Consider the following 230,686-nt stretch of genomic DNA (forward strand, 5'->3'; position numbering starts at 1 on the left):
AGGACAGCCAAATGTAGCATCACTTAGTTTCAAAGAACACGAAGGATCATTCCTTGCGGGTGCTTTGGCAGCTATGATGTCTAAATCAGATGTAATCGGTTATGTAGGTGGAGCAGAATCACCTCTTATCCAGAAATTCGAAGTTGGTTATGTACAAGGTGCTAAGTATGTAAAGCCTGATATAAAAGTAATTGTAGTTTATGTAGGCGGAACAAATGCATTTAATGACCCTACTTCTGCTAAAGCAAGAACAGAAGCTATAATTTCTCAGGGAGCAGATGTAATTTATCATGCTGCGGGAGCAAGCGGAAAAGGAGTATTCCAGGCTGCTAAAGAAAAAGGAGTTTATGCTATAGGTGTTGACTCTAATCAGGACGGACTTGCAGAAGGTATAATTCTTACTTCTATGTTAAAAAGAGTGGATACAGCAGTTTTTAACATAATAAATGAAACTAAAGATGATAAATTTGAAGGAAAAATCTATGAATACGGTATGAAAGAAGGCGGTGTCGGATTAACAGATTTCAAATTTACGAGAGAAAAAATTGGTGAAGAAAACATCAAGAAACTGGAAGAGATTCAAAAGAAAATAGCTGATGGCGAAATAGAGATAAAATCAACAAGATAATAATAGAAAAGTACTCTGTTTTTACAGGGTACTTTTTTTATAAAAATGAAAAACGGAGGAACATATATGAAGCTCGCAGTAGGAATGTTAATGCTTTTACTTTCGTTTATGCTGATGCCTTTTAATATTCAGGTAGAAAGAATACCAAGTACTGTTATGAATAAGTCTTTTAATGCAACGGTAATTACACCGAAAACTTATGGGAAAACAAGTAAGAAGTATTCCGTTGTTTACGTTCTTCACGGCTGGCTGAATGATTATGACAGTATGAGTTATCATACTGAAATTGGCAGGCTTAGTGATGAATACGATTTTATCATAGTAATGCCCGACGGAAATCTGAATAAATGGTACTTTGACAGCAGAATAAATTCGGAATTCAGATTTGGGACATATGTAGGCAGGGAAGTTCCTGAATATATAGATAAGAAATACAGAACAATAAAAAAACGGAGTGCAAGGGCAGTAACAGGATATAGTATGGGCGGCTTCGGAGCCTTTAATGCTGTGTTTAATTACCCGGAGACTTTCGGAAATGTGGGCAGCATGAGTGGAGCAGTGGAAATATCCGGTTTTGAGAATAAATGGAATCTGAGAAAAGTTTTTGGAAATTATGAAGAAAATAAAGATTTATGGGAAAGTGCAGCAGTGAAAAATAATCTTAATAAGTTTGGAAATAAAAAATTTAATATAGTAATAAGCTGCGGTGATGAGGATTTTTTCATTGATATAAACAGGGAGCTTCATGAAAAAATGCTTGAAGCAGGAATAAAACACACGTATATTGAAAGACCGGGAAGGCATGACTGGGATTATTGGAGAGAAGAAATAAAATTTCAGCTTTTATTCTTCTCAAATTATTTAAAATAAGAATATTTTTATAATTTTTATTTTATAAACTTATGTTTAAAAACGTTGTTATATACAATTGTAAAAACTGATATTTATAAAATAATCCTTTTAAATAATGGGTGATAGCTTTTCTAAACTAAAATAAAAAAATGCTGCGTTAAAATAATTAATTTTAAAATAATGCAGATGTCCTTGAAAATTAATTGGAAAAAGTGGGAAAGAGGGTTATAATTTAGTTGTAGAAAAGATATTTTAGGAGGATTAATGAAAAAGGCACTATTCATTTTAACAATGATGATGTTATTTTTAATATCATGCGGATCAAAAAGTACTGATGGAGCAGGCGCTGCAGCTGCAGAAAATACTGCCAAGGATGAAAGTTTGAAAGTAGGAGTAGTTTATTCTACGGGAGGATTAGGGGATAACTCGTATAATGATGCTACAAAAAGAGGTTTGGAAAAAGCAAAAGCCGAGCTTGGTATAACATATGACGAATATGAACCAAAAGATCCTAATACAGAAGCAGAAAATAAACTCAGAGAATATGCAGAATCAGGAGATTATGCTTTAATAGTGGCTACAGGATTTACTATGAAAGATGCTTTAGTGAATGTGGCAACAGAATTTCCGGAACAAAAATTTGTTATTATAGATGAAACAATAGAGGGAATGCCTAATGTTGCATCACTTACATTCAAAGAACACGAAGGATCTTTTTTAGCAGGTGCTTTGGCAGCAATGATGACTAAGTCAAATGTAGTAGGTTATGTAGGAGGAGCAGAGGCTCCGGTTATTCAGAAATTTGAAATCGGGTTTGAACAGGGAGCAAAATATGTAAAGCCTGATATTAAATTTTTACCTGTATACATAGGCGGAACAAATGCATTTAATGACCCTGCATCAGCAAAGGTGAAAGCTGGAGCTCTTATAGATCAGGGAGCAGATGTAATATATCATGCATCGGGAGCAAGCGGAAGCGGAGTATTTCAGGCTGCTAAAGATAAAGGGATTTATGCAATAGGCGTGGATTCTAATCAGGATGCACTGGTAAAAGGAACTATACTTACATCAATGATCAAAAAAGTGGATACAGCAGTATTTAATTCAGTAAAAGAAGTAGCAGACGGTAAGTTTGAAGGAAAAGTATATCAGTACGGGCTGAAAGAAGATGGTCTGGGAATTACAGACTGTGAATTTACAAAAGAAATCATAGGTCAGGAAAATCTGGATAAATTAGATGAAATAAAAGGAAAAATAGTAGCTGGTGAGATAGTAGTTTCTCCTACCAGATAAAGTAACTAAATTAAGTTTTGAGAAGGTGAGAATATGGGTGCATTAGACATTATTAAAAACAAAACATTAACATATGAGCAGATAGTAATGAATCTTGCAAAAGAGGGCGAAAACAGTCTAAACGTTTTGAATATCAGTGAAAAAGCACAAAAATACAGAGATGAAGGAATAATATGCGACTTATTTGAAGGGAATGCACCTTTCAGGCCTAGATATATAGTGCCTGATTATGAGAAGTTTATGAAAAACGGTTCCAAATTTCTGGGAATAGAGCCGGCAAAAGATATTTGGGAAGCAACACATAATTTATTAATGCTTTATAAACATGTTCCATCAATTACGACAATGCCGGTATATCTCGGTAATCTGGATTATATGCTGGAGCCGTATATAAAAGACGAGGAAGAAGCGTACAGAGCAATAAAATTATTTTTAAAGCACATTGATACTACAATAACAGATTCATTCTGTCATTCAAATATAGGGCCTAAGGAAACAAAGGCAGCATTTATTATACTAAGAGTAATGGAAGAGTTACAGCTTCCTACACCGAATCTTACACTGAAATACAGTGAAGAAACAAGTGACAAGCTTGCTCTTGCAGCTGTGGAAGCAGCACTGGTTACAGCAAAGCCAAGCTTTGCAAACCATAAAGTATACAGTGAGAACTTTAAGGGAGATTATGGAATAGTAAGCTGCTATAACGGACTGAAAGTAGGCGGAGGAGCTTATACGCTGGTAAGGGTCAAGCTTGGGGAATTATCTAAAAAAGCTGACAGTGTAGAGCAGTTTATGGATGAAGTGCTTCCAGATCTTGCGGATGCAATGCTGGGCTATATAGATGAAAGAGTAAGATTTATCGTAGAGGAAACTCCGTTCTTTGAATCAAATTTTCTTGCTAAGGAAGGTTTGATAGAAAGAGATAAATTTACAGGTTTATTTGGTGTAGTAGGTCTTGCTGAATGTGTAAATAATCTTCTGAAAGCTGAAAACCAGGAAGAAAGATTCGGATATTCAGATAAGGCAAATCAGCTGGGTATGCAGATTGTACAGAAGTTAGATGAAAAAGTAAAAGGGCATAAAAATAAATACTGTCCTTTCACTGACGGAAACCATCTGCTTCATGCACAGGTAGGAATAGATACAGATACGTCTGATTCACCGGGATGCAGAATTCCTGTCGGCGAAGAGCCTGAAATATGGGATCATCTTACACAGAGTGCACCTTTCCATAAATATTTTCCAAGCGGAATAGGTGATATCTTTACATTTGATGACACATATAAGAAAAATCCACAGGCAATACTGGATATAATAAGAGGAGCTTTTAATTCCACAGATTTGAGATTCATATCTGTATACAGTAGTGACAGTGATGTAGTAAGAGTTACAGGCTATTTGGTGAAAAAATCAGAAATAGCAAAGCTGGAAAAAGGAGAAGCTGTTCTTGCTGATACTACAGTTTTGGGTATGGGTGCAAGAGATAATGCAAAGGCTTTTGACAGAAAATTAAGACATTAAAATATATAATAAGACTTGGAAAATAGATTTCCAGGTCTTATTTTTTAAGGAGAAGCAATATGTATGCTGTGGTGAATAATATAATAAAATTTTCAAATGTAGACGGTCCGGGTAACAGAATGGCAGTATTTTTTCAAGGATGTAATTTTAGATGTATATACTGTCATAATCCTGAAACAATACATCTCTGCAATAACTGCGGTGAATGTGTGAAGGTATGTCCTGTCGGGGCTTTGACAAGGGAGGACGGTATTGTTAAATGGGATAAGAAGATCTGTGTAGACTGTGATGAATGCATAAAAACATGCAGATTTTTTTCCAGTCCGAAAACTGAAAAATATACTGTGGCAGACTTATTAAAAGAAACGGAAAAAGTAAAAATATTTATTCAGGGTGTTACTGTAAGCGGCGGAGAGGCCACGCTGAATGCACATTTTATAACTGAATTTTTTAAAGAAGTAAAAAAGATGAATCTGAGTGTTTTTGTTGATACTAACGGAGGCATAGATCTTAGTCTTGAGGAATATAAAGAGTTTGTAGAAGTAACAGATAAATTTATGCTGGATATAAAAGCATGGGATTCTACCGAGCATAAAGAGCTGACAGGTGCAGATAATGAAATTGTTCTGAAAAATTTAAGATTTTTACTAGAAAAAAATAAAATGTATGAAGTAAGAACAGTGGTTAATTCAATGATAAATGCCAAAGAAACAATAATGAAAACTGCAGAAATATTAAAGGATTATCCTGATGTGAGATATAAGATAATTGCTTACAGACATTTTGGGGTAAAAGAAGAATTTAAGGAAAAATTTCATCCGCTTCCAAATATCAAGGATCTGGAAAAGTTAAAGTCAGAAGCAGAGAAAATAATGAAAAATGAAATAATTTTATTATGACCTCTCAGGTAATGTCAGATAGACTGTAATATAATGAAAGTACACTGATTAAGAGAAATTCTTTAGTATAAATTTTTATTTGACAATTAGTTGATTTAGGTATAGAATACTTGTATAAACAATAAAGATGATTTGGAGGCGGTAAATATGAAAATTCTCTTTGTATCAGTAATTTTGTCAGCTTTAATCGGCTGTACTGCAATGGAACCTACAGATCATTATAAAGATCCGGAATTTATTCATAATGAGAGAGATTCAGGCTACTCAAAGTAGAAAAGTTATTAATTTATTTAGTATTATAAAAAGTTTGTTTTAAGTGAGTTTGGAGCCTTTATTCTTGAGGCTCTTTAATTTTTTTTAGAATTATTATATTTTTTTGATTAAATAAATAATTAAAAAATTAATTATTTAGATTGATGGAAAATATAAATTAATTTCAGACAAAATCATAAAATATAAATACAGAAACTAATTTAAATTTATACACAGCTGAAATAAAATTGCCATCTAAACATTAATTAATGAAATTAGTTAAAAATTAAAAATGTTGCTATTGAAATAAAATTGGAATAAAATGAATTATAGGTAAATTATAAAAAATATTTGTATAAGCAAAAATAAAGGAGTAAATAAAATGTTGAAAAATAAAAAATTATTAATGTTTTTAGCTTTAAATTCATTGGTAGGAACTGTAGCATCCAGCAGTAACAATGAATTTGAAAAATATGAAAATATGTATGATAAAATGACGAAAAAAATAGAAAAAAATATATCAAATAGAAATAATTATAAATTGTTGGAAAAAATCCTGAATCAAAGAAACAAAGAATTAAAAGATCTGTATTTACAGAGTGACTATATTGTAAAACCGGAATATCTGGAATGGCAGATATTTTTTTCAGGTTTTTACAGCGAAAAAGATAGAAAAGGAACGAAAAAAAATTCTGTAATGCCATTTCCTTCTTCTTCCGGAACTATAGATGTCAGTATAAGTATGCCTGCTATTTTGATGAAGGATCCTGATATAAACATAGAAAATGTATCGGCAGGAGCCCCGGAAGTCAGTATAAATAAAAATAATACATCTGTGTCTAATATGAGTTACAGCAATAATGTGGAAGTACCGGAATTTGTTATTCCGTAACTGCCGGCAGTGACAATTACTCCGCCGGTATTTACAATATCAGCAACTTCAATGTTTTCGAGTTCCAGCATGTACGATAAAACTTTTTATAATCCTACTCTTGGTGCAGTACAGACCTGGAATACAGGCTTATTTTCAAACTACAATCTGGAAAGCGGAAATTTTTCTTATGATGTAAAAATTGCAGGTTCAAACAGTAATACTACTTTCAATTTTAATAGTGCTGCGGGAAGCATAGATCCTGCTGCAATAGCTGATGCATCATTAAATCAGCCGGCAGTTATTCCAACATCAGACTCTTATTCCGCTAAGGTTACATCAGTTCCGATGATTGTCTCTACATCAGCCCCGAATATAAGAATAGGTGAGAATACGACTATAAATCTAATATCTTCAAATACTGCCAATAATTATCAATATGGGACTTTAATGCTTCAGTATACATTAACTCCAAATCGTTCAGCACTTAATACCGACAGTGATTATGCATTTGGAAAAGGAAAAGCATATCCTGATTCTCAGGCAGGTATTCCGTTTTCCATATTAAGAAACAGCGGAACTATTAATATAACCGGGAATTACGGAGTGGCTGGGATTATGATGAACAAGAACAATCAGAGCGGATCCCGTAATGATTATCTGCTTGTAAATGACGGAACAATTATAGGCGAGTATATTGATTCAAACAGTAAACAGCATATTGGTCTGGCATTTGAAGGAAATACTACTCCCGGAACTAAAGGAGAAAGATATATTTTAGGAAATGACGGGATAATGGAATTCAGAGCGCCGCAATCCGCAGCTTTTAATTTTGGAGGTGTAAACTTATTAAAATATCAGATTGTATATAACAGAAATACTATTAATATGTATGGTTCAAACAGTTTCGGCGTAAAGATGGCAAATTCCAGTTTAAGCGGATATACTCCCGGTACTGATCAGACAAATACAAAAATTTTATTGGAAGATCCTATAAATATATACGGGGATAACAGTGTGGGAGTTTATTATTCAGCAGCTAATATGAAGGCTGAAGATTCTGTGTTCAAAGTTAATATAGGAACGGGAAAAAACAATTATTCTGGTAATATAAGCGGAAATGATTCGAATTATGTAGAAAATTCTGTTGGTATGTATATCACTCCCAGAAATAACAATACCACAGGAACTATAACAAATATCGTAAATTATGACATAAAATTCGGAGATTATGCTAAAAATAGTATCATGTTTGTAAACGATGGTTCCAGTAATTCATATAATATGTCGAGCGGAGCATTTACTTCTCCGCTGTTAAGGGAAACTTATATTGATAATTCTGCAGTTACATCTGTTAATGTAGAAGCAGGAACAAATAATATAGTATTTTTTAACAAAGGAGGGGTAAAAAATGTCAGCTATGCATATATACCAATTATTTATATAAAACCTGATATAAATATCGGAACAGCAGAAAAAGCGGTAGATAATACACTGGCCTTGTATAATCTGGGTGCAATAGCTCATCTTAACGGAAATATCGAAACATACGGGGAATATTCACATGGTATATATAATAACGCAGCTGCTCTGACTTCAGGGGGAGTAGTTTATTCAGTAGGCTCGAAGCTTGATAATATAATAGACGGAAATGTTAAAACACTCTCAATAGTTACTCACGGAGATAATTCGGCAGTTTTATATAATAATGAATCAAATATAGATTTTCAGGCCGGGGGCACTTTTAAAGCTCTCGGAAAAAACGGATCAGTACTTTATAATAAAAATGGAAGTATAAGCATAACAGGCGATTCTGTATTTGAAGCAGGAGATAACGGAACTCTTATTATGGCCGACGGAGGGAAAATAACATTAAGCGGAAATAATATATATAATGTCAGAAATAACTCTGTTTTCGCATATGCACTGGGAAATCCGGGAATAAAGGTTGAGTTTTCCGGTTCAGGACAGACAGTTAATCTGGAGAATGGAAGCATAGGGTTTGTATATGACGGTGGTTCGGTAAATATGCAGCAGAATTCACTCTATGATTATTTAAATGATAATTTTACAGGGTTAAATAATTTAAATATAAATGTATCTGATAATTCCAGATTATTTCTGATAAATAACTACGGAACGCTTAAGTTAAGTGAATTGGAAGCTATGAATACAGGTTCCGGATTATTTGGAAGTGTAATAGGAAACAGCGGAAATTCACTTTTAAATAAAGGAACTCTGGTGTTAGATACTTTAGGAGTGATTAATCTTGATGATCCAAATGATTTTTATAGCAATACAGATAAAGCTGCGACAGGAATTACAGTCGATGCAGGGGTAACTATAAAAGGAACACAGGACAGTCAGACAGCATTAAGCGGCAAGGATATATACAGAGGGACATCGGGGGGAAGTACTTATGTGGTAATGAACAACTACGGCAATATAGAGCTTTCGGGTGATAATTCACTAGGGATATATACAAATAACGGACTTATTAACAATTATTCAGAAATAAATACGACAGGGAAAAATTCTGCCGGTTTATTCGGAGAAAATAGTTCAGTTGTTAAAAATTATGGAAATCTAAAAATATCTGATAATGGTGTGGGTATATATGCGGTTTCCTATCAGGCTCCTGACAAGCCAGATGAAGATTTTGGCAGCGGATTGGTAGATGTAACAAATACCGGGGTAATAAGTGCAGTCAGTTCTGAAAAAGCAGTTGGTATTTATGTAAATAACAATAAAACAGGAGCATTGAGAAATACCGGGATTTTGAATTTATCAGGCGGTACAGTGGATATGTCTCTTTCTAAGGAAAGTACCGGAGTATATGCAGTAAATGCAACTGTAAACGGCGGCGGAATAATAAATGCCGGAGAATCCGGAACAGGCTTGTATGCTAAGAACAGTGATCTTACTCTTTCTGATCTGACATTAAATATGAATAAAGATAATTCAGTAGGAATATATCTTGATTCAGACAGCAATCTTAACACAAGCGGGACAAATACAGTGAATATAACAGGCAAAAAGAATACAATATTTTACGTAAATACTGAAGGGACATTTAATCAGAACTTTTTGATTAATGGAAATAATAATGCAGATTACACCCTTATGTATATAAACAGCAACAAAGGAACTTATAACGGAACAGCAGTATTAAGCGGTAATAGTACGGTATTTTATGGAGTGAATTCTGTAATTGAACTGGGGACTTCTTCATCACTGACAGCACCCGGAGGTAATACAGCTGGAATTTATGCAGACGGCTTATATGGAGGAATCACTGACTATGAAGGAATAAATAAAGGTGAAATGTTATTCGGAGATGATTCTGCCGGTCTTTATGGAATAAACGGAGCAAGGCTGTTAAATACCGGCAATATAACAACAGGCAGTAAATCATTGGGAATGAGCAGTGAAGCAAGTGATTATCTCAGAAATAAAGGAACAATAAAAACAGGAAGTAATTCTATAGGAATGTCGGCTAAAAATACAGCTCTTACGGAAAATTCAGGAAATATAAATGCTGCCGGGGAAAACATAACAGCATTATATTCTGAAAACAGCGGAATATCAGTTATCAATAATACAGGAAATATAGAATTAACAGGGAAAAATACAATAGGTGTTTATTTGGAGGAAGGCGGACAGCAGACATTTAATAATAATAAAGTGATAAAAACAGAGAATTCTGAGAATTCATCAATAGCCAGCACCGGGATATATAATAACGGCCATATTGTGAATAATACTGGTGATATAATCGCGGGAATGAGTTCAGCGGGAATATATAATAATAATGGAATAATAAGACATTCAGGCAGTATAACTTCAGAAGCAGACGGAGTAGGAATTTATTCTGCAGGCGGGGAAATAAATCTTACAGATGGAACCATAATAAGTAAAGGTTTTGCAATATACGCAGAAAATAATACAAAAATAACGAATACAGGAACAGAAGTAAATACCGGAGATAAAACTGTAGCATATGTATTAAAATCAGGATCAGGACTTATAAACGATCAAAATGCATCAATAGGAACTGGAAGTATATATGTATACGGCAATGGTACTGAAGAGATAGTAAATAATGCTTCTTCAATAATAATGACCGGCCCGGAAAGTATGGGATATTATCTGACTAACAGTGAAGGCTTAATAAATAATGCAGATATTACAGGATTGGCAAAAGGAAATATAGGGATTTACAGTGATAAAGGAAGTATTGCAAATTCCGGAAATATAACATTAGGGGATTCGGAAATAATAGATGAAAATGATTCTTCTAAAAACAGATATGCAATAGGAATATACGGAGAAGATGCAGAAGTCAATAATAGCGGAAATATAAAAACGGGCTACAAAGGAACAGGAATATATACAGAAAATAATAAACTTACAAACAGCGGGAATATTACTTCTGACGGAGAATACGCAGTTGGTTTATGGGGAAGTAAAGCTGTAATAGAAAATAACGGTGAAATAGTAATGAATGGTGATTATTCTCAGGGTATAATGGGAACTTCACAGTCAAATATAGTAAATAACAGCATAATAACTATGAATGGAAATAATTCAATAGGAATCAGCGGAAATGAAGGAACAAAAATACAGAATAACGGAATAATAAATTTATACGGGAATGACAGTACAGGAATTATGCTTTCTAACGGCTCTGTATTATTAAATAAAGGAACAATAAATTTAGGGCCGGGTTCAAATAATGCAGAGGTACAAAATGGAAATTCTGTAATTCCGCCTTCTATAGTAAATGCGGGAGTAATCAAGGTAGACGGTAAATTTGAATTAAACGGAATAAATCTTACAATTCAGGTTGATCCCGAAAGTATAAGAAAACCGGAAATGAGTGAAATAACAACAGATCAGTATACAACAGAAGATCTGAAAGCAAAATTTCTTGTGTCAGATGCAGTTCGGTTTCAGGCAGACAGCTTTGATTTTTCAGGACCTGCCATGATAGACCCGTTATTCACACAAGGGACAAATGCATTGGTATATAAATTTGAGAATGTATTTATGGCTAAAGATCTGGCATCAGCAGAATCGATAACTGCGGACAGTAATTCAGTTACGTTTAGAGCGACACCTTCAATGAATGAAAATGGAAATGTAGATATCTGGATGGAGAAAATTCCTTATCAGTATTTTACTAACGGAATGTATTATGATAAAATGGCGGAAATACTTGATAAAAATTATGTGCTTGACGGAACATTAAGCGGACAGACAGATGATGCACTCAAATTATATGATAAACTTGACTTGATAACGGATACTCAGACTCTTGAAAAAGCTATGAAAGACCTGAGCGGGGAAATGTATTCCAATATCACAAGAAGGATGGAGGATGTATCTGATACATTTAATGATTCTCTAGAAGTACTTCAAAATTCGGAAAATAATACAAAAGAAAATGTAAAAATAAATGTAATTGCAGGAAAAGGAAAAACAAAAGAAAACAGGAACGGAATACTGCCTTATGATTACAGCAGTGTGGGAATATTGGCACTGCGGGAAGTAGAACGTACATACAGACATACATTTGGTTATTCGCTGGGTTATCTGAAAACAAATTATCAATTTCAGGATACAAATAATAAAGAAGAAGCAGATACAATTCAGGCAGGATTACATAATAAATATAAAGCTGACAGCTGGACTTTTAAAACGAATCTTTTGGGAAGAGCAGGATTTAACAATACAGACAGGGAAATAGACTGGAACAGCGGAGTTGTTTCCGAGATGAGCGGAGATTATAATACATACGGAGTAACACTTTTGAATGAGATTGCTAAGGATATTGAAATAGGGAAAAATACTAAAATAATACCATATGCAGGACTGAAAATGGAATATGGATATCATTCAGATATAAAAGAAAGCGGAGATTCTGAGAGATTAAACGTAGAGCAAAATGATTACTACAGTATAAAACCAAACGCCGGATTAGAATTTGAAACAGCGAAGTATTTCGGAGGCCATAAAAACTGGAAAATCAAAATGAATATCGGAGTTGGTTATGAATACGAGTTTGGAGATACAAACAGTACAGAGAGAGCTGGTTTTGACACTATATCCAGTGAAAAATTTGATTTTGGCGAATCCGGAGAGGATAAAGGAAAGTTTATTACAAACGGAGGGGTCGGAATAGAATTTCAGGACAGATACGGTATATTTATGACAGGAAAATATAAAACAGCAGGCAGTAAAGAGGAAGATTACCAGTTGGGTCTGAACTTAAAAATATCATTTTGATAAAATAATTAAGCTGTATTAAAGATTGAATATTTTTGATACAGCTTTTTTATTGTTGATCAAAATTTGAAAGCTTATTTTTGTATTATTTTACATCACAGAAAATTTTTTTATTTTCTGTAAAGAAATTTTATTAGTTAATGTGCGGTTGAAAAAAATTACATTATAAAGTGTGGTATAATTTAGAAAAGTCTGAAAAAGTTATATAATAATATTTTCAGTATTTACTTTTTTATTTGTAACTATAAGGAGGAAATATGACAAACAGAGAATTCTGGAATTTGATAAATGAAAGCTGCAGGCTTGCGGGAATGGATAATGACAAATATCTGGAAATACTGGAGAATAAGCTGTCCAAGCTGGATGTTGATGAGGGATATCAGTTTAATTATTATGTGGGCTATTATTCAGGAAAAGCCGAGGAAAATCCAAAGCTTGCACTTTTAATGAAGGTAATAGAAGGAAGCGTAACAGACGACTCACTGCTGTATTTTGCAGTATGGCTTGTATCCAGAGGAGAGAACATCTATTTTGAAACTTTGAAGAATCCTGATAAATTTATTACATTGATAAATCCCGAAACTTTATCAGAATTTGAAGGTCATTATTATGCTCCTGAGTTTGAACTGCTTATGTATGTCGGCAGAAATGAAGAAGAATATGATGCAGAAGGAGAAATACCGGAACAGGAATATAAACTTATAAATAAAATTTATAGTGACAAAATTCCGGAAGATAATAGGAATTACTATGATTTAGTAAGGGATATTGATAAAATTCTTCCAAAAACTATGAAATTTTTTGACTTTGACAAAGAGCTTCTGGAAGAATCTTTAAAATATGAAGAAATGGAAAAAAATAATTTCTCCAAAATAAAGAATGAAGAGGAAGAGTTTCTAAATGAATTAAAAAAGCAATGGACTTTTACAGAGTTAAAGAAAACTATTTATGAATTAGAACGGACTAAAAGAAGTGTCCCTGTAGCTGTTCCAATGCCGCCGTATAATGACAGCATTATTATGTATACGACAGGGTTAAATAAAGCTAAGGATGGTTTTATTATAAAAAAATGTTACTGGCATAATTATAAAACCGGGGAGAATAAAGATATAAAAAATACAGGCAGTGGGGAATATCTGGCAGGAGATGACAAAAATATATATTTTTACAGCGGGAATTTTGAGGAGAGTCCTAAAATATCCGTTTATAATTTTGAATCTAATGAATTTTCTTCTACAGATATTATTGACAATGACTTTGATAATAATAAAACGGCTGCTGTAATCACTATGATAGGAAAAGGAAAAAATAAGTCAGGAGTAATACATAACGGGAAACTGTATTTCTCTTTAATAATATATGCAAATCCCAGAACACATCATATATTTAAATTTTATAAAGAAAAATCTTATGTTTATGATATAACAGAAAATCAAATATCTTTATTAAGGGAGAATATATCAAAAATAAGATTTTATCAGGATAAAATGTATTATTTGGAACTGGGGGATCATGCTGATGATTATACTTATTATTACAGTCCGAAAACTTTGATTTGCAGAGATATGAAAAATAACAGGGAAGAAAAAATAGCAGAAAACGTATCAGATTATGCATTAGATAACGGAGTAGTCTATTATTCACATATAAAGGGGGAAAAGATACATGATTTGGTCAGAGTGGAAAATGGAAGCTCTGATATAATTCTTAAAAATCAAATGTATCTGGATGATTTTACTGCGGCAGGCAATAATATTTTTCTGTCTTTCTATTTATCCACTGGAAACGGAGGCTATATTCATTCGTTTATTCTGAATATAAAAACAGGGAGTATATGCGAAGTAGCAGGCAGCAGTCAGCCGCATGAATCAATTGTCTATGAAGATAAATATACAGCTGTCGAGAATATTTATGACGACAGGAAAATCTTTTTGAGAATTTATGAATATGAAATGGCTGAAAAATGAATAATCTAAAAAAATCTGAGAAAAAATGAGCTTATTATATATTTAAGCTCAATAAAAAATATAAAAACCTCCGGAAATTCAAATATCTGAAAATCCGGAGGTTTTTATTTATTTTATGCAGAATGAGGTAAATTACTTTGAAACAGTGGGGCTTACCACAATTTCCCCGCTTGCTATTTTTTCTTTTATTTCTTCAAGTTTCTTTATATTTTCTTCACCGATTTTATCCTTTGTGAATTCAAAGTCTGTAAGACCTACTCCGCCTTCTTTTACTCCGAATTCATATACTTTTCCTTCAAATTTATCTTCTTTGACGTTTTTAACAAGATCGTATACAGCAACATCAACTTTCTTTAGCATAGAAGTAAGTATAGTTCCGGGAAACAGATCATCCTGATTAGAATCCACACCTATTGCAAAGACACCCTTATCTTTTGCTGCCTGAAACATACCCTGTCCGCTTGAACCAGATGCATGGTAAACTATATCTGCTTCCTGACCGACTATTGCTTCAGTTCTTGATTTTGCCGATGCAGGATCATGGAATGCATTTGTTCCTCCGATATAAACAGCCAAAACCTTTATATCAGGCTTTACATATTTGGCACCCTGCTGATATCCTGCTTCGAATTTCTGTATTAACGGAGCTTCGGCACCGCCGATAAATCCTACAGTATCCGTCTTGGTCATCATAGCTGCAAGGGCTCCTGCAAGGAATGATCCTTCGTGTTCTTTGAATGTAAGAGAAGCAACATTTGATAATTCAGGTACTCTTTCATCTGTAATTGCAAATTTTTGTTCAGGAAATTCTCCGGCTACAGTAACAAGTGCATCCTTCATCATAAATCCTGTAGCTATAATAAGGTCATATTCTCCGCTTTCAGCATAAGTTCTAAGCTGTCCTTCAGCCTCAGAAGTAGGGTCTTTAGGTTCATAACCTACATATTCTATTCCAAGCTCATTTTTAGCTTTTTCAAGACCTCTTTGTGCAGCATCGTTAAATGAATGGTCTCCCAGTCCTCCCACGGAATAAACAATTGCTACTTTAACATTGCTTTTTTCAGCAGATGCTTCAGTCTTTGTTTCTCCTCCTGTTTCATCTTTGGCAGTGTCTGTCTTTCCGCAAGATATCAGAAATAAAAGTGACAATGTTAAAAATAATAAAATCTTTTTCATATTTTCCTCCTAAAGTTTCCATTTGATATAGATAATTCGAGATATAGCGGTATCTGGTTAAACTATCGTATAAAATGGTATCTGCATCCGGCTGGCTATAAGCCGGATAATATATTAACTAGGTTCTGCCGGGAAGTAAATTTTTTGGTTCAAAAAGTTAAGCAATTACATTAAAATATTGTACTAAATATTTTCAATAATACCGTCTACAAGACTTTTGAAAGCAGGCTTCATTTTTTCGCCCATTTCCAGAACCTCCACATGGTTCAGAGGCTGATCCAGAATTCCGGCAGCCATATTTGTGATGGCAGAGATACTGAGAACTCTCATTTTTCCGTGTTTGGCAACTATAGTTTCAGGAATAGTAGACATTCCCACATTGTCGGCACCAAATGATCTGAATAATTTTATTTCTGCGGGAGTTTCAAAATTTGGTCCGCTGTATCCGATAAAAACTCCTTTTTTTATGTTAATATTAAGTTTTGATGCTGTATCTTCAGCAATTTTTACTAAATCACGGTCATAAAGATTAGTCATATCCGGGAATCTGTCACCGAATTCATCTTCATTTTCTCCTATAAGGGGATTATCACCCATAAAATTAATATGATCAGTTATTATCATAAGATCACCGGGTCTGAAATCTTTATTTAGCCCGCCTGTTGCATTAGTAGTAAACAGAATTTCTATTCCTAATTTAGTAAAAACACGAATGGCATATGTAGTAGCATACATTCCTTTTCCTTCATAAAAGTGAAGTCTTCCCTGCATGCATACTACTTCCTTACCGTGTATTTTTCCGAAAACAAGCTGTCCTTTATGTCCTTCTACACTAAGTGTGGGAAAGTGGGGTATATCGCCGTAAGGAATTACAACCTTGTCTTCAAGCTCATCGGCATAGTCGCCAAGACCCGAACCGAGGATAAGAGCCACTTTCGGATTGGCATTCGTTTTGGTTCTGATATAAGCGATAGATTCATTTACTCTGTCAATTAATTTCATATTTTTCTCCTGTCCATCTGTAGATTTTCTTTTAATTCTTTCAGCTTTTGCAGCTGAAAATTGTTTATGTAAATTTTTCCTGAATTTATAGAGATTAGATTCTCATTTTTTAGCTTTTGGAGCAGTCTGTTTATTGTTCTTTCATTTAAGCCTATTCTTTCACCAAGTTCTTTTCTGGTGTTTTTCAGTCTTATATTAAAATTTTCCGCGGTTTTTCCGCCGGTGATATTATCTACCACATTAATAATGGTAGAAATAAGACTGTAATTGGAATTATATACCATATATTTCCCGTTTTCATTTGAAGATTCATGGAACCTTTCGGCAAGACGCCGGGCCACATGAAGGGCAAAACCATGGTACAGCTTCATCCATTTTAAAAATACCTTGTCGTCCACGGCAATAAGCGTGCATTCATCAATGGATTCAATAGTGCATGCAGAACCCTTTGCTAAAGAAACAATCTCAATATCGCCGATAATTGATAATAATTTTAGTTCTTTTAGTATATATGCATTTCCGTTAGCAAATTCATTAACCAAAAGAGCTCTTCCAGAGATAATAATACCGATAAAATTAATGTGTTCACCTTTTTTTACAATGATATTCTGCGGCTTGTAAATAACCAGTCTGCAATGTTTACGGAGCTCCTCACGGGGTATGTCTTCAAAATATCTTTTTAAATAATCATTTTTAGAAATATAGTCTAAACTCTCCATTAGGTTACCCCCTGTAAAATTATTTTATCACCGCCTTTATATTTAAGTATATAAGACAAATTTAGCACACTTATAAATATAATAAAAAGGACATATGTCCTTTTTTGTAAAAAAATAAAGACGCGACAGAAAAAATATAATACGGCAGCTCGTCTGATATCAGCTGAACAGACCAAACTGCAATAGTCATATAAAATAATAATTTATGCAGTTATTAAATAAAATCAGCGGCGTATATATATAATTCTCTTTTTTTCCCTTTTGATAATACCTTTATCACTTAATTTTTTTAAAACCCTTGTAAGGTTGCGATAGCTTACATTCAGGTTTTTTGAAAGGGCTTCCAGTGATTTGAAATGATATTCATAATTATTTTCAATAAGAATGTCTACTATAATATCTTCCAGCTTATTATTTAGCTTTTTTAAGACTGAGTAGTTGGTTTTGATAAGTTTATCGGCACTTTCAACAGCCATTTTTTTCCAGAAATGAACATTGCCGGAAAGCTTGGCATCCAATATTGAAAATGGAATGGTCAAAATTTTGGTGTTATTTTCTTTGGTAACAAGATTTTGCAATATTGTCTTTATTCTGGCAACATATTCAATATCACAGAAAACAGCAGGCGGGTACAGTTCGTCTATAATATGGTGATTTCCGTTTTCAAGAATACTGTTTACCTCTATTTTACCTTCTGCTAAAAAACAAAGATTGTCCACTGGTGCGCCGGCTTCATAAAGCAGTGTATTTTTTTTGTAAACTTTTATGTTAATATCAGACATAATAGAAGGCGGGAGTATACTGGACAAACCATATTTGTCAATATAGTATTTTACTTCAATAATCTCTCTCATAGCAATATTATCCTTTGTTTAGGACATGTGTCCTATTTTTTTTTATAAATCTATTATATCATAAATTCAGAGAGAAATATATGATATAATAATGTGAAAAATTCAGTGCCTTGTCCGATCTCATTTTAACAGCAGAATAAGTTAATGGGGGACAGGTGTTTTGACATTGATAAATAACGGATACTTGTATTTTATCTAGTAAAACACCAGTGTAATAAATTTTTTAGAAAATATTTTTGTTGATCATTTTGACCTTGGAAGGGGAAGGAGCCAGGGAAGTTAGAGAAAAATTTTTAATAGGAGGCAGAATGAGCGAATATATCCTGGAGATGGAAAATATACGTAAGGAATTTTTAGGCGGGAAGGTAATAGCGAATGAAGATATTACCTTAAAGGTAAAAAAGGGAGAAATCCATGCAATAGTCGGTGAAAACGGAGCAGGGAAATCCACACTGATGAAAATGCTGAACGGACTGTATGAGCCTACAAGCGGGAAGATACTCTATAAGGGAAAGGAAATAAATATAGATTCACCGTCAGTAGCAGCCAAGACAGGAATAGGAATGGTTTATCAGCACTTTATGCTGGTAGATACTCTTACTGTGGCAGAAAATATGGTTCTTGGCTTTGAGCCGAGTATAATGGGAAAATTTGATAAGAAGAAGGCAAGACAGGATGTAATAGATGTAGCAGAGAAATACGGACTTAATATAAATCCTGATTCAAAAGTAGAAGACCTTTCGGTAGGTATACAGCAGAGAATAGAGATACTGAAAATACTTTTCAAGGGAGCGGAGCTTCTGATATTTGACGAGCCGAGTGCAGTGCTGACACCGCAGGAGGTAAAGGAACTGTATCAGATAATGAGGAATCTGGTAAAAGAGGGGAAAACAATAATATTCATAACACATAAATTACAGGAAGTACTTGATGTTTCAGATAATATAACAGTAATAAGAAAAGGAAAGAACGCGGGAAGTATAAAAACAAGTGAGGCAACAAAAGAGATAATAGCCAATATGATGGTAGGAAGAAAGGTATTGTTTGAAGTAAACAGACCAGATGTAGAGCTTGGAAAAGACTTAGTAGAAGTACTGAATATGAGAGTAAACGGAGATAACGGTCTTGAGGCGGTAAAGGGAGTAGACCTGATAATCCATGAAGGAGAAGTTCTGGGAATAGCAGGAGTGGAAGGGAACGGCCAGACAGAGCTGATAGAAGCACTTGCAGGACTGAGAAAGGTGGAGAAGGGAAGCTTTAGAATAGGAGAGCAGAATCTGACACATTCATCACCGAGAGACAGAAGAGAAAGCGGACTTTCCCATATACCGGAAGACAGACATAAGAGAGCAGCAATAGATGATTTTACAATAGAGGAAAATATGATACTCGGAGTGGAAAATAATTACTGCCGGGGATCAATACTGGATTTTGGAAAAATAACAGAGAAAACAAATGAATATATAAAGAAATATGATATAAGAACACCGGATTCAAAGGTAAAGTTCGGAGGCCTGTCAGGAGGAAACCAGCAGAAGGTGGTAGTAGCAAGAGAGCTGGAGAAAGAAAACAGATTCATAATAGCGTCACAGCCGACAAGAGGAGTTGATATAGGAGCAATAGAGATGATCCATAATACAATCCTGAGTGAAAAAAAGAACAAGAAGGCAATATTGGTAGTATCAGCAGAGTTATCCGAGGTAATGAGCTTAAGTGACAAGATAGCGGTAATGTATGAAGGAAAAATAGTGGGAGTACTGAAAAGAGAAGAGGCAACGACAGAGAAACTGGGAATATTAATGGCAGGAGGTAAAATTGATGAATAAAAAGTATGTGGAAATTTTAACTCCGTTACTGGCGGTATTGACAGCCTTAATAATAGGGGGAATAATAATCCAGCTGAATGGCGTAAATGCATTTGAGGCATATGGGCAGTTATTTAAGTCGGCATTTTATCAGGCGAATCCGAAGGCACCGTTTATGAGCGGACTGGCAAAGACACTGCTGACGGCAACACCGATGATATTTGTGGGATTATCAGTAATGATAGCTTTTAAGGCGGGATTATTTAATATAGGAGCCCAGGGACAGATGATAATGGGCGGAGTAGCAGCAGCAGTAGTAGGGATATATGTAAAGAATGCATTTCTGGGGAACTTTGTAACAGCAATAATAGCAGCAGGAATAGCAGGTTTTTTATGGGCTTCGATATCAGGTTATCTGAAGGCAAAGTTTGGAGTTCATGAGGTAATAAGTACAATAATGTTAAACTATATAGCGATCAATCTGCAGAATTATCTTCTGAACTATCCGTTGAAAGATCCGGCATCCCAGAATGTCCAGACAATGAAGGTTCTGGAACCGGCAAGATTGTTTTTGCTTGCCCCGTCAACAAAACAGAAGCTGAATTTAGGATTTATACTGGCAATAGCAGCGGTAATACTGGTATGGTATTTCTTCGGTAAGACAAAACAGGGCTATGAGATGAAGGCAGTAGGTCTGAATGCAGGTTCTGCAGAGAATGCGGGAATAAAGATAAAGAAGAATATAATATTTGCAATGGGACTTGCGGGAATACTGGCAGGAATAGGAGGAGCGGAAAGAGTTCTCGGAGGTTCTGCACAGTATGCTTATACGGAGCTGATAATGGGAGAGCTTGGCTTTACGGGAGTAGCAGTATCCTTATTGGGGAAAAGTAATCCAATAGGAGTATTTATAGCGGCGATCTTTTATGCCTCGCTGGAAATAGGCGGGCAGAGTCTTCAGAGTATGAGGATACCGAAAGAAGTGGTATATATAATCCAGGCATTAATAATAATATTTGTGGCAGGAGAAAATCTATTCAGATATATGTTATCAAAAAGAGGAGGTAAAAAACAATGATGGAAATATTAGGACAAATCTTGATGTTGGCCCCTCCGATATTAATAACAGCAGTAGGAGCATGTTTTACGGAAATAACAGGAGTAACGAACCTTGGTTTAGAGGGAATGATGTTATGCGGAGCATTTGCAGGAGCGACAGTATCATATTATACAGGTAATCCTTATATGGGATTAATAGCAGGAGTACTGGCAGGGGGAATAATATCTCTGGTCCATGCGTTTATAAGTATAAACTTACGAGGAAACCAGATAGTAAGCGGAGTTGCGATAAACCTTCTTGCGGTGGCACTGACCTCCTATCTGATAAAGGTATTGTTTAAGGTAGCGGGTTCGACACCTGCAGCACCGAGACAGGCAAGTCTGATGTTTGTACTGATACTGATATACGGTTTGGCAATAATATCGAATTATATAATGTACGGAACGGTATTGGGACTGAGAATGAGAGCAGTGGGAGAGCATCCGCTGGCAGCAGATACAGTGGGAATAAATGTATATTTGATAAGATATATAGGAGTAGTAATGTCAGGACTGTATGCAGGACTGGGAGGAGCATATATGACGACGGTAATGCTGCCTTCATTCAGCAATAACATGTCGGCGGGAAGAGGATTTATGGCGATGGCAGCGATGATATTCGGAAAGTGGAAGCCTTGGGGAGCAATGCTTGCGAGTTTCTTATTTGCCTTTGGAAGTGTGCTGGAGGTCCAGTTAAAGATACATTATCCGAACTTTCCGCAGCAGTTTTTGGCGATGATACCATATGTACTGACACTGCTGGCCTTGGTAGGCTTTGTAGGGAAGGCAAAGGCACCGGCTTCTTCGGGACAGCCTTATGAAAAACAATAACTTGAGATAAAAAAAATTTTATGAAAGAGGTGATATTTTTGAGAGCTGTAGACATTATAGAGAAGAAAAGAGACAAAAAAGAAATTACAAATGAAGAGATTAGTTTTCTGTTATCCAATTATCTGAAAGAGGAAATACCTGATTATCAGATGGCGGCATTTTTAATGGCAGTATATTTTAATGGTATGACTGATGCGGAACTTTTGGAATTTACAAAAGAGATGAGAGATTCAGGAGATGTAATTGATTTTGAAGGTTTGAAGAGATTTCATGTGGATAAACACAGTACAGGCGGTGTAGGAGATAAGGTAACTATTGCACTTGAGCCGATAATGTCAGCACTGGGAATGGGAAGTACAAAGCTTTCGGGAAAAGGTCTCGGACATACCGGAGGAACTATTGATAAATTTGAAGCTATAAAAGGCTTTAAATTCTCAAATACCAAAGAAGAAGTAATAGAAATAGCCAATAAAACCGGGATAGGACTTATGGGCTACAGCGATAAAATAGTACCTCTTGATAAAAAATTATATTCATTAAGAGATGTTACGGCTACAGTAGCAAGTATCCCACTTATAGCAAGCAGTATAATGAGTAAAAAGCTGGCAATTCATTCTGATGCAATTATTCTGGATGTAAAAACGGGTAACGGTGCTTTCATGAAAACACTTCCCGATGCCAGAGAGCTTGCTGAAACAATGCTGAAAATAGGAAAAGGATTTGACAGAAAAATTGTAGCTGTAATAAGCAATATGGATCAGCCTTTAGGATGTGCCGTAGGAAATGCAAATGAAGTAATAGAGGCAATTGAAACACTGAAAGGAAACGGTCCGGAAGATTTTACCGATTTGGTTTATAATATAGCTGCACTTGCATTAAAACTGAAAGGTGATGTTAATACACTTGAAGAAGGAATAGCAAAGGTAAAAGAGGTAGTGGACAACAGAAGCGCCCTTGAAAAATTTGCACTGTTTATTAAGGAAAGCGGCGGAGATCCGGAAATAGTAAATGACTATTCACTGCTGCCTGAATATGCGGGAACTCTTGAGGTAAAATCAGAAGAGGAGGGTTATGTCAGTCAGATTTTAGCAGAAGAAGTAGGAAAAGCAGCAATGATAATAGGTGCAGGGAGAGCAACAAAGGAAGATGAGATAGATCACAGTGTCGGTGTGCTTGTACTGAAAAAGGTAGGAGATTTTGTTAAAAAGGGCGACGTTATAGCTAAAATTTGTTATAATGAGAGTAAGGATGTGGAAAAATCGGCAAAAATGATTTTGGGTGCTTATAAATTCAGCAAAGAGAAGGTAGAAAAACCAAAAATTATTTTTGAGATTTTGGAAGCATAATAAATATAAATTTTATGTTTTTCTGACATAAGAAATCAGGATTATGCATCCTGCAAAAAATGTATGAAACCAAAAATATTTTAGGAGGAAAAAATGAAAATAAATGAGTATATTGACCATACTTTACTAAAAGCAACAGCCACTAAGGCTGAAATTAAAGTGATCTGTGATGAGGCGAAAAAATATAATTTTTATGCTGTATGTGTGAATGGTTCTTATGTGCCTTACGTAAAAGAGGAGCTTAAGGATTCAGGAGTAAATATAGCAGCAGTTATAGGCTTTCCGTTAGGGGCAATGTCTACTAAGGCAAAGGTCTTCGAAGCGGAACAGGCTGTAAGAGACGGTGCTACTGAAATAGATATGGTTATTCAGATAGGAAAGCTGATAGACGGTGACTATGAATATGTGGAAAATGATATAAGAGAAATAAAAAAAGCTATCGGAGACAATGTTTTAAAGGTAATAATAGAAACTTGCTACCTTACTGACGAGCAAAAGAAGAAAGCATGCGAGCTTGCACTAAATGCAAAGGCTGATTATGTAAAGACTTCTACTGGTTTTGGAACAGGCGGAGCAACTTTTGACGATGTTAAGCTGATGAAAGATGTAGTGAAAGATAACGCAAAGGTAAAAGCCAGCGGAGGAGTAAAGGATTATGAAACTGCTGAAAAATACGTAGAACTTGGTGCTTCAAGACTTGGGACAAGCTCAGGTGTAAAAATAATCGAAGGTGAAAAAGCAGGAGAAAATGATTATTAATCTTTTGGCATTCTATAGGAAATCAGAATAAAAACAGTAATTTTACAATATACCTGAATTTTATACAGACGTAACATACATCAGTAAGTAAGGAGGTAAAAAAATGAGCAAAATAAACAGAGTAACACTAATAGTACTGGACAGTGTGGGAGCAGGAGAGCTGCCTGATGCGAAGGATTTCGGAGATGAGGGGTCTAATACACTCGGGAATCTTTCAAAGGCAACAGGAGGGCTTAATCTTCCAAATATGCAGAAAATAGGATTGGGAAATATTACTGATATAACCGGGGTAGCTCCGAATAATAATCCGGACGGAGCCTATGGAAAAGCAAAAGAGGTTTCTATAGGAAAAGATACTACTACAGGACACTGGGAAATGTCAGGAGTAATTCTGGAAAGACCATTTCCTAATTATATGAAAGGTTTTTCCGAGGAAGTAATAAAAGAGTTTTCAGAAAAGACAGGAAGAGGAGTACTTTGGAACAAAGCTGCTTCTGGAACTGTAGTAATAGAAGACTGCGGTGAGGAACAGATGAAAACCGGAAAGTGGATTGTTTATTCATCGGCAGATCCTGTTTTTCAGATAGCTGCAAATGAAGAAATAATACCTTTGGAGGAATTATACAAGGCCTGTGAAATTGCACTGGAAATCTGTAATGCAAAATCACCGGTTTCAAGAGTAATAGCAAGACCGTTTGTAGGGAAGAAAAAAGGTGAATTCAAAAGAACATCGAACAGACATGATTTCTCTATACAGCCGCCGGGGGTAACAGTACTGGATAAATTAAGCGAAGCCGGCAAGGATGTAATAGGAATAGGAAAGATCTACGATATTTTTGCAGGAAGAGGAATTACTGATACAAGAAAAACAAATAAAGACGATCTTGACGGAATAAAGAAAACAATAGAAGCACTGAAGGAAGATACTAACGGGCTTATATTTACGAATCTTGTAGATTTCGATATGCTTTACGGACACAGAAGAGATACCGAAGGGTACAAAAATGCCCTTGAGCTGTTTGATAAATGGCTGCCGGAAATAGAAAAAAATCTTCGTGATGATGAAATACTTATAATAACAGCTGATCACGGAAATGATCCTACATACAAGGGAACGGATCATACAAGAGAGTATATACCGGTATTGGTTTACGGGAAACATGTAAAAAAAGGTGCAGATATAGGAACAAGAGAAAGCTTTACAGATATAGCCTCTACAATAGAAGAGCTTTTACTTGGCAATAAGACAGAAGGAAGCTTTGCTGATATTATTTTAGACTAATATAATATTTAATATAGGAAACGGAGTGGTTAGATGAAAAGAATGATGATTTTTTTATCGATGTTGTTATCGGTAGTTTTATTGGGAAAAGAGGTAAATATTACCATACTTGGTACATCAGATGTACACGGAAGAATGGTGCCGTGGAATTATTCCACAGACAAGGCAGATTTTTCGGGATCGTACAGTCAGATTTCCGAAGTAATAAAAGATTACAGACAAAATAATAAAAATGTTATTGTAGTGGATATAGGGGATATAATTCAGGATAATTATATAGAAAAATTTATTAATGAACCTCAGCATCCGGCAATGACAGCACTAAACGAAATGAAATATGATATAATCATACCGGGAAATCATGAGTTTAACTTTGGCATGGATGCTTTGAACAAAGTATTCAAACAATTTGACGGAAAAGTTTTGTCAGCTAATATTTATTATAAAACCGGAGAAAGATATCTTGAACCAAGCACGATAATGACAGTAGACGGAATCAAAGTAGGTTTAATAGGTGCAACCACTCCTTTAGTAGAACAGTTTGAGGAAGAATCAGGAAATGTTAAGGATATGAGATTTGCAATGCCTGCAGATGAAATAAGAAAAGAAGTTCAGAATCTGAAAAAGCAGGGTGCAGATGTAATAGTACTTCTGGCTCATATGGGACTTCCAAATGAAAATAATATACCGGGAACAGGTGTAGTGGATATAGCAAACGAAGTTTCGGGAATTGATGTAATTATAGCAGGGCATGAGCATAAAAATGTAAGTAAGCAGGTAGTAAACGGAACAATAATAACTGAGCCTTACAGATACGGAGCTGCGATTTCTGTAGTTGACCTGAAATTTAACGTAGATGCCAAGGGAAAGAAAACACTTATAAACAAAGATGCAAAAACTATAAGTGTAAACAGTGAAAAATCAGATAAAAAAGTGGAAGAGATATATGCTCCATATAGTGAAATATTAATAAAAGATGCAAATGTAAAAGTAGGAGAAACTGCAAATGATATGGTACCTCAGGTACTGGTGAAAGGAATACCTTCTATTTATATGAAAGATTCGGGATTATCAACATTATTTGGTGATGTGCAGATTTATTACAGTAAGGCTGATGTAGTGTCATTCCTTGTGGATAATAAAAAAGCAGTGCTTAATAAAGGAGATATCAAAAAGAAAGATATAGCCAATAATTATCAGTATACTTCAGGGGAAACTACAGTGTACGAGCTTACGGGAAAAGATCTGAAAGATTATATGGAATGGTCGGCTGCATACTTTGATACTGTAAAGCCCGGTGATACCGAATACAGATATGATCCTGTAAGAGGAGCTTCAAAGTATATGACTTATGATATGTTCGGCGGAGTAAAGTATAAAATAGACTTGAGAGAAGCTCCGGGGAACAGAATAAAGGATCTGAGACTGGCAAAGGGAAATAAGAAGGTAACAGATGATATGAAAATCAAAGTAGGATTAAATGCTTACAGATATGAAATGCTGGTAGCCAAAGGAGGACCGCTTGAAGGAAGAAGAGTGGATCCTGTCTGGGATTCTAAAACTGCATTTGGTGAAGAAGAAGGAACTATTAGAAATATGACTATCAGATATATCAGAGATGCGAAAAAAGGAAAAATAGACGGTAAAGCACATGGTTACTGGGAAGTAATAGGAATAGAATAAACATAGAAAAACAGGAGGAAAAAATGAGTGTACATATAGCAGCTAAAAAAGGAGAAATAGCAGAAACAGTACTGCTTCCGGGAGATCCGTTGAGAGCAAAGTATATAGCAGAAAAATATCTGGAAAATCCTGTGCAGTATAATAATGTAAGAGGAATGATGGGATTTACTGGAACATATAAAGGAAAAAAAGTATCTGTTCAGGGAACAGGTATGGGGATACCTTCTATCTCAATTTATGCTACTGAACTGATCACAGAATACGGATGTAAAAATCTGATAAGAATAGGAAGTGCAGGCTCATACCAAAAAGATGTAAAAATAAGAGATATAGTAGTAGCAATGGCTACCTCTACTGACTCTAACATAAATAACCTCAGATTTCCGGGAGCTAATTTCGCACCGACTGCAAGTTACGAGCTTTTTGCAAAGGCTACAGCAGCTGCAAAAGAAAAGGGAATAGAATTCAAGGCAGGAAACGTAATGTCAAGCGATACTTTCTACGGTGATGATAAAGAAGCATGGAAACACTGGGCAGATTTTGGGATCCTGTGTGTGGAAATGGAAGCAGCAGGTCTTTATACACTTGGAGCCAAATATAATGTAAATACACTGGCTATTCTGACTATCAGTGATTCACTGGTTACAGGAGAAGCTACTACATCGGAAGAAAGAGAAAAAACATTTAATGACATGATAGAGATGGCTTTGGGTACTCTTTAAAAAATATAACATTATTAAGGAGAGTTTATGGTAAACTTATCTGAAAAGGAAATACTGGAGCTTATTGATGAAGCTGTAGAGATTTCCAAAAAAGCTTATGTTAATTATTCACATTTTCCTGTAGGAGCAGTTCTTATAGATGAAAACGGAAGAAAATTCAAAGGGGTAAATGTAGAAAATGCCTCATTCGGATTATCACTCTGTGCCGAAAGAAATGCTATTACCACTGCTGTTACAGACGGGATGAAAAAGATAAAAACACTGGTGGTTACAGGAGATACTGATAAACCAATCAGTCCATGCGGAGCATGCAGACAGTTTATGCTGGAATTCGCTGATGAGAATACAGTAATAATATTGTCTAATTATAACAGGGAATATAAAATATGCAGTATGGAAGACCTGCTTCCTTATTCGTTTAAGCTTTAATATACAGGGAAAGCTGTCCTTTTTTCAGTAAATAGTATGAAAAAGGACAGTTTTTATTATGAAATTTATTTTTCTGCTGTGCAGTGATTTATAATTTTGGGAGTCTGATATATTTTTATACAAATATATAATAAATTTTTGAAATAAAAGAGTATAAATGATACAATACTAATATGGAGGTGATATTATGAGAAGATTCCGGATACTTTATTTTCTAAGCTTTTTTATTCTGATGCTTCCATGTTTTGGAAATATAAAATGGGGAGCCGGAACAGAGGAAGCTCTTAAGTATTTTGGTGCCGGTTATGAAATTTCTGACTGCGGCGGGGGAACTGTGTGCTATACATATAAAAATGTAGAGAAAACAGATATAGTATTTACCGAGACCGGTTTGAGATTTCTGGATAATAAGCTGATTTCATGGTATGGAGCAAGTGATATAAATTCTGAAACTGCTTTGGATATAATGAAAGAATTTGAACAAAAATACGGGATGAAATTTGAACATATTGAGGAAGGCGGAATCAGCAGATTATTTTATAAGAATAATGACGGAGAGGTATATGTTTTTCTGATGAAGGAAGACTCCTTATACTATTTTACGGTTTACTACAAGGGAGCAGAGGAAATAAGGCTTGAAGCCGTGAAAGAACAGGAAATAAACCGTATTCATCCGGCAGAAAAAGAAAAAATAAGAAAGGATATCTAAGAGAGTTTATGGAAGATTTTTTTGAAAATTTAAATTGAAAAATGGCAGTGCATAATTGTAACGGCCATTTTTTATTTTCCAAATAAAAATTTTTATAAATAAAGTATATTTTGAAATATTCTAAAAAGTGATTTTGAAGCAGAATATTTCGATATTTGATATAAAGTGAAAAAATTAATTAAATAAAATATAAAAAAATGGGTTGACTTTTAATAAAAAGATGGTAAAAATAAATATGAATGAATTTTTTTTCATTCAAATAAAAGCAGAGGAGTGGTTATATGGGAATAAATTATACGGTTATTGTAATTGTAGTAGTTTACTTGATCGCAATGCTTCTTATTGGATGGTATTCGTATACAAAGATATCAAGTAATGAGGATTTTATGGTAGCAGGAAGAAGACTGGGGCCGGTACTTATGGCCGGAACACTTGCAGCTACTGAAATAGGAGGGGGAAGCTCGCTGGGTGTAGTGGAAAAGGCTTACGGCGACTGGGGAATGGGAGCTTCATGGTATATAATTACTATGGCGATAACATTTGGTTTTCTTACTTTTCTTGGTTCAAAATTCAGACAGTCAATGGTCAAAACTGTTCCGGAATATTTCAGAAGAAGATACGGGAGAAGCTCCGGAGCAATCACTTCCGTAATCATGATAATTCCACTTATAGGTCTTACAGCAACACAATTTATAGCATCCTCTACAATTATATCGGTAATGCTGGGAGTAGATTATAAAATAGCAGTTATACTTGTATCAGTAGTGGTAACAATTTATGCAGTCATGGGCGGTCTTTGGAGTGTAACGCTTACAGATTTTGTTCAGGTATTTCTGATTGTATTCGGAATGATGATTGCAATACCGTTTGCATTAAAGACTGTAGGCGGCTGGGATAATGTAGTGGCTACTCTTCCAAAAGAAAAATTTTATATGGTTAACAGCAGTATTAATTCCAAAACTATAATTTCATTAATTGTAATGTATCTGGCATCATTTACCGTAGGGCAGGAAGCTGTGTCAAGATATTATGCAGCAAGGGATGACAAGGCTGCTGTACAGGGTTCGCTTCTTGCAGGACTCATAAATATAATATATGCTTTTATCCCTACAGTTCTGGGTTTAATTACGCTAGCACTGGTGACAAACGGGACAATACCAAAAGATATAATAATGAAAGACGGTCCGAAGTACGCACTGCCGCTTTTGGCCATGCATACAATGCCTTCAGTGGTAATAGGACTTTTATTTGCCGGAATAATATCTGCAACTATGTCAAGTGCCGATTCTGATTTGCTAGGAGCCGGATCAATATTTGGAAATGATATATATAAAATATATATAAAGCCTGATGCAACAAGCAGCGAAGTAATGAGAACCACAAAAATAACAATGCTTGTTATAGGTTTTCTGGCTATGCTAGTAGCACTTATGAATAAAGGTAGTCTGATAAAGCTTCTGACGCTGTCATTTACTTTACGTGCAGCAGGAGCATTTTTCCCGTATGTTATGGGGCATTACTGGAAAAAGGCCTCGGCTGTGGGGACAGTAGCATCATTATTACTGGGTAGTTTCATTACACTATATGTGGAGATAAATAAAATAACAATTTTTGGATTAAAGGAGCCGATAATACCGGGACTGGCAGTCAGCTTTCTGGCATTTTTTATACTGACATTTTTGTTTCCGAATAAAAAGAACAGCACGGAATTAGCCGGAGAAGAAGAGTTTTAATATATAAAAAGCTGTTTTGTATGAATGCTTATGCAGGACAGTTTTTTTATTATTTTTATCAGCTGTTGTAAAATTATATAAAAGGCAGAGTATAGAACTAAAAATACGGTTTTTATCATTACTATGATTTAAAAACCGTATATTATAAAGCTATTTTTTAATTTTGTCCAGTTTTAGCAGAAGGTCTCTTGGATTTTTTAATTCAGATAATCTTTTTAATTTTACATTAGGAAAAGCATTTAGCAATCTTCGTTCATTGAACTTTAATTTACGCGTGTTCAGCTTTAATTCCAAATTTTCCTTTTCATGTATTCTTTTCTCTCTTATTTTTTCTTTAAGCTCATTTTTCTTGTTAATTTCCAGCTCTATAAAATCACTAAAGTGCTGTGATCTGACTTTGAGAGACGACTTTAGATTTTTTGCCTGCCCCTCCAGTTTAGAATGAAAATCTTTAAGGAAATTTTGTAATGAAAACATATTAAGCAGTGAAAATACAGTATCAACGGCCATCAAACATAAAATTGCCGAAGGAATAATTATGCCAAAAGAATTATAGAGCATTTCCACTATTTTGGTAACAAAAGGCTGAATAACCCTGACTACAAGAACACAGCCGATTCCCCAGAAAGCAGAGACAGGCAGGGCTATTCTGCCTTGAATATTAAATGGTACGTTATGATAATCCCACCATGTTGTATGAAAAATTTTTTCCAGAAAGTAAGAAGTAAAAAATTCAAGCAGAGTAACAATAATCGTAGAAAAAATATACAAAAGTATGAGATTATTATGAAATGGTTCTATAAAATATAAAACCATAATAATTCCAAAACCATAGATCGGACAGTATGGTCCGATTAGGAATCCCCGGTATATGAATTTACCGGCTTTTAAGGAGCAGTAAATGGTTTCCCACAGCCATCCCATGACAGAGTAAATAAAGAAGAAAAGAATAACTTCGCTGTAAAATTTTGTCATATTTCACCTCTTGTTTTATTTTTATATTAGCAGGATTTATAATACATTGTCAATAAACATAAAAAAATTATTTTTTTATACATAAATATCTTATTTTAAATAATTCTGGATAAATGATATAATATTTATAAATTTTTATAGTAAAGAAAATTTGCTGAAAAAAGCTGCCGGATAAAATATTAAGGGAGGATAATTATGAGCAGAAAATTTTTACTGATTTTGGGATTAACGGTATTTTTACTATTACTAGCAGGGTGCAACAGCGATAAAACTGATACAGATTCAAATAAAGAAAAAAATATGTCTTCCGAGGATGAATATGAAATTAGGGATATAAGAATGGGAATTAATGATTCGGGAAAATTTACAGTAATTGGAAAGCTTAAAAATAAAGGGATAAAGAAAGAATATACAGAGATTTTGATCCCGTGCTATGATAAAAACGGGGCAGAATTGGAAAAAGCCTTTGACAGTTCTGAAAATATAGATTCAGGCGGGGAATGGAAATTTCATGCTGTATATTCGGGAGATGGTATTCCGGCAGTGTGCAGACCGGAAGAAGTTGAAGTGATCACTTATTAGTATTTGTTTTGTGTCCTGTGGTCAATGTAAGATTATGATGCTGTAAAAAGAATAAATCAGCAAGTGATTATTTTAAGCGGTATAAATTTAGAGTTTTACATATTGACATGGAGTAAGCTCCATATTGTATAATTATGTTATATGAAAGGAGATGCCATGAAGTATTATAAAATAGGCGAGGTTTCTAAAAAAACAGAATTAAGCAGGGATACACTAAGGTATTATGAAAAAATAGGCTTAATAAGACAGCTGGAAAAAGATAGTTCAGGAAGAAAAAAATATTCTGAAGGGGATATAGCATGGATTGAGTTTCTGAAAAGGCTGAAGACTACAAGAATGTCACTGAAGGATATAGGAAGATACGCCGAGCTTAGATATGCCGGAGATCAGACTTCCGGTGAACGTAAAAAACTGCTTGCAAAGCAGCTTGAAAAAATAATAGAGGAAATGGAAAGGCTCACAGAAACAAAGGAAATATTAGTAGAGAAAATAAAAGTATATAATGAGACAGAAAAAAAACAGCAAAAATTAACACAATGATAAGAAAGGTGCGTTCAGCGTCATTTTTGAAATATAAAAAGATTATTATATCAGTATCAAAAATTATGAATAAGACTTTTTTGCTGTAATAAGTCTGTAAATAACTGAAAAATATTGAAAAAATCCTAAAGTTATGATAGAATGTATATTATTTTTAGAGAAAAAATATTATTTTAAAATAAAGTCATAGTGAAAAGGACTCAAAAGCACTTTTGGGTCTTTTTTTGTGGCTAAATTTCTGGTAAAGACATATGGAAAAGATATACAGAAAGGTAATTTTAATGGAAAAATACGGAAAATTAGGCAATGAGAATGTAGTAAAGCTGTTATTTGAATTCTCGGTTCCTGCGGTTATTGCAGGAATGATAGCAGCACTTTATACAGTAATAGACAGAATATTCATAGGGAGATTTGTAGGGGAAATAGAATTTTCCGGAGTATCTGCCACATTTCCCATAATGATTTTTTATATAGCATTTGCTTCATTAATAGGTATAGGGGCAAGTGCAAGCATATCTCTGAATCTCGGAAGAGGGAATAAGAAAAGAGCAGAGCATATTTTGGGAAATGCCTTTTCATGCTTTAATATACTGGGAATATTAATTATAGTATTTAATTATGTTTTTCTAGATCAGATATTACGCGCATTCGGGGTAACGGAAAATACTTTTATACATGCGAAATCTTTTATGATATATCTCATTCCTACATGTTATATGACATTTCTTACATATGGCTTCGCAGGTGTAATAAGGGCAGAAGGAAATCCCAAAACCGCAATGAATATCAATATAGCGGGGGCATTAATTAATATAATTCTGGATCCTCTGTTTATAATAGTATTCAAAATGGGTGTGGCAGGAGCAGCAATAGCTACGCTGATATCAAATCTTGCAGCAGCTTTGCTTGTAATATATCATTTTACTTATTCAAAAAAATCTTCTTTAAAAATAAGAAGAAAGTACTTTAAATTAAACGCAAAAATACTGAATCAGATAGTGAAAATAGGCATTTCACCTTTTATACTGCAGGTTTCATTATGTCTTGTAGGTCTTGCTGCTAATAATATGATAAAAATTTATGGTAATGACTATGATTTTGGAATTTACGGGGTTTTGAATACTTATCTGATAGTTATATTTTCTGTAGTACTTGGAATAAGTCAGGGAGCACAGCCGATAATAGGTTATAATTATGGAATGAAGAATTACAGACGTGTGGAGGAAGCATTATTTAAATCAATGAGCTTTACTACTGTTTTTTCCATATTATGTCTTGTGATAACACTTATTTTTTCAAGAGAATTATCTGGTATATTTGTAAAAGATGAAATAATTATAAACAGAACAGCACCAGCACTAATAATGTTTTTAATGTCTCTGCCTGTATACGGAATTCTGATTATAGGAGTTGATTTCTTTCAGGTAGTGGAGGAGGCTAAAACTTCCAGTATTTTATTCTTTATGAGACATTTTGTACTTGCTCTGGGAACTATGTTTTTACTTCCGGTATTAATAGGAATAAGCGGTGTATGGCTTTCAAGAACAATTTCTGATTTTATTTATCTTCCGGCAGTTCTGTATTGTCAATGGAAGTGGCTGAAAAAACTGAAATTTAAGATAAAGGAACAGCAGCAGAATGTAAAATAAAAATATTATCAGGGAATTTTTATATTAATAACGTCTATTCAAAATCAAGCAGATTGCGATAATATATTTTATTAAATAAAAAAATATAACGAAATTCTAAGATAATAATGCTAGAATGATTATTCAGTATATGACGATGTTATGTACTGAATAATTAATGAAAGGCGGTATAAGATGAAAAAAGGATTATTAGTTTTAGCAGCTGTGACTGTATCGCTGATATGTTATGGGGCAGGTTCAAGAGATACAGGGATACAGCGAAAAAAAGATGCTTTGGAAAGAAAGTATCAAAAGTGTATGAGATACAGCAGATATAAAGAGAACTGTCAGAAGTATCAGGATATCAAGAACAGCATAAAGTAACAGACAGAGAAATTATGTAAAATAAATTTGCATCACAGGAGGAATTATGAGAATTCTATTAATGATATTATTTTTGACACTTTCTGCAACAGTAATATCAAATGTATTCAGCCCGGAAGCGGAAAAGTATCTGGAAGAATATAATTATCTGCCTCAGGACAGTTATTACCAAGGGTATTGCTGCTCACAGGAGCGGGATTTTTAGTTTTTTGCAGGTATTCCACATACAAAATTTTTTTACGCCAGTCTTTGATTTTTAAGACTGGCGTTTTTTAAATAAATAATTACAGATTATTTTTACTAAATACTTAAAATATGATAAAATATATCATTAAAATAAATCTGAAAAGAGGATGATGAAAATAGAGTACAGAATAGATATAAGAAAGTTTTCTGAAAAAGATTTTCAGAAATATTTTCAGCTTGTCAGCAATGAAAAAATCATGTCAATGATAACAGGAAGAGCTCTGCAGCGTGAAGAAGCAGAGGAAAGATACAGAAGACTTCTTAATGGAAATAAGATACATGAAGCTTTCGGAAGCTTTATGATTTTGGAGAAGAAAAGCGGGTGCTTTTTGGGATACGGGAAAATGGTGCTGGATACAGAAAATAAAGCAGAAGCAGAAACAGGATATATGCTGTTTCCTGAATATTGGGGAAGAGGCTATGCTACTGAAATAACAAAGCTGCTCGTGGAAAAAGCTGAAAAAACCGGAATACTGGACAGAGTGACAGCAATTATCGATCCTGAAAATACAGCTTCCAGAAATGTTTTGTTAAAAAACGGCTTTGTTTCTGAAAAAATATGTGATATTGACGGACTTCCGGGTGAAATTCTCTGTAAAAGACTAAAATAGGAAATCAGCCAGCTTTTCTATATGGAAGATAAGTTACATAAAAAATTCTCAGTACAGACATGAAGTTTTTTATGTCCCGTTGGAATAAAGCAGGAAATATGATAAAATTTAAGTACTAAAATACAGATGATTCAAAATAAGAGGTAATTAATATGCTAAACTGTGTAAAAATAAACAGGGAAAATATAATAAAAAATTTAAAAAGAATCAGGAATATGACACCGCTCATATGTGTGGTAAAGGATGATGCTTATGGTCTTGGTATAGAAAATATACTTCCTGTTTTATATAATGAAGGGGAACGGTATTATGCCGTTGCTTTTTTTGAGGAAGCCTCGGAAATAAGAAAAATGTATGAGGATGTAAATATAATTATCCTTAATTATACAGAAGAAGAAAAACTTCATGAGGCAGTAAAGGATAAAATAGAGGTATCGGTTTTCAGTATGCTCCAGCTTCACCGATATATAGAGATTCTAGGGGATAAAATACCGGAACTTGGAATTCATATAAAATTTAATACCGGGATGAACAGGCTGGGCTTTGATATAGAAGAAACACCGGAACTATGCCGCATAATAAGCGAAAATAATTTACAGGTAAAATCAGTTTTTTCACATATTTCAAATTCCGAGAATATTGAGAATACTGAAAAACAGCTTGAAAAATTCGAAAATATAACGAATCTGCTGAAAAAACACGAAATTAATTATGGTTTCAGACATATTTCAGCAAGTCCCGCTTTATTTCAATATACGGGGAAGTATAATTTTGATTTTTCCCGAGTGGGAATGGCTATATACGGACTGGAACCGCTGAGTAAAGACACAGGTCTTGAAAAATGTATCAGCATCGAATCAAAAATAATAAATATAAAAAATGTAAAAAAAGGTGAATATATCTCTTACGGTGAAAATAACAGGCTGGAAAAAGATACTGCAGTAGGTATAATTCCAATGGGCTATGCTCAGGGAATACAAATGCAGATTGAAAATAAGGGGGCATATGCATTGATAAACGGGAAAAAGGCTCCTGTAATAGGTGAAGTCTGTATGGATATGCTTCTTCTGGATATAAGCGGAATAGAAAACGTAAATCTTCTGGACAGTGTGGTTCTTTTGGGAAAATCCGGCAATGAGGAGATAACCCTCAGGGATATTTCAAAATGGACAAGTACAATTCAAGATGATATAATAACCAAGATAAGTAAAAAAATAAAAAGAATTATTACTCAAGGAGAGTTATGGAAAAAATAGCATTAATAATGGCCGGGGGTTCCGGCACGAGATTTTGGCCGCTATCCACGGAAGATAAACCAAAACAGTTTTTGAATTTAGTTTCCGAAAAATCAATGATAAGAGAAACAATAGAAAGAACTGTGAAAATTATCCCTTTTGAAAAAATATTCATAGCAACAAATATAAAATATCTGGAAAATATAAAGAAAGAAATACCTGAAATACCCGACGAAAATATAATACTGGAGCCGATAGCACGTGATACGGCTGCCTGCATAGCATATGCAGGACTTATAATCAGGAAGAAATATCCTGACAGTATAATGGCAGTGCTTCCCTCGGATCATCTTATAAAAAAGGAAGAAGAGTTTCTTCACAGTCTGGAAAATGCCTTTAAAAAAGCTGAAGAGGATCATATAATAACACTGGGAATAAAGCCTACATATCCTGAAACAGGCTACGGCTATATAGAGTACAGAAAGAATGATACAGACATGGAAATATGCAGTGTAAAATCTTTCAGGGAAAAACCGAATTTTGAAACAGCGGAAAAATATATAGAAAAAGGAAATTTTCTTTGGAACAGCGGCATGTTTATATGGAAAACAGATCTGATAATAAATGAAATAAAGAAGTATATGCCTTCTCATAAAGCTGTACTGGAGGAAATAGAGGAAGCTCTTACAGGAAAAGATCTTTTCGGAATAAGTCTGAGTGATTATGTGAAAGATATTTTCTGTAAATTTGAAAAGATATCCATAGATTTCGGTGTTATGGAAAAGTCTAAGCTTGTAAAGGTAATACCTATAGATATAGGATGGAACGATGTCGGCAGTTTCAGATCTTTGGAAGAAGTTTTTCCGCAGGATAAGGACGGAAACATTATAAGGGAAGAAACCGAAGGAACTTATTACGAGCTTGATTCGGAAGATAACATTATTATAAACAAGGAAAATAAAATAATAGCAACTATAGGGCTTGAACACTTTGTAGTAGTGAATACAGGGGATGCCCTGCTGATATGCCATAAGGATAAAACACAGGAAATAAAAAAAATGATGGACAAAATTAATAAATAATAAAACAAAAGATTTTTTTGAAAATTATACTGTGAAATTGCCGGATTATGATTTTCAAAGAGGTCTAATATAGACAGGAGTGAGTGAATTGTTATATCCATTAAGATTTAAAAAGGTATTTATAGACAAAATATGGGGCGGAGATGCATTAGAAAATGTATTGGGAATGGATATTCCCGCCGGAAGAAAAATCGGTGAATCATGGGAGATAAGTGCACATTCGCATGGTATGAGTATAGTAGAAAATGGGGAATTAGCCGGAAAAACACTGCAGGAAGTATTGGATGAATATAAGGGAGAGCTCGTGGGAGATAAAGTATATAATGAGTATAAAAATTTATTTCCGCTTTTGATTAAGTATCTTGACGTAAACGACAGACTTTCTATACAGGTGCATCCAAGCGACGAATACGCAATGAAGCATGAAAATGAACTGGGGAAAAGCGAGTCATGGTATGTAATAGAAGCAAGCGATGATGCTAAGCTGATTCTTGGGATGAAAGACGGAATGACTAAAGAGAAATTTGTAGAAAAAGCCAAGAAAAATGATTTTGATGATATGTTTGATATAAAGCCTGTAAAAAAAGGAGACTTTATTGATATTAATCCGGGAACAGTACATGCATCACTGGAAGGAAGCATTCTTATAGCCGAAATCCAGGAAAATTCCGATGTTACTTACAGAATTTATGATTTTGACAGAGAAGAAAACGGAGTGAAAAGGGAACTGCATATTGATAAAGCGGCAGAAGTCATAGACTTTGGAATGAAGGTAAATATTATTTCGGGAAATCTTTCAGGTGCCGAAACTAAAAAGAGACTTGTAGAAAAAAAATATTACACTATAGATAAAATAAAACTGGATAATACAGACATGGAGGATATCAATGGTGAGAGCATGATAATTTACTCTATTCTGGACGGAACGGGAAAAATAAAATATGAAAAAGGAGAGCTGGAAATAAAAAAAGGAGAGTCTATTTTAATTCCGGTAAATGTAAAAGTAAATATTGAAGGAAATCTGGAGCTGCTTAGAACAATAATCTAAAAATTATAAGGAGATATAGTATGAAAAAAGTTATCAAAACAGCATTTTTACTGATGATGATTATGGTAAATACTGCAATGTGCATGGGGAATACAGGAGAAAAAGCAAAACAAAATATAACTTCTTTTTTTGAGAATACAGACAGTCTGAAAGTGACAAATCCTTTGATAAGTGAAAGTAAGAGAACTAACAGTCAGGGAGAAAGTATATGTATAGACCCCGGACATCAGAGAAAAGGTAATAACGGGAAGGAAGAAATAGCACCGGGTTCGAGTATTACCAAGCCGAAAGTTTCGTCGGGAACTTCCGGAACTGCAACAAAAAAAGACGAGTATGTACTTACTCTTGAAATTGGTCTGAAATTAAAAGAAAAGCTCGAATCAGAAGGATATAATGTAATAATGACAAGAGAGACACATGATGTAAATATAAGCAATAAAGAAAGATCAGTTATGACGAACAAGGCGGGATGTTCACTTTATATCAGACTGCATGCCGACGGGTCGGAAAACAGAAATGCAGCAGGAATTTCCGTACTTACATCATCATCTAAAAACCAATATACACAAAAGGTTCAGGCTTCAAGTGACAGATTTTCAAAAATAATACTGGAAGAAACATTGAAAACTACAGGGGCTAAAAACAGAGGTGTAAGCTACAGAGATGATCTTACAGGAACAAACTGGTCTACAATAACAAATACTCTGATAGAAATGGGATTTATGTCAAATGCTGAAGAGGACAGAAAATTATCAACACCTGAATATCAGAATAAAATAGTAAACGGAATAGTGAATGGAATAAACAGATATTTAAAAGAAAAATAGAATACGGCAGATCAGGGCAGTTTTATAATTTTATAGAATGCCCTTTTTAAATATCTTAGAAAAAAATATTTGAACCATGACATACAGGTGTCACAGGTATGCTTTATAATAAAAGCATAATGAATCTAATAATTATGAATCAACCGAAGGGAGAAAAAATATGAATATAAAAGTAAACGGAATAACATTGGAATACAGTAAGGAGGGTACAGGAGAGCCGCTTATACTTCTGCACGGAAACGGTGAGGATCATCATATTTTTGATAAGCTTGCGGAAAAATTAAAAGAAAAGTTTACAGTATATGCAATAGACAGCAGAAATCACGGAAAAAGCTCTATGACAGATGATTTTTCTTATGAAACAATGGCAGAAGATATATTTTCATTTATTAATGCTTTGGAACCGGGCGGAGTATCTCTGGTAGGATTTAGTGACGGGGCTGTTATCAGTTTATTTCTGGCACTAAAATATCCGGATATAATAAAAAAAATGGCTCTGCTGGGAGTCAATCTGAAGCCGTCGGATTTTAAGAAAAATTGTTATGAGTATGTAAAGAAAGAATATGAAAAAACTAAAAATCCTTTGTTTAAGCTGATGCTGGAAGAACCAAATATAGAACTGGACAGGCTTGCCGGAATAAATATCCCGTCTTTGATAATTGCCGGAGAAGACGATATCTTTTATAGAAAAACATTTACAGATGCAGCAGAAACTATGCCTTATGCAGAACTGATGATTTTGGAGGGACATGATCATGACAGTTATATAACAGGCAATGATCTTTTATATCCGGAATTAAGTACCTTTTTCAGCAAATAAATTTTAAAATAACAGAAATAAAAAAGCTGTATAAAAATAGGATTATTTATGGCAAAATCATAATTATCTATTTTTTATACAGCTGTTATTATTTATTTCAGCCTGTTAATAAACTCATTTTCATCACTGATTGTTTCAGCTACAACACTTGTGATTTTTCCGTTTTTATCAATAAAAATATTAGTAGGGACAAATTTTACCTGTGTTCCTTCCACAAAAACACTGTTATAGTCAAAATAAACAGGGAATGTAAATTTTTCTTTGCTCAGATACTCTTTTACCTTCTCTTCTGATGAACGTCTCTCAATAAAAATCACTGCAAAATTATATTTGTTTTTATTTTTACGGTAAAATTTTTCAAGAACAGGAAGCTCTTCATGACAGTCAGGACACCATTCAGCAGCAGTAACAATAATGGTTTTTTTATTTTTGTCAAAAACCCTGCTGCTGGGTATTTTTTTACCATTAAGTGTTTCCAGTGTAAAAACAGGGAATGTATTTCCTTCCTGAAGATCAACACTGAAAGTATCAGATGCAGAAGTATTTTCACTATAGGCAGAAACTGATAAGAGAACGCCTAAAATTAAAACTGATAATAAAACTGTAAATTTTTTCATTTTTTCTCCTTATGATTTTAGTTTTTATTTATTAATTATATTTTTCATATTTTATTATAAGACCTGATCTATGAATATGATATATAAATCATACCATATAATAAGCCGTATTTATAAGTGTTTCTGTAAAAAAGCCCTGTTATCTGCTGTTTTTTAAAAGATTCTGCATTTCTTTGATTTCTGCGGGCTGGGTAGCCAGTATATTTTTTGAGATATTAATAAGTTTTTTGTTTTTCCCTGTTTTTAGATAAGCTTTCGCCATTTCCACAGCTCCTTCATGATGTACAATCATATTTTCCAGAAAAACCTGTGTAGCCTGATCAGGGGTGAGTTTTCCAGAAGGAAGCTTCATTTTTTTCATCATATTTCCCATAATATTTTCCATACTTTTTTGAAAAGATGTGCTGTCATTTCCTGTCAGAGCATCGGACTTTATAAGCTCCTGCATATCCTGTACTTCAGTACTCTGGGCCTTTATGATTCTGGCGGCCAGATCAGCTACTTTGGGATCCTTAGTTATATCCTTTATTCCGGAACTGGTAATAATGGCAGCTTCATGATGAAGAGTCATATAAACTGCGAAGATATTACCGGCATCGGTAGTAAGATAAGCACTGTTATCACCCATCATTATATCATGAGCAAACTTTTCACATTCAGAATAAGTCCGGAATTTTTGAGAAGTCAGCACATCTACCGGTGCCATTACGTCAAACAGCGGAATAACCGCAAGATAGTCATAATTCATTTTCATGGTAGGATTTTCCATAGTATGAGTCTGGTTATGCGAATCTGCAGCTGCTGAAGCTATATTACCCGAAAGAATCAGTGCAGAAATAATTAAAATCATTTTTTTCATTTTTATTTACCTCCTGTGTATATGAATGTAATGTCCGGTTCATAATCAATGTTGTATAACTAAAGATGAATCCGGAAGGACAATAAAGTACCCGCTACCTGTATAAGAAGTTTTCAGCATAAAAATAAACAGGGTGCAGGTGACCTTACAATACATTATATCAAAAAATACAGAAAGATAAAAATAAATAAGACTTTTTGATTATTAAGCAGACATTTTAGTCTGAAAAACCTGATTTTTATAATATTATTATTTATTATATCAGCATAATAAAAAAGCAGAATATACCGAATAAAAAAATACTGTTCCGCTTTTTGTTTTTAAATTGAAGAAAAGTCTGTTAAGTGTTATAATAGATAAAAAAACAAGGAGATATAAATAATGGATAAAAGTCTTACAGAAGCAAAAAGAGTTTTTGAAGCTGAAATTGAAGAACTGGTAAAAGTAAAAGACAGACTGGATGAAAATTTTTCAAAGATGGTGGACATGATTTATGAGTCAAGCGGGAAAGTAGTAATTACCGGTATCGGCAAGTCGGGACATATAGGCAAAAAAATATCTGCTACTCTGGCTTCTACAGGAACAAATTCGGTATTTATAAATGCAGCCGAAGCACTTCACGGAGATCTCGGGGTTATTAAAAAAGGAGATATAGTATTAGCTATTTCAAACAGCGGAAATTCTGATGAAATATCTAATATACTGCCTTCTGTGAGAAGAATAGGCGCTGATATAATTGCTTTTACGGGGAATAAAATTTCCGCACTTGGAAAAGAGGCAGACCTGATAATAAATATAGCAATAGATAAAGAAGCCTGCCCGATGGGACTTGCTCCGATGACATCAGCTACGGTAACGCTGGTAATGGGAGATGCACTTGCTGCTGCATTAATGCAGAAGAGAGACTTTAAACCGGAAAATTATGCAGTATACCATCCGGGAGGAAGTCTGGGAAGAAGACTTCTTTTGAAAGTAAAAGATCTTATGCATAAGAATGACGAGCTTCCGAAGCTTACCAAAGATACTCATATAGATACAGTGCTTATGGAGCTTACAAAGAAAAAAATGGGAGCTGTGTGTATAGCAGAAGATGACAGGCTTATAGGAATTATAACAGAAGGTGACATAAGACGGGCACTGACGCATAAGGAGAAATTTTTTGATTATACAGCAGAAGATGTAATGACTAAAAATCCTGTTTATGTTACACCAGAAATACAGGCAATAGAAGCACTGGAAAAAATGGAAGCGAGAGAAAGCCAGATCACTGTACTTCCTGTAGTTGATAATGATAAACTGGTAGGAATAATAAGAATACATGATTTATTAAATTTAAGATAGAGGATTTAGTGTGGACAGAAAAAATTTATTAAAAGGGACTTTGGTTTACTCACTTTCCAATGTAATAACCAAAGCCGGCTCAATAGTCTTTCTTCCCATAATGACCAGAATTCTTACCGTGGAGGAATACGGAATAATAGGTACTCTGGCACCTGTGACTACATTTCTTACTGTAATTCTGGGACTTGGGATTTATAATGCACAGATGAAACAATATGTGGTTTTGAAAGATGATAAAAAAGAACTGGGAAGCTATCTTTTTTCTTCGAATTTTCTGCTTATTATAATTAATGCAGCATTTTTACTGTTTTTAATGACAAGTGTTTCAGAATCAGTTTTTTCAAGGATTCCGGGACTGGATAAAATAACATACAGTCCTTATGTGATACTTTCAGCAGCAATAGCAACAGTAAATGTATTTAATATTCTTGCCATAAGATTTTTCAGAATGCAGAAAAAATATACTCAGGTAGCTCTGGGCAGCCTGCTTAGTTTTTTCTCAAACTATATGCTTGCTATTTTTTTTATAAGCAGGATGAAGCTTGGGGTGACAGGTTATCTTGCAGCTAATCTTGCAGCTGTTTTGCTTTTGTTTTTATACTATGCCAAAGGATATTTTTCTAATTTCAGGCTTCCGGTAAGGGCAAGGTATATAAAGTATTCGCTGAAAAACGGGATACCTCTGGTTTTTATAGAGCTTACGGATCAGGTAGTGAATTTAAGCGACAGACTTGTGCTTCTGATGTTTCTGGACTTTAAGATAGTAGGTTATTATACGCTAGCTTATACCGGAGGAAGAGTCCTTTCTGTAGTAACAGGTTCATTTATTGACAGCTGGACTCCTGAATTTTATGAAATAATGTGCAGTGACAGGGAAGATAAAAACGTGACGGGAATACTTGAGGAATTCATAGCGATTCTTACGGTAGTGTGTGTATTTGCACAGATTTTTTCACCTGAGCTGATAATGATGATTTTTCCGGCAAAATTTTACAATGCCATAGAATTCATGCCGGTAATACTTCCTGCTGTAGTGATTCAGGCGTTTTACTGTCTTGATTATTTTTTCCATTTTCATGAGGAAAGCTGGTATATTATTTTTCTTACACTTTTTTGTATGATTTTCAATCTGGTATTTAACTTTCTTCTGATACCAGTATTCGGAGCTTTGACAGCAGCATGGACTACACTTGTGGCATTTCTTCTGAGGGCTGTACTGGAAATGATCCTGATAAGGAAAAAGTATAATGTACGCTTTAATTATAAAAAACTCATTTTATATCTGATTATTATGGTAAATCCTGTTATTATATATCTTGGATCTGCCGATATAAGTCTTGTAAAGTTTCTGATAAAGCTGGGTTATCTGCTGGTTGTTCTGAAACTGGTAGTAAACAGAAGAGTATACAGCAAAATTCTGAATATATTAAATAAAATAAGAAGAAAATTCCAGAGATAGAAAAACAGAAAGGATAAAAATGGAATATAAATTTACTGTTTTTACTCCGACATATAACAGGGCGGGATTATTAACAGAATTATACGAATCACTGAAAATACAGACATATAAAAATTTTGAATGGCTGATAATAGATGACGGATCTGTGGATAATACTGAGGAAACAGTTAAAGAGTTTCAAAAAGAAAATATATTGAAAATAAATTATATAAAAAAAGAAAACGGCGGAAAACAGCGAGCATATAATCTGGCTGTGGAAAATGCTGGGGGAGAGCTTTTTATCTGTCTTGATTCTGATGACAAATATATTCCCGAAGGCTTGGAAATAATACTAAGATACTGGAAAGAATATGAAAAAAGAGACGATATTGCCGGTATGGGTTATTTGTCAGTTTATCCTGACGGGAAAATAATCGGGAAAAAATTTCCTGAGGATGTAATAATATCCAATCAGTTTGATATATATTATAAATATCAAGTGTCGGGAGATAAGGGACTTATGTTTCGGACAGAAATATTGAAAGAGTATAAATTTCCTGAAATAGACGGGGAAAAATTTATAACAGAAGCTGTAGTTTATAACAGAATATCAAGAAAATACAATATTTTGTATATAAATAAAGAGATAGAGATAAAGCAGTATCATGAAGGCGGACTTACCAGCGGGTATAACAGACTTTTGTTGAATAATCCCAAAGGAAGTGCTCTCTATCACAATGAGAGAAATTTTTTTAAGATGTCATTCCGGGATAAAATATTAAATAATGCTGTTTATTATAAATTTTCAAGAGCAGCAGGGGAAAATATAAGAAAAATATTCTTAGATTCAAAAGCGGTGTTTTATCTGGCTGTAGCTTTGCCGATAGGTGAATATATGTTTCGGCGTGCCGGAAAAGATACCGGAAGGTAAATTTTGATTTTAAGGAGTAAAAAATGAAAAAAGTACTGGTGTTATTATTAAGTCTGGGGATTTTTAGTGCGGGGTATTCGTATTCATGCTCGGGCTCTGCATTTTATGACATAAGCAGGGATTATGTCACGAAAAAGGACGGGATATATTATGAATACAGTTATAAAACAACACAAAATAATAACGGAAAAATGGAGCTTATTCCCAATGTGACTGAAAGCAGCAAAGTAACAGGAGCAGATGCGGCGACATTTGAAAAAATAAATAAATTTTTGGGAAAAGATAAGAAAAACCTTTATTATAAAAATAAGGTTATCGGAAAAAGCGAAGGCTTTGAGAGTATAGGTGCTTATTATACATATAAACCCTGTACAAGTCCTGAGGATAATTATATAATAAAAAATACTGACAGTGTTTTTATAAATGATAAAAAATTAAATATTGATCCCGAAAGTGCGGAATTGCTATATCTGAATACAAAGCAAAATACTGATACGGGCTTTACTATGCTGAATCTGTATGCACAGGACAGTAACGGTGTATATTATTATTCGGAATTTGCCGGGGCAATGCAAAAAATACTTGATAAGCCGCTTAAACAAAATGAATATAAGGTTTTGGAAAATACAGGAAATTCAGTATATTTCGTAAGTCCTTACAAAGTATATCTGAACGGGACAGAGATAAAGGGTGCAGATGCTAAAACCTTTCAGATAGTAAGCAGCAGTACAATACCGCTTTCAAGGGATAAGGACAGCTATTATAAAGATCACACCATGATTACCAAAGCCGAATATGATAAATACAGAAGATCAAGATAATTTTTTATAAAATTCGGATAATCTGGCTAAAAACAAATATATTATCGGTTTTAAAAGGAAAGCAGAATTTTTACATATAAAAAATGGTAAAAATGCTTTTACAAAAGGAGTAAGGATAAAATGAAAAAGGTTTATATTTTTTTACTAACAGCTTTATTAGGTTTGGTATTATCCTGTGAGAAGGCTGGAAAGCCGGCAGATGAACAGCCGCCTCACGAGATCAAAAAGAGAACCAGCAGACTTCTAATAAGAGGCACAGAAGAACCGGTGTCGGTAAATCCTAATTTATCGCAGACTCCGACTGGAATAGTGGTTAACTCCTTTCTAAATGAAGGACTTACTAAAATAGGAAAAGACGGAATGCTTGTCCCCGGTCTTGCAGAAAGATGGGAAGTAAGCAGTGACGGAAAAGTCTGGACATTTTATTTGAGAGATAATTTGAAATGGTCAAACGGAGATATTATTACTGCAAATGATTTCAGATTTTCATGGATAAATGTTCTGAATCCTTCCACAAAAGCAGAATATGTAGATTTTTTGTATATAATAAAGGGAGCAGAGGAATACAGCAGACATAAAGGAAAGCTGGCGGATGTGGGAATAAAGGCTGTTAATAACAAAACTCTGGAAATAACCCTTACCAGACCGGCAATGTATTTTCCGTTATTACTTGCACATCCTGTATTCTTTCCTGTCAGTGAAAGATTTTATCTGGGCTCAAAGGAAGATTTCGGAACAAGACCTGAAACTATAACATCAAGCGGGCCTTATACGCTAAGAGAATGGAATACGGGGAATAATCTGCTTATGGTAAAAAATCCATATTACTGGGATAAAGGAAATATAAAGCCTGAGGAAATAGAAATAAAAATCATTTCTGACCCTCGGAAAGCAATGAATGCATTTAATTCCGGAGAGGTAGATATAGTAAATCTGGAACAGGAGCTGTATCAGGAATATAAAGATGATCCGAGACTCCAGAAATATCCGAACGGACGTATATTTTATGTTTCATTTAATGTAAAAGACAAGATATTTGAAAATCCCAAGATAAGAAAAGCAGTAGAATTGAGCATAGATAAAAAGGAATTGACGGATATAGTGCTGGAAGGAAGCGGACAGCCTGCCGACAGATTAATACCGTCTATAATTCCGGGGTTTGAAGATGAAGAAAACGATGAAGAAGATGGAAATTCTGAAAAAAGCTACGGCTATGCTCCCAACAGAGCAAAAAAACTCTATAAAGAAGTACTTAAAGAGCTGAAAACAGAAAGACTTCCTATAATAAAGCTTTTGATAAAAGAAGATTATGCAGACAGAAAAATTGCTGACTATCTGAAAACAAAGCTTAAAGAAAATCTTGATATGGACATAGAAATAGTAACTAATGATAAAGACAGCTATGTATTAAGGCTTTGTGACGAAAAACCCATTTATGCAGATCCGATGGGATACTTGAAAATATTTAAAACAGAATACAAGGATAATTACGGATTTTACTCCAATCCGGAATATGATAAGCTGGTGGATAAAGTCAATATAGAGATGCTTAATCAGGAGAGAATAAAATTTGCCGAAGAGGCAGAAAAAATACTTATGAAAGATATGCCGGCAGTATTTTTATTTTTTCAGGAAAGAGAAATAATGGTTAATCCGAGGGTTAAAAATATATATTTCATAAGTTTTGGCATGAAATATTATGTGCTGGAAGCTGAAATGACGGAATAAGGGGGAGAAATGCATAAAAATTTGGCATTATTAATTGGAATTTCTATTTTTTACACTAGTTTTTCCTGTGTCGTAAATGAAGAAGGACCGGGGAGAATATCACGGAGGTATGGTTATATAAAAACCGGTAATGAGATTTTTTACGGCAGTTATCTGGAAACAAAATCCTTGGCTCTTAACGAAGAGTCTTTAAAGACAGATGTCAGAAAGCTGAGAAAAACTACGGGAGCTGATGCCGAAACTTTTAAGGAGATTAATCAATGCTACGGGGCGGATAAGAACAGAGTTTATTATCAGGGAATAGAATTCGTTTCAAATGATGGTTTTCAGATTTTGGGAAGCTATGATTCCGATATCAGATACAGAGACGGGACAACAGAGCATATAAGGGACTATGTGGTAAAGACCAAGGACAGTGTATATGACGGATTAAAGTTTGTAAATATGGATTCTCCAAGTTTTCAGCTTCTTTATGCCGGACACGGAGGAATGATATATGCACAGGATAAAACAGGAATATATTATAAAGGTGTGGAAAAAATAGACAGTCTTCCTGTGAAAAATGATGATTTCAGAATACTTGAAAACGGAGAACATATATACCTGATTACCAGATACAGGGTATATATGGAAAACAGACTGATAAAAGAAGCTGATCCTGAGACATTCGGCATATTTGACAACGGGGTTTTCCCCGAAATATCAAGGGATAAAAAGAATTATTACAAAAACGGGGAGAAAATGACTTCACAGGAAGTAAAAAAAATTTTTAAGATAAAAAACGGAAGATAAGAAAAAGGAGAAAAAAATGGGTTTTGGAAAGATTTTGAAATGTAAAAGCTGCGGCTCTGAATATGATATGTGTCTTGGAGAGTCAGAAGAGGGAGAAACAGAAACTGTTTTGTTTTGCACAATCTGCGGATCTTTTGGACATAAAAGCGATCTTGTGGGGAAAGAAACTGTCTGCTGTGGAAAGCCCATGGAAAAAATAACAGAATTAGGAGATCTGGATAAAAGAATAAAAAAATTCAGATGTCCCGGATGCGGAAAGAGAGACATTATAGATACAGGGGAATTGTTTTCCTGGGAATAAGAAACAGGAGGTATTATGAGAATAAAAATAGAAAAAATAACATTTTTTGATTTTCTGTTAACGAAAATGAGTACGGATAAACTAAATATAACAGCTTCATTTTTAATAGTATATGCTTATGTTATGCTGAAGCTGAGATACAATATGATGATGTCCATGGGGATGAAAGTAACTGCGGGGATATTAATCGGCGCAGCGGTAACTGCATTTATATACGGTCTTTTATATTTTTTGAAATTCAGAAAGCTAAAGGGAGAAAATCCTGGAATACAGGGGAAATTTGATAAAGATTCCGTAAAAGATTTTAATATTTTTGGTACGCAAAAAAAATTCAAGATGCAGCCGTATTCCAGATTTAATAAAAAATATGAAAATAAGTATACATTTTTTATGCGGTTTGACGGTATGAAGCTCTTATTTATTCCCAAAAAATATTTAAGTATAGAAGAAATAGAATACATAAGAAAAAAAATAAAATAACAAAAGGTTTGTTCGATATTTTCCTGTTTATTATTCCATGACAAAGCATGGATAAAAGTAAGAAAGACTATATATAATTATATAGCGGACTTGAAACAGAAAAGAACCGGAATTTTAATTTTGAGAGCTTATAAACAGCAATATATGAAAGAAGGCATATATAAAAATGTCTTCTTTTTGATTTGGATTTGTTTAACATTGTACTTACATCTGATTATTACCAAAGAATGTACCATTTTTAAGAGCAGATAAAAAAATAAATTAAAAAAAAGATTGTTATTAATACGCGTTTTGTGCTAATATTATACTGAATAACTATATAAAAATAAGGTGATAAAATGAATGAAATAAAAATAAGATATGTACATCCGGAAGAGCTTATAAATCTCACGGAGGATGCAAAAAACTATTTTCTGGACCTAAGGTCTAAAGATATCATTAATTATGAAGAATTTGAACTGATATTAAATGAGCTTTCATTGGTAGAAGATAAACTGGGTATTATGCAGTTGGAAGAATTACTGATAATGAACGGTATAGACACTAAAATTATTCTAAATTAAGAGGTGGAAATTTTGGCAAAAAAATTAGTTATTGTTGAGTCTCCCTCGAAGGCTAAAACAATAGAGAAGATACTGGGAAAGGGTTATGAGGTAGAAGCATCATACGGACACGTTATTGATCTCCCAAAAACTAAAATCGGCGTAGATATAGAAAATAAATTTGAGCCTCACTATCAGGTAATAAAGGGTAAGGGAGATATATTAAAAAAGCTGAAAGATAAAGCAAAAAAAGCAGATGCTGTATATCTGGCATCGGATAAGGACCGTGAAGGTGAAGCTATAGCATGGCATATCTCTAATTATATCAAGGTTCCTGCTAAGACAAAAAGAATAGAGTTTAACGAAATTACCAAAAGTGCAATAAATAATGCAATAAAGCATCCGAGAAACATAGATGAAAATCTGGTGAATGCCCAGCAGGCAAGAAGAATACTGGACAGGATAGTGGGTTATAAAATAAGCCCGCTTCTGTGGAAGATAATAAATAAGAATGCAAGTGCAGGAAGAGTACAGTCTGTGGCTTTGAAGCTTATCTGCGATCTCGAGGATGAAATCAGAGAGTTTATTCCGCAGAAATACTGGGAAGTAACGGCAATTACAGATAAAGGAATAGAACTGGGAATATACGAAATAGCTGGAAAAAAAGTAGACAGAATTTTTGACGAAAAAGTAATGAAGAAGCTGAAAAAGGATCTGGCAAAGAAAAATCTTGAAGTATTTAAGATAAAAGTAACAAAAAAGACACAAAGACCGCCGCTGGTATTCAAAACAAGCACGCTGCAGCAGCTGGCATCTTCATATCTCGGTTTTGCCACATCAAAAACAATGAGAGTGGCTCAGCAGCTTTATGAGGGACTTTCGATAAACGGTGAAAATGTGGGACTGATTACTTATATGAGAACTGATTCCACAAGAATTTCCAATGAATCTATGGCAGATGCAGGAAAGTACATAGAAAAAAACTTCGGAAAAGAATATGTAGGGAAGTATATGCCGGCTAAAGCCAAAGGAAATGTACAGGATGCCCATGAGGGAATAAGACCTACAGATATTAATCTTTCTCCTGACAGCATAAAAGACTCATTGAGTGCGGAGCAGTATAAATTATACAAGCTGATATGGGAAAGATTTCTGGTATCACAGTTTTCGGCAATGAAATATGATCAGATGCAGATAAATGCCAAAAATGGGGACTATGTATTCAGAGGAACTATAAATAAAGTAACTTTTGACGGATATTATAAAGTATTTAAAGATGAAGACGAAATAAAAACAGCTGATTTTCCTGAAATAAAAGAAGGAGACGAGCTTGTAGTAAAAGAGCTGAATATAAAAGATGGAATGACAAAGCCGCCTGCAAGATTTTCAGAGTCTTCACTGGTAAAAAAGCTGGAAGCGGAAGGAATAGGAAGACCGTCTACATATGCTTCCATTATAGAAACACTGAAAACAAGAAATTATGCAGAGCTCGTGGATAAAAGATTTATTCCGACAGTTCTGGGCTATGAAGTAAAGTCTGAGCTGGAAAAGCACTTTGAAAAGATAATGAATATAAAGTTCACCGCTAATATGGAAGAGGAACTTGATGAAATAGAGAACGGAAGCATAAAGTGGGAAGAGCTTATGGCTAATTTTTATAAAGGGCTGGAGGTAGATCTTACCAAGTTTGAAAAAGAGATTCAGGATCTTCAGGACAGAAGAATAGAAGCAGATATTATGTGTGCTAACGGAACAGAGGCTATGATACTGAAAACCGGGAGATTCGGAAAGTATCTTATCTGTGAGTCGAATCCTGACGAGAAGGTTTCTCTGAAGGGTATTCAGATACCGAAGGAGGAGCTGGAGGCAGGTAAAATAATAGTAAAGGACAAGGTAGCCGAAAAGGAATCAGAGAAAAAAGGAGTTCCTACTGATCATTTTACTAAAGACGGAGCAAGAATTTTTGTAAAAAAGGGAAGATACGGAGAATATCTTGAAAGTGAAGATTATGAAAATGATGAGATAAGAATGCCGCTTCCTTATAAGATAAAACAGGAAATAAAAAAAGGTACTGCAAAAATGCAGGACGGGATGTATATCATACATGAAGAGCTTGAGAAAATGCTGGCTGAGGATCAGAGAATTATAGAAGAAGCAGGATTGTGTGAAAAATGCGGCAGACCTTTTGAAATAAAAATAGGGAGATTTGGAAGATTTTTGGCATGTACGGGATATCCGGACTGCAAAAATATAAAGAAAATTCCGAAAAAGTAAGAGGCTGATTTTATGGAAGAATCAAAAGAAAAGGAACTTCTCATAGAGCCTCTTGAAAAGTTTCTGCACTTTCAGGAGGTAATATTAGGAAAAAGCTATAATACAATAAGGGGCTACAGAAAAGATATAACACAGTTTATTGATTATATCAGCGGAAATGAAGAGATTTTTGATTATAACAAAGTGGAAGTGTTTACTGTAAGATCATTTATAGCTTATTCAAATAATAATGAAGTGGGGAAAAGAAGTATAAACAGAAAAATATCTGCTCTGAGAACATTTTTTGCATATCTGAAAGAGCAGAATATAGTAGAAGCAAATAAACTCATTTATGTGAATATGCCTAAATTTGAAAAAGAGCTTCCTACTGTGCTGACAAAGGATGATATTAATAAATTAAGAAATGTAATAGATATATCAAAGGTTACCGGGATCAGAGACCGGCTTATTATAGAATTTCTATACTCAAGCGGTCTCAGATCCAGTGAGCTGGTAAGCCTGAGCGAGCTTATGATAAACCTTGAAGAGAGGGAAGTAAGGGTGCTCGGTAAAGGAAATAAGGAGAGAGTTACCTTTTTCAGTGAAAATGCCAGAAAATGGTATGAAAAATATATCTCTGCCAAAAGAAACGAATATAAAAATTATACCCCGAATATTGTCTTTGTGAACAGCAGAGGTGAAAGAATAACAACAAGATCTCTTAGAAGGCTTATAGCTGATTATGCTGAAAAAGCAGGGATAAATAAAGAAGTCACCCCTCATGTATTCAGACATTCTTTTGCTACGACACTGCTGAATAATAAAGTAGATATAAGATATCTTCAGGAGCTCCTGGGGCACAGCAGCATATCGACTACACAGGTATATACACATGTGAGCAAGGCTCTTTTAAGAGAAATATATATAAAAGCTCATCCTTTGGCAGATGAGGATTAATACGGAGGAAAAAATTGATAATAAAAAAATGCAGCGGGTGTGGAATTACCCTGCAAACTGAATTTCCTGAAAACGCAGGATATGTATCAGAGGAAAAGTTTATAACAGGAACAGATATTTTGTGTCAGAGATGCTACAGAATAAAGCATTACGGAAAGCATCAGGATATAGAGCTTACAAAAGAAGATTATAAAAAGGAAGTAGAAGATGCAGTAAAAAAATCCGATATTATACTTGCAATATTTGATATAATAGACTTCGAAGGGTCATTCAGTGAAGAAATTCTGGATTTTTTGAGAGAGTATAATTCTATTGTGATGATAAATAAAATAGATCTTCTGCCTAAGACAATACACCCGAGTGAGATATCAGACTGGGTCAAAGGACGTCTTGAAGAAGAAGGAATAGTTCCTTATGATATAGCTCTGATGAGTACAAAAACAAAGTACGGTGTAAACGGTGTATTAAGAAAAATAAAAAGCTTTAAGGAAAATGCGACGGCAGTAGTATTAGGGGTCACTAATACCGGAAAGTCATCTTTTATGAATTCCCTTATGGAAAAGGATAAATCTACAATTTCAAAATATCCCGGAACAACTCTGAAATCTATAAAAAATAAAATAGACGGGACAGATATAAAAATAATAGATACTCCGGGTCTTATTCCCGAAAAAAGAATATCTGATCTTCTGGAGCCTAAAGAGGCACTGGCACTGGTTCCGAACGGTGAAATAAACAGAAAAACCTTTAAGCCGGATAATAATCAGGTTTTCTTCTTTGATGGTCTGATGTGGTTCAGGGTGATTGTGGAAGAGGATGAAAAGAGTCCTATTTTTTCTGCGTTTGCAGCAAAGGATATAAAGTTTCACGTAACGAAGAAAGACAGGGTAGAGGACTTATTAAACAAAGACTTCTTTACTTTCCCGTCAAAAACAGAAAAAGATGCTTACTATCAAAAGATGAAAAAGGAAACACTGACTGTGGAAGCTTTTGAAGAAATGGCAATATCGGGGCTTGGATGGATAAATGTAAAAAGAGGGCCTCTCAAAATAGAGCTGTCTTACCCTGAAAATGTAAAGATAGTTATCAGAAACGGAATAATTAATCCAAAAATTAGGAGAAATAATGAAAAAATCAAAAAAGAAAATGACTAGAGAAACAAAAATAGGAATATTAAAATTTTTTATTTTTATATTTATTATTTTGTGTATTTTTTCTGCATTTGTATTTTTTCAGGGTAAAAGAGGCAGAAGGCTGAAAAGAGTTACAATAGAGATACAGACTGAAAAACTTAATAATTCCATTAAGATTTTTAAGGCTTTGGAAGGGAAATATCCCGAGCTTGCAGGAAAAGAAAATAATCTTAGAGACATAAAGACTTCAAAGGGTGTGACTTTTCAGGAAATTTATGAAGATGAAGAAGTGTTTACACTGCCCAGAGATATAAAAAATGAAATAGAGGAAACAAATATCATAAGACTTGTAAAGGACGAAAAAGGCGGCTGGTATTATGATATGGCAAAAGGGACAATAGAAGCTAACCTGCCTGAAAAGGCTTATAAATAAGGAGTGAAGTATGGAAGATTACGCTGAATTGTTAACCAAAAATACCAGAACAAACAGAATGAATTTACTTTTGCAGTTTACTATTATAATAGTAGATGTTTTGCTGCTGGGATTATTTTTAAAAAATGGTTTCGGATTATTTTCGATAGTATTTTTTCTGATTCTGGTGTTTATTTCATCATACGGCAATATACTTTTTTTGAAAAAAAGAAGGCTGGAAACTTTTGATGCAATAGGAAAATACAGCAGTGAAGAAGTTCGTGAAATAATAGGCGGGATATTTGCAGATATAAATAAAAGAGAGAAGCCAAATATCTATATTATATCCTCAAGTACTGTTAATGCATTTGTTACTGAAAGTATAATAAAGGGGATAGCCCCTCTGAATGCTCTGTATCTGTCGGAGGATTTGTTTGCCAATCTGAAAACAGAGGAGCTGAAATCCGTAATATATCATGAACTCGGACATTACTATTATTTTATGAATCCGTTTTCAAAAAATATTCTGCCGTTAGATATTTTTTCGGTATTATTTCCTTTTTTTCTTTTTTTGATATTAGGGCTTAAATCGATATTTTCTTTATTCTTTCTTGTTTTTTCATTCAGTGCTTTTGTGAGATATCTTACATTTAAGAATATAAAGGATAATGAGTATCTGAGTGACTTTTTTTCAGCACAGAAAAACGGTCTTTTGAATATAGTAAACGGCTTGATCGTGGTAAGTAAGATAAATGAAATAGACAGTAAAATAGTAAGATATCTGGTAGAGAGAATAACAAGAGACAAGCAGAGGCTTTCTTTTCAGGATTTTGATTTTTATTACGAAACTCTGAGAAAAGAGATACCTTATGAGTTTCAGAATTTTGATCAGATATCGGAGCTTATAGATGATTTTCTATATGACGGATCAGATGAAAATATTCCTGAAATAAACAAGGAAAGTTATTATTATGAGGAGATAGACGGCTGGGAAAAATTTGATCTGAATCATGATTTCAGAATTTCTGAGGAAGAATACCCGCTTCTTATAGAAACCCTTATAAATAATGAGCTTAATGAAACAGCTGAGCAGAAAGTTTTTGATGAGCGTTATAATATTACACATCCTTCACTGAAGAACAGAATACTGTTTCTTGAGGATAATAAGGAATATCTGGAACTTTAATGATAGATAAAGGCGGTAAGATGTATATTTTGATAATATCTGTAATAATAGCGTTTTTAGCTTATTTAAGATATTTTCCCCTGGGTTATGATGAAGATAAACACTTTGAAGAGATAAAAAATCAAAAAAAATCTGATTTTTATTCTGTTAATTTTAGTAAAAAGTACTTTAATTTATGGAAAAAAGATAAGAGAAATATATTTCACAGTGTAAAATGGTTTTTGGAAAAGAAGCCTGATTATAATTATGAGAAAGGGAAGTATTTTCCCGAAAATAAAAGTATCACTAAAGAAGAACTGAAGTATTTGATTAAAAATGAAAAAGGTTTTATAATATGGATAGGACATAATACTACTCTTATAAAAGCAGGAGAATATTTTTTTCTGTGTGACCCCGTTTTTTCGGAAAAGATTTTTTTTACAAAAAGACATACTAAGGCAGGAATAGATGCAGAAACGTTAAATGAAGTATTTAAGAGCAAAGAGCTGAATGTCTTGATTACGCATAATCATTATGATCATCTGGATATAAAATCACTAAAAAAACTTAAAATAACAGGAAATGTTTTTCTTCCCGCAGGAGTAAAAAAGCTTTTAAAAGGTATAAATGCCCAAGAAATTATAGAGCTTAACTGGTGGGACAGTATTGAAACAGGCAGCATAAAGATTAATTTTCTTCCTGCACAGCATTACTCACACAGGATATCACAGGGTAAAAACAGCTCCTTGTGGGGCAGTTATGTCATAGAAACGAAAAACGGCGATATTTTTATAGGCGGAGATTCCGGTTATTTCGGCGGATATAAAGAATTCGGAGAAAAATTTAATGTGAAATATGCGGTTCTTCCGACGGGAGGTTATGAAACAAGATGGTTTGCAGCATATGAACATATGAATATTGAGGATTCTCTGAATGCAGCAGCAGATTTGAAATGCAGAGTTATGATTCCTGTACACTGGGGAGCATTTCATCTTGGAGTGGAGCCGCTTGATTACACAGGGTTCAGATTTAACAGCATAGTAAAAAACAATGAAAATATGGCAGATATAATAAAATTAATTAATTTGGGAGAAGTATTTTATCTCTGATAATAGAAAGGCATACAAATGGATTATGAGCTTTTACTAAAGAGTTATAAAGGACTGGTGGAAAAAGAAAATAATTTTACAGCAACTCTGGCAAATACAAGTGCATTTATTTTTAATACCATAAAAGGATTAAACTGGGCAGGTTTTTATTTGTCTGATGGAGAAGAACTGGTGCTAGGACCTTTTCAGGGGAAACCTGCATGTACCAGAATAAAATATGGAAGCGGAGTATGCGGGACAGCTGTAAGTAAGGCTGTAACCATGGTTGTGGATAATGTTCATGATTTCGAGGGACATATAGCATGTGACGGTGCTTCAAATTCGGAAATAGTGGTTCCTGTATATAAAAATGGAGTGATAATAGGTGTACTGGATGTGGATAGTCCGGAATTTTCCAGATTTGGCAATGCAGAGAAAGAATTCTTTGAGAAGATCGTAAAGGTCATAGAAGAAAAAATCCAATAACGGAGGAAGATTATGGGAGTGGAACATTTAGAGAAACTGGCTGAATTTTTTAAAGTATTTGGAGACAGGACGAGACTGAGTATACTAAAGTTGTTGCTGGAGAATGAAATGAATGTGACAGAGATATCTGAAAAACTGAATATGAATAATTCGGCAATATCACATCAGCTCCGTGTGCTGAGAACAGCCAATCTGGTAAAAACCAGAAAAGACGGAAAAGAAGTATTTTATATGCTTTCCGATGATCATGTAAAGAAAATTTACGAAGTAGGAATGGAACATATGATGGAGTAACGGAATAGAAAAAATCATTTATAGAAACTGCCAATTTGATTTACTGTGTAGATCAAGTCGGCATTTTTATATTGGTCATTTTTGATAAAATGGCAAAGAAGAGTTAAAAAGTGTTGAAAAGTTTTAGTGTTTTCTTGTATTGAGAAATTGACTATGCTAAAATATGTGAAAAGCAGAAATTATATGAGAAGCCAGTAATCATACCGTTAGTCGGCTTATGTCTGAAAGACAGGTGAGATAATGAATAAACAGGAGAAAAAGTTAAAACTGAAAGAATGGAAGCAGGAGAAAAAAATTGAATTTGAAAAATCATTGCCGATAAGCAGAAAATTATTTGAACAGCTTTTTGAATATTTAGATGAGAAGCTTGATATCGAAAAATGCTCACACGATTTGTCACTGACAGTGGAATTTTTGATACAAAATAATCTGGCTCAGGATGCTGTAATAAACTGGCTGAAGGAAAATGGCGGGTACTGTGACTGTGAGGTTTTGTATAATGTAGAAGAGAAGTTTTTTGATGATGCAGTTCTCTGATAAAATGATACAGAGATTTATAATGGTTTTGAATAATGTTACAGTGGGATATTAAAATCGAAAATAACAGTAATTTTATTATTTTTGTTATATTGAGTTAAAAATTATCAGGGGGTAACTATATGACAAACAGAGAAATAGGAAGAAAAATTGATAATGCGTTGAAACATATACCGCCGAAAGAATTGGAAGAGCTTCCCAAAACAAGATATGGTCTTTCACAGTGGCATAGCTATGAACATTTTATTTGGAAGACCGGTGAACAAATACGACAAATGTTATTAAAGAATAAAAATATAGTATTATCTGATAAACAGATAGAAAAAATTATAGAAATCATTAATAATCCTTTAGCAAAGAGAGGGCGCCAGACTTTTGCGTGGCTGTTGGGAAAAAGGAAATACGCCGGGCTGGCACCGAGAATTATTGATCAGATTTATGATGATGATGTTTCACTGCACATTTTTGATACAATTTACAAAATGCGGGCATTGGGCTATGAAAAGGAAATTTCGGATTTTCAGGAAAGATTTAAGCCGCTTGCTGCTGAAAGGAAAAAAATAAAAAGATATTTAGACGGATTTAAGTAAATTATATTTTGAATTTTGTTATTATTTTGATAACAGTTTTGAAATAATCAGTTTATTATAGGAGTGAACAGAGAGCAAGCAATAAGAATAATCTATATATTTAAAACGCCTGTTTTTGTGGAGAAGTTTAAAACCGGTGTTTTTTTATTTGTGTTATTTTACAGCTGATTTTATGGCTGAGAAAAATGGGTATTTTGGAAGAGGCAAAAGAGGTAGAGCTTACTTATGATGAAAAGAAGATAACTCTGGAAAAGAAATAAAAAAATTCTCCTGCCAGTCTTAAAAAGAACTACAGGAGAAGTACAGTCTAATAAAAGACTCACCATCATTATTATAGTGTGTTATCTCCTAAAAATCAAATTTTAGGAGGAAAAATATGAACAAAGCAGAAATGTTTAATATGTTAATCAGGAAGGAGTTGTCTGAGAATTTAGCATTGACTAAATTAAACAAAAAAAATTATGGAACTGGAAAATGAAAATAGGTTTAAAGAAAAGCATGGTGATGAGGTGTTTCATGATTATTACGAAAGCAGAACTTGCAATTGAAGAACTGTCAGAGTGTATAACTTTTAGTTTTGAAATAGGAAGAAAAATAGCCTTATAAAAAATTCTGTCGATCTCTGATAAGGAATAAACTGCCGGGGATCGACAATCTTATATTTTATAAATATTTGAGTATATTTTTGAATAAAAAGTGACATAATTTTGTCATGATTTGATAGACGAAAAAAACAGATCGACAGAAATGCTTATTTAAGGTATAATAGATAAAAGGTTTGCAAATGTATTGGTATTAATATAACTATCTTAGAATGTAAATTTTTTTGTTTCAAAAATTTCTATTATATAATCATTTGGTATTAATATAACTATCTTAGAATACTAATATACATATTCACATACAAAACATATTTTTTTAATTTCTCACATGATAAAAAATTATAAAATATTCAACTTATTCTCTGAAAAATTGAAAATAATTCGTTTTTTTACAATTATTTATTTTTTGATTATGATATTATCTATAAGATATAATTTTTCAGGAGGTAAGATATATGAAAGTAACATCATTTTCACCAAATTTAATGGTAAAAAGTGTAAATAAAAGCATTGAATTTTACTGTAATATTCTTGGTTTTTCCCTTTTGCAGACTGTACCTGAAAATGGAGAGTTTGATTGGGGAATGGCAAAAAAAGATGACTTTTTTATTATGTTTCAAAAGGAGGAAAGTTTAAAACAGGAGTATCCCGAGCTGGAATCTAAAATTTCAGGAGGAGCCCTTACTTTTTATATGAAAATTGAAGATATTCAGGAGTTTTATAATAAAATCCATTCTCATACAAATATTTCACATAAAATGCATAAGACTTTTTATGGTGCTGATGAATTCGCCATAACAGACCCCGATGGATTTATTCTTGTCTTTTCAGATACATTTTTATAATAAAAGTAATACAATAAATTATTAGTTTCAGAAAGAAAAAGAGAAGTTAAACTACTTCTCTTTTTTTCTGCTAGTGCAGTACATCAAAAACAAACTAAGAAAATTATCTGAATTTTTATTACTATTCCATACATACAGAATGAGAAAAATCCATATCAAATTAAGCAAAAAATATTAATACTGAATTTAATTATTAAGAACAGCAGAAGAGTGATATTAAAAGGTTTTTTATATAAGATATATTTTTTTTAAAAATTTAAAAATTGTTTGACATTTTATTATGGAAGATGTATTATACATTTGGTAAATTGTAATAAATGCATTTTTATAATTGAAATTATAAAAAAATCATTCAAATGCGTATACAAATTTCTATTTAGGAGAATTGCTGCTATTAACATTAATTTATCGTTTAAAATATTAATATAGGAGAATAGTAAATGAAAAAATTTAAGAAAAATAAACTTTTGATCGCTTTTATGGCAGTAATAATAGCAAATTCAGCTTATGCAGAAAAATCAGATGAAAATGAACTTATAATTCTGGGAAATTATTTTAAAAACCATAATAATCCGAAAAAGCAAAATGCAGGAGGAGGAATTACAGTTCCGACGGATCCGGATAATAATATACCGGATAATGACGACCCAGAGGAACCAGATAATCCTGTTGATCCCGATGAACATATAATTCCGGTAGATCCTGTTAAATTAGTAGTGGTAAAGGAGAATGACAAGGAAAGTGCCTGGAAATTACAATACGGAAATAATTTGTCTTACAATGTTTCGGGGGATATATCATCTGTTAACACAACAGCCTTATGGATGACAGATCGAAATACTGTAGTTACAAATAATAATACTTTGGAATCTGATTACTCCACAACAAATGAAAATAATAATCAATATACAGTACATGTAGAAAATAATGCTTCTTTTATAAATAACGGAATAATAAACGGGAACAATGTAATAGGAGTATATCTGGAAAATGCAGATTCTTTTGAAAATAGTACAGGTGCAAGTATTAATAATACAGGCAGCTATGGAGTAAGAGCATTTAACACAAAAGAAATAAAAAATAACGGATTGATACAAAATACGGGTGATTACGGTCTATATGCTTCAGATGTTTCGTATATAGAGAATAAGGAAAACGGGATAATAGCCAATATCGGAAACTATGGTGTATTTTTAAAGGGACAGGACAGTATTTTTATAAATAATGGAACAATAGCTAATAGTGGAAAGTATGGTTTACATATAGTAGATGGTTCCGCAATTAATTACGGGATCATAGAGAATAATAGTTCTTGGGGAATAAAATCTGATGAAAATGCTACAGCAGAAAATTACGGGATAATCAGAAACGGCAGTTCTGCCGGTATGGGTGCAATAAACGGCGGTACGGTAATAAACCATAGTGATGGAGTGATAAGCAATCTTGGCGAAAACGGAATGTATGCAACTTCTAATTCCAAAGCGATAAATTACGGTATAATTGAAAATCTCAAGTCAGTGGGAATGATAATAAGCGGAGAAAATGCTTTAGGAATAAATAACGGAGAAATAAGATCAAATGGTGTTTACGGGATGCAGGGAGATTACTCGGGAGAAATAATAAATAACGGGAAAATAATAAATAACGGGAATTTTGGAATGCTGATTTTCGACGACGGAACACGGGCAATAAATAATAATGTCATAGAAAATAAAGGAAATAATGGTATGGGCATGATGGAAGGCAGCGGATATATAGAAAACAACGGAACGATACAAAATACTGGGGATAATGGAATTTCTGTGAATGGAAGCGGTTATGCAAAAAATAACGGAACAATAAAAAACTTAGGGGATTATGCTACGTCTGTTACTAGTACTGGAATAATAGAAAATAACGGAATAATAGAGCTGACAGGAGATAACAAAACAGGGATGACGACAACCGGAGGCGGTATTTCTATAAATAACGGAACAATAAAAATGAATGGACAAAATACTGTAGGAATATATGCTTCAAACGGGACTGTAATAAATCAGGGAAATATAATAATAAATGGTTCAGGACACGGGATAGCGGCATATAATAACAGTCATGTTATTTTGGGAGAAGGGAGTACAATAACAATAAACTCTTCGTCACAGACATATAACGGAACAGAAACAGGAGGAGACGGGACTTATGTTTATGTGGATGGAACTTCTGATATAAATAACAAGGGTGTGATAACTTCCGACTCAAGAATAACAGTGGATGGAAACGGAAAATTTGTAGTAAATTCAACTGCCGGAGGATTAAGGACAAAAAAGCTGATTTTGAATAATAATTTATATATGGGCTCTGAAGCAGTTATGAATTCATCAGAGGATAAATATGTTCTTAAAAATATAGATGCTGATGAGATAACAGGAAACGGAAGAATTTTATCAGATTCAATATTTTTTGAGACAGAGACAGAAAAGAAAAATGACGGCTATCAGGTAGTAATGAAAAGAATAAAATTTAACAATCCGATAAAAAGTACATTAGGAGAAGTTCTTGAAAATAATTATTCAGGTTCTGAAAATGATGCTCAAAAGAATAAAATTTATAATTCCCTGAAAGCAATAACAGACAGTCAGAAATTGCTGACTGCCGAAGATGAAATGACAGGAAGTTCAGCAGTAAATAATCAGACGTATCAGTTATTCACTCAGGACAGACTAATATCACAGGGGATAGATCAGCTTATGAGCAGAAGGACCGAAAGTGTAGATAATGGAATATATGCTAATTTTCTTTATAATCAGACAAAGGCAGATACAAAAAACGGATTTGAAGGATATAACGGAAAATCAACTGGAATTATACTGGGCGGAATGAAAAAAATTACTGAAAATACTGCTGTAGGAGGATTTTTAGGTTACCTTAATACAGATATAAACTATAAGGATTCATCAAATACCCAAAAATTAGAAACATGGTCATTGACAGGAGCTTTAAATACAGAGCTTACAGATAAAATTCTATGGAGAAACAGAGTTAACTATAACTTTGGATCTAATGATTCGGAAAGAAGAATAACTTTTGATAATTCAAACAGAGAAGTTAACAGTTCATTTGATTCATGGTCTGCAGGAGGAGTATCAGAGCTGGAGTATACGCAGAAAATAAATGATATTATATCATTTAGACCGTCTGCAGGAGTAAGGCTGGATTATCTGAAAGAAAGCGGATATACTGAAAATGGAGCAGACGGGCTGAATCTAGAAGTAGATTCCAATGATGCTTTCTCAGGGAAGATTGGCGCAGGAGTAAAAGTTGATATTAATGCTTATAAAGGACAGAATTCCGCACTTAAGCTTACGCCGAACATGAATTATGCATATGAGCTCGGGAATCCTTATGACAAAAGAGCTGTAAAGTTATCAGCTTTTGAAGGAAAAATGGATATTAATGAAAGAGATACAGGAAAAAATTCTTTGAATCTTGGTCTTGACCTGGAGTATAATTATAAGAATAAATTTTCAGTTTATGCGGGTTATAATGCCGGTGTACTGTCAGATAAAGATTCTGCCTTTACAGCAGGATTTAAATATCAGTTTTAATATAATAAAAGTTCTGAAAATAATCAGGAAGCAGTGAAAAGCTCCCTGATTATTTTGTACTGTTAGCCTGTCTTAGAGCTGCTCTTGACATATAATATGAAAACCCATATATTTTCCTTATTTTTTCTTTAGAAAACTTGACAAAATTTTTTTATGAATATATAATATTATTATATAGGAAGTACCTGTAAAGGTGCTATTTTTATGGGAACTGACATAATTTGTTATCATTACAAAAATAAACTGATATTTGATAAAAAAAGTTTTTGAAATTTGTGAAAATTAATAAAAATTTATTGTTAAATATGAGAAAAATAGTTGGATAATAACAAATATATATGGTAAAATAATAGTTACTTGTAAAGTAAAATATTAAAGAAAGTTAGGTATATTAGGCAGCAATATACGCTATGAGGTGACATTTGAATGAATGATAAAATTATTATAAAAGGAGCACGAGAGCATAATTTAAAAAATATAAATATAGAGATTCCGAAAAACCAGTTTGTAGTAATAACAGGTGTTTCTGGAAGCGGTAAATCTTCACTGGCTTTTGATACTATCTACTCGGAAGGTCAGAGAAGATATGTGGAAAGTCTTTCAGCATATGCAAGACAGTTTATCGGTCAGATGCAGAAACCCGAACTGGACAGCATAGAAGGGCTGTCACCGGCAATCTCAATAGAGCAGAAGGGTGTTTCCAAGAATCCGAGATCAACAGTGGGAACAATGACTGAAATATACGATTATATGAGACTTTTATGGGCGCATATCGGGGAAGCACATTGTCCTGTCTGCGGTGAAAAAGTAGAAAAGCAGACTATTCAGGAAATAGTGGATACAATAATAGACAGTAATAAAGATGGTGATAAGCTTGTGATTCTTGCTCCGGTAATTAAGGACAAAAAAGGAACACATAAAAATCTGTTTCTGAATCTCCAGAAAAAAGGTTTTCTGAGAGTAAGGGTAAATGGTGAGATACTATATCTGGAAGATGTAATAGAGCTTGATAAAAATAAACGACATAATATAGAAGTGGTAATTGACAGACTGAAAGTAAAAAAAGATGACAGCGATTTTCTGGGAAGATTTTCAGAAGCGGTGGAGACAGCTACAGGATTGTCAGAGGGTGTGATTATAGCCAATATAAATGATGTAGATCATGTCTACAGCGAGAATTTTTCATGTCCGAATCACCCCGATGTAGTATTTCCGGAAGTGGTTCCGAGATTATTTTCATTTAATGCACCATTCGGGGCATGTGAAGCGTGTAACGGAATAGGTACTACACTGGAAGTTGATGAAAATAAACTTATTATGGATGAAAATCTTTCATTAAACCAGGGTGCTATTTATGTTCCGGGAGCAAGTACGAAAAAAGGCTGGAGCTGGGAATTGTTCAAATGCATGACTGCAGCACATAACATAGATATGGATAAGCCTGTAAAAGAACTGACGGCAAAAGAGAGAGACATAATATTTAACGGCTCAACTAAAAAATTTAAGTTCAAATATTCGGGAGATTCATTCTCATTTAATGGAATGAAGGAATATGAAGGAGCTGTAAAAAATCTTGAAAGAAGATACTATGAAACTGCTTCTGATTCTATGAAAGATGAAATAGAAGCAAAATATATGATAGAAAAAACATGTAAAACATGTAACGGTAAAAGACTGAAAGATGTAGTACTAGCCATTACTGTAAATGATAAAAGCATTATAGACATAACAGAAGAAAGCGTAAATGATTCGCTCGGATTCTTTGAAAATATACAGCTTACTGAAAAGCAGATGCAGATATCAAGCGAGATACTAAAAGAGATAAAAGAAAGACTGTCATTTATGATAAATGTCGGTTTGGATTATCTGACACTTGCAAGAATGACGAAGACACTTTCCGGCGGTGAGTCACAGCGTATAAGACTGGCAACACAGATAGGAAGCAGACTTACAGGTGTCATATATGTACTTGATGAGCCGAGTATAGGACTCCATCAGAGAGATAACGAAAAGCTTCTTGCTACTCTTAAAGATTTGAAAGATATAGGAAATACTTTGATAGTAGTAGAGCATGATGAAGATACCATGAGAGAATCGGACTTTCTTATTGATATAGGTCCTAATGCGGGAATACACGGCGGAGAAGTAATAGCAATGGGAACACCAGAGGAAGTAATGAAGTCAAAAGAATCACTGACTGCACAATATCTGAACGGTGATATAAAAGTAGAGATTCCGAAAGAAAGAAGAAAAGCAAAAAATAGTATTGAACTGAAAAATGCCAAGGGAAATAATCTGAAAAACGTAAGCATAAAAATACCGTTAGAGTCATTTACAGTAGTTACAGGTGTTTCGGGAAGCGGTAAATCTACTTTGATAAATCAGACTTTATTTCCGGAGCTGTTTAACAGACTGAACAGAGGAAAGCTGTACCCTCTTGAAAATAAAGGGGTAAAAGGACTGGAGCAGCTTGAAAAGGTAATAGACATAGATCAGTCGCCTATAGGAAGAACGCCGAGATCTAATACTGCGACATATACAAAGCTTTTTGATGATATCAGGGATATATTCGCCCAGACCAAAGATTCCAAAATAAGAGGATATGATAAAGGAAGATTTTCATTTAATGTAAAGGGCGGAAGATGTGAGGCCTGCGGCGGAGCCGGAATAAATAAAATAGAAATGAATTTTCTGCCTGATGTATATGTGGAATGTGAGGTTTGTAAAGGGAAAAGATATAACAGGGAAACACTGGAAGTCCATTATAAGGATAAAAATATTTCTGATGTATTAAATATGTCAGTAGAAGAAGCATATGAATTTTTCCAGAATATTCCCGGACTGAAAAGAAAACTGGAAACATTAATGGATGTAGGAATGAATTACATAAAGCTGGGACAGCCTGCCACTACACTTTCCGGCGGTGAGGCACAGCGTATAAAGCTTGCTTCCGAGCTGTCAAAAATGTCAAGAGGAAAAACAATATACATTTTGGATGAACCTACTACAGGACTTCATTTTGAAGATATAAGAAAGCTTCTTATAGTACTGAACAGACTTGTGGAAAAGGGAAATACAGTAGTAGTAATAGAGCATAATCTGGATGTCATAAAATCTGCCGATCATATTATAGACGTAGGACCGGAAGGCGGATTCAGAGGCGGGGAAGTTATAGCTACAGGAACTCCCGAGGAAGTAGCCAAAGTAAAAAAATCTTATACAGGACAGTTTTTGAAAAAATATTTAAAATAAGAAAGAATAAGTGAGAATATGAATAGTATGTTTAATATATTTCAATATTTACAAATGAAGGGAATAGACGGAGAACAGCAGAAGGATTACTTTAAAGAGCTGGATGAAGCTAATGACAGGATAAATGAATTTCTGCTTCAGAATCCTAACTCAAAAGTAAAGGACATAAAAATCAAATTTCTGGATGACAGTGCTGAAAAGGTTATGCTGGATATACATATTGAAAAGCAATAGAAAGAGGAGAGTATTACGATGAAATATTCATTGGATATAAACGGAAGAGTTTATGAAAATTTTACAGAGGAGTATTTAAGAAGTTCTCTTGTGGCAATGCTGGATACTGAACCGGGAGAAGATAATTTTCTGATACTGGATCCTGCAGAACCGATACAAAACTCCATATATATACAGACCTGGTATGAAAACGGAGTATTTGACATAGAAACAAGAATAGTTCATGCTGATGATTCGTATACACATTATCTCTATAAAACATCTTCACTGGAAGAAGCAACCAAATTATTTACCGAATATTACCTGTATCAAAAGCTGCCTAATATAACAGAGTGGCAGGATGTAACTGATACTATGTAAATACTGAAGGAGGAAAGCAATGTACGTTTCGGTTTTAAAGCTAAAGATGAAGCTTCCTTACTCAGAATCACTAAAAGATAAAAGAATGGTAAAAAATAGTGTGAGAGATAAAATAGAAAGAAATTACAAGGCTTTGGTAAAAGAAATAGATACACAGGATAATAAAAAGGTACTGAGTCTCGGAGTGATCTATGCATCATCTGCCCAAACAAATGCAGAACAGCAGATTAACAAAATTCTGGAATACTTGGAAAGAAACTATGATTACGAATTTTATGAAACAGAGAAATATATAGAAAAATTTTAGATATAAAACAGATAAAAGACAGCATTTTCAGCTGTCTTTTATTTTTACCGGCTGGATGACCGGTATATCAATTATAAGAAGGAACAAACAATTTTATACAGAACCGGTTTTAAAGAATTAAACAGTATCTTTACGGTTTCTGTTTTTATTACTTTTAAATTTTCGGATTCATGCAATACTTGCATTTTTTCTTATAAGTGGGATGTCTCTTAACCTCTGCGTATAAATTATCAGAAGAAAAAATGCAGTCTTTGGAAAGTCTTTCTATTCCACATTCAATTTCAAAATTATCCAAATCATGGCATACTCCTGTGTTCATATCCAAAATATATCTTTCATCTACAGAAATATTTTTATTTATATCCATAATAATCACCTTCCTGCTGTTAGCTGTTCAAATAAATAATTTTAAAAAATTATAATCTAGTGTAGTGATCTTTTTACTTTTAGCTGAATGAAACCTTATTCCGGAATTCACTGTGAGGCACCTGTAAGCAGTCCGTTTTTTGCTTCACAGAGCATAAAAAGCTCTAAAGCTGCAGTAACTAAAAGTAAACAGATCACTACACTAGTACCAGCTTTTACCGATAAAAGCAAAATAGAAAATATTTTCACGGATTAGTCCATGATTAATTTTGCATCAGCAAAGCTGTATTTATATTTCTGTGTATAGACAGAAATAGTATTATATCCCTTATCCATTAGTTTAGCCAGATTTTTTACCTCCAGATAAACATCTTCATTTACATAGGCTCTTTTCAGTTTTTTTGAAATATTTTTCTTATCTTTAAAATTTTTGTCTTTGCTTATAATAATATAAACATCGCTCCCCTTGCCGTCATATGTGAAATCGTTTATAGCTATGGTACCGTTGATATTATCTACAGTAATATCTCCTTTTATCTGATGGAGTTTTGCATCAAAGGTACCGAAAAAATTTTCTGAAAAAGAGAAAAGAGTTATAATAAAAAATAAAATAAATAGAAAAAATTTTTTCATTTTTACCTCCTTTAATTTATAAAACCCACAAATTCATATTTTTTAACAGATCTTTAGTGTCGTTATAGACTTTTTCAAGATTAGTTTTGGCATCTTCCCTTGCCTCGTCAAGTGTGGATCCAATTCCCAGATTGTAAATAAAATTTACACTTGAGAGCTGTGTTATGGATTTAACAATGTATTTATTATCTACAAAAGCTACAAAATCGTATGAAATAACTAACATATTATACCTCCTTGAAAATTTCCCGTCAGTAAAAACTAAAATAAATTGTCAGGCCTGTCAATATTAAGAGCAATATCTAAAATTATTTCTTTTTTCCGTGAAATAAATTTATTATGCTTTATCAGTAAAAGCTCATATTTGGAAAAAGTAATAAGGTTAATACGTTCCAAAAGCCTGCATTTTCTTTTGAGTTTATTTATCAGTATTATGTGAGAGTGAGAGTTAGTACACTCCTTTATCTCCCTTTCAAGGATGTGAAGTTCTGAGAGATAATTTTTCAGATATTTTTCTTTTGTTTCAAAAGGTAATTTGTAAATGAATCTGCCGAGTCTTGAATTAATGGAAACCACCTCCTAATCTTTATGATGCATAGAATATTTTATAAATTATGAAATATGATAAATAAATGTGAAGTTGTCTCGATAAAAATAAATGGATAAGCCGAGAAGATAGAAAAAAGATAATTTTGAGATTCCCCTGAATGAAAAACTATGAAAATCAAACAGGGAAATCTAAAACCGGATTGTCAGTGTCATACAGAGAAGCCTCTATTTCAGTAAGCAAAAAAATGTATTTATTTAAAGATACGTTCCTGTCTAATGATATTATATTTTATTAAAGTGATTGTTTTTTAAAAGAATGAATGAAAGTGACGACTATTGTTCAGATATTTGAAAAGGTAATATACCAAAGAAAAGAATAGAAATATATAATTTTTTGAAATTATAACATTTTTGAAAAATTTATTAGATTGTTTTATAAATTTAAGATAAGTTTTCATTTTACTTTATTTCTTCTTACTAATATTAATATAACACCAATTTTTATTAATGTCTACATATTTATATTAATTTTAAATATGGAAATATAGATGTTTTTTTGATTACTATTAAAAATAGAGGGCTTAATTCTTTTTTATATATTTTTATTTTATTAAAAAATTAACTGTATATAAACCAATGCGAGTGGAATATACTTCATTCGATAACATAATTTTAATGCTTATTTTTATATTATTTTTTTGACTGAAAGTTCATATTTTTTTAAAATCAGAGCTGAAAAGAAAAATCTGATAAAAGAAAATTATCAAGAAAAAATAAATTTTTTTGAATAGCAAAAAAGATATAAAAATAGATAAACATTCATATTTTTATATCTTTAATCAAAAAATTTATCTGATAATATTCATCATATTTTTAATATCTTCTGAAGCCATTTCAAATTTTGATTTTTCAATAAGAATATTTTTCCCTGTCATTATATAAGACGGGAAAAGCCTTATTTTACCATACCAGAGCTCGTTTTTTCTTAATTTATAAGTAGAAACCGCCGGAAGGGCAGCAGCCTTTGTTTTTTTCCTGCTGATCATGTTAAGAGCTTTTCTGGCTACATCACCCATGAGCATGATAACTTCCACATTTGGAAAAAGTTCCGTTTCAATTTCCAAAAAAGGAAGTGAAGCCGTAATATAGTCCTTTGGTATGGTGTATTCATCTTTAGGTATTTTTACTGCATTAGTCATATAGATTCCGAGTGAAGTAATATCATCTATGGTTTTTACAGGAACGCCTGCTTTTTGAAATAAGGGAAAAACAGTAGTGTGATAATAAGGAAGTTCATTTTTTCCGTAAAAATCATCTTCTGGATCAGAAGGAACTACCTCATTAATCATAATGGTCTTTATTTTATCTGTATCCAGTGTGATATCCGGAAACTGAAAGTCATACTTTTCTTTATCATAGTCTGTATTTTCCTTTAGATATTTTCCTACATTTATCTCCATATTTATTTTCCTTTCCTGTTTTCAGGATTTATAAGAAAAAAGATAAACCTGAAATAATAAATTTGATTATAAAAATCCTTTTTTATACATATAAAACCAATTTTCCAATTCTTCAGGTGAAAAAATATTCAGCTTTTTCAGAATATCTCTTGAAAATTCCACAGCAGCACTTCCGTTGGCAGTAATAAGATTTTCATAAATAAAAGACTGGGATTCTACATATTCCTTATCGCCTTTATAAGCAGGAGCATACTGTTTCAGATATTCAAGCGTATTTCCGGTATGTCTGCGATTATCAAGAAAACCGTTATCGGCAAGAAAAGTAACCCCGTTGCAGATAGCAGCAGTGAGAATATTATTTTCAAGGCAGTATCGGATAATTTTACAGTATTTTTTATATTCTGTATTATCCCAGCTGAGTCCTCCGGGAATAAGGAGAAGCTTTATATTAATATTCTCCGGGATATTATCAATATCATAATCAGGGAGTACTTTTAATCCTCCCATTGTAGTAACAGGTGCTTTTGAAAGTGAAACAGTTTTTATTTCATAATCCTCAAGCTTATTCAGCTCCGGACATATATAAGCTGCTTCCCAGTCTGCGAAAGGCTCGGAAAGCAGTATTAAAACAGTATTCATAAATTTCCTCCTAAGTGTGCATATAAAAGAAAGCTGTCTGCCTTTACAAAAAGTGGCAGCTCCTTGTATACATTCATATATAATCATTTAAATATGAAATGCAGTAAAAACAGACAGCTTTCATTAAGTAGTTATTTTTTCCATCTTTTCAAAGTAGGAAAATATTCTTTCATCATAGTTTTTGCTTCATCAGCAGTAACTTTTTTTTCACTGTCCTTATTGAATTCATCCAGATGCTCAAGACATACATCGATCATTTCATCCATGGTAACGTCCTGTGTAAACTTTCCGTCTTTAAAGCAATAAGTACAGTAATCTTCATTTTTAGAGCCGTCTGCGTTAGTACCGAACAGTTCAGGTGTGTCCATAGGCATTCCGCAGCTCTGGCAAAATTGTTTTTCCATACATTACCTCCTTAGTTTTATTTTATATATAAAGTATATTATATTGAATATGACAATAGTATGTCATGTTAGAAAAGAAAATTATAAAAAATTGTTATTGCTTAGATTATCACATCAATCCGGATGATAAACCGGAAGAGATTCTTTATATGTAAATTTTAGGACACCAAAAAATGTCAAAGCTTTTTATGACAAATTTGATACTACTTCTAATGGACTTTTTGTGGTTTATAAGCTAACATAGTAATGTAATAAGCGCTTATTATAAAAATATTTTTAGGAGGAATTTATGGATGTTAGTCAGACAAAAAACTGGCAAATCAAGATTCAAAAGTTTGGCGGTTTTTTAAGCTCAATGGTTATGCCTAATATTGGAGCTTTTATAGCATGGGGAATTATTACTGCATTATTTATCCCTACTGGATGGATTCCTAATGAATTTTTAAATAGATTGGTTGGTCCGACACTGACATATTTACTGCCGATTTTGATTGGGTATACTGGAGGATACAATATACACGGAAAAAGAGGTGGAGTTGCCGGAGCCATAGCAACAATGGGGGTTGTTATAGGTGCTGATGTAACTATGTTAATCGGTGGTATGATTATGGGACCGCTGGCCGGATGGATAATTAAAAAAGCGGATAAATGGCTTGAGGGAAAATGTAAGCCGGGATTTGAAATGCTGATTGATAATTTCTCTTTGGGGATTATCGGTGGAATCTTGATGATACTGGGGCTTTGGGCTATTGAACCTGTATTTAATGTAATTCTTACTTCGCTGTCTCTTGGGGTAAACTGGGTACTGGCCAGGGGACTTATCCCGCTGGCAAGTATTTTCGTGGCTCCGGCTCAGGTATTATTCTTAAATAATGCGATTAATCATGGCATTATGGCTCCGCTGGGTGTACAGCAAGTGGCTGAATACGGAAAGTCGATACTTTTCCTTGTAGAAGGAAACAGCGGACCGCTGGTAGGTGTAATGCTGGCATATTGTATTTTCGGAAAAGGAATAGCTAAAAAAACTGCACCTGCTGCCAGTGTAATAGTCATGTTTGGAGGAATAGCAGAAGTTTATTTTCCGTATGTTCTGATGAAGCCGATTTTGGTACTGGCTCCTATTTTCGGAAGTATGACATCATTATTTATTTTCCAGACATTTGGAGGAGGGACTGTGGCAGTTCCGTCACCGGGAAGTATTTTCGCCTTTTTGATGATGACTCCGAAAGGATCATTTATAGTAAATATTGCGGGATATTTTGGTGGCTTGCTGGTTTCATTCTTAATAGCAGGATTTTTACTAAAAATTGATAAATCCGAGCCGGATGATGAGGTTCTTGCCGAAGAAACAACAGCAGCGGATTTAAGTGTTAACAATACTCTAAATGAAATGGGAGATATTACATCAAATACTGTCAAAAGAATTTTGGTAGCATGTGATGCAGGTATGGGTTCCAGTGCTATGGGAGCTTCTCTTTTGAAATCAAAAATAAAAAAAGCAATGCTTGATATATCAGTGACAAATGCTTCGCTGAATAATATTCCTGATGATGTTGATCTCATTATTACTCATAAAGACTTGCTGGAGAGAGCAAAATCAATAGTGAAAAATCCTAATACACAGTTTATAGGTATCAGTAATTTTCTTGAAGCAAAAGAATACGATAAAATAATTGAAACTTTGAAAAAGTAAAATGATATTTTTAATATAGTAGGTGAGTGAAATGATAATATCTTCCAGAACTAAAACCATAATTGAATTTTTAATAAGTGCAGAAGATTATCTTACAATAAAGGATATAGCCGGCAGGCTTAATTTGGCCGAGAGAACGGTATATCGGGAAATGGATAACGTTAATGATACATTGGGTCATTACAGTCTTTTTGTGGAAAGTATAAAAAGCAAAGGAGTCCGTCTGTATGGTTCTGCGGAAGATATTGATCATTTAAAAAAATCACTGAATGATAACAAGGCTGTTTATGATTATAATTTTCAGGAAAGAATTGAAACAATACTGTTTTATCTGCTTCATGAAAAAGACTTTATAAAAACGAGACTCTTATCTATAAAATTGCAGGTATCAATGCAGACTATAAGAAATGATCTGCAGCATATTGAAAATACCATTAAGATACATGATCTGAAACTGGAAAAGAAAAAAGGACTCGGTATTTTGATCAGTGGGAATACAATTTCCAGAAATCATCTGCTTGTAAATCTTTTGATGAGAAATATTGATATAGATGTATTTTTAAAATGGATAAAGAACTTTAATGAAAATAACAGTTTATTCATAAAGTTTTTGATTGAATTTGGCTATGAGAATATCATAAAGAAATCTTATACAGTAGTAAATAATCTTATAAACGAAAAAAATATCCAGCTTACTGATGTAGAGTTTCAGGAACTTATTTTTCTTCTGACAATGTTTATTAACAATCGTGATAATTATATTTTAGAGCCTTTAAATTTTGAAGAAACATTTTATAATAAAAATTTGACTGAAAAAATAAAGGTATATATTGAAAATATCTTTAATATTAATCTTACCGGAGATGATATAAAGTATTTGAAATGGATTGTCAATTTGATTTCAAATCATAATATAAAAAGTATAATTGTCGATAAAAACGAACTCAGTATGGCTAAAAAAATTAATAATTTTATAGAATTGGTAGAAGCCTCGCTAAAAGTAAATTTACGTAACGACAGCACTTTGGCGGAAGGGCTGGTCGGTCACATTGACAGGGCATTGATAAGAATAAGAAGCGGGATTTCCGTATCAAATCCGATAAACAGTGAAATAAAAAACAGATACGAAGAACTCTACAGAGTAATTCGCCAAAGTATTGACGAAGTTTTTCAGGATGACTTATTTCCAGAAGATGAAATCGGATATCTGGTTCTTTATTTTGTTGTGTCGCTGGACAAGATGGCTGTTAAATCAATAAAGGTACTAGTAGTCTGTTCCAGCGGAATGGGGTCTTCAAAAATGCTTTCAAGCAGACTGGAGCGGGAAATCCCCGAAATAACTGTAAGGAAAATAATAGCTTTAATAAGTCTGCCGAAAGAAAATTTGAATGAATACGATATAGTAATTTCTACAATACCGCTGGATCTTCAGACAGTTCCTCATATGATGGTTTCCCCTCTCTTAAATAAGGAAGAAATTAATAGATTAAAACACAGAATAATTACTCTGGAAGAAAAGAAATATCAGCTGACTGATAAAATAAAAATAATCAAGGCAGAAGAAAGAGATATCGTAGACGAGATTAAAAAAATCAGACTTTTCAGCCATTGGGCACTGGAATTAATCAATGGATTTAAAGTGGAATATATAGAAGGGAAAGACAGGAACACGGATATTTTAGAAATAATAGACAAAGATCTGTTCAATGATAAAATTATCCCTGAGAACGCTGTTTATGAACATATCAAGAATAATGAAAAAATCTCTTATTTTCAAATTCCGAATACAAAAATAGATTATCTTGACTGCAGCCTGGAGAAAATTAAACAGCCGGTATTCAGAGTATACCATTTGGATTTCGAGGGTATCTTCAATTTTAATAATAAAGAATTATCAGATATAGAAGCCTTTGTTATTATGATATATCCGAAAAACCATAATAAATTACTGCTGAATCTGCTGAGCTTTATTACTATGTCAATAATAGAAAATAACGATACAATAAGAAATTTTGAAAATGGAAACGAAAATAAAATAAAAGGTCTTTTAAATGAAAAAATAAAACTATTTTTAAAAGATCATTTTTAGAAAGGAGTATTACCTGTGAAAAAAATTTTCAGTGAAGACAATATTATCCTTAACCAGTCATTTAAAGATAAATATGAAGCAATAACCTATGCCGGGGAAATTTTGGTAAAGAACGGATATACGACACCTGAGTACATTGAATCTATGTTAGAAAGAGAAAAAGTAGCTTCGGTATATATAGGAAATAATGTAGCGATTCCGCATGGTGTCAGCGGTTCTGAAAAAAATATCCTGAAATCAGGCATTTCTTTTGTTCAGGTTCCCGACGGAGTTCCTTTTGATAATGGCGAAATTGCTTATCTGATTATCGGAATAGCCGGTAAAGGTGATGAACACATGGGGTATCTTGAACAGATTGCTTTTGTCTGTTCGGAAGAGGAAAATATAATAAAATTAAAAAATTCTGTTAATAAGGAAGAAATATTAAAAATATTTGAGGAGGTAAGCATATGATGCAGGCAGTACATTTTGGAGCCGGAAATATAGGAAAAGGCTTTATTGGGGATCTTTTACATGATTCCGGATTTTACATAACATTTGTGGAAGTTAATGATGCTGTTGTGCAGAGTATTAACAGAACTAACAGTTATGATATATATGTTATAGATAAAAATTATGAAAAAAGAACAATTAATAATGTAAGTGCACTATCATCAGGGGAAGAAGAAATAACTGAGGCGATTTTGGACGCTGATATGGTAACGACGTCTGTATGGGCGGATAATCTTGCCAAAGTAGCACCTGTAATAGCAAAAGGTCTGCAGAAACGTATAGATAATAAAAAAGAAAAATTAAATATTTTAGCTTGTGAAAATGCTCTTTATGCAACAGATATTCTGAAAAAAGAAATATTGAAAAATTTGAAGGCAGATGAAAGCGAATTAAATAATTATGCCTGTTTTCCAAATGTTTCGGTAGACAGACTGGCACTTAACATTATAAAAGACGGGGAACCGGCGGTAGAAATCGACAGCAGCTTCGAGCTGGTTATTGAAAAAAATAAACTTGTAAATCCTGACACAGAGCCAATAAAAGGAGCTATTTATGCAGAAAATCTAACTATGTATCTGGAACGGAAATTATATATTGTAAACTGCGGGCATGCAGCAGCAGCATATCTTGGTTTTCTAAAAGGTTATAAAATTGTTCAGGATGCACTAAAAGATAAAGAAATACTGGAAGAGGTTCTGGGGGCTATGAATGAATCAGCTGCTGTTCTTCAGAAAAAATTTGGTTTTTCGCATGAGGATCTGCAGAAATTTATTCAGAAAAATATAAAGCGTTTTACATCAGAAGCCGTGAAAGATGATATTCTCAGAGTGGGACGTTCACCAATAAGAAAATTAGATCCTACAGACCGTCTTGTGGCTCCTGCATTAGGATGTATCGAATATAATTATGAGACTAAATATTTATCAAAGATAATAGCTGCAGTTTTCCACTATGAAAATCCAAATGACGAGCAGGCTGTCATACTGAAAAAATATTTGGATGAAAACGGCATTGAAAAATCAATTACAAATTTTACTAAAATTCAAAAAGGGACAAAATTATTTGATGAAATATCAGAAAAATTTTAGTCATCAGAAAACGGAGGGAAAAATGAAATTACAGTTAGCTTTAGATGATATGCCGCTTCAGGAAGCGATATCATTCACAAAAAAAGTAGAGAAATATATTGATGTTATAGAGATAGGGACTCCTTTTATAATAGATGAGGGTGTTAATGCAGTAAGAGAATTCAAAAAAGAATTTCCTGCGAAAGAAATTCTGGCAGATTTAAAAATTATGGATGCAGGGGCTTATGAAGCAGAGCTGGCACTTAAAGCCGGGGCTGATTATGTAACTGTTTTGGGTGTTACTGATGTTTTGACAGTAAAAGGCTGTGTAGAGATGGCGGATAAATATAATAAGGAAATCGTGGTAGATATGATTTGTGTTTCTGATTTACCTGCGAAAATCAAAGAGATGGAAGATGTTAAGGCACATTTTGTTTCTGTACATACGGGTGCTGATCAGCAGGCAGCTGGAAGAGAACCGATTGAAGATCTGAAAATAATGACTGCACATACTAAAAAGGCAAAAATTTCTGTAGCGGGAGGAATCAGCAGCAGAACAGCACAGATGTATGTGGATCTGAATCCGGATATTTTAATTGTCGGAAGTGCAATAACACATGCAGATGATCCTGCAGCTGAGGCTAAAGCTATCAGAGATATCATGGACGGAGGTAAAAAATAATGAAAAAAGCAGAAGAATTACTGGCAATATGCAGAGAACTCTCGGAAGATGCAGAATTTGTCTCAGGTGAAGACATAGAAAAACTGGCGGAATTAATAATAAAATCAAATCGGATTTTTATAGCAGGGGCCGGAAGATCAGGATTTGCAGCAAGAGCATTTGCCAACAGATTAATGCACCTGGGACTGACTGTTTTTTTTGTCGGTGAGACAACAACACCTTCAATACAGGCAAATGATCTTTTGATAATAGGATCAGGATCAGGTGAGACAGGAAGTCTTGTTACAATGGCAAATAAAGCTTCCGGGCAAAATGCTTCAGTAGCAACAATAACTATTTATCCGCAGGCTACAATAGGGGCTCTTTCAAAAGTTACTGTAAAGCTTCCGGGAAGCACTAATAAAAGTGATATTGACTCGGGAAAAGTTTCTATACAGCCTATGGGTTCGTCTTTTGAACAGCTGAGCCTGCTTGTTTACGACAGTCTGATTATGATTTTAATGAAAAAATTAAATAAAACCGGAGATGAAATGTTCAAAAATCATGCAAATTTAGAATAAAAACTATATTCAGGAGGAAAAATAAAATGTCAAGCAAGGTTTTTTATGTCCCGGCAGTAAATCTACTGGGAAAAGGATGTATAAATGAATTAGGCGGTTATATTCAGCAGTTTGGTTATAAAAAAGGGCTGATTATAACGGATAAATTCTTAAGCTCAAGTAAAATAATAGAAAAAGTAAAAGCAATTTTGGATAAATCAGGAATAGAGTATGTCATTTTTGATGATGTAAAGCCGAATCCCACATGTGAAAATGTAAATAACGGACTGGAAATGCTAAAAAAAGAAAAGTGCGACTGCATTATTTCTGTCGGAGGAGGATCACCTCAGGATACTGCCAGTGGAATAAGTATTTTGGCTGCAAACGGCGGAGAAATGAAAGATTATGAAGGTGTAAATAAATCAGAAAAAACAGGATTTCCTGTTATTGCTGTTAATACCACAGCAGGAACTTCAGCAGAGCTGACAATAAATTATGTAATTACAGATGAAGAAAGACATGTCAAGATGATTTGCATTGATAAAAACAGTCTTGCAAAAATGTCAGTAAATGATCCTGAATTAATGCTTGATAAACCTGCATCACTGACAGCAGCTACAGGAATGGATGCACTAACTCATGCAATAGAAGCGCTGGTAACCCCGGGAGCTTATCCTGTAACTGATGCTATGGCATTATCAGCTGTAAAAATTATTTTTGAGTATCTTCCAAGAGCTGTAAAAAACGGAAATGATATCGAGGCGAGAGAGCAAATGGTTTATGCTATTTTCCTCACAGGGATGGCTTTCAGTAATGCTGGTCTTGGTTTTGTACATGCTATGGCACATCAGCTCGGCGGTCTGTATGATCTTCCGCATGGTGTATGTAATGCCATGCTGCTGCCGACAGTAGAAGAAGCTAATGCTAAATATGTTCCTGAAAAATTCAGACCGATTGCGGAATATATAGGACTGGACACAAAGAATAAAAGTGATGATGAATGTGCAGAATTTGTAATTTCTTCAATCAGAGAGCTTTCAAAAACAGTGGAAATACCTGAAACTCTCACAGAATTAGGGGTAACTGATCCGGATTTAGATTTGCTGGCAGAAAATTCGTTAAAGGATGCCTGTGCATTTGCGAATCCTTACCTGCCAGATAAAGAGGAAACAATAGAATTATTTAAGAAAATATTATAACGTTTTGTTATTGTAAAAAATTATAATGACTTTGAAATAAAAAATTGATATGGAGATATATTATATATCTTCATATTTTTAGTTTCAGAGAAAGCAGAGAAAAACTTATGTGGTTCTGAAACTGGATAATAATTATAAAAATTATTTTTGACAGTTAATCCTGCCATTCTATCTCAAATTTATCCTGCTTAATCTGTTCATATACTAAAGCTTCTGAAACATCCCAGTAACAAAATTTTGTTTTTTTGTCAGAATCAAATATAAAAATATAAAAGCCGCCGGTATCATTAGAATTGCCTGTAATTTCAGCATATCATCCTTTGTAACATAAAGGCTTTGTTACTTTGCCGTTCCTACTGATTAACATTATTGCCTCCTTTATAAAATAAAAGGGCTTTATGGGAATAATTATTTTAATAATTCCTATAAAGCCGGATCTTTTTTAGTATGTTCTAATTTTCGCCGTATAATTCTTCAAGTCTTTTTTGCACATTTTCATCGTCTATATATTCGTCATATTCCATCATTTTATCTACAAGTCCGTTTGGCGTGATCTCTATGATTCTGTTTGCCACTGTCTGTATAAACTCATGGTCATGAGTAGTAAATAATATAGTTCCCGGAAATTTGATAAGAGATTTATTCAGTGAAGTAATAGATTCCAAATCCAGATGATCAGTAGGATTATCCAGTAATAACACATTGGAATTGGAAAGCATCATTTTGGAAAGCATACATCTTACTTTTTCTCCACCGGAAAGTACTTTGGCTTTTTTCGTAGCTTCTTCGCCTGAGAAAAGCATTCTTCCAAGAAATCCTCTCAGATACTGTTCGTGCTGATCTTCTGAAAACTGTCCCAGCCATTCTATAAGGGTCAGATCAGAGTTTTCAAAAAATTCTGTATTATCTTTCGGAAAATAACTCTGTGATGTAGTAACTCCCCATTCATATGTACCGGAATCAGGCTCAAGTTCACCTGCAAGTATCTGGAAAAGAGTAGTTTTAGCTATATCGTTTCTAGATAAAATAACCACTTTATCATTGGTATTTACAGTAAAAGTAAGGTTATCCAGTACTTTTACGCCGTCGATTGATTTGGTAAGTCCTTCTACTTTCAGCAGATTATTTCCTGCTTCCCTTTCAGGCTTAAATTCAATAAACGGATATTTTCTGTTAGAAATCTGCATATCCTCAAACTGTAATTTTTCCAGCTGTTTCTTTCTGCTGGTAGCCTGCTTCGACTTAGAGGCATTGGCACTGAAACGTGCGATAAATTCCTGTAATTCTTTTCTTTTCTGATCTATTTTTTTATTCTGGTTTCTTGTAAGCTCCAGCATTAACTGGTTAGACTCATACCAGAAATCATAGTTTCCTACGTACATTTTTATTTTACCAAAGTCAATATCTGCTATATGTGTACATACCTTATTCAAAAAGTGTCTGTCATGGGAAACTACTAAAACTGTAGTTTCGTCAAGCTCCATAAGAAAGTTTTCCAGCCACTCCACAGCTTTTATGTCAAGACCGTTAGTAGGCTCATCCAGAAGCAGGATATCGGGATTACCGAAAAGTGCCTGTGCCAGAAGAACTTTTACTTTATCCGGTTCTGTGAGCTCTTTCATAAGCTTGTGGTGGTATTCCGCACTAAGACCTAATCCGATAAGCATTTTTTCTGCATTTGTTTCTGCTTCCCATCCGTCAAGCTCGGCAAATTCTCCTTCGAGTTCTGCGGCTTTCATACCGTCCTCATCTGTAAATTCCGTCTTAGAATATATAGCATCCTTTTCCTGCATTATTTCATAAAGTTTTTGATGTCCCATCATAACTACATTCAGAACACTTTCTTCCTCATATGCAAAGTGATCCTGTTTCAGAAAAGACATTCTTTTATTTGGTGCTGATATAACTTCACCTTCGGTAGAGTCTATTTCTCCTGATAATATTTTCAAAAATGTAGACTTACCTGCACCGTTCGCTCCTATTATACCGTAACAGTTACTGGGTGTGAATTTTATGTTTACATCTTCAAATAATTTTCTTCCTCCAAATCTGAGTGATAAATTGCTTGTTGAAATCAATGAAAGCCCTCCTAAAAATTAAAATATTCATTCCTATTATAGCAGAGATTTCTGCCATAAACAAGTTATTGTTACTGTAAATACATTTCTTTCAAATAATGCAGAGATAATTAAAATTTTTTATTATATTATTTTTCAATACTTTGACTGGTAAAGAAAAAAAAATTTATACTTTCCTTTCTTTTTTTGAAAATAATTGATAGAATATGGGAGAAGAGGTGATATCAGTGAGAGCAAATTTTCATACACATAATTACAGGTGCGGTCATGCAGAAGGGGATGTGGAGGATTATGTAAAGGAAGCAATAAAAGAAGGCTACTCAGAAATAGGAATTTCCGATCACTCACCATTGCCGAAATATCATTTTGACAGAATGGGAATGAACGAACTGGAAGGTTATCTGGGGGAAATACGCGAGGCACAGAGAAAATATAACGGTAAAATAACTATTTATAAATCTTTGGAAATAGAGTATTTTGAAGATTTGGAAGATTATTACAGAGAGCTTGCCCAAAAACTGGATTATCTGCTTTTAGGGCTTCATACATACGTGGTAAACGGAAAACTGCGTGATTCTTGGATAATAAATACAGATGAGGATATGATAAATTATGCATTACATATGGAAAAAGCCATGAAATCAAAGCTGTTTCAGATAGCGGCGCATCCTGATTTATATATGTCAAGGCGCATGACATGGAGCAGAGCGGCGGAAGATGCAGCACATATAATATGCAGAGCAGCAGCCGAAACAGGTACGGTTTTGGAAATAAATGCTAATGGTATAAGAAAAAACCTTATTTATGATAAAAATCCGAGAAGATATATGTATCCGTATAAGGAATTCTGGGAAGTGGCAAAACAGTATAATGCCGGAATCATAGCAAGTTCTGACTGTCATGAGCCGGAATCTCTGAATGACGAGGCAATGGAGCTTGCCAGAAAATTTTCGGAAGAACTGGGACTAAAAGTAATAGAAACTATATTTTAATTTATAAAGATTTTTTGTATTCTGTTCTGTTTTATATTTATATAATGTAAAAACGGGTACAGGTGTTTTGGCATTTGCAGACGGCAGCAGCTGATACACCGGGGAAATACACAAAGAAGGAGATTGTAATGGAGGAATTTAGATTTTTAAAACCAAGAAAAATGAAGCATCCGACTACAGGAATAGATCTGGAATATCTGGATAAATCAAATGCAGTATGTATAGCTTTATTTAATGAAGAAAAAGACAAAATTTTACTTGTAGAACAATATAGACCGGGAAATAAAGGGCTTATGCTGGAAGTACCGGCAGGACTTATAGACAGCGGAGAAGATCCAAAAACAGCAGTTTTGAGAGAGATGAGAGAAGAAACAGGCTACTCTGAAGAGGATATAGCTGATTTCAGAGGTCTTGACGAGGGGCTTTATGCTTCACCGGGATATACAACAGAAAAGCTTTACTTTTTTTCTGCAAGACTAAAAGATAATAATATAAAACCAAAAGAACTGAATCTTGACCATGGTGAAGATCTGGAAAATGAGTGGGTGGATGTAAAAGATATATTAAAGAAATCTGGTGATTTGAAGACTATTCTGGCTGTCTCCCTTTTTAAAGATTGATAAAAGACAGTAGATTTTTTTTATTGGGAGGTATGGCAATGGATGAAAATGAAGAAGTTGTTGAGGAAATAACAGAAGAAATAGTGAAAATACGGACTAAACACGAGCTGGAAAATTATCTGAAAGAAAATCACTTTATAGATATAGCAGAGAGCTTTGAAGAGCTGGATGACAGCGAGCTAAAAAGAATACTAAGCTTAATGAGTGATGAGAATAAAGCCAAAGTAATAGAACAGGCGGATGAAGAGCTTCAGGAAAAAATACTGGAATTATTTTCTGATGAAGAAATAATACAGATTTTTTCACATATGTCACCTGATGATATTACAGATATATTAGGGTATATAGAATTTCAAAAGAGAAAATCGATACTTGATAATATGAAAAGATCAGAAGCCAATAAGCTTCGTGAACTGCTGGGATATGAGGAAGACAGTGCCGGAGGGATAATGACGACAAGATACATTGCCTTCAAAGAAGAGCTTCTGATAAAAGATATTATGGCTAAAATAAAAATAATCGCCCCAAAAACCGAGGTAATAGAAAAGATTTTTGTACTGAATAATAAGCGTGAGCTTGTAGGTGAAGCTGATCTGAGGGATATACTGATTTCTCCCGATGATATGCAGCTGAAGGAAATAAAAAATGAAAATATTATTTCCGTTCATCCTGATGTGGATCAGGAGGATGTTGCCAGAACAGTTTCTAAGTATGACTTGAAGGTTATACCTGTGGTGAGCCGGCGTAATCAGCTGCTGGGGATAATAACAATAGATGATATTATTGATGTAATTCTGGAGGAGGGAACTGAGGATATTCTGAAATTAGGAGGAGTTTCCGAAGAGGAAAATATAAATTCAAAGCTTCTGATTTCTATAAGAAAGAGACTGCCATGGCTGGTAGTGAATCTTGGTACTGCTTTTCTCGCATCATTTGTAGTGGGATCGTTTCAGGGAACCATTTCCAGAGCTGTAATTCTCGCTACTGCAATGCCTATTGTAGCAGGTATGGGAGGAAATGCCGGCACACAGTCGCTGACTGTTACTATAAGAGGGATAGCGCTTGGCGAGCTGAGCATGGTAGATAACAGCAAAATGGTATTAAAGCAGATATTCGTAGGATTTATAAATGGTGCAGTTCTGGGATCCATAACAGGCTTTATCATGTTTTTGGTAAACAAAAATGTATTTTTAGGGCTTATAATTTTTCTTGCAATGATAGGCAATCTCACGATAGCCTGTCTGACCGGTTTTTTGATTCCTGTAACATTAAAGCGTTTGAAAATAGATCCGGCTCTGGCATCAGCAGTTCTGCTTACTACATTTACAGATGTCTGCGGCTTCTTTCTGTTTTTGGGACTGGCACAGATATTTATTCAAAAGCTTATTTAGTCCTTCAGAACATGTATAAAAAAGGGAGTAATCCCATAATTTCGGGTGTGGTGATATAATGGATTTGTTTTTAAGGCTTATACTGGTTTTTCTGGCATATTATCTTTATGTATCTTATTATAAGTCAGTAAAGATAAAGACCGAAAAACTGGAAGAGATGAACGGCGAGTTTATCTTTACATATTTATCTTATATTATGAAAAAAGAGATGTATTTTGATATATATGAAGTGGAAACTGTGAGTTTTTCTAAAATGATAATAAAAAATAAAGAGTTTTCCAGGCTTACACTGGTAATAACTTTGGAAAATAATGATATAATAAGGCTTTTTAATAAAAGAAACGCAATAATATTCTTTAAGAGCTGTAAGGAGAATTCTCCGGTTTTATATGAGGAAATTTTTGTGAAATCCGATATTTTCGGGGGAATGCCCGGCTTTTTTGGTCTTACATCATTAAGAGATATAGTAGAAAACGAAATAAAAAGACTGGAAGAAGAGGAGAGATAATAAGTAGGGTGGATTATCAGCAGAGATGGTATAAAAGTTATGGAGATATTATAAAGAAATATTGAAGTATTCATCTCCTTGATATAAGAATAAAAATAATAGGTGTTGGGGAAAAATGATAGAATATGCTAAATATACATTAAACATAAGAAAAATGAAAGTGAACGATTTGAAATTTGAAAAAAAGATGAATAATATTTTAATGTTCATAACAGTGTCAGCAACACTGATTTTTATTGTTTTCTTGGATTTTTTTGAAAATCCAAGTCTGTGGATGGATATTTTAGGATTATCTTTTGTTGTTATAGTTCTGTTTGTAGAAAAGTTATTTGAACGAAAAAAAATTCTTTTCGATGGCGAGAGTGATTTGGAAGTGAAAAGGGATAATTTTTATTTTTATAAAGATGGAGAAATGAAATTGGAATTACTGTATAAAAATACAGACATAAAATATAGGAAAACCATACAAAAAGATATGAAAATGATTATACATGATTGTGGAGAAATATATTATTTTTATATAAAGAAAGATTATAATATTTCAGGATATGAGAAACTGTATTTTGATCTTGAGGAAACAGATTATCATGAAAAAATTCCTATATTAAAAGAAATCATATTTAAAATAGTTATTCTTGGAATTACGGCAGCAATCATTTTAATGCAGTGATGTAAATATTGCTTGGATAAACATAAATCCTGAATAAAAGCACTATAGAACAGGAGCAGACGGGAAAAAAGAATAATTTACATATCCGTTAAAAAATGATATATTAATTTTTATAGAAATGAAATATTTATGATAAAGAGGAAACATAATGAAAAAAGAAATAATACTCGGATATGAAGTAGAGAGAAAGAAAATAAAAAATATAAATTTACGGATTTATCCTGACAGGAGAATTTACATATCAGCACCGTTGAATCTTCATACTGACTATATAGAAAATTTTATAAGATCAAAAAAAGGATGGATTGACGAAGTTCAGAAAAGGCTTGATAATCTTCCTAAAAGTACAGAGCTGCAGTATGTAACAGGAGAAAAGCTGAGTTATCTCGGGAGGCTCTATGAGCTCGAGGTAAATAACGGGAATGAGAACAGGATTTATTTTAATAATGAAAAATTTATAATGATTATAAAAGAAGATATACATGAATTAAAGAAAAAAATAGTGGAAAAATGGTATTTTGAGAAGGCGAAAGTCCTGTTTCCGAAGATTATGGACAAATATTTGAATCTACTGGGGGAGAGAACAGAGCATCTTTCAATAAAAAAAATGAAAACAAGATGGGGTTCGTGCAATCACAGAAAAAAATATATAAACCTTAATCTAGAACTGGTAAAAAAACCAATACCCTGTATAGAATACGTAGTTCTCCATGAAATAGCACATTTGAGACACCCTAATCACAGCAGGGATTTTTATCATCATATAGAAAAATACATGCCTGACTACAGGCAGAGAGAAAAACTTCTGAAGGAGTACAGAATATATTAATATAAAAACAGCAAAAACAGAAAGGAATAAAAATGAAAAAAATCACAATAATTTTATTGATTTTTATGTTATCATTATTATCAACAGCTAACAAAATAAATAAGGAGGAGAAAGAGATGTCTGGTATTACAGCAGTAATAAAAACTAATAAGGGAACTATGAATCTGGTGCTGTTTCCTGAAAAGGCACCTGTAACAGTTGCCAGCTTTGTGAATCTGGCAAAACACGGTTATTATAACGGGTTAAAATTTCACAGGGTAATAGAGGACTTTATGGCACAGGGAGGAGACCCTACAGGAACAGGTTCGGGAGGACCCGGATATAAATTTGAGGATGAGGTATATAACGGACTGGACTTTTCCGAGCCCGGGAAACTGGCTATGGCTAATGCAGGACCCGGAACAAACGGCAGTCAGTTCTTTATAACAACTGTGCAGACAACATGGCTGAACAATAAGCATACTATCTTCGGAGAATTAAAATCAGAGGAAGATATGAATATCCTAAAATCAATCACACAGGGAGATATAATAGAACAGATTACTATAAGCGGAGACGGTACGGAAAAGCTTCTTGAAGAAAAGAAAGCAAGAATAGAGGAATGGAATAAAATACTCGGATATTAACAAACCGTTTGTTTGATAAAGAGATATATGGTATAATTAATTAACAAATTTTGGAGGTAGACAAATGAAAAAGTTATTTTTAATAATAATATCTGCTGTTTTGCTGACATCATGTGCAAGTGTACATCACAGCTGCAATTCCAGCAAAAAGAACCCAAAATGTAATACCAGTATTGATCTTTCGGCACCGAATGTAGATATAAATATAAAATAAATTAGAGAAATATACTCTGGCATTTTGTCAGAGTATATTTTTTAGGTAATAAATACAGGGGATTTTAAAGAAATATACATATGAATATAAAATGAAACAGCAGTTTGTCCGAGCTAAAATAATTTTATAGTCTGCAAAATATAAAAGTAAAGAAAAAATACTTGACAATGAAACTGTGATTAGATATAATAGTCTGTGTTATGGATAAATTAGCCGATTTTTTAAAGTATTCAAATTTATTTTTTTATTATAAAAATTTATTTAGCAAAAAACAGAAGATATATCTGGAGCTGTATTTTGAAGAGGATTATTCCTTCAGTGAAATAGCCGAGGAATACGGAGTTACCAGACAGGCCGTTTTTGATAATATAAAACGGGGCATGAAGCAGCTGGATGATTATGAAAATAAATTAAACATATACAAAAGAGATCTGGATCTGAAAGACAGACTTCTGGAACTGAGGAGCAGCTTTACCAGTGAAGAACTCGAAAGAATAATAACAGAGCTCGGATTTGACGAGGAAGAATAGTCGTTTTTGAGTGAATAATAATGTGATAATTATGAGGTGTTTTAATGTTTAATAGTTTAGGAGACAGATTTCAGGACATCTTCAAGAAAGTAAGCGGTCAGGGGAGACTGACAGAAAGCAATATAAAAGATGCTTTAAGAGAGGTAAGACTGGCGCTGCTTGAAGCAGATGTCAATTATGGCGTGGCTAAGAATTTTGTAGCCAAAATAAGAGATAAGGCTGTGGGTGAAGAAGTAATTAAAGGTGTCAATCCTGCCCAGCAGTTTGTAAAAATAGTAAATGACGAGCTTGTGGAAGTACTCGGCGGAACTAATGTAACTATAGCAAAATCAGCAAAGCCGCCCACAGTAGTAATGCTTACAGGATTACAGGGAGCAGGAAAGACTACTTTTTCTGCGAAGCTTGGTAAATATCTTAAGAAAAAGGGAGAAAAGCCTTTTTTAATAGGTGCTGATGTTTACAGACCGGCAGCAAAGAAGCAGATAAAAGTTCTCGGGGAACAGACTGGAATTTCTGCTTTTACAATAGATGAGAGTACAAATGTACTGGAAATATGCAAAGCCGGAATGGAAAAGGCTAAGGAAGAAAATGCTACCTATGTAATATTTGATACGGCAGGAAGACTTCACATAGACGAACAGCTTATGAATGAACTGAAAGAAATAAAAGAAAATTTTCATCCTGACGAGATACTTCTGGTGGTAGACGGAATGACCGGACAGGATGCAGTAAATGTAGCGAAAACATTTAATGAGGATCTGGATATAAGCGGAGTGGTACTTACTAAGCTGGACGGAGATACAAGAGGCGGAGCTGCTCTGTCTATAAAAGAGGTTTCCGGAAAGCCGATAAAATTTATCAGTGACGGGGAAAAGCTTGATGATGTATCGGCCTTTCATCCGGACAGACTGGCATCAAGAATTCTTGGGATGGGTGATGTAGTTTCGCTGGTAGAAAAAGCTCAGGAAGTAATTGATGAAGATGAAGCAAAGAAAATGGAAGAAAAGTTTCGTAAAAATCAGTTTGATTTTGAAGATTTTCTGAAGCAGTTTAAGATGATAAAAAAGATGGGTTCTCTGGGAAATATTATGAAGCTTATACCTGGCGTGGATACAAGTGCAATAGATATGGCAATGGCTGAAAAAGAAATGAAAAAGGTAGAGGCAATAATATACTCCATGACAGTACAGGAAAGAAGAGATCCGAAGCTTCTTAAGAACGGCGGCAGAAAAAAGAGAATTGCCGGCGGAAGCGGTACAGAAGTAACAGAAGTAAATAAACTGATAAAACAGTACGAGCAGATGAAGCAAGTAATGAAAATGTTTAACAGCGGAGGATTTCCGGGAATGCCGGGAGGATTCAGAGGTAAAAAGAGATAATTAATAAAAATAATTAAATATATTTTGGAGGTAAAATAAAATGGTAAAATTAAGATTAACAAGATTAGGGAGAAGAAAAAAGCCTGTATATAGAATTGCAGCTATGGAAGAATTAAGCCAAAGAGACGGTAAAGCTATAGCTTACTTAGGAACTTACAATCCGCTTGTTGAAGAAGGAAAACAAATAGACATCAAAGAAGAGGAAGTTTTAAGATTCTTACAAAACGGAGCACAGCCAACAAGAACTGTAAAGAGTATCCTTACTAAAGAAGGTATATGGGAAAAATTTCAAGCAACAAAAAAGAAATAATATAATAATTTTATTTTAACATATTTTCACCGATGAATGATTTTGTCGGTGATTTTTTGATATGAAAAAATAAGTGAACTAATAAAATTATTAAGGATCAAAAAATAACATCATTATAAATTAACTAAAAAATAAAGAATTTTGTATACAAAAATAAATAGATATGATAGAATATTTGTATATAGAATTAAAGGAGGCTTTTAAATGAACCAGCTGGATGAAATATGTAAATTTTACGAATATGAATTAATGAAAATCATTTCCAGAAATATGATTGAGATTAAGAAAGAAGACAAATTTATTTCAATAGTAGCATATTACAACAATATGAAAAAAGTTAATTTTAAGAGTTTTTCCTATAATGAAAGTAATAAAATTATTCCGCAGAATATAAGCGGTGACTTAATTATGGAACTAAAGAAATTTTATTTTAAGCATGACAAAAGCTTTATGATTAATTAGGGATTATTGATATTGGACAAAGGCGGTGAAAATATGGAAAATCATTTTGAAAATTACAGTATAAAAAAGCTTGGATGCCTGAATTGTAAAAAAGTACAGGATATGAAAGTATTTGTAAGTGAAAAAAATGACAGTAAATATGAAACAGCAGTATGTCCGGATTGTGCATCACCGGAGGATTCAAATGAAGGAATAAACATGAAATAAATTACATAGTCAGTATCGGGCGTTTCCGGTGCTGTTTTTATTTTAGCAGAATAAAAATCATGGTTTGAAAAAAACATATGATATGGTAAAATCTGATAATGAAAATATTTGAATAAAAATAATAAATTAATAAGGGAAGTCATTATGAGAAAAAATAGAGAAAAAGATTTTGAATTTTTTATAAAACGGGGTATAACCGGAATTATTTTATCAGTAGTAATAATGCTGGCATTAGAACTGGCAATAGTATATTATTACCTGCTGATAGGCAGGGAAGAGAATTTTTATGATGCATTTAGAAATCATACTTCAGGTATGATAATACTTCCTGTGCTTCCGTTATACTTTATGCTTTTGGAAATCTCAAAATTCAAGGAAGGGAAAAAGCTCAGAAAAGATTTTCTAGACAGCGGTGATAAAATCAGCAGCAGAAAAAAGCTTTATTATCATGGAAATGTAAATGGTAAAAGTGATGATGAATTTGGAAATATATTGTTCATAATAAGAAAAAGAAGTTTTTTTAATTATTTTTTTCTTCCAAATCTTATGATTCCAGTATTATTATTTTCAGCTTTTGCATTTTTTAATGAAGTACCTGTATTGAAGACAATATTGGTTGTTTTTTCTGTATTACTGATATTTAATATAATAAGAAATTTCTTTTCAGCTGTGAAATTTTATGAATACGGATTGATAGTATATAAGCTATCAGGTAAAATAAGACTGGAATATAAGGATATTATTAATTTTGGGAGTCTGTTTCAGGATAATAAATCTGAAAGCAGGTTTAAAATTGGGACTGATTCTACTAAGATAGATATAGATACAATGAAGCATGCGGTAAGATTTTCAGTTTCCACTTCCAGAACCGGTGATAAAATTCATCAAGAAATAATGGAATTTATTCCGGAAATAGAGAAGCTATTTTGATAGAAAACTATATATAAGGGGTTTTGGCTAAAAACAGAAATATAATATCCTAAATATAAAAACTGTCTGAAATTATGCATTGCAGATTCAGACAGTTTTTATATATGAGATGCTATGCTATTTTTTGTATAAACGAAAAACTCCGTTATTTTTTACCATATTTTTGAACTGTTTATTATACTGTACGGTTTTTGGTTTCCAAAATGGCATTTTTGTCCAGATTGCATAAATTCCTCCGGATTTTAACAGCCTGAAAATCTCATCTGAAATATCTTCCATAGGGATAACCGGAGACGGAACAACACCATATAAAAGAACCACATCAAAAAATGAATCTTCAAATGAAGAATTCAGGGCATTATCCATTGTTACAGCAACATTTTTCAGTCCCAGACTGTTAACCTTTTTTCGGGTTTCTTCTATAGCTGCTGGATGTATGTCTGTAGAATATAGTTTTCCGCTGCTGCCGAGTATTTTTGATATTTCGGCAGTAAAATAACCGGAACCGCATCCGATTTCAAGAACAGTCTGTCCTTCCATTATCCCAGAGGCTTTTATCAGTTTTTCCGGATTATCAAATATTTTTCTGTTCGGGCTGTCTAATAATTTTAAAATTTTGGTATAAACCCATCTGCCTCTTTCTGATTCAGTATCAAGCATTAACTCTTTAATACCCATCTAATCCTCCTTATCATCTCCGGCAGTATTTTCATCAAAAATATCTGAAAAAATATGTTTTAACTTTTCATCATTTACAATAGCAATACCGCGTTTTATATCACCAAGCAATAATAATGTATCGCCAGGTTTAATATTAAATATTTCACGTGCTTCTTTCGGAATTACGATCTGACCTTTTTCACCTACTTTAGCCGACCATGCGTATTTACCTTCCGGTGCCTTCATAAATTTTTACTCCTTCCCACTAAGTATGATTAGTTGGAAAAATCATACCATTTTCTTTTATCACTGTCAATGAAAATAATTAAGAAAAGAAGGAAAACGGAAAAAAATTAAAATAGATACAGTAGTATAGTATTTTGCATGATATAAGATATTTTGTATATTTTTAGCCATATACAATAAAAAGTAAACATTAAACAATGAAATAAAATAATGAATTGATATATATCTTATATATTTAATGTTTTGACAGTTGTTGGCGTATGTGATAAAATTACTTTATAATATAGTTTGGATAGAAAGATTTAGGAGGTAATTTATGAAAGGTAAAATATTGAAATTAGTTACAATATTATCATTATTTATGTTAATGCTGTCTTGCGGTTCAGATAAAAAAGAAGAAGCAAAGCAGGAAGGTGCAGCAACAGAAGCTAAAGCGGATAATAAAGAAGTAAAAAAATATGTTATAGGGTCGGATGTGGCTTTTGCTCCTTTTGAATTTAAGAAAGACGGAAAATATGAAGGAATAGATATAGACATAGTAAATGAAATAGCGAAAATCGAAGGATTTGAAGTAGAATGGAAGCATATGGATTTTAGCGGTATTATAGGAGCAGTTCAGTCGGGACAGCTTGATGGTGCTATAGCCGGTATGACAATTAATGACGAGAGAAGAAAAACAGTGGATTTTTCTGATCCTTATTATGATACAGGAATTGTAGGTATAGTAAAAGCAGATAATACTGATATAAATTCACCGGATGATTTCAAAGATAAAAGATTAGCAGTGAAAAAAGGTACAACAGGTGCTGAATATGCAGAATCTGTAAAGGAAAAATATAATACTAAAATTACAGTATTTGAGGATACATCAACAATGATACAATCAGTAATAAACGGGCAGGCAGATGTGGCATTTGATGATTTTCCTGTAATAGCATATGCGATTACACAGCAGGATCCTGTACAGTTAAGAATAGCAACAGAAAGACTGAATACTGCACAGTTTGGTTTTGCAGTGAAAAAAGGAGCTAATCAGGAGCTATTGGAAAAATTCAACAGCGGTCTTAAAAAGCTGAAAGAAAGTGGAAAATATCAGGAAATATTAGAAAAATATACAGGGAAGGCAGAAAAATAAATGAGTTTTATACAGAATGTAATAGAAATAATAGCAAGTTCGCATAAGGAGCTTTTGGACGGTCTTCGTCTGACGTTAATAATTACATTTTTTTCATTGATTTTTTCTACTTTAATAGGAATAGGTATAGGATATCTGAGATCACTTACCACAAAGCAAAAGAATCTTTATAACACGGTAATAAAAGTTTTACAGTTTCTGGCTAAGGAATATATAGATATAATAAGAGGAACGCCTTTGATCGTACAGGCTTTCTTCTTTTATCTCGCTTTAGTTCCTCTTATTGTAAATCCTCTTATAAAAATATGGTTTCCTACAGGTATGAGTGCTGAGATAGCCGGGGTTATCATTATCAGTCTGAATGCAGGAGCTTACATGGCCGAGATATTCAGAGGAGGAATTCAGGCAATAGACAAAGGACAGATGGAAGCAGCAAGAAGTCTGGGACTTCCTTATAAGCACGCCATGAGAAAGGTTGTTCTTCCTCAGGCGGTAAAGAATATGATTCCGGCAATATTAAATCAGTTTATAATTTCACTGAAAGATACATCGCTTCTGACAATTATAGGTGTACCGGAACTAACAGGAAATGGAAAAACAATATCGGCAGCAAATTATAAGTATTTTGAAACATATCTGATTATAGGTATAATGTATTATGTTATAATAAAGGTACTTTCTTTTGTATTCAGCAAAATTGAGGAGAAATTAAATGTATGATAAAAACAGTTGATTTGACGAAAAAATTTGGTGATAATGAAGTTTTGACCAAGCTTAATGTAAATGTGGAACAGGGAGAAGTAATAAGTATCATCGGGCCGTCAGGTTCAGGAAAAAGTACATTTTTAAGATGTCTGAACGGACTGGAAACTATCACAGACGGACATGTATATATTGATGACTTTGATATAGCAGGAAATGAACTTAATATAGATAAATTAAGAGAAAGAATAGGAATGGTTTTTCAGTCTTTTAATTTATTTCCGCACTTAAAGGTGATAGATAATATAACTCTTGCCCCTGTTACATTAAGAAAAATGAAAAGGGACGAGGCAAAGAGAGTAGCAAGGGAACTGCTTGATAAAGTAGGACTCCTTGATAAACAGGATGTTTATCCGTCAAGTCTTTCAGGAGGACAGAAGCAGAGAGTAGCCATAGCAAGAGCTCTTGCCATGAATCCTGAAGTAATGCTTTTTGATGAACCTACCTCGGCACTTGATCCGGAAATGGTCGGGGAAGTTCTGCAGGTTATGAAAGATCTGGCAAAAGACGGAATGACCATGGTAGTGGTTACGCATGAGATGGGATTTGCCAAGGAGGTATGCAAAAGAGTAATATTTATGGCAGAAGGTAAAATAGTGGAAGAAGGAGCTCCCGATGATATATTTACCAACCCAAAGCATGAAAGAACAAGAAATTTTCTTGAAAGTGTATTATAAAAATAATTTTTATATAAAGATGAAAACCGCTGAAAATTCAGCGGTTTTATTGTGGATTTAAATTGATGGAATATCTAAAGCACGTGAAAAATAATATTTAAATTTATAAGTCACTTCTGAAAAAGGGTCTTTATTACCAACAGATGTTTTAGTAAAGCTTCTGTAGTCAATCAATTTTGACTTTTAAAACATTAAGTAAATTAATTGCTTCAGGAAATGAAAATCTGGCTCCCTTCAAGTTACATGTCATAATATCGATCTTATATTCAGTGGCGTTTCTGAAATCTGCCTTTTGCAGATTACTTTCCAAAAATTCAGTTTCTTCCAGTTTACATTGATTAAACAGACATTCTGTAAGCTGGCATTTTGCAAACATGGAGTTAGAGAAAGTATTTCCTGAAAATGAAAATTTTTTGAAAGCCATATCTGAAAAAGTATTATATTTTAAATAACAATTTTCCAGTCTGCTGATCGGATCGGCAAATTTGAAATCGGGAAGCAGCTCATTCCAGTATATACCCGTCAATTGACACTCTGTAATTTCTGTATCTTCTATATGTGAGTTTCCTGGTGTTTTAATATTTGAAATTACGCATTTATAAAAACTGCAGTCAGAAAACGAAGTCCTGATAAGCTTACAGTCTTCAAAGGTGCAATTAACAAAACTACAGTTAATAAAGCTGAGATTTTCAAGGGTTTCATTTTTGAGCTTCAAATTTTTGAACTCTTTATCCTCATATTCTTTTTTCACGTATTTAGACCTCCTGAATTATATTTTAAAATTATTGTGTGTATTAATTTTATAAGCAGATTCTGTTTTTACCCAAACAGTTTTTGAAACAGGTTCTTTTTTCTGTATTTTTTCAGAACGAAGAAACTTAGTATACCACTTACATATATTTCGCTTCCTGTTTCAAGCTCAAAATCCTTTCTTGATTCAATAAAAATATTCTTTTTTATACTTGCAGCATAACAAATATAATAATATTTATAATTAAGGCTGTTCCATATAATATCTGTAATGATGCCGGTAAATTCAGTTTTGGCATTGTCCTGCATCTGTTTAATATCATTTTTATCAGGAGAGTTTTTATTAAGCTGTCTGAATTCTTTTCTTACTTCCTGCTTTATAATTTTTGTCTCAAAGCTGTCCTGAATAATTAAAGCTGCTTTTATTTCCTGATTAACCCTGAAAAGATCAGTCTTTTTTCCGTCTTTTAAAAATTCGCTGTCTTCATAATAATAGATTTTATTTATTTCTTTTAACCCGGAGCATGAAACAGAAAATCCTCTTGCTCTCCCCAAGCCTGTAATATTGGTTATTTTGAAAACATCTGCTGATTTCTTCAGCTCTGATGTCAGTTTATTTCTGGTTTCCAGAGAAGCAATACTGTAATCCAGCCATTTGCTGTACCATTCATAAAAAGATACGGAAACTCTGCTCAAGCCGTTATCGTTACATCTGTCATCTACCCATATTTTTCCTTTTTCTTCTCCGGAAACAATAAGAATATTTAATATACCGCAGCCGTGATGGCAGATTACCATTGACCCGGCAGTGTCATTGAAATAATCAGCCGGATCATACTCAGGATCATCTTCATTCCCGTATTGTGATTCAGTATAAGGAGCATTTATTGAAAATTTAAAATTATCGGAAAGGAAATTATCATGAACAGTGTAGTTTGTTTCAGCATAAGAATTATCAAAATAATCTTCCAGCTTAAACATGCCGTAAGACGGTCCCGCACCTCCGTTGCCTACATGCAGCAGAAAGCTTCTGTAGTCCGCAGGCAGGGAAATCCCGTGTTGTTTTTCAAAGCTTTGTATTTCTTTTTCTGTTTTACAGGGGTGAAGTTGATATTTATGCTTTGATGAACCGAATATTTCAAAATCTTTATCCATTTCTTTGAGGATTTCAATTTTTTGTTTTATTTCATCGATATTAAAATCCATAATGTATTCCTCTTTCTCATCTTTTATACTTTTTTAGAAATTATAGCATATATTTCATATAATTTGAAAAAAGACTTTTAAATATGATTGTGAAAATAAAGACAATTTATAAAAGAATATGATATAATAATATAAAATTAACTGCTGATATGATGTGCGGATATAAAGCATCATTATACAAGGTAAAAGAAAGAGGTCTAAGTGAATGGAAGAAAGAAAATGGCTCGATATTGCCAAGAAACTACAGTCGATAGCACAGGCCGGTCTGGAATATTCAAAGGATAAATATGATCTGGAGAGATTTGAGGAAATAAGAAAAGTAAGCATTGATATTATGGAATGCTATACAGACATAGAGAGAGAAAAAATAAAAAATCTTTTTGCCGGGGAAACAGGATACCAGACTCCTAAAATAGATATAAGAGCTGCTGTTTTTCACGAAAATAAAATACTTATGGTTAAGGAAAAGCTGGATAACAGATGGTCGCTTCCCGGAGGATGGGCAGATATAGATCTTTCCTTAAAGGAAAATCTGATTAAAGAGGCCATGGAGGAAGCCGGAGCAAAAATTATTCCCGAGAGAATACTGGCTGTGTATGACAGAAACAGAAATACCAATATATTATTTCCGCATAGTGTATATAAAATATTTGTACAGTGTAAATATCTGGAGAGCAAATTTGTCGAAAACATTGAAACGGAAGAAACAGGCTTTTTTTCTGTTGATCAGCTTCCGGAGCTTTCGGAAACAAGAAATACAGCGTCACAGATAAAAATGTGTTTTAGATATAAAGACAGACCGTTTCATGAACCATACTTTGATTAAAGACAAAAGGGGATAATAACATGGAAGATTATGTACTGTTAAAAGGGAAGATAACAGGAAAGTGGTATGATCTTGACAAAACTGCGCATTATCATATTATGGCAGAGACCATGGGAGTCGAATATGATATTGCAGTAAATGTAGGCTCTGTAGTAAGAGAATGGGGCAGTAATGAGTTCAAATCTTCGGAGCTTCTGGTTTATCATGATGAAAGCTATAATAACAAAATTCTGGACAAAATCGTAGAAAAAGAATATGGTGTTCATGTAGTAAAACCGGATTTTGCACTTGATTATGTAAAAATGAATCTGTTTAATCACAAAAAAATGGTTCTGATGCCGACATTAGATACTAAAGAAACTTATCTCATTGAGATTCTGGAAAAATATGTAGTCCGTTCAATGGAAGAACGAATTTATGATATATATGTATATGGGATGCTGTATGAAAACGGTCTGGGAATTCATGATGTTCATATGAATCAGGGAAGCAAGGGCAGATACAGGCACAGAGACAGAGAATGGAGTGACGGGGCAATATTTTTCCATAATCGCAGGGATCTTAGCTGGACTGCTGTTTTTTTAGCGTTTAAAAATCAGAGCTTTAAGAAATAATAATAAAAAATAATTGACAAATTGATTTATATATATTATACTTACGATATATGAACATGTATTCATACATAGGGATATGAAAGGCGTGAGTTTAATGAAGAAGTATATATTGAAAAATTTAGATTGTGCTAACTGTGCTGCCAAGCTGGAAAGAGAGATAAAAAAGTCATCTACGGTAAAGTCAGTCAGTGTAGACTTTGGAACTTTAACTATGCTGATAGACAGCACAGATCTTGAAAATGATTTGTCAATAGTGAATAAAATAGAACCGGGTGTGGAACTGATAGAAGCAGTAAAAGGAATTCTGCCGAAAAAGCAAAACAGTGCGAATTGCTGCAGCGAAGACGGACATAGTCATGATCATGACCATGAACATGGTGAAAGCGGCGGGGATGAGCTGAAAAAAGAGAAAATTAAAATAGCAGCTGCAATTGTTTTGATGATAGCCGGTTTTATAACAAAAGACAATATGATGATATCGAATATATTATTTGTTTTTTCTTATGTAATAGTAGGATATTCGGTAATACTGAAAGCAATAAAAAATCTTTTGAAGGGCAATCCCTTTGATGAATTCTTTCTTATGAGTTTTGCCACGCTTGCTGCATTTTTTATAAATCAGTTTTCAGAAGCAGCGGGAGTAATGATTTTTTACAGTGTGGGTGAATTACTGCAGGAAATATCAGTAAATAATTCGAGAAAATCAATAAAATCACTGCTGGAATTAAAACCGGAATACGCTAATCTTGAAACTGCCGACGGATTAAAAAACAGTAAATCCGGAAACAGTAGAACTTAATAATATTATAGTAGTAAAGCCAGGGGAAAAAATACCTTTGGACGGGGAAATAACAGAAGGGAAAACACAGCTTGACACCTCGGCACTTACAGGGGAATCAGTACCAAGAACGTATGCTGCAGGAGATAATGTAATGGCAGGAATGATAAATACTTCAGGGCTTATAAAAATAAAAGTAACAAAGCTGTTCAGCGAGTCTTCTGTATTTAAAATTCTGGAAATGGTAGAAAATGCTTCACATAAAAAGGCGGAGACAGAAAAATTTATTACAAAATTCGCAAGATATTATACTCCGGCAGTAGTAATACTGGCAGTTTTAGTAGCAGCAATACCGCCGTTATTCTTTGGACAGTTATTTTCTGAGTGGCTGTACAGGGCAATCGTGCTTCTTGTTATATCGTGTCCGTGTGCATTGGTATTAAGCATACCTTTGGGATATTTTGCAGGTATAGGGAGAGCTGCCAAAAACGGGATTCTGGTAAAAGGCTCTACATTCTTTGATGTAATTAATGACATGAAAATAATAATGCTTGATAAAACAGGAACTATTACAAAAGGTGTTTTTGAAGTAGCGGATGTGGATACAGCAGAGGGTATGAACAGAGAAACGTTTTTGGAATATGCTGCACTTGGTGAGGCACAGTCAAATCACCCTATAGCAAAATCAATAACAGCTTATTATAATAATAAACCGGACTTAAACAGAATAACAAATTATGAAGAAATAAGCGGAAACGGAATAAGAGCAGAAATAGACGGAAAAAAGATATTGCTGGGCAATTCAAAGCTTATGAAGTCTCATGATATAGAGTTTACCGAAAAACAGGACTATGGTACAGTAGTGTATATGAGTATAGATGGAAAATATGCCGGAAATTTATTAATAAAAGACATGATAAAAGAAGATTCCAAAGATGCTGTAAAAAAGCTGCATGATGCAGGAATAGAAAAACTCGTAATGCTTACAGGCGATAATGAGATAGTTGCAGAAAATGTAGCAAAAACTGTAGGAATAGATTCTTATTATGCCAATCTTCTCCCAGAGGGAAAGGTAGAAAAACTGGAAGAAGAGATGAGAAAGGCAGGAGCCGGTAAGAAACTGGCATTTGTAGGTGACGGAATAAATGACGCTCCTGTACTGGCAAGGGCAGATGTAGGTATAGCCATGGGAGGACTCGGTTCTGACGCGGCGATAGAAACAGCAGATGTAGTGCTTATAGATGATAAAATTTCTAAAATATCCGATTTAATAAAAATATCCAAGAAAACGAGAAGAATACTAATAGAAAATATAATATTTATACTTTTGATAAAGGGAATATTCATAGTTTTAGGAATATTCGGTCTTGCCAATATGTGGGAAGCAGTTTTTGCCGATGTAGGTACTGCACTTCTTGCAGTGTTTAATGCAATGAGAATTTTGAAGGGGAAATATTAAACAGCCAGAGCAGCAAGGCAGACGAGTATAATTTTTGATAGTAAAATGTAACCTGGGAATTTAATAATTTTCCCGGGTTATTTTATAAAAAAGAGAAATTTTGGAGGTTATATATGGAAAATGGATATCCAGAAGTGATACGAATGTTTCAGAATAATATTTTAAAACTAAAGGGAGTAAAATCTATAGAAAGTGGTGTAGAGAGTCTGGGCGGAATAACTAATGAAACACTCGGTCTTTATGGCTATGCTCATATGCCGCATGCAGCATTAGCCAGAACTAACGGCGGTCTGGAAAATGAAATATTATGTCAGTTTGAATTTTTCATTGAAAAATCTGAAACTGGCCTTGATTCTTTAGAATTTATCGCATGGTTTTTTAGGGATCAGGCAAGAAGCGGGAAAAAAATACAGGTAAGACCGTTTGCACTGCCGCCTGATACTGCTTATGGAAGACAGTTCGGCAGCAGCTTAAGGTTTCACATTGATATATTTCTGGATAATATTACTGATACATTGGATCCTTTGTTTGAAGAGATAGGAGAAATTAATAAGCTTTTTGAATTCGCTGTTCAGATGTACAAAATTCCAGTGAAAAATCAAAACTGATACAGCAGGCAAAAATAATAGAAGATATACGTTTTATAAAAAGAAGGATATCAAAAAAATTATAGTCTGAAATAAAAGAAGTATAAAATATTTAATTAACCATTGTTTTTTATACAGGCTTATAGTAGAATAAAATATGTAAGTAAATATTCCAAAAATTTTAGGAGGAACAATGAAAAAGTATAGAAATATTATTTTGGCATTAAGTGTGGTTCTGCTTCTGAATTCATGCCTTGTAAGTACTGCTGTAGGAACTGTGGCCGGAGCTGCTGTAGAAGTAGTAAAACTTCCGTTCAAATTAATCGGCGGAATCATTAATATAATAAACGGAAGCAACAGAGATAAAGAAATAGAAAAAGTAGGAATGTCCAAATATGAGAAAAAAGTTTCGGAAATACTGGAAAGAAAAAAAGAAACACTGACTTTTGGGAATTTTAGTGTATACAGCTATAAAGATTTGGAATTTCAGACAGTGAAATCATCAGGAACTGAAAAGCCTATGCAGCTTGTAGATAAAAAATCCAATATAAAATTTTCGTTTACAATGACTTTGATAGACGGTACAAATGTAGCATCAAAGCTGAGCCAGCTGGAAAGCACAGAAGGAGTTACAAAAATTTCCGAGAGACAGTCAGGCGGAATGATAGTGAGAGAATATACTATGAAAGTAAATAATACGAAAGATAAGAAAATAGAAAATTACAGACTGACAGGCTATGAGAAAAACGGTCAGGTTCTTTTATATCAGTATCTGGAGTCAAATGATTCGGCATATGATGTAGAGGAAGCATTATATAATGACTTGGTAAATAATACATTTTAATTATCGGAGAATTTATGGATAAAAAAAATCTGGAAAAGCTGACATATGAAATGCTTGAGGCAATAGGCGAGGATGCAGACAGAGAAGGTCTTAAGGATACACCTAAGAGAATACCGGTAGTATACGGGGAAATTTTTTCCGGTGTTGGCAAGAAGCCTGAGGATATCATAAAAAAAGTTTTTACTGTGGAGAAAAATAATATAGTAATAGAAAAAAATATAGATTTTTACTCAATGTGCGAGCATGATCTGCTTCCGTTTTTTGGTCAGATACATGTGGCATATATACCTGACGGAAAGGTTCTCGGCTTTGGCGATATTATCAAAATAACGGAAATATATTCCAGAAGGCTGCAGATTCAGGAACGGCTCACAAATGAAATATGTGACGCAGTTATTGATATGACAAAATGTCAGGGAGTAATGGTAATAGTAAAGGCAAGACATTTGTGCATAGAGATGAAAGGAAGCAGAAAAACTAATTCGGAAATAGTCACAAGTGCAGTAAGAGGTATTTTTGAAAAAGAAGAATCAAAGAAGAATGAGATTTTGGCATTATTAAGTATTTAGGAGGAAAAAATTGGCTGTAAAAGATAGAATATATATAAAGGATCTGGAAATAATAGCATATCACGGAGTATTAAAAGAAGAAAAAGAGCTGGGACAAAGGTTCTTTATATCTCTTGAGATACAGACTGACTTCAGGGAAGCCGGAAAAAATGATGATCTGACTAAGACAATCAGCTATGCAGAGGTATGTGACGATATAGAAAAAATATTTCTGACAGCCAAGTATAACCTTATAGAGAAGTGTGCAGAAGAAATAGCAGAGTTTTTACTGGAAAAATACAGCAGAATTTCTGAATTAAAAGTAAAAATAAAAAAACCCTGGGCACCTATAAGAAAAGCCATAGATCATGTAGCTGTAGAAATAGTCAGAAAAAGACATAAAGCATATATTTCTTTAGGATCAAATATAGGTGATAAGGAAAAGAACCTTAACATGGCACTGGAAGAAATAAAGAAGATTTCAGGAACACAAATTAAGAAAGTATCAGGATTTTTGATAACAAAGCCTTTCGGCTATACTGAACAGGATGATTTTTTGAATGCCGCAGCAGAGCTGGAAACTCTTCTTATGCCTGAGGAGCTTCTGAAAGAGCTTCTTGCTGTGGAACAAAAGCTGGGAAGAGTCAGGGAAATAAAGTGGGGACCTCGTCTGATTGATCTGGATATATTGATATTTGATGATGAGGTAATAGATGAGGAGAATCTTACGATTCCTCATCCGTGGATGAGTGAGAGAATGTTTGTGCTGGAGCCTTTTGCGGAAATAGCACCTAATGTAGTTCATCCGCTCAGCCGTAAAAGGATCAGAGAATTAAAGAATGAACTTGAGAAAAATATATAAAAAACAGAGAGCTGATATTCTAATGGAGACTTTGAATACCGTCTCTCTTTTTCATATAGAATTATTATAAAAGCAGTATTTGGAATATGAGAAAAAAATTGTTATAATATAAAATATTAATTTAAAGGAGTTTGGAATGGAAATGGAATTTAAAGCAATGTCAGTTGATGAATTAAAAGATTTTCTTATGGAAAAAGCAATAAAATTTTCACCATATTCACAGGAGGAAATTGATAAAGTTAAAAATAAGCTTGGAGGAATGCCGAGACTGCTGGAAGAATATTATTTGAAAATAGGATGGTTTGCAGATATACGAAAGCAGGGCTACGGCTGTCATATTGATCCTCTGGAAGACATCTATATTATGTCTGCGGAAGAGATACAGGAAGATTTTGAAGATGTGGAGAATGAAACAGATGATTATCTGGTATTTGGAAGAGAAGCGGTAAGCGTAGATGAATTTGCCGTAAAAGTGAAAGATTTCGGGGAAAATGATCCTGAGCTTTATATTTTCGGCGACAGTACTTCCGAGGAAGCTATGGAACAGGGACTACTGTTTGGAAAGCTTGAAGAAGAACCTAATTTAAGCTCTATGTTTAATATTATTGTTACATCACTTGAATAAATTATTTTAAAATCTGGATAAAAATTCAGATTTTTTTTGTAAATTAAATATAGAAACAGAAATATTTTTATTATTTTCAAAAAAATTTGTCATTAAAAATATTTTGGAAACATAGTTTTATAAAAATACAAGATATGGTAGAATATAAAAAGATTTATGGTAATATTAAGGAGCAGATTTATGGTATTAAAATTCAGGGAAAAAGAACTGGAATTAGGAAAAAGAACATTAATAATGGGGATTCTGAATATTACTCCCGATTCATTCTCTGACGGCGGAGATAATTTTAATATTCAAAGGGCGGTAGAGCATGCACTGCTGATGATAAAAGACGGTGCTGATATTATAGACATAGGCGGAGAATCTACAAGACCGGGAAGTAAATTTGTCAGTGCGGAAGAGGAGCTGAAAAGAGTGGTTCCCGTTATAAAAGAGCTGTCAAAAATAACAGACATACCAATATCAATAGATACATACAAGGCAGCAACAGCAGAAGGAGCAATTCTTGCAGGGGCAGATATAATAAATGATATCTGGGGATTGCAGAAGGATCCTAAAATGGCGGAAACAGCAGCAAAATATAATGTACCAGTAATAGCAATGCATAATAACGACGGGCATGAATACAGCAGGGACATAATGGAGGAGCTGAAGCTTTTCTTTGACAAAACTTTTGAGATAGCAGAAAATGCAGGTATTCCTAAAGAAAATATAATACTCGATCCGGGAATAGGCTTTGGAAAGGTTTATGAGCAGAACATAGAGGTACTTGGAAGGCTTGAAGAATTAACTGTACTTGGAAGAGTTCTTCTGGGAACTTCAAGAAAATCAACACTTGGGAAAATACTGGATCTTCCCCCGAAAGAAAGAATGGAAGGGACACTTGCCACTACAGTAATAGGGATACAAAAGGGAGCGGATATAGTGAGAGTTCATGATGTTCTTGAAAATAAGAGATGTGCAATGGTAGCGGATGCCATATTAAGGAAGCAGAACATTGGATAAAAATAAAAAGCTGGATTCTATAGATAAAAACAAAATAAAACTCGGACTTGAGACTATGGAAAAGTCTCTGAAGATTCTCGGAAATCCCGAAAGGAATTATAAGATAATTCATATAGCAGGAACAAATGGAAAGGGGTCGGCAGCGGCATTTTTGGAAGCTGGACTGATAGAGGCAGGTTATAAGACAGGAAAGTACACCTCGCCTGAAATATACCGTTTTAACGAGAGAATAACAATAAACCGGGAAGAAATAAGTGACGGAGATGTGGAGCTTTATTATGAAAAGGTAAATAAGGCTTTGGAGCTCTCGGATATTAAGCTGACATACTTTGAGATAACAACGGCAATGATGTTTCTTTATATGAAAGATAAAAATATAGACTATCTAGTACTGGAAACAGGACTCGGCGGGAGAACAGACGCTACAAATACAGTGACTCCCGTTATCTCGCTTATTACGAATGTTTCATTTGACCATATGGAATTTTTAGGAAATACTTTAAGAGAAATAGCACATGAGAAAGCAGGAATTATAAAAAAGGATATCCCTGTTTTTTTTGCAGATGACAATCCCGAGCTGCTTGAGGAAATAAAAGCAAAAACAGAAAACTATATAAATGTTCTGAAAAAATATGAGTTTAATGAAAACAGCACAAAACTGGATAAAGAAAAATTAAATACTTTGGTAAAAATAAACAATAAGGAATTCAGACTGTCGTTATTCGGAAAATTTCAGGGTAAAAATTTTTTACTGGCATATGAAGCTTTGAAATATCTGGGAATAGATGATGAAGTAATTAAAAGAGCATGCTCTGAAACTGTCTGGAACGGAAGATTTCAGATAGCAGCGGAAAATCCTTTCATAATACTCGACGGGGCACATAATAAGGATTCAGCAGCTGTGCTTTCTGAGAGCCTGAGAGAAGTTTTTCCCAACAAAGAGCTAGTATATATTATTTCTATTTTAAGAGATAAGGATAATGAGTCTATTCTAGAGGAACTGGCAAAAGCTTCGGATTATGCTGTTTTTACCGGAATAAACAATAACCGCGGTCAGAGCTGTGACGAGATGTACAATAAAGGTAAGAAGTATTTTAAACATTCGTATGCAGAAAATACTCCGGAATCTGCATTAAAAAAAGCAGTAAGCCTTAATAAAAAAGCTACGGTAATCTGCGGCTCTTTTTTACTTCTGAAAGAATATAAAAAGCCGTGAGCTTGGTGTAATGCTTTGATTGTCTGACTAAAAGAGAAATGAAATATCAGATAAAAAACGGGGAAATTGTGTGTAGAGAAAGGAAAACTATGAAAGAATTGCTAAAATACATAAAGCCTTATAAAAAAGAGATTTTACTGGCAGTATCTCTGGTCTTTCTTGAGGTAATAGCAGAGGTAACGATGCCAAAGCTGATGTCAAAAATCGTAAATATATATCTGCCGGAAAAAAATATGAATAAAATTATTCAGATGGGTCTTATTATGATACTCATAACAGTAATAAGCTCAGCAGGGGGAATATTGAGTACATGGTTTGCAAGTAAGGTTTCACAGTGGTTTTGTGCTGATGTAAAAGAAGCGGCCTATAAAAAGATAATGGGATTTTCTGCGGGAAATATCGATCATTTTACTACTCCGTCGCTTATTACAAGGCTTACCTCGGACATAAATACACTGCAGACTATTATCCAGACATTTTTGAGGCTTGTAGTAAGAGCTCCGATATTATTTTTAGGGAGTATATTTTTTGCTGTAACAATAAATAAAGAACTTACTATGGTTTTTGTGGTTATCTTCCCCATACTTGTAATTGCACTGGCAGTTATTATAATAAAAAGCATACCCATGTTCAGCCAGATACAGCTCAGACTTGATAAGCTGAACGGAATACTCAGGGAAAGTCTGATAGGAGCAAGAGTAATCAGGGCTTTTGTAAGGGAAGACTATGAAAATGAAAAATTTCAGGGAGCAAATAAGGAATACATGGATATTTCCGTAAAGGCAAACAGACGAACAGGTCTGGTAATGCCTGTAATGATGTTCCTTATAAATACTGCCATTATTATGATACTCTGGATAGGCGGAAACGGAGTATACAAAGGAAGTATACAGGTGGGAGATATTATAGCCTTTATTACTTATTCTTTTCAGATATTATTTTCGCTTCTTCTTGTGGCTTTTTTACTGATGATGACTTCAAGGGCAAAAGTATCAGGAACACGTCTTAATGAGATACTGACAAGGGAAGAAAGTATAAACAGTACCGATAAAAGCTCGGAATATACAGAACTTCAGAATGGAATAGAGTTTGAGAAGGTATATTTCAGCTATAAAAAGGATGATAAAGAATCTCTGAAGGATATAAACTTTTATATAAAAAGCGGGGAAAGTGTAGGAATAATAGGGAGTACCGGCTCTGGTAAAACCACTGTAATAAGTCTTTTGATGCGTTATTATGATGTCAGTAAGGGCAGCATAAAATTTGACGGTACTGATATAAGGGAAATTCCGCTGGAAAGGCTGAGAGGGAGCATAGGTCTGGTAAGACAGCAGGATACGCTTCTTGCCGGAACCATAGAGGAGAATATCAGATTCGGAAATGAAAAAGCAAATTTCGAGGACATAAAAAAAGCTGCAGGAGCAGCACAGGCAGAAGAATTTATAGAGAAAATGCCCGAAAAATATCAGACACGGATAGGACAGAAAGGTGCGGGTCTTTCCGGGGGACAGAAGCAGAGAATATATATAGCGAGAGCTTTGATAAAAAAGCCCTCTGTTCTTCTTCTGGATGATTCATCCTCTGCACTGGACATGAAAACAGAGGCCAGATTACAGAATGAGCTGAACCATCTTGATTTTAAATGTACGAAAATAATAGTAGCGCAGAGAATAAGTTCTGTACGGGAACTGGATAAGATAATCGTACTGGAAAAGGGAAAAATAGCCGGAATAGGGACTCATGACGAGCTTCTTCACAGTAATACTGTCTACAGAGAGATATATGATTCACAGATAGAGACAGGGAAGGGAGAGAATAATGAGTGACAATAATAATTCCAGACCATCATCGGGAGCCGGGCCTGCCGGACCGGGTTTCGGAAGAAGGTCGAGAAATATGGTGCTTCCAGCAGAAAAATTAAGCAGGGAAGAAGTAAAAATAAACATAAAAAGAATAGTATCTCTCCTTATACCATATAAAACAAAGCTTGTATTCTTAGTGCTGTTTATTCTGGGAAGTACGGCAGCGACAATAGTGGCACCGATATTTATAGGGAAAATAATAGATAAAGGTATAGTTCAGAGAAATCCCGGAGAACTCATTAAGTATCTTGCCATTCTGGCTTCGGTTTATCTTGTGGGAGTGATTTCGTCATGGTTTCAGATGTATACTGTAGCTGCAGTTTCACAGGCAGCAATAAAAGATCTTAGAAACAGACTTTTTGATAAAATGACAAAGCTTTCGCCGAGATTTTTTGACACGCATACTTCCGGAGAATTAATGAGCCGTCTTACTAATGATATAGATCAGATAGGAAATACACTTTCACAGAGTATAACACAGGTAATAACAGGGACACTGACACTCATCGGAGTGCTTATTTCCATGATAAGCCTTAATATATTTCTTACTGTGGTTACTGTAATAACAGTACCGCTCAGTATGATTTCAATAAGAAAAATAACAAAAAAAAGCCAGAATTATTTTCTCGTCCAGCAAAAAAGTCTCGGGGAGCTGAATAGTCTTATAGAAGAAAGTATTACGGCACAGGCTACCATAAAATCAAATCTCCGTGAAGAAAGTATGCTTGAAAAATTTTCTGAAACAAATAAAAAGCTTCGTGATGTGGGTCGGCTGGCACAGATGTTATCAGGAATGATAATGCCTTTGATGACAATGATAAATAATCTGTCCTATGTGCTTATAGCGGTTTTTGGCGGGTTAATGTCACTGGCAGGATTTATAAGCGTGGGAATGATAGGTACCTTTGTAAGTTATTCAAGACAGTTCGGGCAGCCGATAAATCAGCTGTCATCACAGCTGAATCAGCTTCAGGTGGCTATAGCAAGTTCCAGCAGGGTTTTTGAAATATTAAATACCGAAATTGAAATTACTGACGAATCCGGAGCAGAAGCACTGACAGATGAAATAGAAAGTATAGAATTTGAAAACGTCTCATTTTCTTATGTCAGCGGAAAACAAGTGCTGGATAATATTTCCTTTAGTGTGAAAAAAGGTGAAACTGTGGCTCTGGTAGGACCTACAGGCGTGGGAAAGACCACTATAATAAATCTTATTATGCGTTTTTATGATATAAAAGACGGAGAAATAAAGATTAACGGGAAAAACAGCAAAACTATAAAATTAGACAGCCTTCGCAAAAAAATAGGAATAGTTTTACAGGAAACAGTTTTGTTTATGGGAACTGTAAGTGATAATATAAGATTCGGGAAGCTTGATGCAGATGATCATGAGATAAGGGAAGCGGCACATAAGGCTAATGCTGATGATTTTATAAATCTTCTGAAGGAAGAATATGATACAGAATTAAGAGATGACGGCGAGAATCTGAGTTCCGGACAGAGGCAGCTTCTATCCATAGCAAGAACTATTCTTTCAGATCCTGATGTACTTATATTGGATGAGGCTACAAGCAATGTAGATACGAGAACGGAAAAGAAAATACAGCAGGCAATGAAGAATCTTATGGCAGGAAGAATAAATATTGTTATTGCCCACAGACTGAGTACTATACGGGAGGCAACAAGAATACTCGTGCTGAAAGAGGGAAGGATAGCAGAAACAGGAACACACAGCGAGCTTCTTGAAAAAAAGGGAGAATACTATAATATTTATAATTCTCAGTTTGCCGGTGAGCTGGAAGAGGAAATCTGATGATACAGGAAGGAGTGAGTTTATTTATGAGCCTGATTAAAAGATATAATGTAGAAAACAATATACTTAAACATTTTATAAAGTTTTACTGGTTTATGGAAAGTGATTCTGAAATCAGTATAGATAATAAGCTTCTTCCCGTGAATAATACCGATATAATTATTAATTATTCCAGTCCTGTTACATATGAAAAAAACGGAAAGCCCGTTATTCCTGACAGGGTTCATTTTAATGGGATCAGAAGCAGTACAGAGATTATAAGGCAGAGCGGAAAAGTAATGGTTTTCGGTATTTCTTTTTATCCTCACGGGATATATCCTCTGCTGAAAATACCTATGAGGGAGTTCGCGGGGAAAATAGAGAATTTAGACAATATTCTCGGAAATTTTTCCGGCTTTATTGCTGATATAATGGCAGATAATAATATTTCCGCAAAAGAGCGAATCAGGGTGATGGAAAAGATTATACTTGAAAAAATGGATTGTGACTGTCTGGATAACAGGGAAAAAAAGATATTCAGCGACTTTTATGTTAATAATAAAGGTGTGAAGGATTTTTGCGTCAAGTCCGGAGTTAATATAAAATATCTGGAGCGTTTATTTTTCAAATATACAGGAGTAAGCCCGAAAGTTTTCAGCCGTATTACGAGATTTCAGAGAATAAGCAGAGAAATGCTGTATTACAGGAATTATAATAATCTTACCGAACTGGCTTATGACGGTGAATATTATGATCAGACGCATTTTATAAAGGAATTCAGGAAGTTCAGCGGAGTTACGCCGGGAAAATTTCTGAATGACAGGGAAACTGTGAAGCATTTATTATCAGAGGGAGAATATTAAAAAAATGATAATAATTCATATTATATAAAAAGACATAAAATAAATCGGCTTATGTCTTTTTTTATTATTATATTTCATAGTATTTATATTTTGTCTATTTTTTACTATTTCAAAAAAAAATTTACCTGTATACTATAATCAAAAAACAGGAGGAAAAAAATGATAATAACTGAAATAGTATATTTGGAATCAAAAACAGAGATAGTGGAGAGTGATTTTACGGAGATAATCAACAGACTGGAAAAGAATTTTCATTCGGTTCAGGAAGGGTTTATTGATACAGAGTTACTTCATACACTGGGGACAAACTGCTGGATAATGATACAGCACTGGAATTCTTTGGAAAATATGAAAAAATCTTCTTCCGGCATGTTTAAGAATGCCGCAACAGAAGAATTCCGAAATTCTATAAATCCTGAAAAGGTACAGATAAAAACATACGAGCAAAAAGGAATATGGAAAAAATAAAGAAATTTTATGAAAGCAAAAAACACAAAGAATTATTAGTATAAAAGCAGTAATATAAAAACTGTCCCGGCAAACAGAGTTTTATTCACAGGACAGTTTTTTAATTTAAAGATATTAGCCGGAAATTAGATTTTTTAAAACAAATACAAGCTTTGTTACTACATTTTTGATATATAAAAAATTAGCTTTTCTGTATATTAAAAAGAATAAATAAGCTGTTCCCATTCCTAAAAGCATGCCGCCGATAATATCCCAGAAATAATGAACATTTAAATATATTCTGGAGACGGCTATTCCTAAAGAAAGAATAAATATGAAAAATCTGTAAGGGAGCTTAAAAAATAAAAAAATTCCAAATACCACAAAGGCAGCTGATGTATGGGACGACGGGAACGAATGGGTACCCGAAGTCTCTATCAGAACTCTCAGATCCGGGAAAGTGTGAAACGGTCTTGGTCTGTCAAATAAGTTTTTCATCATTTTATTTCCGATAAACATAACTGTAGGAAGTGCTAATATAAGGATACCGCCGTATTTTCTGGAATCTGAAAACAGAAGCATAACCGAAATAACAGCAATCCATATAAGACCGTCATTTCCAAGGAAAGAGAATAATAACATAATAATATCCAAAAAAGGATTCTGTATGCTGTTCATTATTTCTAAAATATATAAATCAATTATATAAAACATATTTTCTCCCCGAAAATCTTAAAAATAACTGTTAACTATTACATTTTTCCCCTTAGCTTCACTTTTGACTGTTTTCTCGATCTGTTTTACGTAATTATTAAAAACATTTCTGCTGAAACTGCTTTTTTCTCTGTAAGAATCGTCATCTACTTTTACTTTCACATAGATAGTATTTCCTTGTTCATGGACATCAAAATCCAGCTCCAGATATTTGGAATTGTCAGAAATGTAGCCGTATTTTGCTTCAAGCATATCTTCGATATGATCCTCAAGGTATGTGTCTGCAAAGGCAAAAGCCCCGACAATAACAAGTAAACATAAAATCATTTTTTTCATTTTATTACCTCCGTTATAATATATAAATAAAGTTTAAGTATTACTATTATAATTTATTCATGTGTTCTTTTTATATCCACTTATAAAATTTTTAAATTTATATTTTTAGTGCAAATATTTAAAAGTAACTGTTAACAATTATATTTTCACCCTTTGATTTACTTCGTGCCGTTTCTTTGATCTGCTTTACATAATTATCAAAAATACTTTTGTTAAAATCAATCTTTGCTATATAAAAATCATCATCCACAGTTACATTTATATAAATATCTTTTCCATCCTTATGAACATCAAAATCCAGTTCCAGATATTTTGAATTATCTGAAATATAACCATATTTTGCTTCCAGAAGATCCTCGATTTTTTCTTCACGTATAGAATCGGAAAACAGTAAATAAGCAAAAGCCGCTGTCAAACATGCACATGTACATATAAAGGCAATGATAAGTTTTTTCATGTTTTTACCTCCATTATAAATATACTCATCAGCTTATTATAGTTCAGAGGTGTATCCATTATGTATCCATTTTATAAAAAAAAATAAGAAAAAGGATATATAAAGAACATGTAGGAAATATATAATTTTTTTGATAACAAAAGTTCAAAAAATTTAAATAATAAAATTACAGGAGGGAAATATGAAAAAATTAATATTAGCTGGAATGATACTAGCCGGAATAAGCTCTTTTGCAGATGAGGTAAATATCAGGGCAGGACTTAATGCAGGAAACTGGTATAATGAAATAGGAGAATTTAATACAGGGAATTCTGATGATTTAGGATTTGAGTTTACTGTGGAATATATGAAGGAAGTAGCACCAAATTTTAAATTAGGGATAGGAACAGGTTATCAGGCTAACCCAAAAGCAGAAGGAAAGAATACGGAAACTGAATATTATGTAAGCCCCGGGGTGGAATATGAAGCTAAAAGAGGATTTGAAGATAAAAAATATTATGACAGTATACCAATATATGTAACAGGTAAATATGAATTCCCCATAAACGACAGCTGGGGTGCTTATGCCAAAGTAAATGTAGGGTATTCGTTTAATCTGGAAAAAGATGATGCCGTGTGGGAGGACTATGCAAGATATGAAATAAATGATGTGGAACAGCCGCCGATTTATTCTAATTCAAAGAGCTATGACACAAAAGTAAAAGACGGATTTTATTATGCAGTGGGCGGAGGAGTAAAATATAAAAGTTTTTTTGCAGATATTATGTATCAGACTACATTCGCAGATATAGAAGTTAACGGAGAAAAGGATAATCTTGATTATTCGAGAATAACACTAGGAGTCGGGTATTCTTTCGGCTTTTAGATTGTCGGTGTTATGGCCGGTTCTCTGTATAAGGGATGACAAAAGGAAGGACAAATGACTTCCTTTCTTTTGTTTTTTAGTATATAATTTATTCGGAGGAAGAAAATGTTAAAATTATTAATAGTAGAAGATGAGAAAAAAATAAGAGAGCTCTTGAAGATATATTTTTTAAGAGAAAATTATAAAGTAAGCGAAGCTGAAAACGGCAGGATAGCTTTGGAAATGATGAAGGAAGAGACATTCGATATAGTCCTGCTGGATATATATATGCCTGAGCTGGACGGTTTTGATACCTGCCGTGAAATAAGAAAAACAAGCAATGTACCGGTAGTAATACTTACAGCTCTTTCGGATGATGAGAGTCAGCTTCTGGCTTATGAAATAGGAGCTGATGATTTTATAATAAAGCCTTTTAAAAAGGATATACTTCTTGCCAAAATAAGAAGAATCTCCGAAAGAATAAGTGTAAACCAGCACAGCTATAAATTCGGCGGTTTAGAAATAGATAAAGACAGCTACAGAATTCTGGTAGACAGCAGGGAAGTAAAATTTGCACCGAAAGAATTTGAAATATTGCTGTATCTTATAGAAAACAAAGGGGTAATAAAAAGTCGGGATGATATTCTTATCCATATATGGGGATATGATTCTGAAGTTTTTGACAGAGTAGTGGATAATCATATAAAAAAAATCAGAAAAAAACTGGGAGATTACTCAGATTATGTGAAAACAGTGGTTTCCATAGGATATAAATTTGAAGTCTGAAACCGGATAATATTATTAAATCACTGCACTGAAGAGAGGATATTATGAATATAAATAAAAAGATATTTTTTGGTTATATGATAATATTTATAATTACCATATTAATCGGATATCTGCTGGGAAAATATATTTTTCAGGAAATTTATGAATTCGGGAAAAGAACTGAATTAAGAACACAGATAAATAATCTGACACCGGATAATATAACAACCGGAAATCTGAAGAATATGGAAAAAAAGCTGAAAGCTGATATTATAGCCTATGATGATAATTCTGAGTATAATATAAAAAGTAAATTTGAGAATATTACAGTAAAAAAAGACGGTAAAGAGTATATAGTAATACTGGATAATCTTTCTGATGATCTGAACGAAAAAATAACCTTTAACATGACAAAAGAAATCACAATAATAGGTTATGAAATTTTTGGAGAGGGCTATATCATTCCGATAAGAATATTATATAACGGGAAAACGTATATTGATTATGAAATAAATCAGGAAATAGAAAAAAAGCATTATGACGGATTAATAACTCTGGAGAATGCTGAATTAGAAACAGTTTCATTAAGGAATACGCTGAAAGAGGATTTTCTTGAAATGGTGCTGGAAACTTATGTGAAATATAACGGATTTAACGAAAGTTTTCAGTTTACACATAAAGATCCCCACGATGAAAAGGAAAGATATGAGGTAATAATAAAAAAATCCGGACTAAAAACTGTAATTCTGGTATATTCGTATAAAAATGTGACAGTGCTGTTTGATGAGCTGAAAAGTTATTTTTTATATCTGATTATAATAGGCTTATGCCTTATATCTGTCTTGACAATGCTTTTTACGAGAATTATAACAAGCCCGATATTAAAGATATCAAAGATAACAAATAAAATTACAAAACTGAATTTTGAAGAAAAACTGGATATAAAAAATAAGGATGAAATAGGAGAGCTTGCTTCCAATATAAATAATCTCGCGGATACTCTGGGGAAAACTCTCAAACAGCTGGAAGAGGATAAAAAAAATACAAAAGAGCTTATGGGTAATCTTTCTCATGAATTTAAGACACCTCTTACTGTAATTTCAGGTTATGCTGATCTGCTGGCAGAAGATTATGATCAGAAATATATTGAAATAATCACTGAGGAGGCTGACAGACTTGCTGTATTAATAGAGGAAACTACAAGAGCAATGAGTCTTGACAGCAAAATAGTAAATCTTACTATGGAAATATTTGATCTGAAGGAGCTGGTGCTGAATATAACAGAAAAGCTCAGTATCAGTGTAAAAGAAGGCATAAATATAAAACATAAACTGGAATCAAGCTTTGTAAGGGCAGATAAGAATAAACTGGAACAGGTAATCTATAATTTTATATCCAATGCTTTGAGACATGCCAAAACTTATGTGAAAATAGAATTGAAAAAAATAGATAAAAAAGTAATTTTTTATGTGAGAAACGACGGACAAAAACTAACTGACGAAGAAAAAGAAAAAATATGGCTGAAATTTTTTAAAAGAGACAGGGAAAATAAAGGAAATTCGCACAGATCAGGTCTCGGGCTTTATATATCCAGAAGTATTCTTGTACTTCATAATTCAAAGCACGGAGTGGAAAATACAAATGACGGGGTTATATTTTTCTTTTCGCTGGAAGAATATCAGGATAAAAAAGATATTTAATAAAAATTTTTATTTGAGAGAAGTTTTATATATGTTAGAATAATATCCGGAGAGAAGAAAAATTCTATCTTTCAAAGATCTTAACAAGTGGAGGAATTTATGAAAAAGCTATTACTGGTAATTTTTACATTCTTTTCATTTTCTGTATTTTCAGGGCCTGTGGGAATAATAGGAGCTATGGATAAGGAAGTAGCGGGACTGAAGAATGAAATTAAGGTAAAAGAAATAAAGAATATCGGGGGAATTGAATTTTACAGCGGGACTTTACAGGGGAAAGATGTAGTTTTATTAAAGTCAGGAGTGGGTAAAGTAAATTCGGCTATGGCTACAGATATTCTGATAAGAGAATTTAAAGCAGATAAAATAATTTTTACAGGAGTAGCAGGAGCCGTAAATAATAAGCTGAATGTCGGAGATGTAGTAATCTCTGTTGATCTTGTAGAGCATGACTTCGATACAACTGCTTTTGGCGAGAAGCCGGGGAATGTACCGGGATCAGATAACGGGAAATTTTATGCCGATCAGTCTCTGATATCGCTTGCAGAGACATCAGCTCAGAAGGTTCTTGGAAAAACACATGTATTCAAAGGAACTATAGCAACAGGGGATCAGTTTATAGCTGATAAAGCCAAGGTTAAGGTTCTGGAAGAGACATTCGGTGCATGGGCTGTGGAAATGGAAGGTGCTTCTGTTGCACATGTAGCTGCACTTTATAAGGTTCCTTTCGTGGTTATCAGGGCAATATCTGATAAGGCAGACGGTTCGGCACATGTGACTTATGACGAGTTCTCAAATAAGGCAGCAGAAAACTCAATAAAAATAGTAAATGAGATGTTGAAAAAAATGTAATTTATATTATGAAAAGACAGAGATTTTGGTTTCTGTCTTTTTTATATTTTCGTAATTTTCCGGGGATAAAATTAAATTATTTGATTATTTTTTATTGTTAAATTATAATAAAGCTATATTTTTATTTTATAAAGGAAAAAATTATGGAATGATATGAGAGAACGGCAGGTATGAAATGAAGAGACAAAGCTGGACAGAGTTCAGAAAAAATATAGAAAAAGTAATAAAAGAATTTGGCCTTTCAGATAAATTAAAAAGCGTAAATATTACACAAATAGAGAATATAGACAGAAAATTTATGCAGTCCTTCGTAGAGGGCGGAAAACAGAGTGCGAAGTTTTACGGCTGGATATGGGAGTATCTGAAAGATGAGATAAGCTGGGGGAAGCATTCGCCTGATTATAAAAAAACCTCGGAAATTATCAGATATACAGCCGGCAGTACTGATGAAGATTTATATATTATATTTACCCAGACATACAGGGAAAAAGAAAAATTCTGGTATTATGAAGGCAGAACAGATGCAATGATTACTGTAATTGAGGAAACTCCGGGAATAGACGAGTTTTATATTTTTGATAAAAAGTTTACATGGCTCCTTGGTCAGAATCATCATGATGTAATATTTGCCACAGGAAATGAGAAAACCGAAAGATTAAAAAAAGGCTTTGAAATTTACGGATAAAGTGATAAAGTATATATAATCAGTAATTATAAATATTGCTGTAAAAATATTTGAAGATAAAATTTTAACGGTATATATTCTGGTACAGTGTCCTTACTTGCAGTTTTTATTTAGAGAGGGACAAGATACTGTACTAAGATTAAAGAGCATTGGAGAGATAAAATGAAAAAAATACTGTTGGTTTTCCTGTTTATGTCACTGGCAGCTTTTAGCAGAGGAACATTTACTGATCTGAAATGGGGAGATAATCCTGATGCAGTGGTCGGAGTACTCGGGAAGGCAGATGAAATAGACGGAAATGAGATGGTTTATAATCAGCTGAAATTTTTAGATATTACCTTTGATAAATTATTTTTGGGATTTTCAGGGAATAAGCTTGTTTACTGGGGCGGGGTCAGTAATGTAAATCTTGAGGAGTTCAAAGGTCTGGCATATTATTTCAGGGATAAGTATACTGCTAATTTTGATACTGTGGAAAGTGACAGTCTGATAGTATTTAAGTCTGTAAGTAAAAATAATACTGTTTTATTTATGATTGATAAAAGTACTGTAAATAACGACAGTTTCAATATTGTCATTTCTGATATGACTGAAGACGGGATGAAATTCATAGACAGCGTGGCAAAGAGCAGAGGGCAGTAAAAAAACATGATTTTGATACAGCACCCAAAGGTCGGCATAAAGCTGACAAGGGTGCTTTTTTATTGGAGTAAGATTTTGATATTTGTGAATTCATATTAACTGTGCTAAGATAAAATAAAAAATCAAAAGCAGAAGAAAAGAGATGAAAATATGGAATACATTGATATTATCAAGGAATTATTTGCAGTTTCCTGTCCTAAAGGATATACGGCGGAAGAAATCAGTGCCGTTAGAAAATTATACGGAGGAATTCCTTTGTTTCTTGAACAGTTTTATCTGGAACTGGGACAGTCTGACGAGCTGCTGTACTTACAGGACGAATTAATACTGCCCGGAAAATATCCCGTTTTTCTTGATTATGAATATATGATTTTTTTTAATGAGAATCAGGGAGTATGTCAGGCTGGCATTGTCAAAAGTGATGTTAAAATGGAGAATCCCCCGGTTTATGTAGGTTATGATAATAAAAACTGGGTAAAAACAGCAGAGACTCTGTCTGATTTTCTCACAGCAATGTACGGATATCAGGCAAGTCTGTGTCTGGAATATTCGTCAGAGGCTTTTTACTGGGTTTCTGATCAGGAGATACAGTTAATAGAACAAAGCTTCTCCAAAAGGCAGGAGGGATTATCAAACTGGCTGAATTTCAGAGTTGATTTATACGAAAAAGGAGAAGGAAGAATTGCATTAATGCATACAGGCGGAGATGTACAGATGATGTATGCTGCAAATAACGAAAAGGATTTTAAAAAAATACAGGCTGTTTTGGAAAATATCGGGGAAATAATCTAAATGTAAGAAAATTGATTATTTTATAAACAGTTAAGGAGATAGAATGACATATATTTTTGTAGATTTTGAAGGATATAAATACTGGATTGAAGTTAATGATGAGGGAACTGCTTTACGGCAGGTAACAATAGATGAGAATAATATAACTTCCATATCCTGCTTGGAGCCTTGTCTGGCAGATCAGTATGTTGATACTGAAAACGATTGTGAAATAATAAGTAAAGATGAATTTGAGAAGGTATGGGAAAATGCTGTTCTGCCTTATCGTAAGATATGGAATACTGAAAAGCTGAAATATAAAAAAGGGCAGAATATATCAGGCATAATAAAATATTTTTATCCGCAGGGAGCTGTTTTAGATTTGAATAATGGTTACGGATGTATGAATATTGAAAATTGCAGAGAAAAGCCATTATATCCGGGTTATAGTGTCAGCGGGATTATTTCAGGATATGATGAAAAAAATATGTGGATTCTAATCGAAAATTGTGAATTGGAACAATCATAAAAAGGCTGGTGTTTATCAGCCTTTTATATAAAATCTTTCATTAAAAATTTTTTTGTTCTTTTCTTTCCATTTATTGTAAGAATATAGATATATTCTCTGCATGGATAATTCCAATACATATCAGTAATAATCCCTTTGATTTCAGGGTTTTTTGTCAAAGTAACAATGTTACCAAAAGATAACGGTGCAGGTATGACTCTGAAAAGTTTCGGTTCAACTTTTAATATATATTCATAATATTTCAGTAATAGAAAGTTATCTTCTTTTCCAATACATTGTAGTATTTTACCATTTTTGAGAAAAAAATCTTTTTTATGCTGTTCTAACAAAGAAAAATTTTCAAAAATATCATTTTTACTGCCAAGATAATGTCCCCATAAATTAACAGGGTTACTTATTTTCTTTTCAAAATTTTTAGAAAAAATTAAATTATATTTCTCACTTATTAATTCATGATTATTTATAATTTTATATAACTCTTTTTTGACATTAAATGTCATTTTTTTATGTTGAAGAGTAATATATTCATCAGTATCATCTATGCAATTAAAAATTTTGCCATAGGGTATTATATTTTTGAAATTTTCCAGATCACATGGGCTTATAAAATGATCCCCATCTTCAGGAAACCAGGGATAATATCCCCAACTTCCTTTTAAATCCAGTATGAAATCATCCTTTATATATCTTTTAGTTTTGCTCTTTCCGTTAATATGAATAAAATACATTTGTTTTTTATCTTTAGAGTGAAATATAGAAGAAGAAATAATTCCCCCAATAGCAGGATATTTTTTTAATATTACACTGCTTCCATATGGAAGTATACTTTCTTTTTGAATATCAATTTCTATATTAAGATTTTTAGTAACAGGAAATTTACTCTTTTTATCTTTAGATAGAATTTTTTCCAATATCTTCATGAAAATCCTTTCATTTTTGTAAACTAAAACAGCTTTAACTGCGGATCATACTTTCTTTCTTTTTTCATTTTTTCCCTCATAGGATTCGTATAACTGAAAGAAATAGAGTATTTTTCTTTCAGGAAATTTATATTTTGATAAAGACTGTATTTATATTCTTTTCTTTTTTCAGTATTATTGTAAAGCATATAAATATTTTTATACAGCTGGGGATAATTACGAAGAACAAAATTAAAAAATGATTTTCTTGTTTCTCCTCTCAGGTAAAGGATTCCCGGCAGTACATAGTGGACATCGCTTTCTTTTGCATGAGAAAACAGTGATTCTATATTTTCAATGCTGTCAGTAATATAAGGAATAATAGGCATAGAATGCATTCCCACAGAGGCATTGGTTTTCCGCATGGCTTTCAGTATTCGGAATCTCTCCATGGGCGGTGAAGCGTTGGTTTCAATCATAGCAGCTGTTTTTCTGTCAGTAACGGTAATAGTGGAAGCAATATTTATATAAGTAAGTCTGGATAATTCATCTATCAAATCAATATCTCTCAGTATAAGTGTAGATTTGGTGGAAATAATAGCAGGATTTTTATGTTTAATAAGAAGTTTCAGTATTTCAGGCATAATTTTGTTATTCTTTTCTACAGCCTGATAACTGTCTGTGACACCGCCTATATTTATTACTTCATGTTTCCATGATTTGGAGCTGAGCTGTCTGTCCAGCTCTTCCACAATATTGGTTTTTACATATATTTCATTAAAAAAATCATCTGAATTGGAATTTATATATTTGTGCGAATAAAGGGCATAGCAGTATTTACAGTTATGAATACAGCCTCTGTATATATTCAGATCCCATTTATATGGAAAACCGCCGCTGACTTTGTTCAGTGCAGATTTGCATGTGATATTTTTATATCGGACAGTATTCTTCATACTAAAACCGCCTTTTTAATTAATTTCTTAATTTTAGTATATCATTTCAAATAGAGTTTGTAAATTTAATAAAATAACCTTTTTAAAATGATTGACAAAGTATAGAAATAATTATATATTTTTAATAAGTTTATTGTAGAAAGGGAGAATTAAATGGTATTTCTTTTTATACCAATGTTGATTATACTGATGTTGGTGCTTTTCATACTTGTACTTACGTTATTTATTGCTAAATCTAAAAACAGGGGAAATTATGCAGAAGATGAATATATACCGGGGGAGATATATAATTATTCTATACAGGAGCGTTATTTTACAATAGAGGCATTAAATATGAAACTTATTATACTTCCTTTGATAGTGTCTTTTGTAACTGTTTCTCTTTTATTCGGAATAATTATTATGGCAGAAACAGAAATACCTGTTTTATCTGATACGGGAAAAGAAATTATGAACGGTTACGCAGTGTGGTTTATACAGTTTATAGTTATACAGCTGATGGTTTTTATGCTTTTTGCATTATATAAAAAAATACGGATAACGGCAGAGAACGGAACCTTGTATATTAACGGCGTGATACAGGATATAAGATATTATCAGATCAGGAAAATATTCGCGGAAAATAGTCTGCTTTACCTGAAAACGGAAAGAAAGCTGTGGATTTTGCTTCCTGCCGCAGCAGAAGGGCTGAAAAAATATCCGAAAAGAGATATCTTAAAAAAGCAAACAGAAGAGATAAATAATAAGCTTAGAACAATAGAAAAAATTCTCTCGGGCAGTGATGCGGAATATAAAAATTTCAGCTGGATAAGAAATCGGCTTCTTGGTTTTGGGGGAATATTTGTACTTTTGGCGTTGGTTTCAATAGGAATGCTTATAACTAAATATTACATATAAGAATGTATGAAGCAGTCTGATATTTTTAAAATATAAAATAATAATAATTTATAAAATTTATTTAGTAAAAAAATATGTTATAAAAAATAAAAGGCAGGTGATACCATCTGAACAGTATAATATGTGAAAGAGTTTATGATTCTGAAATAAAGGCAGGCTACAGAATTTTAGCAGACCGTTTATGGCCCAGAGGAGTAAAGAAAACAGATCTCCAATATGATGTATGGTTTAAGGATATTACACCGACACCGGAAATACGAAAAGAATTCGGACATAAAGAAGAAAATTTTGATATATTTAAAGTCCGTTATCTGAATGAACTGAATACTAATCCTAAAAGCGGTGAATTTATACAGTTAGTGTCGGATAAGCTGAAAAAAGAAAATGTGATTTTACTGTATGCAGCAAAGGATACTGTTTATAATCATGCAGTAATTTTAAAAGAGTGGCTGGAAGAAAAATTAAATGGAAAATAAGCTTATATAATAAGAATTAGTTTTGTATATGTTTTCATTAAAAATCGATATACAAAACATATTGATTTTTCAAAAAAAATCTGATATACTTTTCATATAATAAAAAAAGAAAGAGTGGTGAGAGCAATGATTAAATTTATAAGAAGGATAAGGGAAAGAAATTTTAGAATTAAATACCCTTGTCATGACTAATTTAATCATTGTATATATAGATAGATAATAATGTTAGTCAATGGCCTTCAAGCTGTTGACTTTTATTATAAATGCTAGATGAAGTAAATATATGCGGAATCTTATGATGAATTGTCATAAGGTTCCTTTTTTTATAAAAATAAAAATAAATCAGGAGGAAATAAAATGATAAAAGTAGGACTGGTAGGAGCTACAGGATATGCTGGACAGCAGCTTTTGTGGATTCTGAACATGCATAAGGAAACAGAAATAAAATTTATATCTTCAAACAGCTATGAAGGAAAGGAAATCTCAGAGGTATACGGGAATTATAAAAAATATTTCGACAAAAAGCTGATATCACAGGAGGAGGCGGGAACAAAATTAGATGAAATAGATGTTCTGTTTATGGCTCTTCCGCACGGGATGTCTGAAAAGCTTGCAGGACAGGCATTGAAATCAGGTGTAAAGGTAATAGACCTTGGGGCGGATTTCCGTCTTGATGATTCTGAAACATATGAGAAATGGTACAAAGTAAAGCATGAAAACCCTGAAATAAACAAACAGGCAGTTTACGGACTTCCCGAGCTTTACAGGGAAAAAATAAAGGAAAGCAGCATAGTAGCAGCACCGGGATGTTATCCCACATCGGCAATACTTGCAGCGGCACCCTTATTAAAGAAAAATCTGGTAAAAACTGAAAATATAATTGTTGATTCCAAGTCTGGAGTTTCGGGAGCAGGCAGAGGTCTAAAAACAGAATCGCTTTTTACAGAGGTAAATGAAAACTTTAAGGCATATAATCTGTTTATGCACAGACATACCCCCGAAATAGAACAGGAGATGGGAAAAGCGGCAGGGAAAGAAGCAGGAGTGATATTTACCCCTCATCTGCTTCCGATAAACAGAGGAATACTTTCTACGCTCTATCTGGATATGACAGAGGAAATAACTGAGGAAGAAATTTATAAAATATATGAGGAGTTTTATAAAGATGATTATTTTGTGAGAATAAGCAGAGAGCTTCCCGAGATAAAAAATATAAAAAATACAAATATCTGTGAGATCGGAATAAGAGCGGATATAAAGAAGAAGAAAATCATAGTGGTATCTGTAATAGATAATCTTATAAAAGGTGCAGGAGGTCAGGCCGTACAGGCTATGAACATAATGTTCGGACTTCCCGAAACAGAAGGACTTGATTATCTGTCTATGTATGTATAAAATAAAATTCAAAAGGCGGGATAAAAATGATTAGAAGTGTAAGATTGAGCGATGCTGAGGCAATAGCAAAAATATATAATTATTATGTAAAAGAAACAACAGTTACATTTGAAACAGAGGAAATAGACATAACGGAAATGGAAAAAAGAATAAAGAAAACGCTGGAATACGGCTATCCTTTTATTGTTCATGAAGAGGAGGGAATTGTAACAGGTTATGCCTATGTAAGAAAATGGAGAGAAAGAATATCCTATAATAATACTTTGGAAACAAGCATATATGTGGATAAGGACAAAAAAACAAAAGGTACGGGAAAAAAACTGTATAATTCATTAATAGAAAAGTGTAAAAAATCAGGCGTGCATGTATTAATAGGAGTTTTATCCCATACAAATACAGCAAGCAAAAAGCTCCATAAAAATACGGGATTTGAGAAAACAGGACATTTTAAAGAGGCGGCAAATAAATTCGGGAAGTTTATAGATGTAGAATTCTGGTCTTTGATATTAAAGGCAGCAGGATAGATTAAAAGAATAAATCAGAGAATATTATATAAATTAGGAGGATTAGGAATGAATGTAATTAAGAACGGGACAATTACAGATGTAAAAGGTTTCAAAGCTGCGGGAATAACCGCCGGTCTGAAAAAAAGCGGGAAAAAAGATCTGGCATTAATCTATAGTGAATATAAAGCTGTATCTGCTGCCGTATTTACAAAAAATCTGGTAAAAGCAGCTCCGATACTGGTAGATATGGAAAATATAAAATCGGAAAATACTCAGGCAATTATAGTAAACAGCGGGAATGCCAATGCATGTACAGGGGAAGACGGCTATAAAAATGCAAAGAAAATGACAGAAATAATAGCAGAAAAGCTAAACCTGCATCCGACAGAGGTTTTGGTAGAGTCTACCGGAATTATTGGTGTTCAGATGGATATGGAAAAAGTAGCTTCCGGTCTTGAAAAAATAGTACCAGAGCTTAGTGAAGAAGGAGGACATAATGCAGGAGAAGCAATAATGACTACAGATACATTCCCTAAGAATTTAGCCGTAAAGATAGAAATCGGCGGTAAAGAAGTGACAATAGCCGGAATAGCCAAGGGATCAGGAATGATACATCCTGATATGGCAACGATGCTTGCATTTCTCGTAACAGATATAAGTATTGATAAAAAACTGCTTCAGAAAGTATTTTCAAAAAGTACTGATGATTCATATAATATGGTTTCCGTGGACGGAGATACCAGCACTAATGATATGGCGGGAATACTGGCAAACGGTGCAGCCGGCAATACAAAGATAACTGATGAAAACAGTGAGGAATTTAAGATTTTTAAAGAGGCTCTGAATTTTGTCAATAAAGAGCTTGCGAAGTCCATAGCAAAAGACGGTGAAGGAGCTACAAAGCTTATAGAGGTAACAACAAAAAATGCCAGAACAATGGAAGATGCAAAAAAAGTATCAAAATCTGTTATTACTTCAAGTCTTTTTAAAGCAGCGGTATTCGGCTCAGATGCGAATTGGGGAAGAATATTATGCGCCGTGGGATATTCAGGAGCAGAGCTGATTGTGGATAAAATTGAGATATTTATAAAAGGTGAGGATAAAATAATTCAGGTAGCGAAAAACGGAATGGGTATAGACTTTGGCGAGGAAGAAGTAGAAAAAATACTGAAAGAAGAAAAGGTAGGGGTTATTGTCAATCTGAATGACGGGAATTATGATGCGACAGCCTGGGGCTGCGATCTGACTTATGACTATGTAAAGATAAATGCAGATTACAGAACATAAAAAAATTTATGACTAAAAAGAGTTTTACAGTAATTAAAAACTGTTCCTGTTTGTCAGCAGATATAAACAGGTCACTACAAAAAACTAAAAAAGGAGAAAAAATGTTAAACAATCATGAGAAAGCAGATACACTTGTAGAAGCTCTGCCGTTTATACGGAAATATTACGGGAAAACTGTGGTAATAAAATACGGCGGAAGTGCAATGGCAGATGAGGAAATAAGAGAGGAATTTATAAAAGACGTTGTGCTTATGAAGTATGTAGGGATAAATCCTGTTATTATCCACGGCGGAGGTCCTGAAATAAATCTTATGCTGAAAAAACTCGGGAAAGAAACAGAGTTTGTGGAAGGGAACAGAGTAAGTGACACTGAAACAGTAGAAGTCGCAGAGATGATACTTTCTGCAAAGCTGAATAAGGGTATAGTAGCAGATATTAATAAGCACGGCGGGAAAGCTGTGGGCTTAAGCGGAAAAGACGGAAATCTTATATTGGCCAAGAAAAAATATATAGAAAAGGATAATCAGAAACTGGATATAGGCTTTGTCGGCGAGGTAGTAAAAATAAATCCTGAGATAATAGAGATACTCGCGGAAAAAGATTATATTCCTGTGATATCATCAATAGGACAGGATCTTGAAGGAAATACCTATAATATAAATGCAGATTATGTAGCAGGCGAGATAGCCGGAGTACTTAATGCATTCAGACTCCTGTTTCTTACAGATGTGGACGGAATACTGACTGATCATAATGATAAGGCAACCCTGATTCCTGAAATAAGCAGTTCAGAAGTGATAAAGCTCATAAATGACGGCATTATAACCGGAGGAATGCTTCCTAAGGTAAATACATGTCTAAATGCTGTCAATAAGGGTGTAAAAAATGTTATAATACTAAATGGAAAAGTAAAGCATTCGATACTTTTGGAATTGTTTACCTATGAAGGATTCGGTACCATGATAAAAAGCGACTGATATTTTGTATAATTACAGATATGGATTACCATATTCAGGGGGACGGTGAAATATTAATAAATTATAAGGAGGAAATATGTTACTAAATGTATATAACAGGTTCAATGTAAGTTTTGTAAAAGGAAAAGGTGTGTATCTCTATGATGATCAGGGAAATGAATATCTGGACTTTGTATCGGGTATAGCTGTAAACTGCCTTGGACATGCCCATCCTGTCATAGCAAATGCACTGAAAAAACAGGGAGAAACACTTATTCATATATCAAACCTGTATCACAGCAATGCTCAGACAAAGCTGGTAGATAAGTTAACAGGTTTGAGCGAGCATGAAAGAGTATTTTTCAGCAACAGCGGAACAGAAGCTATAGAGCTGGCAATAAAAATAGCGAGAAAATATGGAAATAATATAGATAAAAATAAAACAGAAATAATATATATGAAAGATTCATTTCATGGGAGAAGTACCGGTTCACTTGCGATTACAGGTCAGAAAAAATATCAGGAGCCTTTTGAACCGCTTATGCCTAATGTGACGGAATGCTTATTTAATAATATAGAAGACCTGAAATCAAAGGTAAATCAGAATACATGCGCGGTAATACTGGAGCCTGTTCAGGGAGAAAGCGGGATACAGACAGCAAGTCCGGAATTTTTGAAAGCTCTGAAAGAACTTTGCAGTGAAAATAATGCTCTTTTGATATTTGACGAAATACAGTGCGGAATGGGAAGAATGGGAACATTATTTGCATATGAACAGCTGGGTGTAGTACCTGATATTGTGACTATAGCAAAGGCACTCGGAGGAGGAGTACCTATAGGTGCATGTCTGACTAAGGGGAAAGCTAATGATGTAATGGTTCCCGGGGATCATGGCTCTACATACGGAGGAAATCCTCTGGTATGTGCAGTCGCATATGATGTTCTTACAGAGCTCGTGGATAACAAGGTTATCGCTGGAGTAAAGGCAAAAGGGGAATATGCTATAGAAAAGCTTAATAAATTAAAAGAAAAATATAAGCTGATAGAGGAAATAAGAGGAACAGGTCTTCTGATAGGTATAAAACTGGATGAAAGTGTGGCAGCAAGAGATTTTGCAAATACTGCATTTGAAAATAAATTCCTTCTTGTACCCGCAGGAAATAATGTTTTGAGATACTTTCCGCCGTTAAATGTAACTTTGGAAGAAATAGATAAATCTATAGAAAAAATGGAAGAAATATTGAATATATTTGAAAAATAAAATTTTGAGAAAAGAAGAGGTGAAATTATGCTGAAAAAAAAGTCATTTTTAAAACTGCTGGATTTTACAAAAGAGGAATTGGAGTTTCTTTTGAATCTGTCAAAAAAACTAAAAGAAGATAAGAAGAATAACGCCGAAATGAAAAAACTGAGCGGGAAAAATATAGCGCTGATATTTGAAAAGACATCTACAAGAACAAGATGTGCATTTGAAGTAGCGGCTTTTGATCAGGGAGCAAATGTAACTTATATAGGACCTTCTACATCACAGATAGGTGATAAAGAATCTATAGAGGATACTGCAAGAGTGCTGGGCAGATTTTATGACGGTCTGGAATACAGAGGGTACGGACAGGAAATAGTCGAGACACTGGCTGAATATGCGGGTGTACCTGTGTGGAACGGTCTGACTACAGAATCGCATCCTACACAGGTGCTGGCAGATTTTATGACTATACTTGAACATAAGGGAGATCTTTCAGGAATAAAATTCGCATTTATGGGAGACGGAAGAAATAATGTGGCAAATTCTCTGATGATAGGAGCGGCAAAATTCGGAATGGATTTTAGAATTGTAGCGCCAAAAGAGCTTTTTCCAAATGAAGAGCTGGTAAAAAAAGCCAAGGAGCTGGCTGCCGAATCTGGTGGAAAAATAACACTTACGGAGAATCCAGCAGAAGGAGTAGATGACTGTGATGTCATATATACTGATGTATGGGTATCAATGGGAGAAGATGAGAGTATATGGAAAAACAGAATCGAGCAGTTAAAGCCGTATCAGGTAAACAGTACTCTTGTAAAAAATGCAAAGCCTGATTATTTATTTATGCATTGTCTTCCAGCTTTTCATGATCTGAAAACAAAAACTGGCGAAAAAATGCATGAGAAATTTGGAATTACAGAAATGGAAGTTACAGATGAGGTTTTTGAAAGTGAAAATTCTGTTGTTTTTGATGAGGCGGAAAACAGAATGCATACCATAAAAGCTGTTATGGTAGCAACTCTTGGAGAAATAAATATCTAATAATATTGTAAATGATAATATACAGGATACTGTGTTGTTTTTATACAGAAGCTGTCAGAAATGACAGCTTCTTTTAATATTTGCTGATATAAAAAAACATTATTTGTATTCACTCAAAATTCACATAAAAATGTTATAATATAAAAAAAGGAGCGGAAACTATGAAAAATATATTGGTTTTCCTGATGCTCGGAGTAATGCTGAGTGCACTTCAGGAATTAAGATATCCTTCTGGATACAGGGTGAACGGCAGCAGAGTATTTTATACATATATAGAGCTGACAGAAATAGATATGACTACATTTGAAATTTTGAATGAAAGATACGCCAAGGATAAGAATGCAGTTTACTATGAAGGAAAAGTCATAGTAAATGTTGATCCCGAAGATTTTGAGCTTTTGGGGGATTTTTTCGGAAAGACTAAGAATAATATATACATAGGGAATACGATAATAAAAGATGCAGATATTAACAGTTTTGAATTATTGGGACACAGCCGCAGCAGGGATAAAAACCATGTGTTTTTTGCTGATAAAATATTGAAAAATGCTGATCCTGCTACTTATATAGTTTTTAACAATAAATATGCCAAAGATAAAAATCATGTTTATTTTTGGGATAAGGAGATAGAAAATGCAGATGCTCCGACATTTGAAGTATTAAACGGAGAATACGGCAAGGATAAAAACAGGGTTTATTATAACAGCAGAGTGGTCAGAAAAGCTGATCCTGCTACTTTTCGAATATTAGAAGGGCCTTTTTCAAAAGATAAAAACTATGTATATGTTACAGGAGAAATATTCGAAAAAGCTGACGTAAAAACATTTCAGACACTGGGTGATTATGGATATGCCAAGGATAAAAGATATGTGTACAGATACAATAAGATACTGGAGGGTGAAAAACCGGCAGATTTTCTTCCTCCTCCCCAGCCTGTAATTATGTATTAATTTATTAAAGAAAATACAGCCGGAAAAGTCTTTTTTCTATGTGATTTTCCGGCTTGACACAGTTTTAATAAAATGTTAGACTTAATTATTAATTAAAGATAATATCTTATTAGAAAGTGGGTGTTTTATGAGAAAAATATTGTTTCTTTTACTTTTGGTTTTTAGCATGCAGATCTATTCGAGCCCTTTTACCGAGGCTGATAAAAAAGAAGTTTTGAAACAGTTTTCGGAACTTCAGAATGCATTAAAAAGGAAAAATGCCAGTGCACTTTCTACATATGTATCATATCCGCTTAAAGACGGAAATATAAAAACAGTAATCTGGAAAAGCAGCAGTGATTTTATTAAAGATTTTAGAGATCCTGAAAATTATGTATTTTCACATCTGGATGAGCTGAAAGTAAATTCTGCATCCGGTCAGATAGATAATGTGGAAGAAAAGCTGCTTGAAAGGGGAGGAGAAGGCGGAGATAAATTTATGGAAATAACGGGGAAATTCATTACTTCCAGTGATGATGAAGCCGAATTTTATTACGGTGCTTCGGGTATTTCCAAGAATGATGATCTTTTTGTGGTAACAGTCTCAGTTTATGATGATATGTTTGACGGATCAAGCTATTATATTTTTATATTATCGGGAAATAAGCTGAAACTGGTTTCTTATCTTCAGCTTCCGTAACAGACGGTTTTATACAATTAAAATAAATTATAAGAAAGCGGTGTTTTATGAAAAAAGTTTTATTTTTGTTATTTTTAGTTTTTAGTTTCGGAGTTTATTCGGCGACTTTCAGTGATTCTGATAAAAAAGAGATTTTGAAACAATTTTCTGAATTTCAGAAAGCAGTAAAAAAGAAGGATGCGGCAGCGGTTTCTAGGTATATTTCTTACCCACTGAAAGAGGGGAATACAAAAGAAGTAATCTGGAAAAACAGCAGTGAGCTTGCGAAAGATCTAAAAGATAAGGAGACATATACTTTTTATTCCATAAATGAACTAAAAATAGATTCTAATGCAAACAAGATAATCAATGTAGAGGAAAGGCTTCTTGAAAAAAACGGGGAATTCGGGGATGAATTTTTAAGCGTGACCGGAAGATTTCTGGATACTGATGATGTAGAGGGAACTATCTATACAGGAATAGATAAACCGCATTTTGTAGTAGCGGTAAGTGTCTATGACGATATGTTCGAGGGAGGAACTTATTATCTCTTTAGCTTTGAGAACAAAAAATTAGAGCTGGTTTCTATTTTCAGACTTCCATAAATATAAAAAAGTCATTGTATTGCTTTACAGACACGGCATAAGAGTACAGTGATTTTTTATTTGGAGTAAAAGAGTAATTTATAAAAAAGCAAAACTTTTTAATTTGATAAGGAGATGGTTATGAGAAAAATCATATTATTTATATTGATAAGTATATCAGTATTCAGTGAATATAAAATTGAGAATGGAAAAGTATATTATGAGGATAAATTAATAGCTGAGGCAGATGCAGTGACTTTTGACAGCAGTACTGACTATGCACAGGATAAAAATTATATTTATTATACGGAAAAGAAAATTGAAGGTGCTGATCTAAAGACATTTGAGATACTTTATTCAGGTTATTCAAAAGATAAAAATCATGTTTATTATAAAAATAATATATTAAAGGGAGCAGATTCAAAAACCTTTGATATGGTACATTTCGGACATGCCAAAGATAAGAATAATGCTTATTATTACGGAAAAAAAATAGAGGGAGCAGAAGCTAAAACCTTCGATATAATAGAACCTTGTGCTTTTGGATTTTCGAGAGATAATATTTCGGTATATTATGAAGATAAAAAAATACCGGGTTCAGATCCTGAAACCTTTGAAATATTGGGAGAAAACGGATATTCAAAAGATAAGAATAATGTTTATTTTGAAAATCATATTATAGATGGTGCTGATATCAAGACTTTTAGGGCTTTAGCTGGAAAAATAGCAGAGGACAAAAATAATTATTATAAATCCGAGAAAATATCAGGCAAGAAATAAAAAAATCAATAAATATAATACTTTAAATTGAGTACTAAAATATAATCACTGTAAGAGTCACAAAAACACAGTGATTTTTTTATTTGAAAAAAATTCTTGACATAATAATAAAAAAATGATATTCTAAATATAAGTTTAAAAAACTAATTTATGTTTAGGTGATGAAGATGACAGAAAGAGAAAGGGAGATATTGCATCTCATAAGGGAAAATCCTATGATATCTCAGGAAGAGATAGCAAAAAAAATAGGAATAACGAGGACTTCGGTAGCTGTACATATAAGTAATATCATGAAAAAAGGAATTATACTCGGAAAAGGGTATATAATTAATGAAAGCCCTTATATTATGGTTATCGGCGGAACCAATGTAGACATACAGGGGTTTTCCAGAAGCGAGCTTAGAGCACATGACTCTAATCCGGGATATGTGGGAGTTTCATTCGGAGGTGTCGGGAAAAATATAGCAGAAAACATAGCCAGACTTGACATCAATACAAAATTTATAACAGTATTCGGCAATGACCTTTACGGGGAAAAAATAAAGGATCATTTGAATAAGCTGGATATAGACGTAAGTGATTCGCTGATTCTGGAAAATGAAGAAACATCTATTTATCTTTCAATTCTGGATTCGAACGGTGAAATGAATGTAGCCATATCATCAATGGAGATATTCAAAAAGCTGAAGCCTGAATATCTGAAAGCCAGAAACAAAAAAATAGAGGGCGCAGAAATAATAATAGTGGACACAAACCTGGAAAAAGAAGCCATTAATTACATAATGGGCTATAATACAAAAACAAAAATAATGCTTGATACAGTATCTACAAAAAAATCCGAAAAGGTAAAAGACATAATAGGGAAATTTCATACAATAAAGCCTAATAAAATAGAGGCAGAGCTTCTTTCGGGAATAAAGATAAATTCTGATTCCGATCTTGACAGAGCCGGGAAATTTTTTCTGGAAGCAGGTATAAAAAATATCTTTATTACTCTCGGGAGTGACGGGGTATATTACATAAACGACAAGAAAAAAGGAATAATAAAGAATCCTAAAGTAACACCCGTAAATGTAACAGGCGGAGGGGATGCCTTCGTAGCGGGAATAGCACATGCGGAATTTATGGGAAAAGACATAGATGAAGCTGCAAAATTCGGAATAGGAGCAAGTATACTCACTATTCTTGATGAAAATACAATAAGTGATAAAATATCAGTAGAAAACATAGAGAATAAAATTAAGGAGATGAAATTATGAAAAACTTTATGAAGTATCTTGAAGTAAGCAAAGAGGTAAAAGAAGCACTGGAAAACAACAAACCTGTGGTAGCACTGGAATCAACAATTATATCACACGGAATGCCTTTTCCGCAGAATTATGAAACAGCACTAAAAGTAGAAAAAGTAATAAGAGAAGCAGGAGCAATACCAGCTACCATTGCAATACTGGACGGGAAATTAAAAGTGGGATTGTCTGCTGAAGAGATAGAGTTTTTAGGAAAAGAAGGAAGTAAAATAATAAAAGTAAGCAGAAGAGATCTTCCTTATATTGTAGCAAATAAATTAAACGGAGCAACAACAGTGGCAACTACAATGATAGTGGCAGAAATGGCAGGAGTAAAAGTATTCGCTACAGGAGGAATAGGAGGAGTACACAGAGGAGCAGAAACAACTATGGATATTTCCGCTGACCTTGAAGAATTGTCAAATACAAATGTAGCAGTAATATGTGCAGGGGCAAAATCTATTCTTGATCTTGGTCTGACTTTGGAATATCTTGAAACTCACGGAGTACCTGTATTAGGATACCAGACTAAAAAACTTCCGGCATTTTTCACTAGAGAGAGCGAATTTGATCTTGATTATAAAATAGATACTCCAAAAGAACTGGCAGATATAATAACAGCAAAATGGGAAATGGGATTAAACGGTGGAGTAGTAATAGCAAATCCGATTCCTGTGGAATATTCAATGGATTATGATGAAATAAGCAAATCAATAGAAGAGGCTGTAAAAGAAGCAGAAGCAAAAGGAATAAAAGGAAAAGAAAGCACACCTTTCCTTCTTGCTAAAATAAAAGAAATCACTAAAGGAAAAAGTCTAGAGGCTAATATCCAGCTGGTTTATAATAATGCGAAGCTGGCATCTGAAATAGCAGGAAACATGAAATAATAAAATATTGAAATATTACAGAGCAGATATATTAAAAATAAATATATCTGCTCTTTTTTATGTGATAATACCGGCAGCTGCAAAAAAATATACAGGAACTGAGAAATATAATAAAATGACTGCAAAAAATAAAAATAAAAAGCTGGAAAAATATTTGTAAAATTTCCGGCAAAGTCTTTAAATAAAAGAGAAAATTAAAAATATTATTATAATCAAAGTAAAAAAAATGAAACTGAAATATGGACATTTGTAAAAGTATGAGGTAAAATTTAGTTAGTACCTTATTTCATTTATATTTTGTTTTTATATTTTATATAGGGTACAGGTATTTTGTATGTATTTAAAAAAGCTGTTTTGAATATACAAAGACAAAATACCGGTGGATAAAAAAATTCAAATACGGAGGATAAAGAGTAGGTGATAAGATGAATTTTTTAGATGCTGTTTACAATGCAGGAGTGGTAGGAGCCGGAGGTGCCGGATTTCCCACGCATTTGAAAATGACAAAAGAGGTAGGGACTTTTATTGTAAATGGTGCGGAATGTGAACCGTTACTGGAAGTGGACAAGTTTTTGATGAGGGAAAAAACTTATGAACTGATCAAGGGTATGGAAATAATTGCCGGAAATCTAAAGGCTGCCAGAGTGGTTCTGGGTTTAAAAAAGAAATATAAAGTCGAAATTAAAAAACTTAGCGAAACAATAAAAGAACTGGATTCAAATGTAGAATTATTTCTGATGGATAATTTTTATCCTGCAGGAGATGAACAGATAATGGTAAAAGATATTACAGGAAAGTCTATACCTGCAGGGGGAATCCCGCTTGATGTGGATACCGTCGTTTCCAATGTAGGAACTGTGATAAATGTCTATGAAGCCATAGAAGAAAAACCTGTGACAAAAAAATATGTATCTGTTTTGGGAGAAGTTAATAATCCTGTTATGCTTGAAGTACCGATAGGAACTTCTTTTGAAGAGTGCATAAAAAGAGCCGGCGGTGTGAAAATAAAGAACTATGCAGTAATAGAGGGCGGACCAATGATGGGGAAAATAGTCCACAGGGATGAGCTGGCAGAGAAGGCAGTGATAAAAACAACAGGTGCCCTGATAATCCTTCCGGAAGATCACTATGTGATAAAAAGAAAAGAGAGACCTGAGGCACATATTCTTAATGAAAGCCGTGCAGCCTGCATTCAGTGCAGAATGTGTACGGATATGTGTCCGAGATATCTGATAGGACATAAATTAAGACCTCACAGAGTAATGAGAGCAATGGGAATGGGCGAACAGGATGAAGAGATCCTGAAGGAAGCTCTGATATGCTGCGAGTGTAATGTATGTGAATTATTTGCCTGTCCTATGGGAATTTCCCCAAAATCTACTAATACATATCTGAAAGGTGTATTCAGGGAGAAAGGTGTACGTTATGACGGTAATAAAGAGATACCTTCTGAACATGAAATGAGGGATTATAGAAAAATTCCCGTAAACAGACTTATAGCAAGACTGAATTTAAGCAGATACTACAATAATAAAGTAGCTGACCTTCAGGAACTGAAAGCGGATAAGGTAAAAATATTTCTGTCACAGCACATAGGAAAGCCGGCTGTACCTCTGGTAAAAGAAGGAGACAGAGTAATAGAGGGGCAGAGAATAGCGGAAGTAGGAAGGGAAGAATTCGGAGCAAATATACATGCCAGTATAAACGGAGTTGTAACTAAGGTAGAGAAATCGTATATAGAAATTGACGGAATGGTATAGAGAGGTGAAAAATAGTGTTGACAATCGGTATGATAGAGTTTAACAGCATAGCCAAAGGTATAGAGGCATCGGATATTATGATGAAAGCAGGAGAAGTAGAGCTAATGAGGGCTAATACTATATGTCCCGGAAAATTTATAGCAATGGTTTCAGGGGATATTGCCGCAGTGGAATCTTCCGTTAAAGCCGGCGTAGAAGCAGGTGAGGAAACAGTAGTAAATGAACTGGTGATTTCAAGGGTTCATCCCGAAGTAATAAGAGCAATCAGCGGTACTACAGAGCTGGATGAATTGGGAGCTCTCGGGGTTCTGGAATATTATGATGTGACTACAGCTGTAAACGGGGCAGATGCGGCAGTGAAGGCTGCAAATGTACAGCTGATAGAAGTAAGGCTGGGATTCGCTATAGGCGGAAAGTCTTTTGTGACACTTACAGGCGATGTAGGTGCAGTAAACGAAGCGGTAAAGGCCGGGAATGATCTCGGGAAAGAGATGGGTATCCTTGTATACTCCACTGTAATTCCAAGTCCAAGAAAAGAATTATATGAAAAGTTATTATAAAATACAAAAAGCGAAATATTTGGAAAAGGGCTGTGTCAAAGGAGATACAGCTTTTTAATTTAAAATTATATTTGAGGCTTTTAAATAATAATTTTCCTGTTATCAGATTATATGGTTATAAATAACACTTATAAAATAGGAGAAAAAAATTATCAGCTAGTAATTACAATGTTTATAGGGTATAGTTGTATATGAAATGTTACATTAATAAAAATTAATTTGAATAAATGATATTTTTTTGTTAAAATAAAAAAACAAGTAAGTACTTGCTTGTAAACGGAGGAGAAGAAAATGAGTTCAAAAGATAAGATAATTAAAGCTACACTGCATTTGGCAGCTATTTTAGGAATAAAAGGAACAACTACAAAAAAAATAGCAGAATCAGCAGAGGTGAATGAGACTACCATATTTAAAAATTTTAAATGTAAGGATACACTGGTACATGAGGCGCTGCAAGCAGAAACTGATAAAATAAAAGATGAGATTGACTGTTTTTTCAGCGGCACAATAAAGACCAACAAAGAACTGATACATAAAACAAGTGAATTTATAATGGAAATATATGACAAATATGAAGATTACATGATGGTCACTATTAAAGAGATGGGAAGTAAAGAACTGGAATCAGTCAAGCCTAATATTCAGGATTATCTGACAGAGTCGGTAGAAAAGAAATTAGACAGTTTTCTGACACCAAAGATGACTCATAAAGACTCGGAAGCTATTTCGTACATAATGAACAGTGTAATTTTATTTCTGGCAGCCGACAAGGTTAAAAACAATATATACGGACATCCTAAGAAAGACGAGGTGGAAATAGATTATCTTGCAGACGTATTAGAAAGATTATTAATTATAGATGAGAGGTGAAATATGAAATACGTAAAAGAAAACAGAGAAAACGTGGTAAAATTGCTTGGATCAAATGTAAGAACCGGATTATCAAGCGGAAAAGTAAAGGAAATACAGGCTGAAATCGGTTTAAACCAATTTGATGAAGAGAGGAAAGAAACTGTTTTTGAAAAAATAATTCATCAGTTAAAAGAGGTTACGACAATAATATTATTGTTCGCAGCGGTAATTTCACTTTATCTTGCAGTTACGTCAGGGCATGGATATGCAGAACCGGCAGTAATAATAGCAATAGTGGTATTAAATGCTGTTTTAGGAATAAAACAGGAAAGTAATGCCGAAAAAGCTTTGGAAGCTTTGAAAAAAATGAATAATCATACAACAAAAATAATAAGAGACGGGAAAATTGATGAGATAGATGCAGTAAATCTAGTGCCCGGTGATATCCTGATGCTGGAAGCAGGAGACAAAATTCCTGCTGATGCAAGGATACTGGAAAGCAGTGCATTAAAGGTAGAGGAATCTATGCTTACAGGCGAAAGCGTACCTGTGGAAAAAGATCCTGATGCAGTAATTGAGGAGGATGCATCTGTAGGTGACAGATTAAATATGCTTTTCTCAGGTTCGCTGATAACAAACGGAAGAGCAAAAGCGATAGTTGTAAGTACAGGTATGAAGACTGAAATGGGAAAAATAGCAGGACTGCTGAATAATACCAGTAAATTAAAGACACCAATGCAGATAAGACTTGCAGAGCTTGGGAAAAAACTCAGTCTTATTGCTATAGGAGCAGGTGTACTGGTATTCATAATAGGACTTTTATATGGAGATACTCCCATGGCGATGTTACTGACATCAGTTTCTTTGGCAGTAGCAGCTGTACCTGAAACACTTCCTGTCATAGTAACAATAACACTTGCAGGCGGAGTACAGAATATGGTAAAGAAAAATGCAATTATACGGCGTATACCTGCTGTGGAAACACTGGGAAATGCATCTGTAATATGCTCGGATAAGACGGGGACATTAACACAAAACCGTATGACTATAAAGAAAATATGGACAATAAATACAAAGGCAAAAAATGCCGAGGAAAAGTTTTTGGATGAGGAAATGAAGATTCTGGAAATGATGAGCCTGGCAAGTAATGCTGTAATAGAAGAAGCAGAGGGCGAAACAAAGGTAGTGGGAGATCCCACAGAAACTGCAATAATAAGACTGCTTGAGAAAAAAGGAATAAAAAAATCAGAGCTGTCTGAGGAATGGCCGAGAATATTTGAGATACCTTTTGATTCTGACAGAAAACTAATGACAACTGTTCATAAATATGAAAATAAATATTTCACTATTACAAAAGGAGCATTTGACAGAATCTCCGGGGATTGTACAACTGAATCATGCGAGCTGGCACAAAAAATACATGATGATTTTGCGAAAGATGCTTTAAGGGTAATAGCAGTAGGATATAAGACTTATGACGAGCTTCCGGAAAATCTTACTGCGGAAGAGATGGAGAAAGATTTGATTCTTGCAGGTCTGGTAGGAATGATAGATCCTCCGAGACCTGAAAGCAAAGCAGCAGTAGCAGCGGCAAAAAGGGCAGGTATAAGAACAGTAATGATAACAGGAGACCATATAGTAACTGCATCTGCTATAGCCCGTGAGCTGGGAATACTTTCAGACGGCGAGAAGTCAATTACAGGACGTGAATTATCTAAAATGACAGAAGAAGAGCTGATAAAAAATGTAAGGGATTATTCAGTTTATGCCAGAGTAAGTCCGGAAGATAAAATACGTATAGTAAAAGCATGGCAGGCAAACGGTGAGGTTGTAGCGATGACCGGGGATGGCGTAAATGATGCACCGGCACTGAAAGCAGCAGATGTAGGAGCTGCAATGGGAATAACAGGTACTGATGTAGCGAAAAGTGCTGCTGATATAATACTTACAGATGATAATTTTGCAACTATTGTAGATACAATTGCAGAAGGAAGAAGAGTCTATGAAAATATCAGAAAAACAATATACTTTTTGTTGAGCTGTAATATTTCGGAAATATTCATAATGCTTATAGCGATATCACTCGGCTGGGGAACGCCGGTAATAGCAATACAGCTGTTATTAATTAACGTAGTAGCTGATGGTATACCAGGCTTCTCATTAAGCAGGGAGAAAATAGAGGAAGATGCTATGACTAATGATCCTGTTCCTAAGAATGCCAGTATATTTTCAAACGGTCTGGCATGGAAGATAGGCGGACAGGCTGTTGTATTCACTATTATTACACTTTTAGGTTTTTATATAGGACGTGAAGTAGAAATCGGCGGTATGATACCATCATATGAAATAGGACAGACAATGGCATTTGTTATACTGGGATGGTCATCGGTAGTTCATATATTTAATGTAAGAAGCAGTGAATCAATATTTAAAATAGGATTCACATCAAACAAGCTGCTTTTCTGGTGTGCGATGCTTTCGATCGGAATAGTATTTGCAACAGCTGTTATACCTGTACTTGCCAGTATATTCAGTCTTGAAAGTATGAGTACAGTTCACTGGGCAATAGCGGCAGGATTGTCAATAGTACCGCTTTTAACAGTGGAATTAAGAAAATATTATGTTAACAGCATACTTAGAAAAAAAACACAGACAAAGCTGGATACATATTAAGATAAGATAAAAGGTTTTCAGACAGGCTGTTTCGTTAATGAAGCAGCCTGTTTTTTTAAAATAAAAATTTAAATATCCTGTTCCATATGTTATAATGGACAGAAAAACACAAAGAAAAGGGAGAGGAATATGAGTCTGTTTTTAGGGATACTGGCGGCGTTCTTTTTTTCAACGACATTTATACTGAACAGGAAAATGGGAATAGAAGGGGGATATTGGCTTTGGAGTGCCATTCTAAGGCATTTTTTTATTTTTATATTCTTTTTTGTCTGGCTTGGTATAAAAAAAGAAATAAAGCCTGTGATAAAAGAAATAAAATTAAATACCGGTGCATGGTTTTTGTGGGGAAATGTAGGATTTACAGTTTTTTACAGCTTTATTTGCTTTGCATCACAGTTCGGACCGTCATGGCTTATTGCGTGTTTATGGCAGATGACCATACTCGCAGGAATACTGCTGACTCCGTTTACATCTGACAGTAAAAAAATTCCTCTAAAGCAGGTTATCTATGCTGCTGTTATATTTATAGGAGTAATTCTGGTGCAGTTTAGCGGTGAAAAAGAAATTAATATAAAGGTTATATTATTAACTATGGTTCCAATGATAATATCCACGACTGCCTATCCCTTAGGGAACAGAAAAATGCTTCAAATATGCGGAGACCATCTGAGTACTGTGCAGAGAATATTCGGAATGATACTCTGTACAATGCCTACCTGGATTATTTTATCAATTGCAGCATATTTCAGAAGAGGGCTTCCTTCGGCTGGACAGCTTGAAGGATCACTTATAGTAGCAGTTTTTGCAGGAGTTATAGGGACAACATTATTTTTTAAAGCTACAAAGCTGGCAGGGGGAAACCATAAAAAGCTTGCCGCAGTGGAATCTACACAGGCAGCAGAGTTAATTTTTGCCCTTATAGGAGAGATAATTCTTCTGCATGGAAGTTTCCCGTCAACAGCAGGTTTTATAGGGATAGCGATAATAATTTTTGGAATAATTATGCTTAATTTCAGAGAATAATCACTGATTCAGGTTTATTGAAATAATACAGAAAAGCTAAGTGAAGCAGATAAAAGGGATAAGACTAAATTAAGGAAAACCTGGCTTGTGCTTACAGGAGAGCCTGGAAATATAATAAACAACAAAGAATATTTTTTATTTGATAAAATACTTGAAAAAATAATAAAAAATACGGACAGTTTTTTATAATACTAAATTTTCAAAAAAAAATTATCAGATTTATAAAAATCCGGGAACAGAATCCAGCAGCTTTGAAAATCAAATAGCGATTTAATACTTTACATTTTGTGTTAAATATGATATCATTATTATGAATTTTTTCTAGGAATTTAGGTAGCCTCTAAGTTCTTGGATAAGATAATTTATAATTTAGGAGGAAATATTAATGGCTTTAAAAAGTAAACAGGAAATAGTTGCAGAATTCGGGAAAAATCCACAGGATACAGGTTCTACAGAAGTGCAGATAGCATTACTTAGCGACAGAATAAATCATCTTACTAGTCACTTAAAAACGCATAAGAAAGATTTTCACTCAAGAGCAGGACTTTTGAAAATGGTAGGTAAAAGAAGAAGACTTCTAAACTATCTAAAAAGTAAAAATGTAGACGGATATAGAGGATTAATAGAAAAATTAGGAATAAGAAAATAATATAAAAGAGCGTTTTGCTCTTTTTATTTTAAAAACAGCACTAACGCCGGGAGATGATAAAAAGTGATAAGAGGAGTAGAAATAAGGGATGCAGCAGATATTGCAGCTATATATAATTATTATATAAGAGAAACAATAATAACTTTTGAGACAGAAGAGATTGATACTGCAGAGATGGAAAACAGAATAAAAAAAATACTTGAGGCAGGGTACCCTTTTATAGTTCATGAGGAAAATAATAAAATAACAGGATATGCTTATGTGGGAAAATTCAGGGAAAGAAGCGCCTACAGTGAAAGTCTGGAAACAAGCATATATCTGGATATTAACGAAAAGGGCAGAGGAATCGGCAGAAAGCTTTATAAAAGACTGATTGAGCTGTCACAGGAAGCAGGAGTTCACGTATTAATAGGAGTAGTATCATACCCGAATCTGGCAAGCCAGAGATTACACGAAAGTGTCGGTTTTGAAAAAGCCGGAGTTATTAAGGAAGCAGGAAAAAAATTTGGTAAATATATAGATGTAGAATTTTGGTCTTATATATTAGGTAAGGATAAGTAAAAATGAGAAGGAAAGCAAATAAAACAAATATATTGGAGGGTTCTATATCAAAGGGGCTTTTTAAGCTTGCACTTCCGGTTGTACTTACATCTTTGATATCCATAGGATACAGTCTTACAGACACATGGTTCATAGGGAAATACCTTGGAGATAAATATGTTTCTGCAGTAGCAGCAGGTGCATTTTTTATAAATTTCGGAATGTGTTTTTGCAATATACCGAAAATAGGAGCTCAGGTGCTTGTAGCACAGTCAATAGGAGCACGGAAAATAACAACTGCTAGAAAATATGTGAGAACGGCACTTTATCTTTGTGTGGCTTTTGGTCTTATGTATTGTGCATTTGTTATGGTATTTCATAATTATCTTATTAAAGTCATAAAAGTACAGGATCCTGTAATTGTTAGCGCAGCAAATCAGTTTCTGATGATTTCCGCAGTAGGATTTGTATTTTTATATCTCGTAATTACTGTATCATCAATAATAAATGCCGAGGGCGATACTCTGGGGCCTTTTATTTTTAATTCTGTCGGTCTTCTACTGAACGTACTTCTGGATTTTATTTTTATAAAATACTTTAAGATGGGTGTAATAGGAGCGGCAACTGCAACAGTTACAGCACAGATAATAGCATGTATAGGAATACTCTGTTATCTTTTCAGAAAAACGTCAAGATTTCGAAAGCTTCGTATATGGAGGCTTGATCCTGCACATTATTACAGAAGAATTGTAAAGCTGGGTATTCCGAACGGAGTTAATCAGGCCTTATTTTCGGTATTTGCAATTATACTTGCTGGGATGATAGCAAGTATAAACGAGACTGCACTGGGGGTACAGCGTGTGGGAATTCAGTTTGAAGCATTTTCATGGAACATCTCCATAGGTCTGGCAAGTGCAATATCAGCTTTTGTTGGACAAAATTACGGTGCAAGAAACCTTGAAAGACTGAAAGCCGGTTATTTCATAGGATTAAAGTGGATAGTATCAATTGGATTCGTGATCTCGGCTGTATTTATATTCGGAGGAAAATATCTTTATGGATTTTTCTTTGAAAATCCCGAAACAATAGCAATGGGGCAGGATTATCTGCGTATTCTGGGATTTTCACAAATGTTTATGTGTGCGGAAATCACAACAACTGGTGCATTTAATGGAGTAGGAAGAACATTGCAGCCTACTGTAAACAGTGTGGCAGTAACAAGCTTGAGAATACCACTTGCTTATATTCTGACACTGCTTATGGGACTTACGGGAATATGGTGGAGCATAAGCGGAACTAGTATATTAAAAGGTATTATTTCTGTCGCATGGTTTTTATGGACTTTGAGAAAGATAAAAAATTCCGGGGAAATGTTAAAAGAGCTGGCAGCTTAAGAAAGCTGCTACAGCAGGCAGAGTATATAACTCAATGAATAATTTTAATTATAAAAATTTATCTTATCATAAAAGCAGAGGAGTGATAACATGTCAATGATAAGAAAAGCTGAAAAAAAAGATGTGAACGGTGTCATACCATTGCTTATAACAGCAATGGACGAAATGAAAACAGTTTTTACAGGGCATACTGATGAAAAGAAAATTTTATCCAAATTAGGAGAATACTTTCTACTTGATGAAGGAAGATATACATATAAAAATTTTTCTGTATGTGAAATTGATGGTAAAATAGTAGGGATAATAGTAGCATATCACTCGGACGAAGGAGAAGAGCTGGATGAAGTGATGCTTGCCGGGCTGCAGGAAAACGGGATTACAAGAGACTATTTTGAAAAAGAATTTTATGAAAATGAATATTATATAGACTCTGTAGCTGTAGACAGTGATTATCAGGGACGGGGAATAGCAAAACAGCTGATAAGGTTCGCAGAAGATGAGGGAAGAAAAATGGGATATGAAAAATCGAGTCTTATAGTTCATATGGATAAGGAAAAAGCTTATTCTATATACAAAAAAATCGGTTACGAAGAAGATTCGAAAATAACAGTGTATGGAGAAAAATACAAACATATGGTAAAGAAACTATAAAATAACATATGGGAGGCTGTTTTGAATAAAAAAGAAAAGATATGGCTGGGATTTCTGGCTTTTGCCCCATTTGCGGCAGCAGTTATAATAAATGGAATGATAGCCAAAAACCTAACTTCTATTATGGCTATGATTTTTGAGGATGCATTTTTTTCAGATATTCTTGCATTAATATTGAAAGATTACAGTTTTATTTTCATATTATGGGGAATAAGCTGTATTTTGTCCCTTACACAAAAAGTAGTCTATATAATACTTGCATTAAAAAATAAAAATATAAAACGCACAATAAAATTTCTTTATATAGTTTGTATGGTATTTTTTGAGATAGCAGTGATGATCTATTTTTATCTGGAAATCCTTCACGGGAAAAAAGAGAAAAAAGAAGAGGATGAGGAAGAAAATACTGTATGGATAGATTAATTAACAATACAGCGTAAAATAAAAAGATACTTCTGTTATTTTTACAGGGTATCTTTTTTGTTATATAGAATTATTATATGGGGAGATTGTGCTGTTTCAAAAATGAGAGTTTATCCCAATAGCCGCGCTGAAACACTATTTTATCATTAATAATATGAAAAAAAACCGCAGCCTCTTAGTTTCCATTCAAGAATGACCCATTCACCGTCTTCAAATATATTTTCGATAATACAGATCATTTCAGCCTGAGAGAATTCATTCTCAAACATCTGTTTTATAGCTGTCCGTCCGATAACCGGATCGTTGGCAACCTGATGATTAACTGCATTATCATCATACAGAGCGGAAATTGTCTCAGGATCACTGTTATTAAAAGCATTAATCCATTGAAGAAGAATTTCTTTTGGTTTCATAATTAAAATACCTCCGTTAATAAAGAAATTATGGCTGATATGAGAAAAAACTGTCCGAAAATTATATTGCAAAAGCTTTCGGACAGTTTTTATATTATTGAAATTTGCTCATTATATACACTATGCAAATAAAAAATCACAAATTTTTTCCATAAAAGGCAGATCGAAAGTCTGGCCTTTATATGCCTTAACACATGCAATTATCTGATAAACAGACAAGGCAATCAGCCCCAGAAGAAAAATTATCTGTCCGATAAAAAAAATAATGTTACAAACAAGTAAAACTAAAAAAATCATATTTAATGCCAGAGTTCTTTCAGCATAAAATCTGACAAATTCATTTTCTTTTTCCAGAATAAGTGAAGCCAGTGAAACAATAAAGCTCATTCCCAGAAAAAAAGATATGCATATAAAAAAAGCTGCAATACTGGCTCTCAAACCGCCGATAGAAGCTTCTTCCCTCGGATTTCCCTTGTATTCAAACGACATAATTAAACCTCCTGAAAATATATATGAAATTTTACCATAAACCGGACACAATATCAATAATTGAAATTATTCGGCAAAAAGAGTATAATGTAACATAAGAATTTTTTAGAACACTAATTTATTGTAATATTTCACTTGCAATCATCCGAATGATACTGTTTATTTTACTGTATGACGTGTTTAACAGACAGAATAACGGCTTGTTTTGATTTGATGAAATATTACATGAGGAGGACAGAATATGTATTGTACATTAATATGCTGCATGGACGGAAGGTTTAATATGGCAGTAAATGAGTATATAAGGGTGAAATACGGGTATGTTTATGTAGATACCATAACAGATGCCGGACCGGTATCAAAAATAATAAATGAAAGCTATCTGAAAGATATAGAGGATAAAATTGTATTGATCTCTGTAAGAAAGCATAAATCAGATCATCTTTTTATAGCAGGTCATCATGACTGTGCAGGGTGCCCTGTAGATGACGATACACAAAAAGGCTATATAGAAGAAGCGGTGGATATTCTTAAAAAGGATCTGAAAGATATAAAGGTAACAGGAATATTTATAGACGGGGATTTTAATATAAAAGTCGTAAAAGAGGTGTAAATATGGTTGGAAAGTACAGAGTGGACGGTAAGAAAAGCATTAAGTTAAAAGATTTTCCCACAGCAGATAAGGGAATATTCAAGAACAAAGAAGAAGGATTGCTGAAATTAGGAGAGAATATTGAAATAATAAGTGAACTTCAGAATAAACTATATGCTGAGGACACATATTCACTTCTGATAATTTTCCAGGCAATGGATGCAGCAGGTAAAGACGGAACAATAAAACATGTTTTCAGCGGGATAAATCCGCAGGGTTTTCAGATATTTAATTTTAAGCAGCCTTCAAGGGAAGAATTGGATCACACATATATGTGGCGTACATCTAAGTCTATGCCTGAAAGGGGAAGAATAGGAGTATTTAATAGATCATACTATGAGGATGTACTTGTGGTAAGGGTGCATAATCTTTTGTCAACACAGCATCTTCCTAAGGAAAAGCAATATAAGGATATCTGGAAAAGAAGATTTCATAATATAAGAGAGCAGGAAAGATATCTGTTTGAAAACGGGGTAATACCAATAAAGTTTTTTCTGAATGTTTCCAAAGAAGTACAGAAAGAAAGATTTCTTGAAAGAATTGAAGATCCAAGCAAGAATTGGAAGTTTTCTTCGGCTGATATCGAGGAGAGAAAATACTGGGATGATTATCAGGATGCTTATGAGGATGCAATAAACCATACAAGTACTTCCTATGCGCCATGGTATGTTATTCCTGCGGATAAAAAGTGGTTTGCCAAATTTGCGGTATCGGAAATAATAAAGGAAACTCTTGAAAGCCTGAACCTGAAATATCCGGAATTAAATAAAACACAAAAAAGCGAACTAAAAAATTATAAAGAAATATTATTAAAAGAGAAATAACTATAAAGGAATAAAATGGAAAGCAGATTTTTTATAACTGAGGATATAAAAGAGCATAAGAAAGGGAGAGATATCCTGAATATTTTGAAAAACTACAGTATTGTCAGCTCGGAAGCAGAATTTTTAAAAATTCTGAAAGAGAAAAAATCAGGTTTTGAAAAAGAAAAAGGATATTTTTTATTTACGGTAAAAAAGGGCAGATTTTTGAAATCATATCATTTGGATGAAAATTTTCAGAAAATAAAGGAAGAATATTATCTTTCATATGAGAACAACTGTCCTTTTAACTGTGTTTACTGTTATCTGAGAGATTATTACAGCCACGGTGCATGTATATTTTATGTGAATACAGAGGATATGTTTCATGAACTCGACAAACATACTGGTAAGAATGAGATGATAAGCTGCGGGATTGTCAATGATTCTCTTGTTTTTGACAATATTACAAATATTTCGCATGATCTTATTAATTATTTTAAAAACAGGAAAGATCTTATTCTGGAGTTCAGAACCAAGAGTAAGAACATAAAAGGGCTTTTGAATGAGGCAGTTTATAAAAATATATTTGTTTCATTTACTTTTAGTCCGGAAGAGGTTATAAGAGAATATGAATTTATGACTGCTTCGCTGGAAGAAAGAATAACGGCAGCCAAAAAACTTCAGGAGCATGGATATGACATAGGAATAAGAATAGATCCTGTGATAAATATAAAAAACAGAAAAAATGCCTATACAGATCTTATAAAGAAGCTGATGACCAGTCTGGAAACGAAAAAAATAAGAGATATAGGTCTGGGCAGTCTGAGGTATACAAAAGGACTAAAAAATAAGGTTCTTCTGGAGAGAAAAACTGACTTGTTTTATAATGAGCTGATAACAGGAATAGATGGAAAAGAAAGATATTTTAAAGGAATAAGAATACAGATGTATGACGAGATAATCAAGGAAATAAGGAAATACGGGGATTTTGATATTTATCTCGGAATGGAAGAGGAATATATCTGGAAAAAAGTTTTGAAATAGGAGAATAAATGTTTTATTTTATTTGCGGTACTGAAAGCAGAGAACTAAAGTATCTGGAAATACTGGATGATATAAAAAAGAAAAATCCGGGAATACAGGAATTTGCCTTTGATGTGGCACTTAAAGAAGATGATAAGTTTTTTGAAAAACTAAATTTTAATTCCATATTCGGCGGTAAGGAAATACTTGTATTAAAAAGAGCAGAGAAGCTGGGCAATATAGAGGAAGTTCTCACTCTTGTTTCCAATGTGGAAATGGACTCAAAATATGTAATAATAGATTTTCACACAGAAGGAAGCAAAAAAAATGATAAATTATTTACTCTTCTTGATGAAATAGGCAAAAAAACTGAAACTAAAGTTATCAAGACAGAGGAAGATGAGAAAAATCTCAGTAATTACGTAAAAGAAAATCTAAAAACAGATACAAAGGAAACCCAGAGACTGCTCAGCCTGATCGGGGAAAATCCTTTTAAGGTGAAAAACGAGGTAGAGAAAATAAAAAGCTTTCTTGGTGATGAACCATATGATTTTGAAAAAATAAAGAGTATGATTTCTGTGCAGAAAGAATATTTCATATATGAATGTGTTGAAAAAACAATAAAAGGCGAGATTTTTGAAGTAATGGAATATCTGAAAAAAACAAAGGAATATATGGGCTTTTTATACAGTATGTACGGAGAAGTCGAAACACTTCTGAAGCTTTTGGAGCTGGAAGATGAAGGATTCAGACTCAGAGGGGATTATAACTCGTTCAAATCGGAATATGAAAAAATAAAAAAATATTTTTATGTTAATAAAAGACCGGCACACCCGTATGCTGTATTTAATAAATATAAGAATCTGAAAAAATTCAGCAGGAAAAAGCTTAGAAGACTTAGTTATAAATGCTGGGAAATAGAAAAAGACATAAAGACGGGAAGACTTCCTATGGATATAGGTGTAGAAGCACTTGTGATGGAAGTAAACAGATAAAAAAATAGTAAAAAAATGAGCCGCAAGACTCATTTTTTTGTTCTATTCTATTCAAAGCAGCTGCCTGAATTCAGAAATATAATTATGGATACTATGAAAAAAGAGACTGTATCAAAAATCATTTTGATACAAGTCTCATTGTTAATCAAGTTTCGCACGTGAAAACAGCTCAGAAATTAATTCAGTATTTTCACAGGCTTCTTTAAATGAAAGAGCGAATTTTTTTAATGCTTCGGAATCTGATGAATAAGCACAAAACATATCTGCCTCAGGATCAAATTTCACAGTATCTATCAAATCCGGCATCTTTTCCTCAAGAAATACAAGGGCAAGCGATCCCCAATCATATCCATTTCCGATAAATCCTTCATCGGCACGGGAATCAAATATTTCAGCCTTATAATTCAAATTACTTAAACATAAGGATGTACTTTTTTCATGCTCTACCCAGAAAAACGGTTTTATAGTTTCTTCAAAATTCATATTACCTCCTAAAATTTTTATTTTTTGATATTATAACATATTAAGGCAGTAATAAAAAATGCAAACAAAAAAGACACCCAGTGTCTTTTTTATATTGATTAGCTAGCCAATGAATTAACTTTTGCAGCGAGTCTTGATTTTTTTCTAGATACAGTGTTCTTCTTAAGGATACCTTTAGTAACAGCTTTATCTAGCTCTTTATATGCAACACTCAATGCTGTTTTAGCTTCGTCGACATTATTAGCATCAACAGCAACAAGAACTTTTTTAACAAATGTTTTTACTCTGCTTTTTATAGCTTGGTTTCTTATTCTATTTCTCTCACCTATGTATACTCTTTTTTTAGATGATTTTGAATGAGCCATTAGTAGCCTCCTTTCTGATGATTTTACGTATAATCATATCATTTTTTCTTATAAAAATCAAGCTTTTATCTGAATAGTACTCCAAATCTTTATGAACAGAGGGTTCTTGAAGATACGGATATGTGAGATACAGTATAGTACAGGTAAAAAAAATATCTTTTTCAAAAAAATTATATCAGAAAAATGAAAAAAATTTTTTTCAAAATTATCACATGAGTTAATAAAAATTTCAATAAAATATTAGATATAAATTTATAATAATTGTTGATAAAAAACAGGAAAAAACAAGAAATTAAATGTAATATACTTGAAATAAAAAATAAAATTAAAAAATAAAATAGTTATAATAAATATAAAAAATAGTTTGATATTTATTTTTTGTATTAACGATAAAAAAGAATAAAACTTGTTATTTCAGTATTTTATGATGAAATAGAAAAAGTGAATTTTTTTCAGATATAAAAAATATTCAAAAAATAACAATCAATAAGAAACTTGACAAAACAATAAAAAATGGTATTATTAATTATAGATTTTTAACAAGAGAGGTGAAGGTAATTAATGGGAACACTTATTAATGAAAAACTGATAAAACTGGATATGGAGGTGACAACAAAAGAAGAAGCCATAGAAAATCTGGCAAAATTAATACACGAAGAAAAAAAACTGAATTGTGTATGGAAAGAAAACAGCCTTGATAAATGCCAAAATTGTGATTTCTGCTCTAAGACAGGATTTTTGCATGCTCTACATGAGAGAGAAAAATCGTTTCCTACAGCAGTAGGCTATTCTTTTGCCATTCCACACGGGAAATGCGGTTCTGTAAAGGATGCTGCCATAGCATTCGCAAGACTGAAAGATGAGGTAAAGTGGGGAGAAGACGGTGATGAGGACGAGTATGTGAAATATGTATTTATGATTGGTGTATCAGAAGAGGCTGCGGGAGATGAACACATGAGAATACTTATAAAATTATCTACTTCTATACTGGATGACGATTTTAGAGACAGGCTGTCAAGCATAAATACAAAAGAAGAGGCTTTGCAGATAATAAAGGAGTACTCTGACAATATAAACTAAGAATAGGGAGAGAAAATATGAAGGATATTGTGAAAATTTTTAAGGAAATCAGACAGCATCTTATGACAGGAGTATCTCATATGATACCCTTCGTTATAGCGGGAGGGATATTACTGTCTTTGGCAGTTGTTCTGGGAGGAAAGGGTAGTGTACCTGAGAATCCGATTCTAAAAGATATTTTTGATATAGGAGTAGCTGGATTTGAATTAATGATACCTATGCTTGCGGCATATATAGGATATTCAATAGCAGGAAGATCAGCACTGGCACCGGCGGCTATAGCAGGGCTGGTAGGAAATAAAATAGGTGCAGGATTTTTAGGAGCTTTATTTGCCGGAATAATAGGCGGAATAGTAGTATTTTATCTGAAAAAAATAAAAGTACCTGATGTATTCAGATCAATAATGCCGATTTTTGTGATGCCGCTGATAGGTACATTTATTACTGCGGGAATTATGATGTGGGTAATAGGGAAGCCGATTGCCAATATAACGGTTTTACTGACTGAATGGCTGCAGAATATGAGCGGAACTAATACAATACTTCTGGCTGTTATACTGGGAATGATGATAGCATTCGATATGGGAGGACCTGTAAATAAGGTAGCATTTTCGTTTATGATATTGTCGGTATCAGAGCAGATTTATACAATCCCCGCAATGATAGGGGTAGCTATATGTGTTCCTCCGATTGGCCTTGGAATATCAACACTGATAGCACCTAAAAAATACAGCGACGAGGAAAAGGAAACCGGTAAAGCCGCCATACTTATGGGACTTGTAGGAGTAACCGAAGGGGCAATACCTTTTGCTGCTGCTAACCCTTTAAGAGTAATCCCGGCATTAATGGCAGGAGCAGCATGTGGATCTGTGACAGCAGGTCTTCTCGGAGCAAAGCTCAGTTCTTCATGGGGAGGACTAATAGTGCTGCCTACAGTGGAAAATAAAATTGGTTATATAATAGCCGTCCTTGTAGGAGCTTCGGTAACGGCAGTGACAGCAGCGGCACTAAAAAAATCAGAAGCAGAAGAAGCAGTTTCAGATATTGATGATATAGAATTGGAAATAGAATTTTAAATAACGGAGGAAAATTATGAAAATACTTGGAGTAACATCTTGCCCGTCTGGTGTGGCACATACTTATATGGCAGCTGAAGCTTTGAAAAAAGCAGCATTGGCAAAGGGACATGAAGTAAAAGTAGAAACACAGGGATCGATAGGAATAGAAAATGTAATAACTATGGATGATGTAAAGGATGCAGATGTAGTGGTTCTTACAAAAGACGTATCTTTGGCAGATCTTGAGAGATTTGACGGCAAGCCTACAGTTAAAGTGGCAATAAGTGATGTGGTAAAAAAATCTAACAAAATTATAGAAAAAATAGAAGAAGCATTTAAAAACAGATAAGATAAAAAATCACTTTTACGACATCGTCTAAAAGTGATTTTTTCTTAATTTATTATATAATGGAAACATTCTTTTTTTTCATAAATGTTTTTATGTCTTTCGAAATATCGTTATCGGTAATAAAGCCGTTAAAATTATCAACATTTGAATATATGAAATTACCGTCCTGATAAAATTTCTGTTTTTCGGATATAAGATATTTTTTCTTGGCGGAATTAATAATAGCTTCTTTAGTAAGACCGTCTTCAGAATCAAATGTAGTCAGACTGCCTGATGCAGTATCAAGACCTATGGTTCCGAGAAAGGCTATGTCAGACTTAAATTTTTTGATCTGATCTATTGAAATAGATCCGACAAAGCCGTCAAGCTCTTTATTTAAAACACCGCCGATACCGATAAGCTTTATATTTTCTGAATGATAAAGAAGATGCATTATATCGATCATATTAGTGATAACAGTAACATTAATACCGCTGCTGTCTATCTCATCTGCCAGATAATAATTTATGGATGTAATATCCAGAAAAACAGTATCGTTAGGTTTTATCAATGAGAGAGCCTTTTTGGCAATTTTTTTCTTTTCTTCGGTATTGGAAGTTATTCTGCTCCATATAGAAAGATTTTTGACTATGGTTCTTTTTGGGATTGCGCCGCCGTAAGTTCTTTCGAGAAGACCCTGATCTTCCAGCTTTTGAAGATCTTTTCTGATAAGATCTTTGGAAACACTAAATTTTTTACTTAGATCATTTACTTCGATTTTTCCTTTTTCTTTAAGCAAAGACATTATTATTTCCAGTCTTTCTTTTACAAACATGAGACCTCCCTGTAATTTGTTATACTAAATTATATATTAAATATGTAAAAAAATCAAAGATAAAATTCAAAACAATAAAAAACAATAAAAATATTGACAAAACAATAAAAAACATGTATCATAGAATTGAAAACCATTGGAGGTAATGTTATGAATGAAAGAATAAGATTTTTGAAAAAAGATTTATTTAAAAACGAAAGAGAAATATCTATCGAAAGAGCATTGCTTTATACTGAAAGCTACAAAGAAACAGAAGGTAAATCTCAGATAATAAGAAGAGCAAAAGCAACTGAGAATATATTGGATAAAGTGGAAATAAGCATAAGAGAAAAGGAAATAATAGCCGGGAACAGGACAGTAAAGCCAAGAAGCGGGATTATATCCCCCGAAATGGATCCTTACTGGATCTTGGAGGAAATAGATACCATGATAAGCAGACCGCAGGATAAATTTAAATTTACAGAAAAAGATAAGGTTATATATAAAGAGGAGCTTTTTCCTTACTGGCAGGGAAAATCCATGAAGGATTCCATTGAATGCAATATAGGCGAGGATATAAAAGCGAGTGTAAAAGAAAAAATAGTGAAGCTGAATCAGACTGATAAAGGTCAGGGGCATATAATTCCGGATTTTGAAACAGTTCTGAATAACGGACTGGGGCATTTAATTGAATTAATTAATAAAAAACTCAGGGAAAATCCTGATAATGAATTTTATCAGGCTTCAAAGATAGTGTTAGATGCTTCTGCAAGACATATTTTGAGATATGCAGAGCTTGCCGAAAAAATGATGGAAGCTGAAAACGACATTACACGTAAGGAAGATTTGAAAAAAATAGCAGAAATATCAAAAAAAATATCAACGGGAAAACCGGAAAGTTTTCATGAGGCATTGCAGCTTTTGTGGTATGTATGTGTAATTCTCCAGTATGAGTCAAATGCAAGCTCGATTTCGCTGGGAAGAGTGGATCAGTATCTAAATGATTTTTATGTGAGTGATCTTAAAAAAAATATACCCGAAAATGAATTAAAGGAATATCTTGAAGCTTTTTATATAAAAACAAATGATGTAGTTCTCGTGAGAAGCAGCAACAGCGCAAAATTTTTTGCAGGGTTTCCTACAGGATATACTGCACTTCTGGGAGGACTTACATCAGAAGGAAGACAGTCGGTAAATGAGCTTTCATACTTATTTTTGGAAGCATATAAGGATATACAGCTTCCACAGCCCAATCTAGGGGTAAGGGTAAATGAACTGGAACCAAGAAAATTTATTAAGAAAACATGCGAAGTAATCAGACTGGGAACAGGAATACCGCAGATTTTCAATGATGAGGTAATTATTCCGTCTTTCCTTATAAGGGGAGTAAGCCTTGAAGATGCAAGAAATTATTCTGTGGTAGGGTGTGTAGAGCTTTCGATTCCGGGGAAAACATATGGTCTTCATGATATTGCAATGCTGAATATAATGAAAATTATGGAGAAAGTATTACTTAGAAATAAAGAAAATACTGGAATTACATTTGAATTTATAATAGATGAAATAAAAAATGACATAAAAAAATATGTGGGTTTAATGGCCGAGGGAAGCAATATAGTAGATGAGGGGCATAGAATATACGCTCCGGTTCCGCTTCTTTCCGTTATGGTAGATAATTGCATAGAACAAGGAAAGGATATAACAGAGGGAGGTGCAAAGTATAATTTTTCAGGAGTTCAGGGCATAGGAATGCCGAATCTTTCAGATTCGCTGTATGCTGTAAAGAAATTTATATTTGATGAAGGCAGATATTCATTCAAAGATGTGATAGAAGTAATGGAAAATGACTTTAATACTTCACACGGTGAGGAAATGAGACTCAGACTTATCAATGACGAGGATAAATACGGGAATGATCTTGATAAGGTAGATGATTTAAGCTCTGAAATATTAAGATTATACTGTAAGGAAGTGGAAAAATATAGCAATCCGAGAGGCGGTATATTTATTCCGGGATCATATACGGTTTCTGCACATATTCCTCTCGGAGAAGTAGTGGGGGCTACACCGGACGGAAGAAAATCAGGAGAGCAGCTTGCAGACGGAGGCTTGTCGCCTATGTTCGGAAGAGATAAGCTTGGTCCCACAGCAGTACTAAAAAGTGTAAGCAAGCTGGATAATGTCCTTTTGACAAACGGCAGCCTGCTAAATGTAAAGCTAAGTCCGGGACCGCTCCAAAGTGATCAGGGACTGGAAAATTTCGTAAACTATCTTTATGCTTATATGAAGCTGAAAATACAGCATATACAGTTTAATGTAGTAGGCAGGGAAACTTTGAAGGAAGCACAGCTTTATCCGGAAAAATATGATAATCTTGTAGTAAGGGTAGCAGGGTACAGTGCATTTTTTACGGAATTAAATGAAAAAATACAAAATGATATAATAAACAGAACAGAACATGTGTTTTAGTGCAGTGACTTATTCATAATCAGTCAAGCATGAAAATTAATCAATAATGGAGGGAGCACTACACTGACAGCCTGTTTTTTATCTCACAGAAATGTTTGGACAGGGAGAGACTATGAATGAATAAAGCTTTGATTTTTAATATCCAGAGATATTCTTTAAATGACGGTTCGGGAATACGAACAATGGTATTCTTCAAAGGATGCAGGCTGAGATGCCCGTGGTGTTCCAATCCTGAATCACAAAGCAGTAAAATAGAAATAATGATAAATAAAGAAAAAAAGAAAAAGTATGAACAATATGTAGGAAGCGTAGACGAGGATCCTACCGGAACATATGAGAAGAGCGGTAAATGGTACAAGCTTGATGAACTTATGAAAGAAGTGCTTAAGGATGAGGTATTTTTCAATGCATCAAAGGGCGGGGTAACACTATCAGGCGGGGAAATTCTGGAGCAGGGTGAATTTGTATTGGAATTTCTGAAGGAATTAAAAGAGCATGGAATAAATACAGCTGTAGAAACCTGCGGTTACGGGAAAAAAGAGATTTTGGAAGAGATTTTGAAATATACAGATACAGTTTTATTTGATTTGAAAATAATGGATAATGAAAGATCAAAAAAAATATTAATAGGAGCATCTGATATAATAAAAGAAAATTTTAGGAAGGCAGCTGCTGCGGGAAAGGTAATAGTACGTTTTCCTTATATTCCCGGATATACTGATGATATGGAGAACCTGAAAAAAATATCGGAATTAATGAAGGAATGCAGTGTATATAATCTGGATATTCTGCCTTATCATAATTACGGAAGCAAAAAATATGAATATCTGAATAGAAAATATCTTCTTGAGGATTTGAAAGTACCAACAGACGAAGAAACTGAGAATATAAAAAAGTTTTTTGAAAAAGAAGGATTTATTGTAAATATAGGCGGATAAATAAAAAAATACAGGAGGAAATATGGAATATTTATTAGATACTGCGAATTTGGAAGAGATAAAATATTTTAATGGAAAATTCCCGATTGTGGGAGTAACTACAAATCCTACAATAATAGCAAATGAAAACGGGGATTATAAAAAAATAATAAACAGTATTCTGGCAATAATCGGAACTGAAAAAATGCTGCATGTTCAGGTATTGGGTAGAGAAGCCGATATTATAATAAAAGAGGCGGAATTGCTGAAAGATACCTTTGAGGGGAATCTTTACATTAAAATACCTGTATCAGACGAGGGACTGAAAGCTATGTCTGAATTAAAGAACAGAGGTTTTAATATCACTGCAACAGGAATCCTTACTTCACAGCAGATAGTCATGGCTGCAAAAGCCGGTGCAGACTATATGGCTCCATATGTAAACAGAGCTGATAATATCGGCGGAGATGGTGTGAAAGTAGTAAGGGATGCTTTTGATATATTAAGCAGGGATAAAAATAATAAGGCTAAAATACTCGGGGCTTCATTTAAAAATGTAAAACAGGTTCATGAGTCTATACTTGCAGGAGCAGAAGCGGTCACAGTAGGCTCTGATGTATTAAAGCAGATGATTTATCATCCGTATACAGACTGGAGCATTGAAAAATTTGAAAGTGACTGGGGAAAAGTCTACGGCAGCGGAAAAACATTAATTGATATTTTATAGAAAAAATTTATCAGTATATAAAAAAACATTCTGAAATTCCAGAATGTTTTTTTTGTTTGATAAATTTACGGCTGTAAGATAATGTACAGTATAGAAGAAAGCAATTATTATGATAATAAGGAAAAAAACAGAGTTTCTTACCTTGTTTATAATGAACCGGTAACTTTCAAATCATATTTTTGTTTTGTTTCAATATTTTCCAGCTTGAAATTCGGACTAAACAACCTGATAAGCCTGCACTTTTTCCCTTTTATACCATCCCCCATTACTCCGTTTCCATTTGCCTCTTTTCCTTTTTTACAATCATCGATTGCTGCTTTTTCTGCTTTTTTTCCTGTTCCTTTATAAAAAGCATCGGCTTTTCCTATAAATAATCTGTTATCTTCTGAAACAACAACAGCCAAATATTCACGGATAGATACTACCGTACAGACCTGAGTGCTTCTGTCACAGGATAAGGATCTGTCAAGAGCAGTCAGAAAATTTTTTGTCTTTAAATCAACAAGCTGATAAGAATTATTTTTAATATCAAGTATAAAATAATACATATCAACAGGCGGGGCATCAGGTGGAGCTGAGTAGCTGGGAGTATTAACAGGGCAGTATTGACCATATGTTACATAGCCGCCTCCGGGACATGTACATATCTGGGCATTACAGCCGGCTGCAAGATTGATTACACTCATGCATCCGAATAATATAACCAAAAGTAATAATCTTCTCATATAAAAAAACTCCTTTAATTTTTTATTTTAATATAATGAATTATAATTTATCAAATGAAAAAAGTCAATGTGAAAAAAGACTTAAAGCAGTTTAGTTTTCTAAAAAATACATAAATCTGTTATTTTTAAAAAATAAAAATAAGGAGCTTAATATGAGCAAACATAGGGAATTAAAAGGTAAAAAAAATAGAAAAGAATAAATGTTCAATAAATATATTTGTATATGCTAATAATTATTGACAAAAGAACTGTTTATTATTATAATGAATATACAAATGAAAGCATGAAAAATATTATGAATAAAAATAATTAGTAAGAGCAGTAATTCTTCTTAAAAAGATACATCTAATGGTATGAAGAAAATAAAAATTTAGTATTCTTATTTAGAATTAGATTTTTAATTTGAACAAATCATTATAATTAAGGAGAAGGCTATGAAAAAATATAGAAGTGCATTAATATGCTTACTGGCATTTAATGCTGCGACTTTTACTTATAGTGCGTCAAATGTCAATAGAAATACATCTGAAAATTTGTATAATCAAATGACGAGAAATATAGAAACAGGGAAAAGCAATGACTCAAACTATAAGCAAATAGAAAAAATATTGAATAAAAAAAATAAAGAAATAAAAGATCTGTATTTACAGGGAGATTATATAGTAAAACCGGAATATCTGGAATGGCAGATATTTTTTAGCGGTTTCTATGCGGAAAGAAGAAAGGGAGATAATACATTAAATAATGCGGATTATTATTCAGATCCTGATGAAACTCCTACAAAGCCGATAAACCCGCAGCCGCCTATAGATGTTAACATAGGACTGGCAGTCTCTGTAAAGGCAATAGCCCCAAGAGACAGAAGGCTTGCTATAACACTGCCGAATGAAATTAATATAAATCCGACAGTTATTAATATACCAGTTCCGACAGCATCTGCAGTCATTGCAGTAAATCCGCTGCAGTTTCAGCCGATTTATCCGAGTATACCAGTGGTTAGTGTGAGTACAGTAACACCGATCTCGTTTAATTTTCCCGGTTCTGCCAATAGTGACGATCAGTATTTCTTAAAGCAGAGTGCTGCTATTGCCCCTATTTCCCAGCAAAATTTAACAGGACAAGGAACCGGAGGGACTATGGATGTCATAAGCCGTTCATCAGTTTTGAATCAGGATTTTGACATTTATGTTCAGGATACTCATGCAGTAGGTGTATCTGGCGGAGCAGCACACAGATTGACAGATAACGGAATACAGAATACATCTGCTACAGGTTTGACTTCATCGCATGCTGCTATGAAACTGATAGGGGGGCATACTGTAACCATAGATAATATGGATTTTCGTATGGTAGGTGTGGGGAATAAGCCGGGAGACTATCTGATGCTATTTCATACAGATGCTCATGATGACGGTGGTGAAGCTGCAAAATGGATAATTAATCCTAATACAACAACAAAATTATACGGACAGCAGCTGATATTTTATGGAGTTCAGTCACATAAGACATATACTTATGGTGCAGATATGATAAATTACGGAAATATAGAAGCCTCGGCAGATACCTCGGTGATTACGGGAGGCGGAATCGAAAGCGGTTTAACCCCGCAGCAGAGAATAATATTTACTACAATAGATGCTAATGTAGGAAATATAGTTTATTATAATAGATATTTTAATTTTATTAATGAAAATGGAGCCAATATAACATTAAACGGAACTTCTGATGTGTTAGCCAATTATGCAACACCCGGAAATACAAACGGAGGAGCAATTTTTACCAATAACGGAAATGTGACTTTAAACGGATTGAATTCAATAGGAATAATACTGAATAGTTCGGTAAGTGATTTTGGTGATTCCAGAATAGTACTGAATAATCCTTTGGTATTAAACGGTGATAAATCAATAGGTATACAGGCTACGAATTCAATGATAAATCTGGATAATTCTGTAATAAAGGTAAACATCGGAACAGCAGGAAATGCAGCTAATTCCACTGGAAATGAGGCTGGTGGGGACGCTTCAAAAGTAGAAAATGCAATAGGAATGGCTGTGGATTACAGCACAGCAAATCCGCTCAGAATGAGTAATTATAATATATCTTTAGGAAATGCAGCTAAAAACAGCTCGGGAATTATAGTACAAAACGGAAATATAACTTTGGGATATGACTCCGCGGCAGGGAAAACACAATTGATAAGCAGTAACGGAGGTGTACAGAATAATCTGCTTGTTGCCATAGGCTCGAATTCTTCGGCGACTACAGAAGCAAATACAACATTAAGCTTATTAAACGGTAATGGACAGGTCGGTATTTTTTCAAGTAACGGAGCGGCAATTACTAACGGAGGTACTCTGAATGCCAGTGGTAACGGGACAATAGGAGTAATCACAAATGACGGAACTGTTAATAATACAGGAAATCTGAATATAAGCGGAGGAGTATACACTGATCCTTCAAACAATAAAATGGGAACTGTGGGAATAGCAGTTTTAGACAGCGGAGCAGGAACTGCAAGCTTTACATCTTCTTCGGGAAATATTCAAATAAATGTAAACGGACAGGAATCTACAGGTTTATTCACAGATTCAGGTTTAGTAGATATAACAGGCGGAAATATTCAGGCATCGGACAGTGCTTTTAACCTTTACTCAAAAGGTGCCACAGGAGTAATAAGATTAAGCGGAACTACTCTGCGTACTGGTCAGAGATCATTGCTGTTCTTTAGTGAAGACGGTGGTACTTTTGACTTGACAAATGTAAATGCAACAATAGCAGGAGGGGCTGACAGCTCTTCAAGAGGAACTGCTTTTTACTACTCAGGAAACAATACACCATTGACTAAGACAGACCTTGAGAATTATTTTCAGACAACTTTCGGAGGTCTTACAGGTAAGCTGACTTTAAATATGGAGTCAGGCTCAAGATTATTTATAGTAGACAATATAATAATGAATCTGAGTACAGCAGCAACTCCTTTGGGGTCACTTGCCAACGGACCGACAGTCATAGGAAGCAATTATAAAACATATATGATGTATAAGGGAACTTTGATTATAGATCAGAATGTAAATCTTGACTCAGCTGCAGACCCTTATAATACACTAGAGCTGGCTACATCGCATATAAATAATACATCAGCAACAGTTACAGGAACACAGACAGGACAAATAGGAATGGCACAGGAAAACGGGCTTGATACTTTGGGAGCTTCATTGCCGAGAAATCAGGTTACATTAATAAATGATGCCGGAGCTTTTAACTTGAGCGGTTCTAATTCTGTTGGAATATATGCAAGTAACGGGGAAATAAGCAATATAAACGGAGGAAACCTTAATCTTACAGGTAATGGTTCTATAGGGATGTATGCAGTAAATGGTACAAAAGCAATTAATGATAATACTTCAAATATAGTGATCGGAACAAACGGCATAGGAATATATGCCGAAGGATTCAAACAGGGATCATCACAGGCCTTCGGAAACGGAACGCTGGATATAACAAATAACGGAAATATAACTGCACAAAGCGGCTCAGGGGCAATAGGGATATTTCTTAATAATAATTCAACAGGAGTAAGAGGGGATACTAAACTTGATATAAGCGGAGGAAATATAGATGTTCAGAATTCAGTGAACGGTGTAGGTGTATATATAAGCGGCGGTACACTGACTTCGACTTCTCTGACTACAATCAGCGTAGGTACAAACGGTATAGGGCTCTATGCAAAAAATTCAGATATAAACTTATCTGATATAACATTAAATTTAAATGGTGATAATGCTCTGGGAATATACTTTGACGGAGTATCAAACTTTACAGGTGCAGGAACATTTAATATAGACGGTAAAAATGTAGTGTTGTATAACATGATTTCCGGCGGGGTAGTAAATGCAAATATAAATCTGGGTACAGTAACAGCAGGGTCTTCATATATCTTCGGGAGCCTGATTGATCAGGTGGGAGTTTATACAGGAGATGCGAATTTAGCATCAAACGGAAGCTTTCTGATCGGAAAAAATTCGGCAGCATTTATGACAAATACGAGCAGTATTACGGTACAGCCAGGTTCTGTTAATACAAGCGCCTTTGTATTGGACGGACAATATGCTATGCCTGCGGGGAGCAGTGCATATACAGGAATGACAGCTGATATGGACGGGGAAAATGCAGGTATTATATCAGTAGATGATTATTCTGCGGGAATATATGGAAGAAACGGATCAAGACTGATTAATACAGGAACTATATCAGTAGGAGATTATTCAGCTGCGGTAGCATCTTCAGGTGCCGGATCAATAGCAATAAATAACGGAATAATAAATCTAGGTTTAAGATCAAATGCGCTATTTTTAAAAGATGGTGTGAATATAGAAAACAGAGCCTCAGGCGTTATTACAGGAAGTTCGGATCATACAATAGCATTGTTTGCCGATAATGTAAGCGGTCCTATAATAAATCAGGGATTGATAACACTTACGGGAGATCAGTCAGCAGGTATTTATTCAGTAGGTTCTGCGGTAAAAGTAATAAATAACAGCGGAACAATTACAGTTGGAGATTCACTGGATGCACAGAATCCAAGTATAGGAATATATACTGTTAATCCGGGAGATCAGATTACGAATAATAATCTTACTGCGGGTAATAATTCAATGGGAATCTACAGTGTAGGCGGACAGATAACACAAACAGGCATATTAAATATAGGAAATACCGGAGCGGGTGTATACGTAAGAGACGGTTCGGTTAATATAACAGGTACTGCAGTATTAAACTTAGGAACAGATAAAGCAGTAGGGGTATATGCCGAGAATTCGGCAGTAACAAATGCTGCTGATATGAACATAGGAAATGAAAACTTTGGTTTTGTGGTTTTAGACGGTTCATTTTCAAATACAGCATCAAATATAACAATGGGAACAGATTCTATCTATTTGGTTAAAAGCGGAGCAGGTACAGTAACAAATGCTTCTGGAACAACAGTGTCAATGACAGGTTCTGAAAATTCGGCATTCTATCTGCTAAACGGGGTAAATTTCGTAAATGACGGAACTATTACAGGAACAGCCGGAACAAGTAATGTGGGAGTACACAGCAGATCAGGAACTGTAACAAATAACGGAGCTATAAATCTCGGAGCTTCAAACCTTGTATTCAAAACAAATTTTGACGGAAGTTACACACTTGATCCAAATGGAAATAAAATCGTAGATATAGAAAAAAGTTTGTTCACTGTGGGAGTGTATGGAACAGACTCAACTCTTGTTAATACATCAACAGGAAATATTACGGTTGGTGCCGGAGCTGTGGGAATAGCAGCTATTTCCGGTTCTGCAAGAAATGATGGTAATATAACAGCCACAGGTAATTATTCGATGGGAATGTATACTGAAAGAGCCAGAATAGTAAATAACGGAACTATTAATGTAACAGGTGATAATGTAATAGGGATGGCAGGAAACGGAGAAGGTTCAAAAATAGAAAACTACGGAACTATAAGAGTTTCCGGAACTCATGCAATAGGTATGTACGGCCTGTCGTCATCAGAAATAATAAATGGCGGAACTATAATAGCCGACGGTGAAGGAGCTCAGGGAATAGTTCTGGGGAACGGTTCGACTCTTAATAACCTTGTAGGAGGAACAATAATAATAAACGGCGGAGTAGGTACGGGAAATTATGGTGTAGGTGCCGGTGAAGTATATAATACTCCTACAATTATAAATGCGGGTATAATAAAAGTAGCTGAAAAATTCACTACAGATGGAGTAAATGTGGTGATAAACGTAGATCCTTCGACAATAAAAGCACCGACAGCAGAAGATATAGCAGCAGGAAATTATGATCCTTCAGACATAGGTGCTGATTATCTGATATCAAATTCTGTCAGCATACAGGCTCCGGCCTTTGACGTGACTTCGCCGCTTCAGGTTTCAGGGAATTTTGCTGTAGGAACAAATATGGAAAAATATAAACTGGAAGATGTGATAATACCTGATTCTGGTTTCGCTGCTGACTCGGCTTCGATACCGGTACAGAGTAAATCACTTACATGGAAAGCAATACCGGTGCTAAATTCAAGAGGAAATCTGGATGTGTGGATGGAGAAAATACCATATGATAACTTTACAAACGGTCTGTGGTATCAGGACTTTGGACGTGCATTAGATGAGAAGTACTTTAGAGCCGAAGGAAATGCATTGAAAATATACGATAAGCTTGATCTTTTGGAAAATGAGCTGGACTTCAGACATCTGATGGCAAGTCTTGCAGGCGATGTGTATGCTAATATCAACCAGAGAGAGGAAGATATAGCCAGAACCTTTGAAAGCTCACTTGACCTTTTGCAAAACTCAAAAAATAATACAAAAGAAAATGTAAAAATAGATGTAATTGTAGGAAAAGGTGAAAATAAGGAAAATACCGACGGTGTACAAAGCTATAATTATACTACAGCAGGAGTACTTGCACTGCGTGAAGTAGAGAGAACATACAGACATACATTCGGCTACTCTCTGGGCTACCTTCATACAAGCTTTGAATTCAACGACGGAAACAACAGTGAAGAATGGGTGGATACTGTTCAGCTGGGAGTACATAATAAATATACTGCGGACAGCTGGAAAATAAAAAATGACCTCACAGGAAGAGTAAGCTTTCATAATGTAGACAGAAACATAGACTGGGGAGCCGGGAGCAAAAGATCTGAAATGAACGGTACTTATGAAACTTATTCAATAACATCTGACAATATAATCGGAAAAGAGTTTGAAATAGGCAAAAAAACAGTTATAACACCATACGGAGGATTAAGAGCCATGTATATAACAAGACCTACATTTGATGAAAGCGGGCTGGAAGCAGTGGAAGTAAAGGGTAATGATGCCTGGAGCGTAAAACCCAGAGCAGGAATAGAGCTGAAAGCATCAACACCGCTAAGTCCGAAAAGTGAATGGAAATTAAAGGGAACTTTGGATCTGGCATATGAATATGAGCTTGCTGATCTGAATGAAAGAGAAAAAGCAAGACTTACAGCAATAGAAACAGACTATCATGATTTATCAAAACCTATGGATGAAAAAGGAGCATTTAGAAGCAAGGCATCTGTGGGTGTGGAAGTGGAGAACAGATACGGTATTTTCCTTACAGGTGAATATGTGGTAGGAAATGACAATCAGGATGATTACAGGGCAGGAGTATCATTAAAAGCTGTATTTTAATAAATAGAGAAAATCAGATCTGAAAAATGATCTGATTTTCTAATATATAAAATATAAAAAGTGATGGAATTTTAATGAAATAAAATAGATATTTAAAAGAGAAAAATAAAATAAAAGTCCTGCTCTTTTTTACAAAAGAAACATTTATTAAATATAAGAATGAAATAAAAGCGGTAATCCTGCATTTACAATACTAGAGCGAAAATAAAATGAAATCCTGCCTTGAAAAAATGTTAGTAATATTGTAAAATTGCTATAAGCGGGAGGATACATGAAAATCTTTGAATTTTTAGAAAAAAAAGCTGTAGCAAAGCTGAAAAAAGAAATAAAGGCTGCTTCGGGAAACGAAGTTTTCTTCAGAGGCATTCCCAATGAAGAGGGAATTGTTACAGATATAGAAGTAATTGCCAGAGGAAATGAATATTCCGTGGCGGCAGTTTTGAACAGAATGAAAAAAAATGAAATAATAATACATAATCATCCGTCGGGATTGCTGGTTCCTTCCGATAATGACGTACAGATATCGTCAGTGTATGGAGAGCTGGGAGGCGGTTCATACATTGTAAATAATGAGGTTAATGATATATATGTACTTGTTTCTTTAAAGAAGCATATAAAAATAGATATAGATAAATATTTTGGCGATCTGGGTATAATAAGAAAAAAATATCCTGATTTTGAAATAAGAGATGAACAGTACAAAATGTCAAAGGATATCGAGAAGTCTCTTAATGAGAATAAAAAGGCACTGATAGAGGCAGGAACGGGAACTGGGAAAACACTTGCCTATCTTATACCTACACTTGAATATGCCCTGGAAAATAATCTAAAGGCCATAATATCAACCAATACCATAAATCTGCAGGAACAGCTTATCAATAAGGATATACCGCTGGTAAAGGAACTGATAGGGCAGGATTTTAAATATACCCTTGTAAAGGGAAGAGGAAACTATCTCTGCAAGCGTAAACTGCAGAATGCAATTATGGAAGAGAGTGATGACAGTGAGGACAAAGAAATCCTGCTGAATCTGCAGAAATGGAACGAAACTACGAAATACGGTGACAGAAATGAATTAAGATATGGAATAAGTTTTGAAATATGGGAAAAGGTAAACTGTGAACTGGATCTTTGTACAAATGTAAAATGTCCGTATTTTTCAAGCTGTTATTTTTTTAATGCGAGAAAAGAAATAGGGAAATCTGATCTTTTGGTGCTGAATCACCATATGTTTTTTGCAGATTTGTCCATTCGAAGCGAGATAGGCTTTAATACTGATTATTCCATACTTCCGAATTATGATATTCTTATTTTTGATGAGGCACATAATATAGAGGATACTGCAAGAAGCTATTTTACAAGTGAAGTATCGAAGTATTCATTTGGTAAACTTATGGGAAATATCTATAATAAAAGAGTAAGAAACTATAATAAAAGCGGTATTTTTGTCAGAGCGCTTATATATCTGAAAGATAATCTCAGCGAGGAAGAATATGAGATTATAGATAAAGTGAAAGAGGAAGAAATAATTGAGAATTTAAATAAATATTATGATAAAATAATAGAAATATTTGACAGGTTTTTATTAGGATTTTCCAAAGACAGTGAACAGATGGAAATAAAAAAGAGATTTGACAAGGATTATATAAAAAGCAGCAGTCTGTGGAAAGAGATTATGAAACTCAGAAAAGAATCTGTACATCTTTACAGCATTATGATAAAAGGACTGACTAAGCTTACAAATGAAATTGATAAATTCAGGCTTGAGGATGAAAACGGAATAATATTTGATTTTAAGAAGTATATAGAAAGAGTAAAGGTTTTTATGAAGGATCTGCTGTATATACTGGACTCCGATCAGGAAGACCATGTTTACTGGACTAATATAAACCTTAGAAAGGGAAGCATAAGAATTTATGCAACACCGTTTGAAGTAGCTGATGATCTGGAGCATAATTTGTTTAACAAAATGGACAGAATACTTTTTACTTCGGCAACTCTTGCCGTAGAGCAAAAATTTGACTATTACAAGAAAAATATAGGACTTGAAAAAAAGGGCATAATAGAAGAGATTATCGACTCTCCTTTTGACTATGAAAAGCAGATGAAGGTATATATACCCGATGATACAAAGGATCCTAATTCTCTTGAATTTTTCTCTGATGTTTATGATTTTATAAAGAAGCTGGTAATAAATACCAAAGGAAGATGTTTTTTATTATTTACATCTTACTCGTCACTGAATTTTATATATAACAAAATAAGGGGAGAATTGGAAAAAATGGGATATACGCTGCTGAAACAGGGCGAGCTTCCAAGACATGAAATGATAGAGCTTTTTAAAATAAGAGATAAAGCGATATTATTCGGGACAGATAGTTTTTGGGAAGGAATAGACGTACAGGGAGACAGTCTGAAATCGGTGGTAATAGTAAAGCTTCCGTTCAAGTCTCCGGAAGACCCTGTAACAGAAGCTATAATAGAATATATGAGAAAAAATAACCAGAATCCGTTTATGAATTATCAGATTCCGCAGGCTGTGATAAAATTCAAGCAGGGTGTGGGGAGGCTTATCAGAAGCAAGACCGATACTGGAATTGTAACAATACTGGATAACAGAGTTATAAAAAAAGCATACGGAGAAAAATTTTTGAAATCTCTGCCAAAAACGTCTATAATAAGAGGAAACAGAGAATATATTCTGAAAGAAGAAAAAAGAGTGAAATCAGAGGCTTTATCCCAAAAGGATTCTGATGTTCACAAGGATTAAAGAGATTAATATTAACAGAATAAATTTATGTTATTCAAAATATCGGCATCCTGTTTCAGTCAGGTTCTGCATTAAAGACACAGGTGTTTTGATATTGAAAGATAATAATTGTCTTAAAGTCATGATAGACAATAGGAGGAAAAATGAGACTAAATTTTTTTGGAAGAGAAGTAACTATAACAATAGATGATAAAAAGATAAATAAAAAAGGTGTAGTTTCCAGTTTTGTACTGAATAATAAATTCAGATACAGATTTCTTCTGCTAAGCAGCATGTTTCTCATATTTGGTATATTTATGGAAACAAAAAGGATAAATATCAGCTATCATATCGGGGATAAAGCAACAAAGGACGTAATAGCTTATAAGGATGTGGTATATTATAAAGATCTGCTGGATGAAAGCGTAAAAAACAGAATTATAGAAAATACGACTCCTGAATATGACAGAAATAAAGAAGTAGAAGACAACTCAGTTTCACAGTTGAATACATTTTTTGATTCCATAAACTGGTTTAAGCTTCAGCCCGAAATAGACAATGCCGAGCTAAAAAGCTTTATAGATCAGAATAAGCTGAATCTGAGCGTGGATGAATTAAGAACTATAATATTGAGAGACAGCAGCTCGTATATTCTTGCACTGGTAAATGATATGAGAAAAATTTATGCCGAGGGGATAGTAAAAAAAGGCGATTTTGATAAAATAGTTGCTTCAAAGGACTATAAGCTCGGGGCTGAAGAGAAAAAACTGTTAAAGAATTTCATGGTAATAAATATGAAGTTCAATCAGGAAAAAACAAAGGAAAAAATAGATAAAAATATAGAATCATTAAAAAATCAGGAAATGAAAATATATAAAGGCGACGTGATACTGAAAAAAGGTGATGTAATAACAGCAGATGCTTATGAAAAGCTGGAAAAGCTGAATATGGTAAAAGTAAGCGATAAGGCCAGAAAAAGTACCGGATTATTACTTTCATTCGTTATTTTATCTATGGTTTTGTATTATATTTTGAAAAAATATTCGAAAAAAATAATGGATTCAAAGGCATTTTATCCGAGTCTTATTACAGTAGCAATATTAAATCTGATATATCTGGCATTTTTTCAGGCGGGATTCCTTTTGTACCTTCTGCCTTTTGCAATTATACCTATAATTCTCTCTATTTTGGGAGACAGAGTATTCGCCATTACACTGTCGGTATTTAATCTGGTTCTTCTTACAAGAGATGAAACATGGTTTCTGATAACTCTTGGAGTAACAGTGGTAGCAATATATCAGGCTTCGGCTTTGGTAAACAGAAGCGAGTTCGTAAAGCTGGGAGTATTTCTCGGAGTATTTCAGGCGCTGCTTTCTGTGGCATACGGACTTGTAAATCAGTTTCCTATGACTATACTGGGGCTTTTGATTATACTGTCGGTTTTTTCCGGAATACTCACAGGAATGATATGTCTCGCCCTGCTGCCGTTTTTTGAGAACACCTTTGATATACTGACCAATATAAAGCTCCTTGAGCTGAGCGATTTTTCGCATCCTTTGCTGAGAAGTCTGCTGGTAAAAGCATCAGGAACATTTCACCATAGTATTATGGTGGGAGCACTTGCGGAAAGAGCTGCGGAGTCAGTGGGGGCAAATGCTACCTTTGCAAGGGTAGCGTCATATTATCATGATATAGGGAAAATGAAAAGACCGAATTTCTTTGTGGAAAACCAAAAAGGAAGGGAAAATCCGCATAATCATATAAAACCTACGCTGAGCGCGCTGATTATTATTTCGCACACCAAGGACGGCGTGGCTATGGGTAAAAAATATAATCTTCCAAAGGAAATTCTGGATATAATGGTGGAACACCACGGTACGACACTTGTGCAGTATTTTTATAACAAGGCTAAGGAAGAGGGCGAAGAGATAAGAGAACAGGATTTCAGATACAGCGGACCGAAGCCGAGAACAAAAGAATCTGCGATAATACTAATGGCTGATACAATAGAAGCAGCAGTAAGAGCTGCGGAAGATAAAACAAAGGAAAATGTAGAAAGTCTGGTAAGATATCTGATAAAATATAAGATAGAAGACGGACAGCTTTCAGCTGCGGATATAACTCTGAGAGAGATAGAAGTAATAATAAAGGCCTTTCTGGATGTGCTTCAGGGCGCTTATCACCAGAGAATACAATATCCTAAGGTAGGAGAAAATAAAAAATTAGTGGAAGACGAGGATTTTAAGCATGAGTAATATAGATATAACTTATGATATTTCGGATGTACAGGAATTTATGGATGAAGAGAAGATAAACGAGTTTGTGGATATGATCCTTGAATATGAAAAGCTGGAAAACACAGAAAATACATACGTATCATTTTTGATAACTACCAATGATGTAATACAGAATATTAACAGCGAATACAGGGGGAAGGATACTCCTACTGATGTTATTTCATTTGCTTATAACGAAACAGAAAATATCGGGCCTTTTGATATTCTCGGCGATATTATAATTTCCGCGGAAAAAGTGACGGAACAGGCGAAAGAATACGGGCACAGTACAGAAAGAGAATTTTACTATGTATTATGTCATGGAATGCTCCATCTGCTGGGGTATGATCATATTGACGATGAAGATAAAAAAGTAATGAGAGAGAAGGAAGAAGAGCTGTTAAAAGAAATTGGCTATGAGAGAGGCTGATCGCATTGAAAAAATTTAGATTTTTTAAAAAATATCAGGATTTGGACTGGGACATAAAAAAGGAAAGAGAAAGAGACCGAAAGATAATAGACAGCTTTAATTTCGCCATAGAGGGTACAATAGAAACGATAAGACATGAAAAACATATGAAAGTTCATGTTTTTGTATCTATTGTGATAATCACCATAGCGATACTGACTAATATCAGCAAACTGGAGTTGATGGTTCTGGCACTGACTATTTCCCTTGTTCTTATAACCGAGCTTATAAATACATCAGTAGAGGCAATAGTAGATCTAATATCCCCTGAAAGGCATGTTCTTGCCAAGCTGGCAAAGGACGTAGCTGCAGCCGGGGTTTTGATATCAGCAATAAATGCAATAATAGTAGGATATCTGATTTTTTATGACAGAATTCTGAATATATTCAATACCAATCTTCAGATGACCAGAATAGCAGCAAGAACCGGTAATATAGTAGCGATAACTTTGGGGCTTATATGTCTTATTGTTGTCACTCTTAAGGCATTCTGGGGAAAAGGAACACCGCTGGAAGGCGGAATGCCCAGCGGACACAGTGCTATTGCATTCTCTATTTTTGCGATGATTTTATTTCTTACGAGTGATATAAGAATATTGCTTCTCGGATTATTAATGGCACTTTTAGTGGCACAGAGCAGGGTAAAATCAAAAATACACAGTTTTAAAGAAGTATTTGTGGGAGGGGCAATAGGTTTTCTGACGACCTTTTTGATCTTTTCCATAATATCAGCATTTGGAGGCTTATATAATTAAAATAAGAATAGATAAATCAAAATTAGGAGGAAGAATTAATGTCAAAAGAAATATTGGTATTAGGACACAAAAACCCTGATACAGATAGTATATGTTCGGCAATAGCCTATTCGGCTTTAAAAAATAAAACAGGAGCTAATACAATACCTGTAAGGCTTGGGGAAATCAGTAAGGAAACTGAATATGTCCTGGAATATTTTAATATGGAAAAACCAAAATTACAGACAAATATAAGCGGAGAAAGCGTAATACTGGTAGATCATAATGAAAGAACACAAACAGCAGACGGTTTTGAGGAAGCAAAAATACTGGAGCTGGTAGACCATCACAGAATATCGAATTTTCATACAGATGAGCCGTTAAAGGTAAGAATGGATATAGTAGGATGTACATCTACACTGGTTTTCGAGCTGTATAAAGAAGCAGGACTCACTCCTGAAAAGAATATAGCGGGACTAATGCTGAGCGCTATAGTATCTGATACTCTTTTATTTAAGTCACCTACATGTACAGAAAGAGATGTAAAGGCCGCAGAGGAGCTGGCTGTTATATCTGAAACAAATCTTGAAAAATATGGTCTGGACATGCTTATAGCAGGGACAAATCTTGATGATAAAACTAATGAAGAGCTTCTTAATATGGATATGAAAGTATTTGAGATTGATTCTCTTAAACTGGCTGTTGCACAGGTAAGTACTGTGGATATTGAAAAGCTGCTTACAAAAAAAGCAGAACTGGAAAAATCAATAGATGATTTTATTTCAAAAGAAAAGCTTGATATATTCATGTTTGTAATTACTGATATACTGAATAATAACTCTGTTGCATTAGCAGCTGGTAAGAGAGCAGATATTGCAGAAAAAGCTTTTGAACAGACTATGAATAATGGAATTCTTACACTGAACGGTGTAGTCTCAAGAAAAAAACAGATTATTCCGCCGTTAACTAAAGCAGTACAAAATTAATAAATAAGGAAAATAAAATATGTCTTTGAGACAGCGGTTTTATTTTCCTTTTTTTTATCCTTGGCAGAATGTTTTATTAAGATACTGACACTTTTCCTGATAATCCCATAAAGACGGAGGACAGGATTTGGCAATAATAGAGAAATTTTCTTTGTTATGTGGTATAATTAGTGAAATATAATTAAGAAATTAAGTACTTTATGAAGAGAAAAGGTGATTATTTATGGGAATAGGAAAACTGAATTTTAAGAATACGGTAAGTAATGTTTTCAAAAAATTTACTTTTGAAGAAATAGAGAAAAGATTAAGCAAAAAAGACGGAATAAAATATGAGGATATAAAATTCGGATATGATTCGGGCAGCTTTGCCGAAAGACTGAAGCTCCTGAACCTTACAGAGGATCAGGAAAAAATAATTACAGGCGGGAACAGCACCGAGGATCTTGAAACGTACGGATTAAGTATAGAAAATTATATTGGGACAGCCAAGATACCTGTAGGAGTGGCAGGACCTATAATTATAAACGGGAGCTATGCTCAGGGGAAATTTTATGTTCCCATGGCAACGACTGAAGCTGCAATGCTTGCTTCATATACCAGAGGAAGTCAGTTGATATCTGAGGTCGGCGGGTGCAGTGCATTTGTTCTGAGCGAGGGAGTATCAAGATGTCCGTGTTTTTTATTTAAAAATATGCTTGAAGTAGGAAAATTTCTGTTATGGCTTAGCGAGAACGAAGAAGAGGTAGTAAGTCATGCAGAAAGTACATCCAGATATGCAAGAGTAAGGGATATGAATGTTACAGTGGAAGGAAACAGAGTATATCTGAATATTATTTATACTACCGGAGATGCATCCGGACAAAATATGGTAACCATAGCCACTGAAAAGGCGTGTGAATTCATAGAAAAAAACAGCGTGATAAAACCGGAAAAATGGTATATAGAAGCGAATATGTCCGGGGATAAAAAGGCTTCCTCCCAGTCATTTCAGAGTGTACGCGGGAAAAAAGTAGTGTGCGAGGTAATAATTCCGAAGGAGCTTTTGAAAAAGAGATTAAATGTAACAGCAAGAGAGATGGAAAAATTTTATCAGGTAACGCAAAACGGAGGGATACAAAGCGGGGTATTTGGAAATCAGGGACACTATGCCAATGCTCTTGCGGGAATATATATTGCCTGCGGGCAGGATGCAGCATGTGTATCAGAGTCTTCTGTGGGACTTACCAGATTTGAGGCACTTGAAGATGAAAGTCTGTATGCTTCGGTTACACTGCCTAATCTTATGGTGGGTACAGTAGGAGGAGGTACAGGTCTTCCTACACAAAAAATTTATCTTGAAGTTCTCGGGGCTTATGGAACCGGGAATGCCAATAAATTTGCCGAGATAGTAGCAGGAATGTGTCTGGCGGGAGAATTGTCAATATCTGCTGCAATATGTTCAAATAATTTTACCAGAGCCCATAAAATTTTTTCAAGAATAAGGAATAAAAAGGGGTAATGAATGACATTAAAAACATTGTACATATATCAGAGGGAAAGATTTCCCGTATTGAAAAACGGACTTTTGATATTAATTCTTTCTGTATCAACTTTATGTTTTACGAGGGTACTTCGGAATAATTACGAATTTCCTTCATTAGAGGAAGCTGTCATTGTATTTGTTATTATGTTTATATTTTTCTTACAGCTGAGAATAGCCGATGAATTTAAGGATTTTGAGGAGGATATGAAATACAGGGCGTACAGACCTGTTCCCAGAGGGCTTGTCAGCCTGAAAGAACTGAGAAATATGGGAATAGCAGGATTTTTTATTCAGCTGGCACTTATTTTGCTTTTTAATAAAGATGTGCTGATAATATTTTTTATAGTTTATCTGTATATTTTATTAATGACAAAAGAATTTTTTGTTCCCGAATGGCTGAATAAACATCAGGCAGTGTACATGATATCACATATGATAATAATGCTGTTATTTCATTTATTTATTATTATTTATCAGCTCGGGGTATTTCCGGGAAAAGACAGTCAGCTATATATTGTTTTATATCTGATTATTGGTTTTTTGAATGGAATGTCTGCTGAAATAGGAAGAAAGATAAGAGCTCCCGAGGACGAAGAGAACGGAGTAGTGACTTACAGTAAAATATGGGGAATTAATAATTCTGTATTCATATTTGTTTTTATTCAGATTTTGAGTTTTGTTTTATGCCTGATTACAGCTGTAAAAACTGATTCACTGTTTCTGACAGCAGTAATTTTGGGATTTTTGGTTATTTTAACAGTGATAAAGGCATCTGGATTTATAAAAATCAGTAAAAACGGGAAAATATTCGAAATACTTTCAGGAGTATGGATATTGGCTGTATATTTAGTTCTGGGAATAATTCCGTTGATAAAGGGGTAAAAATATGAAGGAATATATCATAAACAGGGAAAATTATCATAATTTCAGAAATACCGGCGGAAAGGTCAAGGGTCTTTATGAGCTTGGAAAACAGGGGTTTTTAGTTCCTGAATGGTTTGGGATAAGTCCGGATATTTTTTATGATAATATTATGGAAGATATCTCTTCTTCTAATGATAAAAATGAAATAATAAAGCTGATAGAAGAATTTTCGTTCAGAGAAGACAGCAGCATGATTCAGGAAGCCGTGAAAAAACTGGGAACAGCAGATTATTATGCAGTAAGATCATCTGCGCGGGCTGAGGATTCTGAAAAATTTTCTTTTGCCGGTCAGCTCGACAGCTTTTTATATGTAAAAAAAGAAGATATTGAATTTTATATAAAAAAAGTATGGAAGTCTATGTTTTCAGATCATATATATGAATATGCAAAAAATAATAATATAGATATAAAATATGAACTTCCCTTTGTAATTATACAGCGGATGATAGATTCCGAATCAGCAGGCGTAGCCTTCAGCAAAAATCCCGTAAACGGAAATGATGAAGCTGTTATCAGTGCTGTATACGGTCTTGGTTCCAGTCTGGTAAACGGGGAAGTGTCAGGTGATACATATGTTGTAAATACGGAAACCGGAAAAATACTGGAAAAGCAGATAAATGACAAGGAAATTATGCATATTTTAGATAAAGAGTATGGTTTCGGCATTGTAACAGCAGCAGTAAATACTAAAATCAGAAATTTTCAGGTTCTGAAAGACGAGGATATAATAAAAATAGCAGAAACTGTAAAAGAAGCTGAAGAAAAATCAGGCTCTCCAAGAGACATAGAATGGGGAATCGAAAAAGGAAAAATTTATATATTACAGTCAAGACCTGTTACAGCACTTGAAAAAAATCTTAAAAAAGAAAGAGAGGTCATATGGGATAACAGTAATATCGTAGAAAGCTACAGTAATATTACTCTCCCTTTGACGTTTTCCTTTGTAAGAAGTGTTTATTCCAAGGTTTATGAACAGTTTTCACTATTAATGGGTGTGGATAAAAAAACAATAAGAAATTATCTGCCTGTGTTTAACTGTATGCTGGGTTATCTAAACAGCAGAATTTACTATAATCTTTTAAACTGGTACAGACTTCTAGTCTTATTCCCCGGATTTAAGGCAAACAGAAAGTTTATGGAGCAGATGATGGGAGTAAAGGAAGAGCTCCCCGAAGAAGTGGAAAAAAGTATAAAGGATAGCGGAAACATAGGACGTTTTTTAAGCAGAATAACATTAGCAAAGACCTTTTTAGGGTTTGGAATAAATTTTCTTTTGATAGATATAAAAGTGAGAAAATTCAAAAATCTTTTGAATAATACTCTTGAAAACAGAAATACAGAGGAAATGTCGGAATACGAGCTGTATAATTATTATACAGAGCTTGAAAATAAACTTTTATATAACTGGCAGACACCGATTTTAAATGATTTTTATACGATGATATCATTCGGAATACTGAAAAACAAAATACAAAAATATAAGCTGGATACTGAAGACGGCATTCTTCATAATGAATTAATAGTACACGAAGCTGAAATAATAAGTGTAGAACCGTCAAAATATATTGAAAAAATGGCTGAGATCGTGAGAAGTGAGGGAATAATAAAGGATATTCAGGATATAAAGAGCTTTGAAAAAAGTATTTTTGAAAATGAAAAATTCAGAGTGATTTTTGATGAGTATATGGAGAAGTTCGGAGACAGAAGTATCGCAGAGCTGAAGCTGGAATCACCGACACTCTATGAAAATCCAGAACTGCTGCTAAAAACTGTTTTTGAAACTGCCAAAAGTGAAAAAAGAGTTAGAAATGACAGCTTTACAGATTTGAAAAATAAAGAAAAAGAGGTGTTCCAGAAGCTTGACGGGAAATTTATAAAAAAGTACAGATTTAAAAAAGCACTAAGACTTGCCAGAAAGCATACCGCACTGCGTGAAAATCTGAGATATGAAAGAACAAGAGTGTATGGCAGAGTAAGAAGGATTTTTCTGAGAATGGGAGAATTATTTGAAGAAAAAAATATAATTGAAACTAAAAGGGATATATTTTATCTGGAGAAAGATGAGATATTTGCCCTGATAAACGGGACTTCTGTCTATCCTGACCTGAAAAAAACAGTGGATCTCAGAAAAGAAAAAATTGAGAAGGATAAGCAAAAGGAAAGTCTTCCTGACAGATTAAAAACATTTGGTGTGCTGAGCAGCGACTTTGAATATATTTCTCTTGATAAAGATGAGAATATCAATGCGGAAATGAGAAAGGGGACAGGCTGCTGTAAGGGAATAGTAAGAGGAAAGGTACAGGTAGTAAGAAATCCTAATGAAACTGTAATAGAAAAAGACTGTATAATAGTAGCGCATTCCACTGATCCCGGATGGGTAATGGTATTTCCGCTTGCTAAAGGGCTTATAGTGGAGAAGGGAAGCCTGCTTTCACACAGTGCAATTGTGGCAAGAGAGCTGGGAATTCCGGCAGTGGTTGCTGTAAATAAAGTTACCGAGTGGCTGAAAGACGGTGATACTGTGGAATTGGACGGCAGCACAGGAGTAATAAGGAAACTGGAGGTATAATGGAGAGTGAAGTCAGCGAAAAAGTGGATTTTTCTATAATAAGGTATGCACAATGCTGGGAAGATCCCGAAATCTTACTTGAAGCTCTGGATATAAAAGAGGGAGACATATGTATATCTATAGCTTCTGCCGGAGAAAACAGCTTTGCGATGTTAACTGAAAATCCCGGCAAGGTAATAGGAATTGATCTGAATCTCGTACAGCTCAGACTTGTGGAATTAAAAAAAGCTGCATTTTTATCTCTTGAATATAAAGAAATGCTGGAATTTCTGGGATTTAGGGAAAGTAAAAAAAGAACAGAGTATTACAGGTTACTAAAGAACAGCCTTTCATCAGAGACAGCGGAATACTGGGATAAAAATTTTGATTTGATAAAAGCAGGAGTTATAAATACAGGAAGATTTGATAACTTTTTTCAGATTTTCAGAAAGAAAGTGCTGTGTTTTATACATGGTAAAAAAACAGTAGCGGAACTTCTGACTAAAAAAAGTAAAGAGGAAAGACATGAATTTTATGAAAAAAAGTGGAATAATATCAGATGGAGAATTTTATTCAAAATATTTTTTTCAAAGTATACAGTGGGAAAGCTTGGAAGAGACCCCAGACTTTTTGATTATGCAGGCTGTACAAGTCTGTCCGGTCTGATGCTGAAAAAAACAAAATATGCCTTTACAGAGCTTGATGTGTCAGAGAATCCTTATATAGAATATATTCTTACCGGGAAATATACAAAAAATCTTCCCTTTTCCATGAGAGAGGAAAATTTTTATAAAATAAGAGATAATCTAAACAAGCTGGAATTACATAATGTAAGTATAGAAGAGTATTTGGAAACGTCAGATGAAATTATAGATAAATTTAATCTTAGTGATATATTTGAGTATATTTCCAGTGAAAAATATAAAGAGCTTCTGAAAAAAATATATGAATTTTCTTCAAATAATGCAATACTGGCATACTGGAATATGATAGTGCCCAGAAGCAGACCTGAAGAACTGGGGGATAAAATTATTCCGCTTACAGAAACTGCTAAAAGTCTCCATGTCAAAGATAAAACATTCTTTTACTCAGACTTTGTGGTGGAAAGGATAGTAAAATGAAAATACTGATATTTATTCTGATAATTTTTTTACTTTACGGACTGCTCTTTTTGGTTATTGACAAACTTGAAAAAAAGGGTCGGGTAGATTCTGAACTGACGAGAAAGCTTCTTCATATAGGTTCGGGGCTTATAGCACTACTGTTTCCTTTGCTTTTTAAGTCACTTACCGGAGTGGTGTATCTGGGAATATTTTTTATTATACTGCTTTTGATACTGAGAAATATGGAAAAATTCAGCGGTGGGATCGGAAAGGCACTCAGAAAAGATGAAAGGCAGTCGAGGGGAGATATATATTTCATAGCAAGCATAGTAATACTCTGGGTTTTTTCATATTCAAACAGAATATTATACTATATACCGCTTCTTATACTTATCTTTCCTGATGCACTGGCAGCTCTTGGAGGAATGAAATTCGGAAAAATAAAATATAAATCTGTTGTTGGTGAAAAATCCGTAGAGGGTTCGGCTATATTTTTTATTGTAACATTAGTAATAACACTGGGTTCGCTTCTTCTTTTTACAAAAACAGGACTTGGATTATCTATGATAATTTCACTGCTGATGGCATTTTTATCTATGATTCTGGAAGCAATATCCTGGAGAGGACTGGATAATATATTTGTTCCGGTATTAAGCTTTTTTATTCTGAAAAGCTCAATGGAGTCTGATATTTTTACTACAGGAATAAACCTTCTTGTTACAATAATTTTATTTTTAATAGTTATTTTCGGGAAAAAGTATGCTTCTTTATCAGATGATGCGGCACTTACAGGAGCATTTTACTGTTATTTTGTATGGATTACAGGCGGGATAAAATGGACTGCGGCAACTTTTTTTCTTTATGTTTTGTACAGAGCAGTTACGATAAAGCCGGATTTTGACAAAAAAGAACCTTATAATTTTGCTACAATGCTTATTATATGTCTGCCGGCACTTTTCTGGCTTATTGTATACAGAATAACAAATATAGAGGATATTTTCTATGTGTATCTTACGGTTATTTCATCACATCTTTCGATAATAGGAACAGCAAGGATGAGATATACACATCCGGAAATTGATTTTAAGAGGGTGGTTTTGATAAACAGTCTTATAGGAATATCCTATCTGACAATATTTATGAATATTTTCTCGGAAGGATCAGAGAAAATAATCTGGATTTTCTGTATAATTGCAGTTTGTTTGGCAGCATTTATATTTAATATTTTACAGTCTGAAAGAAAAGATTATACACTGAATAAATATAGTCTTATAAAACATCTGCTTACAGTATTTATATGTTCATTTATAGTTTTAATACCAATATGGGGAAAATATTTTTTTAAATAAGGTGGTTATATGAAGATAAATATTATTTCAGAAACTGAGTTGGAAAAATTCTGTGATTTTGAAAATTTTATTTTGGATAAGGAAAATGTGAAAAAATGCGGGGCCTTGGAAAGTGTAATTGTAGAAGAAGAGGGAGCTGTTCTGGCAAGAGCTTCATTATGGAATGCGGAAAATAGAATACAGAATAAAAAAACAGGTTATATAGGACATTTTGCCGCTAAAGACAAGGAAGCAGGATTATTCTTAACAGGATATATAAAGGAAAAAGCAAAGGAATACGGGCTGGAATATCTCGCAGGACCTTTGGACGGAAATACATGGAAGCAATACAGATTTATGGTAGAGGATAATAAAAATCCTTTCTTTCTGGAGCCGTATAATCCTCTGGAATGGCCGGAGATATTCGCAGAGTCGGGATATGAAGTAATAGGGGAGTATTATTCCGTAAAGGTAACAGAGCCTGAAAAAAAATTCAGGGTATCAGAGCGTATTAAAAAAGTAAGATTTTATTCTGATTTGATAATAAAAAAAGCTGATAAAGAGAATTTCGGCAAATATATAAATGAAATATATGATATATCTGTAAAATCATTCAGAAATAATTTTTTATATTCTGAAATAAGCAGAACGGATTTTTTATCTTTATATTTAAAAATAAAAGATATCATAGATTTTGATTTTATATTTATGGTTTATAAAAATAATAAACCTATAGGTTTTGCATTTGGTATTCCAGATTATAACGAGGGATTATATAAAAACAAAATAGAAACCGTAATTTTGAAAACACTCGCAGTAAATCCCGAATATCATAATTTCGGACTGGGAGCAGTATTATTGGAAGAATTCCATAAAACTGCCGTAGATAAGGGATATAAGAATATAATTCATGCACTGATTCATCAAAGCAACATGTCTGGTAAAATATCAGAAAAATATGGTGAAATTATGAGAAAGTACCATTTGTACGGGATGGTGACAGCATGAATATATCTGATATCCTAAAAGAATTAGCAGTAAAAATACCTAATAAAACTGCTGTTATAGATACTAAAACTTCATCAAGAATTTCATTTAATTATCTGGAAAAAAATTCATCAAAAATAGCTAATATGTTTAAAAAGGCAGGTCTTCAGGAAGGGGACGGAGTTCTGATATTTGTTCCGATGTCTGTAGAGTTATATTCTATACTGGCAGCAGTATTTAAAATGAAGCTTGTAGCAGTATTTATTGATCCTTATGCAGATTCAAAACATATAAAAAACTGCTGCCAGATATACACTTCAAAGGCTCTTATAATTTCAGGGAAAAAAGCAGGGCTTCTCTGCTATATGAACAGTGAAATAAGAAAAATACCTAATAAATATATAATTAACGGAAAAATGCCGGGATTTAGAAAATTTTCCGAATATGAAGATCAGTCCTTTGACTTTGCATGTACTGAAACAGCTCCTGACACAAAAGCACTTGTTACATTTACGAGCGGGAGTACGGGAAAACCCAAGGGACTTGTAAGAACACACGGCTTTCTTGCCGCCCAGCAGAAGGTACTGGAAAAAAGTCTGGAAATATCTGAAAACAGCAAGGTTTTGACGGCATTCCCCGTGTTCATATTATCAAATATGTACAGCGGGCTGACAAGTATAATTCCGAATACAGACCTGAGAAAAATAGGGGAGACTGACGGTGGTACTATCAGCGGTCAGATAATGTCTGAAAGTATAGATACAATACTTGCGCCGCCTTCATTTTTTGATAATCTGGTTGAGATTCATAAAAATACAGGAAGAAGCATACACAGCATAAAAAAAATTATTACAGGAGGAGTACCGGTATTTCCTGAAATTATGGAAAATTTGAAAAAATCATTTCCTTATGCAGAAATAAAAGTAGTTTACGGCTCATCAGAGGCTGAACCAATGTCAGAATTATGCTATAATGAATTAAATGAAAATGATATACAAAAAATGAAAAACGGAAACGGACTTCTTGCCGGAACGATTGTTGAAGATATAAATTTGAAAATAATAGAAAACGATCAGAAGCTGAGTCAGGGAGATCAGATAAAAATGCTGGAGCAGGGGGAAAAAGGAGAAATTATCGTATCAGGCGGACATGTACTGGATACTTATCTGGAGGCTGAAGAAAATAGTAAGATAAAAATAACAGCTGATAATGAGAATTGGCATAGAACAGGAGATCTGGGCTATATAGATGCTTCAGGAAGACTCTGGCTTTTGGGGAGAGCAAAAGCGGAAATCTCCAGAGGCAGTGAAAAAATATATCCTTTTTCCATAGAGACAATGCTTTCTTTTGAAAAAGATATAAAAAGAACGGCAATTATAAGTAAAAAAGGGAAGATACTTCTGTTTATAGAGATTTTTTATACAGAGGATAAAGAAAAACAGCTTCAGATTCAGGATAAGCTGGAAGAAAAAATAAAAGAATTGAAAATTACTGTAGATAAAGTAATTTTTGCTGATAAAATTCCGGTGGATAAAAGGCATAATGGTAAAATAGACTACGGCAGTCTGGAAAGATTATCCGAAAAATATATATAGAAGGCGGAAAAGAAATGAAAGAAATTAATTTAGAAAAAGTAATATCAGAAGTAGAGAGATTATGCACAGAGTCAAATTATTTTCTTGACGAGAAAATAATGGACAGACTGAAAAAAGCTTTTGATACAGAAGTTTCGGATACAGGAAAAAATATTCTCGGGCAGATAATAGAAAATGACGAAATCGCCGGGGAAGAGCAGGTTCCAATGTGTCAGGATACGGGACTTACAGTTGTTTTTCTGGAAATTGGTACAGAGGTAAAGATAAGCGGAGATATTTACGAAGCAGTAAATGAAGGAGTAAGAAGAGGATATAAAAACGGGTATCTGAGAAAATCCATGGTAAAGCATCCTCTTGACAGGATTAATACTAAGGATAATACACCGGCAGTAATACATACCAAATTAATTCCCGGTTCTGATAAGCTGAAAATTATTGTAGCACCAAAAGGCGGAGGCAGTGAGAATATGAGCATGGTAAAAATGTTAAAGCCGTCTGATGGTGCAGAGGGTGTAAAGAAAGCTGTGCTGGATGCAGTACTTAATGCAGGGGGAAATCCATGTCCGCCGATAATAGTAGGAATTGGTCTCGGCGGCAGTTTTGAAAAGGCGGCAATACTGGCTAAAGAAGCTCTGCTAAGGGAAATAGACGATGAAAGCGACAATCCTGCGGACAGGGAACTGGAAAAAGATCTGCTGGAGTTGATAAATAAAACCGGAATAGGGCCTATGGGGCTTGGCGGAAAAAATACGGCACTTGCTGTCAAGGTAAATTCATATCCGTGTCATATAGCTTCTCTGCCGCTTGCCGTAAATATAAACTGTCATTCTGCAAGGCATAAGGAAACAGAATTATAACGGAATAGTCTTTAATATATTTTATATGAAACCAAGGAGAAAAAATGAATATAGAAACCCCTTTGAAAAAAGAAGATATAGAAAAATTAAAAGCCGGTGATATAGTAAAAATTTCCGGAATAATTTATACTGCAAGAGATGCAGCACATAAAAAAATGTGTGAACTGCTGGAAAAAAAACAAGAGCTTCCTTTTGATCCGGAAGGAGCGGTCATTTATTATGTAGGACCTTCCCCCGAGAAGCCCGGACAGGTCATAGGAAGTGCCGGTCCTACGACCAGCGGGAGAATGGATGCCTATACACCGTTACTTCTTTCGGCAGGAATAAAGGGAATGATAGGTAAAGGGATAAGATCCGATAAAGTCAGGGAATCTATAGTAAAAAATAAAGCGGTATATTTTGCGGCAACCGGAGGTGCAGCAGCTTTGATATCACGGTCGGTAATAAGCTCGAGAGTCGTAGCCTATGAAGAATTAGGGACAGAAGCGGTCAGAGAACTGACAGTAAAAGATTTACCGGTTATTGTAATTAATGATATATACGGAAATGATCTTTATACAGAGGGACAGAAAAAATATAAAGAAGAATAGAAATGAAAAGGAGAGGAAAATGTCTGTATTTGACGAGTCACTTAAATTGCACGAAAAAAACAAAGGGAAAATAGAGGTAATATCAAAGGTAAAGGTGGAAAACATGGAGGATCTGAGTCTGGCTTATTCTCCCGGAGTAGCTGAGCCGTGTAAAAGAATAGCTGAAAATAAAGAAAATGTCTATAAATATACATCAAAGGGAAATATGATAGCAGTGGTGACCGACGGCTCTGCTGTACTGGGACTGGGAAATATCGGTCCTGAAGCGGCACTTCCAGTGATGGAGGGAAAAGCGATTTTATTTAAGGAATTTGCCGGAGTGGATGCTTTTCCTATATGTCTTGATACACAAGATACGGAAGAAATAATAAGAACAGTAAAGCTCCTTGCACCGGGACTCGGAGGTATAAATCTTGAGGATATATCTGCACCGAGATGTATAGAAATAGAAAGCAGATTAAAAAAAGAATTGGATATTCCCGTTTTTCATGATGATCAGCATGGTACGGCAATAGTAGTAACTGCCGGTCTTATAAATGCATACAGGTTTCTGGGGAAAAATCTTAAAGATGCAAGAGTAGTAGTTAACGGAGCAGGAGCAGCAGGGAGTTCCATCTGTAAAATGATAAAGGAGCTTGGTGTAAGTGATATTATTGCAGTGGATAAAACCGGAATATTAAACCGGGATGATATCAAAGACTATAACGAGCTTCACAAAGAACTGGCAGAAATAACAAATATAAATAATAAAAAAGGAACACTTAGTGACGCCCTTGAAGGATCAGATATATTTATAGGCGTATCAGCAGGAAATATACTAAAAAAAGATATGGTAAAGAAAATGAATAAAGATGCAGTGATTTTTGCCATGGCAAATCCTGTGCCTGAAATAATGCCCGAGGATGCACTGGAAGCAGGAGCAGTTATAGTGGGAACAGGAAGATCGGACTATCCTAATCAGATAAATAATGTTCTGGCATTTCCGGGACTTTTTAAAGGCGCACTTGAGGCTAAATCAAAAAAAATTACAGAAGATATGAAAATAGAGGCTGCAAAAGCTATAGCATATATTTTGAATGATGACGATCTAAAAAAAGATTATATAATTCCTGATGTCTTTGATAAAAGAGTAGTAGAGAGCGTGGCCGAAGCAGTAAAAAAAGTCGCTGTAAGCAGCGGTATATGCAGATAGTAAGAATTTTTGTTAAATTTGACCTGTAATGTCAGCAGACTCATTTTAATATATTTTTATTTGTTGAAATATATATAAAGTAAGGTAAAACAGTGTAAAATTATAATTTTAAATAAGGAGGACTGATTATGTCAAAAGAAGAAACTAAACTATATCTTGATGATGAGGAAACAGGACTTTCCAGAGAAACAAGCCATCCGAATTTCACAGAGCATTTCAGCGAAGAATTTTATTATGATTGTGTGGATGATGAGTCGCCGTTTGGAAATGATAATGGTGCGGATACTCTTTACGAACTTGAGGATTTATTTAAAAGCGGGGATTATGAAGGTAAAATACTCGGGCTTCCTAAAAAAATAGTATCAGTTGTATGGGATTTTCATTATTTGGAGCCTGATAATTTCAGCAAGAAAAAATTAGCTGATCTTATAGAAGAAGATGAATTTTCTCTGATTGCTACAGATCAGGTAATAATTGCCGTGGCATTAGGCGAAATAAAAATTACCGGAAAAATAGAACCTAAATTAAAAGAATTGGCGCTGAAGGCAATGAAACGTCAGAAAATAGTCTTTGAACTGCTGGGCTATGAAGGAAGCGGTACTTATGATAAAATTATGTCTGACTTAGAAAGTTTTGAAAATAAATGATAACAGAGAAAAAAATGACAGGAAAAATATTTTTGTCAGTGATATTAATTCTGACTGCAGGAGTAATATATCAGTGCAGTATGGGGAAAAGCAGGGAGGCTTCCGGTATGAAAACAGAAATTATCAATGCAGTAAAGAGAAATGATTATAATAAAGCTAAAGAACTTTTGGAAAAAGAAGCGGATGTTAATGTAAAAGATGAAAGGGACAGAACACTTCTTATGATTGCAGTGTATAATAACAATTATGAAATTTCTAAGCTGCTTATAGAAAACGGTGCTGATATCAATGAACAGGATGATATGAAAAATAATCCGTTTCTTTATTCAGGAGCTGAGGGACAGCTGGAAATTCTAAAGCTTCTGACAAAAGCCGGCGCAGACACAAAAATTACCAACAGATACGGCGGAGTAGCTTTGATTCCTGCGTCTGAACGCGGACATACGGAAACTGTAAAGTATCTCCTTGAAAATACAGATATAGATGTAAATCATATAAATAATCTGGGATGGACAGCACTTTTGGAAGCTATTATACTCGGAAACGGCGGGAAAGAACACATAGAAATCACAGACTTGCTTTTGAAGCACGGAGCTGATCCCAATATAGCCGACAGGAATGGTGTAACTCCTCTTATGCATGCAAAAGAGAAGGAATATAAAGAAATAGAAACATTGCTTATAAATGCCGGGGCAAAATAATAAAAAACAGGGAGAATATCTTTTATGAAAAGTGAAAAAGAAAAAATGTTAGACGGAGAAATTTATAATGCTTATGATGATGAGCTGGTAAAGGGAAGGATAGAAGCCAGAAAATCAATAAGGGAATTTAATGATATATGTGAAGATGAGCCTGAAAAGAGAGAAGAAAAAATCAGGGGAATTTTTGGAAAAGCCGGAAAAAATACCTATGTAGAGTCACATTTTAAATGTGATTACGGATATAATATAAGTGTCGGTGATAATTTTTATGCTAATTTTGACTGTGTATTCCTTGATGTTTGCCGGATAGAAATAGGAGATAATTGTTTTCTGGCACCGGGTGTTCATATTTATACAGCAGCTCATCCGCTTGATGCAGCAGAAAGAAGCTCGGGGATAGAGTTTGCCAAGCCGGTAAAAATAGGAGATAATGTATGGATAGGCGGAAGATCTGTAATAAATCCCGGAGTAACAATAGGAAATAATGTAGTAGTAGCATCAGGTTCTGTAGTAGTAAAGGATATTCCGGATAATGTACTTGTGGGGGGCTGTCCTGCGAAAATAATAAAAAAAATCTAGTTATCATGAAAGATCAGTATGGAAAAGAAAAAATCCCTGAAAGTTTAACCGGACTTCAGGGATTTTTCATTTATTTCACCGTGATAACTTTAAAAAAGTTATCAATAATAATCTCTTTGGTATATTGTGCAAGTATTGATTTGAGGTACTGGTAAAGCTGGCAGAGCTCATACAAAATGACAAAAAACTAAACTGCATATGGAAAGAAAAAGAGCTGGAGAATTGTCAAAAGTGTAATTTCTGTCATACGGAGGGATTCATAGCAGCATTAAAGGAAAGAGAGGAAAGTTATCCCACTTCTGTAGGTTATTCATTTGCAATTCCGCATGGAAAATGTAACTCGGTGTCGGAATCAGGAATTGCTTTTGCGAGACTTACAAATGAAATAGAATGGGATGAAGATGAAGAAGTAAAATATGTTTTTATGATAGCTGTTTCGGAAGAAAATGCTTCAAATGAACATTTGGAAATTTTGATAAAGCTTTCAAAATCTATTTTAGATGATGAATTCAGAGAAAAATTAGAGAAAACAAACTCAAAGTCAGATATTTTAGAAATCCTGAATAGATATACCGCTTAAGAAAAACGAGGCTGAGCAGCTAAAGCAGTCTCGTTTTTTCATTTTGCATAGCAGCAGGTCATTCAATACTATTTAACCTGAATAATAAAATTTAGTCTAACATCTTATTTTATTTATCGGAACATAGTTCTGAAATATATATAAATGTAAGAAAATCAAGAATAACAGCAGATATTCAGATACTAAAAATAAGTTTTTTAATTAAATAACTATAAAGTTTTTTATTGACAGAGAAAGTAAAAAGTACTATAATTAATTATGTGAATACGGTTCCGATACCGTTTTTAAAGAGAAAATCTTTCATAAATCACTTTTTTTTAAATAATCATTTTTTGGAGATTATTATTATTTATATAAATTAACATATTATTATCGGAACTATGTTCCAAGGTGATATTAGAATTTATAATCGGTCAAATCACACCTGATATTGGAACAATAATATTGAAATGACAGTTATAAATTTGTCAGAAAAACAGTAAAAGGGCTGGTATATTACAGAGTGAAGGATTTTATGTTTTAAAATAAAATACCGGAAGGTGGTCGATATGGCAACAAATAAGAAAAAAAGTAATTTAGCAGTAAGTATTTCCGCAGATACTGAAAAAAACAGCGGAAATAAAAAAAAGACACAGATAAAAGCTGACTCAGGAAAAAAAAGAAGGACTAAAACTGCGAAAAGAAAAAAAAGAGGTTATATAGAATATGATAAAGAGATACTTTTAGATTTGATAAAGGAGAAAATAGAGACCGGAGAACTAAAATATATATCTAAAATAGGAACCCTGAAGGGAATGCCCAGTTACAGATATATAAAAAAGCTGTGGACTATTGAGGAGCTGAATGATATATTTGGTATTAAACTGAAGGTGTACTCATATACTAACGGTAAGATAATAAAGGAGTATTACAGAATAAAGGAAAAATATGACGTAATAACTTCCGATATAATGAAAAAAGAAACTGGTATATGTATAGACTCTATAAGAAGCCGTTTTGGGAGCTGGAATAAATTCTTGATTTTTCTTGGAGAACAGCCTGTAAGAAAATTAAAAAGGGTAAACCATACAAATGAAGAATTGATAAAATTGTATAAAGAAATATCATTGAAAACCGGAAAAGAAATATACGGGGCTACTTTTTCAGACCTGAAAGAAAACGGATTCCCATATTCAAGATCAGTATTATCCAGCAGATTTACCGATATGAATAATCTGAGAAAGTTAGCAGGCTTTGAGATAAAAACCGAAAGAATAACAAAATATTCAAAACAAAAATTAACAAATATGCTGTTTGTTAATTACAAAAAATACGGAAGAAGATTAACACAGACAGAAATCAAGGAGGATAAAAACCTACCGAATCCTTCTATAATTTTTAACTATTTCCAGACTACAGAGATAACAAAAGTATGGAATGAGGTTTTAGAAAAAACTAAGCTGTAAAACTAAAATGAAAAGTTACCTATTATTTAAATAAAAAAAAGAAATTCTCAGATATTTTAAAAATGAAATATCTGAGAATTTTTATAATTAAAGACTCAAAATACAGTGTAGAAAATCATGTGTAATGTAATTAAAAGTGTCAGCGATCTTTATCTGTAAGAAATCAAGAATCAGTTTAAAATGTTTTTTCTTTTGAAATAAACATTTACAGAGAAATATGAAATAAAAACTAATAAAAAAATAATATGGAAATTAGTGAATATAATTCGAATATATGATAAAATATATATATAACCGATGTTTTGTCAGAATAATATTTTCAAATCTAATTGTTCAATACTGAACAAAACAACAGAAATATCTATTTAAGCAGTAAAAGCAGCAATAATTCACATAGTCAGATTTTTATGGAGAGAGGAAGAATATGATAATTCAACTGAATGACAAAATTAAATCGAAGCTTACCAGCTCCGAAGAGCAGGTAATAAAGTATATTAATGAAAATGATAATAAACTGGTTGATATGTCAATAGTAGATATAGCCGAGGAAACATTTACCTCTCCCGCCACAGTTTCAAGGGCAATAAAAAAATGCGGGGTTAACGGCTTTATGGAACTTAGATATAATTTATCCAAAAGGAAGGAAGAAATAAACAGTTCCAAGGATATAAATGAAATTTTCAGCAAATCACTTATAGAAACAAGACAGACACTGGAAAACATTTCTGTTAACCAGATATTGGAAATAATTGAACTGATACAAAAAAGCAAAAAAATAATAGTAATAGCAAGAGGACTCAGTGAACTCGTAGCTACAGAATTTTCTTTAAAGCTGGAATTAATGGATTTTAACGTATTTAATATATCAGATCCTAATATCATGAAAAAATTCAGCAGGGAAGCAAATAAAGATCATCTTTATATAGCATTTACACTAAAAGGAGAAGATCAGGATATTCTTACCACGATAAAAAATGCCCATTTAAGAGATGCAAATGTAGTAGCATGCTCCTGCGGCAGCAATAAAGAATTGAGAAAATATTCAGATCATATAATACTGGGCTATAAACACTCTAATATCTCGATAAAAAAGTTTGAGGTGACCTCAAGACTTCCTTTATTTGTGATTTCAAGAGTTATTCTTGATTATCTGGTAATGAATTCAATGTAATAAAAATACTAATAAATGAAAACGGAGTTTCTAAATTTTAGACTCCGTTTCTAATTTTGAATTTTTCAGGAGTGGTAAATTACAAGGAAAGCATTGAAAACATTGATTTTTTGGGATATTTTTATAAATACTTGACATTGTCACTAATTAGTGATATAATCATTTTGTAAAGTAAATTAAAGGATATATTTTTTTGAAACTATATCACTAATTAGTAATAAATGGGAGATGATTTAGATGTTAAGAAGATTACCAGTAGAAAAAATGGGAGAATCAAATTTAGGATGGTTAAGAAGTAAATTTCACTTTTCATTTGCTGAATATTATAATGAGAAAAATATTAATTTTGGTGTATTAAGAGTAATAAACGATGATTATATAGCTCCGGGAACTGGTTTCCCGACACATCCGCACAGGGATATGGAAATAATATCATATGTGATAGAGGGAAAACTGACTCATAAGGACAGTATGGGTAACGAATCTACTCTTGAAAGAGGAGAAGTACAGTATATGAGCGCAGGAACAGGAGTTACACATTCAGAGTATAATAAACATGCGGAGGATACAAGAATTCTACAGATATGGGTTCTTCCGGACAGAAAAGGACATACTCCTAATTATGGCGAGTATAAGTTCAAATATGAAGACAGAATAGGAAAATGGCTGCACTTTGTATCGTCAAAAGAAGGAGATGCCCCGATAAAAGTCAATCAGGATGTTAATTTCTATGTTACTGAAATTGAAGCAGGAAAAGAAATGGAATTTGAGGTAAAAGAGGGTCGTCAGGCGTATGTAGTGCAGATAGAAGGAAAGTCGGAAATAAATTCTACAGCTATGAATCCGAGAGACGGATTGGAAACAATAGGGGAAAGCTTAAAAATAGCTGCACTGGAAAAATCGCATATTCTTGTGATAGAAATGAAAGAAAGAGAAGATTTAAAATAAATATATGAAAAGAGGAAAAAGATGGAAATGATGAATATAATAACTGAAATAAACCGTTATACAAGTATTTCAAGAGAAAGAGAATTAACAAATACAGAAAAAAATGAAAGAAATACATACAGAAAACTTTACTTGAAAAAATTCAGGGAAAATTTCAGAAATCATCTTAATAATATAAAAGTAGTATATGTAGATGAAAATGGTAATGAAATAAATGCAAACTAAAAAAATCACCGGAATAAATGAAAATATTCCGGTGTTTATTTTTCAAAATACAGAAAAATATATTGAAATAAAAAAATAAGAATATTAAATTTGAGAAAGAAAAAATTTTATATTTTATATGGTCTGACAAAATGAAATGTAGTTTAATTATTTTGGAATAAGGAAAAATAATAAAAGTCGGTTTTTTTATATCAGGTTTTAAAAAAAATATACAACAGATAATTATAAAAATGTAATTTCAGTGAAAATATTTTCAGCAAAAAAATATTGCATATTCTGTGCTAAGAGGAATATAACATCAGCTTATATATAATTTTGGAAAGATTTTCATGAAATAATATGGTATATATAATATTAGAAAGAATCTAAAAAATTTGAGGTGAGAAACTTGATTTACACATTAACAACCAATCCAGCTATAGATATGAACATAAATACAAAAACTTTAAAGCCCTCACATGTTAACAGAACGGACGAAGTAGTTTATACTCCTAACGGTAAGGGGATAAATGTCTCGTTTGTACTTAGACATTACGGAATTGAAAGTAAAATTTTAGGTTTTTTTGGCGGATTTTCCGGACATTACATCGTAGATGAGATAAGAAAGAGAGACTATGTAATAGAGCCTGTATGGATAGATGACGAAATTACAAGAATCAATATTTTTATCAACAGTAACGGTGAAGAATATAAACTTGTCAATAAGGGAGGTAATGTAAATTCTGAAAAGCAGCAGGAGCTTTTGGATATGATAAAATCAAAAGACGACTGTACGCATTTATCTATAAGCGGAAGTCTTCCTGCAGGAATTGATGAATCATATTATCACGAAATATTGAAGATTTGTAAGGAAAAAGGTATAGAGATTATTCTGGACATAAGTTCAAAAGAATTGAAGGAGCTTTTGAAATATGAGCCTTTACTTATAAAGCCGAATGATGATGAAATAAAGGAAGTGTTCGGCATGGAAATTACAGATGAAAACAGCGTAAAGGAAGTAATGAAACATCTTCACGGGCTTGGAGCCAAAAACGTTCTTATGACAATGGGAGCAAAAGGTCTTTATTTCTCGAATAAAGAAAAAATATGGTTCTGTGATGCGCCAAAAATTACACTTTTAAGTTCAGCATGTTCGGGTGATTCTTGTCTGGCGGCTTTCTTAAGTGAATGGCTTATGGGAAAAGATATCGAATATGCATTAAAAAAAGCTTCTGCTACAGGAGCAAATGTTGCCGAATCTATGGCAATCGGAGATTTGAAAAAAGTAGACAAATACATTGAGAGTTTAAATATCAAGGAGGTAAAGTAAAATGGGAAAAATTCTAGCAGTAACAGGATGCCCGACAGGGATAGCACATACTTTTATGGCTGAAGAAGCATTAAAAAAGGCAGCCGCTGAGTTAGGCGTAGATATAAAGGTGGAAACTAACGGTGCGGTTGGAGTAGCCAATGAGCTTACAGAAGAGGATATCAGAGATGCAGATGGAATTATAGTAGCCTCTGATAAAGATGCAAGAACTTATAGATTTGCAGGGAAAAGAGTAATAGAGGTTCCGGTAGCTGACGGAATTCGAAGACCAAAAGAGCTTATCGAGCAGATACTGGCCGGCGGAGGTACTGTAAAAGCGGGCGGAGCTGTAAAAGCTGAAGCAGCAAGTACGGGAGCAGGACAGGAATCGATAGGAAGAACAATTTATAAGCACCTTATGAATGGTGTTTCAAATATGCTGCCATTTGTAGTAGCAGGCGGAGTTTTAATAGCAGTATCGTTTTTATGGGGAATTTATTCGGCTGACCCTGCAAGTGACCAATACAATAATATAGCAGCGGCTCTGAAAAGAATCGGAGGAGTTTCTTTCTCAATGATGGTACCGGTATTTGCAGCATTTATAGCATCGTCTATTTCAAGCAGACCGGGAATGGTAGCAGGATTCGTAGGAGGACTTCTGGCAAATGAAACTGGGGCAGGATTCCTTGGAGGTATCATAGCAGGTTTCTTTGCAGGATATTTAGTATTATATCTGGTAAAAGCATTGTCAGGATTACCAAGACAGTTTGAAGGATTAAAGTCAATTTTCATTCTTCCTATATTAGGTGTTCTTTTGACAGGGGCATTAATGCTTCTTCTTGGAGGGCCGGTAGCAGCTATTAATGAATCAATGATGAATTTTCTGGCTAATCTTCAGTCAGCTAACCCGATATTGCTGGGAATAGTAATCGGATGTATGTCGGCATTTGACTTCGGAGGACCGGTTAATAAAGCAGCATATGTAACAGGAACAATCTTACTTGGACAGGGAAACTACTACTTTATGGCAGGGGTATCAGCAGCATGTATTACACCGCCGTTAGTAATTGCACTGGCTACAACAATTTTCAGAAACAGATTTACTGAAGATGAAAAAGCAGCAGGATTAGTTAACTATGTATTGGGAGCTACACATATAACAGAGGGAGCAATACCATTTGCAGCTGAAAGACCGCTTGTAAATATACCTATACTTATGATGGCATCTTCTATATCGGCAGTACTTTCTTATCTGATGAAAATACAAGTACCTGCACCGCATGGTGGATTCTTAATACTTCCGATAGTTACAAGAGGATATTTATGGGTAATTGCGATCTTAATAGGATCATTAATCGGGGCAGTAGTTTATGGATTATCAAGAAAACCTATACCGGCAGCTGAAGCAGCAAAATAATAATATAAATTAAACCATGTTACACGCAAGAAACTTTTAGAATAGATAATATATTTAATTACAGAACAGGAGAAAAGAATGTTAATATCTGGAAAACTGGGATTAAGAAATGCTCTGGAAAATAATTATGCCCTGCCGGCTTTTAATTATACCAACCTTGAAGGAATTAAGGCAATTATAGAGGCGGCTGAGGAAATGAACTCTCCGGTAATAATTCAGGTAACACAGGGAGCTATAGATTATGCGGGATTTGAATATTTGAGAGATTTGGGAACAGGAGCCGCAGCCAGAAGCAAGGTACCGGTGGTTTTACATCTGGATCACGGAAAAGATTACAACTATCTGTTAAAAGCTTTTAGATACGGATGGACATCACTTATGATGGATGCCTCTCATGAAAGCTTTGAAAATAATGTGAACATAGTAAAAGAAGTAGTAAAAATGGCCTCTCCTCTGGATGTAGCAGTAGAAGCAGAGCTTGGAGTAATAGGCGGAAAAGAAGACGACCTTGAGGTAGATGAAGCAATTTATACAGAAGTAAATGAAGCTATAGAATTCGCAAAGCAGTCAAACTGTGATTCACTGGCTATTGCAGTAGGAACCGCACATGGTATCTATAAAGGTGAAGTAAAGATAAATTATGACAGAATAGAAGAAATAAAAAAGGCTTCGGGTATTCCGCTGGTTTTACACGGCTCATCGGGTGTTCCTGATGAAATGGTAACCAAGGCAGTAAAGAGCGGTATTAATAAAGTAAACTTTGATACAGAATTAAAGCTTGCCAATCTTGCAGCATTAAATAAATTTCTCACAGAAAATCCAGGAGTATATGATGTGAGAAAGATATATAAGCCATGTATAGAAGCTATGAAGGAAGTAGTAAAAGCTAAAATAAGAGCCTGCGGTTCAGAAAATAAATCATGGATTTAAGGAGTGGACTAAATTGGAATTAATGGATTTGATTGATAAAAGATGTATAAAACTGGAAGTTGATGCAAAAAATAAAAATGATCTGTTTGATGAAATGATAGGGTTATTATATGATGCAGATAAAATTAACAGTAAAGAAGGATTTAAAGAAGGAATTTTACATAGAGAGGCACAGAGTTCCACTGGTCTGGGATTCGAACTTGCAATACCGCATGCGAAATCAAAAGAAGTAAAAGTGCCGTCAATAGCAATAGGTTTCTCTAAAGAAGGTCTGGATTATGACGCAATGGACGGAGAACCGGTTAAACTTATATTTATGATCGCAGCGCCTGAAGACGGCGGAGATCTGCATGTTATGCTTCTTGCAGAACTGGCAAAAATGCTGATTTATGAAGATTTCAGAGAACAGCTGCTAAATGCCAAAAGTGCTGACGAGGTTATGGATATAATTAGAGATAAGGCAAAGAAACTATAAAATATGTAATTTTTGGAATGAAAATGTCTGTTTGAAAAAGCAGGCATTTTTAATTTTATGATTTTTATATTTTAGTATGTAAAATATGTGAATTATAAAAAATATCTGTCATAATAAAACAGATAATTAACTATTATAATAAAATTATTATTTTTCCGGTATTGCAAAGTTAGATAAAAAAAGTTAAAATGATCTAAAATAGAAATTGGAAATTTATCGGAAGTCAGAATTGACAGTGAGAAATATGTAATTTACAAATTACAGGAATCATTGGACAGATATGTCAAATGTTTTAATCTAAACGGTCTGACTTTAAGATTAAATAGTTGATTTAAAGGAGTGATTATTATTAAAGTTATAGATTATCATGTACATTCTGATAATTCATTTGACGGAAAATCAGATATTGACAGCACCTGTCAGGAAAGTATAAAAAAGGAGGTACAGGAAATCTGTTTTACCGAGCATTTTAGTGTTGATCCGAGAGATGTGAGCTTTGGTGTTTTAGATTACTCGAAATATACCTGCGAGATAAATGAAGCGCGAAAAAAATACAAAAAATATTTACTGATAAAAAAAGGTCTGGAAATAGGTGAACCGCATCTGGCAGAATACAGCGAGGAGCTGAAAAACTTTCTTGGAGGTACTGATCTTGACTTTATAATAGGCTCTGTTCATAATATTAACGGGGTAAAGTTACGTCTTTTTATGAAAAATAAAAAAAAGTATCATATTTATCAGGAGTATTTTGAAGAAATATACAAGATGGCAGAAACAGCAGATATTGATGTAATAGGACATCTTGATATGATGAAACGGTATGCGTATGCTGAACATGGAAATTATCATATTGAAGATCACAGTGGAATAATACAGAATATTTTAGAAAAAATAATTCAGAGAAAAATAGGACTGGAAATTAACTGCTCAGGCCTGAATCATGATGTAAACGAAATATATCCAAAAGTAGAAATTTTAAAATGGTATAAAGAATTAGGCGGGGAAATTCTGACTGTAGGTTCTGATTCCCACAGAAGTGAAAGTATTGCTTCCAAGAATGGGGAGATAATGGAAATGGTGAAAAAAATGGGATTTCAATATATTTATACATATGAAAGCAGAAAAAGAACACCTTTTTATTTATAATTTTTAAAAATATAAAATATCGGGCAGGTATTATGGTAAAATAGTTTATACAACGTTTGGTATGGAAATTATTCTGCGGATAATTACTGGCTTTACAGAAGAAGTAAGTTACATCAGAAATAGCTCCCTAAAAATGGAATATATCTATTATAATATCTAAATAATTGAAAATAAATAAAATCTAAGAGGTAAATTATGAAAATTCTAAAGATATTAAATCAAATTTACAGATACTATCCTAAAAATATACCTTTTAATACAGAAAAATATCAAAATTCTAATGAATATTTGGAACAATTAAGAAAAAGAAAAATAGCATATGAAAATTTAGAATATAAGTATTGCATAGAAGATAATTTGAGAACTATATTTAAGGATTACATAGTTTTTGATTGGACGGATTTAAAAAATTATAATTGCTATGAATATAGAATTTTATTACATAAAAATCAACCTATTTTAGATGATGACATTAAATTAATAACTATGCTGAAAAATGAACGATTAGATTTATTCATTTTTATAAGTATTCTTGAGAAATATTATTATGTGCAGTTTAATAAGACAATATACGATCTGAAAACTAACAAATGGATATTTAAAATTTTAGATAAGTACCCTGAAAATTTAAAAATGGAATTAGATAATTTAAAAAAATTTTTTTCTTCCGAAGGATACATAGAATTAACAGAAAGTATTATAAAAGAAAAAGTAAACTCTGTTGAAACGGAGTTAGATGAAACAGGAGAATCCACTGTTTTTAGCTGTATTTTTACTGATGTTATGAAGATTTAATAAAAAAATTGAATTTTATAATAGTTTGGTATTTCAAATAAAAGTAGTTTCCTTGACCGTATACTTATCTAATATAAATTTTATACTACAAAGAAAATAAAAAACAAACTTCTCAAAACACTTGATTTATGATAATAAAAAAGTTAAAATGAATAAGATTAACAAAGTTATTTTAAGGAGGAATTTATGTTGAATGATAATGAATTTACAATAGAGGATATCAGAAGAGTAGCTAAAAGGGCAAAGTTTTTGAATACCGCTTTAATAGTCCTGACGTTAGTTTATTTTGTACTGAGCTGGGTTTTAAACGGCATGTTTGCTTTTGGTGATCCTACTTTGGTTATATGGATATTCAGCGGAGTATCAACAATACTGGCTGTGATTATTCTTATTTTTTCTATACTTACATTTGGAAAAATGAGATTTTTGCAGATAGAGGGCGGAGGGCAGCTTCTGGCTTCAAGTATTATATTTACAATATTTGCATTTTTTGGATTTTTATTAGGAATTGTAATATTAATATTATCGGGAATGTCAATAAGAAAAATAAAAGAATCTATGGAGATACTGGAAATAGAACACAGCGGGAATATTAACCCCGGAAATGACAGAAACAGCGATGACGAGAAAGGGGTTTGGGAAAAATAATGTTTAATAAAATATTTCCGGAGCAGGTGTCTGGAGAAACAGAAATACTGCAAAATATAGAAAACGTGGAAACTGCAATCGGTAAAATAGGCGAAGGCCACTATGTAAAAAAGGAAAATGATACTATTACAATAATACCAAAAGGTGCTCTTAACGTATTAGGAATGACACATCCAATAAGAAATTACAGAAAAGTAATATTCAAGCCGGTAAAAACAGGAGATTTTTCTACAAAACTGGAATATACAGTATTTCGTAAACTGGCTAAATCTTCGACTGTCATATATATTATATTCTTAATACTGGATATAGCGCTTATTGCCGGGGCAGTATACACTGCTGCTACTTTCAGCGAACTGGCGCCGCTTTTGTTTATGGCAGCAATTGCCTGGATTTTTATATCAGGCTGTGCCTTTATATTTGACTACTTTGTGTTATTATCAAAAGGTGCGGTTTTGAGAGGATTTAAGAAAAATATTCTTAGAAGACTGACAGCCTTGAGCGAAGCGGCATCAAGAGCCAGACAATAATACAAGGCGGTGGATTTTTTGAACGATAAGAACAGGGTAATGGCAGGGGCGAAAAGGAAAGCTGTAAGAAATATTATTTTCGGAATTATATATAATATAATCTTATTTATGATTATAAAGCTTGTTTTGGAAAGTAATTCCGAATCATATGAAAGTGTACTTATGATTTTGATATTTTCGGCTGTTTTGTTTGTGATGTCTCTGGTATTTTTCCTAATGTGGTTTTGGGAAAAAATGGGAAATTTTTATGTTATTTTGAAAGAAGACAGGATTCCGAAAGCTTTGCTTCTGGGGATAAGTTCCGCACTTATGCTTATTCCGGGATTGAATGTTATTTCTGTAATATGTGCTTTGATTTTTTTGATTTAATTTAATAAAAATATATCCCGAATTCTCTTTGTGTTTTATACATGATGAGATTTTCGGGATTTTTTATTTTATATCAGTCAGATTGAGATATACTGAATATCCAATATCACCTATTTTATAGTATCTTAGAGGACTGCTTCGACTTCTGATAATCAGGCAATTCTGCATATTTTTCACTTTCAGAGCAGTATGTATATTACTTATTAAGTTTGATTTTATTTACGAGTGGCTTAAATCTTTTTTATGATTTTAGCAGGATTTCCTCCTGTAATAACATTTTCAGGGACATCTTTTGTAACAACAGCACCTGCTGCAATAATCGAATTTTTTCCGATTGTTATTCCCGGCAGGATAGTTGCATTTGATCCGATCCAGACATTTTTACCTATAATAATCGGGGCCGGATAAAGAGTTCCCCTGTCTTCAGGTCTAAAACCATGATTAAGAGTCGCCAATACTACATTATGCCCGATGAGAGTCCCGTCACCGATGATGATACCGCCTTGATCCTGAAAATGACACCCTGCATTGATAAATACATTTTTACCGACTGTTATGTTTTTGCCGAAATCTGTATAAAACGGCGGAAACATGGAAAAAGTTTTGTCAGCCGGTTTTCCGGTTAAATCAGAAAAAATATCCTGTATTTCTTCCGGCGTATGAAATGAATTATTTAATAAGTCAGTTATTTTTCTGGCTTCCAGACTTAACTGACACATGAATTCATAGAGTTCTGTATCAGCCAGAACAGGCTTTTGGTCGTTAACATGTAATAAAAAATCATTTATATTCATTTATATTCTCCTTTATAATTAGAAATGTGCAGTTCAGAAAAATATACTATTCCATAAAAATACGTATGCTTTTCTGAATTATTTAAAATTATAAAATAAAAAATTAACTATATCAAATACTTATTTTAAATATATAATCATGCTTTACAGACATGATAAAAAAAGTTATACTATATGTAAATATTATAACAGCGGAGGGATAATATGGAACTCAGAGTTTTAAAATATTTTCTTGCAGTTGCAAGAGAAAAAAATATAACAAAGGCTTCTCAGATTCTGCATATAACTCAGCCTACCCTGTCAAGACAGCTTATGGAGCTTGAAGAGGAGCTGGGAAAAACTTTGTTTATAAGGGGAAAAAGAAAGTTAATCCTTACAGATGAAGGAATTTTATTAAGAAAAAGAGCGGAAGAAATACTGGAATTAGTCGAAAAAACTGAAAAAGAAATTATGAGCTCTGACGAAATAATAAATGGTGAAATATTTATAGGCGGGGGAGAGAGTGAAACAATGCGGCTTATAGGACAGATATCAAAAAAGCTTCAGGAGAAATATCCTTCTATATGTTATCATTTATTCAGCGGAAATGCAGATGATGTTCTTGAAAAGCTCGATAAGGGATTATTAGATTTTGGAGTTTTAATAGCCCCTGTGGATATAAGAAAATACGAATATATCAAATTTCCCAAAACAGATATATGGGGATTATTAATGAGAAAGCACAGCCCCCTTGCAAAAAATAAAGTTATAAAGCCGCAGGATATATTAGATATTCCGCTTATTTGTTCGAGACAGACACTAGTCAGGGAGGATATTTCAAAATGGATAGGGAAAGATATAAATAATCTCAATGTTGTCAGCAGCTACAATCTGATCTACAATGCATCGCTTATGGTAGAAGAGGGAGTCGGCTATGCATTGTGTCTTGATAAATTAATAAATACTACCGGAGACAGTGCTTTATGCTATAGACCGCTGGAGCCGAGGCTGGAGGTAGAAGTATATATCGTATGGAAGAAATCACAGATATTTTCCAAAACCAGCAAAAAATTCTTGGAAGTATTGCAAATGGAATTATTGGAGGAAATTTGAGCTTTTTAATCTAAGCTGAATAAAACGGTGTTACTAATGATTGCTTTCGGCTTTCATATAAATTAGTATAATCTGCTTATGAAACAATATGTCTTTTTTAGGTCAACCGTATGTTAATAAGTATCTTTGCACAAAAACAATTATGAAATTAAAAAGGATACTTATCAAATTATAAGTATCCTCAGAGATAAAATTTTTCTATATTTTGAGCTTTTTACCATATCTGAGATCTTTTCTCAAATCCTGAATTTTTTTATCCATTTCTTCTAATTCCAGAAATATTTCTTTCTCATCATCACTGGTCTCAATAACATTTTTTATTCCGCCGTTATTAATAACAATTCTCTTATTTCCCATCAGGGCAAGCAGAGGATCATGAGTAGCCATAAGTACTATTTTTTCCTCCCCCACGAGCAGCTCAAGGGCTTTTTTTCTGTCAATACCGGCATTTTCTATCTCATCTATAAGAACAATAGGTGAAGAACTCAAGATTGCCGTATCGGATATCATAAGTGCACGTGACTGGCCGCCGCTGAGACTCGTAACCGGTGTATCAAGCGTAAATTTTTCTCCTGCAAGATTATTGGCGTTTTCTATAATTCTGTTTATTATTTCTTCTTTATCTTCAACCATTCTGCTGGCAGCATGAAGCTCCAGAAACTCATAAACACTTAAGTCCATTATAAAATTCATGTTTTGTGAGAGCTGTGCCACCATTTTATTACCTGATGAAAGCCTGTGAGAAGTGTCTACATTTTCATCGTTAATGAGGATATGTCTTTTTGTAGGAGTATCTCCCTGAGCTGTCCATTCAATATCTGCAAGAAGTCTGCTTTTACCGCTTCCTGTAGGACCTACAATACACAGAATTTCTCCTTTTAATATCTCAAGCTTTTCAAAATTCTCCTTATTTCCGCTTTTATCAGTTCCGGGAAGAAGAGTAAGCTTTTCTATAATATTTTCTTTTAGTCCAAGAATTTCTGACATTTGGTCTACATAATTTTCAATAAGAGTGCTGATTTGTTCCTTAGTAAGAGCCCGGTCTTCCAGATCAAATTCATTGATTTTATTCAGAGCCTCTCCAAGAGAAACGGTTTTATCAGACATATCTATAAGATTTTCTTCAAAGGTTTCTTCCAAAAAGGGGTATTCTTTTAATAGTTCATCAATTGTTTTATTTATTAATATATTATTTTTCATTATTTATCACCCAAGTCAATTTTTCTGATATTTCCCATTTGATGCTCGGCACCTATACGTGTTTCGCCGAGACAGTAAGAGCATGTAGCGGAAGGCATTGGGAAACGTAATTTTTTTCCTTCAAGTGTTTCAAGATTTTCATTTTCTTTATATATTATAGTAGAGAATTCATAAGCACCCTGACCTGTAAGTCCGTTTACATGCATAACCACTGCATTCGGATTAACTGAATTTACTCTTGAAGCAAAAACCTCTCTTTCAGCCTGTGAAACTATATCTCCCTTGGTAATAACCACGATATCTGCTGTTTTCAGCATAGGACCTATCTTCTTGGGAGTATTTATCCCGCTTAGATTATCTATAACACAGACAGCCTTTATATTTTGTATATATGGCGAACATCTGTTACATAATCCTGCACTTTCTGTGATAAGTACATCAAGTTTTTCTTTTAATCCCCACTGAACTACCTCTTCAATATTACTTACAAAATAATGATCAGGACATAACGAACCGGAAAGTCCTTTTTTTACAGGAACTCCTGCTTTTTCATAAAGTTTGTCGTCGTCAGTATAAAGACAGTCAAATTTTACTACGCCTACCTTAAGATTTCTAAGTTTCAGATTTTCTATAGTTTTTATTATAAGGGCTGTTTTTCCTGATGAAGGCGGCCCTGATACAGTAATTAAGTTCATTTTATACCTCCTGAGTATTTTCAATTAATATTTTTGTACAGTTGTCAAGTATCTGATCTATGTCATTTTCATATAAATAATCCCAGCCTGCCCAGAGAAATTTTCTGTCTTCGACATTATTTTCCACATCTGGATGTACACTTGGAAAATATCCCTGTTTTGAAAGTATTTCCCCGGTTTCTTTGCTTGAAAGAAATTTTGCTGTTTTATCAAGAGAAGCACTTTCACGATTTTTAATAAGCATAAATATAGGTGAAATTATAGCTCCGTCTTTGGGCCAGTTTACAAACATTTTCGATCTTTCCGGCAGCATCTTGGTGAAAAAATACGGTATTATTGTTATTGCCGGTTTATTTGCCTTTAATTTATCTGCTTTAAGCATTTGTGAAGGATGAAGACTGTCAAGAAAATTATTTTTTAATTTTCTGATCCCGTCATAGCCGAATCTGCTGTGCAGGGTGATAAGAGCAGCATTGTATAAATCAAGGTCACCCATTGGAATACTAATGCTTTTTTCAAATTCAGGGCTCAAAAGATCTTCCCATGTTTCCGGACATTTTCTTCCTTTCAGCTCTGACGGATTAACAAGCATAACTGCAGGTACTGTACCTATCACAGCATAATTTCCGTATGGATCCTTCAGACCTGTATTATCAAATATTTTATTATATTTTTCAAGTCCTGTTTTATCTTTAAATACAGATTCTTCTTTTATTCTGTTTTTCAGATTCCGGCCAAAAAACAGTTCAAAGCCTGTAGAGATAAATATATCAGGTACTTTTGAGAAATCATTGTCTTTTATAAGATCTTCCATCCATCCTGAGCCTGATGATGCAGATTTCAAATCATAATTCAGCTTTATTTCAGGATTATCAGAATCAAATTTTTTGAAGGCTTCCAAAAGAGGAAGTCTTATGGGGCAGGGAAGAAGCCCTGAAACATCTGTTCCCCCAGTTTTATATTCTCTGGTTTCTGCGGTAATATCTGCATCATATGTATCAAATGAAGAATTCAGCGTATCCAGAAGTATTTCCAGATTTATTTTTTTTGTTTTTGCTGCCATCTCAAGAGTTAATTTATTTAGAAGGGCTGACTTGGAGCTGTCATCAAACCCGCTTATATTTTTCGATTTTAAAATATTTACCGAAGAAGGATATTTTGATACAATTTCACCTAGTGTCATTTCTTTTTTTATCATAAATATTACCTGCTTTCTAATTTATATAAATATCTTACATAAATTTTCACTAAAAAAATGTAACATTGGTTACAATTGATGACTATATTTTATGAATGTGTGCTGAAATGCCCTGTTTATTTATTAAAGGATGTATAAGAAGAGAGTTGCTATTTTATGGAAATGTATGGTATAATCACTATAAATCAAGAAGAAAAGGAGTAAGTAATTCTTAAATTCTTTGTATCAATACATATCTAAGAGTATTTAAGTGTTATTTGCTTCTCTTCTTGGTTTTAAATTTATAAACAGGAGGAATAATATGTTTAATGAAAAATCCTATGAATTGAAAATAGGAGAAAAAACAGTAAAGATAAGCAGCGGTAAAATAGCGAGACAGGCAAGCGGAGCAGTAATAGTAGAATGCGGAAAGACAGTACTTCTGGTTACAGCGACAAGAAGTAAGGAAGTAAGAGAAGGGACAGACTTTTTCCCGCTGACAGTGGACTATATAGAAAAATTTTATGCTTCCGGAAAATTTCCCGGAGGTTTTATAAAGAGAGAATCAAGACCGTCTACAGACGAGGTGCTTATAGCAAGATTGATAGACAGACCTATAAGACCGTTATTTCCTGAAGGGTTTTTCTACGGAGTTCATATAGTAATAACTGTAATCTCTTTTGATGAGGTAAATCTTCCGGAAAATCTGGCTACACTAGGAGTATCAGCGGCATTGTCAATATCTGATATACCTTTCGCAGGACCGGTGGGAGGAGTAAACGTAGGTTATATAGATGGAAAATTTGTGCTTAATCCTACACCTGAGGAACTGGAAATAAGTGATATTGAACTGTCTGTGGCAGGTACTGCAGATGCAGTAACTATGGTCGAAGCAGGAGCAAATGAAATTCCCGAGGATATAATGCTGGAGGCTATTATGTTCGGGCATGGAAAAATAAAAGAGATGTGTGAAGAGCAGGAAAAATTCATAAGCCAGTTTGAAGTAAATAAAATGGAGTTTGAAGTGGCAGAAGTGAATCCCGAAGTAAAAAGCTTTATAGATGAGAAAGCAACAGAGGAGCTGGGGGCTGCTATAGAGAAACACGGGAAGCATGAAAGAGATGATGCTATAGATGCTCTTTTTGACAGACTTCTGGAAGAATTTTCCGCATCATATGAGAATAATGAAATACCTGCTGATATAGCAAAAGAATTTAAAAACTATTATCATGATTTAATGAAAAAAATGGTAAGAGAATCTATCTTATATAAAAAGAACAGACCGGACGGAAGAAAGACGGAAGAGATAAGACCTATAGATGTGGAGATAGACACACTGCCTATACCGCATGGTTCTGCATTGTTTACAAGAGGAGAAACACAGGCACTGGTTACGGTAACACTGGGAAGCAGAGTGAATGAGCAGATAGTAGACGGAATGGAAGAGGAATCAAGAAAGAAATTTTACCTTCATTATAATTTTCCTCCTTATTCAGTGGGTGAAGCCGGATTTATGAGAGCTCCGGGAAGAAGAGAGCTGGGACACGGAAGCCTTGCTGAAAGAGCATTAAAGTATATGATACCTGAACAGGAAGATTTTCCTTATACTATAAGAGTAGTTTCTGAAATTACAGAATCAAACGGATCATCATCACAGGCAAGTATATGCGGCGGATCGCTTGCATTAATGGCAGCAGGTGTGCCGATGAAGAGCTCTGTAGCCGGAATAGCAATGGGTCTCATAAAAGAAAACGAAGAATTCGTAGTTCTTACTGATATTCAGGGATTGGAAGACCACCTTGGAGATATGGACTTTAAGGTAGCAGGAACTAAGAATGGTATTACAGCTCTTCAGATGGATATAAAGATAACAGGAATTACAAGAGAAATAATGGAGATTGCATTGAAGCAGGCTCACAACGGAAGAATGTTCATACTTGATAAAATGAATGCTGTTATTCCGGAGCCAAGAAAGGATGTCTCGGAAAATGCTCCAAAGATTCACTTTATGAAGATAGATCCTAGTAAAATTGCTATCTTAATAGGTCCTGGCGGAAAAACAATAAAATCAATTATCGACCAGACAGGTGCAACAATAGATATAGAGGATGACGGAAGCGTAGCCATCTTTGTAAAAGAAAAATCAAGTCTTGATAAAACAATAGAGCTTGTAAAATCTTATACACAAAGCGTAGAATTAAACGCGGTTTACACAGGAAGAGTAGTTAAAATTGCTAAATTCGGAGCCTTTGTAGAAGTGCTTCCGGGTAAAGAAGGACTGCTTCATATTTCTGAAATAAAGAAAGAAAGAGTAAATAAAGTAGAGGATGTCCTGAAAGAAGGACAGATAATAAAAGTAAAAGTTATTGGAATGGAAGATGAAAATAAATTTAACCTGAGTATGAAAGCTTTAGAAAATGAGAAAGTAGGAGGTAATGATGAATCTGCCAAATAAATTAGCAGTTTTAAGAATAATATTAGTCATTCCTTTTGTCTTTATCCTTAGTTTTGGATTAAGAATAGAAGGAATAGGTGGTTTTATATTAAGAATACTGGCTTTTTGGATTTTTGTAGGAGCATCAATTACGGATTTTTTAGACGGCTATATAGCCAGAAGAGATAATCTGGTAACAAATCTGGGGAAACTTTTGGATCCCCTTGCAGATAAGATTTTAGTGCTTTCTGCACTTGTGGTATTTACTAAAAATGATCAGCTTTCAGTATGGTTTGTTTTGTTAATTCTTTTTAGAGAGCTGGGGATAACAGGTCTGAGATCTATAGCGGCGGCAGAAGGAAAAGTAATTGCGGCAGAAACTCTCGGGAAATGGAAAACAGTTTCACAGATTATCGCAATACTTATTATAATATTATTTCCTCTGGGAAATATGTTCGGTACTTTTATAATGATTATTCCTCTTGTTCTGACTTTTATGTCTGGATATGAGTACTATGTGAACTGTAAAGATATACTGAATAAGTAGGAAGGTATTAAATTATGTATTTTATAGGAGAGATTTTATTAAGAGTAATAGATATTTATCAGATCATAATATTAGTTTCTGTGGTATTATCGTGGATTGACAGATATGGTGAAATGGGAGTGACAAAATTCGTAAGACAGCTGACTGATCCTTATCTGAATAAGCTCAAGGTGATAGTTCCTGTCGGGGGGATGTATTTCGACCTTTCACCGATTATAGGACTTTTGCTTCTGGGATTGATCAGGCAGATTGTTGTCAAGATATTTTGGGGATTTTAAAAAATAAAATTATAATACAGGGCTTGGAATCAAATAAAATTATTTGTTCCGCCCTTTTTTATTTACTGGTATTATATTTTATACAGTCTGCTTAATCACTTACAGCGACTTATTCTGAGAAGTATCTGGAATAGAAAAAAATACATTGAAGAAGAAAAAATTATGTTGTATAATAAAAACAACAAAGTATAGGAGTAAAATTTTATGAAGATAATAGAAGAGCTTCAAAAATTCGGACTTACTAAAATAGAAGCACAGGTATATTATGAGTTATTGAAAAATCCTGATTCTAACGGTTCACAGATATCAAAGAAAATAGATACACCGCGTACATCTGTATATATGGCATTGGAAAAGCTGTATTCGCTTGGCTTTATTTATCTTATTCCCAGTCTTAATGAAAGAAAAAATTATATGGCTGCCGATCCTGATAAATTAGTAATGAAGTTAAAAAGCGAATATATGAGAAGCGCGGAATTTCTTGAGAATGAACTGCTGAAAATACATATAAGAAGTGATAACGAGCAGTTCATAAATCTCAGAGGTGAAGAAAATATCCTTGATAAGATAAAAGAGATACTGAATAACACAGAAAAAGAAATCTATATGAATACTAACATTAATCTTATGTTATTTGAAACAGAACTGGAAAATCTGCTGAATAAAGGAGGAAGAGTGATTTTATTTAGTTTTGAAAAGCACAAGCTTACCGATTCACGAATAGAAGCATATAATAAGACAGAAAACTACATCAGTGATCCCAATAAGAGACTGATGCTTGTTTCTGATATGAAAGAAGTGATTATAGGAAGTTCTGATGCAACACACGGTTTTACGGGAACGTATACAAAAAATCCCCTTCTGGTAAATATAGCAGCAGAGCATATTCATAATGATATTTATTTATATAAACTGGAAACAAAGTTTGGGAAAGATTTTTGGAATGATCTGAAAATAAGTACTTTAAATGAGGAGAAATAGGAGGAATTATTATGATAGTAAGTGATGAAAGCTTGAAGCATACCGAGTCAAGGCTTAGACAGCAGTTTGGCCTGAGTCTGGAGGAAGCAAAAGAATATTTGAAAGTAAGTATAGAAAGAAAAATAAGAAGACAGTTTGGGAAAACAATAAAAGAGGCTGAACCTCATGAAATATATTATGCATTATCAAGAACAATTCTGGATTACAGCATAGAAAGCTGGTATAACACAACAAGAAATTATAATGAAAAACAGGTAAAGCAGGTTTATTATTTTTCAGCAGAATTTTTAATGGGAAGATATATGGGAAATAACCTGATGAATCTCCAGATATATGAAGAGATAAAAGAAGTGTTAAAGGATCTGAATATAGATATAAATATCATCGAGGACAGCGAGCCTGACCCGGGTCTTGGAAACGGCGGGCTGGGAAGACTTGCAGCGTGCTTTTTGGATTCACTGGCAACGTTAAAAATGCCGGGACATGGTTATGGAATAAGATATAAGTACGGGATGTTCCAACAGAAGATAGAGAACGGTTATCAGATGGAATATCCGGATGACTGGCTGAAATATGGAGATCCGTGGTCTATAAAGAGACTGGACAGAGTATACGACATAAAATTCGGCGGTGAAGTGGAAGTACATAAAGATGAAGTAGGAAAAGAATATTATAAGAGAATGAATACAGAAACTATCAATGCAATAGCTTATGATGCTCCGATACTCGGATACGGCACTGAAACCGTGAATACGCTGAGACTGTGGGAAGCAAAATCTCCTCAGGGATTTGACCTTCAGCTTTTTAATGATCAAAAATATCTGGAAGCCAGTGCAAGTGCAGTAAAAGCAGAAGATCTGTCAAGAGTGCTTTATCCTAATGATACAGAAAGAAGCGGTAAGGAGCTGAGACTGAAACAGCAGTATTTCTTCGTATCAGCATCGCTTCAGGATATAGTAAGAAAATATAAGGAAAAGTACGGTAATGTATTTTCCGGATTTGCAGATAAAATAGCCATACAGCTTAATGATACGCATCCTGTGGTAGCAATACCCGAATTAATGAGAATATTCCTTGACAGTGAAAAAATAAGCTGGGTAGAAGCATGGGAAATATGTCAGAAAGTATTTTCATATACGAATCATACAGTTCTTGCAGAAGCTCTGGAAAAATGGGATATTAATATATTCAGTTCGCTTCTTCCGAGAGTGTATCAGATAATAGAAGAGATAAACAGAAGATTTATGACGGAGATAAGTAAAAAATACCCTGAAGACTGGGCAAAGCAGCAGAGAATGTCAATAATAGGAAACGGGGAAGTAAGAATGGCGTGGCTGGCAATAGTAGGGACACATGCTATAAATGGAGTTGCAGCAATTCATACAGAGATTTTGAAACATCAGACATTAAAAGACTGGTATGAGCTTTATCCGGAAAAATTTCAGAATAAAACAAACGGGGTAACACAAAGAAGATGGCTTCTTAAAGCAAATCCGGAACTGGCAGGGTATATTACTTCACTGATAGGCAGTGAATGGGTAACTGATCTTTCCGAATTAAAAAAGCTGGAAAAATATATTGAAGATGATAATGTACTGAATAAGCTTCTTGAGATAAAGCATAAGAAAAAACAGGATCTTGCCGAATATATAAAAGAGAATAACAATATAGAGGTAAATATAGATTCTATATTTGATGTGCAGGTAAAAAGACTCCATGAATATAAAAGACAGCTTCTGAATGTGTTTCATATAATGGATTTGTATAATAAGATAAAAGAGAACCCTCTGCTGGAAATAGTTCCGAGAACGTTTATTTTTGGTGCTAAGGCTGCTCCGGGCTACAGAAGGGCGAAGTCGATCATAAAGCTGATAAATGCAGTAGCCGAAAAGGTTAATAATGATCCTGAAATAAATGATAAGATAAAAGTTATTTTTATAGAGGATTATAAAGTATCGCTGGCAGAAAAGATAATTCCGGCAGCAGATGTATCAGAGCAAATTTCCACTGCTGGAAAAGAAGCATCAGGAACAGGTAATATGAAGCTCATGATGAACGGAGCCATGACATTAGGGACACTTGACGGAGCCAATATAGAAATAGTAGAAGAAGCCGGGGAAGAGAATAACTTTATATTCGGTCTGAAGGCCGACGAGGTGGAAAGACTGAATCTTTACGGAAAATCAAATCCGCTGGAGGAATATCATGTAGTAGAGGGCTTGAAAAAAGTAATAGACCAGCTTGTTGACGGAACATATTATGATAATCATAGAGGGCTCTTCAAAGAGCTGCATGCTTCACTGCTGAATGGTGTGGAGGGAGGCAAGCCGGATCAGTATTATGTACTGAAAGACTTTGCTTCATACAGGGCAACACAAACCAGACTGCAAAATACTTATAAAGATAAGAGAAAATGGGCACAGATGATGCTTATGAACATAGCAAACTCAGGAAAATTCAGCTCTGACAGAACTATAAAAGAGTATGCAAAAGATATTTGGAATATCAGTTCATTTGAATAAAATTTTCATTAAATAAAAACAAGATGTTGTGAAAAATTAAAACGGTAAACACTAGATATAGTGAAATACCGTTTTTTTTTATTTGCACTACAAAAAAAAGCTTGCAAAAAATCTTAAATAAAGGTATAGTTGTTATGTGGGAGAAAGTGGTAAGAAGTGGTAAAAAGTGGAAAATGATATGAAAATAGGTGAGTTGCTATGTTTATGGGAGAATTTACCTGCAAGATAGATGATAAAGGCAGGTTTATGTTACCGGCTAAGTTTAGGGAGATATTACAAAATGATGAATTCGTTATTACAAGAGGTCTGGATAACTCAATAGACCTTTTTCCAAGTAGCGAATGGACTAATATCGAAAATGAACTTAGAAAGCTGAAAAGAACAGACAGTAAGCACAGAGCATATCAAAGATTCGTATTATCAGCAGCCACAAAACTTACAGTAGATAACCAGGGAAGGGTAAATCTGCCGAATTCACTGGTGGAGCATGCCAAAATAAATAAAACTCTCATTGTAACAGGCATGGTAGATAAAATAGAAATATGGGCAGAAGAAGTATGGAAAGAATATATTGAGAAAACAGAAGCATCTATAGAAGATATAGTTGATGAAATAAATTTTGATTTTTAGGAGTAAATTGTGGATTATCATAAGCCGGTTTTATTTGACGAAGTAATTGAGAATATAGTTACCAATAAAGAAGGAGTATACTTAGATTGTACACTGGGAGGTGCAGGACATACTCAGGGGATTTTGGAAAATACTTCTGAAAAAGGAGTGGTAATTGCTATAGATCAGGATGATGATGCAATAGAGTTTGCCGGGAAAAAACTGGAGAACTATAAAGAACGTATAAAAATATTTAAAGATAATTTCAAAAATCTGGATACTGTTCTTTATATGGCTGGATATGAAAAGGTGTCGGGAATTCTTATGGATATAGGAGTTTCATCATATCAGCTTGATGATCCCGAAAGAGGTTTTTCTTATAAATATGAGGCTAAGCTGGATATGCGTATGAACAAAAATGCTAAGATCAGTGCATATGAAGTAATTAACGAGTTTTCAGAACAGGAAATAGCAGATATATTATATAAATACGGTGAAGAGCCGAAATCAAGAAGAATAGCAAGAAAAATAACCGAAGCAAGAAAAGAAAAAAAAATAGAAACAACAACAGAATTAGCAGATATAGTAATTAGAGCAATTGGGAAAAGCATGAAGAGACATCCGGCCAAAAGAACTTTTCAGGCCGTAAGAATGTATGTGAATCAAGAATTGGAGGTTCTCGAAGAAGCATTGGAAAAAGCTGTAGAACTTTTAGAAGATAGAGGGCGATTATTAGTAATAACTTTTCATTCTTTGGAAGATAGAATAGTTAAAAATAAATTTAGAGAATTCGAAAAGCCATGTAAATGTCCGCCAAATATACCTATTTGCGTTTGTGGTAAAGAAAGTTTAGGAAAGGTCATAACTAAAAAGCCAATTGTTGCCGGCGAGTTAGAGTTAAATGATAATTCAAGAGCACATTCTGCAAAGTTAAGGGTTTTTGAAAGGAGAGCATAATGGTTAAGAGAGAGAGAAAAATTGATGTTATAGATTTGCCTGTAGTAAAAAGAACCATAAGACAATATGATAATTTTGAAACAGTGCGTAAGCAACACAGAAAAACGAGAAGCAGAAACAGCGCAAAGTTGTATATGAAAATATTTGTGTATTCAGCAATTTTTATGGGTGTTTCAGCATTCAAAATGACAACACTGTATGATGTAATGGATCTGACGATGAAGCTCCAAAAATTAAATACAGAAATATATGAGACTGAATTGGTTATAGATGATCTGAATTATTCATTTGACTCAAAAGAAAATTTGAAAGAGGTAGAAAATCTGTCAAAAAAACTTGGTTTTGTAGATGACAGAGATATAAGATATGTTAGATTTAATTAAAATAGTTGGTAAATTCTTTAAACAATATAATATGAAATCTTTTTAACTAATGTATATTAGGAGAAAAGATTTTTTTTATGCAAATTTTTTTTATTTATTGTAATTATAATGAATATTTTGATTTTTTGAATACAGTAAATCCGGATACTGCTTATAATTTTAAAAAAAATTGTGAAATATATGTGAAAGAAGAGCTGCATAAAAAAATTTTGGATTGCTGTTTGGATTAGCTGAAATAAAAAAAGGAGTCCATTTTTTGAAAGATATTTGGTACTATTACCGAATACTATCTTAAATGGAACCCCGGTATAAAAGATTGATCATAAGAAAAAAGTATATAAATTACAGAATACCAAATTTTAACAAAAATAATTTGATCTCTAAATTTTTTTTATAAAATTTATATTTAATATGAAAAGTTTTCAGATAATTTATTTTGGAAAATGCTTAACAAAAAACAGCATCTGATAATTAATTGAATTTGCCCAGTATTCCCAAGTATGACCTCCCGGTCTTTCAACATAATCATGAGGAATATTCATTCCTAAAAGCTTCTTATGCAGATCTCTGTTGCTTTCGATAAAAAAGTCATTTATACCGCAGTCAATGATAATATTGACATTTTGGTTCAAAAACTCGGAAGAAAGAGTGGAAATAGTATAATCATCCCAGCTTTCTCCGCTTTTTGAAGGATCAATTACTTTATTTATACCCCAGTTATTTTTGAAGTTTTTAGGATCAACTCCGCCGCTCATACTTCCTACAGAACCAAATGTATCAGGGTGCTTTATTGTCAGATAAAGAGCACCGAAGCCGCCCATACTGAGTCCTGTAACAGCTCTTCCTTCTTTTTTGGCAATAGTCTGATAATTTTTATCTATGTATTCAACTATTTCTTTTCCCACAAATGTTGAAAATTTTGAATTTTTATTGATTTTACTGTCTATATACCATTTATCATAGTCACCGTCCGGAGCAACAAGAATAACACCGTATTTATCTGCTAATTCTTCAACGGGAGTTTGTTTAACCCAGTCAGTATTGTCTCCGCTCCAGCCGTGAAGCAGATATACCACGGGAAAATTTTTAGATGAGTTCTTATATTCATCTGGTGTAACAACAGTTGTCTTGTATGATTTTCCCATTGCCCTGCTCGGAATACTGACAACCTTACTTTCATAGGTGAAAATTACGGCACTTAGAATAAAGAAAACCATGATTCTGATAAAGCTGAATTTTTTCATTTTTAACCTCCTAAAATTTAGATATAAAATAATTACCTCTAAAATTATAACCTGATAATCAGGGAAGTCAATTAAATTATAAGCAAATACTTTTTCATAAATATAGATATATTCAAAAAATAAAAGGAAAACCGGTGTTGTATAATATAGCGGGATTGCGGAAAAAAGTGTTGAAAATAGAGGAAATATATACAGAATGATAAAAATATACAGGAAATTTTTTTGGAAAAGACTGTTGAATTATATTTTACATATTAACTTAAGTCTTTTTACATATAAAAGATTTATTTATAATTTTTAAATTACTGTAAAATATATTTAAAAAATCTTGTATAAATAGACTTTTTATTTTATACTATTAGTAAATATCCAAAAATATAAAAAGGATAAATAGTTAGGAGCTATAATGAGTAATGATTTTATAAAGGCAGAGGTCTCAAAGATTTTTGACGGGATTGTAAAAATCAGAAGAGATATACATATGAATCCTGAGCTTGGGTTTGAAGAGACTGAAACATCGCAGAAAATAAAAGTTTTTTTGACAGAACACGGATTAGAGGTACAGTCTGCTGCGGGAACAGGAATAGTCGGTATACTTCATAACGGCTTGGGAACAGTAGCTGCAAGCAGGGCTGATATTGATGCACTTCCTATAACAGAAGAAAATGAAGTGGAATATAAGTCCAGAATAAGCGGAAAAATGCATGCTTGCGGACATGATCTACATACCGCGGTACAGCTTGGGGCAGTAAAGTTTTTTGCCGAAAACAGGGATAAATGGAAAGGAACAATAAAATTTATTTTTCAGCCTGCCGAAGAAACAACAGGGGGAGCTAAGCCTATGATAGAAGAGGGAATCTTAGAGAATCCCAAGGTAGAATATATTTTTGCACTTCATGCCGCACCGGAGATAAAAACAGGTAAATTCGGTATAAAATATGGAAAAATGCATGCTTCATCAGATGTATTTGAAATAAAAATATACGGTGAATCAGCGCATGGAGCACTTCCGCAGAACGGAACAGATGCAATAGTAATAGCTTCACAGCTGATCAGCTATATACAGACAATAGTGAGCCGTAATATAGATCCGAGAGAAGAGGCAGTTATTACCATAGGTAAAATTTCCGGAGGCAAAGCGGAAAATATAATATGCGATCTTGTAGAGCTAAAGGGGACAATCAGAACTCTTTCTCCGGATATTAGAGAGTATATACTAGATAAAATGCGTAATAGCGTAGTAAAATTTGTGGAAATTCTCGGCGGTAAAGCGGAGATTTTCATAAGAAACGGTTATGATTCTGTAATAAATAATGATGAGGTTACAGCAATACTGGAAAATAACATAAAAGAGCTGTACGGGGAAGACAGCATTGTAAAAATTGATAAGCCGAGGATGGATGTAGAGGATTTCAGCTTTTTTCTGCAGAAAGCAAAGGGAGTGTTTTTCAGACTTGGCGTAAGAAATGAAGAAAAAGGAATAATCTATGATCTTCATCATCCCAGATTTAACGTTGATGAGGAAAGTATAAGATATGGTATGGAACTGCAGATAAAAAATTTGATAAGTGTATTGGAAATGGGTGAATATGAAAAAGGGAGATAACATAACAATAAAAATAGAAAAACTGGTATTTGGCGGAGAAGGACTCGGACATTATGACGGATTTACGTTTTTTGTTCCTATGTCAGTACCCGGGGACGAAGTGGAAGCAGAAATTATTTCACTAAAAAAGGATTACGGGCGTGCCCTCATAAAGAAAATTATAAAGCCGTCAGAGGACAGAATTGCCGGGATGGATAAAATAAGCTTTGAAGATTTTCAGGGCTGTGATTATGCAATGATAAAATATGATAAACAGCTGGAATATAAAAGCAGTATCCTTTTGGAAACAATAAAAAAGATCGGGAAAATAAATGATGAAATTAATTTTGAAGGTATCATCGGTGCTGATAATATAACCAATTACAGAAATAAAGTTTCTGAACCGTTTGCCAAAAAAGACGGGAAGATAATAACAGGATTTTATCAGAAAAAATCTCATGATGTCTTTGAAGTGGAAAATAATATGCTCAGAAGCAAAATTGCCGATAAGGTGGTAAATGAGCTGCTTGAGAAGCTGAATGAAGGGGATTTTACCGTTTATAACGAGGTAAATAAATCGGGATTTTTGAGATATCTTCTGGTAAGAAATAATTCCCGTAATGAAGTAATGATAACAGTAGTGATCAATAAAACTACTCAGTTAAAAAAGCTTAGAACCGTACTTCTGGGACTTACAGAAAAATACAAGGAAATAGTTTCTGTGTATATCTCACTGAAAAGCGATGAAGGAAATTATGTTCTGGGAAATGAGCATAAGCTAATATATGGCTCAGAGTATCTTGAGGAAGAGCTTGACGGGATAAAATTCAAGATATACCCGGACTCGTTTTTTCAGATAAACAGTGAGCAGACAATAAAGCTGTATAATAAAGCTATGGAATATCTTGGAGATTCTGAGGATAAAAGAATAGTGGATGCCTTTTCGGGAACAGGTACTCTGGGGATGCTGGTTTCCAAAACAGCAAGAAAAGTGTACTGTATAGAGAGTATGGAAAGCTCTGTTATATCTGCAAAGCATACTGCTGCTGAAAATAATATAAAAAATGTAAGATTCAAAATAGGAAAAGTGGAGAATAAGCTTCCCGAAATTTTGAAAAACACAAAAATGGACGGAATAATATTTGATCCGCCAAGAAAAGGGATAGACGAGAATACTCTTAAGAGTATCGGAAAGCACGGAATAGAAAGAATAGTTTATATTTCATGTAATCCGTCTACCCTTGCGAGAGATGTTAAGATTCTTACTGACTTAGGTTACAGGCTGGAAAAGCTTGCAGCTGTGGATATGTTTCCGCAGACTCATCATATTGAGGCAGTCAGCTTATTTTTAAAAAATTAATAATCAATAACTTCTTTTGTAAAAAATGACAGCTATAGTATTTTTGTTTATAAATACTGTAATTTCATGACTTTTACAAGAGAAGTTTTTTTAGTGAAAATCTTTTATATTTTCTTAATGTAAATTATTTCTTGCTTTTAAACTCTTATTTTGGTATAAGTAACTAGAGAAAATTCTAAAATAATTTTTTGTCATAATGTATTAAAAAAGACCGCAAAGTATTGAAAAATAAAGGTCACAATAGAAAAATATAAATCACATTTGTGAAAATGTATTTGTAATATTGTTAAATTCAGATATCAAAACTGAATTTATCCGAAAAAATTTTAGTGAAAAATTTTTATGTGCCGAATACAAGGAATAAATAAAACGGAGAGTGAATATGAAAAAGAATGAAGACAGGCTTTTAGTAAAAATAGCACAAATGTACTACGAAGAAAATAAAACACAAAGCGAAATTTCAAAAATACTCGGAATCCACAGAACAAGCATAAGCCGGATGCTTAAAACAATAAGAGAAAAGAAAATAGTAAAGATTTTTATTAATTATGATTTCGGGGGAACATTAAGCCTGGAAGAGGAGCTTAAGAGCGTATTCGGATTAAGAGATGCCATAATAGTACCGTCTACTCCGAATCAGGATAAGAAGATAAAGGTAAGTCTTATAGGTGCAGCAGCAGCGGATTATCTCGGAAGGATAGTAAAAGACAATGATCTTATAGGTGTTTCCTGGGGCGAGGCCTTGGCAGAAACTGTGAATGCCATGGAAAAAAAGGATTGTAAGGGAGTGGTATGTATTCCGTTAATAGGAGGACCTTCGGGAAAGCTTGCCAGCTCATTTCATGTGAATACCATAGCTTATGAAATAGCCTCTAAGCTGAATGGAAAGTCTATGCTTATAGATTCACCGGCTATTCTTGAGAGTGAGGAAATAAAAAAAGCACTTATGGAAACTGAATATAACCATGAGCTGTCTGAATTATGGAAGAAAATAAATATTGCAGTATGCGGAATAGGGAGCCCTCTGATCAGCAAGCATTCAAACTGGCAGGGCTTTTATGCGGATAATCTTCTGGAATCATTAAAAGGCGAACAGGTAGCGGGAGATATATTATCGAGATTTTATGATATAAACGGAAAAGTTTTGGATACCATTATTTCCAAAAAAATGATAAGCTCTGAACTTGATAATTTGAAAAACGCTGATTATTCCATAGGAATAGCAGAATCTCTGGATAAAGTAGCCGGAATTCTGGGAGCTTTGAGGGGGAAATATATAAATGTACTGGTAACAACTGAGGAAACAGCAGAAGCAGTTTTAAAGATGAATAATAAAGCATAAAGCAAAATGAGACTATAATTTTTATGGTCTTTTTTTATTTTAGCAGTATAACGGCTTATTTGGATAATATTTTCGGCATATATTGCATGTACGGATAATGAAATTAATCAAAATTTATTATTATTAAGTTTTATCAGTTTTTATAAGAGGTTCGTAAGATTTATTTTTTCTAAAAGTATTTTTCTGAAAAAATATAGTTGACATTGAAAAAAATTTTTCATATAATCAAGTTATCACAAATGTTAATTAAAAATCACAAAAGTGAGAAAGGAGAATTATGACTGAAAATTGGTTGAATTTAGAAGGAAACGTAGTAATAGTCACAGGAGGATCTTCCGGAATCGGAGAGAGTATCGTGAAAGAACTCCTTGAACTGGGGGTTTATACTGTAAATGCAGATATTCACCCGGGAAAAACTGAGCATGAGAATCTTTTATACATAAAAACAGATGTTTCCTCAAAAGCAGATATAGATAATCTTATAAAAAAGGTTATGGAAAAATACGGAAAAATAGACGGGCTGGTGAATAATGCCGGAATAAATATACCAAAGCTTCTGGTAGATGCGAAAGATACAGGATCAAAGTATATGGCAGATGAAACAGCTTTTGACAAAATGACTTCAATAAATCAAAGGGGGCTTTTTCTGATTAGTCAGGCTGCCGGAAAAGTATTCGTAGATCAAAAACACGGTGTAATAGTAAATATGTCTTCTGAAAGCGGAGCTGAAGGCTCGGAAGGACAGAGCATATACGCAGCTACGAAGGCGGCATTAAACAGCTATACCAGATCATGGGCCAAAGAGCTGGGGAAATATAATGTACGTGTAGTCGGAGTGGCACCGGGAATAATGGAGGAAACAGGACTTAGAACGATTGAATATGAAACAGCTCTGGCTTATACAAGAGGGATAACAGTAGAGCAGCTGCGGGAAGGATACAGCAAGACAAGTACAATACCATTGAACAGAAGCGGTAAATTAAGTGAAGTGGCAGACTTTGTATGTTATCTGTTATCTGAAAAAGCAAGCTATATTACAGGAGTAACATGCAATGTAGCAGGTGGAAAAACAAGAGGATAAGGAGAAAAATTATGATAGTAATCTTGGCAGGACATGGAAAAATCGGAACAGCGATGTTAGAGTCAACACAAATGGTAATAGGGGAATGCAGTAACTTTTTTTCTGTAGAATTTCATAAAGGGGAAGGACCTGAGGATATCATAGAGAAGTATAACAAAATACTTGAAGGAAGAGAAAATGAAGAAGTCCTGATAGTGACTGATTTATTTGGAGGAAGTCCGTATAATGCAGCAGCAGTACTGGCAATGAAAAATGATAAGGCAGAAGTGCTTACGGGATTATCACTTCCTCTCTGTGCTGAGCTGGCCACTATGGAAGCTGTAAGTGCAAAAGAAGCATCTTCATATATGAAAGAGGCAGGAAAAGAATTTGTAAAGTCGTTCAGAGATCAGACTTTAGAGGATGAGGAGGAATTATAGATGATAATTAATCTGGCAAGAATTGATGACAGGCTTATTCACGGGCAGGTAACCACAGTCTGGTCAAAGGAGGCAAATGCAAACAGAATTATAATAGTCAGCAAAGAGGTAAATAATGACGAGATCAGAAAAACTCTTGTGAGACAGGCGGCACCTCCGGGAATAAAAGTAAATGTGGTAGATGTAGAAAAAGCCGTAAGGGTTTTTAATAATCCTAAATATGATAATGACACTGTTTTCTATCTTTTTACCAATCCCGGCGAAGTTTTGGAGCTGGTAGAAAGCGGTGTGCCGTTAAAGAAAATAAACATAGGGGGAATGTCATTTAAAAACGGGAAAACGCAGATTACAAAGGCAGTTTCAGTAAACGAAGAAGACGTGGCAGCATTTCGTAAATTAAAAGCCCTTGGGGTAGAACTGGATTTACGTGTAGTAATATCTGATCCGCCGGTTGATTTTGAAAAAAAATTAAGCGAACACTTTAATTAAGGAGGAATAGGGAATGGAATTAAGTATTTTACAGATAGTCTTAATATTTATATTCTCATGTATAGCGGGTATGGGAAGTGTACTGGATGAATTTCAGACACACAGACCTTTGATTGCCTGTACAGTGGTAGGACTAATATTGGGAGACGTAAAAACAGGAGTAATCCTGGGAGGTACTCTGGAACTGATAGCCTTGGGATGGATGAATATAGGAGCTGCACAGTCTCCTGATTCGGCGCTGGCGAGTGTAATAGCAGCAATACTGGTAATAGTAGGGAAACAGGATATACAAAAGGGAATAGCAATTGCACTTCCCGTAGCAGCAGCCGGTCAGGTGCTTACAGTCTTCGCAAGAACAATTACCGTAGCATTTCAGCATGCAGCAGATAAAGCAGCTGAAAATGCAGATTTTAGAAAAATAGAGTTTTTACACTTTAGTGCATTGTTTATTCAGGCGCTGCGTGTGGCAATACCATCTACGATAGTAGCAGTATTTGTAAGTGCCGAGATGGTAGATAAAATGCTTTCGCTTATTCCGGACGTAGTAACAGGCGGACTGGCAGTAGCCGGAGGATTTATAGTAGTAGTAGGTTATGCGATGGTATTAAATATGATGAGTGTAAAATATCTGATGCCTTTCTTCTTTTTGGGATTCGTGGTAGGAGGTTATCTGAATTTCAGCCTTCTGTCATTTGGAGTAGTAGGACTGGTAATGGCGCTGATATATGTACAGCTGAATCCTAATTACAAACAGGGAAGAACAGTTGCAGAAACAATACCGGGAAATAGTGCTGCCGCAGAATACGACGACGAACTGGAGGATTAGTGTCGTATCCCGTTCACTCCGCTAAAAATAATGCGGCTGGTAAATTGTGAATGAGATACAATACTGTACTTTGACCGGTTTGACTCGGAATTTTATGAATTACGGATAATCAGAGATATTTTGACTGAATAATTTCAAAATATTTATCAGCATGATTATTTGTTATATCTGAAAAAGAAATTCTGAGTAAAGTATTCAGGCAATAAAAATATTTAAGAAAATTGCCAAAATACCAGGAGGGAATAAAATGTCAGAAATAAAAACTAAGATAAACCGTAAAGATATGATAAGTACTTTCATAAGATCAAATTTTCAGCAGGCTTCGTTTAATTATGAAAGAATACACGGACTTGCATTCTGTGTGGATATGATTCCTACAATAAAGCGTGTTTATTCAAAAAAGGAAGATCAGATAGAAGCATTAAAAAGACATCTGGTTTTCTTCAATACGACGCCGGCTGTCTGCGGACCGGTTATAGGGGTAACAATTGCCATGGAGGAAGCTAAGGCAAGCGGTGCAGAAATAGACGACGGTACTATAAATAGTCTGAAAGTAGGACTTATGGGGCCGTTGGCAGGAGTAGGAGATCCTCTGGTATGGGGAACTTTAAGACCAATTACGGCAGCAATAGGTGCTTCATTGGCGTTATCGGGAACTATACTCGGACCTTTAGTATTCTTTTTAACATTTAATGCAGTAAGACTGGGGATGAAATGGTTCGGTCTGAAATACGGCATAGCAAAAGGGATGGATATAGTAAAGGATCTGTCAGGAAATATTCTTCAAAAGCTGACAGAAGGAGCTACTATTCTGGGACTCTTCATAATGGGAGTTCTTGTTACGAAGTGGACTTCAATAAACGTGCCGCTGGTAGTATCGGAAACTCCGGGACCAGATGGAAGCATGGTAGTAACAACAGTACAGAATATTTTGGATGATCTGGTACCGGGATTACTGGCTCTGGGTCTGACAATGCTTATGATGAAGCTTCTGAAAAAGAAAGTAAGTCCTATTGTACTGATATTTTCCTTATTTGCTGTAGGGATTATAGGTTATTGGTCAGGTATTCTTGGGTAAATATACAGTAGAATTTTGAAAGGTGAGGATAATTAATGAAAACAAAAGCGGTAAGACTTTATGGCAAAAATGATTTGAGACTGGAAGAGTTTGAGCTGCCGGAAATAAATGATGACGAAATATTAATGTCAGTAGTAACAGACAGTATATGTATGTCTACCTGGAAGCTGGCAAAGCAGGGTGAGGATCATAAAAAAACACCGGAAAATATAAAAGAAAAACCGATTATAGTAGGACATGAATTTTGCGGTGAAGTTATAAAAGTCGGAAAAAACTGGGGAAATAAATATAAGGAAAGCGAAAGATATGTAGTGCAGGCTAATCTGCAGCTGCCGGATGCTCCATGGTGTCCCGGTTATTCATATCAATACTGCGGAGGAGATGCTACATATATTATTCTGCCTGCTGATGTTATGAAACAGGACTGTCTGCTTCCGTACAACGGGGAAACTTACTTTGAGGGATCGCTTATAGAACCTTTATCTTGTGTAATAGGGGCATTTAAAGGAAACTATCATCTTATAGAAGGTACATATGATCATAAAATGGGAATAAAAGAGGGCGGAAATCTCCTTATATCGGGCGGAACAGGACCTATGGGTCTTCTTGCCATAGATTATGCACTTCATGGAGACATAAAACCTAAGAACATAGTAATAACAGATGTAAATGAAGAAAGACTGAAAAGAGCTTCCGAGCTTTATAAAACAGAGGGAGCAGTAAAAGTACATTATGTAAATACAGCTAAAATTGATGATGTTGTTGCTCATCTAAAAGAAACAGCCGGAGGAGGATATGATGACGTATTTATATTTGCTCCGGTGCCTGAACTGGTTACTCAGGGCTCAAAAATTCTGAATCCTGACGGATGTCTGAACTTTTTTGCAGGACCGCAGAACAAGGATTTTTCTGCTGAAATAAATTTTTATGATATACATTATAATTTTACACATTATGTAGGGACTTCCGGAGGGAATACTGATGATATGCGTGAGGCAATAAAGCTTATAGAAGATAAAAAGGTAAATGTGGCAAAGGTGGTAACTCACATTCTGGGTCTTGATGCAGTAGCAGAAACAACATTAAATCAGCCTGAAATAGCCGGCGGAAAAAAGGTAGTCTATACACAGAAAAAATTTATGCTGGAATCTCTTGAAAAGCTTATGCAGGATGAGAACAGCGAGCTTGGAAAAATATTAAAGAAAAATGACGGAATATGGTCAAAGGAAGCAGAAGACTATATAATGAAGAATACAGAAGAAATATAAAAGTTTTATTGAAACATTTTAGAAAAGTAACAGAATATTAAAAATAAAAAATCCCTCATTAATTAAGAGGGATTTTTCATTAGTCCAGCTTCTCTATAATTTCGTCAACCCATGAGCTTACTTTTGCATTAACTTCTTTCGGGTCGCTTTTTACCGGGCTGAGAAACTCCGTTTCACCGATAATATTATTATCTCGCAGAATATCATGTAACTTTATGAAGACTTTTCCTTTACCTCCTCTGGAACAGCAGAACAGTGCAATATTTTTATTTTGTATTGAATTTTCAGCCAGAAAAGTATTTAGGGCAGGAGCAAAGGAACCAGCCCACACAGGTGTACCGATAAAGATAAGATCATATTCAGCGGGATTAATATCAAACGGCTCCAGTTCAGGCTTTTCATTCTTAAAAATCTGTCTGCCGCCTGAAAGCAGTTTGAAAAGTCCTTTTTTATTATTGTCATGAACAGGCTTTAAACGCAGAATATCACCGTTAACAGCACTCTTTATCTGTTCGGCAATTAATTGGGTATTTCCGTCAAGTGAATAATAAACTGTTAAAATTTTCATGGGAACCTCCTTAATAAAAAGTATTTGAAAGATTTTTGTTAAATTATTTATTATACAGTTTGTAAGTTTTTTATAATCCTATATGTCATATTATTATAACAGCCTATTTTATCTGGTGTCAACAAGATTATTAAATATAGATGCTTTTTTTGAAAAAAAACAGAAAAATATATCAGACAAAAGAAAAAGAAGCAGATAGCGAAAAATAAAAAATAAGATTGAAATAATAATATGACAGAATCATGTCATATTAGATAGTGTATAATAAAGCATGCAATATAATTAGGAGGATAGTAACATGAAGTACGAAATAGTAGAAATACCTACTAAAACAATGGCTGGAATAAGTATTCGGACTACCAACGAAAATATGCAGGCTGTTAATGATATAGGGAAATTATGGGAAGAATTCTGGAACAAAAATATATTTAGCTTTACTGAAAATAAAAAAAACAATAAGATGTACGGAGTATACACCAATTATGAAGGTGATTTTACAAAGCCTTATGATTTTTACGCATGCTGTGAAGTAAGCAGTGAGGGGAACAATAACGATGAATTTTCTGTGATATCTGTTCCCGAATCAAAATACGCAAAATTTTCTCTAAGAGGGAACTATGATGAAGCTGCAGAAAAATTATGGAATACAATATGGGAGACAAAACTTGACAGAAAGTACACATATGACTTTGAGGTTTATCATAATGATGGTAATGACCCTGAAAATTTACTTCTGGAGATATATGTTGCCGTGAATTAATATATATTTCATGCTGAAAATGGCGGTTTATTAATTATCCGCCATTTTGAATTTTATAAAAATATACTTTGAAAATTATTGAATTTTAATATGAAATTTCTATGGAAATTATAAGGAATTTTTATATTTATTTACAGGAAATATATGTTATCATTTTTAGGTACAAATATGAGTTTCATATGAAATGAAAAATAATGTATAAAAAAACAAAACATTGAAATACATGTGTTATTAGTCGAAAGTATGATTGCTTGCTTTTTCCGTCTGAACTGCTGGATGCTTTGAAATATTTACAGCTTGACATCCTGAGCCAAAATGCTTATAATCAGATATAAGAAAAATAAATAGAAGGAATCAAAGCAAAATTGTATTTTTTACTTTGTTTTGTTTTATTTACAAAATATGGGAGGTATGATGAACCTAATTATAATGTGCATATTTGCATATTTTTTAGGAAGTATTCCTAATGCTGTATGGGTAGGGAAGGTATTTAAGAAGATCGATGTAAGAGAGCACGGAAGTAAAAATGCAGGATCTACAAATGCAGCAAGAGTACTTGGAGCAAAATTAGGGATATTAGTACTGATTTTAGATGTACTAAAAGGTGTGATACCGACGTATTTAGCCTTAGGAATTAATACACTCGGGAATATGACAGGCATAGCTGGGATTGATCCTATTATTATAGGTATAGTTGCTATTCTGGGTCATACATTTTCTATTTTCCTGAAATTTAAGGGAGGTAAAGGTGTAGCGACAACTTTGGGTGTTTTTTTGGTTCTTGCTCCAAAAGCAATATTATTTTTATTTATTATTTTCTTTGTACTATTTGCTGTTTTTAGATATGTATCGCTGTCTTCTATAGTAAGTGCCGCATGTCTGCCTTTTTTTATATATTTTATATATAAAAATATTCCGTTAACAGTGGTTTCTTTAATATTGGCACTGGTCATAATAGTAAAACACAGAAGTAACATACAAAGACTCATAAACGGAACAGAGAATAAATTTAAAGTAACTAAGGATGGTGAAAAATGAGTAAAGTATTAGTACTTGGCGGGGGTGGATTCGGAACATGCCTCTCAAATCTTCTTACTGAAAACGGAAATGATGTTTATCTTTGGGAATACAACGAAAAGGTAAGAGATGTAATACGAAAAGAGCATGAAAATACAGTTTTCCTTCCGGGAATAAAACTGTCAGAAAAACTAAAAGTGGTGGATGAGTATCAGAAGCTGCTGGGCGAAGAAAAGTTTGACTTTATTTTATTAGCGACACCATGCCAGTTTTTGAGAGGCATACTGAAAAATTTGAAAACTTCCTTGACGTATAAAGTAATAATTATAAATATTGCTAAAGGAATAGAAATAGCTTCGAAAAAAAGAATGTCAGAAGTAGTGGAGGAGGAACTGGACGGATGCGATTACGAATACGGGATACTCACAGGACCTACACATGCAGAAGATCTGGCAAAAAAAATGCCGTCGGCAATTCTTGCAGCATCAGTCAATCTTGAAACTGCCGAAAAAATACAGAAATTATTTAATAACGATTATTTAAGAGTATATACAGGAACAGATCTGATCGGTGCAGAGCTTGGCGGAGCACTGAAAAACTGTCTTGCTATAGCTGCGGGCATGGCAGACGGACTGGAACTTGGCGACAATTCCAAAGCAGCGCTTCTTACAAGAGGAATAAATGAAATAATAAGAATAGGAGAGTACTACGGAGCAGATCCAAAGACTTTTTTTGGTTTGTCCGGACTTGGTGACATTATAGTTACCTGTACAAGTAAACACAGCAGAAACAGATTTGTAGGCGAGCAGCTCGGCAAAGGAAGAAAACTTGCGGAAATATTAGAGAGTATGAACGGTATTTCAGAAGGATCAGAGACAATAAAAGCGCTTCATAATATTATTGTTGATGAAAACATAAATGCACCAATTTTTACTGAATTATACAAAGTCCTTTATGAAGATGAAACTCTGGAAAATTTATTTTATAACCTAATGAGTAGAAAACTAAAGTCAGAATTTTAGATGGAGATAGAGTATGGAAAAAGAATATAATTTAATTGATTTATATTTGAAGGATATTCAAAAATATGAATTATTAAATAGAGAAGAAGAATATGAACTCTTTAGAAGAATCAAGGAGGACGATTCTCAGGATGCAAGACACGAGCTTATTTTATCTAATTTAAGACTTGTAATAAGTATTGCAAAAAAATCTCTGGGGAACGGACTTCCGCTTATTGATCTGATAAGTGAAGGCAATATTGGTTTAATCAAGGCAATCAATAAATTCGACTATACTAAAGGACACAGATTTAGTACATATGCAGTGTGGTGGATAAAGCAGTCTATAAAAAAGGCTATTATTAATAAAGGAAGGGATATAAGAATACCTTCATATAAATATGAACAGCTTGCAAAAGTAAATAAAGTGATGGTTAACTATATAAATGATCATGGCGAGACACCAAGCGTAGCTTATATAGCGGAACAGCTGGAAATAAAGGAATATAAGGTAAGTCTCCTTATAAACGAATTTCAGGATATAATATCACTGAATGACGTCATAGGGGATAACATCTTTCTGGAAGATGTTATAGGGAATGAAGATAATATAGAAGAAAAAATAATAAAGAATGACCAGATAAACAAAATGCGTGAACTTCTTGATAATATATTAAGTGAAAGAGAAAGAGAGATAATAGAACTCAGATATGGATTATACAACAATAAAATGCATACCCTGAAAGAAATAGGCGATGAGCTGAATATAACAAGAGAGAGGGTAAGGCAGATAGAGAAAAAAGCAATTACAAAACTAAAATCTCATTTCCATGAGTTTTTTAAATAATATAAAGGAGGAATAATGCTAAATATAAAAGTAAATAGAAAAGATTTTCTCAAAGGATTACAGATAGTAGAAAATGCAGTATCGGAAAATAAAATCAGACCTGTAATTTCAGGTATTTTTATAGAAGCAAGAGAAAACGAAATATTTTTGAAAGGTACCGATCTTGAACTGTCAATAAACTTTAAGATAAACGGAGAAGTAAAAGAAAACGGCAAAATAGTTATTAAATATAAGCTTATAGAAGAATTTTTGAAGCAGATAGAGGATGAATTCATAGAGCTTATAGAAGAAAGCGGAAAAATAATAATAAAAACAGGAAAAATAAATTCGGAATTCTCTACTTATGATCCTGAAAATTATCCTGCCACACCTACTTTGGAATTAGGTGTAGAATATAATTTTGATAAGCAGAAGCTTTTGGAATCTATAGAAAAAGCCAGAATAGCAGCATCGCTTACACCTGAGAATCTTGCAGTTAACTGTATCAGATTTGAAATAGAGGAAAATAAGCTGAAGCTGGTATCTTCAGATACGTACAGACTGATTTATCTTGAGGAAGAACTGGATGAAGAAGAGAAAAACAAAGAAAGTCTGAGTGTGAGCATACCTCTGAAAACAATGGACGGCCTTCTAAAAATAATGAAGCTGACAAGTGAGGATAAAATTGTTTTAAAATCTGACGGAACAAAAGTATATTTCCAAATGGGAGATGTGGAAATTCTTACAAGAGTTATTGAATTGCAGTTCCCTGATTATAAAGCAATTTTAACAGGTGCCCAGTATGATAAAAAAATACTTCTTAATACAAAGGATTTTATTTCTGTATTAAAAAGAACACTTATATTCGTAAGGGATAACTATGAAGCTAAAAACAGCGGAATATTCAGCTTTGAAAATGACAAGCTTTTTTTGAACGGAATTAGTGAAAATGCTAAAATAAAAGAAGAAATACCAATTATAAAAGAAGGGGAAGATATTAAGATTTCCCTGAATGTAAAATTCTTACTGGACTATATTTCTACCATTACAGGAGAAGTTACGCAGCTGAAAATGCTTAATTCAAAGAGTTCGGTATTAATAACAGAAGAAAAAAATGATAAGTCGCTGTATCTTACAATGCCGTTGGCACTTAGAGATTAATAGCTTATCTGAATACACCTGAATTATAAGTGTATTAAAATAAAAATATAGTAGTAGTGTAATTAGGAGGAAGCATGGGAGCCTGGGGATATGGGTGTTTGGAAAATGATACAGCCCTTGATTTTATAGGTTATTTAGAAAATTATAAGGGGAAGGAACCTAGTTTAAAGAAAATATTAAGAGAAATGGAATATGATGCAGAGTATGTGGATTCAGATGTAGATGCCGAGATTCTTGCACTTGCAGCGGTAATTCTGAATCAGGAAAAGATAATAGAATTTACTGAAATAACAGAAGAAGTTCCATATCTGCCGCATACAAAAGATGATATAAAAGTATTAAAAGAACAGATTGAAGATATAGTTGCCAATTCTGAAAGCCATGAGCTTTATGAATTATGGGAAGAGACAGAAGCAGAAGACTTTAATGAATGGAAACAGGAAGTGGAGGATCTGGCAGAAGCTTTATCAGATCTTTTGAAATAGGAAAAAGGAGAGAAAATCTCTCCTTTTTACATTAGTATTTATTGAAATATAATTTCAGCTTTTTGATAAACAGATAGCTGGTTAATCTGTCCATATTCCGTTCATAGCAAAAGATTTACACGGTTTACCGGTTTTGTATTCAGCTTTGTATGCTTCCAGCTCTTTGTTATCCTGAATATTTTCATATATCATACGGAACATAGCACATTTAGCATAAATATTTCCAGCTTTATCAGCTTTTCTATAGTATTTTTCAGCTTTTTCAAAATTATTTTCTTCCTGATATTTAGCAGCTTTTGAAAATAACGAATCAGGATAAATTTTTACTCTCGTAATAAAAACTGCTGATATTTCAGCTGTTATCAAAATTATCAGTATAAAAATAAACAATGCTTTTTTCATTTTTTCCTCCTTGTTTCATTACTTATTCTATCATATAATCGGTTTTTAGTATAAAATATTTTATACAATTTTATTATGAAATAAATTACGGAATTTTGTTATAAAATATCATAGATTTTTAGAAAACAGACAGAATTTCAGCTGACGCGCAATTGCAAAAACAGCTTAGAAATGTTATAATTAAAGACAAAC

At 33.9% G+C, this 230,686-nt stretch carries 231 protein-coding genes and 1 pseudogene (1 of these 232 cut by a window edge); 196 read left to right on the forward strand and 36 right to left on the reverse strand.

Annotated features, from left to right (window positions below):
- From STERM_RS08730 to STERM_RS08765, 9 genes and pseudogenes are all read left to right on the forward strand, one after another.
- Positions 1 to 628 carry the 3' portion of a BMP family lipoprotein gene (locus STERM_RS08730; RefSeq protein WP_012861227.1) on the forward strand. It extends 413 nt beyond the left edge of the window, so the window shows 628 of its 1,041 coding nt (coding positions 414–1,041); the start codon falls outside the window, past its left edge; its stop codon occupies positions 626 to 628.
- 66 nt (positions 629 to 694) lie between these two features.
- Complete coding sequence (locus STERM_RS08735; RefSeq protein ID WP_012861228.1) at positions 695 to 1,498, forward strand: alpha/beta hydrolase; 804 nt, start codon at positions 695 to 697, stop codon at positions 1,496 to 1,498.
- A 246-nt stretch (positions 1,499 to 1,744) separates the two neighbouring features.
- The gene (locus STERM_RS08740) at positions 1,745 to 2,773 is read left to right on the forward strand and encodes a BMP family lipoprotein (RefSeq protein WP_012861229.1); all 1,029 of its coding nucleotides are present in this window, start codon (positions 1,745 to 1,747) and stop codon (positions 2,771 to 2,773) included.
- A 33-nt stretch (positions 2,774 to 2,806) separates the two neighbouring features.
- Positions 2,807 to 4,294 (forward strand): YjjI family glycine radical enzyme, encoded by a 1,488-nt coding sequence (locus STERM_RS08745; protein WP_012861230.1) that lies wholly within the window; start codon positions 2,807 to 2,809, stop codon positions 4,292 to 4,294.
- 59 nt (positions 4,295 to 4,353) lie between these two features.
- The gene (locus tag STERM_RS08750) at positions 4,354 to 5,193 is read left to right on the forward strand and encodes a YjjW family glycine radical enzyme activase (RefSeq protein WP_012861231.1); all 840 of its coding nucleotides are present in this window, start codon (positions 4,354 to 4,356) and stop codon (positions 5,191 to 5,193) included.
- A gap of 147 nt (positions 5,194 to 5,340) precedes the next feature.
- Positions 5,341 to 5,466: a hypothetical protein gene (locus tag STERM_RS22695; RefSeq protein WP_012861232.1), complete on the forward strand. Its 126-nt coding sequence runs from the start codon at positions 5,341 to 5,343 to the stop codon at positions 5,464 to 5,466.
- A gap of 361 nt (positions 5,467 to 5,827) precedes the next feature.
- A pseudogene (locus STERM_RS22810) lies at positions 5,828 to 6,119 on the forward strand (hypothetical protein); the annotation flags it as partial.
- A 227-nt stretch (positions 6,120 to 6,346) separates the two neighbouring features.
- A complete protein-coding gene (locus tag STERM_RS08760; protein ID WP_041309900.1) occupies positions 6,347 to 12,604 on the forward strand; it encodes an autotransporter domain-containing protein in 6,258 nt (2,085 codons plus the stop codon).
- Between the two features lie 257 nt (positions 12,605 to 12,861).
- On the forward strand, positions 12,862 to 14,571 hold the full coding sequence (locus STERM_RS08765; RefSeq protein WP_012861235.1) for a DUF4240 domain-containing protein: 1,710 nt from the start codon (positions 12,862 to 12,864) through the stop codon (positions 14,569 to 14,571).
- Positions 14,572 to 14,703: 132 nt separating this feature from the next.
- Here the strand turns inward: STERM_RS08765 and STERM_RS08770 are convergent, their stop codons facing one another.
- The 4 genes from STERM_RS08770 to STERM_RS08785 all read right to left on the reverse strand — a co-directional run bounded on the left by STERM_RS08770 (position 14,704) and on the right by STERM_RS08785 (position 18,322).
- Entirely contained in the window at positions 14,704 to 15,747 is a 1,044-nt protein-coding gene (locus tag STERM_RS08770; protein WP_012861236.1) for a BMP family lipoprotein, read from the reverse strand.
- A 183-nt stretch (positions 15,748 to 15,930) separates the two neighbouring features.
- Positions 15,931 to 16,749, reverse strand: coding sequence for a purine-nucleoside phosphorylase (locus tag STERM_RS08775; RefSeq protein ID WP_012861237.1), 819 nt, complete (start codon positions 16,747 to 16,749; stop codon positions 15,931 to 15,933).
- Positions 16,746 to 17,468: a Crp/Fnr family transcriptional regulator gene (locus STERM_RS08780; RefSeq protein WP_012861238.1), complete on the reverse strand. Its 723-nt coding sequence runs from the start codon at positions 17,466 to 17,468 to the stop codon at positions 16,746 to 16,748. Before STERM_RS08780 ends, STERM_RS08775 begins: the two co-directional genes overlap by 4 nt.
- A gap of 224 nt (positions 17,469 to 17,692) precedes the next feature.
- Entirely contained in the window at positions 17,693 to 18,322 is a 630-nt protein-coding gene (locus STERM_RS08785; RefSeq protein ID WP_012861239.1) for a Crp/Fnr family transcriptional regulator, read from the reverse strand.
- 308 nt (positions 18,323 to 18,630) lie between these two features.
- On the opposite strand from STERM_RS08785, the gene STERM_RS08790 reads away from it, so the two are divergent.
- From STERM_RS08790 to STERM_RS08840, 11 genes are all read left to right on the forward strand, one after another.
- On the forward strand, positions 18,631 to 20,148 hold the full coding sequence (locus STERM_RS08790; protein ID WP_012861240.1) for an ABC transporter ATP-binding protein: 1,518 nt from the start codon (positions 18,631 to 18,633) through the stop codon (positions 20,146 to 20,148).
- Positions 20,141 to 21,205 carry an ABC transporter permease gene (locus STERM_RS08795; RefSeq protein WP_012860612.1) on the forward strand — a complete coding sequence of 355 codons (1,065 nt, stop codon included), beginning with the start codon at positions 20,141 to 20,143 and terminating at the stop codon, positions 21,203 to 21,205. The genes STERM_RS08790 and STERM_RS08795 overlap by 8 nt, the downstream gene beginning before the upstream one ends.
- Positions 21,202 to 22,056, forward strand: a complete 855-nt coding sequence (locus STERM_RS08800; RefSeq protein WP_012860613.1) for an ABC transporter permease — start codon at positions 21,202 to 21,204, stop codon at positions 22,054 to 22,056. Before STERM_RS08795 ends, STERM_RS08800 begins: the two co-directional genes overlap by 4 nt.
- A gap of 38 nt (positions 22,057 to 22,094) precedes the next feature.
- Complete coding sequence (locus tag STERM_RS08805; protein WP_012861241.1) at positions 22,095 to 23,402, forward strand: thymidine phosphorylase; 1,308 nt, start codon at positions 22,095 to 22,097, stop codon at positions 23,400 to 23,402.
- 93 nt (positions 23,403 to 23,495) lie between these two features.
- Positions 23,496 to 24,161, forward strand: a complete 666-nt coding sequence (gene deoC / locus STERM_RS08810; protein ID WP_012861242.1) for a deoxyribose-phosphate aldolase — start codon at positions 23,496 to 23,498, stop codon at positions 24,159 to 24,161.
- A 103-nt stretch (positions 24,162 to 24,264) separates the two neighbouring features.
- Entirely contained in the window at positions 24,265 to 25,443 is a 1,179-nt protein-coding gene (locus STERM_RS08815) for a phosphopentomutase (protein WP_012861243.1), read from the forward strand.
- 33 nt (positions 25,444 to 25,476) lie between these two features.
- The gene (locus tag STERM_RS08820; RefSeq protein WP_012861244.1) at positions 25,477 to 27,126 is read left to right on the forward strand and encodes a bifunctional metallophosphatase/5'-nucleotidase; all 1,650 of its coding nucleotides are present in this window, start codon (positions 25,477 to 25,479) and stop codon (positions 27,124 to 27,126) included.
- A 23-nt stretch (positions 27,127 to 27,149) separates the two neighbouring features.
- Positions 27,150 to 27,848, forward strand: coding sequence for a purine-nucleoside phosphorylase (gene deoD / locus STERM_RS08825; protein ID WP_012861245.1), 699 nt, complete (start codon positions 27,150 to 27,152; stop codon positions 27,846 to 27,848).
- A gap of 27 nt (positions 27,849 to 27,875) precedes the next feature.
- Complete coding sequence (cdd, locus tag STERM_RS08830; protein WP_012861246.1) at positions 27,876 to 28,277, forward strand: cytidine deaminase; 402 nt, start codon at positions 27,876 to 27,878, stop codon at positions 28,275 to 28,277.
- Between the two features lie 187 nt (positions 28,278 to 28,464).
- The gene (locus STERM_RS08835; protein ID WP_012861247.1) at positions 28,465 to 28,986 is read left to right on the forward strand and encodes a hypothetical protein; all 522 of its coding nucleotides are present in this window, start codon (positions 28,465 to 28,467) and stop codon (positions 28,984 to 28,986) included.
- A gap of 281 nt (positions 28,987 to 29,267) precedes the next feature.
- The gene (locus tag STERM_RS08840) at positions 29,268 to 30,719 is read left to right on the forward strand and encodes a sodium:solute symporter family protein (RefSeq protein ID WP_012861248.1); all 1,452 of its coding nucleotides are present in this window, start codon (positions 29,268 to 29,270) and stop codon (positions 30,717 to 30,719) included.
- A 150-nt stretch (positions 30,720 to 30,869) separates the two neighbouring features.
- Here the strand turns inward: STERM_RS08840 and STERM_RS08845 are convergent, their stop codons facing one another.
- A complete protein-coding gene (locus STERM_RS08845) occupies positions 30,870 to 31,694 on the reverse strand; it encodes a putative ABC transporter permease (protein ID WP_012861249.1) in 825 nt (274 codons plus the stop codon).
- Positions 31,695 to 31,889: 195 nt separating this feature from the next.
- On the opposite strand from STERM_RS08845, the gene STERM_RS08850 reads away from it, so the two are divergent.
- From STERM_RS08850 to STERM_RS08895, 11 genes are all read left to right on the forward strand, one after another.
- A complete protein-coding gene (locus tag STERM_RS08850; RefSeq protein WP_012861250.1) occupies positions 31,890 to 32,276 on the forward strand; it encodes an FxLYD domain-containing protein in 387 nt (128 codons plus the stop codon).
- 156 nt (positions 32,277 to 32,432) lie between these two features.
- Positions 32,433 to 32,816, forward strand: coding sequence for a MerR family transcriptional regulator (locus tag STERM_RS08855; RefSeq protein ID WP_012861251.1), 384 nt, complete (start codon positions 32,433 to 32,435; stop codon positions 32,814 to 32,816).
- Positions 32,817 to 33,067: 251 nt separating this feature from the next.
- Entirely contained in the window at positions 33,068 to 34,465 is a 1,398-nt protein-coding gene (locus STERM_RS08860; protein ID WP_049768976.1) for an MATE family efflux transporter, read from the forward strand.
- Positions 34,466 to 34,639: 174 nt separating this feature from the next.
- Positions 34,640 to 34,828, forward strand: coding sequence for a hypothetical protein (locus STERM_RS08865; protein WP_012861253.1), 189 nt, complete (start codon positions 34,640 to 34,642; stop codon positions 34,826 to 34,828).
- A gap of 46 nt (positions 34,829 to 34,874) precedes the next feature.
- The gene (locus tag STERM_RS22155) at positions 34,875 to 35,033 is read left to right on the forward strand and encodes a hypothetical protein (RefSeq protein WP_012861254.1); all 159 of its coding nucleotides are present in this window, start codon (positions 34,875 to 34,877) and stop codon (positions 35,031 to 35,033) included.
- Between the two features lie 151 nt (positions 35,034 to 35,184).
- Complete coding sequence (locus STERM_RS08870) at positions 35,185 to 35,685, forward strand: GNAT family N-acetyltransferase (protein ID WP_012861255.1); 501 nt, start codon at positions 35,185 to 35,187, stop codon at positions 35,683 to 35,685.
- A 152-nt stretch (positions 35,686 to 35,837) separates the two neighbouring features.
- Complete coding sequence (alr, locus tag STERM_RS08875; RefSeq protein WP_012861256.1) at positions 35,838 to 36,941, forward strand: alanine racemase; 1,104 nt, start codon at positions 35,838 to 35,840, stop codon at positions 36,939 to 36,941.
- The gene (locus tag STERM_RS08880) at positions 36,929 to 38,002 is read left to right on the forward strand and encodes a mannose-1-phosphate guanylyltransferase (protein ID WP_012861257.1); all 1,074 of its coding nucleotides are present in this window, start codon (positions 36,929 to 36,931) and stop codon (positions 38,000 to 38,002) included. The genes alr and STERM_RS08880 overlap by 13 nt, the downstream gene beginning before the upstream one ends.
- Before the next feature lie 88 nt (positions 38,003 to 38,090).
- Positions 38,091 to 39,050: a type I phosphomannose isomerase catalytic subunit gene (locus STERM_RS08885; protein ID WP_012861258.1), complete on the forward strand. Its 960-nt coding sequence runs from the start codon at positions 38,091 to 38,093 to the stop codon at positions 39,048 to 39,050.
- Between the two features lie 20 nt (positions 39,051 to 39,070).
- Positions 39,071 to 39,877, forward strand: coding sequence for an N-acetylmuramoyl-L-alanine amidase family protein (locus STERM_RS08890; RefSeq protein WP_012861259.1), 807 nt, complete (start codon positions 39,071 to 39,073; stop codon positions 39,875 to 39,877).
- 160 nt (positions 39,878 to 40,037) lie between these two features.
- Entirely contained in the window at positions 40,038 to 40,697 is a 660-nt protein-coding gene (locus tag STERM_RS08895; RefSeq protein ID WP_012861260.1) for an alpha/beta fold hydrolase, read from the forward strand.
- Positions 40,698 to 40,789: 92 nt separating this feature from the next.
- On the opposite strand, the gene STERM_RS08900 is transcribed toward STERM_RS08895, so the two are convergent.
- Both STERM_RS08900 and STERM_RS21220 read right to left on the reverse strand, forming a co-directional pair.
- The gene (locus STERM_RS08900; protein WP_012861261.1) at positions 40,790 to 41,314 is read right to left on the reverse strand and encodes a TlpA family protein disulfide reductase; all 525 of its coding nucleotides are present in this window, start codon (positions 41,312 to 41,314) and stop codon (positions 40,790 to 40,792) included.
- A gap of 139 nt (positions 41,315 to 41,453) precedes the next feature.
- Positions 41,454 to 42,173: a DUF305 domain-containing protein gene (locus STERM_RS21220; protein ID WP_012861262.1), complete on the reverse strand. Its 720-nt coding sequence runs from the start codon at positions 42,171 to 42,173 to the stop codon at positions 41,454 to 41,456.
- Between the two features lie 378 nt (positions 42,174 to 42,551).
- Here STERM_RS21220 and STERM_RS08910 point away from each other — a divergent pair, with 378 nt between their 5' ends.
- From STERM_RS08910 to STERM_RS09030, 25 genes are all read left to right on the forward strand, one after another.
- Complete coding sequence (locus STERM_RS08910; protein WP_172491623.1) at positions 42,552 to 43,514, forward strand: KpsF/GutQ family sugar-phosphate isomerase; 963 nt, start codon at positions 42,552 to 42,554, stop codon at positions 43,512 to 43,514.
- Between the two features lie 10 nt (positions 43,515 to 43,524).
- Positions 43,525 to 44,973 (forward strand): lipopolysaccharide biosynthesis protein, encoded by a 1,449-nt coding sequence (locus STERM_RS08915; protein WP_012861264.1) that lies wholly within the window; start codon positions 43,525 to 43,527, stop codon positions 44,971 to 44,973.
- A 19-nt stretch (positions 44,974 to 44,992) separates the two neighbouring features.
- On the forward strand, positions 44,993 to 45,883 hold the full coding sequence (locus STERM_RS08920) for a glycosyltransferase family 2 protein (protein ID WP_012861265.1): 891 nt from the start codon (positions 44,993 to 44,995) through the stop codon (positions 45,881 to 45,883).
- A gap of 23 nt (positions 45,884 to 45,906) precedes the next feature.
- Complete coding sequence (locus STERM_RS08925; RefSeq protein WP_012861266.1) at positions 45,907 to 46,704, forward strand: DKNYY domain-containing protein; 798 nt, start codon at positions 45,907 to 45,909, stop codon at positions 46,702 to 46,704.
- 120 nt (positions 46,705 to 46,824) lie between these two features.
- Positions 46,825 to 48,432, forward strand: a complete 1,608-nt coding sequence (locus STERM_RS08930) for a peptide ABC transporter substrate-binding protein (RefSeq protein ID WP_012861267.1) — start codon at positions 46,825 to 46,827, stop codon at positions 48,430 to 48,432.
- Between the two features lie 9 nt (positions 48,433 to 48,441).
- Positions 48,442 to 49,224 (forward strand): DKNYY domain-containing protein, encoded by a 783-nt coding sequence (locus STERM_RS08935; RefSeq protein ID WP_012861268.1) that lies wholly within the window; start codon positions 48,442 to 48,444, stop codon positions 49,222 to 49,224.
- Between the two features lie 16 nt (positions 49,225 to 49,240).
- Positions 49,241 to 49,525: a hypothetical protein gene (locus STERM_RS08940; RefSeq protein WP_012861269.1), complete on the forward strand. Its 285-nt coding sequence runs from the start codon at positions 49,241 to 49,243 to the stop codon at positions 49,523 to 49,525.
- A gap of 15 nt (positions 49,526 to 49,540) precedes the next feature.
- Entirely contained in the window at positions 49,541 to 50,005 is a 465-nt protein-coding gene (locus STERM_RS08945; protein WP_012861270.1) for a hypothetical protein, read from the forward strand.
- Between the two features lie 338 nt (positions 50,006 to 50,343).
- On the forward strand, positions 50,344 to 50,568 hold the full coding sequence (locus STERM_RS08950) for a hypothetical protein (RefSeq protein ID WP_012861271.1): 225 nt from the start codon (positions 50,344 to 50,346) through the stop codon (positions 50,566 to 50,568).
- Between the two features lie 12 nt (positions 50,569 to 50,580).
- On the forward strand, positions 50,581 to 52,821 hold the full coding sequence (topA, locus tag STERM_RS08955) for a type I DNA topoisomerase (protein WP_012861272.1): 2,241 nt from the start codon (positions 50,581 to 50,583) through the stop codon (positions 52,819 to 52,821).
- A gap of 12 nt (positions 52,822 to 52,833) precedes the next feature.
- Entirely contained in the window at positions 52,834 to 53,757 is a 924-nt protein-coding gene (gene xerA, locus STERM_RS08960; protein WP_012861273.1) for a site-specific tyrosine recombinase/integron integrase, read from the forward strand.
- Between the two features lie 14 nt (positions 53,758 to 53,771).
- Complete coding sequence (gene yqeH, locus STERM_RS08965) at positions 53,772 to 54,911, forward strand: ribosome biogenesis GTPase YqeH (RefSeq protein WP_012861274.1); 1,140 nt, start codon at positions 53,772 to 53,774, stop codon at positions 54,909 to 54,911.
- Positions 54,883 to 55,323 (forward strand): hypothetical protein, encoded by a 441-nt coding sequence (locus STERM_RS08970; RefSeq protein WP_012861275.1) that lies wholly within the window; start codon positions 54,883 to 54,885, stop codon positions 55,321 to 55,323. The genes yqeH and STERM_RS08970 overlap by 29 nt, the downstream gene beginning before the upstream one ends.
- Before the next feature lie 10 nt (positions 55,324 to 55,333).
- Positions 55,334 to 56,488 (forward strand): M48 family metalloprotease, encoded by a 1,155-nt coding sequence (locus STERM_RS08975; RefSeq protein ID WP_012861276.1) that lies wholly within the window; start codon positions 55,334 to 55,336, stop codon positions 56,486 to 56,488.
- Positions 56,489 to 56,508: 20 nt separating this feature from the next.
- Positions 56,509 to 57,576 carry an MBL fold metallo-hydrolase gene (locus STERM_RS21225; RefSeq protein WP_169305397.1) on the forward strand — a complete coding sequence of 356 codons (1,068 nt, stop codon included), beginning with the start codon at positions 56,509 to 56,511 and terminating at the stop codon, positions 57,574 to 57,576.
- An 18-nt stretch (positions 57,577 to 57,594) separates the two neighbouring features.
- Positions 57,595 to 58,041, forward strand: a complete 447-nt coding sequence (locus STERM_RS08985; protein ID WP_012861278.1) for a GAF domain-containing protein — start codon at positions 57,595 to 57,597, stop codon at positions 58,039 to 58,041.
- Between the two features lie 12 nt (positions 58,042 to 58,053).
- Complete coding sequence (locus STERM_RS08990; RefSeq protein WP_012861279.1) at positions 58,054 to 58,335, forward strand: ArsR/SmtB family transcription factor; 282 nt, start codon at positions 58,054 to 58,056, stop codon at positions 58,333 to 58,335.
- Between the two features lie 240 nt (positions 58,336 to 58,575).
- Positions 58,576 to 58,872: a DUF2695 domain-containing protein gene (locus STERM_RS08995; protein ID WP_012861280.1), complete on the forward strand. Its 297-nt coding sequence runs from the start codon at positions 58,576 to 58,578 to the stop codon at positions 58,870 to 58,872.
- A 122-nt stretch (positions 58,873 to 58,994) separates the two neighbouring features.
- Positions 58,995 to 59,462: a hypothetical protein gene (locus STERM_RS09000; protein ID WP_012861281.1), complete on the forward strand. Its 468-nt coding sequence runs from the start codon at positions 58,995 to 58,997 to the stop codon at positions 59,460 to 59,462.
- Positions 59,463 to 60,519: 1,057 nt separating this feature from the next.
- The gene (locus STERM_RS09005) at positions 60,520 to 60,909 is read left to right on the forward strand and encodes a VOC family protein (protein WP_012861284.1); all 390 of its coding nucleotides are present in this window, start codon (positions 60,520 to 60,522) and stop codon (positions 60,907 to 60,909) included.
- Positions 60,910 to 61,349: 440 nt separating this feature from the next.
- Positions 61,350 to 64,496, forward strand: a complete 3,147-nt coding sequence (locus tag STERM_RS09010; RefSeq protein WP_012861285.1) for an autotransporter family protein — start codon at positions 61,350 to 61,352, stop codon at positions 64,494 to 64,496.
- A 426-nt stretch (positions 64,497 to 64,922) separates the two neighbouring features.
- Positions 64,923 to 67,748, forward strand: a complete 2,826-nt coding sequence (gene uvrA, locus STERM_RS09015; protein ID WP_012861286.1) for an excinuclease ABC subunit UvrA — start codon at positions 64,923 to 64,925, stop codon at positions 67,746 to 67,748.
- 27 nt (positions 67,749 to 67,775) lie between these two features.
- Positions 67,776 to 67,982: a hypothetical protein gene (locus STERM_RS09020; protein WP_012861287.1), complete on the forward strand. Its 207-nt coding sequence runs from the start codon at positions 67,776 to 67,778 to the stop codon at positions 67,980 to 67,982.
- A gap of 18 nt (positions 67,983 to 68,000) precedes the next feature.
- The gene (locus STERM_RS09025; protein ID WP_012861288.1) at positions 68,001 to 68,342 is read left to right on the forward strand and encodes a hypothetical protein; all 342 of its coding nucleotides are present in this window, start codon (positions 68,001 to 68,003) and stop codon (positions 68,340 to 68,342) included.
- A 19-nt stretch (positions 68,343 to 68,361) separates the two neighbouring features.
- Positions 68,362 to 68,649, forward strand: coding sequence for a DUF503 domain-containing protein (locus STERM_RS09030; protein ID WP_012861289.1), 288 nt, complete (start codon positions 68,362 to 68,364; stop codon positions 68,647 to 68,649).
- A 154-nt stretch (positions 68,650 to 68,803) separates the two neighbouring features.
- Here the strand turns inward: STERM_RS09030 and STERM_RS09035 are convergent, their stop codons facing one another.
- Positions 68,804 to 69,016 carry a hypothetical protein gene (locus tag STERM_RS09035; RefSeq protein ID WP_012861290.1) on the reverse strand — a complete coding sequence of 71 codons (213 nt, stop codon included), beginning with the start codon at positions 69,014 to 69,016 and terminating at the stop codon, positions 68,804 to 68,806.
- A gap of 87 nt (positions 69,017 to 69,103) precedes the next feature.
- Here STERM_RS09035 and STERM_RS22160 point away from each other — a divergent pair, with 87 nt between their 5' ends.
- Positions 69,104 to 69,271: a hypothetical protein gene (locus STERM_RS22160; RefSeq protein ID WP_169305398.1), complete on the forward strand. Its 168-nt coding sequence runs from the start codon at positions 69,104 to 69,106 to the stop codon at positions 69,269 to 69,271.
- Here the strand turns inward: STERM_RS22160 and STERM_RS09040 are convergent.
- The 5 genes from STERM_RS09040 to STERM_RS09065 all read right to left on the reverse strand — a co-directional run bounded on the left by STERM_RS09040 (position 69,268) and on the right by STERM_RS09065 (position 72,700).
- Entirely contained in the window at positions 69,268 to 69,648 is a 381-nt protein-coding gene (locus STERM_RS09040; RefSeq protein ID WP_012861291.1) for a DM13 domain-containing protein, read from the reverse strand. The genes STERM_RS22160 and STERM_RS09040 overlap by 4 nt on opposite strands.
- Before the next feature lie 16 nt (positions 69,649 to 69,664).
- Positions 69,665 to 69,874 carry a hypothetical protein gene (locus STERM_RS09045; RefSeq protein ID WP_012861292.1) on the reverse strand — a complete coding sequence of 70 codons (210 nt, stop codon included), beginning with the start codon at positions 69,872 to 69,874 and terminating at the stop codon, positions 69,665 to 69,667.
- Positions 69,875 to 71,045: 1,171 nt separating this feature from the next.
- Positions 71,046 to 71,657 carry a uracil-DNA glycosylase family protein gene (locus STERM_RS09055; protein WP_012861294.1) on the reverse strand — a complete coding sequence of 204 codons (612 nt, stop codon included), beginning with the start codon at positions 71,655 to 71,657 and terminating at the stop codon, positions 71,046 to 71,048.
- 66 nt (positions 71,658 to 71,723) lie between these two features.
- Positions 71,724 to 72,296, reverse strand: a complete 573-nt coding sequence (locus STERM_RS09060; protein ID WP_012861295.1) for a type 1 glutamine amidotransferase family protein — start codon at positions 72,294 to 72,296, stop codon at positions 71,724 to 71,726.
- Between the two features lie 131 nt (positions 72,297 to 72,427).
- Complete coding sequence (locus STERM_RS09065; RefSeq protein WP_012861296.1) at positions 72,428 to 72,700, reverse strand: zinc ribbon domain-containing protein; 273 nt, start codon at positions 72,698 to 72,700, stop codon at positions 72,428 to 72,430.
- 289 nt (positions 72,701 to 72,989) lie between these two features.
- Between STERM_RS09065 and STERM_RS09070 the strand changes: the two genes are divergently transcribed.
- The 7 genes from STERM_RS09070 to STERM_RS09100 are packed head-to-tail and all read left to right on the forward strand — an operon-like array spanning position 72,990 to position 80,461.
- Positions 72,990 to 74,393, forward strand: a complete 1,404-nt coding sequence (locus tag STERM_RS09070; protein WP_012861297.1) for a PTS mannitol transporter subunit IIBC — start codon at positions 72,990 to 72,992, stop codon at positions 74,391 to 74,393.
- Between the two features lie 31 nt (positions 74,394 to 74,424).
- Complete coding sequence (locus STERM_RS09075) at positions 74,425 to 76,482, forward strand: BglG family transcription antiterminator (RefSeq protein ID WP_012861298.1); 2,058 nt, start codon at positions 74,425 to 74,427, stop codon at positions 76,480 to 76,482.
- 15 nt (positions 76,483 to 76,497) lie between these two features.
- A complete protein-coding gene (locus STERM_RS09080; protein ID WP_012861299.1) occupies positions 76,498 to 76,935 on the forward strand; it encodes a PTS mannitol transporter subunit IIA in 438 nt (145 codons plus the stop codon).
- Positions 76,932 to 78,062 carry a mannitol-1-phosphate 5-dehydrogenase gene (locus STERM_RS09085; protein WP_012861300.1) on the forward strand — a complete coding sequence of 377 codons (1,131 nt, stop codon included), beginning with the start codon at positions 76,932 to 76,934 and terminating at the stop codon, positions 78,060 to 78,062. Before STERM_RS09080 ends, STERM_RS09085 begins: the two co-directional genes overlap by 4 nt.
- Before the next feature lie 22 nt (positions 78,063 to 78,084).
- Positions 78,085 to 78,723, forward strand: a complete 639-nt coding sequence (hxlA, locus tag STERM_RS09090) for a 3-hexulose-6-phosphate synthase (RefSeq protein WP_012861301.1) — start codon at positions 78,085 to 78,087, stop codon at positions 78,721 to 78,723.
- The gene (gene hxlB, locus STERM_RS09095) at positions 78,723 to 79,283 is read left to right on the forward strand and encodes a 6-phospho-3-hexuloisomerase (RefSeq protein ID WP_012861302.1); all 561 of its coding nucleotides are present in this window, start codon (positions 78,723 to 78,725) and stop codon (positions 79,281 to 79,283) included. Before hxlA ends, hxlB begins: the two co-directional genes overlap by 1 nt.
- Positions 79,284 to 79,309: 26 nt before the next feature.
- Entirely contained in the window at positions 79,310 to 80,461 is a 1,152-nt protein-coding gene (locus tag STERM_RS09100; protein ID WP_012861303.1) for an iron-containing alcohol dehydrogenase, read from the forward strand.
- 452 nt (positions 80,462 to 80,913) lie between these two features.
- Here STERM_RS09100 and STERM_RS09105 read toward each other — a convergent pair whose 3' ends face one another.
- Entirely contained in the window at positions 80,914 to 82,539 is a 1,626-nt protein-coding gene (locus tag STERM_RS09105; protein WP_012861304.1) for an ABC-F family ATP-binding cassette domain-containing protein, read from the reverse strand.
- A 227-nt stretch (positions 82,540 to 82,766) separates the two neighbouring features.
- Between STERM_RS09105 and STERM_RS09110 the strand changes: the two genes are divergently transcribed.
- The 14 genes from STERM_RS09110 to STERM_RS09165 all read left to right on the forward strand — a co-directional run bounded on the left by STERM_RS09110 (position 82,767) and on the right by STERM_RS09165 (position 92,207).
- Entirely contained in the window at positions 82,767 to 83,531 is a 765-nt protein-coding gene (locus STERM_RS09110) for a histidinol-phosphatase (protein ID WP_244407247.1), read from the forward strand.
- A 128-nt stretch (positions 83,532 to 83,659) separates the two neighbouring features.
- Complete coding sequence (locus STERM_RS09115; RefSeq protein WP_012861306.1) at positions 83,660 to 84,151, forward strand: NUDIX hydrolase; 492 nt, start codon at positions 83,660 to 83,662, stop codon at positions 84,149 to 84,151.
- Positions 84,152 to 84,189: 38 nt separating this feature from the next.
- Positions 84,190 to 85,542 carry a magnesium transporter gene (mgtE, locus tag STERM_RS09120; RefSeq protein ID WP_012861307.1) on the forward strand — a complete coding sequence of 451 codons (1,353 nt, stop codon included), beginning with the start codon at positions 84,190 to 84,192 and terminating at the stop codon, positions 85,540 to 85,542.
- A 58-nt stretch (positions 85,543 to 85,600) separates the two neighbouring features.
- On the forward strand, positions 85,601 to 86,050 hold the full coding sequence (locus STERM_RS09125) for a hypothetical protein (protein WP_012861308.1): 450 nt from the start codon (positions 85,601 to 85,603) through the stop codon (positions 86,048 to 86,050).
- A gap of 115 nt (positions 86,051 to 86,165) precedes the next feature.
- Positions 86,166 to 86,720 carry a hypothetical protein gene (locus STERM_RS09130; RefSeq protein WP_012861309.1) on the forward strand — a complete coding sequence of 185 codons (555 nt, stop codon included), beginning with the start codon at positions 86,166 to 86,168 and terminating at the stop codon, positions 86,718 to 86,720.
- 148 nt (positions 86,721 to 86,868) lie between these two features.
- On the forward strand, positions 86,869 to 87,549 hold the full coding sequence (locus tag STERM_RS09135) for a M48 family metallopeptidase (RefSeq protein ID WP_012861310.1): 681 nt from the start codon (positions 86,869 to 86,871) through the stop codon (positions 87,547 to 87,549).
- 116 nt (positions 87,550 to 87,665) lie between these two features.
- A complete protein-coding gene (locus STERM_RS09140; protein ID WP_041309913.1) occupies positions 87,666 to 88,175 on the forward strand; it encodes a peptidylprolyl isomerase in 510 nt (169 codons plus the stop codon).
- Positions 88,176 to 88,239: 64 nt separating this feature from the next.
- Positions 88,240 to 88,389, forward strand: a complete 150-nt coding sequence (locus STERM_RS22165) for a putative periplasmic lipoprotein (protein WP_012861312.1) — start codon at positions 88,240 to 88,242, stop codon at positions 88,387 to 88,389.
- A gap of 200 nt (positions 88,390 to 88,589) precedes the next feature.
- Entirely contained in the window at positions 88,590 to 88,919 is a 330-nt protein-coding gene (gene ylxM / locus STERM_RS09145; RefSeq protein WP_012861313.1) for a YlxM family DNA-binding protein, read from the forward strand.
- Positions 88,920 to 88,963: 44 nt separating this feature from the next.
- A complete protein-coding gene (ffh, locus tag STERM_RS09150) occupies positions 88,964 to 90,298 on the forward strand; it encodes a signal recognition particle protein (protein WP_012861314.1) in 1,335 nt (444 codons plus the stop codon).
- A 40-nt stretch (positions 90,299 to 90,338) separates the two neighbouring features.
- Positions 90,339 to 90,608, forward strand: a complete 270-nt coding sequence (gene rpsP, locus STERM_RS09155; RefSeq protein ID WP_012861315.1) for a 30S ribosomal protein S16 — start codon at positions 90,339 to 90,341, stop codon at positions 90,606 to 90,608.
- A gap of 204 nt (positions 90,609 to 90,812) precedes the next feature.
- Positions 90,813 to 91,070 (forward strand): hypothetical protein, encoded by a 258-nt coding sequence (locus STERM_RS09160; RefSeq protein ID WP_012861316.1) that lies wholly within the window; start codon positions 90,813 to 90,815, stop codon positions 91,068 to 91,070.
- Between the two features lie 33 nt (positions 91,071 to 91,103).
- Positions 91,104 to 91,277, forward strand: coding sequence for a hypothetical protein (locus STERM_RS22170; RefSeq protein ID WP_012861317.1), 174 nt, complete (start codon positions 91,104 to 91,106; stop codon positions 91,275 to 91,277).
- A gap of 144 nt (positions 91,278 to 91,421) precedes the next feature.
- The gene (locus STERM_RS09165; RefSeq protein WP_012861318.1) at positions 91,422 to 92,207 is read left to right on the forward strand and encodes a hypothetical protein; all 786 of its coding nucleotides are present in this window, start codon (positions 91,422 to 91,424) and stop codon (positions 92,205 to 92,207) included.
- A 117-nt stretch (positions 92,208 to 92,324) separates the two neighbouring features.
- On the opposite strand, the gene STERM_RS21230 is transcribed toward STERM_RS09165, so the two are convergent.
- Both STERM_RS21230 and STERM_RS09175 read right to left on the reverse strand, forming a co-directional pair.
- Positions 92,325 to 92,885, reverse strand: coding sequence for a class I SAM-dependent methyltransferase (locus STERM_RS21230; protein ID WP_012861319.1), 561 nt, complete (start codon positions 92,883 to 92,885; stop codon positions 92,325 to 92,327).
- Positions 92,886 to 93,113 carry an AbrB/MazE/SpoVT family DNA-binding domain-containing protein gene (locus tag STERM_RS09175; RefSeq protein WP_012861320.1) on the reverse strand — a complete coding sequence of 76 codons (228 nt, stop codon included), beginning with the start codon at positions 93,111 to 93,113 and terminating at the stop codon, positions 92,886 to 92,888.
- A gap of 316 nt (positions 93,114 to 93,429) precedes the next feature.
- Here STERM_RS09175 and STERM_RS09180 point away from each other — a divergent pair, with 316 nt between their 5' ends.
- From STERM_RS09180 to STERM_RS09190, 3 genes are read left to right on the forward strand one after another with little or no spacing between them, the layout of a single operon-like run.
- Complete coding sequence (locus STERM_RS09180; RefSeq protein ID WP_012861321.1) at positions 93,430 to 94,248, forward strand: transporter substrate-binding domain-containing protein; 819 nt, start codon at positions 93,430 to 93,432, stop codon at positions 94,246 to 94,248.
- Positions 94,249 to 94,968 (forward strand): amino acid ABC transporter permease, encoded by a 720-nt coding sequence (locus STERM_RS09185; protein WP_012861322.1) that lies wholly within the window; start codon positions 94,249 to 94,251, stop codon positions 94,966 to 94,968.
- Entirely contained in the window at positions 94,965 to 95,687 is a 723-nt protein-coding gene (locus tag STERM_RS09190) for an amino acid ABC transporter ATP-binding protein (protein ID WP_012861323.1), read from the forward strand. The genes STERM_RS09185 and STERM_RS09190 overlap by 4 nt, the downstream gene beginning before the upstream one ends.
- A 166-nt stretch (positions 95,688 to 95,853) precedes the next feature.
- On the opposite strand, the gene STERM_RS09195 is transcribed toward STERM_RS09190, so the two are convergent.
- Entirely contained in the window at positions 95,854 to 96,438 is a 585-nt protein-coding gene (locus STERM_RS09195; protein ID WP_012861324.1) for a pentapeptide repeat-containing protein, read from the reverse strand.
- A gap of 68 nt (positions 96,439 to 96,506) precedes the next feature.
- The gene (locus STERM_RS21235; protein ID WP_012861325.1) at positions 96,507 to 97,643 is read right to left on the reverse strand and encodes an SMI1/KNR4 family protein; all 1,137 of its coding nucleotides are present in this window, start codon (positions 97,641 to 97,643) and stop codon (positions 96,507 to 96,509) included.
- A 205-nt stretch (positions 97,644 to 97,848) separates the two neighbouring features.
- Between STERM_RS21235 and STERM_RS09205 the strand changes: the two genes are divergently transcribed.
- The 15 genes from STERM_RS09205 to STERM_RS09270 all read left to right on the forward strand — a co-directional run bounded on the left by STERM_RS09205 (position 97,849) and on the right by STERM_RS09270 (position 111,992).
- On the forward strand, positions 97,849 to 98,469 hold the full coding sequence (locus STERM_RS09205) for an NUDIX hydrolase N-terminal domain-containing protein (protein WP_012861326.1): 621 nt from the start codon (positions 97,849 to 97,851) through the stop codon (positions 98,467 to 98,469).
- Between the two features lie 20 nt (positions 98,470 to 98,489).
- Positions 98,490 to 99,083, forward strand: coding sequence for a DUF2278 family protein (locus tag STERM_RS09210; RefSeq protein ID WP_012861327.1), 594 nt, complete (start codon positions 98,490 to 98,492; stop codon positions 99,081 to 99,083).
- Positions 99,084 to 99,177: 94 nt separating this feature from the next.
- Positions 99,178 to 99,882, forward strand: coding sequence for a heavy-metal-associated domain-containing protein (locus STERM_RS22505; RefSeq protein ID WP_244407249.1), 705 nt, complete (start codon positions 99,178 to 99,180; stop codon positions 99,880 to 99,882).
- A 31-nt stretch (positions 99,883 to 99,913) separates the two neighbouring features.
- On the forward strand, positions 99,914 to 101,320 hold the full coding sequence (locus STERM_RS09215) for a heavy metal translocating P-type ATPase (protein ID WP_244407272.1): 1,407 nt from the start codon (positions 99,914 to 99,916) through the stop codon (positions 101,318 to 101,320).
- 113 nt (positions 101,321 to 101,433) lie between these two features.
- Positions 101,434 to 101,928, forward strand: a complete 495-nt coding sequence (locus tag STERM_RS09220; protein ID WP_012861328.1) for a hypothetical protein — start codon at positions 101,434 to 101,436, stop codon at positions 101,926 to 101,928.
- Positions 101,929 to 102,100: 172 nt separating this feature from the next.
- Complete coding sequence (locus STERM_RS09225; protein ID WP_012861329.1) at positions 102,101 to 102,751, forward strand: hypothetical protein; 651 nt, start codon at positions 102,101 to 102,103, stop codon at positions 102,749 to 102,751.
- Positions 102,752 to 102,765: 14 nt separating this feature from the next.
- Positions 102,766 to 103,320, forward strand: coding sequence for a GTP cyclohydrolase I FolE (gene folE / locus STERM_RS09230; protein ID WP_012861330.1), 555 nt, complete (start codon positions 102,766 to 102,768; stop codon positions 103,318 to 103,320).
- A 10-nt stretch (positions 103,321 to 103,330) separates the two neighbouring features.
- Entirely contained in the window at positions 103,331 to 104,161 is an 831-nt protein-coding gene (folK, locus tag STERM_RS09235; RefSeq protein ID WP_012861331.1) for a 2-amino-4-hydroxy-6-hydroxymethyldihydropteridine diphosphokinase, read from the forward strand.
- 136 nt (positions 104,162 to 104,297) lie between these two features.
- The gene (locus STERM_RS09240; RefSeq protein WP_012861332.1) at positions 104,298 to 104,786 is read left to right on the forward strand and encodes a hypothetical protein; all 489 of its coding nucleotides are present in this window, start codon (positions 104,298 to 104,300) and stop codon (positions 104,784 to 104,786) included.
- 180 nt (positions 104,787 to 104,966) lie between these two features.
- A complete protein-coding gene (folP, locus tag STERM_RS09245; protein ID WP_012861333.1) occupies positions 104,967 to 105,791 on the forward strand; it encodes a dihydropteroate synthase in 825 nt (274 codons plus the stop codon).
- Positions 105,784 to 107,007, forward strand: coding sequence for a bifunctional folylpolyglutamate synthase/dihydrofolate synthase (locus STERM_RS09250; RefSeq protein WP_012861334.1), 1,224 nt, complete (start codon positions 105,784 to 105,786; stop codon positions 107,005 to 107,007). Before folP ends, STERM_RS09250 begins: the two co-directional genes overlap by 8 nt.
- A 38-nt stretch (positions 107,008 to 107,045) precedes the next feature.
- Positions 107,046 to 108,833, forward strand: a complete 1,788-nt coding sequence (locus STERM_RS09255) for an ABC transporter ATP-binding protein (protein WP_049768978.1) — start codon at positions 107,046 to 107,048, stop codon at positions 108,831 to 108,833.
- On the forward strand, positions 108,826 to 110,682 hold the full coding sequence (locus STERM_RS09260) for an ABC transporter ATP-binding protein (protein WP_012861336.1): 1,857 nt from the start codon (positions 108,826 to 108,828) through the stop codon (positions 110,680 to 110,682). The genes STERM_RS09255 and STERM_RS09260 overlap by 8 nt, the downstream gene beginning before the upstream one ends.
- Positions 110,683 to 110,708: 26 nt before the next feature.
- Positions 110,709 to 111,524, forward strand: coding sequence for a helix-turn-helix domain-containing protein (locus STERM_RS09265; RefSeq protein ID WP_169305399.1), 816 nt, complete (start codon positions 110,709 to 110,711; stop codon positions 111,522 to 111,524).
- 159 nt (positions 111,525 to 111,683) lie between these two features.
- Positions 111,684 to 111,992, forward strand: coding sequence for a hypothetical protein (locus tag STERM_RS09270; protein ID WP_012861338.1), 309 nt, complete (start codon positions 111,684 to 111,686; stop codon positions 111,990 to 111,992).
- 114 nt (positions 111,993 to 112,106) lie between these two features.
- Here the strand turns inward: STERM_RS09270 and STERM_RS09275 are convergent, their stop codons facing one another.
- The 3 genes from STERM_RS09275 to STERM_RS09285 form a co-directional block, all read right to left on the reverse strand.
- Positions 112,107 to 112,685 (reverse strand): phosphatase PAP2 family protein, encoded by a 579-nt coding sequence (locus tag STERM_RS09275; RefSeq protein ID WP_012861339.1) that lies wholly within the window; start codon positions 112,683 to 112,685, stop codon positions 112,107 to 112,109.
- 18 nt (positions 112,686 to 112,703) lie between these two features.
- On the reverse strand, positions 112,704 to 113,021 hold the full coding sequence (locus STERM_RS09280) for a hypothetical protein (RefSeq protein WP_012861340.1): 318 nt from the start codon (positions 113,019 to 113,021) through the stop codon (positions 112,704 to 112,706).
- 118 nt (positions 113,022 to 113,139) lie between these two features.
- On the reverse strand, positions 113,140 to 113,478 hold the full coding sequence (locus tag STERM_RS09285; RefSeq protein WP_012861341.1) for a hypothetical protein: 339 nt from the start codon (positions 113,476 to 113,478) through the stop codon (positions 113,140 to 113,142).
- 181 nt (positions 113,479 to 113,659) lie between these two features.
- On the opposite strand from STERM_RS09285, the gene STERM_RS21240 reads away from it, so the two are divergent.
- From STERM_RS21240 to STERM_RS09325, 8 genes are all read left to right on the forward strand, one after another.
- Positions 113,660 to 114,343: an outer membrane beta-barrel protein gene (locus STERM_RS21240; RefSeq protein ID WP_012861342.1), complete on the forward strand. Its 684-nt coding sequence runs from the start codon at positions 113,660 to 113,662 to the stop codon at positions 114,341 to 114,343.
- 105 nt (positions 114,344 to 114,448) lie between these two features.
- The gene (locus STERM_RS09295; protein WP_012861343.1) at positions 114,449 to 115,108 is read left to right on the forward strand and encodes a response regulator transcription factor; all 660 of its coding nucleotides are present in this window, start codon (positions 114,449 to 114,451) and stop codon (positions 115,106 to 115,108) included.
- A 44-nt stretch (positions 115,109 to 115,152) separates the two neighbouring features.
- Positions 115,153 to 116,790 carry a HAMP domain-containing sensor histidine kinase gene (locus tag STERM_RS09300; protein WP_012861344.1) on the forward strand — a complete coding sequence of 546 codons (1,638 nt, stop codon included), beginning with the start codon at positions 115,153 to 115,155 and terminating at the stop codon, positions 116,788 to 116,790.
- 99 nt (positions 116,791 to 116,889) lie between these two features.
- Entirely contained in the window at positions 116,890 to 117,639 is a 750-nt protein-coding gene (locus STERM_RS09305) for a 5'-methylthioadenosine/adenosylhomocysteine nucleosidase (RefSeq protein WP_012861345.1), read from the forward strand.
- Positions 117,640 to 117,814: 175 nt separating this feature from the next.
- Entirely contained in the window at positions 117,815 to 118,324 is a 510-nt protein-coding gene (locus tag STERM_RS09310; protein ID WP_012861346.1) for a DUF6756 family protein, read from the forward strand.
- Positions 118,325 to 118,486: 162 nt separating this feature from the next.
- Positions 118,487 to 118,966, forward strand: a complete 480-nt coding sequence (locus tag STERM_RS09315; RefSeq protein WP_012861347.1) for a hypothetical protein — start codon at positions 118,487 to 118,489, stop codon at positions 118,964 to 118,966.
- Between the two features lie 150 nt (positions 118,967 to 119,116).
- Entirely contained in the window at positions 119,117 to 119,758 is a 642-nt protein-coding gene (locus STERM_RS09320) for a hypothetical protein (RefSeq protein ID WP_012861348.1), read from the forward strand.
- Between the two features lie 43 nt (positions 119,759 to 119,801).
- Positions 119,802 to 120,266 (forward strand): hypothetical protein, encoded by a 465-nt coding sequence (locus STERM_RS09325; RefSeq protein ID WP_012861349.1) that lies wholly within the window; start codon positions 119,802 to 119,804, stop codon positions 120,264 to 120,266.
- Between the two features lie 23 nt (positions 120,267 to 120,289).
- Here the strand turns inward: STERM_RS09325 and STERM_RS09330 are convergent, their stop codons facing one another.
- Together STERM_RS09330 and STERM_RS09335 are read right to left on the reverse strand one after the other, a co-directional pair.
- Positions 120,290 to 121,186 carry a DUF6960 family protein gene (locus STERM_RS09330; RefSeq protein ID WP_012861350.1) on the reverse strand — a complete coding sequence of 299 codons (897 nt, stop codon included), beginning with the start codon at positions 121,184 to 121,186 and terminating at the stop codon, positions 120,290 to 120,292.
- 23 nt (positions 121,187 to 121,209) lie between these two features.
- Positions 121,210 to 122,121 carry an SPL family radical SAM protein gene (locus STERM_RS09335; RefSeq protein ID WP_012861351.1) on the reverse strand — a complete coding sequence of 304 codons (912 nt, stop codon included), beginning with the start codon at positions 122,119 to 122,121 and terminating at the stop codon, positions 121,210 to 121,212.
- Between the two features lie 153 nt (positions 122,122 to 122,274).
- Here STERM_RS09335 and STERM_RS09340 point away from each other — a divergent pair, with 153 nt between their 5' ends.
- The 25 genes from STERM_RS09340 to STERM_RS09455 all read left to right on the forward strand — a co-directional run bounded on the left by STERM_RS09340 (position 122,275) and on the right by STERM_RS09455 (position 145,592).
- On the forward strand, positions 122,275 to 123,018 hold the full coding sequence (locus STERM_RS09340) for a hypothetical protein (RefSeq protein ID WP_012861352.1): 744 nt from the start codon (positions 122,275 to 122,277) through the stop codon (positions 123,016 to 123,018).
- A 119-nt stretch (positions 123,019 to 123,137) separates the two neighbouring features.
- Entirely contained in the window at positions 123,138 to 123,494 is a 357-nt protein-coding gene (locus STERM_RS09345; protein WP_256595011.1) for a DUF488 domain-containing protein, read from the forward strand.
- 357 nt (positions 123,495 to 123,851) lie between these two features.
- Entirely contained in the window at positions 123,852 to 124,889 is a 1,038-nt protein-coding gene (gene argC, locus STERM_RS09350; RefSeq protein WP_012861354.1) for an N-acetyl-gamma-glutamyl-phosphate reductase, read from the forward strand.
- A 26-nt stretch (positions 124,890 to 124,915) separates the two neighbouring features.
- On the forward strand, positions 124,916 to 125,413 hold the full coding sequence (locus STERM_RS09355; protein WP_012861355.1) for a GNAT family N-acetyltransferase: 498 nt from the start codon (positions 124,916 to 124,918) through the stop codon (positions 125,411 to 125,413).
- A 48-nt stretch (positions 125,414 to 125,461) separates the two neighbouring features.
- Positions 125,462 to 126,682 (forward strand): bifunctional glutamate N-acetyltransferase/amino-acid acetyltransferase ArgJ, encoded by a 1,221-nt coding sequence (gene argJ, locus STERM_RS09360; RefSeq protein ID WP_012861356.1) that lies wholly within the window; start codon positions 125,462 to 125,464, stop codon positions 126,680 to 126,682.
- Between the two features lie 101 nt (positions 126,683 to 126,783).
- On the forward strand, positions 126,784 to 127,659 hold the full coding sequence (gene argB, locus STERM_RS09365) for an acetylglutamate kinase (protein WP_012861357.1): 876 nt from the start codon (positions 126,784 to 126,786) through the stop codon (positions 127,657 to 127,659).
- Between the two features lie 76 nt (positions 127,660 to 127,735).
- Positions 127,736 to 128,899: an aspartate aminotransferase family protein gene (locus STERM_RS09370; RefSeq protein ID WP_012861358.1), complete on the forward strand. Its 1,164-nt coding sequence runs from the start codon at positions 127,736 to 127,738 to the stop codon at positions 128,897 to 128,899.
- Between the two features lie 27 nt (positions 128,900 to 128,926).
- Complete coding sequence (argF, locus tag STERM_RS09375) at positions 128,927 to 129,922, forward strand: ornithine carbamoyltransferase (protein ID WP_012861359.1); 996 nt, start codon at positions 128,927 to 128,929, stop codon at positions 129,920 to 129,922.
- 161 nt (positions 129,923 to 130,083) lie between these two features.
- On the forward strand, positions 130,084 to 130,872 hold the full coding sequence (locus STERM_RS09380; RefSeq protein WP_012861360.1) for a DKNYY domain-containing protein: 789 nt from the start codon (positions 130,084 to 130,086) through the stop codon (positions 130,870 to 130,872).
- Between the two features lie 127 nt (positions 130,873 to 130,999).
- Positions 131,000 to 131,551, forward strand: a complete 552-nt coding sequence (locus tag STERM_RS09385) for a hypothetical protein (protein ID WP_041309919.1) — start codon at positions 131,000 to 131,002, stop codon at positions 131,549 to 131,551.
- 47 nt (positions 131,552 to 131,598) lie between these two features.
- Positions 131,599 to 132,135 (forward strand): hypothetical protein, encoded by a 537-nt coding sequence (locus STERM_RS09390; protein ID WP_012861362.1) that lies wholly within the window; start codon positions 131,599 to 131,601, stop codon positions 132,133 to 132,135.
- A 120-nt stretch (positions 132,136 to 132,255) separates the two neighbouring features.
- Entirely contained in the window at positions 132,256 to 132,894 is a 639-nt protein-coding gene (locus STERM_RS09395) for a DKNYY domain-containing protein (protein ID WP_012861363.1), read from the forward strand.
- A gap of 167 nt (positions 132,895 to 133,061) precedes the next feature.
- Entirely contained in the window at positions 133,062 to 134,153 is a 1,092-nt protein-coding gene (locus STERM_RS09400; protein WP_012861364.1) for a carbohydrate kinase, read from the forward strand.
- Positions 134,150 to 135,067, forward strand: a complete 918-nt coding sequence (locus STERM_RS09405) for a pseudouridine-5'-phosphate glycosidase (RefSeq protein ID WP_012861365.1) — start codon at positions 134,150 to 134,152, stop codon at positions 135,065 to 135,067. Before STERM_RS09400 ends, STERM_RS09405 begins: the two co-directional genes overlap by 4 nt.
- 7 nt (positions 135,068 to 135,074) lie before the next feature.
- Positions 135,075 to 135,227: a hypothetical protein gene (locus STERM_RS22175; RefSeq protein WP_169305400.1), complete on the forward strand. Its 153-nt coding sequence runs from the start codon at positions 135,075 to 135,077 to the stop codon at positions 135,225 to 135,227.
- Between the two features lie 265 nt (positions 135,228 to 135,492).
- Positions 135,493 to 136,827 carry a 4Fe-4S dicluster domain-containing protein gene (locus STERM_RS09410; protein WP_012861366.1) on the forward strand — a complete coding sequence of 445 codons (1,335 nt, stop codon included), beginning with the start codon at positions 135,493 to 135,495 and terminating at the stop codon, positions 136,825 to 136,827.
- A gap of 14 nt (positions 136,828 to 136,841) precedes the next feature.
- Entirely contained in the window at positions 136,842 to 137,387 is a 546-nt protein-coding gene (locus STERM_RS09415) for a BMC domain-containing protein (protein WP_012861367.1), read from the forward strand.
- 291 nt (positions 137,388 to 137,678) lie between these two features.
- Positions 137,679 to 138,257, forward strand: a complete 579-nt coding sequence (locus STERM_RS09420) for a TetR/AcrR family transcriptional regulator (RefSeq protein ID WP_012861368.1) — start codon at positions 137,679 to 137,681, stop codon at positions 138,255 to 138,257.
- 3 nt (positions 138,258 to 138,260) lie between these two features.
- Positions 138,261 to 140,912 carry a cation-translocating P-type ATPase gene (locus tag STERM_RS09425; protein ID WP_012861369.1) on the forward strand — a complete coding sequence of 884 codons (2,652 nt, stop codon included), beginning with the start codon at positions 138,261 to 138,263 and terminating at the stop codon, positions 140,910 to 140,912.
- A gap of 129 nt (positions 140,913 to 141,041) precedes the next feature.
- Entirely contained in the window at positions 141,042 to 141,935 is an 894-nt protein-coding gene (locus STERM_RS09430) for a DMT family transporter (RefSeq protein WP_012861370.1), read from the forward strand.
- 385 nt (positions 141,936 to 142,320) lie between these two features.
- On the forward strand, positions 142,321 to 142,584 hold the full coding sequence (gene rpsO, locus STERM_RS09435; protein WP_012861371.1) for a 30S ribosomal protein S15: 264 nt from the start codon (positions 142,321 to 142,323) through the stop codon (positions 142,582 to 142,584).
- Positions 142,585 to 142,647: 63 nt separating this feature from the next.
- Positions 142,648 to 143,145, forward strand: a complete 498-nt coding sequence (locus tag STERM_RS09440; protein WP_012861372.1) for a GNAT family N-acetyltransferase — start codon at positions 142,648 to 142,650, stop codon at positions 143,143 to 143,145.
- Between the two features lie 2 nt (positions 143,146 to 143,147).
- Entirely contained in the window at positions 143,148 to 144,518 is a 1,371-nt protein-coding gene (locus STERM_RS09445; RefSeq protein ID WP_012861373.1) for an MATE family efflux transporter, read from the forward strand.
- Positions 144,519 to 144,608: 90 nt separating this feature from the next.
- The gene (locus tag STERM_RS09450) at positions 144,609 to 145,169 is read left to right on the forward strand and encodes a GNAT family N-acetyltransferase (protein ID WP_012861374.1); all 561 of its coding nucleotides are present in this window, start codon (positions 144,609 to 144,611) and stop codon (positions 145,167 to 145,169) included.
- A gap of 21 nt (positions 145,170 to 145,190) precedes the next feature.
- Positions 145,191 to 145,592 (forward strand): hypothetical protein, encoded by a 402-nt coding sequence (locus STERM_RS09455; protein WP_012861375.1) that lies wholly within the window; start codon positions 145,191 to 145,193, stop codon positions 145,590 to 145,592.
- A gap of 146 nt (positions 145,593 to 145,738) precedes the next feature.
- Here the strand turns inward: STERM_RS09455 and STERM_RS09460 are convergent, their stop codons facing one another.
- Both STERM_RS09460 and STERM_RS09465 read right to left on the reverse strand, forming a co-directional pair.
- Positions 145,739 to 146,005 (reverse strand): nuclear transport factor 2 family protein, encoded by a 267-nt coding sequence (locus STERM_RS09460; RefSeq protein ID WP_244407251.1) that lies wholly within the window; start codon positions 146,003 to 146,005, stop codon positions 145,739 to 145,741.
- A gap of 120 nt (positions 146,006 to 146,125) precedes the next feature.
- Entirely contained in the window at positions 146,126 to 146,494 is a 369-nt protein-coding gene (locus STERM_RS09465; protein ID WP_012861376.1) for a DUF4870 domain-containing protein, read from the reverse strand.
- A 241-nt stretch (positions 146,495 to 146,735) separates the two neighbouring features.
- Here STERM_RS09465 and STERM_RS09470 point away from each other — a divergent pair, with 241 nt between their 5' ends.
- Genes STERM_RS09470 through holA form a run of 4 tightly spaced genes read left to right on the forward strand, consistent with a single transcriptional unit; the run spans position 146,736 to position 149,967 of the window.
- Positions 146,736 to 147,107, forward strand: coding sequence for a carbonic anhydrase (locus STERM_RS09470; RefSeq protein ID WP_012861377.1), 372 nt, complete (start codon positions 146,736 to 146,738; stop codon positions 147,105 to 147,107).
- A gap of 2 nt (positions 147,108 to 147,109) precedes the next feature.
- Entirely contained in the window at positions 147,110 to 147,970 is an 861-nt protein-coding gene (locus STERM_RS09475) for a polyphosphate kinase 2 family protein (RefSeq protein WP_012861378.1), read from the forward strand.
- Positions 147,971 to 147,985: 15 nt separating this feature from the next.
- Positions 147,986 to 148,993, forward strand: coding sequence for an SPL family radical SAM protein (locus STERM_RS09480; RefSeq protein ID WP_012861379.1), 1,008 nt, complete (start codon positions 147,986 to 147,988; stop codon positions 148,991 to 148,993).
- An 8-nt stretch (positions 148,994 to 149,001) separates the two neighbouring features.
- Positions 149,002 to 149,967, forward strand: a complete 966-nt coding sequence (holA, locus tag STERM_RS09485; RefSeq protein ID WP_012861380.1) for a DNA polymerase III subunit delta — start codon at positions 149,002 to 149,004, stop codon at positions 149,965 to 149,967.
- Positions 149,968 to 150,108: 141 nt separating this feature from the next.
- On the opposite strand, the gene STERM_RS09490 is transcribed toward holA, so the two are convergent.
- Both STERM_RS09490 and rpsT read right to left on the reverse strand, forming a co-directional pair.
- Positions 150,109 to 150,450, reverse strand: a complete 342-nt coding sequence (locus STERM_RS09490) for an immunity 51 family protein (RefSeq protein WP_012861381.1) — start codon at positions 150,448 to 150,450, stop codon at positions 150,109 to 150,111.
- A 98-nt stretch (positions 150,451 to 150,548) separates the two neighbouring features.
- Positions 150,549 to 150,815, reverse strand: a complete 267-nt coding sequence (gene rpsT / locus STERM_RS09495) for a 30S ribosomal protein S20 (RefSeq protein ID WP_012861382.1) — start codon at positions 150,813 to 150,815, stop codon at positions 150,549 to 150,551.
- 561 nt (positions 150,816 to 151,376) lie between these two features.
- Between rpsT and STERM_RS09500 the strand changes: the two genes are divergently transcribed.
- From STERM_RS09500 to STERM_RS09510, 3 genes are read left to right on the forward strand one after another with little or no spacing between them, the layout of a single operon-like run.
- The gene (locus STERM_RS09500; RefSeq protein WP_012861383.1) at positions 151,377 to 151,895 is read left to right on the forward strand and encodes a PTS sugar transporter subunit IIA; all 519 of its coding nucleotides are present in this window, start codon (positions 151,377 to 151,379) and stop codon (positions 151,893 to 151,895) included.
- A gap of 17 nt (positions 151,896 to 151,912) precedes the next feature.
- Positions 151,913 to 152,971 carry a PTS fructose transporter subunit EIIC gene (locus tag STERM_RS09505; RefSeq protein ID WP_012861384.1) on the forward strand — a complete coding sequence of 353 codons (1,059 nt, stop codon included), beginning with the start codon at positions 151,913 to 151,915 and terminating at the stop codon, positions 152,969 to 152,971.
- Positions 152,972 to 152,987: 16 nt separating this feature from the next.
- Positions 152,988 to 153,302, forward strand: a complete 315-nt coding sequence (locus STERM_RS09510) for a PTS fructose-like transporter subunit IIB (protein ID WP_012861385.1) — start codon at positions 152,988 to 152,990, stop codon at positions 153,300 to 153,302.
- Positions 153,303 to 153,354: 52 nt separating this feature from the next.
- Here the strand turns inward: STERM_RS09510 and STERM_RS09515 are convergent, their stop codons facing one another.
- Positions 153,355 to 154,116, reverse strand: coding sequence for a DeoR/GlpR family DNA-binding transcription regulator (locus STERM_RS09515; RefSeq protein ID WP_012861386.1), 762 nt, complete (start codon positions 154,114 to 154,116; stop codon positions 153,355 to 153,357).
- 150 nt (positions 154,117 to 154,266) lie between these two features.
- Here STERM_RS09515 and STERM_RS09520 point away from each other — a divergent pair, with 150 nt between their 5' ends.
- From STERM_RS09520 to STERM_RS09530, 3 genes are all read left to right on the forward strand, one after another.
- Positions 154,267 to 156,564, forward strand: a complete 2,298-nt coding sequence (locus tag STERM_RS09520) for a formate C-acetyltransferase (protein ID WP_012861387.1) — start codon at positions 154,267 to 154,269, stop codon at positions 156,562 to 156,564.
- A 116-nt stretch (positions 156,565 to 156,680) separates the two neighbouring features.
- Positions 156,681 to 157,502, forward strand: coding sequence for a glycyl-radical enzyme activating protein (locus STERM_RS09525; RefSeq protein WP_012861388.1), 822 nt, complete (start codon positions 156,681 to 156,683; stop codon positions 157,500 to 157,502).
- Positions 157,503 to 157,524: 22 nt separating this feature from the next.
- Positions 157,525 to 158,208 carry a fructose-6-phosphate aldolase gene (locus STERM_RS09530; RefSeq protein WP_012861389.1) on the forward strand — a complete coding sequence of 228 codons (684 nt, stop codon included), beginning with the start codon at positions 157,525 to 157,527 and terminating at the stop codon, positions 158,206 to 158,208.
- Between the two features lie 146 nt (positions 158,209 to 158,354).
- On the opposite strand, the gene STERM_RS22510 is transcribed toward STERM_RS09530, so the two are convergent.
- Positions 158,355 to 158,933 carry a hypothetical protein gene (locus tag STERM_RS22510; protein WP_012861390.1) on the reverse strand — a complete coding sequence of 193 codons (579 nt, stop codon included), beginning with the start codon at positions 158,931 to 158,933 and terminating at the stop codon, positions 158,355 to 158,357.
- A 434-nt stretch (positions 158,934 to 159,367) separates the two neighbouring features.
- Here STERM_RS22510 and STERM_RS09540 point away from each other — a divergent pair, with 434 nt between their 5' ends.
- From STERM_RS09540 to STERM_RS09700, 33 genes are all read left to right on the forward strand, one after another.
- Positions 159,368 to 166,159, forward strand: a complete 6,792-nt coding sequence (locus STERM_RS09540; protein WP_012861391.1) for an autotransporter domain-containing protein — start codon at positions 159,368 to 159,370, stop codon at positions 166,157 to 166,159.
- Positions 166,160 to 166,430: 271 nt separating this feature from the next.
- A complete protein-coding gene (locus STERM_RS09545) occupies positions 166,431 to 168,929 on the forward strand; it encodes an ATP-dependent DNA helicase (protein ID WP_012861392.1) in 2,499 nt (832 codons plus the stop codon).
- A 143-nt stretch (positions 168,930 to 169,072) separates the two neighbouring features.
- On the forward strand, positions 169,073 to 171,163 hold the full coding sequence (locus tag STERM_RS09550) for an HD family phosphohydrolase (protein ID WP_012861393.1): 2,091 nt from the start codon (positions 169,073 to 169,075) through the stop codon (positions 171,161 to 171,163).
- On the forward strand, positions 171,156 to 171,614 hold the full coding sequence (gene ybeY / locus STERM_RS09555) for an rRNA maturation RNase YbeY (protein WP_012861394.1): 459 nt from the start codon (positions 171,156 to 171,158) through the stop codon (positions 171,612 to 171,614). The genes STERM_RS09550 and ybeY overlap by 8 nt, the downstream gene beginning before the upstream one ends.
- Positions 171,615 to 171,619: 5 nt before the next feature.
- Positions 171,620 to 172,408 carry a diacylglycerol kinase gene (locus tag STERM_RS09560; protein ID WP_012861395.1) on the forward strand — a complete coding sequence of 263 codons (789 nt, stop codon included), beginning with the start codon at positions 171,620 to 171,622 and terminating at the stop codon, positions 172,406 to 172,408.
- 38 nt (positions 172,409 to 172,446) lie between these two features.
- Entirely contained in the window at positions 172,447 to 173,373 is a 927-nt protein-coding gene (locus tag STERM_RS09565) for a manganese-dependent inorganic pyrophosphatase (protein WP_012861396.1), read from the forward strand.
- A gap of 223 nt (positions 173,374 to 173,596) precedes the next feature.
- Positions 173,597 to 174,871 (forward strand): hydroxymethylglutaryl-CoA reductase, encoded by a 1,275-nt coding sequence (locus STERM_RS09570; RefSeq protein ID WP_012861397.1) that lies wholly within the window; start codon positions 173,597 to 173,599, stop codon positions 174,869 to 174,871.
- Between the two features lie 3 nt (positions 174,872 to 174,874).
- On the forward strand, positions 174,875 to 175,777 hold the full coding sequence (locus STERM_RS09575) for a UbiA family prenyltransferase (RefSeq protein WP_012861398.1): 903 nt from the start codon (positions 174,875 to 174,877) through the stop codon (positions 175,775 to 175,777).
- A gap of 4 nt (positions 175,778 to 175,781) precedes the next feature.
- The gene (locus tag STERM_RS09580; RefSeq protein ID WP_012861399.1) at positions 175,782 to 178,388 is read left to right on the forward strand and encodes a PEP/pyruvate-binding domain-containing protein; all 2,607 of its coding nucleotides are present in this window, start codon (positions 175,782 to 175,784) and stop codon (positions 178,386 to 178,388) included.
- Positions 178,388 to 179,488 (forward strand): BtaA family protein, encoded by a 1,101-nt coding sequence (locus STERM_RS09585; protein WP_012861400.1) that lies wholly within the window; start codon positions 178,388 to 178,390, stop codon positions 179,486 to 179,488. Before STERM_RS09580 ends, STERM_RS09585 begins: the two co-directional genes overlap by 1 nt.
- The gene (locus tag STERM_RS21245) at positions 179,485 to 180,819 is read left to right on the forward strand and encodes a diacylglycerol/polyprenol kinase family protein (protein WP_012861401.1); all 1,335 of its coding nucleotides are present in this window, start codon (positions 179,485 to 179,487) and stop codon (positions 180,817 to 180,819) included. The genes STERM_RS09585 and STERM_RS21245 overlap by 4 nt, the downstream gene beginning before the upstream one ends.
- Positions 180,820 to 180,828: 9 nt before the next feature.
- The gene (locus STERM_RS09595) at positions 180,829 to 181,806 is read left to right on the forward strand and encodes a GNAT family N-acetyltransferase (protein WP_012861402.1); all 978 of its coding nucleotides are present in this window, start codon (positions 180,829 to 180,831) and stop codon (positions 181,804 to 181,806) included.
- Positions 181,803 to 183,380, forward strand: coding sequence for an AMP-binding protein (locus STERM_RS09600; protein WP_012861403.1), 1,578 nt, complete (start codon positions 181,803 to 181,805; stop codon positions 183,378 to 183,380). Before STERM_RS09595 ends, STERM_RS09600 begins: the two co-directional genes overlap by 4 nt.
- 14 nt (positions 183,381 to 183,394) lie before the next feature.
- Positions 183,395 to 184,237 carry a fumarate hydratase gene (locus STERM_RS09605; protein WP_012861404.1) on the forward strand — a complete coding sequence of 281 codons (843 nt, stop codon included), beginning with the start codon at positions 183,395 to 183,397 and terminating at the stop codon, positions 184,235 to 184,237.
- A 44-nt stretch (positions 184,238 to 184,281) separates the two neighbouring features.
- Positions 184,282 to 184,827 carry a Fe-S-containing hydro-lyase gene (locus STERM_RS09610; RefSeq protein ID WP_012861405.1) on the forward strand — a complete coding sequence of 182 codons (546 nt, stop codon included), beginning with the start codon at positions 184,282 to 184,284 and terminating at the stop codon, positions 184,825 to 184,827.
- A 19-nt stretch (positions 184,828 to 184,846) separates the two neighbouring features.
- Complete coding sequence (locus STERM_RS09615) at positions 184,847 to 186,019, forward strand: NAD(P)-dependent malic enzyme (protein ID WP_012861406.1); 1,173 nt, start codon at positions 184,847 to 184,849, stop codon at positions 186,017 to 186,019.
- Between the two features lie 128 nt (positions 186,020 to 186,147).
- Positions 186,148 to 186,666 carry a WGR domain-containing protein gene (locus tag STERM_RS09620; RefSeq protein ID WP_012861407.1) on the forward strand — a complete coding sequence of 173 codons (519 nt, stop codon included), beginning with the start codon at positions 186,148 to 186,150 and terminating at the stop codon, positions 186,664 to 186,666.
- A 107-nt stretch (positions 186,667 to 186,773) separates the two neighbouring features.
- Positions 186,774 to 187,367, forward strand: coding sequence for an ankyrin repeat domain-containing protein (locus STERM_RS09625; protein ID WP_115388843.1), 594 nt, complete (start codon positions 186,774 to 186,776; stop codon positions 187,365 to 187,367).
- A gap of 24 nt (positions 187,368 to 187,391) precedes the next feature.
- The gene (locus STERM_RS09630) at positions 187,392 to 187,946 is read left to right on the forward strand and encodes a maltose acetyltransferase domain-containing protein (RefSeq protein ID WP_012861409.1); all 555 of its coding nucleotides are present in this window, start codon (positions 187,392 to 187,394) and stop codon (positions 187,944 to 187,946) included.
- 259 nt (positions 187,947 to 188,205) lie between these two features.
- On the forward strand, positions 188,206 to 188,526 hold the full coding sequence (locus tag STERM_RS21695) for a PTS sugar transporter subunit IIA (RefSeq protein ID WP_244407278.1): 321 nt from the start codon (positions 188,206 to 188,208) through the stop codon (positions 188,524 to 188,526).
- A gap of 548 nt (positions 188,527 to 189,074) precedes the next feature.
- Entirely contained in the window at positions 189,075 to 189,971 is an 897-nt protein-coding gene (locus STERM_RS09640; RefSeq protein ID WP_012861410.1) for a hypothetical protein, read from the forward strand.
- Between the two features lie 424 nt (positions 189,972 to 190,395).
- The gene (locus STERM_RS09645) at positions 190,396 to 191,142 is read left to right on the forward strand and encodes a MurR/RpiR family transcriptional regulator (protein WP_012861411.1); all 747 of its coding nucleotides are present in this window, start codon (positions 190,396 to 190,398) and stop codon (positions 191,140 to 191,142) included.
- A gap of 237 nt (positions 191,143 to 191,379) precedes the next feature.
- Positions 191,380 to 192,090 (forward strand): pirin family protein, encoded by a 711-nt coding sequence (locus STERM_RS09650; protein ID WP_012861412.1) that lies wholly within the window; start codon positions 191,380 to 191,382, stop codon positions 192,088 to 192,090.
- 21 nt (positions 192,091 to 192,111) lie between these two features.
- Entirely contained in the window at positions 192,112 to 192,315 is a 204-nt protein-coding gene (locus STERM_RS09655; protein WP_012861413.1) for a DUF896 domain-containing protein, read from the forward strand.
- Positions 192,316 to 192,694: 379 nt separating this feature from the next.
- A complete protein-coding gene (pfkB, locus tag STERM_RS09660) occupies positions 192,695 to 193,624 on the forward strand; it encodes a 1-phosphofructokinase (RefSeq protein WP_370452849.1) in 930 nt (309 codons plus the stop codon).
- A gap of 1 nt (position 193,625) precedes the next feature.
- A complete protein-coding gene (locus tag STERM_RS09665; RefSeq protein ID WP_012861415.1) occupies positions 193,626 to 195,020 on the forward strand; it encodes a PTS fructose transporter subunit IIC in 1,395 nt (464 codons plus the stop codon).
- Between the two features lie 78 nt (positions 195,021 to 195,098).
- On the forward strand, positions 195,099 to 195,950 hold the full coding sequence (locus STERM_RS09670) for a class II fructose-bisphosphate aldolase (RefSeq protein ID WP_012861416.1): 852 nt from the start codon (positions 195,099 to 195,101) through the stop codon (positions 195,948 to 195,950).
- Between the two features lie 22 nt (positions 195,951 to 195,972).
- A complete protein-coding gene (locus STERM_RS09675; protein ID WP_244407280.1) occupies positions 195,973 to 196,425 on the forward strand; it encodes a PTS sugar transporter subunit IIA in 453 nt (150 codons plus the stop codon).
- Between the two features lie 339 nt (positions 196,426 to 196,764).
- Entirely contained in the window at positions 196,765 to 197,571 is an 807-nt protein-coding gene (locus STERM_RS09680; protein ID WP_012861418.1) for a histidinol-phosphatase HisJ family protein, read from the forward strand.
- Positions 197,572 to 197,766: 195 nt separating this feature from the next.
- Entirely contained in the window at positions 197,767 to 198,366 is a 600-nt protein-coding gene (locus tag STERM_RS09685; protein ID WP_012861419.1) for a hypothetical protein, read from the forward strand.
- Positions 198,367 to 198,552: 186 nt separating this feature from the next.
- The gene (locus STERM_RS09690; protein ID WP_012861420.1) at positions 198,553 to 199,014 is read left to right on the forward strand and encodes a hypothetical protein; all 462 of its coding nucleotides are present in this window, start codon (positions 198,553 to 198,555) and stop codon (positions 199,012 to 199,014) included.
- Complete coding sequence (locus STERM_RS09695) at positions 199,014 to 199,544, forward strand: hypothetical protein (protein WP_012861421.1); 531 nt, start codon at positions 199,014 to 199,016, stop codon at positions 199,542 to 199,544. Before STERM_RS09690 ends, STERM_RS09695 begins: the two co-directional genes overlap by 1 nt.
- A gap of 18 nt (positions 199,545 to 199,562) precedes the next feature.
- Complete coding sequence (locus STERM_RS09700) at positions 199,563 to 199,913, forward strand: hypothetical protein (RefSeq protein ID WP_012861422.1); 351 nt, start codon at positions 199,563 to 199,565, stop codon at positions 199,911 to 199,913.
- 230 nt (positions 199,914 to 200,143) lie between these two features.
- Here the strand turns inward: STERM_RS09700 and STERM_RS09705 are convergent, their stop codons facing one another.
- Complete coding sequence (locus STERM_RS09705) at positions 200,144 to 200,707, reverse strand: sugar O-acetyltransferase (RefSeq protein ID WP_012861423.1); 564 nt, start codon at positions 200,705 to 200,707, stop codon at positions 200,144 to 200,146.
- A gap of 204 nt (positions 200,708 to 200,911) precedes the next feature.
- Here STERM_RS09705 and STERM_RS09710 point away from each other — a divergent pair, with 204 nt between their 5' ends.
- Positions 200,912 to 201,799 carry a LysR family transcriptional regulator gene (locus tag STERM_RS09710; RefSeq protein WP_012861424.1) on the forward strand — a complete coding sequence of 296 codons (888 nt, stop codon included), beginning with the start codon at positions 200,912 to 200,914 and terminating at the stop codon, positions 201,797 to 201,799.
- 198 nt (positions 201,800 to 201,997) lie between these two features.
- On the opposite strand, the gene STERM_RS09715 is transcribed toward STERM_RS09710, so the two are convergent.
- The 3 genes from STERM_RS09715 to STERM_RS09725 form a co-directional block, all read right to left on the reverse strand.
- Positions 201,998 to 202,786 carry an ATP-binding cassette domain-containing protein gene (locus tag STERM_RS09715; RefSeq protein WP_244407282.1) on the reverse strand — a complete coding sequence of 263 codons (789 nt, stop codon included), beginning with the start codon at positions 202,784 to 202,786 and terminating at the stop codon, positions 201,998 to 202,000.
- Between the two features lie 212 nt (positions 202,787 to 202,998).
- The gene (locus STERM_RS09720; protein WP_012861426.1) at positions 202,999 to 203,694 is read right to left on the reverse strand and encodes a GTP-binding protein; all 696 of its coding nucleotides are present in this window, start codon (positions 203,692 to 203,694) and stop codon (positions 202,999 to 203,001) included.
- A gap of 1 nt (position 203,695) precedes the next feature.
- Positions 203,696 to 204,892 carry an ABC transporter substrate-binding protein gene (locus tag STERM_RS09725; protein ID WP_012861427.1) on the reverse strand — a complete coding sequence of 399 codons (1,197 nt, stop codon included), beginning with the start codon at positions 204,890 to 204,892 and terminating at the stop codon, positions 203,696 to 203,698.
- Between the two features lie 301 nt (positions 204,893 to 205,193).
- On the opposite strand from STERM_RS09725, the gene pnp reads away from it, so the two are divergent.
- From pnp to STERM_RS09765, 8 genes are all read left to right on the forward strand, one after another.
- Positions 205,194 to 207,326, forward strand: coding sequence for a polyribonucleotide nucleotidyltransferase (gene pnp, locus STERM_RS09730; protein ID WP_012861428.1), 2,133 nt, complete (start codon positions 205,194 to 205,196; stop codon positions 207,324 to 207,326).
- Positions 207,310 to 207,852, forward strand: a complete 543-nt coding sequence (gene pgsA, locus STERM_RS09735; protein WP_012861429.1) for a CDP-diacylglycerol--glycerol-3-phosphate 3-phosphatidyltransferase — start codon at positions 207,310 to 207,312, stop codon at positions 207,850 to 207,852. The genes pnp and pgsA overlap by 17 nt, the downstream gene beginning before the upstream one ends.
- Positions 207,853 to 207,866: 14 nt before the next feature.
- Positions 207,867 to 208,130, forward strand: a complete 264-nt coding sequence (locus tag STERM_RS09740) for a YggT family protein (protein ID WP_012861430.1) — start codon at positions 207,867 to 207,869, stop codon at positions 208,128 to 208,130.
- A gap of 204 nt (positions 208,131 to 208,334) precedes the next feature.
- The gene (locus STERM_RS09745) at positions 208,335 to 209,111 is read left to right on the forward strand and encodes a TrmB family transcriptional regulator (RefSeq protein ID WP_012861431.1); all 777 of its coding nucleotides are present in this window, start codon (positions 208,335 to 208,337) and stop codon (positions 209,109 to 209,111) included.
- Positions 209,112 to 209,122: 11 nt separating this feature from the next.
- Positions 209,123 to 211,633 (forward strand): glycogen/starch/alpha-glucan phosphorylase, encoded by a 2,511-nt coding sequence (locus STERM_RS09750; RefSeq protein ID WP_012861432.1) that lies wholly within the window; start codon positions 209,123 to 209,125, stop codon positions 211,631 to 211,633.
- A gap of 198 nt (positions 211,634 to 211,831) precedes the next feature.
- Complete coding sequence (gene mraZ, locus STERM_RS09755; protein WP_012861433.1) at positions 211,832 to 212,263, forward strand: division/cell wall cluster transcriptional repressor MraZ; 432 nt, start codon at positions 211,832 to 211,834, stop codon at positions 212,261 to 212,263.
- Positions 212,264 to 212,272: 9 nt separating this feature from the next.
- Positions 212,273 to 213,199, forward strand: coding sequence for a 16S rRNA (cytosine(1402)-N(4))-methyltransferase RsmH (gene rsmH, locus STERM_RS09760; RefSeq protein ID WP_012861434.1), 927 nt, complete (start codon positions 212,273 to 212,275; stop codon positions 213,197 to 213,199).
- On the forward strand, positions 213,199 to 213,582 hold the full coding sequence (locus tag STERM_RS09765) for a hypothetical protein (protein WP_012861435.1): 384 nt from the start codon (positions 213,199 to 213,201) through the stop codon (positions 213,580 to 213,582). The genes rsmH and STERM_RS09765 overlap by 1 nt, the downstream gene beginning before the upstream one ends.
- Positions 213,583 to 214,013: 431 nt before the next feature.
- On the opposite strand, the gene STERM_RS09770 is transcribed toward STERM_RS09765, so the two are convergent.
- The gene (locus STERM_RS09770) at positions 214,014 to 214,826 is read right to left on the reverse strand and encodes an alpha/beta hydrolase (RefSeq protein WP_012861436.1); all 813 of its coding nucleotides are present in this window, start codon (positions 214,824 to 214,826) and stop codon (positions 214,014 to 214,016) included.
- Between the two features lie 406 nt (positions 214,827 to 215,232).
- Between STERM_RS09770 and STERM_RS09775 the strand changes: the two genes are divergently transcribed.
- The 9 genes from STERM_RS09775 to STERM_RS09815 all read left to right on the forward strand — a co-directional run bounded on the left by STERM_RS09775 (position 215,233) and on the right by STERM_RS09815 (position 224,274).
- Positions 215,233 to 216,432: a M20 metallopeptidase family protein gene (locus tag STERM_RS09775; RefSeq protein ID WP_012861437.1), complete on the forward strand. Its 1,200-nt coding sequence runs from the start codon at positions 215,233 to 215,235 to the stop codon at positions 216,430 to 216,432.
- Positions 216,416 to 217,771 carry a 23S rRNA (uracil(1939)-C(5))-methyltransferase RlmD gene (rlmD, locus tag STERM_RS09780; protein WP_012861438.1) on the forward strand — a complete coding sequence of 452 codons (1,356 nt, stop codon included), beginning with the start codon at positions 216,416 to 216,418 and terminating at the stop codon, positions 217,769 to 217,771. The genes STERM_RS09775 and rlmD overlap by 17 nt, the downstream gene beginning before the upstream one ends.
- A gap of 382 nt (positions 217,772 to 218,153) precedes the next feature.
- Positions 218,154 to 219,113 carry a sugar-binding transcriptional regulator gene (locus tag STERM_RS09785; protein WP_012861439.1) on the forward strand — a complete coding sequence of 320 codons (960 nt, stop codon included), beginning with the start codon at positions 218,154 to 218,156 and terminating at the stop codon, positions 219,111 to 219,113.
- A gap of 277 nt (positions 219,114 to 219,390) precedes the next feature.
- Positions 219,391 to 220,194 (forward strand): SDR family oxidoreductase, encoded by an 804-nt coding sequence (locus STERM_RS09790; RefSeq protein ID WP_012861440.1) that lies wholly within the window; start codon positions 219,391 to 219,393, stop codon positions 220,192 to 220,194.
- 11 nt (positions 220,195 to 220,205) lie between these two features.
- Positions 220,206 to 220,613, forward strand: coding sequence for a PTS sugar transporter subunit IIA (locus STERM_RS09795; RefSeq protein ID WP_012861441.1), 408 nt, complete (start codon positions 220,206 to 220,208; stop codon positions 220,611 to 220,613).
- Positions 220,614 to 221,102: a mannose/fructose/sorbose PTS transporter subunit IIB gene (locus tag STERM_RS09800; RefSeq protein WP_012861442.1), complete on the forward strand. Its 489-nt coding sequence runs from the start codon at positions 220,614 to 220,616 to the stop codon at positions 221,100 to 221,102. It abuts the gene before it with no gap.
- 13 nt (positions 221,103 to 221,115) lie between these two features.
- On the forward strand, positions 221,116 to 221,928 hold the full coding sequence (locus tag STERM_RS09805) for a PTS mannose/fructose/sorbose transporter subunit IIC (protein ID WP_012861443.1): 813 nt from the start codon (positions 221,116 to 221,118) through the stop codon (positions 221,926 to 221,928).
- Positions 221,929 to 222,175: 247 nt separating this feature from the next.
- Positions 222,176 to 223,006, forward strand: a complete 831-nt coding sequence (locus tag STERM_RS09810; protein ID WP_012861444.1) for a mannose/fructose/sorbose PTS transporter subunit IID — start codon at positions 222,176 to 222,178, stop codon at positions 223,004 to 223,006.
- Positions 223,007 to 223,041: 35 nt separating this feature from the next.
- Positions 223,042 to 224,274 (forward strand): zinc-binding dehydrogenase, encoded by a 1,233-nt coding sequence (locus STERM_RS09815; protein WP_012861445.1) that lies wholly within the window; start codon positions 223,042 to 223,044, stop codon positions 224,272 to 224,274.
- Between the two features lie 79 nt (positions 224,275 to 224,353).
- Here STERM_RS09815 and STERM_RS09820 read toward each other — a convergent pair whose 3' ends face one another.
- Positions 224,354 to 224,842, reverse strand: coding sequence for a flavodoxin family protein (locus STERM_RS09820; protein ID WP_012861446.1), 489 nt, complete (start codon positions 224,840 to 224,842; stop codon positions 224,354 to 224,356).
- Between the two features lie 298 nt (positions 224,843 to 225,140).
- On the opposite strand from STERM_RS09820, the gene STERM_RS09825 reads away from it, so the two are divergent.
- From STERM_RS09825 to STERM_RS09850, 6 genes are all read left to right on the forward strand, one after another.
- Positions 225,141 to 225,602 carry a GyrI-like domain-containing protein gene (locus STERM_RS09825; RefSeq protein ID WP_012861447.1) on the forward strand — a complete coding sequence of 154 codons (462 nt, stop codon included), beginning with the start codon at positions 225,141 to 225,143 and terminating at the stop codon, positions 225,600 to 225,602.
- 414 nt (positions 225,603 to 226,016) lie between these two features.
- Positions 226,017 to 226,640, forward strand: a complete 624-nt coding sequence (gene plsY, locus STERM_RS09830; RefSeq protein WP_012861448.1) for a glycerol-3-phosphate 1-O-acyltransferase PlsY — start codon at positions 226,017 to 226,019, stop codon at positions 226,638 to 226,640.
- On the forward strand, positions 226,637 to 227,641 hold the full coding sequence (locus STERM_RS09835) for an NAD(P)H-dependent glycerol-3-phosphate dehydrogenase (protein WP_012861449.1): 1,005 nt from the start codon (positions 226,637 to 226,639) through the stop codon (positions 227,639 to 227,641). Before plsY ends, STERM_RS09835 begins: the two co-directional genes overlap by 4 nt.
- A gap of 13 nt (positions 227,642 to 227,654) precedes the next feature.
- Entirely contained in the window at positions 227,655 to 228,467 is an 813-nt protein-coding gene (locus STERM_RS09840; protein WP_012861450.1) for a sigma-70 family RNA polymerase sigma factor, read from the forward strand.
- A gap of 15 nt (positions 228,468 to 228,482) precedes the next feature.
- The gene (dnaN, locus tag STERM_RS09845) at positions 228,483 to 229,607 is read left to right on the forward strand and encodes a DNA polymerase III subunit beta (RefSeq protein ID WP_012861451.1); all 1,125 of its coding nucleotides are present in this window, start codon (positions 228,483 to 228,485) and stop codon (positions 229,605 to 229,607) included.
- A 74-nt stretch (positions 229,608 to 229,681) separates the two neighbouring features.
- On the forward strand, positions 229,682 to 230,092 hold the full coding sequence (locus STERM_RS09850) for a DUF4259 domain-containing protein (RefSeq protein WP_012861452.1): 411 nt from the start codon (positions 229,682 to 229,684) through the stop codon (positions 230,090 to 230,092).
- An 81-nt stretch (positions 230,093 to 230,173) separates the two neighbouring features.
- On the opposite strand, the gene STERM_RS09855 is transcribed toward STERM_RS09850, so the two are convergent.
- Positions 230,174 to 230,494, reverse strand: a complete 321-nt coding sequence (locus STERM_RS09855) for a hypothetical protein (protein WP_012861453.1) — start codon at positions 230,492 to 230,494, stop codon at positions 230,174 to 230,176.
- Between the last annotated feature and the right edge of the window lie 192 nt (positions 230,495 to 230,686).

This window comes from Sebaldella termitidis ATCC 33386, from assembly GCF_000024405.1.
GTDB classification, from domain to species: Bacteria; Fusobacteriota; Fusobacteriia; order Fusobacteriales; family Leptotrichiaceae; genus Sebaldella; species Sebaldella termitidis.

Coding starts and splice junctions, on each gene's coding strand:
- STERM_RS09040 (WP_012861291.1), bottom strand. CDS start 69,648: ATGAAAAAATTTTTTCTATTTATTTTATTTTTTATTATAACTCTTTTC.
- STERM_RS09575 (WP_012861398.1), top strand. CDS start 174,875: ATGACATTAAAAACATTGTACATATATCAGAGGGAAAGATTTCCCGTA.
- STERM_RS09710 (WP_012861424.1), top strand. CDS start 200,912: ATGGAACTCAGAGTTTTAAAATATTTTCTTGCAGTTGCAAGAGAAAAA.
- STERM_RS09585 (WP_012861400.1), top strand. CDS start 178,388: ATGGAGAGTGAAGTCAGCGAAAAAGTGGATTTTTCTATAATAAGGTAT.
- STERM_RS09140 (WP_041309913.1), top strand. CDS start 87,666: ATGTCTGGTATTACAGCAGTAATAAAAACTAATAAGGGAACTATGAAT.
- STERM_RS09025 (WP_012861288.1), top strand. CDS start 68,001: ATGAAATATTCATTGGATATAAACGGAAGAGTTTATGAAAATTTTACA.
- STERM_RS09765 (WP_012861435.1), top strand. CDS start 213,199: ATGGTTAAGAGAGAGAGAAAAATTGATGTTATAGATTTGCCTGTAGTA.
- pgsA (WP_012861429.1), top strand. CDS start 207,310: ATGAATCTGCCAAATAAATTAGCAGTTTTAAGAATAATATTAGTCATT.
- STERM_RS08850 (WP_012861250.1), top strand. CDS start 31,890: ATGAGCAGAAAATTTTTACTGATTTTGGGATTAACGGTATTTTTACTA.
- STERM_RS08790 (WP_012861240.1), top strand. CDS start 18,631: ATGAGCGAATATATCCTGGAGATGGAAAATATACGTAAGGAATTTTTA.
- STERM_RS22170 (WP_012861317.1), top strand. CDS start 91,104: ATGGAAAATCATTTTGAAAATTACAGTATAAAAAAGCTTGGATGCCTG.
- STERM_RS22155 (WP_012861254.1), top strand. CDS start 34,875: ATGAGAATTCTATTAATGATATTATTTTTGACACTTTCTGCAACAGTA.
- STERM_RS09405 (WP_012861365.1), top strand. CDS start 134,150: ATGAAAAACTTTATGAAGTATCTTGAAGTAAGCAAAGAGGTAAAAGAA.
- argB (WP_012861357.1), top strand. CDS start 126,784: ATGTTAAACAATCATGAGAAAGCAGATACACTTGTAGAAGCTCTGCCG.
- STERM_RS08795 (WP_012860612.1), top strand. CDS start 20,141: ATGAATAAAAAGTATGTGGAAATTTTAACTCCGTTACTGGCGGTATTG.
- STERM_RS08775 (WP_012861237.1), bottom strand. CDS start 16,749: ATGAAATTAATTGACAGAGTAAATGAATCTATCGCTTATATCAGAACC.
- STERM_RS09810 (WP_012861444.1), top strand. CDS start 222,176: ATGTCAGAAATAAAAACTAAGATAAACCGTAAAGATATGATAAGTACT.
- STERM_RS09030 (WP_012861289.1), top strand. CDS start 68,362: ATGTACGTTTCGGTTTTAAAGCTAAAGATGAAGCTTCCTTACTCAGAA.
- STERM_RS09060 (WP_012861295.1), bottom strand. CDS start 72,296: ATGAATACTGTTTTAATACTGCTTTCCGAGCCTTTCGCAGACTGGGAA.
- STERM_RS08815 (WP_012861243.1), top strand. CDS start 24,265: ATGAGCAAAATAAACAGAGTAACACTAATAGTACTGGACAGTGTGGGA.
- STERM_RS09165 (WP_012861318.1), top strand. CDS start 91,422: ATGAGAAAAAATAGAGAAAAAGATTTTGAATTTTTTATAAAACGGGGT.
- STERM_RS09135 (WP_012861310.1), top strand. CDS start 86,869: ATGAAAAAAGAAATAATACTCGGATATGAAGTAGAGAGAAAGAAAATA.
- STERM_RS09300 (WP_012861344.1), top strand. CDS start 115,153: ATGAATATAAATAAAAAGATATTTTTTGGTTATATGATAATATTTATA.
- STERM_RS09275 (WP_012861339.1), bottom strand. CDS start 112,685: ATGTTTTATATAATTGATTTATATATTTTAGAAATAATGAACAGCATA.
- STERM_RS09225 (WP_012861329.1), top strand. CDS start 102,101: ATGAAAAAGTATAGAAATATTATTTTGGCATTAAGTGTGGTTCTGCTT.
- STERM_RS09715 (WP_244407282.1), bottom strand. CDS start 202,786: ATGTCAGAAATTCTTGGACTAAAAGAAAATATTATAGAAAAGCTTACT.
- STERM_RS09210 (WP_012861327.1), top strand. CDS start 98,490: ATGGAAGATTATGTACTGTTAAAAGGGAAGATAACAGGAAAGTGGTAT.
- hxlB (WP_012861302.1), top strand. CDS start 78,723: ATGAAAAAAGCAGAAGAATTACTGGCAATATGCAGAGAACTCTCGGAA.
- STERM_RS08800 (WP_012860613.1), top strand. CDS start 21,202: ATGATGGAAATATTAGGACAAATCTTGATGTTGGCCCCTCCGATATTA.
- STERM_RS09740 (WP_012861430.1), top strand. CDS start 207,867: ATGTATTTTATAGGAGAGATTTTATTAAGAGTAATAGATATTTATCAG.
- rlmD (WP_012861438.1), top strand. CDS start 216,416: ATGAAAAAGGGAGATAACATAACAATAAAAATAGAAAAACTGGTATTT.
- STERM_RS22695 (WP_012861232.1), top strand. CDS start 5,341: ATGAAAATTCTCTTTGTATCAGTAATTTTGTCAGCTTTAATCGGCTGT.
- STERM_RS08740 (WP_012861229.1), top strand. CDS start 1,745: ATGAAAAAGGCACTATTCATTTTAACAATGATGATGTTATTTTTAATA.
- rpsT (WP_012861382.1), bottom strand. CDS start 150,815: ATGGCTCATTCAAAATCATCTAAAAAAAGAGTATACATAGGTGAGAGA.
- STERM_RS21240 (WP_012861342.1), top strand. CDS start 113,660: ATGAAAAAATTAATATTAGCTGGAATGATACTAGCCGGAATAAGCTCT.
- STERM_RS09305 (WP_012861345.1), top strand. CDS start 116,890: ATGAAAAAGCTATTACTGGTAATTTTTACATTCTTTTCATTTTCTGTA.
- STERM_RS08990 (WP_012861279.1), top strand. CDS start 58,054: ATGGGAGTGGAACATTTAGAGAAACTGGCTGAATTTTTTAAAGTATTT.
- alr (WP_012861256.1), top strand. CDS start 35,838: ATGCTAAACTGTGTAAAAATAAACAGGGAAAATATAATAAAAAATTTA.
- STERM_RS09520 (WP_012861387.1), top strand. CDS start 154,267: ATGAATGAAAGAATAAGATTTTTGAAAAAAGATTTATTTAAAAACGAA.
- STERM_RS09640 (WP_012861410.1), top strand. CDS start 189,075: ATGGCAACAAATAAGAAAAAAAGTAATTTAGCAGTAAGTATTTCCGCA.
- STERM_RS09175 (WP_012861320.1), bottom strand. CDS start 93,113: ATGAAGGCACCGGAAGGTAAATACGCATGGTCGGCTAAAGTAGGTGAA.
- STERM_RS08860 (WP_049768976.1), top strand. CDS start 33,068: ATGGAAAAGATATACAGAAAGGTAATTTTAATGGAAAAATACGGAAAA.
- STERM_RS09130 (WP_012861309.1), top strand. CDS start 86,166: ATGATAGAATATGCTAAATATACATTAAACATAAGAAAAATGAAAGTG.
- STERM_RS09835 (WP_012861449.1), top strand. CDS start 226,637: ATGAGTAAAGTATTAGTACTTGGCGGGGGTGGATTCGGAACATGCCTC.
- STERM_RS09490 (WP_012861381.1), bottom strand. CDS start 150,450: ATGAATTTTGAAGAAACTATAAAACCGTTTTTCTGGGTAGAGCATGAA.
- STERM_RS21220 (WP_012861262.1), bottom strand. CDS start 42,173: ATGAAAAAAATGATTTTAATTATTTCTGCACTGATTCTTTCGGGTAAT.
- STERM_RS08895 (WP_012861260.1), top strand. CDS start 40,038: ATGAATATAAAAGTAAACGGAATAACATTGGAATACAGTAAGGAGGGT.
- STERM_RS09595 (WP_012861402.1), top strand. CDS start 180,829: ATGAAGATAAATATTATTTCAGAAACTGAGTTGGAAAAATTCTGTGAT.
- rpsO (WP_012861371.1), top strand. CDS start 142,321: ATGGCTTTAAAAAGTAAACAGGAAATAGTTGCAGAATTCGGGAAAAAT.
- STERM_RS08975 (WP_012861276.1), top strand. CDS start 55,334: ATGGAAGATTACGCTGAATTGTTAACCAAAAATACCAGAACAAACAGA.
- STERM_RS09190 (WP_012861323.1), top strand. CDS start 94,965: ATGATAAAAACAGTTGATTTGACGAAAAAATTTGGTGATAATGAAGTT.
- STERM_RS08985 (WP_012861278.1), top strand. CDS start 57,595: ATGGATTATGAGCTTTTACTAAAGAGTTATAAAGGACTGGTGGAAAAA.
- STERM_RS08735 (WP_012861228.1), top strand. CDS start 695: ATGAAGCTCGCAGTAGGAATGTTAATGCTTTTACTTTCGTTTATGCTG.
- STERM_RS09045 (WP_012861292.1), bottom strand. CDS start 69,874: ATGTTAGTTATTTCATACGATTTTGTAGCTTTTGTAGATAATAAATAC.
- STERM_RS09115 (WP_012861306.1), top strand. CDS start 83,660: ATGGAGGAATTTAGATTTTTAAAACCAAGAAAAATGAAGCATCCGACT.
- STERM_RS08870 (WP_012861255.1), top strand. CDS start 35,185: ATGAAAATAGAGTACAGAATAGATATAAGAAAGTTTTCTGAAAAAGAT.
- STERM_RS08920 (WP_012861265.1), top strand. CDS start 44,993: ATGGAATATAAATTTACTGTTTTTACTCCGACATATAACAGGGCGGGA.
- STERM_RS09265 (WP_169305399.1), top strand. CDS start 110,709: ATGAGCCTGATTAAAAGATATAATGTAGAAAACAATATACTTAAACAT.
- xerA (WP_012861273.1), top strand. CDS start 52,834: ATGGAAGAATCAAAAGAAAAGGAACTTCTCATAGAGCCTCTTGAAAAG.
- STERM_RS09370 (WP_012861358.1), top strand. CDS start 127,736: ATGTTACTAAATGTATATAACAGGTTCAATGTAAGTTTTGTAAAAGGA.
- STERM_RS09185 (WP_012861322.1), top strand. CDS start 94,249: ATGAGTTTTATACAGAATGTAATAGAAATAATAGCAAGTTCGCATAAG.
- mraZ (WP_012861433.1), top strand. CDS start 211,832: ATGTTTATGGGAGAATTTACCTGCAAGATAGATGATAAAGGCAGGTTT.
- STERM_RS09530 (WP_012861389.1), top strand. CDS start 157,525: ATGGAATATTTATTAGATACTGCGAATTTGGAAGAGATAAAATATTTT.
- STERM_RS09610 (WP_012861405.1), top strand. CDS start 184,282: ATGAATATAGAAACCCCTTTGAAAAAAGAAGATATAGAAAAATTAAAA.
- STERM_RS09480 (WP_012861379.1), top strand. CDS start 147,986: ATGGAAAGCAGATTTTTTATAACTGAGGATATAAAAGAGCATAAGAAA.
- STERM_RS08935 (WP_012861268.1), top strand. CDS start 48,442: ATGCATAAAAATTTGGCATTATTAATTGGAATTTCTATTTTTTACACT.
- STERM_RS09470 (WP_012861377.1), top strand. CDS start 146,736: ATGTATTGTACATTAATATGCTGCATGGACGGAAGGTTTAATATGGCA.
- STERM_RS09000 (WP_012861281.1), top strand. CDS start 58,995: ATGACAAACAGAGAAATAGGAAGAAAAATTGATAATGCGTTGAAACAT.
- STERM_RS09390 (WP_012861362.1), top strand. CDS start 131,599: ATGAAAAAAGTTTTATTTTTGTTATTTTTAGTTTTTAGTTTCGGAGTT.
- STERM_RS08765 (WP_012861235.1), top strand. CDS start 12,862: ATGACAAACAGAGAATTCTGGAATTTGATAAATGAAAGCTGCAGGCTT.
- STERM_RS09775 (WP_012861437.1), top strand. CDS start 215,233: ATGAGTAATGATTTTATAAAGGCAGAGGTCTCAAAGATTTTTGACGGG.
- STERM_RS08950 (WP_012861271.1), top strand. CDS start 50,344: ATGAATGAAATAAAAATAAGATATGTACATCCGGAAGAGCTTATAAAT.
- ffh (WP_012861314.1), top strand. CDS start 88,964: ATGTTTAATAGTTTAGGAGACAGATTTCAGGACATCTTCAAGAAAGTA.
- STERM_RS09285 (WP_012861341.1), bottom strand. CDS start 113,478: ATGAAAAAACTTATCATTGCCTTTATATGTACATGTGCATGTTTGACA.
- STERM_RS09260 (WP_012861336.1), top strand. CDS start 108,826: ATGAGTGACAATAATAATTCCAGACCATCATCGGGAGCCGGGCCTGCC.
- STERM_RS08770 (WP_012861236.1), bottom strand. CDS start 15,747: ATGAAAAAGATTTTATTATTTTTAACATTGTCACTTTTATTTCTGATA.
- STERM_RS21235 (WP_012861325.1), bottom strand. CDS start 97,643: ATGGATTTTAATATCGATGAAATAAAACAAAAAATTGAAATCCTCAAA.
- STERM_RS09085 (WP_012861300.1), top strand. CDS start 76,932: ATGATGCAGGCAGTACATTTTGGAGCCGGAAATATAGGAAAAGGCTTT.
- STERM_RS09020 (WP_012861287.1), top strand. CDS start 67,776: ATGTTTAATATATTTCAATATTTACAAATGAAGGGAATAGACGGAGAA.
- STERM_RS09550 (WP_012861393.1), top strand. CDS start 169,073: ATGAGACTAAATTTTTTTGGAAGAGAAGTAACTATAACAATAGATGAT.
- argF (WP_012861359.1), top strand. CDS start 128,927: ATGCTGAAAAAAAAGTCATTTTTAAAACTGCTGGATTTTACAAAAGAG.
- pnp (WP_012861428.1), top strand. CDS start 205,194: ATGTTTAATGAAAAATCCTATGAATTGAAAATAGGAGAAAAAACAGTA.
- STERM_RS09280 (WP_012861340.1), bottom strand. CDS start 113,021: ATGAAAAAAATGATTTTATGTTTACTTGTTATTGTCGGGGCTTTTGCC.
- STERM_RS09705 (WP_012861423.1), bottom strand. CDS start 200,707: ATGAATATAAATGATTTTTTATTACATGTTAACGACCAAAAGCCTGTT.
- STERM_RS09800 (WP_012861442.1), top strand. CDS start 220,614: ATGATAATTAATCTGGCAAGAATTGATGACAGGCTTATTCACGGGCAG.
- STERM_RS08780 (WP_012861238.1), bottom strand. CDS start 17,468: ATGGAGAGTTTAGACTATATTTCTAAAAATGATTATTTAAAAAGATAT.
- STERM_RS09355 (WP_012861355.1), top strand. CDS start 124,916: ATGATTAGAAGTGTAAGATTGAGCGATGCTGAGGCAATAGCAAAAATA.
- STERM_RS09615 (WP_012861406.1), top strand. CDS start 184,847: ATGTCTGTATTTGACGAGTCACTTAAATTGCACGAAAAAAACAAAGGG.
- STERM_RS08750 (WP_012861231.1), top strand. CDS start 4,354: ATGTATGCTGTGGTGAATAATATAATAAAATTTTCAAATGTAGACGGT.
- STERM_RS09630 (WP_012861409.1), top strand. CDS start 187,392: ATGAAAAGTGAAAAAGAAAAAATGTTAGACGGAGAAATTTATAATGCT.
- STERM_RS09460 (WP_244407251.1), bottom strand. CDS start 146,005: ATGAAACCAAAAGAAATTCTTCTTCAATGGATTAATGCTTTTAATAAC.
- STERM_RS09750 (WP_012861432.1), top strand. CDS start 209,123: ATGATAGTAAGTGATGAAAGCTTGAAGCATACCGAGTCAAGGCTTAGA.
- STERM_RS09310 (WP_012861346.1), top strand. CDS start 117,815: ATGAAGAGACAAAGCTGGACAGAGTTCAGAAAAAATATAGAAAAAGTA.
- STERM_RS08880 (WP_012861257.1), top strand. CDS start 36,929: ATGGAAAAAATAGCATTAATAATGGCCGGGGGTTCCGGCACGAGATTT.
- deoC (WP_012861242.1), top strand. CDS start 23,496: ATGAAAATAAATGAGTATATTGACCATACTTTACTAAAAGCAACAGCC.
- STERM_RS09600 (WP_012861403.1), top strand. CDS start 181,803: ATGAATATATCTGATATCCTAAAAGAATTAGCAGTAAAAATACCTAAT.
- STERM_RS09690 (WP_012861420.1), top strand. CDS start 198,553: ATGTTGAATGATAATGAATTTACAATAGAGGATATCAGAAGAGTAGCT.
- ylxM (WP_012861313.1), top strand. CDS start 88,590: ATGGATAAATTAGCCGATTTTTTAAAGTATTCAAATTTATTTTTTTAT.
- STERM_RS08940 (WP_012861269.1), top strand. CDS start 49,241: ATGGGTTTTGGAAAGATTTTGAAATGTAAAAGCTGCGGCTCTGAATAT.
- STERM_RS09745 (WP_012861431.1), top strand. CDS start 208,335: ATGAAGATAATAGAAGAGCTTCAAAAATTCGGACTTACTAAAATAGAA.
- STERM_RS08745 (WP_012861230.1), top strand. CDS start 2,807: ATGGGTGCATTAGACATTATTAAAAACAAAACATTAACATATGAGCAG.
- STERM_RS09500 (WP_012861383.1), top strand. CDS start 151,377: ATGGGAACACTTATTAATGAAAAACTGATAAAACTGGATATGGAGGTG.
- ybeY (WP_012861394.1), top strand. CDS start 171,156: ATGAGTAATATAGATATAACTTATGATATTTCGGATGTACAGGAATTT.
- STERM_RS09840 (WP_012861450.1), top strand. CDS start 227,655: ATGGAAAAAGAATATAATTTAATTGATTTATATTTGAAGGATATTCAA.
- STERM_RS09725 (WP_012861427.1), bottom strand. CDS start 204,892: ATGATAAAAAAAGAAATGACACTAGGTGAAATTGTATCAAAATATCCT.
- STERM_RS09055 (WP_012861294.1), bottom strand. CDS start 71,657: ATGGAGATAAATGTAGGAAAATATCTAAAGGAAAATACAGACTATGAT.
- STERM_RS09330 (WP_012861350.1), bottom strand. CDS start 121,186: ATGAAGATATTGGAAAAAATTCTATCTAAAGATAAAAAGAGTAAATTT.
- mgtE (WP_012861307.1), top strand. CDS start 84,190: ATGGATGAAAATGAAGAAGTTGTTGAGGAAATAACAGAAGAAATAGTG.
- STERM_RS09825 (WP_012861447.1), top strand. CDS start 225,141: ATGAAGTACGAAATAGTAGAAATACCTACTAAAACAATGGCTGGAATA.
- STERM_RS09430 (WP_012861370.1), top strand. CDS start 141,042: ATGAGTCTGTTTTTAGGGATACTGGCGGCGTTCTTTTTTTCAACGACA.
- STERM_RS09100 (WP_012861303.1), top strand. CDS start 79,310: ATGTCAAGCAAGGTTTTTTATGTCCCGGCAGTAAATCTACTGGGAAAA.
- STERM_RS09675 (WP_244407280.1), top strand. CDS start 195,973: ATGGATTTGATTGATAAAAGATGTATAAAACTGGAAGTTGATGCAAAA.
- STERM_RS08970 (WP_012861275.1), top strand. CDS start 54,883: ATGAAAAAATCAAAAAAGAAAATGACTAGAGAAACAAAAATAGGAATA.
- STERM_RS09160 (WP_012861316.1), top strand. CDS start 90,813: ATGAACCAGCTGGATGAAATATGTAAATTTTACGAATATGAATTAATG.
- rpsP (WP_012861315.1), top strand. CDS start 90,339: ATGGTAAAATTAAGATTAACAAGATTAGGGAGAAGAAAAAAGCCTGTA.
- STERM_RS09445 (WP_012861373.1), top strand. CDS start 143,148: ATGAGAAGGAAAGCAAATAAAACAAATATATTGGAGGGTTCTATATCA.
- STERM_RS09270 (WP_012861338.1), top strand. CDS start 111,684: ATGATAATAACTGAAATAGTATATTTGGAATCAAAAACAGAGATAGTG.
- STERM_RS08925 (WP_012861266.1), top strand. CDS start 45,907: ATGAAAAAAGTACTGGTGTTATTATTAAGTCTGGGGATTTTTAGTGCG.
- folE (WP_012861330.1), top strand. CDS start 102,766: ATGGATAAAAAAAATCTGGAAAAGCTGACATATGAAATGCTTGAGGCA.
- STERM_RS08890 (WP_012861259.1), top strand. CDS start 39,071: ATGAAAAAAGTTATCAAAACAGCATTTTTACTGATGATGATTATGGTA.
- STERM_RS09505 (WP_012861384.1), top strand. CDS start 151,913: ATGAAGGATATTGTGAAAATTTTTAAGGAAATCAGACAGCATCTTATG.
- STERM_RS09805 (WP_012861443.1), top strand. CDS start 221,116: ATGGAATTAAGTATTTTACAGATAGTCTTAATATTTATATTCTCATGT.
- STERM_RS08855 (WP_012861251.1), top strand. CDS start 32,433: ATGAAGTATTATAAAATAGGCGAGGTTTCTAAAAAAACAGAATTAAGC.
- uvrA (WP_012861286.1), top strand. CDS start 64,923: ATGAATGATAAAATTATTATAAAAGGAGCACGAGAGCATAATTTAAAA.
- STERM_RS09255 (WP_049768978.1), top strand. CDS start 107,046: ATGAAATATCAGATAAAAAACGGGGAAATTGTGTGTAGAGAAAGGAAA.
- dnaN (WP_012861451.1), top strand. CDS start 228,483: ATGCTAAATATAAAAGTAAATAGAAAAGATTTTCTCAAAGGATTACAG.
- STERM_RS09335 (WP_012861351.1), bottom strand. CDS start 122,121: ATGAAGAATACTGTCCGATATAAAAATATCACATGCAAATCTGCACTG.
- STERM_RS09770 (WP_012861436.1), bottom strand. CDS start 214,826: ATGAAAAAATTCAGCTTTATCAGAATCATGGTTTTCTTTATTCTAAGT.
- STERM_RS09425 (WP_012861369.1), top strand. CDS start 138,261: ATGAAATACGTAAAAGAAAACAGAGAAAACGTGGTAAAATTGCTTGGA.
- plsY (WP_012861448.1), top strand. CDS start 226,017: ATGAACCTAATTATAATGTGCATATTTGCATATTTTTTAGGAAGTATT.
- STERM_RS08900 (WP_012861261.1), bottom strand. CDS start 41,314: ATGAAAAAATTTACAGTTTTATTATCAGTTTTAATTTTAGGCGTTCTC.
- STERM_RS09815 (WP_012861445.1), top strand. CDS start 223,042: ATGAAAACAAAAGCGGTAAGACTTTATGGCAAAAATGATTTGAGACTG.
- STERM_RS09410 (WP_012861366.1), top strand. CDS start 135,493: ATGAATTTTTTAGATGCTGTTTACAATGCAGGAGTGGTAGGAGCCGGA.
- holA (WP_012861380.1), top strand. CDS start 149,002: ATGTTTTATTTTATTTGCGGTACTGAAAGCAGAGAACTAAAGTATCTG.
- STERM_RS22160 (WP_169305398.1), top strand. CDS start 69,104: ATGAAACCTTATTCCGGAATTCACTGTGAGGCACCTGTAAGCAGTCCG.
- STERM_RS09070 (WP_012861297.1), top strand. CDS start 72,990: ATGGATGTTAGTCAGACAAAAAACTGGCAAATCAAGATTCAAAAGTTT.
- STERM_RS09010 (WP_012861285.1), top strand. CDS start 61,350: ATGAAAAAATTTAAGAAAAATAAACTTTTGATCGCTTTTATGGCAGTA.
- STERM_RS09785 (WP_012861439.1), top strand. CDS start 218,154: ATGAAAAAGAATGAAGACAGGCTTTTAGTAAAAATAGCACAAATGTAC.
- STERM_RS09295 (WP_012861343.1), top strand. CDS start 114,449: ATGTTAAAATTATTAATAGTAGAAGATGAGAAAAAAATAAGAGAGCTC.
- STERM_RS09695 (WP_012861421.1), top strand. CDS start 199,014: ATGTTTAATAAAATATTTCCGGAGCAGGTGTCTGGAGAAACAGAAATA.
- STERM_RS09540 (WP_012861391.1), top strand. CDS start 159,368: ATGAAAAAATATAGAAGTGCATTAATATGCTTACTGGCATTTAATGCT.
- argC (WP_012861354.1), top strand. CDS start 123,852: ATGATAAAAGTAGGACTGGTAGGAGCTACAGGATATGCTGGACAGCAG.
- STERM_RS09655 (WP_012861413.1), top strand. CDS start 192,112: ATGGAAATGATGAATATAATAACTGAAATAAACCGTTATACAAGTATT.
- STERM_RS09525 (WP_012861388.1), top strand. CDS start 156,681: ATGAATAAAGCTTTGATTTTTAATATCCAGAGATATTCTTTAAATGAC.
- STERM_RS08785 (WP_012861239.1), bottom strand. CDS start 18,322: ATGAGAGAGATTATTGAAGTAAAATACTATATTGACAAATATGGTTTG.
- STERM_RS09795 (WP_012861441.1), top strand. CDS start 220,206: ATGATAGTAATCTTGGCAGGACATGGAAAAATCGGAACAGCGATGTTA.
- STERM_RS09855 (WP_012861453.1), bottom strand. CDS start 230,494: ATGAAAAAAGCATTGTTTATTTTTATACTGATAATTTTGATAACAGCT.
- STERM_RS09180 (WP_012861321.1), top strand. CDS start 93,430: ATGAAAGGTAAAATATTGAAATTAGTTACAATATTATCATTATTTATG.
- STERM_RS22510 (WP_012861390.1), bottom strand. CDS start 158,933: ATGAGAAGATTATTACTTTTGGTTATATTATTCGGATGCATGAGTGTA.
- STERM_RS09075 (WP_012861298.1), top strand. CDS start 74,425: ATGATAATATCTTCCAGAACTAAAACCATAATTGAATTTTTAATAAGT.
- STERM_RS09385 (WP_041309919.1), top strand. CDS start 131,000: ATGAGAAAAATATTGTTTCTTTTACTTTTGGTTTTTAGCATGCAGATC.
- STERM_RS09850 (WP_012861452.1), top strand. CDS start 229,682: ATGGGAGCCTGGGGATATGGGTGTTTGGAAAATGATACAGCCCTTGAT.
- STERM_RS21245 (WP_012861401.1), top strand. CDS start 179,485: ATGAAAATACTGATATTTATTCTGATAATTTTTTTACTTTACGGACTG.
- STERM_RS09650 (WP_012861412.1), top strand. CDS start 191,380: ATGTTAAGAAGATTACCAGTAGAAAAAATGGGAGAATCAAATTTAGGA.
- STERM_RS09515 (WP_012861386.1), bottom strand. CDS start 154,116: ATGTTTGTAAAAGAAAGACTGGAAATAATAATGTCTTTGCTTAAAGAA.
- STERM_RS09315 (WP_012861347.1), top strand. CDS start 118,487: ATGAAAAAAATACTGTTGGTTTTCCTGTTTATGTCACTGGCAGCTTTT.
- STERM_RS09125 (WP_012861308.1), top strand. CDS start 85,601: ATGGATTTGTTTTTAAGGCTTATACTGGTTTTTCTGGCATATTATCTT.
- STERM_RS21230 (WP_012861319.1), bottom strand. CDS start 92,885: ATGGGTATTAAAGAGTTAATGCTTGATACTGAATCAGAAAGAGGCAGA.
- deoD (WP_012861245.1), top strand. CDS start 27,150: ATGAGTGTACATATAGCAGCTAAAAAAGGAGAAATAGCAGAAACAGTA.
- STERM_RS09475 (WP_012861378.1), top strand. CDS start 147,110: ATGGTTGGAAAGTACAGAGTGGACGGTAAGAAAAGCATTAAGTTAAAA.
- STERM_RS08845 (WP_012861249.1), bottom strand. CDS start 31,694: ATGACAAAATTTTACAGCGAAGTTATTCTTTTCTTCTTTATTTACTCT.
- STERM_RS09625 (WP_115388843.1), top strand. CDS start 186,774: ATGAAAACAGAAATTATCAATGCAGTAAAGAGAAATGATTATAATAAA.
- cdd (WP_012861246.1), top strand. CDS start 27,876: ATGGTAAACTTATCTGAAAAGGAAATACTGGAGCTTATTGATGAAGCT.
- STERM_RS09005 (WP_012861284.1), top strand. CDS start 60,520: ATGAAAGTAACATCATTTTCACCAAATTTAATGGTAAAAAGTGTAAAT.
- argJ (WP_012861356.1), top strand. CDS start 125,462: ATGAATGTAATTAAGAACGGGACAATTACAGATGTAAAAGGTTTCAAA.
- STERM_RS08930 (WP_012861267.1), top strand. CDS start 46,825: ATGAAAAAGGTTTATATTTTTTTACTAACAGCTTTATTAGGTTTGGTA.
- STERM_RS09325 (WP_012861349.1), top strand. CDS start 119,802: ATGACATATATTTTTGTAGATTTTGAAGGATATAAATACTGGATTGAA.
- STERM_RS09420 (WP_012861368.1), top strand. CDS start 137,679: ATGAGTTCAAAAGATAAGATAATTAAAGCTACACTGCATTTGGCAGCT.
- STERM_RS09580 (WP_012861399.1), top strand. CDS start 175,782: ATGAAGGAATATATCATAAACAGGGAAAATTATCATAATTTCAGAAAT.
- STERM_RS22165 (WP_012861312.1), top strand. CDS start 88,240: ATGAAAAAGTTATTTTTAATAATAATATCTGCTGTTTTGCTGACATCA.
- STERM_RS09450 (WP_012861374.1), top strand. CDS start 144,609: ATGTCAATGATAAGAAAAGCTGAAAAAAAAGATGTGAACGGTGTCATA.
- STERM_RS08865 (WP_012861253.1), top strand. CDS start 34,640: ATGAAAAAAGGATTATTAGTTTTAGCAGCTGTGACTGTATCGCTGATA.
- STERM_RS08840 (WP_012861248.1), top strand. CDS start 29,268: ATGGGAATAAATTATACGGTTATTGTAATTGTAGTAGTTTACTTGATC.
- STERM_RS09465 (WP_012861376.1), bottom strand. CDS start 146,494: ATGTCGTTTGAATACAAGGGAAATCCGAGGGAAGAAGCTTCTATCGGC.
- STERM_RS09395 (WP_012861363.1), top strand. CDS start 132,256: ATGAGAAAAATCATATTATTTATATTGATAAGTATATCAGTATTCAGT.
- STERM_RS09320 (WP_012861348.1), top strand. CDS start 119,117: ATGGAATACATTGATATTATCAAGGAATTATTTGCAGTTTCCTGTCCT.
- STERM_RS09220 (WP_012861328.1), top strand. CDS start 101,434: ATGGAAAATGGATATCCAGAAGTGATACGAATGTTTCAGAATAATATT.
- STERM_RS09510 (WP_012861385.1), top strand. CDS start 152,988: ATGAAAATACTTGGAGTAACATCTTGCCCGTCTGGTGTGGCACATACT.
- STERM_RS08835 (WP_012861247.1), top strand. CDS start 28,465: ATGAGAAGATTCCGGATACTTTATTTTCTAAGCTTTTTTATTCTGATG.
- folP (WP_012861333.1), top strand. CDS start 104,967: ATGGTATTAAAATTCAGGGAAAAAGAACTGGAATTAGGAAAAAGAACA.
- STERM_RS09570 (WP_012861397.1), top strand. CDS start 173,597: ATGGGAATAGGAAAACTGAATTTTAAGAATACGGTAAGTAATGTTTTC.
- STERM_RS09400 (WP_012861364.1), top strand. CDS start 133,062: ATGACAGAAAGAGAAAGGGAGATATTGCATCTCATAAGGGAAAATCCT.
- STERM_RS09340 (WP_012861352.1), top strand. CDS start 122,275: ATGGTATTTCTTTTTATACCAATGTTGATTATACTGATGTTGGTGCTT.
- STERM_RS09605 (WP_012861404.1), top strand. CDS start 183,395: ATGAAAGAAATTAATTTAGAAAAAGTAATATCAGAAGTAGAGAGATTA.
- STERM_RS09670 (WP_012861416.1), top strand. CDS start 195,099: ATGTTAATATCTGGAAAACTGGGATTAAGAAATGCTCTGGAAAATAAT.
- STERM_RS09035 (WP_012861290.1), bottom strand. CDS start 69,016: ATGGATATAAATAAAAATATTTCTGTAGATGAAAGATATATTTTGGAT.
- STERM_RS09790 (WP_012861440.1), top strand. CDS start 219,391: ATGACTGAAAATTGGTTGAATTTAGAAGGAAACGTAGTAATAGTCACA.
- STERM_RS09665 (WP_012861415.1), top strand. CDS start 193,626: ATGGGAAAAATTCTAGCAGTAACAGGATGCCCGACAGGGATAGCACAT.
- STERM_RS22505 (WP_244407249.1), top strand. CDS start 99,178: ATGAAGAAGTATATATTGAAAAATTTAGATTGTGCTAACTGTGCTGCC.
- STERM_RS09720 (WP_012861426.1), bottom strand. CDS start 203,694: ATGAACTTAATTACTGTATCAGGGCCGCCTTCATCAGGAAAAACAGCC.
- STERM_RS09685 (WP_012861419.1), top strand. CDS start 197,767: ATGAAAATTCTAAAGATATTAAATCAAATTTACAGATACTATCCTAAA.
- STERM_RS08995 (WP_012861280.1), top strand. CDS start 58,576: ATGAATAAACAGGAGAAAAAGTTAAAACTGAAAGAATGGAAGCAGGAG.
- STERM_RS09820 (WP_012861446.1), bottom strand. CDS start 224,842: ATGAAAATTTTAACAGTTTATTATTCACTTGACGGAAATACCCAATTA.
- STERM_RS08945 (WP_012861270.1), top strand. CDS start 49,541: ATGAGAATAAAAATAGAAAAAATAACATTTTTTGATTTTCTGTTAACG.
- STERM_RS08820 (WP_012861244.1), top strand. CDS start 25,477: ATGAAAAGAATGATGATTTTTTTATCGATGTTGTTATCGGTAGTTTTA.
- STERM_RS09565 (WP_012861396.1), top strand. CDS start 172,447: ATGTCAAAAGAAATATTGGTATTAGGACACAAAAACCCTGATACAGAT.
- STERM_RS09620 (WP_012861407.1), top strand. CDS start 186,148: ATGTCAAAAGAAGAAACTAAACTATATCTTGATGATGAGGAAACAGGA.
- STERM_RS09645 (WP_012861411.1), top strand. CDS start 190,396: ATGATAATTCAACTGAATGACAAAATTAAATCGAAGCTTACCAGCTCC.
- STERM_RS09240 (WP_012861332.1), top strand. CDS start 104,298: ATGGAAATGGAATTTAAAGCAATGTCAGTTGATGAATTAAAAGATTTT.
- STERM_RS09205 (WP_012861326.1), top strand. CDS start 97,849: ATGGAAGAAAGAAAATGGCTCGATATTGCCAAGAAACTACAGTCGATA.
- STERM_RS09065 (WP_012861296.1), bottom strand. CDS start 72,700: ATGGAAAAACAATTTTGCCAGAGCTGCGGAATGCCTATGGACACACCT.
- hxlA (WP_012861301.1), top strand. CDS start 78,085: ATGAAATTACAGTTAGCTTTAGATGATATGCCGCTTCAGGAAGCGATA.
- STERM_RS21225 (WP_169305397.1), top strand. CDS start 56,509: ATGTATATTTTGATAATATCTGTAATAATAGCGTTTTTAGCTTATTTA.
- STERM_RS09545 (WP_012861392.1), top strand. CDS start 166,431: ATGAAAATCTTTGAATTTTTAGAAAAAAAAGCTGTAGCAAAGCTGAAA.
- STERM_RS09380 (WP_012861360.1), top strand. CDS start 130,084: ATGAAAAATATATTGGTTTTCCTGATGCTCGGAGTAATGCTGAGTGCA.